Below are 202,755 nucleotides of genomic sequence, written 5' to 3' on the forward strand. Positions count from 1 at the left end.
GGACAGCCGGACCGTACAGAAACCCGGACCGGACCCAACCCGGACCGGACCGACACCCCCACCGCACCGCCCCGCCCCGGACCGAAACCCGGACCGGACCCGGACCCAAGCCGGACCGCCGGACAGCCGGACCGTACAGAAACCCGGACCGGACCCAACCCGGACCGGACCGACACCCCCACCGCACCGCCCCGCCCCGGACCGAAACCCGGACCGCGTCAGCCCCGGACCGACCTGGTTCGCCCCCGGACCGTCCGCGCGAAGGTGCATGCCGGACGGTCGGACCGCCGGACCGGACCGCGTCGCCTGTCCGAGGCCGAGGTCGTCGAGCTGGTCCTCCCGGACGTTCCCACAGTCCTCGCGGCTGAGGGGAACGAGCAGATCACCAGGACGCAGCTGCGGGGCATCATGCGCGCCCGCGGAATCCCCCTCGGAAACGAGCACATCGGTCCCGTCCTGACCGCGCTTCGGGCCGCCACTGCCTCCACCACATCCTCCGAAGGAGCCACCCGCCGATGAAGACGTGCGACCGATTCACCGACCTGAAGGCCGGATACGAGCGCGACATCACGTTCCTGCGCAACCACGCCGCCCGTCACGCGGGCAGCACCGCCTCGAAGTCGAGCACGCGGCACGCACTGGCGGTGAAGCAGAACATGGCCAAGGCCCTCACCCGCCATTACACGCACTGCCCCCTGTGCGGGTGAGCGGCTCCTATGCCGGTACGGCGGCCCGGCCCAGCGCCCGGGCCGCCGCCCCGTTCCTGCACCTGGCCTCCCGTAAGGAGCCGAATCGCACATGACCTCCGTCGAGAACCCGCCCGAAGCAGTACAGGACCAGCCCTTCAGGCTGGCCAAACCCCCCAGCCGTGAAGACGGTTGCCCAGACGATAACTCGCTCCCAGGAGGAGCAAGTTATCGGCCAAGACGCTCTTCCCCGTCGGGGAAGCGCGTCTTGGCCAACCCCGCCCCAGGAGTGGCGGGAGCGGACCGGAGCCAGGGGGCTCCGGTTCACGAGGCAGCGACCGAGGGCGGATCGCAGCCGGAGGAGAAGCCCGCACCGCGGCGCAAGCGCCGCACCGCGAAGAGCGCCTCGCGCAAGCGCTCACCGAAAACCGATGTCGACAAGCGCAGCTACGTGTGCAGCGTCCGCCTCAACGACGACGAGAAGCACCGCCTCACCACAGCTGCCGCAGCAGCCCGCACGAGCCTGCCAGCGTTCCTCGCCCGCAGCGCCCTCGCCGCCGCCCGCGACGCCGATCACGCCGCCGGAGCCATCGCCGGCGAACGTGAGCTGATCTCCGAGATGTTCGCCGCCCGCCGACACCTCGGCCACGTCGGCAGCAACCTCAACCAGGTGGCCAGGGCCATCAACTCCGGCGACCGACCGTCCGACGCCCACCTCGACGCGATGCTGGCCGCCGTACGCCGGGCCACCGACCGGGTCCAGACCGCCACCGACCGACTCCTCGAACGCCTCTAGGAACACCTACCTTTCATGGTCCCCAAGATCCACAAGCGCGGGACGCGCACCATCGGCCTTCTGTACTACCTGTACGGCCCCGGCAAGGCCGAAGAGCACGTCGACCCGCACATGGTGGCTTCCTGGGACCACGCAGCTCCCGACCCGGGCCGCAACCCCGAGGCCACGTACAAGCAGCTGCAGCAGCTCCTCGACCAGCCGCTGGAACGGCTCGAGGAAAAGCACCGCCCGAAGAAGCACGTGTGGCACCTGTCCGTGCGCAACGGCCCCAGCGACCGGATCCTGTCCGACCAGGAGTGGGGCGACGTGGCTCGCCGCATGGTCGCCGCCGCCGGCATCGACGACCCCGAACAGCCATCCGGCTGCCGCTGGGTCGCCGTCCGGCACGCCGACGACCACATCCACATCCTGGCCACCCTCGTCGACGAGGACGGCTACAAACCGGATCTCGACTTCGACGCCGTCCGCGTGCAGGCCGAAGCCCGTCTCCTGGAGCAGGAACTAGGACTGCGCCGCCTCAACCCCGGTGACGGCACCGCCTCCAAGCGGCCCACCAGCGCCGAACGCCACAAGGCCACCCGCCAGGGCCGCGACCGCACCGCCCGCGAAGAACTCCGCGAGACCATCCGGCGGGCCGTGGCCGGCGCCGAGAGCGAGAAGGAGTTCGTCGACCGTCTGGGAGCCGCCGGCGTTCTGGTGCGCACGCGCGTCGCACCGTCCGGTGACCTCCTGGGGTACACGGTCGCGCTGCCCGGAGACGTCAACGCCCAAGGGGAACCGGTCTTCTATCCGGGTTCGAAGTTGGGCCCGGACCTGTCCCTGCCGCGGATCCGGGAGCGCTGGTCCGGCCGCCAGACTGGTAGCCGGGTCGCTGAGCAGACGGTGCCGTCGGGGCCCTCGTCGGCACGGCGCCGGGCGAGCGCGGCGCTGTGGCAGGCGGTGCTGGTCATGGACGGGGCAGACGACGGGGTGGCCGCGGCGTACATTGCGGCTGCAGGTGAGGTCCTGGACGCGCTCGCGAAGACGTCCGCTGCCCACACCCGGCGTGAACTGCGAGAAGCCGCCTTCGTGTTCGAGCGGGCCTCCCGCTCCCACGTGCGGGCTGAACGCGGTCACGACCGGGCCCTTCGCCAGGCTGCCCGCGACCTCGTCTACAGCGGTCCTGCGCTCGGGCGGGGTGAGGACGGGGCGACGACCGCGATGGTGATCGATGCCGTGTTCTTCCTGGTGACCGTGGCCGCGCACTGGCACGGGAGGAAGGCACACGCTCAGCAGGCCGCCGCCGCCCAGCTGGCCGCCGAGCACTTGCGCACGGCCTACCGGGCCGCCACCGCGCAGCCGATGGGTGTTCTGGCCGTACGGGGCCGGTCTCTGGCTCTTCCGGTGCTGCGCCGGCAGGTCTTGCGGGTTCGCGAAGCTCTGCCGTCTGCGTTGGCGGAGCAGGTCCTGGCGGAAGCCGGGTGGGCGGCGCTGGCAGCGACCCTGGCCGATGCCGAGGCGGCCGGGTACGACGCAACCGCCCTGCTGGCTGATGCGGCGGCCCGCCGGGAGCTGGCGAGCGCCGAGTCTCTGTCCGACGTACTGGTGTGGCGGCTGCGCCGTGCCGCGGACCTGCCGGCTGACGCCCAGGCGACGCCGCTGCCCGACGAGGGATCCGTCCGATCGGACCCCGCAGGGCGGAAGGCCGGGAACCCGGACGCGAAGGGCCCGCAGCGCCGCCGAAGGTGACCGGGCTTTCAGGAATTCGTGAGTTGCCGCAGCTGGGGGCGGTGGGGCACGCTTCATGACCCGCCGCCGTGTGCGGGGAGCCAACTCTGGGAGGGGAGCCCAAATGTTCGGTCGCAGGAAGGCGAAGCAGGAGCATGGGGAGATGGGACCGGCGGGTGTCCCGTGGCTGGCATACCCGGCGCCGCAGTGGCCCGCGCACGCCCAGCAGGCGCCCGAACCAGCTCCGGCCGCGCCCGTAGTGGACGACTTCCTGCCGCCGGACTTCCGGATGGACACCGACGACGAGCTGGCCGGCCGGTTCATGCCGTGGCGGCGCCCCCTGGTCGTCGACGGTGAGGTCCGCGCCTGCACGCAGTGCGAGTCCTATCGGGGCTGGGTGATCCTTTGCGCCCAAGGCCGGATCTGGCTGCGCTGCCCCGCCGGCCACGAGACCCTGGAGTCCCGCCTAGACGTGGCCTGGTACAACCGCAACAGCGGCCCGAGCAACGGCAAGTTCGGCACGCTCGAGGAGGGCCTGCGCTCCCTCGACCAATGATCCGGCACCGCGCCCCTGGACCCCCTGTATTCCTGCCCTGCCGCTCCGAGGAGGCGGCCACGGTCAGACCACTCGCATCCGACCCAGGGAACCCGTATGCGCCTGCGCCATTCCGCCATCCTCGCCAACACCTGCCTCGCCCTCTGGGCCCTGACCGGCTGTTCCGCCCCGACCTCCGACAGCGCGCCCGCCACGGCGCCGGCGGAGACGCATGTACCCACCGCCGCCGACCACGAAGTGCTGCCGTCTGAGCGGCTGGCGGACCGGCTGCTCACCGCCGACGATCTCGGCCCCGGCTACGCCGCCCGCCCCGCCGCAACCGCGACTTCGACTGAGGCGTCCGTCGAGGGCTGCCCGCAGCTGGAGAAGCTGGGCAGCGCCGCGGACAACCCGTACGCGATGTTCCCGAACCAGGGGAAGCGAGTCTTCACCGGCCCCGGCGGCACCCAGCTGACCGAGGAGTTGTACTCCGCACCGCCCACGGACCTCTCCGCGGGAGCCGGGCGGATCATGACCGCGATGGGCGCCTGCCCGTCGTACCAGCTGGTCACCGCCACCACCGTGGCAGAGGTCCGCACCCAGACGGTGCCGGTGGCCCGTCTCGGTGACGAGCAGTGGGGGCAGGTCCTCACCGTCGCCGTTGGCGGGCAGCGCACCATCGTCCAGCAAACCGTGATTCGCGCCGGTGCCGTGCTCCTGGTGGTCTCCGGAAGCCCGGCTGAAGTCACGGTCCACGCGCAGACCGCCCTGGCCAAGGCAACAGCCCGCTGAGCCCCTTTCCCCTTCAACCGATCTTGTGTTTGGAGGTTCCGTGACCGAGTTCGTGTCCGCCGAGGCCCTCACCCGTCTCGGGGCCACCGCCGATCCGCAGGTGCGGCTGATGGTGGCGCTCGCTGCCCTAGGAGCAGACCGGGCGCAGATCATTGGCGCCAGGTCCACCGGGCGCCGCGGTGAAATCGCGCTTCCGGAGAGCGAGCGAGCCACGGCGGCGTTCACCGAGCTGCAATCCCTGCTCGGCGCCGTCAACGCCCAAGTGGTGCGCCGCTCCGGCGTCCGTGCCCGTGCTGCCCATCTCGTGGAAGGTCTGGCCGCAGACGGGGTTCTCCCGGCTGTGCACTGGCACAAGCCCGGTGATCAGCCGCGCGGAGGTGCCCCGGGCCACGGCCTCTGACCAGTGGCCAAGGCCGCAGTCTCCGCCTGGCGCCCCGGCCGACTTCATGACCGTCCTGCAACGCAAAAGACCGACGGCCGGACCCAAGGGGGTCCGGCCGTCGGCGTATCAGACCGTCGCTTGCACCGTGAGCTGGCCCTCGCTGCTCTCCGGCAAGGTGTGTCGCAGCACCGGTGCGGGTGAGGCCAGAGAAGCGGCGAAGGCGGCAACGAGATCATGTGGCGTGCTGGCGGAGAACATGGCGGCCCACAGGAGCCCGGCGCCCATCCTCGGCTCGCACCATGCCTGCCATCCCGCCGCTTCCGACTCGGGATCGAGGACGAGCGGGTCGCCGTCTTGGATGCCCTCGTCCGGCAAGGTCGTCAAGACCATGCTGGCGGCCAGCCGCGGGTCGGACATGGCGCTGGGCGTGTCGATGTCGCGGACCCAGCCGCCGTCCGCCAGCGCGTCGAGAACGACCTGCGGCCCGGCGTAGCCGTGGGCGGGATCCGGGCGATCCTCAAGCGCGAGCAGGAAGTCGGTGACGGCCTCAGGCGGGGTTCCGGCGGAGAAATACCCATTCCACAGGGGAAGGCCAGCAGGGGTGGCGCGGGCGGAGACCGTCCAGGCCACTGGCTGATCGCCCAGGAGGATCGGCTCGTCGGCCAGCACCCACTGCGCCCAGCTCAGCGCGTCCGGAGCGACGTACAGGACGGTGCTGCGAAGAACCTGCCGGGCGTCGTCGGATTCGTCGGGCTCACGTCGGCCGCGGACGAGGGTGAGGCTGGTCCAGCCCGCAGCGGTGAGGTGGGAGCCGACCTGGTCGGCCAGGAGGCCGTCGTCTCCGGCGAGATGGCGCGGGGTGACCCAGTAAGCGGGAAGGGAAGGGAAGTCAGGGGACGGGGGCAGAAGTGCTCCTTGTCGTCAGGGTGTGTCGCGGCTCGTATCGTCGCCGGAGACCGCGCGCAGCCGCCGTCCACGGGTCGGCGGCTCGACCGGCGGCATCCATATAAGGGCCTCGGCAACCGGCCGAGGGAGGTACCCGTACTGCACCGCCTCCGCGTCCTCGGCGAGATAGACGACTGGTCGCCCGTCCCCATCCGTGTCCGCGGTCACAAAGCCCATCTTGTGGGCCATGGGAACGAAGGGGTTGATGGCGAGCCGGACCCGGGCGGAGGGGTCTGCCGCGGACAGGTGCTTGATCAGGCCGGCGACGGTCATCTCGGCGCCGGGCTCGGGCTGGGGTGCCACGGTTCTCCTCACGGGTGGAAAGCGCTGTGTCGAATACGGAATGCACCGCGCAGTCTGCGGGAACGGACTACGGAAAGACGGGCGAGCCGCTGGAGAGCGGGGGCGACGGGCCCCGGCCGCAAGGCGGCGGCATGGTCAGTGCTGTCGGCGAGCGGTGGCGAGCACCTCGGAAACGGTAGCGGCCACGAGCCGTGCCGGGGTCTGCGGATCGAAGACCACGCGGTAGCCGGGAACCTTCGCAGTGCCGGTGACGGCCAGAACCCAGCCCTCATCCTCAGCTCCGGGCCGGCCTTCGGGAAACCAGCCGAGGTAGAGTCGGCCGTCGGCCGAAGCGATGTGGGTGTCGGCCCGGTCGTCGACGACGAGAGTGAAGTCGCCGTTCGCCTCGGGGAAACAGTCGATGACCTCGGTCGGCTGGCCGGGCCCCAGAAGCCAGGTATGCAGTCGCAACTTCTCGATCGTGGTGCGAAACCCAGCGTTCGACAGCTCCACCGTCACAAGCATCACCTCTCTGACCTGCGAATATTCGAGATTTCAGGGAAGGTCGTCTAGGTTGACATGTACCGCAACGTTGCACCAGTCCTTGCAGGATCTTTCCTGTCTGCCATCGGCGAACTTGGCCTTAAGGCCAGTTGTGGGTCCTCAACAGCCGCGCCATATTCTCAGCGGCAATCGCATTCCCGGTGGAGGCAACCAGAAACTCCACCTCAACCGCTTCAACGGCTCCTGGCTCGACGGCCACCGGCTCGGCGGCAGCGACGAGATCAACCCGACGGTTCGCGAACCCGCCCTCATCACCTTCCAGAACAGGCTCCACGCCTACTATCCGCACCGCTTCTTCTCGAACCGCAACAAAATTCGCCACCGGGTCTTCCAGGGCGGGACCACCTGGACCGGCCAGGACATGACCCGCGACACCACCGACAGCTACGGCGCGGCCGTCATGGGCAACCGCCTCTACATCGCCCGCAAGGGCGGATACGCAACGGCCACACACACGACCAGACGATGTATCTCCTGAGCTGGGATGGCACGAGCTGGCACGGCCACCCCAACCTGCCCGCCAGGAGCATCCAGGGACCCGCGATCGTCGCCTACTGCGACCCCGACGGCACCAAGGACCAGCTCTTCGCCGTCTGGCGCGGACCCATGTACTGACCGAAGACCTGCGCCTGGGGCGCCAGCGGAGTGCGGGCGGCCTGTCCACCCCACGACCCCCTTGCCGGTGCAAGGGCACCAAAGACCGGGACAGAGCGTTCAGTCGGCCGCTAAGAGGGTGGCAACCGACTCGGTGCGATGCAGACACAGGCACTCAGCTTGGGTGGTGGCTGTCCCTGCACCCCGCGGAGATCACTCGTTGGTAGTGCATCTCTCCATCTGTGGAGTGAATCCGTCCTGGCCGGTGGGCCGGGATGCAGCGCCTCTGTGATTGGCTCGCTGAGGTTATGTGCAACAGGCTGACCTGGAAGTAGAGGAGTTGACGGTGACGACAGCGGAGCGGAGTCTGGGAGAGCGGCTCGGACTCAAAGCGGGCCAGGTTGTCCAGGAATTCGGGCGCGACGACGATATTGATGATGAGCTTCGTAAGTCGGTCGAGGCAGTCACGGAGAATCAGCTGGTCGACGAGGACCACGACGACGTGGTGGACGTCGTACTCCTGTGGTGGCGAGAAGAGGACGGCGACCTCTTCGACGAGTTGACTGCCTCAATGGAGTCGCTCAACGACGCCGGACTCATCTGGCTCCTCACTCCCAAGGCAGGGCGAGACGGCCATGTCGAACCCAGCGATATCGGTGAGGCCGCCTCTCTCGCCGGTCTCGCTCAAACCAAGAGCGTGAGTGCTGCCATGAACTGGAGCGGCACGCTCCTCGTGGCCCCCAAAGTCCGCAAATAGTCCGGGCGCGAGGGCCAGATCCGTGCCCCAGCCGGTCAGCTACCGTACTCAGTCACACCCCTGCGTACGGAAGTTCACCGAAATCTCCCCACTCAGGGGAGCTGGATCTGGTGGTGGCGAGTGGGCGGTGGCAACGCTTCCAGCAGTCGCGGCATACCCCGCAACAGGCCCGCCGACACAGGTCAGTAGGAAGCCCTGCCACCGGCGGACTCCTGGCCAAGACCGCTGGGATCCTGTCACCGCCCTCGGCACCCCGAACTATCCGAAACTCCGTGCCGCACTGGGCCTGCGAACCCTGCCAGGGCCAGACGACATACCAGCCCCGGCTCAGCACGGCTCCCGTCCAGCCGTAATCCGCAGCACAAAGGGTGCCTCACCCACCGCGAGGTCCCGCCTACCGCGCGAATGGGATGGGGGAGAGGCTCGATGCGACACGGCGGCAAGCGGGCTGCCGACCAGGGCTATCCGGTCACGCTCGACGCTGGTAAGGCGGGAAAGAGGGCATGTCCGGACGCACGTTGGCGGGCCCACCGACGGCATGAACCTGCGCAACAACGTTCTCCACGACCTGGTGGACACCCCACCCCGCCACCAGGTTGCCCTGGTAATCCAGGTCGCGCTCTCCTTGCTCTTCGTGCCGCTGGAGGACCCGTCCGACTCCGGCTCACCGGCCGCAGACGGCTGAACACTCCCGAAGCGCAAGCAGCCGAGCCCCCTTGGCGATGCGCAACTCGTGGCAACGTTACTGGCAGCACCGCACCGGCCATGGGGGAAACGCAGTCGGCCCCGGGAACCTGTCTGATTCCCGGGGCCGGTGGCGGTACGGTCAGTTGTCGTCGGTGCGCCGGTGCTGCCCAGTACCGGTCTCGCTCTCGTCGTTCTTACGCCGGCGTACGGCGTAGACGACGCCGCCTCCGGCGGCGAGGAGAAGGCCACCGATTGCCAAGAGCCATCCATTGGTGCTGTCGGCGCCGGTGTGGGCGAGGGAGCCTTCGGGCTTGGCATCCGGCGCGGAGGGAGTCGAGGTGGCCGTGCCGATCTCCGGGCTGCTGGAAGGGGATGCGGTATCGGTCGACTCCCCGGTGCCGGTTGAGGACGAGCTGGTCGGCGTGGGCTGGGAGGTGGGGTCACCGGTGGGCTGGGCCGTCGGCTTGCCGGTCGGTTCCTCGGTGGGCTTGGCCGTGGCCGCGTTCGTGAAGGCCGCGGTGGTCTCGGCGCCGGGCTTGGCCGCGATCTCTACCGGGGTGGTCTCCAGCCGGTAGCCGTCCGGGGCCTTGGTCTCGGTGGCGGTGTAGGCGCTGCCGGTCTTCTTGCCTACGGGGAGCGGGGCCTTGGCGGTGCCGTCCGGGCCGGTGGTGAGGGTGAAGGCGCCCTTCTCGTCCTTGGCCTCCTTCGGGGCGATGTTGACGATGGCTCCGGCCAGACCCTTGCCGGTGGCCTTGTCGGTGACCTTGAGGGTGAGCCCAGCGGACTTGTACGGGTCGGTGATGGCAAGGACCTGGGGCTCGCCGGGCGCAACGACGACGTCCCGGTCAGGGATGGTGCCCAGCAGGGGGCTGCCGGAGGCGGTCTCCTTGAGGCGTACGACGCCGGGGGCGAGGTCGGAGAAGGCCAGGGTGCCGTCGGCGCCAGTCTTGCCCTCGGCGAGCGTCTTGCCTGCGGAGTCGAGCAGCTGGAAGGAGGCTCCGGGGGCCGGCTGGCCTTCGGGGTCCGTCTTGACGATGCGCAGTCCGGCCTTGTCCGCCGGCGCGGGGGCTTCCTGGTCCTTGGGGGCTTCGGCGGACGGGGAGGGGGCTGCGGTGGCGGTGGTGGCCGGGCCGGTCAGGACGGCGGTGGCGGTCAGGGCGAGCGCGGTGAAGAGGAGGGGGCGGTGCTTCATGAAGGAGTGCTCCGGGCGGGATCGTGCGGTGCGGGACGGTGTGGCGCGGGCTCCGAAGTCGGGCCCGGCAGCGCGGGGGGTCAGCTGGGGGCGTCGCCCGTACGGCGGCGGCGGTTGATCAGGTAGAGGCCGCCGCCTGCGGCGAGCAGGGCGGTGGCTCCGCCGGCCAGCCAGGTGGTGGCGTCGGCGCCGGTGTGGGCGAGAGATCCGGGCGGGGTCGTCGGCGGGGTGGTGGCCGGGGGTGTCGCGGGCGGGGTGCTCGGGCTCGGCGGGGTGGTCGGGGTGGGCTTGTCGGCGAGGGTGACGGTGACGTCGGCGCCGGGCCGGGCGGTGAACGCGAGCGGCGTGGTGTCGAGTTGGTAGCCGTCGGGGGCCTTGGTCTCGCTGGCCCAGTAGCGGGTGCCCGCCTTGAGCGTGACGTCGAGGGGGATCGTCGTGGTGCCGTCGGTCCCGGTGGTGAGGCTGGTGATCACCTTGCCGGGGGTGTGTCTACCGGTCTTGTCCGTCTCGTCGGCGCTGATGGCGATGACCGCGCCCGGCAGGGTCTTGCCGGTGTTCTTGTCGGTCTTCTTCACCGACAGGCGGGCCTTCTTGAACGGGTCGACGAGGTCGAGGGGGTTGGCCTGGGCGGTGCGTCCGGCGGTGATCGTGATGGTCTGTTCGGGGACCAGGTCGTGGACGGGGCTGCCGGAGGAGGTCTCGCGCAGCCGGTAGGTGCCGGCAGGGAGCTTGTCGAAGACGAGGTTGCCCTGTTCATCCGTCTTGCCCGCGGCGACCTGTTTGCCGACGGAGTCCAGGAGCTGGAACGCGGCGCCGACCAGGCGGGTGCCCTCGGGGTCCTTCTTGCGGATCGTCACGCCGCCGGTGGCCTCACCGACGGCGATGGCGGCGGAGTCCTTGATGCTGGTGGTGCCCCCGGCGAGCAGCATCCGCTGGGCGGCCGGGTTCTTGGGTGTGAGGACCTGCAGTCCGACGGCAGGCAGTCCCTCGGCCGCCGCGGTGACGCTGGCGGTCCCGGGCTTCTCGGCGGTGAACTCCCAGGCGCCCGTGCCGTTGTCGTCGGTGGTGACCTTGCCGGAGGCGGTGCCGGAGCCGGACTCGGCGAGCGTGACGGCGATCTTCGGGACCGGTGTGCCGGCGGTGGTGGTGACCTTGACCGCGACGGTGACCTTCGTACCCGTGGTGGTGGTCTTCACCGACGGCGTGATCTGGAGGGCGTAGGGGCCGGCGAGCTTCTTGGCCTCGGCGACGTAGCCCTGGGCGAGGGTGCGGACGGTCGGCGAGACGACCGGGTAGGCCAGGCGCTGCTTGCCGCGTTCGCCGTCGAGGGCGTAGGTACCGCCGGCCAGGTACTCGTACACAACGGCATCCACTGCGGCGGCCTGCGCGTTGTCGCGGGTCTGCCCGTACTTGCCGATCACGTAGGCAGCCTGTGCCAGGTTCTCCTTGGTGACGGGCTTCCCGGTCACCGACGACGTCCAGGACGGGACCGGCTGCGGGTCGCCGTAGCCTCCGGCGTCGGCCGGGCCCTTGCGCTCGGGGTCGGCGCAGTAGGTCTCGGTGTCGCCGTGGACGGCCGGGCCGGGCGGGCCGTAGGCACCGATGTGGCTGGAGGCTGCGTGTCCTTCGGAGTCCGGGATGGTGTAGCCGGGGCCCAGTACCGCGGAGGCGTCCGGGGCGGCCATGGCCTGTGCGGGCAGCAGGGTGCCTGCGGCCAGAGCTGCGACGGCAACGGCCAGGTGAGCGGGTCGGGCGAGGCGAAGGCTCATATGTGGGAAGAGGTCCTGTCGGTGCAGAAGGGGATGAGGGTGCGGACGCAGGTGCGTCAGCGGATGCCGCGGGTGGGCGGCGGCAGCCAGGTGGGAGGGATCTGCCTACCGCGCCCGGGCCGGGGAGGTCCGTGCCTGCGGCACCGGAGCCGTGGCGGGAGGCGGGCCGGTGCGTACCGGCGGGGCGCCGGGGATCCACAGGCGTACGTACTGGTCGATCGCGGCGCGCAGCCGGGTGACGGCGATGCCGGCCCACGGCGGGCGCTCGCTGCGGTTCCAGTCGGTGAAGGTGCCGTACCCGTCCTGGCCGGGCTTCCTGTCGCAGCGCCGGTCGCGGGTCTCGAAGGCACCATAGTCAGCGAAGGACAGTACGGCGGTGTCGATGCGCCCCTGTTCCAGGTGGACGACCTGCAGGCGCAGTCCGTCGTAGCGGCCGGCGCGGATCGTGGGGGCGAAGTCGATGCGCAGCCGCAGCGGGAGGTCCGGCACGGGGGCGGCGTAGTAGGCATCGCCGACGACGGCCGCCTCGGGGTACGGCAGGGTGAGGTGGTCGGCGAACAGCTGCTCGGTGAACAGGGGCACAGGGTTTCCTCGTTGGTCAGTCAGCGTCGGGCGGCGGGGCGCGCGGGCGGGGCAGCGGAGGGGGTGCCGGTCAGTGGGCGGCGAGGGCAGCGGTTGCGGTGAGGGCCGGGCGGGGCACGATCGCGGAGGGCAGGACGACGTCCGGCCTCCGGATGGCGGCAAGGTCGGCGAGGACTTCGCGCTTGGCCTGGGCGCGCAGGGCCGGGGTGAAGACGTGTTCCTCGAGCCTGCCGTCTGCGGCGGCGTAGGGGCGGAGCCGGGCCAGGATCCGGGCGGTTGCGGCCGGATGCTCGGCGACGAGGCGGTCGAGAGCGGCGTCCAGGGCCTGGGATCGCAGGTCGAGGTCGGGGGCGACGCGGCGCCGGTCGGTGGCTGTCCCCGCGTACTGGCGGACCAGGCGGGTGTGTTCGGCGCGGCGCTGCCAGATGGCGACCAGGAATCGGCGGGCGTTGAGGATCTTGAAGGCGTCCTGTTCGGGCATGTAGGAGAAGTCGCCGGGCAGGGCCCCGAGGGCGGAGGGGCTGGAGGCGTGGGCCACCGGCACGGTCAGGGTGGCGAGGTCGTCCAGTGCCGTGTTCCAGCGGCGCTGCAGCAGCGGGTGGCGCAGCGCGGGGTCACGGTCGTTCTGGTTGCGGGCGTCGTCAGCGACGGCGCTGCGGAAGGCCACAACTCCCCTGGCCAGCATCTGCTCCACGCTCGGCGTGCTGGGGGCGGTGAGGTGACCGTCGGCCCAGCCCTCCTCGATGGTGTCGAAGATGTCCTTGGCGAGCGGACGAGCGGGCAGGCCCGCGTCGGCCTGGGCCTGGGCGAGGAGCTGGGCGAAGCGGGCTGGGTAGGCGTGGGCGAGCCAGCTGCGGGCGATGGTGACCGTATCGGTGGCCGGAGTCCCCGCGGCAGCGTCGCGCTTACGGGCTTCGGCTCGGCGCAGCGCGGCGGTTTCCCGGTGGACCTGGTGGAGGGCGGTGCGTACCTGCCGCAGCTGGCGGGCGGTCCGGGCGGCGCGAGGGTCGTGGCGGTAGCTCATCCGCTCTGCTGCGACCTGCAGGTCGCCCTCGGCGAAGGTGAGCGCATCGCGCAGGTCGTGCAGAAGGCCGGGGGTGTGGAGGAGGTCGTGCTGGGCGGGGCGCAGGTAGCCGACGGCGTCGGCTATCGCGGCCGTCACCAGGCGATCGAAACGGTCGTGCAGGTAGTCGGTGAACGCTGTGTCGTCGAGGTCGGCGACTTCGCGCAGGCGCAGGCGTCGGTGCTGCGGCTGGGGAGAGTCGGTGGTCGCGGGCATCGTGGTCCTTTTCGAGGGTTCGGGGCTGGGTCGGTCAGGCGGGGACCGTCCGGCGGGTGGCCGGATGGGTGCGGAGTTTCGCGAAGGACACGGCGAGTCCTGCGGCCTGCAGGACGGCGCAGGCGGTGATGGCGTGGCCGAGCAGGTCGGGCGGGGTGAGCGCGACCAGGGCTCCGGCGAGGGGGAACGGAGCGAGCAGCAGCAGGATGATCAGGGAGAGGGTGCTGCCGAATACCTCGGCGGGGACGAGGTGGGCGCGCAGGGTGCGCAGCACCACGGTCATGCCCGCCTCGCCGGCCATCAGCAGCGCCACCAGGACCAGGAAGGTGGTGTAGGTGTCGGCGGCGGCCAGAGCCAGGCAGGCCAGGGAGGCGAGTGCGGCTGCGGTGGCGCCGACCGGCCACAGACCGGCCCGGTCGATCGCGAACCGGGCGAGGGCGACCATGGCCAGGGAGGCGACGGCGGCGGCCGACCAGACAAGGCCGACCTGGCTGCTGGTGCCGCCGAGCTGCTGGATGACCAGGACGGGACCGGCAGCCTGCACGAGGCCGATGGCGGTGTTGGACAGCACCAGCCCGACGCACAGCCAGCCCAGAGCGGGCAGCGAACGCAGGGTCCGCCAGCCGATCTGGAGTCCCTGGGCGACGGGGACCGGGGCGTCCTGGGGCCAGGCGGGGCGCTGGCGGGGGGCCAGGGCCGCCCCGAGCAGGGAGCAGACGGCGATGGTCAGGAGCATCCCGGTCGCGCCGCTGTACTGCAGCAAGACTCCGGCCAGGGCCGGGCCGGCCAGTGTGGCGCCCTGGTCGATGCCCAGCAGGACTGCCTGGACGCGGTGGGCGTGGCCTCCGGCGTCCCGGCTCGCGGCGCCGCCCGCCGTTTCGGCCGCGATGTAGGAGAACTCCGTGAGGACTCCGGTCAAGGCGGCGAGCAGCATGACCGTGGCGATGGCGGCGGTGCCGTCCACGGTGGGGAGCACGAGGGCGGCGGCCAGGACGACGAGCGCGCGCAGGACCGAGGCGATGCGCAGGACGCGGGTGCTGCCGAAGCGGTCCACGGCGGCGCCGGCGAGGGCGAACGCGCCGAGGCGGGGCACCCATTCGAGCATGAAGGCGATGCCGGTCAGGGTGGCCGAGTCGGTAACGGCCAGGACCAGCAACGGGATGCCGTACGTACTCATCGCGAAGGCACCCGCGTCGGCGGTGCGCGGGACGTAGACGCCGCGTACGGGTCCGAAGTCGGGGACGCGGACGTGTCGGCCGGTGGGTGGCCGCAGGGCGGCGTGCTTGGGAGGCATCGTGTTTCCGGGGAGGGTGGGACGGATATGTTCGGGGGCCGGACCACCGGGGTGGTGACCGTCGGTCCGGGCTGTAACGGCCGTTAGTGGGGCCGTGAGCGGGCGCGGGGAAGGCGTCGTGGGGGGCCGGGGCGTGTTGCCGGGTGCGGCGCGGGCGCCGGTGGCGGCCCAGGCGACGGCCGGGGCCGAGCTTGGGGCGGGCCACGGTCAGCACGGTCAGCGCAGTGGCGGCGCCGGCCGCTGGCAGGGCGGCGAGGACCTGCGGGCTGTGCGAGAGGGCTCCGGCGAGCGCGGTACCGGCGGCCTGTCCCGCGCCGACCGCCAAGATCAGCCAGGCGTACGCCTCGGTGGTGCGGGAGGCCGGGGCCAGGGCGTCCACCGTGTGGAAGCCGTTGGTGATGATCAGGGTGAGGAACAGCCCCGGTATCCCGGCGAGGGCGACGGCCGCTCGTGGTCCGGGGTCGGCCAGCAGGGGCAGCCAGCCGAGAAGGAACAGGGTGCTGGTGGTGATCAGTTGGGTGGTTGTGGTGCCGGGCCACGTCCTGCGGGCGTAGACCAGTCCGCCCAGGACGCTGCCGGTGGAGAACGCGGCCGGCAGTACCCCGGAGAGCGTGGGGATGTGGTGGGTGGCGGCCATGTCCGCGGCCCAGACGTTCATCGCGCCGAGTGCGAACCCGGTCCCGGCCAGTGCGGTGAACAGCAGGACCAGGCCCGTGCTGACCAGCTGGCCGGTGCCCGAAGGCCCTTCTGCGGCCGGGCGCCAGTACCTCGACGGGGCGGCGCTCAGGACGATGGCCGATCCCGCGAGCCCGAGGGCCGCGGTGGCCCACAGGGCGGTGTCGGGGTTGTGCGCGGTCGCCAGCCACGAGGCGAGCAGGGGGCCCACGATGTAGAGGAGCCCCTGGGAGCCGGTGTCCAGGGCCTGCACGAGGCGGCGCCGCCCCGCATCGGGCAGGACCGTCGGCCACAACGCGCGCAGGCCGGCCTCCAGCGGTGGGGTGATCAGTCCCGCGAACCCCACGACCGCGGTCACGGCCGCCGGCTGTCCGTGTGCCCCGATCCATGGGAGCGCCGCCAGGCAGGAGGAGTTGAGCAGGACGGCCGGAACGGAGACTCGGGTCTGCCCGTAGCGGTCCATCAGGCGGCCCTTGACCGGCTGTGAGAGGCCCGAGGCCAGCCCGTAGAGCGCGGTGAGGAGACCGGCGAAGGCAAGCGACCCGCCGCCCGCAGTGATCCACAGGACCAGCGAGACGGGGACCATTCCGTTGGGCAGGCGCCCGATCAGGGTGCCGCCCAGCAGGCGGGCCACGTACCGGCTGCCCAGTACGGCCCCGTACGTGGCCGATGGAGCGGTTGCGGTCGAGCGAGCGGTCAACGGGCGAGGCTTTCCGTCAGGGCTCAGCGCCAGGGCGCCGGGAGCGAAGGGGGTACCGGCGGTGGGCGGCCGGAAGGTGGCAGGGAGCGGCGGGGGTTCACCGGCTCGGCCCGCTGGTGGCTGCGGAGAACAGCTCGCCGGGCCGCCAGGCGGTGGCCGGAGCGGGGGCCGGCGGCTGGCGCACGGCGACGGCCTGACTGGTCTTTCGGGCCTGGTGAGCCGCCCACTGCCCAGAGCGGGCGGCGGCCGGGATGCGGGGTGCGCCCCACACGGGGTGGGTTTCGGCGTCCGGGAGCGGGCGGGCGGTGGCCCACGACGACAGGGCTCGGTAGATCGGGGCGAGGGCCTGGCCCGGGGCGGTCAGCTGCAGGGATGCGACGTCATCGCGGGAGACGGAGACGATGCCGTCGTCGATGAGCCGGCGGATCGGCGAGTAGATCGCGCTGGGACTGTGGTCGGCCATCGCCTCGGCGGAGAGCGCGGCCATGGTCGTGGTCCCGCGGGCCTTGAGGGTCCACAGCAGCACGGTGGCGTGCCGGTGGCCGATGACGGCGAGGGTGTCCTCGGCGTTCTGCGCGGCCGGGATCCGCTCGGGTTCGGTCTTCCCGGTCACGCGGTTGAGGACGAGGGTCTTCTCCAGGTGCGCGTCGCCCCAGCCCGCCAGGGCGGTCAGAGAAGGCATCAGTTCCCGGCCGCGGGCGGTCAGGCCGTAGGTGACGTGCAGGCGGGTCTGGGCGGTGCGTTCGACGAGTCCGGCCTCGGACAGCGCCCGCAGCCGGGGGTGGAGCTGGCCGTCGCCGAGCCACGGCAGGTGCTCCTTGAGCTTGGTGTAGCGCAGGGGGCCGGGCTGGGAGGCCAGCGTCATCAGCACCCACACGCTCCAGCGCGGCGCGATCATCTCCAGCGCCTCGGCAACGCGGGGCAGGTCGGTAGAGGGCAGGCGGGCAGCAGCCAAGACGGGAACTCCAGACAGGGATGGTGGAGAAGAAGGAAAAAGGGGAGAGAGGATCAGCGCGAGCGGGCGGGCTCGGAGGGCGCGGCCGGCGCGACGGCAGGAGCCTGGGGCGCGGTGGGCGCCGGGGAGGTGACGTCGGGGACGCGGACCAGGCTGTTCAGCACGTCGCCGAGGACCTGGGCGTGTGAGTCGCGGACGCTGACGGCGTGGGCCAGTCGGCGGGTGGCGTCGGAGATGTGGCCGACGTCCACGGACTCGATCGCGCGGTCGGGGTGAGTCAGCCGGTGGAGCTGCTCGGCGTGGAAGGTGACCGCGTGGTCGGCGTACTGAAGGGCGTCGAAGCTGTTGAGCAGGGCGTGTCGCATGCCGCCGGGTTCGACGTCCGCGGCGAGTTCGGCGACCGGGCGGCCGTAGAGGGCTTCGATCCGCTCGCCCGCCGCCCGGGAGGCAGCGTACGGATCGGGCACTCAGCCTCCCCGGACTGCCGCTCCGCCTGCGGCCCCCGCAGGGACCGGCGGGAGACTCCTGCTCACGGCCGCCGGCCGGAGCGGACCCGTTGCGGCGGGCGGGCGGACTGCTGGCGGTGGCATCGCGGCGAGCAGCTTGTCCAGTGCGGTCCGGTATCCGCTGCGCGCTGCCAGCGCCGCCTCCAACCACTCGGCGTCGAACCGCAGCGCGTCCGAGCTCAGCGAGTCCAGCTCCGTGTCGGGGGCCATCGCCGCGTGAACACGGTCACGGACCCGTACGACCTGCGCCTCGGCCAGGGCGAGGAAGACCCGGAGCTCCAGGGCTCGGACCAGGGCCGGCGAGGCTCCGGGGCGGACCGCGCGCTCGTGGAGCTCGTTCAGCGGGCTGCCGAACACGCCCTCCAGGCGGGCGTCCTGGGTGCTGGGCCTGGGTCCGTCGCTCATCGGAGACCGCCCCGGACCCGCGCGGGCTGTGCCGGAACGGGGGTGGGCAGCGTGGTCGTCACCCGGGGCCCGAACCGCTGCTGGATGCGGGCCTGCTCGGCCGGGGCCTGCAGAAGGAACCTGAGCGTGATGGCCCGGCCGTCACGGGCGGCTACAGCGTGGTTCACCCGGTGGGCCAGCTGCATCACCGGATCGTCCAGCTGATCTCCCACCGCCGTGTCCAGTGCCGCGACCAGGGCGTCCTCGGCAGTCTCCAGCACCTGCTGGGCCTGGGAGAGCAGTCCGTACCAGTGGACCGCCTGGGTGGCACCGGGATGAGCCTGGGGGGCGGCATGAACGGCCTGGGCCAGCTCACTCAGGCCGAGGCCGAACTGGGCCTCGATCCGCGCGGCGAACAGGCCAAGCACGTCACCGTCGAAGACGTCGGGGATGTCGGACACGAAGGGGGCTCCTGGAAGAAGGGAACGTACGGGCGGATCAGTTCGGGCGAAGCTGGTCGTCACGACGGAGGTCGCCGTCGTCGACCCAGCCGGTGACACCCGAAGCGGTGGTGACGTGCAGCCAGGCCCCGTCGGTGACCGAAGCCGTGAACGGCTCCCCGCGAAGGAGCACGCCCACGGCCGCGGAGTCACCGTCGGCACGGGCGTGGACGGCGACGGCGAGCACCGGATCGGCCCGCCGCGCCGTACCGGGCACGGCGTGACGAAGTACCGCGCTGCCGGCGGAACGGGATGGGGCGCCGCTCAGGGTGGTGGCGGTGATGGACGCAGGCGTGTAGCACACAGCGGATGGCTCCAGAGCAGTCAGAACAACGGGCATTGACCGCCCCCAGTGGGTCGGTGGTGTTGCAAAGGGTCCGGAGAATCCCCGGTTTCCGAAACCGGGGATCGGCGGCTATATTGCGCGCCGCGCTCCACCGAAACGGGTCTGACCGCTAGGCCGTGTCTTTCGGATCAGACTGGGACGGCCTCCGGCGCCAAGCGTCTCGGGCCTGGTACTGGCGGCGAACGCTCAATGGCGGGCAGGTCGGATAGGTGGGATCTCGACCGTGAGAGCTGGCTGGCGGATAGCCTGGGTCAAGATCTTCTTCGTCAACCCAGAGGAGTCCTCACGTGCTTGAGCCCAGCGACAGGGACATCAACGACATCACTGCCCACTTCGAGCGCCAGCACTACCTCACTGTGAGCAGGGAGCAGGCCGCGAAGCTCGTGACCGACGCAAAGGACACCAAGAACACCCAGGACAAGCTCCTGGTTTCTGGCACGAGCACGAAGACCGGCGATTCCGGGCGGATCGTGGTCTCCAAGGAGGAGATCATCCGTGCTCTGAGCGTGGTTCCGGAGGCCACACCCTCAGAGTAGGTATGCCGCCTCTTTGGGCCGTTTCATTTTGATCATGAGGTCGTTGGTCTGGCGTGTCGCTGACCTCGCCGGACTCCACCTCGCCGCCATCTTCATCTGTTCCGCAAGGTGATCCGCAGGAAACGAACTAGCCGGGTTCAGCGTCCTTGAGGTCGCCGGGACACCGGCGGCACGGGCGTCGCCAGGGCGGTGGGGGCGGGGCCATGGCGTACGGCCGGAGCCGGCGGCGGCAGCGCCGGGGCCTCCTCGTCCGACCACGCCTCCCACCAGTCCACGGCCGCGGCGTACGTCTCGAAGCCGCCTTCCCGCAGGGTGTGGGTGTTGGAGTCCCAGTCAAACTGCTCCCGCAGGATCCGGAACTCGGGCACCGCCTGGGGATCAAGGGAGCGCAGCATCACTACTGTCTCCACGGGCTCGCGCATGTCGTCGGTGTAGCTGGCCAGCAGGGCGAAGTGGTCACCGTCTCCGCGGACGCGTGCCTCCAGGGCCCGGGTGAGGTCGTCCGCGGGGTCGTGTACGCCCGCCGGCGGGCTGAGCTCGTCGGCGGGGCAGCCGCGGGCTGTCAGGTACGACTGGGCCATCGCGTACAGCGGGAGTTCCTTGGAGTCGACCTCGAAGGTTCGTGCGCTCAGATCGCGGGATACGTGAACGGCCCGCAGCTGCGGGCTTCCCGGGATGCCCCAGGTGGCTCCCTCGTCGAGCAGCACGAAGTAGCTGTCGGTGGGCGTGCGGTACTCGCCGAGCACCTTGAAGGAAGAGATGCCGAGATCGCGGCTGTGCTGCTGGTGGCCGTCGTCGGCGGGCTCGAAACCGTCGATTTCGTAGTCGGGTTGGTGAAGAGGCACGTGTGGCGGGCTGCTTTCTGCAGGGGCGGGCGAAGGCGGACTGCGGGCACCTGTGGTCAGCGGTGTCGGGCCGATGCGGGCCAGGCTCCGGCGGGGCGGGCGGACACGGGGGTGGCCATGGCGGGGGGACGGCGGGTGCCGAGCAGCGCGGTCCGGCCGGTGTCGGTCAAGGTGACCGGCTGGCCGACGGTCAGGGCCCGGGACGTGTCCCGGGTGAGCAGCCCGTGCGCCTCCAGGCGCTGGAACGAAGGAAGTTCGACCAGCCGGCCCTGGACGGTGCGGACCGAGACGCGGTGGGTGAGGAGGTGTTCGCGCATCGTGCCGCCGCCGGCGAGCGAGAGGAGCGCGGCGAAGTCGCTGGGGGTCAGGTCCTCGTCAGCGGGGGCGGGGGCCGGGGTGGCGGCCTTGACCGCCTCCAAGGCAGCAGCGACACCATCCTGCAGCCGGTCTCGGGCGGCCGTGGCCTGGGCCAGTTCGTGCACGGTCCGGCGCAGGCGGTCCAGGAGCGGGGTGTCCACGCGGTAGCTGCCGGACGACAGGCGGGTCAGCGCGTTGCGGTGGTAGGTGACCGCGCCCTCGGCCGTCACCAGTTCCCGGTGCACGGCAGCGAGAGCGGCTCGCTCCGCCGGGAGCAGCCCGCGCAGGTGGTCGTGGTGCAGGACGGCCAGGTCGCCGACCGCTTGCTCGATGGCGGCGTCCAGGGCGGTTGCCGGGGATTCGCGGGTGGTCACGACGGGCGGCAGTCGCAGTCGGCCGGGATGGCGGCCAGGAGGGCCGAGCGGCGGTAGGACTTGCGGCGCCGGCCGTCGCCGTGGGTGATGTCGCGGCTGGCCACTTCGTACGGGCGCAGCAGGGTGGCCAGGCGGGTCTGGGTGAGTTCCGCGTACGGCCAGCGGCCCTCGGCGATACCGGGCAGGGTGCGCAGCTCCGCGACAAGGTCGGCGGAAGGCAGTGCGTCCGGGCTGCCGTGGAAGGCGAAGGCGTCCAGGCAGGCGGCAAGGATGCACGGGGCGGCGAAGGCCGAGTCCGCATTGTCGGCGGGGCGGCCAGGGACGGTCGGCGGCTGCTCGAAGTCCAGGCACGGCGGGCAGCAGCTGTCCGCGCTCAGGAGGTGCGAGACCTGCCGGCCCGCCTTAGCGTGCTCGACCAGCAGATTACTCAGTCCGTCGAGTTCCTTGTCCTGCGCGGCATCGGTGGTGGGCTGCGGTCGGCCGGCCCAGTCGCTCAGTTCCGCCTCCAGTTCCAGCTGGCGTTCGTAAGCATCCAGCAGGGCCTGGTGGCGCGGGTGCGGCGCCGGGCGGGGCTCGAGGAGGGTCGCCATCAGAGCCTGGATCAGCGATGTGGACTGGGCGGTGAGGTTGGTCATCGCGAAGGACCCTTCGGAGAAGTCGTGGTGGTGCGGGCGGGTACGGGGAGGCCGGGGACCGGGAACGCTGCGGCGGGAGGCGCCGTCGTGAGCGGCGGACGCGGGCGGACCTGCGGCGAGAGGGAGCGAGCCGCGTGTGCGCGGGGCCCGGCTGCGGGGCGGGGGCGGCCGACGCGGGCCCGGACGGTGTCGTAGATGTCGTGCTTGGCGCGGGGGCGTACGGCGACGACGTGGATGTCCGTGGGGTGGCTGGACCCGGGCGGGGCCGGGCGGTGGGCGTAGACGATGCGCCACTCGACGCCGGAGCCGAGGTAGAGCTTGCGGTACCCGGACAGCTCCCTGGTGAGCTTGCCGCCCCTCACCTCGGCGCGGACCACGTCTTGGATGAGGGCGAGGCCCAGGTCCCGCATGTCGCCCGGGGCGGCCAGCAAGTCGGCCAGCGCCTCAGGGTGGATGGACAGCCCGAACGCCGCCGGAGGCCGCGGTGGGTGTGTCACGTGGCGGCCCCGACCGGCGAGGATCCTGCGTCGTCCTGCTGGGTTTCGGCATCGCGGGCGGCGGACTTCGCGGACGGGCCCGGGCCGCGCAGCAGGCGGTGCTCCGGACGCTCCGGGTCGGTCTGGCAGGCGCTGAGGGGCCCGCCGGGGGCGCGGACGTAGGCCAGGGCGTGGGTGAGGTAGTCCCGGTGCCACACGGCCATGCCGCTAAGGCCGGCCTCGGGGTCCTTGTGCTGCTGGTAGGCCAGCCACAGTGCGTGCAGCCACGCGACGACGTCGAGGTGTTCCTGCCACTGGTCGCACCACGGTGCTGCGGTGGTGATCTCGGCGCCGTAGACGTCCATGAGGTGGTCGTCCACCCAGTCGGTGAGCGCGGCCAGCTCGTCCTCGAACTCTTCGCCCTCCAGCTCGAGGATGGGCTTGGGGTCCGGCGGCGGGGCCGGGGCAGCGTACGGGGGCATGCCGGGGAATCCCGCGAAGGGCATGCTCGCAGTCATCGGGTCGGCCGGCGGGGCGGAGGCCAGCGTGTCGATCAGGCGGGCCTGCTCGGCCGACTGGTCCAGGAGCTTGCGTACGGACGCCTCGATCGATTCGAGGTCGCCTTCCGGCAGACGGACCGGCTCGATTTCCCCGCCATGACGGGGCTCAGCAGATTCGGACACGAAAAGGGTTCTCCTTGCAGCCGGGGCCGTGGATTCAGTGGCTCCGATGGTCCGGAGAATCCCCGGTTTCGGAAACCGGGGATCTGCCGCTATATTCCGCCCCGCCGCGATCCGGCCAGTGGTGCGGTCCGGTCAGGAGGTCAGGTCGAAATCGTCCTGGGAATGCACCTGCTGGAGGGTCTCGGTGAGCCGGTCGGAGGCGACAGCCGCGTACTCGCTGGTCTTCTCGATGCCGATGAAGCTCCGGCCCTCCAGCAGGGCGGCGACCCCGGTGCTGCCCGATCCGGCACAGAAGTCGAGCACCGTGCCACCCGGCGGGGCGATCTGCACCAGCTGCCGCATCACCTCGACGGGCTTCTGCGTGATGTGCCGGCGGGCCTTGCCCGAAGGCTGCGAGGCACTGAACATCCCCGGCAGGTAGACCGGGTTCGCGGAGGCGTCGATCTTGCCCTTCGCTCCCCAGACGATGAACTCGCAGTCCTGGCGGAACTTGCCCTTCTGCGGCCTGGCCTGCGGCTTGTGCCAGGCCATCACGCCCAGCCACAGCCACCCTGCGGCCTGAAGCGCGTCCGTGGTCGCCGGCAGCTGGCGCCAGTCGGTGAACAGCAACGCCGTCCCGCCGGTCTTCGTAGCCCGGTGGGCCTCGGTCATGATCTGCGTCAGCCACAGCGTGTACGACCGCTGGTCCATGTTCTCGCCGGTGAAGTCCGGCAGGGCGTGCTGGGCATCCGCCGAGACGTACTTCTGGCGGGCCGAGCGGCTCGTGCGCTCCTTGGCAGTCCTGCCACCGGAGTTGTACGGCGGGTCGGTGATGACCGAGTCGGCGCAGCCGTCGGGCAGTGTCGCGAGCACGGTCAGCGCGTCGCCCTGGTGGAGGGAAAACGACAAAAGAGGGACCCCAATTCGATGAGGGATGCGGGTGGAAGGGCTCCGGACCGCGCAGAGGCACACGGCAGAACAAGCCAGTGGCACGCGGGGAGGCCCAAACTGTAGGTCACAATCCCCGGTTGGGAAGCATCGCGGACCAGGAGGCGTGGAATCTCGCGGATTTCGGCGGCGATTTCGGTGACCGGGGATTCGGGCTTACTGTCGTGTCACTGCCCGGCGGACACCGCCGATGGCGTACCCCTTCCCCCTTTTCCCTTTCCCGCAGGAGGCCCCTGTGTTCCGTCCGTGACCCCGCACGCGGCCATCGCCGCCGCCCCCGTCGCTCCCCGCCCGCCGACGACCCTGACACGGAGGCCGCCCATGTACCGCCCCTGCTGACCTGCCCCGCATCCCCGCTACTCCGCAGGACCTGGAGGTCCCCCCTGATGTTCCGCCCGTAACCCCCACCGGCCTGGTGCGCGAGGCAACGCCCACCCGGCACACCCCAGATTCCCCGGCTTCCAGCGCCCGCACCGCTCCAGGAGTTCGCTGATGTTCCGCCCGTAAGACGCCCCCGCGTCCCGCTTCTTCACCGGCCCGCCGCCGCAGGCCGTTCCCCGCACCTTCCTGGAGGCCCGCCCATGTTCCGCCCGTAACTCCCCTCGTCCCGCCGGGTGCGTGAGGCAACACGCACCCGGGCCGGGGCCCTCCGCCCGCCTCCACCGCTCCGGCCGCACGGCCCTTCCCCTTCACACCGTGCGGCCGGGGCCCACCCCCGAGGACCTCACCGTGACCCGTTCCTCCCCATCCCCGAGCACCATCCCCGCGGCCCGCCGACCGGAGGCCGCCCGGGAGTGAAAGGCATCGCCGCCGCGATCGGCGCACTCTGCCTCTCCCCCTTCCTGCTGGCCGGCACCGCTGTGCTCGCCGCCGCCGCGAGCGACTCCTCGGGCCAGGGCACCTCCTGCTTCACCAAGTCGGTCGACACCGAGGCCGTCCGGCGCCAAGTCGCCTCCGTTCTAGGCGGATCCGGCGCCCAGAACGTCCACGTCGATGGCCTCGACCTGCCCGACGAGCAGATACCCCACGCCCGCACCATCGTCGCCACCGGCATCACGCTCGAAGTACCCGAGCGCGGCCAGATCGTGGCCCTGGCCACCGCCATCCAGGAAAGCCGGCTGCGCAACCTCAACTACGGCGACCGCGACTCGCTGGGCTTGTTCCAGCAGCGACCCAGCGCGGGGTGGGGTACTCCCGTCCAGGTCCGCGATCCCGTCTACGCCAGCACGAAGTTCTACCAGGGCCTGCTGAAGGTCCCCGGCTGGCAGCAGATGACGATCACGCAGGCCGCGCAGGCCGTCCAATTGAGCGGGTTCCCCGACGCGTACGCCCAGTGGGAGCCTCTCGCCCGCGCGCTGCAGCAGGCCATCGCCCCGACGCTGAAGGGTGCCCGGCCGCCCGCCGACGGCCAGACCCCGGGCCTCCCGGCAACGGACCCGTGCACCCCGGGCGACGACGGCAGCGGCTCCGGACCGATCCCCGAAGGGGCCGTCCCCAAGGGCTACTCGATCCCCGCCGACGCCGACCCCCGCGCCAAGACCGCCATCACCTGGGCCATGAACCAACTCGGCACCCTCTACCAGTGGGGCGGCTCCTGCCTCGCGCCCCACGGCCCGGACCCCATGGGCCGGTGCGACTGCAGCTCGCTGACCCAGCAGGCGTACAAGAAGGCCGGGATCACCCTGACCCGGACCACGTACACCCAGGTCAAGGAAGGCAACGCGGTCCCACTGAACCAGCTTCGCCCCGGCGACCTGCTGTTCAGCCGCGGCACCCCTGCCGTCCCCGAGCACGTCGGTATCTACGCCGGCCACGGCTACGTCATCGAGGCCCCGCGCACCGGAAAGCCGGTCCGCTTCGCCACCGTCGCGGATTTCGCCGCGCACAGCGCACGTCGCCTCCCGTGACACCGGTCCGCCCGGCCGGCCCATGAGGCACCGGGCGGACCGGGCCACCTTCGCGCCGCAGAGCGCCCCCTTCCCCTCCCCCCTTCTTCCTTCCTGTTCCCCGGCAGGACCCGTCGTGTCCTGCGCATGCAAGGAGCGCCCCCATCTCCCCCGCCACCCTCACCCCACCCCTGTCCGAACGCCTCACCCTGCTCGCCTACGATCCGGGGGTCTCGCCCAAGGGCGGCGGCCTGCCCGGCCTCGAAGTCCTGCGCACCGTCGTCAACTCGATCAACCTCTTCGGCATCGTCGCGGTGGTCGGCGCGCTCGCCGTCAGCCTCGGCGTGTGGGCCTGGGGCCACCACTCCGGCGGCCACCAGGCCGAAGCCAACGGGAAGAAAGGCGCGGTCGTCGCCGCCGGCGCCGCCCTCGGCCTCGGCGCGGCCAACGGCATCGTCGCGTTCTTCAGCGCCCTCGGCCAGCAGGTCCACTGATGAGGAAACGTTCCCTCGACGCTCTCGGTATCGGCTGGCAGCCGCCCCGGCGCGTCCTGCTCGCCGCAGGCGTCCTGGCCGTGCTCCTCGTGCTGGCCGGCGCTGCCGCCTGGTGGACAGGCCGCAGCCAGAGCAGCGCCGCGTCCGCCCCGCACACCGGGTCCTCGGCATCGCCGAAGAACACCTCGGCTCCCGTGCCGAAGCCGCCCCCGGGCGGGTCCAAGGTCGCCGGCCCTCCGCCGATCGCGGACCCGCTGGCCTTCGCCCGGGCGAGCGCGGTGATGCTGTGGACCTTCGACGCCCGCACCACCAGCCGTGACGACCAGCTCGCCGGCATGCACACCTGGATGACCGGCGAAACCGCGTACGCCGACTGGGACTCCGTCCAGGCCCAGATCCCCGACCCCCTCCTGTGGTCCCGCCTCAAGGACAACGCCCAGCACGCCAGCGCCACCACCTCCGAGGCGCACTATCCCTCGGCGTTCAAGCAGGCCCTGGCCGAGAACCCGCAGGCGATCACCGAGGCATACGTCTACGCCGTCACCGTCCGCGGCAAGACACAGCTCGCCTGGACCGGCGGCGGAGGTGGCGCCGAGGACCGCCAGATCACCCTCGCCGTCCAGTGCCGCCCCGGCAAGGACTGCCGCCTGGTCGCCGTAGCTCCACGCGTCGCCCCGTAGCCGTTCCCCTCTCCCCGAAAGGACGCCCGCGTGGGCTTCTGTGACCTGCCCGTCGCCGGCAGACTTTGCACTGTCGGCGACGTGATCGACTTCGCCTCCGACCCCGTCGGCGCCATCGGGGACTGGATGGCGAAGAGCGCCGGCGACCTCGCCGCCGCCGCGGCCGACCTCGCCGCGAAGGCCATCAACCGGACCACCGACATCGACCTCGGTGCCGGCTGGTTCCGCGACAACTACGAGACGATCCTGCCCATCGGCCTGCTCCTGCTGGTCGCGACGTTCTGCGCCCAACTCGTACGGGCGGCCATCAAGCGTGACGGCCAGGCGCTGACCCAGGCCGTCACCGGCACAGCTTCCGGCGTGCTGTTCGCGTTCTGCGCCATCGCCTTCACCAAGGTGGCCCTCGAAGTCGTCGACGCGTTGTCCGACGGGCTCTTCAAGGCATCGGGGACAGACATGTCCACGGCCGTCAGGAGAGTCGTCAAGATCTCCCAGATCGGCGCCATCTCCGGCATGGGTTGGCTCGTCGCCGTCGTCGCCGCCTGCGCGAGCGCGATCGGGCTGTTCCTCTTCTGGGGCGTGATGATGGTCCGCAAGGTCGGCATCCTGATCTTGGTGACCCTCGCGGTCTTCGCGGGGTCCGGCGGCGGCTGGGAAGTCGCCCGCCGCTGGCGGCGCGGCTGGATCGAAGCCACCGCAACCCTCGTGGTGTCGAAGCTGCTGATGACGATCATCTTCGTGCTCGGCATCGCGGCCATGAGCAAGACCGAAGCCAAGGACGGCGTCGCCGCCCTCGCCGACATGGCGGCAGGCATGGTGATCATGCTCCTTGTGCTGCTCTGCCCGTACATGGTGTTCAAATTCGCCCACTGGGCGAGCGAAGGCACGGACGGCGAGTCGATTCACCGAGCCGGTGGCGCGGGCGCCCAGATGGCCCGCCAGCACGCCGAGAACGCCGGACGCAAGGCGGCTTCCGCGGCAGCCACCGCAGGCACCGGCGGCGCGGCGGCCGGCGCCGGGGCCGCAGGCGGCGGAGGCTTCCCCGGCGACATCGCCGCCAATCCCACCGGCGGCATGAGCATGGACAAGGACGACTCCGGAGGCGACAGCTCCGGCAGCGGCTTCCGCGACCTCATGGAGCAGTCCGGCACCCCGCAGAACCAGAACAACACGGGTCAAGGCGGCGGCCAGGACAGCAGTGCGCCGAGCTGGGGCGGCCAGCAGGGCGAGTGGAGCAGCAGTGCTCCCTCCGATCCGATGCCTCCGGCCCACGGAGCCCCCTCCACCGGCGACAGCACCCAGTCCACCTCACCGACCGGCCTGTAACCCCACCCGCCCCGCCCGGGGCAGGGCCCGCCCTCTTCACCGCGCGCCCTGCCCCGGCCCGACCCGACCCGGACCCGAACCTTGTCCTCCGAAGTTCTCCCGCTCACCGTCAAGTTCCCCCACCGGTCCCGGCGCGGCATCCTGCTGGGCCTGAGCCTCCCCCAGCTCGTTCTCGTCTCCTCGGCGCTCGCGCTGCTCCTGGTCACCGTGGTGACCTCCGGCCTGATGGGCGCCGTCGTCCTGGCCCCCCTGTGGATCACCACCGCCGTCCTGGTCGGCGTACGACGGGAGGGCCGGTCCTTGATCGACTGGGCACCGCTGGTCGCCCGGTACGCCCATCGCCGCCGGACCGGGCAGACAATGTGGCGCTCCCGGCCCGTCTCCCGGCCCAAGGTCGAAGGGCTCCTCCACCTGCCGGGAACGACCGCGTCCCTGCGGGTGGCCACGTCCGCCTCCGGCGCCGCCGCCGTCCACGATCCCCACCGGCAGACCCTGACCGCCGTCGCCAAGGTCAGCTCCCGCGCCTTCGCCCTGCTCGATCCCGCCACCCAGAACAGCAACGTCTCCGCCTGGGGCCGGGCGCTGGCGGGTATCGCCCGTACCGGCCACGTCGCCACCGTCCAGGTCCTGGAGCGCACGGTGCCGGACTCCGGAGACAGCCTCGCCCGGCACTGGGCCGAGCACGGCAACCCCCAGGCCCCCGTCGCCGGACAGATCTACTCCGCGCTCGTCGAATCCGCCGGGCCGGCCGCGGCCCCGCATGAGAGTTACCTCGCCATCGCCCTGGACCTCAAGGCCGCGAAGCGGCTGGTCAGCCAGGCCGGAGGCGGGCTCGACGGTGCCTTCACCGTCATGGCGCAGACCACCGCGTCTGTCGCCCAGGCCGCTCGCACCGCCGGGCTCACCGTCACCGGCTGGCTGGGGCCGCGGGAGATCGCAGCCGTGCTGCGCACCGCCTACGACCCCGCCGCCACCGCCCGCCTCCAGCAGTGGTCCTCCACCGGTCGCGCCGAAGCCGACCCGGCCGCAGCCGGTCCCGTCGCCCAGGTCGAGGAGACCGACAGGGTGATCACCGACTCCGCCCGGCACACCACCTACTGGATCGAGAACTGGCCCCGGGTCGAGACCCACGCCGGATTCCTGCACAACATCATGTTCAGCACCGGCGTGCGGCGCACCTTCTCCCTCATCTACGCACCCCAGGGCATCGACTCCGCGCTGCGCGATGTCCAGCGCCGCAAGGCGGCGATCATCGCGGACGCCTCCGAGCGCCGCCGCCGCGGCCAGGTGGAGTCCGAGGCGGACAACGTCGAGTACGCGGACGTCAAGACCCGCGAGAAGCAGCTGATCTCCGGGCACGCGGACGTCGCGCTGACCGGACTGCTCACCGTTTCCGCCGACACCGACGCCCACCTGGACGCAGCCTGCGCACAGATCGAAACGGCTGCCGCTGGCGCCCAGGTGGACCTGCGGCGCCTGATCTACCAGCAGACGGACGCCTTCACCGCCGGCGCTCTCCCGCTGGCCCGCAACACCCTCTAACCCGTCCGCCCGTCCGCCATCTTGGCGTCCATCCCCAGCGAGAAGCCCTTGTCACCTGACGACCGCCGCGACGCCCTCCCCACGAGCGACGCCCACCCGTATCTCCGGGCGGCCACCGCCGGCCTGCGCCACCACACGCGCACCCTCACCGCACAGGCTTCCACCGGCGAGAGCGGCCGGCCCGCCGACCGGCCTCACCTCGACAGTCTGCACGCCCACCTCACCACCCTGCACCGCCTGCTGGACCAGCTCGCTGAACACACCCGGCCCGAGCGCCCCGCCTCCGGGCGACACCTGGCCACCGCCCACGCCCGCCTCTGGCAGGCAGCCGATTCCGTCCACGCCGCGTTCCACCTGCTGCCCGCCTCAGCCCCCGGCGGCAGCGACTGCCAGCCCGAGCGGCTCCCCGAAGGCCCGCCCGTACTGACCATCTGCCAGCGCCACCTGGCCGCTTCCCACGCCGTACGGCGCAGGACCACGGCCGCCGACCTCGCCGCCCCGGCGTCCTGAACACCCCCGCCCCGGAAACGAGCGAGCACCGTTGTCCCACCGCCGCGCCAGCGCGACCCCCCTGTTCACCCCGAACAACATCGACCGCGCCCAGCGCCGGGCGCTTCGCAAACAGACAGCCCGCGCCGAAGCCCGAGCGCGCACCGCCGCCGGCCCCGAAGCGGGCCAGCACCCCACCGAGGCCGTCTACCCCGACGCGGTCTATCCGCTCGCCGGACGCCCCGGTCCCGCGTCCGCCCGCGGCAGCCGCCTGAAGCTGCCCGCCCACCGCATGACCACGGCCGTGGCCAGTGCCGCCTATCCCTTCCTCGCCGAAGGCGGGCTCGGCGCCGACGGCATCTACATCGGCCGCGACCTCCACGCGGAAGGCAGCTTTACCTTCGACCCGTTCAGCCTCTACGGGAAGGTTGAGGGTTTCACCAACCCGAACCTGCTGCTCGCGGGGGTGATCGGGCAGGGCAAGAGCGCCCTGGCCAAGAGCCTGGCCTTGCGCAGCGTGGCGTTCGGGTACCGGGTGTACGTGCCGTGCGACCCGAAGGGTGAATGGAGCGCGGTCGCCACCGCCTTGGGCGGCACGGCCATTGCACTGGGGCCGGGTCTGCCCGGCAGGCTGAATCCCCTGGACTCGGCGCCCCGTCCGCCCTCCGTACCGGAGGCGGAATGGGAAGGCGAGGTCCGCAAACGCCGTCTGCTGCTCCTCGGCTCCCTGGCCCGCACCGTCCTGGGCCGGGACCTGCTCCCCATGGAGCACACCGTCCTGGACGTCGCGCTCGACGCCGCCGCCGCCCGCGCGGCGGCCAGTGGCCGGCCCCCGCTGCTCGGCGACATCGCCCACGCCCTGGCCGACGGACCGAGCCTCGACCTCGCCGGCGGCCTGCTGGCAGGACGGCTCGGGGAGGCCGCCCGCGACCTCGCCCACGCCATGCGCCGCTTGGTCTACGGAGACCTCGCCGGCATGTTCGACGCACCCTCCACCAGCGCCTTCAACCCGTACAGCCCGATGCTGTCCATCGATCTGTCCCGCCTCGGCGGCAGCGACGACACCGCCCTGGTCCTGGCCATGACGTGCGCCTCTGCCTGGATGGAATCCGCGCTCACCGACCCCTACGGCGGCCGACGGTGGGTGATCTACGACGAGGCATGGAGGTTGATGAGGCATCCGCCCCTCCTGATGCGCATGCAGGCCCAGTGGAAGCTCTCCCGCGGCCTGGGCATCGCCAACGCCATGGTCATCCACAGGCTCTCCGACCTGCTCACCGCGGGCGACGCCGGCAGCCAGAGCCGGGCACTGGCCGAGGGATTGCTCGCCGACTGCAGCACCCGCGTGATCTACCGCCAGGAGACCGACCAGCTGCACGCCGCCGCCGGACTCCTCGGACTCACCAGCGTCGAAACCTCCGCGCTGTCCCACCTCAGCCGAGGCCGCGGCCTGTGGAAGGTCGCAGGCCGGAGCTTCGTGGTCCAGCACCAGCTGCACCCCGCTGAACTGCAGCTCTTCGACACAGACGCCCGCATGCACTGACCGCGGAAACGTTCAACCACCCCCGGGAGCCCATGCCCTCCGCACGCGCCGACCTGTCCTTGTTCGCCTCCGCGCTCGCCGCCCGCCTCCCCGGACGGTGGACGAGCGACTACCAGCAGCATCCCACCTACCCCGACCAGTTCACCACCATCGAGCGCCTCTGGGACACCGGTCACGTCGAGTACATCGTCAGCCAGTACGTCCTGCGTCACGAGGCCGTACTCCACGGCCCTGACGGCCAGCACCTGTACGTCAACGACAGGCCACTGCGACCCGGCCAGTTCGTCGTCGCCCCGCTCAGCCCCGACGCCGAGCCGCACCACTTCGTAGGGGTCGACGAGCCCAACGGGATCGCGGTCCCCAACGATCCCGTCCGGGCCGCCGCCCACATCGCCCGACGGCTGCTGCCCCGCTACGAAGCCGCCCGGCAAGCGGTACGCCGCAGCGTCAGAGACAGGCCCGAACCCCCGCACCGCAAGGCCCCACCGCAGGTCGACCAGACCGTCACCCTGACCTGGTACGAGGACGGGGCGCTCGGGACGCCGTACGAGGACGTCCCGGAGGAAGCCCGGGAAGCGCTGTACGTACACGGATTCCAGTACGTGCCCCACCAGGCCGCGTTCCTCCTCCCCGCTTCGTACGGCCAGGACGGTCGCGCCGTGCGCATCCAGGCCGTCGCCCTCCGCCTCGCCGCGCACGGGATCGGCGTGAACCTGCGTCACGCGACACCCACCGCCACGCTCCCGCCACGCCCGCCGGCCGTGGCCCGGCCCGTGCCCGCACGTCCCGCGGCGCCGGCCGCCCGCGCCCGCTGACCACCTGCAAGCAAGAAGGAACCGCCATCAGCACCCGCAGCTTCATCGTCCGCCCCACCCCCAACAACGGATACGAGGGCATCTACTGCCATTACGACGGCTACCCCGACCATCAGCTCCCTCTCCTGCTCGGCGCCGCCCGCTACCGCTTCGGCGGTGACCTCGACGCCCTGCGCCGGCACCTGATCGACGGTCCCCACGACTGGAAGCAGCTCGGCATGGACCTCCTGGACAGGGCCCCCGACAACGTCCGGGAACGGCTCGACCCCCACGGTGACCGCGGCCCGAGCGCACCCTTCGACAACGTGTTCAACGTCGACGGCACCCCCGCGAAGCCGATCCCGGTCACCGACGCCAACGCCGATGACATGGGCCTGGAATGGGGCTACGTGCTGCACGACCACGGCATCGAGGTCATCGCCCTGACCTGGTACGACATCGGCCCCGTCGTGTCCTGGGACACCGACCCCCTGTCCCGGATCTCTGGCACCCCCTCGCTGTGGGACCCGCTCCGGCCCGCGCCGATCCAGGCTCCCGCTGCCCCGTTGAAGATCACCAAGCCTGTCGCCCCGGCACCCGCACCCGTCCGACCGCGGGTCACCCGCTGATCGCCCCGCCCATGGATCGCACTCCGGAGAAGTCCCTGTCCGCCCCGCAGATCACCGTCGTCATCGCCACGCAGCTACGCCCCGATCGCCTGCCCTACCTGCAGGAGCTGCACGCCAGCCTCACCCGGCAGACCGTGCCCTGGGAGGCCGTCCTCGTCCTCGACGGCGCCGACCCCGCGCTCGTCCCTGCCCCGATCACCGCCGACCCGCGGATCCGGACCCTGGCCCTGCCCCGACCCGTCGGCGCTGCCTGCGCCCGCAACCTCGGCCTGAACGAGGTGCGCACCGAGTTTGTGAACTGGGCCGACGACGATGACGTCTTCCCCGACTGGAGCCTGGGCGTACGCCTGGAGACCTTCACCGACGAACTCGGGTGGGTCGCAGGATGGAGCGAGGACTTGCTGCCGGACGGCTCCACGCGCCTGTGGGAATGCCCGGCCCCGCCCGGCTACCACGCCGCCGGCGACGTGGTGACCTACTGGCCCCGGCCGCAGGACACCATCCCGATCGGGCCGACGACCATCCTGGCCCGCACCCGCCTGGTCCGGGCGGCCGGCGGCATGGGCGGCCTGGTCCAGGGCGAGGACTACATGGCCGCCGTCGGCATCACCGCGCTGGCTCCCGGCGTGCTCCTGCGGCTGCCCGTCTACCGGTACCGCAAGCACGAAGGGCAGATGACCCGCGGCGAGCAGTACGAGGAGCTGGAGCTCGCGGCCCGCCGCCATGCCCACGCGTTCGGGTACGGCCTGCGCAACGCCCTCACCCACCGGGCATGAGCATGGACGACCGCACGACGCCCAGCCCCAGGGGCATGGCGCAGATCATCCTCGCCCTCAGCCCGGCCGATGGCCTGGTCGCCGTCCCCGTGGGCGAGCAGTACCGATGGGCCGATACCGCCCTGCGGCTCACGCCCGGATTCGATCGGCGCCCCGACGGCACCTACGCACTGACCGACGTAGACGCCGCAAAGCCCAACCTGCTTGCCCTCGCGGAGAACGCGCGCCGGCACCGCGTGTTCCTCTTCGGCGGCGCCCGCACCTACCTGGGCGACTACGCCACCGCGCTGGCCGACGGCCTGCCCGGGACGTGGACGGTGAAGGTCGGGGTCTACGCCCACCCGGTGTGGCAGGAAGACCTCGTCCCCCTCCTGTGGGACGCGGGCGAACTCGTCGACTCCGTGGGGCACGCCCGCATCCCGTACGGCGCGCACCTCGCCAACGATGCCGGCATCGAACTCCTCCTGGTCGAACGCCCCGGCAGCGCCCACGAGTACCTGCTCGGCGCCTTCACCAGTGCCACCTTCGACGACAACTACGCTGACCCGCACGCTCCCAGCTCGGTCGTACTATCGTCCGACGCTGCCCACGCCGCCGGTCTGGTGACCGGCGCGTTCCTGCCCGCGTACGAGCAGGCCGTCCACGAACGGCTGCTGACCGTCGTCGAAGCGGCGCACGGCAGGCTCGAGGAACTCCATGCGACATGGACGGTAATCCAGCAGTCCGGCCGCTACAGCGACGGTATCCGCCTGGACCCGGCTACGCTCGGGCACGTCGCGCAGCAGTACCTGGAAGAAGGCTCCGTGGAGTGGCGCCGCCTGCGCCCCCACGCCGCTGAGCTCCTCTCCCGCGTGCACCCCGCGGCGGGTGCCGAGGACTCCGCCTCCCTGGACCGCCTCCGCCAGCTCCTTTATCCGGACGCGGCGGCCTCCTCGTGGCCGGCGGCGCCATCCGCGTCTGCCGCGCTGCCGCCCGGCACGGTCGAGACCCTCCGCCGGTGGCGCACCGACGCGCCAACCCTGCTGCGGCAGGCTCGCGCCACCCGACCCGTCGGCCCTGCGACCACGGTCCGGCCCGCACTCCCCGCTGCAGGCAAGGCCGCGCCGTCTGTCCCCGAACGAGCGCCGCGCAGCCGATGACCTTCCCCGACCCGTCAGGACGCCCCCCATGCAACCGCACTTCCATTTCGGGCTGCACGCCGAGCACGGTGTGGTCGCCCGTCCCACCGCAGCCATCACTTCCCACCTCGCGGCTTGGTACCTGGAGCGCGAGCAGTTCGAACCAGTACCGGGCCGAGCCGATCTGTTCCGCCTGGCCCAGCCCGATCACGATCTGCGGCGCCGCGCCCGACAGGCCGTCCATGATCTCCGCCAACACGGGTTCACCGTGCAGGCGGACCTCTCCCTCGATCCCGCCCAGACAGCCCCGCCGAACGCCCCGATCCGCGCGAACTACGCGGCCGAACGGTTGGCTCGCATCGCCCGGGCCGCCGCCTCCCGGCCTCCGCAGCACCGCGTGAACGCCTCCCCGGTCGCGTCCGTGCCCGTACCCGCCTTCGGCGCCCACTCTTCGGCAGCCAGACGAGCCCGGTGACCGCGGCGGGCCCCTCCCTGGCCAGACAGCCACACCCCACCGCTTTCCCTCCACCACCGACAGGAGATCCGCCTTGCCCGAAGCACCAGCAGAGCCGTTCATGACAATCCGGCACGCCATCACCGGCGAGGTCACCACCACCGGCTACAACGCCGCCGCCCGGCGAATCCTGCTCCAGGACGGCTTCGAAGAGACGCCAGACTGCGCTTGCCGAGCGACGGAACCCGGTACGGAGCGGACGCACGAGCCTGCTCGGCGGCTAGCGAACTGCTCGTCGCCGACCCTCCCGTGCACCTGTACCGAACCCTCGGGCGGCCGGTGAGCACCGACGGTGCGCCCCGGTTGGCCCGGCCGCCGATGTCGGCACAGTCCGTGATCCGGTCCGAGAGCGGCCAGCCTCTCCAGCCCATTGCCCACCCCGCCCGCACCCGCACCTGCTGAAGGACCCTCGTTTTGACCACACCCACCGGAACGCCTACCAGTTCAGCGCGCACCAAGGGCGGCGAGCTACGGGCCAAGGTGGCCCGACTGCTGGCGGACCGGCCGGCGGACACGCTCACCATCGGGGAGATGGCCCGACAGCTGGGCCACTCCCACGGCGCGGTCCGCAACGCCGCCCTCACCCTGGTGCGACGCGGCGAGGCCGACCAAAACGGAACCGGACAACCCGAGTTCCGAGCGAACGGGAAAACCACCGCAGCCGCGCAGACCGCGGTGATCAGCCCACCGGGCACCCACGCGCCCCGCGCCCAGCCGGCCACGCCCCGCACGACCGGCCCCGCAGCAGCCACGCCCAGGCAGACCGGCCCGATCCGCCGCGCAGGAGGCCAGCTATACCACCCCCGGGAACTGGCCGATCTGCCCGACGTCGAGGCGCTGAATCGCCTGCGCGACGCCGACGTGCCGGTGCTGCTCTACGGCCCTCCGGGCACCGGCAAGACGAGTCTGGTCGAGGCAGCGTTCCCGGACCTGCTCACCGTCGCCGGTGACGGCGACACCACGGTCGGGGACTTGATCGGCGAGTACACGCAGGCCGACGCGGGAGGCTACGTCTTCCAGTACGGGCCGCTGGTCACCGCGATGACCGAGGGCCGCGCCCTGCTGATCGACGATGCGACCCTGATCTCGCCGAAGGTCCTGGCGGCGCTGTATCCCGCGATGGACGGGCGCAGGCAGATCCAGGTCAAGGCCCACAAGGGCGAGACCATCAAGGCGGAGCCGGGCTTCTACGTGGTGGCGGGCCACAATCCCGGCGTCCACGGGGCGGTTCTGACGGAGGCGCTGTCGTCCCGGTTCAGCGTGCAGATCCAGATCGGCACGGACTATGACCTCGCCCTGGCGCTGAAGATCGACGCCCGGGTGGTCCGGGTCGCCCGAAACCTCTCCCGCCAAGTCGAGCTCGGCGAGCTGGGCTGGGCCCCACAGCTGCGGGAGCTGCTCAGCTACCAGAAGACCGAGGCCGTCCTCGGCACCAACGCCGCGCTCGCGAACCTGGTCGGTATCGCCCCTGAGGAGGATCGCGACGCCGTCGCCGACGCCGTCATCAAGGCCGTCGGCGTCAAGAAGATCGCGCCCCTCACCCTCGGCAAGCAGCTGTCCGCCTCAGCCCTCCGGAAGCCCGCGGGCAGCATCGGCTCCGCACCCCGGGGCCGCTCGCGATGAGCGCCCACAACCACGTCCAGTCCCCCGCCACCACACCGGACAACGACGCCGACCTCGCGCGATGGGACGACGACGGCGCCCCACCCGCGCAACCCCGTTCCTCCCCGGACGCGTGGCTGCGCGTGGGAGCCGAACTCGGCGACCGGCTGGTCGCCCTCTCCGGCCGCCAAGACCTCCTCGTCACCTGCCGCCCCGGCACCCGCAGCGGCGCACCGGCCGCGTTCTTCCCCACCCTGGGAGAGGTCGAGTTCGACGCCCGACTTTTCGCCCCGCTCCAGCCCCACGAGATCCATCCGCGGATCGTGGGCGACGAGGATCGGTATCCCGCCGCCTGGGGAGTGTTCGTCCACGAGGCCGCCCACGCGGCCCACTCCGTCTGGACGGCTCCTGCCGGAGCGAACCCCCAACTCGTCGAGGCCGCCCACCTGCTGGAGGAGAGCCGCGTCGAAGGCGCACACCTGATCACTCGGCCCACGGACCGCACCTACCTGCGCACCAGCGCCCGAACCCTGGTCATGCCCGACATCGCCAACCCCACCCTTCAAGGCATCGAGCACGCCGCCGCCGTCGCGGCCCTGATCCTCGGCCGCCGTGACGCCGGCATCCTGGACCCCGGTGAGACCCGTGCCGTCGCCGATCTGTGCGCAAAGGTGCTGGGCGCAGACCTGCTGGCCACGCTCACCCGCATCTGGACCGCAGCCCACCAGTGCGCCGACCACGACGCCACGACCATGCTCGCGCACGCTCAGGACTGGTGCGACGCGCTGAACATCGCGGCCCCCGCCCTGCCCGTGCCGGAGAACCTCACCGATCTGCTGTCCGGCGCCGTGCAGGTCGTCATGGACAGCACGGAGGCCACCGACGCCGCCGACCTCACGGCACAGGCCGCAGCAACCGAAGCCAAGGCCGCGCAGTCCAAGGCGCAGGCTCAGGACCGCGCCCAGCGGGCCGGCCAGCGACGCCAAGCCGCCGCCACCGCCAAGTCGGTCTTCAACGCCCGCGGCACCACCGTCACCCCCGACGGCAAACCGGCGCCCTACAGCAACCCGGTCACCGGCACCCGCAGGCCCACCGCCGCTGAGCAGAGTGCCGCCGCCCGCCTGAGCCGTGCCCTGCGTGCCGCCGCCTACCGCGAGCGGACCGAGGAGAGGACCACCAGCCCCACCCCGCCCGGCCGCCTCAACATGCGCGCAGCCCTCGCCCGCGACGCTCAACGCGCGGCCGGGTCGGTCCCCACCGCGGAACCGTTCACTCACACCCGCCGCCGGAACTCCCCCACCCCACCGCTGCGCGTGGGCATCGCCGTCGACGTCTCCGGCTCCATGCGTGCCGCCTGCGCACCCGTCGCTTCCGCTGCCTGGATCGTGGCACGCGCAGCAGCCCTGACCGACCCCGACTCCCGCACCGCCACCGTCGCCTACGACAGGCACCTGACCGCATTGACCCGACCCACCCACCGAGCACCAGAGCGCGTGACCCAGTTCAATGCCACCGGCGGCAGCCACAACCTCGGCGACGCCATCGACGCACTCGACCACGGCCTCGAACTCAGCCGCCCCGGCGCCGGCCGCCTCCTCGTGATCGTCACCGACGCCCAGTACACCAGCGACGAAACCGCTCAAGCCGTCAACCGCGTCAAGCAGCTCACGACCGCCGGCTGCGCCGTACTCCAGCTCACCCTCACCGCGAAGTCCCGCCACTTGCCGGGGACCACCTTGCTGCACCTGCCCCGGCCCTCCAGCGCTCCCGCCGCCATCGCCACCGCGGCCACAGACGCCATCCGCAGAACACGCTGAGACAACACAGAAGACAGAAAGCAGGAACAACCACATGGCAGTCCCCACGTCCTTTGAGATCGTCCACAGCTGTGGACACACCAACACCCATGACCTGTCCAGCCGTTCGGCGGACCAGCGCGCCGGATACGCCCGCTGGCTGGCCGCCCGGCAGTGCACCGACTGCTGGCGGGCCGACCACCAGGCGGACGCCGCCAGCACGGCCGAGTGGCTGGCCGCCAAGCGCGCCGAAGAACAGACCGCCGCTGCGGACTGGGCAACCCAGTTCGACATGCCTCCCCTGGAAGGCCCCGAAAAGATCCTGGGATGGGGCGAACGCACCCGCCACCAGCTGGTGACCCGCGCGTACACCGCGCTGGTCACCGAAGGCACCTGGGACGAAGCCGACTGGGCCCAGTTGGAGGAGCAGGTCCGGCTCCTGACGCGGGCAGGGTGGTGGGTTGACCAGCGCGAGGCCGAGGGGAGCGATCTGCCCGAGCTGCTAGAGGCCGCCGACGACCGCGACCGGCCCACGGAGAACCCGTTCCGGTAGGCGCGCGGCGCGCAATATAGCGGCGAAGTCCCGGTTTCGGAAACCGGGGATTCTCCGGACCCTTTGTCTTCCACCGCCGCCCAGAGCCTTCGTGGAGGACCCTCCGTGCCCGAGACCCGCCCCGTGTACCTGCCGCCCGACCCGCTCACCCCGAAGCGGGACATCACCCACCAGCACTTCCGCCCAGGCGAGCACGTCGTGATCCTCAAGGGCGCCGCCGGCGGAGAGCTGTGGGGCGACGCAATGAAGGTCGTGGTCTCCTCCTGGCACACCCCCACCGACGAAGACGGGTGGCGGCTGCTCGACCCCAACGGCGGCGACCGCTCCTACGTCACCGCCCACCCCCGCTACCTGGTGCACCTGTCCAAGCGGTGCCCGGAGTGCCTAATGCACCAGAAGGCGCTGCGGGAGTACCTGGTCAACCGCCTCGGGGACGGCGAGGAAGCCGTGGACTGCCGCTGGTACTCACTGAACGCCCTCAACCAGCTCGTCCACGTCGCCGACGCCCGACCCGGGCACTGAGCACGGTCGCAGCCCCCGGAAGGACCAGCCTTCCGCCACCCCCTCGAAATGCGACCCCTAGCGAGACCATGATCATTGCAATCCACTCCCGCGACGTGACCGCCGACGAAGCCCTCGCCGAGGCACTCGGACGGGAGACCAGCACGGCCGAAGGCCTGACCACCGAGCCCGGCGGCACGGTGGTGGCCCACTGGAACCGGCTGGACCACTACACCATCGAGGACGAGACGTGGAGCTCGGCGACGTGGGCCACCCATCTCGCCGGCCCCTCGCTGGAGCACCCGCTCGCCTCCGGGCCTGACGGCGACCGGCGCGCAATCCTCCACGTCACCGCGCACATGCATCCGCTGGACCGGGAGCTGAACCACGCCGAGTGGTCCGAGATCAGTCACCGGATCGCCCGCGTCACCGGCATCGCGACACCCGGCGACGACGCGGCAGGCCGGTGGATCGCCGTCCAGGGCCAGCCCGGCCGCCTGGACGTGATCGCCAACCTCATACGCCTCGACGGCACCTGGAGTGCCCAACCCCGACGCCTCCTGCAGACCCTGGCCGCCGAGGCACGGAAGATCGAAGCTGACCTCCTTCTGCACTCCAGCCACCGGCAGGACTCCACGCGCCAGGCCCCGGCGCCCGGACTGGAACACGTCGCCTCCCCGCGGGTGCCGACCGCGACCGGCCCACTCGCGGGCATTCTGCGACAGCTCGCCGCCGAGCGGTCCGGCCCGATCGCCGCCGTGCGACAGCTCGTGGAAGAGGTCGGGCGGCAGGCAGCCCCGCTGCCCGACCACCAAACGGACGCCGCCGCACGGGACCTGTTCTGGGCGGCCCGCCGCTTGCACGGGCTGCAGGAGCAGCTGGGCGAAATCGCCTCCCGACTCCAGCCTCCTGCCGCTCCGGCCGCTCTCGCTCCGGCCCTACCGGTACAGGCGCCTGCCGCATCGCGGGTGTCGGCCCGGTGAACGAGCCGACCACCCCGCAGGAGGCACCGCCCGTCGCGGTCGCCCGGGACATCGATACCGGCCGGATCATCGCCCGCGGCGGTGACGGGCTGGCTCACGGCATCCTGGAACGCACCTTCTTCCTCCGCGAAGTCCACGGCGCTACCTGGCACCGGATGTCGCCGACCGTTGCGCCGGCGGACCAGGCCGCAGTGGCCCAGCTCGCCGTCGCCCGGCTCCAGGCCGCGGGGTACCGGGTCGAGGCCGACGCCGAATGCGCGACGCCGACGACGCAGGACCGCTACGTCACGGACGGCCGGTCCATCGCCAACCTCGCTGCCTCCATCCGTGAGGCGGCCAGCCCGGCCGAAGTGTCCGACCGGCTGGAGGAGGTGACCGCCGCGCACGACGGCATCCTCGCCTCCCTGGACCAGCTCCTCCACTCCCTCGCCGCCGTCTACGACGGCCTCGGCGGCCCTGCGGACCGGCACATCGCGGAACGGATGCGCTACCTGGCCGAGCACCGGCTCGGTCCCATCACCGCCGACCTGCTCCATACCCGCGCAGATCTCGCCGACCGAACCCCGGCCCGAGCCCGGCCTGGCACGTCACTGCCCGCCGGACCGCCAGCCGTACCCGCCCCTACCGCCTCCGGACGGACCCGATGACCCCCGCCCCAAGTTCGAGGAGCCCATGCCCGCCCCCCACACCCTGCCCGACGACGACAGCCGCGACGTGGAGTCGTTCGCCACCGTCCTCTCCGAGGAACTCCCCGGGAACTGGACCGTGCACCACCACCAGCACCAGCGGCACGAAGACCAGTTCCTGCACGCCGAAGAGGTCTGGGACCTCAACGACGTAGCCGCCGCCCTCGCCGAGTACGCACTGGGCGCAGACGCCCACCTCCTCCGCGACGACGGCACCCGCCTGTACGTCACCCTCCATCCCCAGCACGAAGAGGAGTTCCTGGTGGCCGCCATGGCCCCGTCCGGCGTCGCCCCGGAGGCGTTCGACGGGGTCCGCGAACCCGACGGGATCGCCGTGCCCGCCGACCCCGAGCGCGCCGCCCGCGCCATCACCGCCGACCTGCTGCCCCGCTACGACGTCGCGCTCGCCCAGGTCCGGCACAACGCGATGAACCCCCCGCAACCCCTCCCCGCCCCCGGTACTCAGCCGCAGCAGGTGGTGATGACCTGGCTCGAGAACGGTTCCCTCGCGGCCGTCACCACCGCCCGGCCGGCAGCCGAAGCCCTGGTCTCCGAAGGGTTCGTGTGGGACACCGCTGCAAACGCGTACGTGATCTCCGGGGACGACACCCGGGCCCAGGGCCACGCCGTCCAGGCGGCCGGCGCCCGCCTCGCCCGCCTGGGTATCGCCACCGTGCTGCGCGCTGCCGCCCGCCCTGCCGCGGAGGCCACGCTGCCCGCTGCGCCGCCCGGTGCCCGGAGCACCGCCCGCACCCGGTGACCCGTACGCCCCGGCCATCCACCGGTATCCCCCGCAACCGGCGCCGCGTCCCACCGCTCGACGCCGCCAGCCGCCCCCGGCTCGCCCGATTCCTGCTGCGCCGGTACCTGCGCGCCGCCGTAGTCAAAGCCGCAGGCAGCGACCTGCCCCGGCCCGAACGGCCACCGCGCGCCACCGCGCCGGCCGCCCTCAACCACCGCCGCACCCGCTGACCGCCGTCGCGGGTACTGCACAGCCCCCTGGACCACCCATGACCCCACCCGCCACCGCGCTCACCGACAGCATCACCCGACAGCTCGACCAGCTCTCCGCGCACCTGTCCCAGGCCGGGCCGCAGCAGGCCGCACAGATCCTCCAGCAGGTCCTGGACGCCGAGAACGGCGTCCTGGGCAGGCTGTCGGCCCTGGTCGACACCGGCACCCACGTCACCAAGCACCATGCCCAGAGCGGTGCCATCCCCGCGGAGATGTGGCTGGCGCTCGGGCGCACCGCCAACACCCTGCACGACCTCGCCCTCGACCTGGACGAACACCAGGGAGTGTTCGAGGAGATCGCCTCCCGCCGAGCGTTGACCACGTCCTCCCCGGTGGCCACGCAGGCCACCGCCCTGGTGGCACGGGGGAGGCACCGTTGAGCAAGAGAGCCCAGTGGTCCGGCTGGGGTCAGGCCCAGCAGGCACAGCAGCACTACCTGGTCGAGCCCCGCTACCTCGCCGGCGGCGGGGACCTGCGGCACGTCGGGGAGTACATGCGCGCGTCGGGGTGGAAGGACGTCACCCGCCAGTCCGGCACGATGCTCGCCTTCGACTCACCCGACCAGATGGTGCGCGTCGCCTACCAGCCGCCGGGCGGCTGGCAGGTTCACGGGGCCGCGTACGGACATCAGCCGGCCTGGCAGGTCACCCTGACCCCGCAGACCCCGGTGGAGATCGTCGCGGGCCTGACCGACGCTCTCACCAAGCCGCGCTCGGCGCACGCCCCGAACGTGTGGGCGCCGCTCACCGGGAACTCTTGGAGCGTGCAGCGGGAGGACGGTCACTTCGTCGCCCAGAGCCCCGACCGGCATGCCGTCGTGCAGTACGTCAAGGCCGACGGGAACGGGAGCCAGGAGCACTGGTGGGTCGGCGCCCGCAACGAGCACGGACCCGTGTGGAACGTCCAGGCCACCGCGAGTACGCCGCTGCACCTGATGCAGTCCCTGACCACGGCCATGGCCGACCCGGAGCCGGTGATGCGCCCGCTCGGGCACGTACCGCTCAGCAACCGCATCCGTGTCACCTCCGTGTCCGTCCTGCCCGACCAGCTCGGCGCCTGGCAGCAAGCCCGTCTCTCCGCCGCCCGCGCCGCAGCCTGGAGCCGCAACTGGGTCTCCTCCCGCGCGCGCACCGCCACCAAGGCATCCGGCTACGCGAGGACCCGCTGAATCGCCGGGCTCCCTCCTCCCGGCCGCGGCCCGAAACCCCGGCGCCACTGAACCACCCTCATTCCCTGGAGCTTTCGATGACTGACGGGCACACCACCCGGCTGACCGCCGAGGACATCCGTGCCTCCGCACACACCCTGCACCGCCTCACCGCGCACCTGCGGACCGGCCCGCACCTGGCCGACGCCCTCCCCTTGATCGCGACGCTCGTCGACGCGGACACCGGCACCGCAGCCCGCCTCGGCGAAGCCCTGCGCGGCATCGCCCGCTACCTCGCCCAGGAAACCACCGTCCCCCGCACCGACAGCGTCGAGGCGACCCTGGGCGAGTACATCGAAGCCGCATCCGTCCTGCAGGACCTGCGCCTGCTCGACCTCACCCTCGAACCCCTGCGCACCGCACCCGTCCGTACGAGCCCTGCCGAGACAGCCCCGTGGCAGTAAGCCCTGCCCAGCGGGCCTCCTACGCCAACGACCACCACACGACGATCCCCTTCGAGAAGTCACCCCGCGCCCTCGCGGGCCCCGGCGACCCCCGTCACGTCACCCACGCCCTGCTCGCCTCCGGCTGGACCCTGACCTCCGCCCCCGGCGACCCCCGGATCACCCTGACCGGCCCCGACGAGGCCCGGCACCAGATGGCGATAGATCCGTTCGCCTCTGGCTCACCGTGGCGGATCCAGGCCGCCGACTTGACCTGGTACGCCTCCTTCGACCGGATGGTGCCGGCGGAAATCATCGCCGGATTCACCGACGGCCTCCTCCACGGACCACGCCGGGACGAAACCGGCCCATGGGAGCACATGCAGAAGGCCGGTTGGGCTGTGGAACACCAACCGGACGGCACCGGTCAGGCCCTCTCGCCCGCCCCGGAGCTACCGATCCGCGCCGAGCTGCTCCCCATCTTCAACGACTCGTCCGACCATCTCGCCTGGCGCATCATCCAGCCCGATCACGTCGGCGCCCCGGTCTGGAAGATGTGGATCAGCGGCCTGGTCCCGGACCACCTCATGGCCGGCCTGGCCGAACAGCTCGTCTCCGACGCCCCCGTCCTGCGCGGCATGTACGACCTCGATCACTACAGCGCCCGGCAAGACCCCAGCCCGCTCACGCCCCAGCAGGCGGTCGAGGCCCACTTCACTCGCATCGACGCCGCACAGGCCCGGGCCCCCTCCCAGCGTCGCACCCGCCTCACCACCCGCCTGCCAACCCCGGCAGCGGCCTCGCTGCGCTCGGTACCGAACGGCCCATTTCGCGGGCCTGGGTGACCCCGTTTCACGGGGTCCGGGTCTCCGCCCCGTTGGGCGAGGTCCGCGCCGCTCCCCCACCCGGAGTGTCCGCTCCGCGCCCACCCCGGACCCTGCCGCAGGTCAGGGGCACGTCAGGACATAACCCGACGCCCGCATGGCCGAAAACGATCTTTCCGTTGCCGCAGGCACGCACCGGGTGATACCTGTCACGCCGTCACCTCTATTCAACCCGGAAAGCAGGACACCCCTATGGCCGACAACGTCACCGTCAACCCCGACGCCGAACTCTCCAGCGACAAGAAATACGCCACCATCAGCGGCACCTACACCACCAACAAGAGCGGCACCGCACAGCTCAACATCTACCTCAACGGCCAGCACCGGATCCGCGAGTACAGCGTCGGTGACGGCGGCACCCACACCTGGAGCCAGAACTTCGGCAGCACCTCAGGCGCCTGGTACACCGGCACCTACGACGTCAACGTCACCTTCGGCCAAACCGAAACCACCGCCCAGGTCACCATCCACAACGGCGCCACCCGCGAACACATCAAGGCCCACTGGGAGGTATCCGAACCGTTCCCGGAGCGAACCCCCATCTTCGGCGGCCCCCTCGACGGCCAGGACTACAACTACGCCGAAAGCGGCCCCGCCGGCCCCCAGGCCCCCGCCGACGCCAAGGGCCACTACCTCCACCTCCAGAAACTCGACGGAATCAGCGTCCTGAGCCGCGGCTACTACTGGATCACCGACGAGACCGAACGCCCCACCGGCCCCTTCGAATACAGCGGCGGCCCCCTCGACGGCCAAACCAACACCGACGGCAACCCCAACAACAACCTCCCCACCACCGACGACCCCACCATCGACGACCTCGGCGCCTACCACCTCGCCGGCCGCATCCAGGACCTCACATACGTCTGGCTCCGCGAGGCCGACCTCATGCGCTACCGGTTCTTCCAGGAGCGCCACTAGTACACGCAGCAGCGCCGGCAGGGTTAACCACCCCTAAACGGCTACAACACCCCCCGCCGTGCAGCCCCGTACCACCCCCACGGAGCAGCACGGCGGAAGGCCCGCCCATGTCCCACTCCGCTCGCCCCGGCATCACCTCCGTCCCCCGGTCACCGAGAGATGGTCAGCCGCCTGTCCGTGTTCCTTCGCGCGGCGAACTCTGCGCTCAACGCCTGGGACCTGTACTCCGACGAGCACGCCGACCCCGACGGCTGGCCGTACGACCCTGAGGCCTACGACGGCCGCAAGGCCGAGCGGGACCGCGCGGTGTGGATGGCGTTCAAGCCCGTGCCTGAGGAGGCCGGCGTCCTGCTCGATGCCGCCGAAGCCGACCTCGGCCGGATCCCGATCGCTTCCGTCCACAACCGGTGGGCCTGGCAACTGACCCAACTGCGCGACGCAATCGACCAGATAGCGGCCACCAGGACAGCGTACGGAGAACTCCTCGCTGCCCATCCTCATGCGAGTCCCGAAGCCAGAGACGCCGCGGTCGACGCCCGCAACCCCGAGGCGTGGAGCGCCCTCTGCACCTGGCTCGTCCACGGCCTCGCCGTCCTGGAGATCCACACCACCGCCGCGCGCACCGCCCCTGGCCTCCGGATCACGACCTTCGCGCCGCTGCCTGCTCCACCCGCCAGCGCCAGTCACACGACCCGCCGCTGAACCACCCCCTCCCGTTTCCCTTCTGCCTTGGAGTCCGCTTGTCCCTGCGCCCGCTCGTTCTCGTCGTCGCCCCGGGTGACGACATCTATCGCGGCTACTGCCTTCGCCAGGTCGCCGACGCGTACGACGTCGCCGTCATCACCACCGGCCCCCTCACCTGGGAGCAGCCCCACGTCGTCGACCACGAGATCGTCGAGGACTTCGAGGACGAGGCCGGCCTCTTCGCCGCCTGCGAGGCGCTCGCCGCGCGCCACCCGGTCGCTGGCGTGGTGACCTGGGCGGAAGGGCATCTGACCGCGGTGGCCCGTCTGGCCGAGCACCTCGGCCTCGCCACGACCAGCGTGGAGTCGGTCCGTACCTGCCGGGACAAGGCCGCCAGCCGCGCCGCCTTCGCCACCCGCGGCGTTCCGTCGGCCCAGTCCACCGCAGCGAACTCCCTGCACGAGGCACTGGCTGCGGCCAAGGCCATCGGGTACCCGGTCGTCGTCAAGCCCGCCTCGGTCGGCGGCAGCATCGGCGTCATCAAGGCCGAGACGCAGCACGATCTGGCCGCGGCGTACGCCTTCGCCACCCGTGGTGTCCAGCTCCACGGCGGCGACAACACCGTCGTTCTCGTGGAGGAATACCTGTCCGGCGAGGAAGTCAGCGTCGAGTGCGTCACGTACCAGGGTGTGACCACCGCGGTGGCGTTGACCCGGAAGGAGCTCGGTCCGGAGCCGCTTTTCGAGGAGATCGGCCACACCCTGACCGCCGGCGACCCGCTGCTGGCCACCGTCGCGCCCATCGCCGCCGCGGCGGTGGAGGCGACCGGCACCGTGAACGGCATCCAGCACGTGGAACTGCGGCTCACACCGTCCGGGCCGCGCGTGATCGAGGTCAACGGCCGGATCGGCGGAGACTGGATCGGCTGGGCGGTCTGGCGGGCCACCGGCCTGTCGCTGCCGCGGATCGCCGCCGACCTCGCCGTCGGCCAGGCGCCCGCCCTGACCCCCACCCGACAGCAGGCCGTCGCCATCAAGGTCCTCTACGCCCCCGCCTCCGGCACCCTGGCCCAGCGGGCCATCCCCGCCACCTTCACGGAGACCACCGGGTGGGTGCACGGCCCCGCCTGGCTGATGGAGGAAGGCGACGAGGTCCTGCTGCCGCCCGAAGGCGACCTCGACTCCGCCCGCGTCGGCCTGTTCGCCACCCACGCCGACACCCTCGACCTCGCCGTCGCGCGCCGCACCGTCACCGCCAACCACATCGCCCTCACCGTCACCGCCGACGGGCAGCAGTGAGCGAGCCCGACAAGGCGCCGGTACTGGCCCAGGTCGCTCCGCGATACCTGGCCGGCGGCGGGGATCCCCGTTGGGTGACCGCCCCGCTGCAGCAGGCGTTCCGCTGGCGGGCAGCGCACCTCCCGCTCAGCCCGGTCGTACGGCTGACCCGCCGCGACCACCAGACCGAGCTGCTGCTCAACCCAAGCCCGGACGACCACTGGTGGACCCTGCGCCACACCGGGGCCGACAACGACGGCAAAGCGTGGACCATGCGTTTCGACGCTCGTACTCCCGCCGAGATCGTCGCCACCGCCACCGATGCCCTCACCACCAACCCCACCGCGCACTACCCGGCGGACCCGCTCCAAGTCCTGGAACAGGCTGGATGGCACCGCTCCATCCTGGACCACCGCGTCGACTCGCCCGACGAGTTCGTCACCGTCTCCCGCCACCCCCTCGGCGCTGTGCACATCAAGGTCACCGCCTTCGACGGCCCCTGGGCCTCCGAGCCGAGCGACCGGCCGGTCTGGCGGGCGTACTTCTCGGACCACACCCCGCCCCATCTGGTCACCGCGGTCCTCGCCGGCCTTGCTTCCCCGGAACCGCTGCTGCGCGACGAGAAGGAGATGCCCGCCTTCCTGCGCTACAGCGTCGGTATCGCCCGCGAGCGCGTCCCCGCCCAAACGGCCGAGGACGCCCTGTGGGCCCGCATCAACCGCCTCACCGCCCAGCAGACCGGCCGGCCCCTGCCTCCCCAGCCTCCTGGCGGTCCGCTGCCGCGCCGTACCCGCTGAACCTCTCCCTCCTTCCCGCCCCGCCCCTCACGGAACAGCGCCGCCCTTGTCCCAGCCCAGCCCCTCCTCATCCGACGGCTACGACATAGCCTTCAAGGTCCTCCTGGGCCTGTTCGCCGTCGCCGTCCCCCTCGCCCACCTCGCCTGGCTCAGCGGGAACCTCACCGCCCTGGCCACCGGCAACACCTGGGCCGCCTACCGGCCCGCCGACGCCCTCATACGCCCCGACCAGCTCTGGCCCGGCCTGGGAGAAACGTCCCTGCTGATCGGCGCCCGGATCCTTCCCGTCCTCGCCCTGATCGCCCTCGCCGCCTTCGGCGGCCTGTGGTGGAGCCGCCACAAGGGCACCTTCGGCGGGAAGAACAAGCGCCGGGTCCAGGGCACCGCGAAGGCCCGGGACATAGAGCCGCTGCTGGCCAGCGCGATCACCGCCAAGGCCCGCTCGCTGCGGCCCAGCCTGAAGGACTCCGACCGCATCACCCCGTCCGACACCGGCATCCTCCTCGGCAACTTGCAGGGAAGCCGCACCGAAGTCCGCATGGGGTACGAGGACGTCGCGGTGGCGATCATGGCACCGCGCTCCGGGAAGACCACCTCGCTGGCGATCCCCTCCATCCTGGCCGCGCCCGGCGCCGTACTCCTGACCAGCAACAAGGCCGCCGGCGACGCCTACACCACCTGCTTCGACGCCCGCAGCCAGGTGGGTCGGGTCTGGTCGATGGACCCTCAGCAGATCGCCCACGCCCCGCGCACCATGTGGTGGAACCCCCTGTCGGACGCGAAGTCCCTAGAGGGCGCGAACCGGCTCGCCGGCCACTTCCTCGCCGCCTCCGTCGACGCGAGCCAGCAAGGCGACTTCTGGTCCAAGGCCGGATCCAACATCTTGGCGCAGTTGCTCCTGGCCGCGGCCCTCGACAACCGCCCGATCACGGACGTGATGACGTGGCTCGCATTCCCTGCCGACCGCCGACCGCTCGACATTCTGCGCGACCACGGATTCACCTCCGTTGCAGCCCAGTTGAAGGGCACTGTCGAAGGCCCCCCGGAGACACGCGACGGCATCTACGAGACCGCGAGACAGTACGCATCCGCCCTGCTCAGCGCCGACATCGCAGCCTGGGTGACCCCCCAGAAGGGCTTGCCGGAGTTCCGCCCGGCCGAGTTCGTGGCCTCCACGGACACGTTGTTCCTTCTCTCCAAGGACGGTGGCGGCGGAGCCTCTGCGCTGATCGCAGCGTGCGCGGACTCGGTGATGCGGGCCGCGACCGCCCGAGCCGAACGCACCGGCGGACGTCTCGACCCGCCCATGCTCGCGATCCTCGACGAGGCCGCAAACGTGTGCCGAATCAGCGACCTCCCCGACCTGTACTCGCACCTGGGATCGCGCGGAATCATCCCGATAACGATCTTGCAGTCCTACAGGCAGGGGCAGAAAACCTGGGGCGACGCGGGGATGGACGCTATGTGGTCCGCAGCCACGATCAAGGTCATCGGGTCCGGCATCGACGACCCGGACTTCGCGGACAAGCTCTCCCGGCTGATCGGCGACCACGACGTGGAGACGAAGTCCACTTCCATCTCCGAGTCGGGCAAGTCCACCTCGATCAGCATGAGGCAGGAGCGGATCCTGCCCGCGGACCGGATCCGCGCCCTACCCAAGGGCACCGCCCTCCTCTTCGCGACCGGCCTGCGCGCCGCCATGCTCGACCTGCGCCCCTGGTATCTCGAGCCGGGCGCCGGTGAACTCGCCGCGTCGTCCAAGGCCGCCTCCGACGCCATCACCGCCCGCGCCATCGCCAAGGCCGCGCCCACGCAAGCCGACTTCAAGAAGGCCGTCTGACGGATCTTGAACTGGCCTCGATCTCGTGCCAGTACGTCGCCGCGGCCATCGAACGCAGCAGCGCACCGGCAGAGCGCCCGAGCAGTCGGGTCCGCCCCTCGGCGTCGCCTCGCCGGCTCCCGCGCCGGCGTCCAGCGCCGCCCTGGCCGCCCAACCCGGTTCCCCGCGCAGCCGATGGCTCCGCCACCGGCAGCCGGCGCCCTCACCCACCCGCAGGAGTTCTCACGTCCCCGACCGATCCCACCGGCAGCCCCACGCCTGCCGATATCGCCCGCGCCCTCGCCACCCGCATCTCCACCGTCCCGCCGCCCCCGCCCCATGTCGTGACCGTCCACTTCGGGCTGCTGCGCGGCGCCGAATCCCGCTACGGAAACCACTCATCCGGCGGATCCGTGCTCGGCCTCGCCAACGCCCTGCACGCCGAGCTGTACGGCCTGCCGGGCGAACGCCTTCCGCTTCCCGGCGCACTGGACGAACTCCTCCAGGCCACCGAGCACGACGACGACCAGAAGCTCGTGCTCGGCCAGGTCGCCACCCAGCTGGAGGCCGCCGCCGCACTCATCGAGCGGGCCCGCCACCAGGCCCGCTGGCACCACCTGCCGGAGACGGTGGCCTCCCGCCTCGTGACCAGTCAGGCGCTTGCTCAGCACCTTTCCGCCGAACTGCAACAGCTGGCCCCGGCCTTCACACCGGGCGCCGGCACTCCCCCCGCACCGGCGCAGGCCCTCCCCATGCCAGCCCCCACTGCCGGAGCCCCGGTCCGGTCCCGCCCCTGAGCCATCCGGCCACGTCCCGGACACCCCGGCTCGCCGCAGAGCGTCCCCCTACCGCTCCGGTACCGCCCTCACCGAAAGCCCTCCTGCCCATGACCGACGATCTCCTGTTCGACGTACCCGAGCCGCTCACCCCCGTCGAGCGACTGCTCACCCTCGCCGGCGAATTCACACGGCACAACGACGCCGTCGACCTCATCCGGCCCACCGCGGATTCGCCTCCAGACCTGGAAGCCCACGCCGGTTCGGCGAATCACCTGGCCCACGAGTCCCTCACAGCGATCAAGGCGGTCCACGACCAGCAGTTGTACGCGAGTGCCGACCTGATCGACGCCCTGGTCCGGATCAAGCAGCTCGCCTACCTCAGCAGCGAGGCCGCCCGCCATCTGACCGAGGCACAAGAAGCCCTCTCCGCCGCGCCCGAGCATTCCGGCCTACCCGAAGGCGTCCGCCACCAGATCCAGCTGGCGCAGGAGCTGACCGCCCTCGCCGCAGGAGCGGTCGTCGAGTCGGCCGCCACCATCGCCCGGGAAACACAGCGGCGACGACCTGCCGCAGCCACGGCAGCCGACGGCCTGAACACCGCCGAACTCGCTGCGCTCCACGCCACCGCCCGGGGCCATGTCGTGATGACCCAGAGCATGGGCCGCGAGTACGTCCACAGCCGCGACCACCGGGTCCGGATCAGCACCCTGCGCTCCCTGGAGAGCAAGGGGCTCATCGCACACGAGCCCGGCTCCGCGCCGCCCGCCTTCTACGGCGGGCCGCCGCAAGACCGCATCCGCCTCACCCGCGGCGGCACGAGCGCCGTGGCGGCACTCCTCGCCGCCCCCACGGCCACCCCGACCATCTCAGCTCCCGCCGCAGCCCCGGCCCCCACTACGCCGACGCCCGCACGAACCCGCTGACGGCGAACGTCTCCTTCCTCCGACCCGCCCCATGCCCATCCCGCCGAGCCCCGCGGCGGACGGCAGTACCCCGCAAGGACCCCCCATCCCCACCACCACGCCCCTCGCCACGCCCCGACGTACGCCTCCCGCCGGCGAGACGACCACCCGCCCGGCCCTGCGCGCACTTTCACTTGGTGCCGGGATTCAAAGCTCCGCCCTGCTGTGCCTGTCCGCAGACGGCACCCTCCCCAAGATCGACATCGCGGTCTTCGCCGACACCGGCTGGGAACCGAGGAAGGTGTACGAGCACCTCGACCGCCTCGAACGGGAAGTCGCCGTACCGGCAGGAATCCCGATCGTTCGGGTGTCCTCGGGCAACATTCGCGAAGACGCACTGAACCCGAGCCACCGCTTCGCCTCCATGCCGCTTTACATCCTCAATCAAGACGGAAAGCAAGGGATGACGCGGCGGCAATGCACGGGTGAATATAAAATCAAACCGATCAAGAAAAAGATCCGCGATATCCTCGGATACCCCTACCCGTCCAGGGTGCCGAAGGGGGTATTTGTCGAGCAGTGGGTCGGCATCAGTACGGACGAATTCCATCGGGCGAAGGACTCCGGCGTCCAGTACATGCACAACGTCCACCCGCTCATCGATATAGGCTGGTCCAGGACGGACTGCGTCCGCTATCTGAGCAGCCTCGGCTTGGCCGACACACCCAAGTCGAGCTGCCTCGGTTGCCCTTTCCACGGAAACGCCCAGTGGCGGAGTATCAGGGATTCGTCCCCGGACGAGTGGGCCGATGTCGTCGAATTCGATGCGGCCATACGCCAGGGAAATGCCCGCGCGAACGCGAACGGAAACCGGCTGCTCGGACAGGCTTATCTGCACCGGTCCCGTGTGCCGCTTTCCGAGGCGCCGATCGACCATGTCACCGCCTCGGAGTGGGCTGCCCTGCAGCAGGAGAGCGACGTACCGGACGCCGAGGAACTCGAAGCCGGGGTCGTGGACGGCTGCTCGCCGTGGGCCTGTCGGGGCGAGCAGAGTGCACCGGACCGCGACGGCTTCGGGCTGGCCGTATGAGAGACCTCGTCCTGGACCTCTTCGCCGGTCCGGGCGGCTGGGGGCACGCCCTGCACGTCTTGGGGGTACGCGACGTCGGCCTGGAGTGGGACGAATGGGCCTGCAAGACCCGTGCGGCAACCGGGCAGACCACGATCCGCACCGACGTCGCGCTCTACCCGGTCCGCCCCTTCGTCGGGCGGACCCGCGGCCTGATAGCGAGCCCGCCCTGCCAGGCCTGGAGTACGGCCGGCAAACGCCTCGGACTGGTCGACCAGCCCCTCGTCCACGAGACCGTGGCAGACCTGGCCGCCGGACGGGACACCCGCCCCCAACTCCTCTCAGCATGCCAGGACCCGCGGTCGCTGCTGGCCGCCGAGCCGATGCGCTACCTCCACGCCCTGCAGCAGGCCGGCCAGCCGGAGTGGGTACTGATGGAAGAGGTCCCCGACGTCGCACCGCTGTGGAAGCAGTACGCCGCAGTGCTCCGCACCTGGGGGTTCTCCACCTGGAGCGGCATCCTCAATGCCGCCGACTACGGGATACCCCAAACCAGGAGGCGGGCGATCCTCATCGCCTCCCGAACGCGCCTGGCCGTCCCACCCGAACCCACGCACGCCAAGTTCGTCGAACCGGAGTCCCTGTTCGGGCCCGGCCGGCACAAGTGGGTGTCCATGGCCGAAGCCCTCGGCTGGGGCCGCACCGACGGTCCCGTGCCCACCGTTTGCGCCGGCGGCGGTCCCGGCGGTGGACCGGAGCCCTTCCCCTCCGGCTCCCGCAAGACGCTGTCCGACGCCCGCGACCGCGGCGCCTGGCGGAACCCCCCGCATCGCCCGATACCCGGTCGGAGTCCCAAGATCGCATCTCCCTGCCGCTGCGGTGCCGGGCCTTCGCCCTCGTCACCGCGGTGCGCAGGGGAAGGGGACTGGGTCTTGCGCAGCAACAGCCAGGCGAACGCGGCGGTCCGCGCCGTCACCGAGCCGGCGGCCACCCTGTTCTTCGGGAACCGGGCCAACGAGTGCGTCTGGACCACCCGGTCCGCCACCCCCGCGGACTCAGCTGCAGGGGGAGCACCGCCGGCGATCCGGATCACTGCCGAGGAGGCCGGGATCCTGCAGTCCTTCCCGGCGTCCTACCCGTGGCAGGGCAACAAGGGCCAGCGCTTCTCCCAGATCGGCAATGCGGTACCTCCACTGCTCGCGGCCCACTTGATCGCGCCCCACGTGGAACGCACGGTCAGCCGCAACGACTTCGTCCTGGCGGCGTGATGGCCAATCACACCCGCGCCGAGGCGGAGGCAGAGTTCTTGGAGGACCCGGCGCCTACGCCGGTGGTCCACTACGCCGAGCAGGCGCTGCTCGGCGCCCTGCTCCTGGTCCCCGAGCGGCTGAAGACCATCGGGCTCCTCGAGCCCGAGCACTTCGCCAACACCGCCCACAGCGCGCTGTTCGCGGCGATGCGCACCGTGTCCCCGCCTACCCCCGAGGTCCATCGCACCAGCCCCGTGTGGCCGAACCAGCTCCTTGCCGCCGCGCAGCCCCAGGCCCGAGCGCTGACGGCGGCCTACCTTCACCTGCTGATCAGCGTCTGCCCTGCCGATGCCCACGCCCCGGCCTACGCGCAGATGGTCCGATCCGGACACGCCCGCCGTGTCCTGCGTCAGCACGCCGGCTTCCTCGCCCAGGCCGCCCGCGCCCCGGGGCCCGACCCGGCTGGGGTCGTCCTCGCCCGGTCCGACCAGCTCGCCGTCTATCTCGACGAGCTGGCCACGGCCTTTCCCTCCCACCCCGGTTCGATGCCCCGGACCCCGCCTGGGCCCGAACCGGCGGCGGAGACGTCCGCGGAGGCGGAGGACCAGGAGCGGATGCTGCTCGCCACAGCCACCGCCCACCCCGAAGAGCTGCCCCGAATGCGGTGGCTACACGAAAGCGACTTCACGGTCCCCTCGCACGCCGCCCTGTTCGCCTGCCTGACCGCACTCGCCCGCCAGGGTGCACCGGTGGACCCCATCACCCTGCTGTGGGAAGCCCAGCAGCGCGGCCTACTCCACAAGGGCTTCGGGCCCGCCGAGTTCCTCGACCTGGTCTCCCACCCCGCCGGTGCGCCCGAGCACTGGGGCCAGAAGATCCTCCAGCGCTCTCTCCTCAGCCAAGCCGCCTCCGTCGCGGCCCGCATCGAAGCGCTCACGGCGGACCCAGCCACCTCCGTCCACCAACTGGCCACCGGCAGCCGACGCGCCCTCGCCGCCCTGTCATCCACCCGGGCCCGATGGCACCAGGCCACCAGCGCCCCTGTCGAAAAGGCCCCCGTTCCTCAGTCCACGGCATCGCGTACTCCATCCGTCCGCAGCCCGACCGCACGAGCCGGCCCCGCCGCGCGTGCCCCGGCCCGGCCCGGCCGATGACCAACCCACCTCACCCGAAGGCCCCTCATGTCTCATGCCTCCGCCGACGCACACATCCGATTCACCCTCCACCCGGAACACCACCCGGGCGTCATCGCGACGACATCCGGCCCCACGAGCGACGCCGCCCGCTCCCACCTGCATGGCCTCGGCTTCCGCAGCACCGGCCCCGACACCATGGTCCTCGCCCGCACCGATCACGAGGAGCCGTACTACGCCAACGCCGCGGCCACACCGCTGATCCGGTACGGCTTCACCGTCGAGATCACCCCACCCCTGCAGGAAGAGATCGACACGGAGTGGTCTTGGGGCAACTACCCGTACCCCTGGTGCACCCGCGATGAGGTCCGCGAGGTGAGCGCGGAGGCCCAGCGCATCCACGACGACATCGCCGAGGGCCGCCTGATCATCCAACTCCACGCCGACGACGGCCACACCACCGTCGCCGTCGGCACCTACACCAGCGGCCTCCGCCGCACCATCCACCTCCACGGAGAGAACCACCTCCGCCAGATCACCCAGGAGTACGACGACGAAGCAGAGGCACTCGGCGAGTTCCATAGGCTGTACACCGTCGCCGTCCGACCGGGCCCGGCCCCTCTCACTCGACGCGAGAGATCCGTCCGCCAAGCTGGCAGCACCACCCTCCGGACCGAGACGGCTTCCAAGGGTGTTAGCGATGCAACCGCCGGGACCTCCAGGGTGGCACCGACAGAGCCTCCGACCGCCGGCCCCGGCGAGCACGAGGCGTTCCTGGCCAACTTTCTGGAGACCAGCCCGGAGTGGGAGAAGTACCGCACCGGTGATGACGACACGACAATCGCCAACCACGAGTCCCTGACAGCCCGGGCTGAGTTCGACCCCGAGGCCCCTGGAAACTCAACTGCCACGGCTGTGACAAGTTCGTCCTCTCCGGCGCCGACCTCGTCTACTGGCACCGCAAACGCGAGCAGTGGCGGATGCTCGCCGAACGGGCACCTGACAGCGCGACCGCCGACTACCTGCACGAAGTCTTCGACCCCACCGCGCGCGCGATCGCCGGCCTGGAGACGGCCCGCGCCGCGGTCGGCCTCCTCGAGGAGGCCCTGGCCCTGGACCTACGACGGCCGCAGGACTACTTCGGCAAGGTCTGGTCCACCGCCTTCCGGGCCCAGGACCTGGCCGCACCGGACACCGAGGAGGACGCATGAGTTCCGGCCCTGCTTCCACCACGGCGGCCATTGCCGCCCGCCGCCGCCAGACCGAGGACAAACTCGCGGCCGTCGAGCAAGCGATCGGCCAGCTCCGCCGCGAACGTGGACGGCTAACGGTCCGGGCGGTCGCGGAGCGGGCCGGCGTTTCGGCCACGTTCCTCTACGAGAACGCCACCGCCCTCACGCTGGTCAAGAACGCGGCCGCCGACAGCCGCAGCCGGCACGATCGCCACGGCCAGGCCGAACACGACCGCGTCGAGGCGTCCTGGCGCGAGCGGGCCCTGAACGCCGAGGCCGAACTCACCCACAGTCAGAAGGAGATCCTCACCCAGCGGCAGCGGATCGGCGAGCTCATGGGCCAGATCCGCGACTTCGACCAGATGGTCCCCGGCGAGTCCGTCCAAGCCCTGACCACCGAGAACACCACCCTCAAGGCCCGCGTCCAGCAGCTCACCCGCGAGCACCGCACCCTCCAAGAACGACTCGAAGGCGCCCGCTCCAACCTCCGCTTCGCCGACAAGCGCGTCGCCGGCCTCGAAGCACAGGTTCTTGAGCTCCAAGGGCCGCCCGGATCATCCTGAAAGCACCCGCGCGCGTGATCATCTGTCGCTACGTTGGGCGTTCTGGCTATTGCTATCTGGAAGAAGGACGACCGATGAGCGCTGAGGCACCGAACACCCTGCTGTCCTACCGGCTGAGCCACCGGCCGGAGATCCTCGCCGGCACCACCCAGCCGGACACCGACCGGCTCTCCATCACCATCGGCGAAGACCTGCCCACCAGCGTGAAGGCCAGCCAGGTCACGCTCGCCGTCCCCCTCGGCACCGGCCCCGGCGACCTGGTGAAGGACCCCGACACCATCAACGTCGAAACCACAGGCGGAAGCCTGCCCAGCCAGGGCGGAGGCTGGGACGTCCTGCGCCTCACGAACGACGCGGGGACGCACGAGATCCTCCACTGGACCCCCCGACGGGGATCTGCCACCTTCGACGGCACGTGGACGCTGACGCTCACCCTGGACTTCCAGCCCAACCCCGCCGCACGGAGCGTCACAATCGGCATCCAGGAGGAGACCTCCACGTCAAGCACCACCCACTCCCGGAAGCAGATCATGATGACCCTCGACTCCGAATCGACCGTCGTCACCCCCTCCGGCTCGGGCCTCTTCAGCTAACCGGCCCCTGGAACCGCGGGCTCTGGGCAGGCGTCCTCGCAACCGCACGGCCCCGTCGGCATCCCGCCGAAGGGGCCTTCGCGCGCTCCGGCACCAACCGACCAGCACCTCCGCCCTCAACAGCTGACAACGTCGCGGACACCTACGCGACGCATCCCCCCAGCTCAGGGCCAACGCTGACACTTTGGAACTCGGAAAAGTGCGCGTGGGCCCGGAATGCGGGGCTCGAACTCGGACGGGGTTACGCCTCGGGGTGGTTCAGACCGTCGCGGTTCTCCCCGTCGTCGCCGGCCGAGGTTCCGGTGGGGTCGGACTCCTGGGTGTCGAAGCGGTCCTGCACGCGGGCCAGGTGTTCAACCGCGATCAGCAGGGATGAAGTACCGGTCTCTACGGGCTGCTGCTTGGCCATGGTCGTCTTCGCTCGCTTCCTGTCGAAGTGGGCTGGTGACGTGCTCGGAAGTACGGAACCCTGCTCGCTCGAACGTTTGTACGCAAGACGTGAAACGAGCCCGATCGAGGCATGTGGCCGAGCAGCGCCCATGCCCCGCCATGGACGGCTGGGCGATACATAGCGCACGATCCCCGGTTTCCGAAACCGGGGATCGTGCGGAAGATGGAGAACTCCACCGCCACGTCCCACCCGTCACGTCGAAAGGCGCCCGCCGAGGACCCTCCCCCCATCCCGCTGCTCGCGAACACCCCTTTCCGGCGCCCGGCACGTGGAGTCGACGCCGAGTCGACGGCCCCTACGCCGCCGCGTAGGACAGCCGGAACAGCTCCACCGCTCGCTCGACGTCCTCCTCCGAGCGCAGCTGTACCTCCAGGTCGCCGGTGCCATGGTGCCCCAGGCCGGTCATGTCCCTTGTGAAACCCGGCACGAGGTCAACCGCTGCGGGGGCGGCTTTGAGGTACACGAGGACCTTGTCCTGCCGTGGCGTCACGCAGGCGAAGTTCCGCAGCCGCTGGTAGGCGTCGTACTGCTGGCGTCTGACCTTCTTGACGTCCTCCCCCAGCCCCAGAAGCAGCTCGTCCACCGCCGACGCCAGGTACGCGATTGCCGCAGGCGCGGGCTGGGTGGGCGGGGTGCCGGCGGCACCGATGCGGCGAAGGCGCTTGGGCGCTTTGGCCCGGGCGGCGACCGAAGCAGCGACCGTCTCCAGCGCGATGTGGTGTTCGCCGTACAGGCGATAGCGGACCAGGTCGATCGACCGGCGATGCTCACGCACCGCGTGAAGGTCGTAGCGGGTGAAGTCGCCCGCGATGCAGATCAACCGGGGCGCGCTCCACAGCACCTGCGAGGCCGCGGTCGCCCCGAGACGCTCACGCACCAGCGCCTGGAACTCAGTCCGGTGGTCCACCAGCCACGCCATATAGAACAGGCCCTGGTTGATGACCCCCGGGTCCGTCGCACGCTTGTACTCGACGATCACCGGGGCGCCGTTCTCATCGACCCCCAGCGAGTCGATGCGCCCGCCGTGCACAGAGCCGGTGCTGTATTCGGAGGCGAGGAATCGCACCCCGAGCATCGCCTCCATCGCTCCCTCGACCAGGCCCTGCACATCAGCCTCAGCCTCAGCCAATCGCGGCGTGACCTCGGTCACGCCGTTTTTCGTGTAGAACAGCTTCAGGCTTGCCACCCCCCTTGTCGCATGTGCCGAGAGGTAACACCTGCGGACCGAGGGGTATTTCCGCCAGTCAGGGCGGACCAAGATCCGGACCAATCCCGGACCAGCGCTGCTTCAGCAGGCCCTAACTGCCACATCTGCGCAGGTCAGGGCGCCGCGATGCTTGTACCACCAGCAGACGAAGAACCTCCTGGTCAGCTACTCCCCCAAGAAGCTCGGATTCTTCTAGGTTCACGAGAAACGGCGCCTGAACTGGGCCTTTGCCCGTCAGGCGCCGTCGGCTCGACCTGCTGGACGCGGACAGAGGTTCTTACTGTTCCTCCCGATTCCTCCCGCCCGCCTTCCGCTCCAGACCGGCTGCTCCGGACCAGCCACGGACCAAACCGAGCTCACCACGCGGGTGGGCGCCCTGACCGGCGCGGTCATGCTCTTCCATGGCCTCCTCGATGAGACGGTCGGCCTGCTTTCCCGGAGTGGCCGTACCCGCTGCGGTCCGGGCCCTCGATGTAGGACTCCAGAGCAATGTTGAGCGCGCCACCGCTGAGGAACTCGGCGTACTCGCGCACGGACCCGACGATCGTGAAGCCAGCGGGATTACCGTGCACCAGAGCGTTGCGGACGCGGCTCCGCCGCCCCTCCAAGGCGGCGCCTTGAGCGGCGTACCGCTCGACCAGGGTCCGGTATCCGGCGTGATCGCTCACGCTGGAGAACATCCCGCCGAACCATGCGCGCTCGTGCTCGATGCGACAGAGCGAGAGCAGATCGGCGGAGCGGTCGGCGACGAACAGGATCCATGGGCGCGACGGATCGCTCGCGAACCACTCCCGGGCCAGCTCGTTGGCCAGACCCGATGTGAGGGCCGTCAGGTTCCCGGCCGTTGCGACATCGGTCCAGACCGCATCGGTGCGGCTTCCCGGCGGCTGCTTCAGGACAGTTCCGGGACTGTTGACGAGCCGCGCGAAGGCGGCTTGGAAGTCGGCGAGCGATGTGGCGATGTGGGCCCGGAGCCCGGGACCGAGCGCCCGTGTGGACTCCGGACCAGTCACGGACCGAGCTTCGCGCGGGTCGGCGCCCATTCCACGGACGTTCTCATGGGGTGGGCGGCGGTGGAACGGGCTTGCCGAGGGCGTCCGCGAGGGCGGCATTGATCAGGTTCGCCGGTGCCTCACACGGACGGTCGCGGCGGTTGTCCGCCAAGGTGGGTACGCGGGGCGGGCATGCTCCCGACGCGATGTCGCTGTTGACCAGCACCACCACGGTGGCCTGCAGCCCGGGGTGGTAGAAGAGTGTGGCCGTGAAGCCGGGAATCTCCCCGGTGTGCCCGATCCAGTCGCGCATCCCCATGAGCCCAAGGCCGTAGCCGGCTTCCGGCTTTCCCGGCTCGGGCAGCAGCGAGTCGAGTCGCTCGGCCTGCTGCTCGGGTGGCAGCAGGCCCTTCCCGGTGCCCATGGCCCGACCGAAAGCCAGCAGATCCCGTGCCGTCGACGTCAGTCCCCCGGCGGTCCAGGCGACCGAGGGGTTCCAGTCGGTGGCGTCGACGGGGGCCGCCCCGGCGGACTGGCCGAAGAGCGTGTAGCCGCGCGGGTGCGGTGGGGGGATGGTGGAGTTCGCGCCGGAGGGTATTCCGGGAACTCCGCCCGTCCACGGGCGAGCAATTGTGACGGCGCTTCGTACGGCACCCATTCACTGCATGCCACCCCGTAGTCCAGTCCGTAACTGAACTACCCGTAGAACTCCGGAGCGACCCAGAACGAGGCCCACCGCTGCGCCACCGCACCTTCACCAACGCTTCTACAGGGTTGGCCTCCAGCTCGCGCACCAGCCCGGTGAAGGTGGACTCCAGGTCCGGATAGTGATCCCGGCAGGCGGTCTCGGCCTCACAAGCACGGAACACCCCGTCGAATCCCTCTCGGGCGCTCTTCCAGAACCCGCCGAGGGTGACCGCGTCGGGCGGCACGATGCCGTCGATGGTCACCGAACGGATGCCTGCGGGTGCTCCCGCATGAGGGTCAGTGCCAGATCGGTGCCGTAGGAAGCCCCGTAGACGTTCCACTGGTCAACGCCCAGCGCGGTACGCAGATCCGCGACGTCGGCAGCGTTCTCAGTGGTGTTGTACGCGCTCAGGTCGGCGCCGGTACCCGCCAGCTTGCGGTGACATGCCGTGGCGGCCTCCAGGTGCTGCCTCTTCGTCATGGAGGAGTCATAGACCAGGCCAACGCTGTGGGCGCGGAACTCGTCGAGATCGGCACAGGTCAGCTCCGGCTGCGAGGACGATTCCCCGCGCTGGGAGAGAAGAATGAGCCGGCGGTCACGATTCATTCCGGCATCGATCAGCACCTTGGCCGACGGAATCGGAACCTCGCCCGGGCCGCCCGACAAGTACACGACCGGGTCGGGCGCCGGGTGCGACGAGGCAGCCGGCACGATCGCCACCGCGAGCCGGATGGTGCGACCGTTCGGGTTGGCACGATTCTCCGGCACCACGAGGTTGCCACAGCGCGCTTTGTCGTAGGCCGGATCGGGCTCGATCGTGGGCGGGCAGGGGCCCGGCTCGAACGTCGCGGCCGGGGCTTTCGCCGACAGGGCGACGGCCCGGATGCCACGGCTACCCCTACAGGGCTCGACACAAGGCGTTGCCCCACGGGGTGCAGGGACGAATGACCTCGTCCAACAGCGACGCGATGGCAGCCGCCGACCCACTCCCATCACGTCGCCGACCAGACCGCAGAGGAGTCGGCCTCGGCGGCCGACATGCACGGGAGGTGCCCTTCTCCAGATGGCCCCCTCCGCCGGCACTCGGGGCGGACTTCCACGTTTGCCCTGGCCAAGCACACCTGCCCTCACGCCCTGGCGTGGCGGGGCCTTGTACGCCACGGCCGAACGTCAAGAGCGCGGTTCAGGGAGACGGCGTCGGATCCGGCGGCAAGGGCGGGGCCGGGGTCTGGGGGAGGTCTGCGGTGGTCCAGGCGGTTTCGCCGCCGGGGCGGGCGGTGAAGCGCAGGAGGTTGCCCGTCGCGTCGATCCAGTAGCGGGTGTTGCCGGGCGAGTTCGGGGCGCGCCCTGCGGGGGCCGGGCCGGAGACGACCATCACCGGGGTGGTGCCGATGCGTTCCTCGCCGAGTCGGCGGGCGGTGCTGTTGGTGAGGAGCTGGGCGTTGTCGGGGCGGTCGGCGGAGAGGTTGAGGAGGAGCAGGAGGACGGTGTCCAGGGTGGAGCTGAGCCGTTCGAGGGGCCGCTCCTGCCAGCCGTCCGCGGGCGGGTGCTCGGGCAGGGGGCCGGTGGTCGCCGGGTGGGTGCGCAGGCGGGTGAGGTTCCAGCGCACGAGTTGGGTGGTCGGTGGGTGGTCGTCGGTGCGCAGGGTGGCGTAGCCGGTGTGGCGGCGCCAGTCGATGCGGCCGGACAGGTGCAGGGTGCGGCCCCGGGTGGGGATGGTGACGGTGATGTTGCCGGTTCCGCGCCGGTAGGTGGCGAAGCGCGCGAGGGCGAGGCGGTCGGCTTCCTCGGCGGTGAGGCGCCTGGGGCCGGAGCCGGCGGCGTCGGTGGTGCCGTCGGCCGGTGTGGTGCAGGCGGTGAGGGCGAGGAGGCAGGTGAGCGCTGCGGCTGTGAGGTGGCGGCGGGGTGTCATCGGCGGTCCCGGCTCCACTCGGTGAGGAGGCCGGGGGCCGGCAGGTGTACGGACGCCAGGTCGATGGGGCCGGGCAGGCCGGTGGCGGGTTCGGCGGGGGCCGTGGCCGCGTGGGGCATCTGAGGCTGGGCGGGGGGAGCCGGGACGTCGAGGAAAGGTGTGCCGACGGGGGCGGGCGGGCTCGTGAGCCCGGTGGTCGGTCCGGCGGCCGGTGCCGCGTCGCCCGGACAGGTCATGGTGGTGGCGAGGTCGGCGGGGAGGGTGGTGGCGAGGGTGTTCCCGGTGAGGCAGTTGTTGCTGCCGGGGGCGCGGGGGGATGCCAGGTAGGCGACATCGAGGGTGTTGGCCTGGAAGAGGTTGCCCTCGGCACGGTTTCCGACCGGAGGCAGGTCCTCGGCGGAGGCGAGGACCAGGGCGGCGCGGGGATGGCCGGTGACACGGTTACGGAGGACCGTGTTGGCACGCCCCCCGGCGATGCCGATCCCGATGCCGAACCCGCCGTCGGCCTGCTCGGGCGTGTCCGGCGCGGCGTTGTCGGCGATCAGATTGCCCGCGATGGTGGCGCCGGTCTGCGGTACGAGGGCTTCCAGGTAGTCGGAGTTGACGGTCATGCCGACCCGGTTGCCGCTGAAGCGGTTGCCGGTCACCCACATGCGGTCGCTGGCGTTGGTGCCTTCGTAGCCGACCGCGTTGCGTTCGGCGAGGTTGCCCCGGACGGCGATGTCGCAGGGCTTGCACTGGCCGACGTACAGGCCGGAATCGGCGGAGCCCGAGGCGTAGTTGTGCTCGATGAGGCCGTGGTGGGCGTTGAAGGCGTAGATCCCGTAGAGGCCGTTGTTGACCGCGGTGACGTAGCGGACGCGGAAGCCGTTCAGGGGAGGGTCGGTCTTCGGGTCGAGCCGGTGGTAGCCGTCGCTGCCGCGGCCCACGCCTTCGCCCCCGCTGGTCATGCCGGTGACGAGGACGCCGTTCTGGAGGTGGCCGCGCACGGTGAGGTTCTCCACCGAGGTACCCGGTGCGGTCACGACGACACCGTTGCCCCGCCGCCCTTCGCCGTCGATGACCACGCGGTTGCGGTCGGTGCCGCGGAGCACGATCCGCTCGGTGCGGATCGTGACGGTCTCCTTGTAGACGCCGGGCGAGAGGAGGATGAGGTCCCCGGGGCGGGCACGGTCTACCGCCTGCGTGATGGTCGAGGCATCGGCCGGAACCCGGATCACGCTCGGCGAATGCCCTTTGTCCGTGGTCGCGGCACCGCCCGCCGGGAGCAGTCCGCAGGAGGCGGTGAGGGCAAGGGTCGGTACCGCCGCGAGGGTTCGCCACCGTGAACGCAGCACTGGGAGGCCATTCCTTCCGGGTCGGACGGAAACAAGATCGACACTTAGAGTAGTCGAATGAACTCACCGAGTGACACTTCTGGTTCGGAGGGGCGACGCCGGCTGCTGCTCGGCCTGATCCCCGCGACCTTCGCCCTCGGAGCCTGCCGCGCGACACCCGGCCCACCGGGCCGCACCGTCGCGACGACACCGCCCGCGGCGCCCGGACCCGGGGCACCCGTGGTGGCGGCCGGTGCGCACCAGGCCGGCATCGACCGGCCGCGGCAGCCGCAGCAGCACACCGTGCTCACGGTCTACGGACTCCCGGAGGGCGGGGCTCCCCCCGGCGGGACGCTGGGCCGCCTCGGGATCGCGATCGCCGAACTGTCCTCCGGAGCGTCGGGCGGGCGACTGGCAGGCATGCCGCCGGGCGATCTGACGGTGACCGTCGGCGTGGGACCCCGGCTGGTGTCCGCTGTCGACCCGAAGCTGCCCGGCGCCGCGGAACTCCCCGCCTTCGCACGGGAGGAGCGCGGGGAGCTGACCTGGGGCGGCGACCTCCTCGTCCAGATCAGCGCGAGCGATCCCCTCGTGGCAGGCCTCGCCGACGCCTCCCTGTCCGCGTCCCTCGCGGCCGACGACTGCGTCCCGCGTTGGTCCCAGCCAGGATTCCGCCCCGCAGGCACCGGCGCCGTCCGCAACCTTCTCGGCTTCCCCGACGGCATCGAGAACCCGCGCTCCGCCGCCGAGCTGGCGGGACACGTGTGGCTGCCGGCCGGCGGGCCGCTCGCCGGGGGGACGATCGCCGTCGTCCGGCGTCTGCGCATCGACGTACCCGAATTCCAGGCACAGCCGGTGTCCGGGCAGGAGCGCGTCATCGGCCGCCATCGCGACGACGGCTCGCCCCTGAGCGGCGGCGCCGCGACGGACCGGATCGACCTGTCGGCCAAGACCCCGGACGGGCGCTACCTCGTACCGGCCATGGCCCACGCCCGGCGCGCCAACTCCCTCGCCTCGGGGGGCGGCCTGATGCTCCGGCGCGGCTACAGCTACCGCAACGCTCCCGACGACCAGGGCCTGCTGTTCGTCAGCCACCAGCGGGAGCTGCGCACGTTCACCGGCACCCAGCAGCGACTGGACGAAGGGGATGACCTGATGCGCTTCGTCACCGCCACCGCCTCGGGCACCTTCCTGATCCTGCCCGGCTTCGACGGCAGGCGCCCCCTCGGGCAGCCGCTGTTCGGCACAAAGTCAACCCGACGCACCCCCTGACCCTTTGGAGGGAACCTCCGTGTGTCCGGCGTGCGCCGCGCGCAACCCGCCGACCATGATCAACGACTACACAGAGTATTCAATTTCGCGACTTTGTGTAATCAGGGAGGCTTTTCTTGCGCGCATTCACACGAGCCGCGTTGGCGATGACGGCTGTCGTCGCCCTCAGCGGCGGTCTGCTCCAACAGGCCGTGGCGGCGGATGTCGACGACGGCACGGTCCGGGTCAGGGTGATCCGGGACTCCGATTCCAACGGCTTCTGGGACCGGCTGAAGGAAATCGGCGTCTCCAGCATCACCGTGGAACTGACCGATGTCGACGGGAACGTCCGGACGGCCCGGACCGGCCCCGACGGCGTGGCCGTCTTCCCGCCGTCCGCGAACCTCTTCGAGGGCAAGTACTACGTACGGCTCCGCCTGCCCAACGGCACTTTCCTCCACAACTCCTTCGCGGCCACCGGCGGGCTCGCCTCCCAGGGCACCATCGTCGACGTGCGCGACGGCGAGGACGCCGAGATCACCATGGGCGTGTGGAACCCGGCCGACTACTGCCAGGACAACCCCGAACTCAGCACCCCCTGCCAGGTCGCCGCCAACAAGGACGGCGACGTACGCACCACCGTGCGCTTCCCGTTCAGCGCCCGCGGCGACAGCACCTCCCAGAACAACGTGACCACCCTGGCCACCCGCGACGACACGGGCAACACCTACGGCCTGGCCTACCACCGCGAACAGCGGCGCATCTTCGCCGGCGCCTACGCCAAGCGGCACACGGTCTACGGCCCCGCCGGCACCGGCGGCATCTACGTCACCCCGCGCGCCGGCGGCGCGACGACCCTGTTCGCCACGGTGCCCAACGCGGGCAACACGGCGCACAACGATCCCGTCCGCTTCGACGGCGAGTTCGTCGCGGCCGTCGGCAAGGAATCGCTCGGCGACATCGAGATCTCGGAGGACAACAAGGAGCTCTACGTCGTCAACCTCAACGACCGCCAGCTCTACACCTACGACGCCGGCCAGCCCACGGCCACCGCCCCCACCGACGTCGTCCCGATCCCCAACCCCGGGTGTCGCGCCGCGGGGGACTGGCGCCCCTTCGGCCTCGGCGTACGGGACGGCGTCGTCTACGTCGGCGGCGTATGCTCCGGTGAGTCCACGCAGAACCGGGCGGACATGGATGCCGTCGTCTGGACGTACTCCCCGCAGACGAACACCTTCGGAGCGGCGCCCGTCCTGCGCAAGGCCCTCAACTTCCCCCGCGGCCAGGCAAGCTCCGCCGTCCCCGGCTCCAACGTCTGGAACCCCTGGCTCCCCAACGCGAGCGCGTTCCCGCAGCAGATCGTCTCCCGCCCGGAACCGATGCTGAGCGACATCGAGGTCGAGAGCAACGGCGACCTGGTCCTCGGCTTCCGCGACCGGTTCGCCGACATGACCGGCTACGAGATGCCCCACCCCAACCCCGCCTTCCAGGGCCGTCTCTGGACCACCCACTCCGGCGGCGACCTCAACCGCGCCTGCCGCAAGGCCAACGGCACCTTCGACTGGGAGGGCGTGGGCAACTGCCCGAACAACGCGCCCACCCAGCCCAACGGCGGACAGCCCGCGAACGTCGTGGAGTTCTACCCGGGTGACTTCATCACCACCCTCGAACACCTGGAGACCGCCCAGGGCGCCATCGCCCTGTCCCTGCGCGAGCAACGGTTGGCCAGCACCATGCTGGACCCGGGGGGCCAGTACTTCACCGGCGGAACGGGCTACTTCGACCGGCTCACCGGCAGCCGCGGGTCCGACCCGAATCAGCAAGGCTTCACGATCCAGTACCTCAACGCCCACCAGGACGGCGGCTTCGGCAAGGCCAACGGCCTCGGCGACCTGGAACTGCTCTGTGACGAACCCGCCGTACAGATCGGCAACCGCGTCTGGTGGGACCGCAACCAGGGCGGCGGCCAGAGCGTCGAGGTCGACGAGCCCGGCATCCCCGGAGTGACCGTCCAGCTCCTCACCGCCGACGGCACCCTCCTCGCCACCACGACCACCGGCGCGGACGGCACCTACTACTTCGGTCCGCAGCACGGACTGCGCCCGAACACCTCGTACAAGATCCGCTTCGACAAGTCCACCGCCGACACCGGCGTCATCAACCCCCGCCGGCCCCCGGCCGCCAGCAGCCTCGTCTGGTCCCCGCAGAACGCCGCGGGCGCGGCAGGCGACCTCGACTCCGACCCGTCCCCCGACGGCCCGGCCAACGCCCGAACCGCCACCGTCGACATCACCACCGGTCCGCCCGGAACCGTCGACCACACGATCGACGCCGGCCTGTTCGTACAGCGCCTCTGACGTTCCACGCACCAACGGGACCCCGGCCGTCCACGGACGGCCGGGGTCCCGGACTCCCGAGCCGAGATCCGGACCATTTCCCGTCACCCTGCGGTCGCTGCCGATGTGGCACGACAGCGGACGACGAAACTCAGATCTGCCGCACGTGCCACCCCCACTTGAGACCGCCGAAGACCTTGACGATCCCTCGTCCCGACGAGTCCTTGTGACCGGTGTCCTGGGCGAGGAAGACCTCGGCCGCGAACTCGCCTTCCAGAGGGCCGTTCGCGTCCAGGCTGATCACGGACTCGTCGTGGAAGTTGCAGACTTGGGTGCCGTTGACCGAGGTCAGGCCCCCGTCCATGTAGAACGGGTTCGCCCGGTACATGTTGTCGACTTCGCTCGGCCTGTCGACGGGCACGGAGGAGCGGACCACCTGGATCCACCGGAGCGACTCCCGGATCCCGGGGTCGCCTCGGCGGACGTCCGGATCGTGGACGACGTACACTCCGCCGCCGAAGCGCGTCCCCGGATCCTGCGGTGTCGGCTCGGCGGCGAAGACGCTGTACGACTGGACCCTGAACGCCTCCCTGCCCGGAAAGCCGCCCTCGTAGCGGAACGCGTAGGACTCGCCGAAGGCATCGGCCAGCGTCTTCCTGAACGCGATGGCGGGTTCGGCCGGAACCTCTTCGTAGACGGGATCCGGTGCGTCGCCGTCCTGGCCGAACGGCAGGAGGCCGATCCGGTGCGGTGTGCCGTTGAACGTGAAGTCCCGGGTGGCGACGTGACCGCCGAGCGTTCCCGTCGGCTTGCCGGGGCGCGGTGGCCAGCCGGTGGCCTGGCTCGGCCGGTAGTCGAGGACGAGGTGCCCACCTGGGGTCCGGGCAGCGGCAGCTTTCGCAGTGGCGGAGGGGGCGGTGAGTCCGGACAGTCCGATGGCGGACCCTGCGGCGAGCAGGGAGCGCCGCGTCGGACGTGACGGGGTGTTGGCGTGCATGCGCGATGACCTCCCGGTCGGGACGAGGAGAGGAGGGGACGAGGGGAGGAGGGGAGGGGAGGACATTGGCGGATGGCTCCCCGCGTTCATACGGCCAGGGCCTCCGTGGGCGAGAGCCGGGAGGCGCGGACGGCCGGGTAGAGGCCGGCCAGGGCGCCGATGGCCAGGGTCGCGGCGATGCCGCCCAGCACGGCCCACGGGGGGATGACCGCCGGCCAGTCCTGGTAGGCGGCGTACGCGGCGGTCACGGTGGTTCCGAGGAGTGCTCCGCCGGCGCCGCCGAGAGCGCACAGCAGAAGGGATTCGGTGAGGAACTGGGTGCGGATCTGTCCCCGGGTGGCGCCCAGCGAGCGTCGCAGACCGATTTCGGCGCGGCGCTCCAGGACCGAGATGACCATGGTGTTGGCGACTCCGACGCCGCCGACGAGCAGAGCCACCGCGCCGAGGCCGAGCAGCAGTCCCGTGAAGGCTTCGCCCGCGGCCCGCTTGGCCGCGAGGGCGTCGGAGGGCCGGGACACCTTGACCTCGCCCGGGGCTCGGGGGTTGGCGGTGGCGCCGAGTACGGACCGTACCGATGGGACATCGGCGTCGGCGCTGCGGACGTAGACGGTGGTGGGATGGCCGTCGAAGCCCAGTACGGTTTCGGCGGCGGGCCAGCCGATGAGAGCCGCCGAGTTCAGCTCGGGGGCGAGCGGGACCGGTTCGAGGATGCCGATCACGGTGAACCAGCGGCCGCCGATCAGCACGCGGGTGTCCGGCCGGGCGTGGCCTATGCCGAGGCGCTCGGCGGCCTCGGCCCCGAGAACGGTGGCGGGGTACTTGCTGGTGGCGGTGTTGAGCCAGGTGCCGCTGCGGAGCTTCGCTCCGGTGGTCGCGGGAAGGTCGGTGCGGGCTGCGAAGGCCGTGATGCCGCCGTTGTCCGTGCCGGGGATCCTGTCGGTACGGAAGACATCGGTGTCGGCGAGTCTGCCGATGGCCGACTTCGCGGTCACCGGTCGGATCCGGGAGATCATCTGCTCGGCGGTGGGCGGCAGTTGGGCCGTGCCGCCGGTCAAGGTGTCGCCCGGGCCGACGGTGAGCAGGTTGGTGCCCAGTGCGGCCAGGGTGCGGTCGAGGTCGGCACGGGAGGACGAGGAGACGCCGACCACGGCGACCATGGCGGCGATGCCGATGGCGATGCCCAACGCGGAGAGGAACGCCCGCATCGGGCGCGTACGCAGGCCCAGCGCACCCACTCTGACCACGTCGGCGGGCCTCATCCGTGCAGGCCCCAGCGAGTCTCCGGGCAGTAGCGCGTCCCTGGGCCCCAGCGCGTCCGCGGTCATCGGCTCTCCTCCGCTGCGGGGGCCTCGCGGCGGAGCGAGTCGTCGATCACCTGGCCGTCGCGCATGCGGACCTGCCGGGGCAGGGACGCGGCGAGCTCGCGGTCGTGGGTGATGATCACAACGGTGGTGCCGGAGGAATGGAGTTCCCGCAGCAGCCGCATCACCGCCTGCCCGGACACCGAGTCCAGTGCGCCGGTCGGTTCGTCCGCGAGCAGGAGCGCCGGCTCGCCGGCCACTGCCCGGGCGATGGCCACACGCTGGCGCTCGCCGCCGGACAGCTCGTGCGGCTCGTGGTGCATGCGCCGGCCGAGGCCGACCCGGTGCAGTACCGACGCCGCACGCCGCCGCCGCTCGGAGTGCCGCAGCCCCGAGTAGAGGAGTCCGTCGGCCACGTTGGCCAGTGCCGTGGTTCCGGCGGCGAGGTGGAACTGCTGGAAGACGAACCCGATCCGGGAGGCGCGCAGCGCGGACAGTTCGGCGTCGGACAGCGCGCCGACGTCGTGGCCGTCGAAGTGCACACCGCCGCTGGTGGGCCGGTCGAGGGTGCCGAGCAGGTTCAGCATGGTGGACTTGCCCGAGCCGGACGGCCCGACGACGGCGACGAGCTCACCGCGGCCGATGGCCAGCGAGACACCGCCGAGCGCGGTGACCCCGCCGGGATAGGTCTTGGTCACTTCCGTCAGGGTGATCACTTCGGCATCCCCACCTTGGTGCCCTGGGCGATGCCGCCACCGGAGACCTCCACCCGCCCTTCGGCGAACAGCCCCGTGGTCACCGGGACGTACTTCGAGGTCGATCCCTCGACCACCTCCACACCGAAGCCGCCCTCGGCGAGGGCGAGCAGCGCGGAGACCGGTACCGTCAGGACGTCCTTGCGGGTGTCGGCGGTGAGGACGACGTGCACGCCTGCCTGGTCGTAGGCGCGGACGGACTCGCGGGCCTTGGCGTCCGCGAGCGCGACCACCACCTTGATCTTCGTCTCCGCCTTCTTCTGGCCCTCGGCGGGCTTGGACACAGTGGCCACCTCGCCGATCGTCCCTTGGACGACCGCCCCGTCGGGGAGCGAGACCTCGACCGGAGTGCCCTGCCCGGCCAGCCGCTGGTCGGCGGTGTCGAGTTCCGCGGTGACGGCCTTGGCGGTGCCGGTGTAGGACAGCACCTTCTGACCGGGCCCGGTCTGCTGCCCCGGCTCCGCCTCCAGGCCGGCGACCCGGACGGCGTCGGGGGCGAACACGATCCGCCCGAGCTCCACCGTCCCGGTCTTCTGCAGACCGAGGCTGCCCTGCCACCGCTCCACCGCCTTCGCGGTGGCATCGGTGTACTCCTCATCAGGGGTGAACCCGGTGTGGCCGAGCGCGCGGAGGTTCTCCTCCAACTGCTTGACGTCCGGCCCTTCAGCCCCCTTCGCCAGGGCACGATAGGCCGGCAGTGACCCGTACAGGAGCACGACCGGCTGGTTGTCCACCGCGTACAGGGCCGTGCCGCGGGTGATCTCCGCGCCGGACTTCGGCAGCAGGGTGAGCGTGCCGGGAAGCCGGCCGGTCAGGCTCTGCGCTGTGCCGTAACCCAACTGCGCGTCCACGCTCTTGGTGTCCTTGAGTGTCTGCCGCAGCACCTCGGCCGTCGTGGGCGGGAGCGCGCTCTCCGACTCGGCTCCGGAGTCGCCGTCACCCGGGACGAGTACCGCGGCGGTGCCCACGCTCGCCGCGGCCAGGGCGAAGGCGGCGAGCACGTGCGCGGTGCCGCGCCGTCCGCGACGCCGTCCGCGGGATTTCGGCGGCGCTGCCGGGTCCGCCGGGCCGTCGAGGGCCTGTTCGCTCAGCGTCGGCGTCACTGGGCCGTCCCCGCCTTCCTGCTCTCCCCTTCGGCGCCGCCGCACTTCTTCCAGGCGTCCTTGAAGTCCGGGTCCTCGGCCTGTCCGGGGCCGATGTCGATGCCCTGGCCCTCCTTGGGGTCGGCGAAGTTCTCGACCCCGTTCTCGCGCATGCACCGCGCGAGACCGAGCATGGCCTCCCGGTCCTTGGAGTCGTTCCGGTCAGCGGGGGCCGGCGGCGCGGAGGAGCGGCACGCCTCGACGGCCTTGTCGGCCTTCTCCTTGTTCGAGCCGTCGATGGAGAGCCCGATGCCCTGGCCGGGCTTGGGGTCCGCCACGTCGAGGCCGTGCTGCCTCAGGCACTGCGCGTACTTCACGGTCATCTCGTCCCGGCTCAGGCTGGTGGCGGCGCTGCTCGTGGCGCCCGTGGCGCTCTTGGTGCCGCCGTTCGCGGAGGCCACCCCGGTGCCGCCGTCACCGGACCCGCACGCGGTCAGTGCCAGGCCCAGTGCCAGGGGCAGGGCCGCGAGCAGGGCGGGGGTGCGCAACCGCCTCTGATCCGTCCGAGTCGTCCAGGTCATGCGAGGCTCCTCCTTGCCGGTCTGCCGGCCCGGTGCCGGCGTACGGGGGCCATTCGACTCGCAGGGGTGTTACCTCTCTGTTTCCTCACCGGGCACCGCAGCCGCTCGACGACCTCTCGCCATGTGGACGGCTGCTACGGCTGCTACGGCTGCTTACGAGGAGGAAACACGCCCGTCGGCAACGATGGCCCGGCAGCTGCGGCCTGACAGATGAGCGGCAGCCCGACGGGAGGGACGGCCACGCATGCGGCTCCTGGTGGCGGAGGACGAACGGCTGCTCGCCGACACGATCGCGGAATGGCTGCGGGAGGATGCCCACGCGGTCGACGTCGCGTACGACGGTGCCGCGGCGCTGGAGCGGATCGACGTCAACGACTACGACGTGATCATCCTGGACCGCGACCTTCCGCGGGTGCACGGCGACGAGGTCTGCGCGCGGCTCGTCGCGTCCGGCTGCGCGGCACGGGTGCTGATGCTGACCGCCGCCGGCGAGGTCACCGACCGGGTCGCCGGGCTGTCCCTAGGCGCCGACGACTACCTCACCAAGCCCTTCGCGTTCCCCGAACTCGCCGCCCGGGTCCTCGCACTCGGCCGGCGCTCCCGCCCGGCCGCGCCACCGGTGCTCGGCCGCCGCGGCATCACGCTGGACCCGGCGCGCCGCGAGGTCTTCCGTGACGACCGCTACGTGCCGTTGGCGAAGAAGGAGTTCGCGGTCCTCACGGAGCTGCTGCGCGCCGACGGTGCCGCGGTATCCACCGAACAACTGCTGGAGAAGGCATGGGACGAGCACACCGACCCCTTCACCGGGGCCGTCCGCGTCACCTTGCTCAAGCTGCGCCGCAAGCTCGGCGATCCACCCGTCATCGAGACCGTCACGGGCGTGGGCTACCGCATCCCGTGAAGAAGCGCCGCATCACTCTGCGCGCCCGGCTCACCCTGGTCTACGGCAGCCTGTTCCTCTCCGCCGGGGTCGTGCTGCTCGGCGTCACGTACATGCTGTTCGACCAGCAGCTCGGCCGGGGCGGGGAACTCAGCGTCCACTCCGATTCCAGCGTTGGCGCGGCTACGCAGCAGGGCGCCTCGCTCGACGGCCGCAACTGGGTGGAGAGCGAACAGAAGAGGCTGAACGACGCCGCCACCGCCTCGCTCGTCACCCAGGGAGGTATCGCCCTGGTCGTCGTCGCAGGCGCCGCATCGGGCTTCGGCTGGTTGATCGCGGGCCGGGTGCTGGCGCCGCTGCACCGGGTCACCGAGACCGCCAGGCGCATCGCCGCGGCCCCGGCCGCCGACCGCGGCCTGCACGAGCGCATTGCGCTCGACGGCCGCGACGACGAGGTGAAGGACCTCGCGGACACCTTCGACCTGATGGTCGAACGGCTCGACCGCTCCTTCGACGGACAGCGCCGCTTCGTCGCCAACGCCTCGCACGAGCTGCGCACTCCCCTCACCGTGGGCCGTGCCCTGGTCGAGCTGGCCGTGCACCGCAAGAGCGCTTCCCCGGACGTGAAACAGCTCGGCGAGAGCCTCCTGGAAATCAACGACCGGCACGAGCGGCTCATCACCGGTCTGCTTCTGCTCGCCGGCTCGGAGAACCACGTTCCCGAGCCGCAGCCCGTCGACCTCGCCGACGTGGTCGCCCATGTGGCCGCCCAGTCCTCCCCCGCGGCCGAGCGGGCCGGGATCGTCCTGCATGCGGAGGCCGGCCCGGCCCCCACCACAGGTGACGCCCTGCTGCTCGAACGCCTGGTGCAGAACCTCGTGGAGAACGGCGTACGGCACAACACCGGCGCCGGCGGATGGGTGCGCGTGATCAGCCGCAGACGCGAGGACGACCGGGTGGAGATCGAGGTGAGCAACACCGGACCGGAAGTACCGCCCTACGAGATCCCCAGCCTGTTCGAACCCTTCCGCCGCCTGGGCACCGAACGCCTCGTCACGGCCAAGGGTGCGGGCCTCGGCCTGTCCATCGTCCGCTCGATCACGCGCGCCCATGGCGGCAGCGTCACCGCGCACCCCCGCCCCACCGGCGGACTCACGCTCACGGTCACCCTCCCCCAGGACCCCGACGGGAACTGAGACCGGAAACGCACGTGGGCCGCCGGACCGTTGCGGCAGCAGCGGCCGGCCCGGATATCCGGTTGCGGACCTGTCGGGATGGAGTGTCTGATCCCGGCCATGACGATTTCGCTGGGTACGCCGGCTGTCGGCGGGGTACGCGAGGCCATGGCCGTGCTGCGGGAGTGGCAGTACGACGAAGCGCCGCCGGGCCTGCTGCTCCACGACCTGCTGAGCGAGGAGGGCTGGGGCGTCGACGAGCCGTGGACGCCGCTCTTCCGCGACCTCACCGAGCCGGTGGAGGGACCCGGCGTGCGGATCAGGTCGATCGGCCCGGAGCAGGCGCAGGACTTCGCCGACGTCCTGCGGTCGGCGTTCAACACCTCGCGGCCCACGCACGAGTACTGGCGCGCGATGTCGGCGGGACCGTTCTACGCCGACGCCCGCTGCCTGGGCGCCTACGACGACCAGGGCCGCGTGGCGGCGGTGGTGACGGTGTGGTCGGCCGGCCCGGGGAAGCCGGGGCTGGTCGAGCCGATGGGCGTCCACGTGGACCACCGTGGCCGCGGCTACGGCCGGGCGATCACCCTGGCCGGGGCGGCCGCGCTACGGGAGACGGGCTCGTCGAGCGTACGTGTGTGCACGCCGAGTTCCAACATCGGCGGCGTCGCCACGTACAGGGCGGCCGGGTTCGAGGTGCTGCCGGAGGTGCGGGACCGGGTTCGGACGGCCTGACGCCGGGGCTGCCCGGTACGGCGCCCGCTCCTGAACTCGTGGCCGAGGACGAACGGCGGCGGGCCGAAGAAGTCCACCCTGCCGGCAAGTTCCAGGACGTCGGCGCCGCCTATGGTCCGCTGGGTGATCAGACGTGTCATCGTCATGCCGGGCATTCTGCGCCAGATGATCACGAGGAAGAAGCAGTTCCGCCAGTCACCGCCGCCGCCCTGGCGTTCCGGGCGCCGCGACCCGGTGAACCCTCCGGGCCTTCGCACGCCTTCGCACGCCCCGCTCCGCTCACCCCGGCTGGACCAGGCCGTGGCGGTAGGCCAGAGCCACGAGTTGGGCGCGGTCACGGGCGCCGAGCTTGGTCAGGGCGCGGCTGATGTGGGTCTTGGTGGTGGCTGGGCTGACGACCAGTCGGGCGGTGATCTCTTCGTTGCTCAGGCCCTGCGCGGCCAGCGCGACGACCTCACGCTCGCGTGTGGTGAGCTGTGTGAACACGTCGTGGTTGACGGAGGTGGCCGGGTCGGTCGTCCGGGCGATCAGGCGGCGGGTCAGGCCTGGGGACAGCAGCTCCTCACCGCCCGCGACCACCCGGATGCCGTGGAGGAGCTGGGCGGGGTCGGTGTTCTTGAGCAGGAAGCCGCTCGCTCCCGCCCGGAGGCCGGCGATGGCGTAGTCGTCCTCGTCGAACGTGGTGAGGATCAGCACGCGGACGCCGGTCAGGGCCGGGTCGGCCACCACCCGCCGGATACCCTCGATGCCGTCGGTGCCGGGCATCTGCACGTCCATCAGGATCACGTCGGGGCGGGTGGCGCGGGCCAGATCAGCGGCGGCGGCTCCGTCGCTCGCCTCACCGACCACCGTCATGTCCGGTTCGCTGTCGACCAGCATCCGGAAACCGCCGCGCACCAGCGCCTGGTCGTCGGCGATGAGCACCTTGATCACCGGGAGTCCTTCCTGATCGGCAGTGCGCAGCGCACTTCGAATCCGCCCTCGGGCCGTGGTCCGGCGGTGAGCGTTCCGCCCAGTTTCCGCGACCGTGCCCGCATGCCGTCGATCCCGTGGCCGCCGACCGTCGTCGCCGCGTCGGCCGGTTTCCCGTCGTCGCGGACCGTGATCTCCAGCATCTCGCCGTGGTGCGCATCGTAGTTCAGCTCCACCCGTACGGACGAGGCGCGCGCGTGCCGCCGTATGTTGGTCAACGACTCCTGGATGATCCGGAACGCCGCGACGTCCACGGCGACGGGCACGGTCCGGTCCTCGCCCCGGACCACCAGTTCGACGGCGACCCCGGCGGTGTCGAGCAGCTTGCCCAGTTGCGCCAGGCCGCCTGTGGCCGTGCGCATGTCCGGCGACCGCATCGCCCCCAGCAACACCTGTACCTCTGCCAGTCCTTCGTCGCTGATCCGCTTGATCGTGTTCAGCGCTTCGGACGCCTGCTCCGGCTTGAGGTGCATCACGTGCACGGCGACTCCGGCCTGCACGCTGATCGCCGCCATGGTGTGGCCGAACACGTCGTGCAGTTCGCGGGCGATCTCCAGCCGCTCCTCGGCCGCCTGACGACGGGTCTGGTCGGACCGGACCTCGGCAATCCGTTCGGCCTGCTCGTGGGCTCCCGCCACGAACGCCCGGTGGTAGTGGACCGCCGCGCCCAGGGCGGTCGCGGCGGCCTCCAGCGGTACGGCGTTGAACACCTGGTCGCTGAACCACTGCCCGTTCAGCGCCCATCGGACCGTGACGACCGTGGCGGCGGCGGTCAGCAGGCCACCCGTCACGCCCGGCCGCAGGCCACGGAGCGCGGCGAGCGTGTAGCAGCCGATCAGCGGTGCGATGGTGATCAGCCTGCCGTGGTAGTCGAAGTGGAACCACGCGAACGTGATGATGTTGACCGCCAGCAGGCAGGTGGCGGGGAACCGGAGCCGAAACGTCACCGCGGCGCCGGCCGCCGCCGCGAGGGCGAACGCGCCCAGGTCCAGCGGGCCGGAGGGGCCGGGCGGCCCCACCTCCAGGAGGCTGGTGGCGAGGACCAGGGCGGCCAGGGCGGCGCCCAGCCCGATGTCGGCCGCTCGTGACATGCCCTACCCCTCCACCCTGATCAACGCCCGCATCCCCTGTGCCGCGAACATCCTGCCGGTTCGCAGGTCCCTCACCCAAGTGACCAACGCGTAGTTCCCGGTGGGAAGTTCGGCGGACAGGGTCGCCGACCGGCCCGGTGACAAGGGCACCACTCCCGTGGGGCCTCCGGTGAACGGCGAGCCGGTCGGGCGCCGTCCGGCGTCGACGGCGGTGAAGAACGCGTCCAGGTCGGCGAGGGAGGTCCCGGGCCGGACGGGCATGAGCATGGCCTCGTTGTGCTGCGGTGACAGGTTGACCACCTGCACCGGCCCCGTCAGCGTCGGCGGCGCACAGAACCGCCCGTCCATGAGCGTGATCCGCGCGGAGGGGCGGACCTGCGGGGCCGAGTGGCCCGGCAGGACCCGCACCGGGCTCACCCGGCTCGCCAGGTCCGGCAACCCGGCATCGCGGAAGTCGATCAGGTAGTGGTCGCCGGGCGTCAGCGGGATCGTGGCCGAGGCCGGGGCGTGCGCCACGGCGACACCGCCCAGCATCTCCGCGTCCCGGGCCACGGCCCGGCCGCCCTCGACGGCTTCGGCCGGGTCGTTGCCCATGGCCCGCCGGAGATCGTCGAGATAGCGGTCGAGGGTGATCCCCGGGCGGAGGCGGACGAGCCCGAGCCAGGCGCCGGAGGGATCGGTGGAACGGACCTTCAGCGTCACCGCCCCGGCGCGCAGCGTCGGCGGTGCGTCGAACCCCTCGGGCGTGACCGTGATGTCCGCCTCCTGGGCGGGCACGGCCTGCCCCACGGGCGCTGCCGGTACGTGGGCTGCCTGCGCCGCGGGGGCGGTCGTGAGAAGGGACACGGCGGTGAGGAGGGAACCGGCGAGGGCCGGAATCAGGATGCGTCTCATGCGGACAACACTGGCGGCCGGGGCCCGTAAGCCGCATCGGTCCGGGGCGGCAGGAGAGGGATACCGCCCGGGGATGACGCTACCGCCCTGGATGTACGCGCCGACTACCGTGCCGGGCGGACGCGGTCCGCCGTGTCCGGGCGGCACGATGCGGTGCCATGAGACGAAGCCCAAGCAGAGAAGGCCACGCCGTCGGCGTGTCACACGGACCGGGCCCGAACGGACTCGCCGGGACGAGGGCCCGGGTACGCCCGCGGCGCTGGCCCATCGCGGTCGTACGCGCACTGGCCACCCTGTTCGCGGCGGGCGTCATCGCCCAGGCCGCGTTCGCGGGACGGTTCGTGACGGGCGACGTGGACCTGCTGGAGGTCCACGGAGCACTGGGCGGCGCGCTGATCCTGCTGCCCATGCTGTCGCTCCCCGCCGCCCTGTCGCTGTGGTGGTTCGGACGCGGACCACTGTGGTACGTCGCGTTCGCCATCGGGCTGTTCGCCCTGACCGGCGCACAGATCGGGGCAGGGCACGGGCGGAACCTGGCGCTGCACATACCCCTCGGCGTCAGCCTCTTCGGACTCGCGGTGGGACAGGTGATCTGGGCGTACGGCTACCGGCGGCACCTCGCCGGCGAGACCACCGGCCACGGCACCCCCCTCACCCTGCCGGCCCCGGCGGCACGAGGGGAGGTCTCGCGATGACGGGCACGGACGGGCGCACGCCCCGGACCTCGATGTCCCGAAGGCGCTTCCTGGGCCTCGGCGCGGGCGCCGCGGCCGCCGGGCTGACCGGCGCCCTCACCACTGGTTGCTCCCCCGAGACCAGCGGCGAGTTGCTGCGCAGCGGTGGGGCACGGCTGCCCCGGCGGTTCACGGTGCCGCTGCCGGTTCCGCGGACCGCGCAGGCGGTGGGGGCCGGCGGGCCGGGCGGCGGCGAACTCTACGAAGTCGTCCAGCGGGCAGCCCCGGTCGAGGTGCTTCCCGGGGTCCGGACGACGGTGTGGGGGTACGACGGGACCTTCCCGGGGCCGACCTTCCGCGTACGGTCCGGGCGCGCCGCGACCGTACGGGTGACCAACGAGCTCGCCGTACCGACCTCGACCCATCTGCACGGGGGAGTCACGCCCGCGGAATCGGACGGGTATCCGACCGACCTCGTCGTACCGGCGGGGGGTTACCGGCCGGGCGGCGCCCGCCCCGCGCCAACCGGCCACAGCGGCCACGGCGGCGGGTCCGGGGGCGGGCATGCGGAGATGCCCATGGCGCACGTACCGCCCGACGCGTGGACGTTGCACGAGCGGACCAGGGACTACGTCTATCCGCTCGACCGTCAGCGGGCGGCGACCCTCTGGTACCACGACCACCGCATGGACTTCACCGGACCGCAGGTGTGGCGAGGTCTGGCCGGGTTCTTCCTCGTCTCGGACACCGCGGAGGACGCGTCTGGCCTGCCCGGAGGCCCGCGCGACGTACCGCTGATGCTGTGTGACCGCTCCTTCGACGCGGACGGGCAGTTCCGGTATCCCGCGCTCGACCCGGGCCTGACCGGCGTGCCGGGGGTGGAGGAGGACTACATGGAGGGCGTACTGGGGGATGTGCTCCTGGTCAACGGCGCGCCCTGGCCCGAGATGGAGGTCGACGCCGCGCGCTACCGTTTCCGGTTCCTCAACGGGTCCAACGCCCGCCGCTACCGGCTGCGCCTCTCCCCGCCGCCGCCGGACGGCAGCGCGCCGTTCGTTCAGGTCGGCAGCGACGCGGGGCTGCTGGCCGGGCCGCGTCCGCACCACGAGGTGCCGCTCTCGCCGGCCGAACGCTTCGACCTGGTCGTCGACTTCGGCCGGTACCCGGTCGGCACGCTGGTCACGGTACGCAATACGGTGGGTGAGACGGAGGCCACCCGGGACGTCATGCGCTTTCGCGTCGTGCGCTCCGCCCGTGACGATTCGGTCGTCCGGCCCGTGCTGGCGGAACTGGACCTGCCCCGGCGGAGCGAGGCCGTCCGTACCCGCGTGTTCGACTTCCGGCGAACGAAGGCCACCGGCGGCGGGTCGATGTGGACCATCAACGGGAAACCGTTCGAGGTCGCGGGCGACCTCGCCGATCCCGCGCTGGGGACGGTCGAACGGTGGCGGTTCTCCAGTGACTTCCACCACCCCGTCCATGTGCACCTGGCGCACTTCGCCGTGGTGGGCCGGGGCCCCGGCGGCCCTTTGGAAACGGACGGCGGCTGGAAGGACACGGTGGACGTGCGCCCCTTCGAGGTCGTCGAGGTCCTGGCCCGCTTCGACGGTTACAAGGGGCGTTACATGATGCACTGCCACAACCTGGAGCACGAGGACATGGCGATGATGGCCAACTTCAGGGTGGTCTGAGCAGCCGTGTCCCGACCGAACGTGGTCCGTTCGGCGACAACCGCTTACGCGTCCGGATTCCGCGGCAGGGCGAGCCAGTCCGACCAGGAGGTCCCACGGCCGAGGAAGCGCGGCTGCTCGAACGGCCAGTCGGCGGCGATCCACTGCGGCACCAGCGCGTCGAAGGCCAGCTCCACCTCGCTGCCCACCAGCTCGTCCACCACCCACCAGCAGATCTCGCCGTCCGCGCCGGCCCTCTCCGGCGGGTCGATGTAGACACAGCCGAGCAGAACCGTCTCCGCCGCGTCGAACAGCGCGTAGTTGAAGGACTGGTGTGCGGCGATCTCCTTCTCGTGCCGCAGCAGGTCGGCCTGGTCGGCCTCGTAGGTCATGGTGGCCGCGGGCCAGCCCCAGGCCGGACCGAACATGGTCCACAGGCGCTCTCGCGAACCCATCACAGCCGGATAGTCGAGCGCGACGTCCGCCTCCCGGACCGGCCGCAGGTGATGACCACCGCCCGGCAGCGGTACCAGGACGGGGTGGACGAAGTCTTCGGGAAGCCAGCTCATGGCACCCGACCGTAGCAGCGCACCGTTTCCCGATTGAACCGGAGCAGGCTGGTTGTCACATGGGCGGGCTTCTCGGCACCTAGGAGGCCTGACGCCGGCAGGTCGTTCTTCCTCAACTCTTGACGGCCTCTGCGATCCGCCGGGCGGCCTGGGCGGGCGTGAGGTGTGTGGTGTCGACGACCTCGGCCTCGGCATGCAGCCACATGCGGGCCGCCTCGGCGTACGGCTCAAGGTATCGGAGACGGAACGGGGAGTTGGGGCCAAGAACGGTGTCCCCCGCGATGCGCCGGCGAAGGGTGTCCTGGTCGGCATGGAGGACGAAGTGCCGGACCGGAATGGCATGCCGAGCAAGGCCGGAGGTGATCTCGCGCCAGTACTGCTCGACCAGGACAGTCATGGGCATCACCAGAGTGCCGCCGGTGTAGTCGAGAACACGTCGGGCGGTCTCGACCACGAGAGGCCGCCATGGCGGCCAGTGCTGGAAGTTGTCCGTAGCGGGCAAGCCCGGTGTGATGTCCATGAGTGTCTCGCCGACCTTCTCGGCATCGAACACCCGTGAGTCCGGGATCAGCTGCTGCACGAGCGCACCGGTCGTCGTCTTGCCCGCGCCATGGGTGCCGTTGAGCCATACGATCATGAGACTCGACGCTAGCGTCATGCGGCCCGCAGGGACAGCCCACTGGATGACCCGAGCCCTTGACCGCGGCCCCTCACCGGTCCAGGGCTTCGCCGCGTTCCTCCAGAACGACTGGGACGCCGTCCTCAACGGCCTCACCCTGCCTTGGATCTCCGGAGCCGTCGAAGGCCTGGGCTCGGCTCTGCCAGTCGTTGCGGACCGCCTAAGGGATCTTGAGAAGGCGAGCAGCCCATGGCAGGCTCGTGCCGCATGATCGACGGATTCGCGAAGGGCGACCTGCACGGGAGACTGCGGCGGGACCGCGAGGCGCTGCTCTGGAAGCTCGACGGCCTGTCCGAGTACGACGCCCGCCGGCCTTTGACGGCTACCGGGACCAACCTCCTCGGCCTGGTCAAGCATGTGGCCACCGTCGAGGCCAGGTACTTCGGCGAGGTTTTCGACCGCCCTTCCCCGGAACCGCTGCCCCGGTGGCAGGACCACGACGGCAGCGATCAGTGGGCGACCGAGGACGAGACCCGCGAACAGATCATCGGGTTCTACCGGCGCACGTGGGAACACTCGGACGCGACGATCGACGAGCTTGCCCTCGACGCCCCCGGCCACGTGCCGTGGTGGCCAGAGCCCTCTCCCAACACCAACCTGTTCGCCATCATGGTCCACGTCCTCGGCGAGACCAACCGGCATACCGGGCACGCCGACATCCTGCGCGAGGGCCTCGACGGCCGAACCGGGATGCGGCCCGAACACGAGCAGCAGACCGACGAGGAAGCCCGTGCCGCCTACCGCGCGAAGATCGAACAGACCGCCAGAGCGGCCACCTCGGTCAAGGCGTAGAAGGCTGTGCCACGCGACTTGATGTGCGAGCGGCATGATGCCGGCCGTGGGTGCCGATCTGCCGAAGCGTCTGGCTCCTGATGAGCTCTGGGAGCCGGTCGCCCCGCTACTGCCGTCGTTCGCGGCGCGACCGCAAGGCGGCGGAACCGCTCCACGTGACGAGCGCGCCGCGTTCACCGCCGTGACGTACGTGCTGATCGAGTCCGGTGAACACCTTGGTCGGCACCGCTGGAAGATCGAGCGGTCGATCGCCCGGCTCTTCGGCTACCACCGCCTGGGCATCCGATACGAGCGAAAGGGCTCGCACTTCCTCGGCCTGGCCGCTGCCCTGCCCTGCCCTGCTACAGGAAGCTCGTGGAACTTGCCACGTGAGACGACCTCTCAGGCGATGACGAAGGCCGGCAGGCGCTCGTTCTCCCATACATCACGGGGAAGGTGAAGACCGAACCGGGATTCCATGAGCGCCAGTGTGTGGCGGTCCCGGTCCCGGTAGGGCTCGTCTTCCGGTCGCGCGTACTCGCCGTCGGAATGCAATACACCGGCCGCTATCAGCTCAGGCAACAGGAGATCTGGCTGCTCGCCCCACCGCCAGACCTCTTCTCCGATTCCAAAACCACAGACGTCCACACCGTCTCTTGTATAGGAGAACATCGCTGGCGGATGGTCCACGGATGGGTCGAGGTGAATCGCCTCCACTCCGTTCCGGGAAATGTCGACCAGTCGTTGTGCACCGTCCCCCAACCCGTATTCAACGGCGAACGACCAGCCGCCGTGCGCACCGACGCGTACGACATCGTCGTCGTCCGTCGCCAGGTCGAGGACCATGGTCCATGCTTCAGCGTCCGTGATCGGCGAGGCGACAGAATCACGTACGCCCCCCATACGCAGACCCAGCTCCTCGGGCGTGATGCCACGCGCAAAGACCACGCTGTGTTGCCAGTCGTCCTGTTCCACAAGCCACTGAATGCCGCCACGCACGACGCTCATCCTCCCCGGCACGCACTGTGCCCTTGTTTCGAGCGAGCGATCACCCTAGACGAGGGGTGTGACAGGCGCAGCTCTCCCCAGGGCATGAAGTCGGGCACAACCGCGTCGAGGAGGCTCCCGAGCGGCGGGAAGTCCTTGGACATGAGGTGCTCTGGGCTGCTGGTGAGGTTCACGAAGCGGACGAGACCGGCGGTGCTCGTAGTCGCGGACCAGACGACGGTCCAAGCGCGGGCATGGCCGGGCGGACGACTGCGCTCGTGCGGTCGTGGGGCCGAAGGTGCGGAGTGGGGCCTTGGCTCGCCGGCCACGGCCCCACCCCAGGATCCGGACCATTCCCGGACCAGCCGTGGGGACCAGCGGCGTGCCCACGGGGCCGGGCCGGTGCCGGGGGTCAGGCCGCGACGAGTTCCTGCTCGCGGTCCGGCGCCGTGGCCTTGGGCTTCCTGTTCGGCAGGGAGAGCCTGAAGACCTTGTGCCACGCGGAGAAGACCTGCTTGGGCAGCGGCCCGGTGACGTAGTCCAGCTCGTACTTCTCGAACAAGGCGCGCACCTTCACCGCGACCTCGGCGTAGCGGTTGCTCGGCAGGTCCGGGAACAGGTGGTGCTCGATCTGGTGCGACAGGTTGCCGGTCATGAAGTGCATGGCCTTGCCGCCGCTGATGTTCGCCGAGCCCATCATCTGGCGCAGGTACCACTGGCCGCGCGTCTCGCCCTCGATCGACCGGCGCTCGAAGACCTGGACGCCCTCGGGGAAGTGCCCGCACATGATCACCGAGTGGGTCCAGAGGTTGCGGACCAGGTTCGCGGTGAACGTGGCGGCGAGCGTGGTGAGGAACGACGGGCCCGAAAGGAGCGGGTGGATCACGTAGTCCTTGAGCACCTGCTTGCGGATCTTGCGGCCCACGGCCCTGGCCCGCGCGCGGAACTCCGGGTTCTTGCGGCGGTGCTTGGACAGGTTCCTGCCGAGTTCCAGGTCGTAGGCGGCGATGCCGTACTCGAAGAAGCAGGCGTTCAGGAAGTTCCACAGCGGCTGGCCGAGGTGGAACGGGTGCCACTTCTGGTCCTCGTCGACGCGCATGATGCCGTAGCCGAGGTCGTTGTCCTTGCCGATCACGTTGGTGTACGTGTGGTGCAGCTCGTTGTGGGAGTGCTTCCACTGGTCGGCCGGCGAGACGTGGTCCCAGTCCCAGGTGGTGGAGTGGATCTTCGGGTCCCGCATCCAGTCCCACTGCCCGTGCAGGACGTTGTGGCCGATCTCCATGTTCTCCATGATCTTCGCCACGGACAGACCGGCGGTGCCGATCAGCCACGCGGGCGGGAAGAACGAGAACAGCAGGACGCCCCTGCTGGCCAGCTCTAGCTTGCGCTGTGCCGAGATGACCTTGCGGATGTAGGCGGCGTCCTTCTCACCACGGCCGGCGATCACCTCGTCGCGGATCGCGTCCAGCTCGCGCCCGAGCTCCTCGATCTGCTCCGCGGTCAGGTGGGCGGTGGGGTCGATGGCGGTCAAGGTGTTCCTACCGTTCGATGTCGCAAGGGCCCGCCGCGGCGGACACGCAGGTCTGGATGAGGACGCCCGGCCCGGCCTCGGTGATCTCGCCGGTGCGCAGGTCGCGGACGGCGCCCGCCGTGAGCGGCGTCACGCAGCCGAAGCAGATGCCCATGCGGCACCCGGACGGCATGAGCACGCCGGCCTCCTCGCCGACGTCCAGCAACGGGGTGGCGCCGTCCGCGTCGGCGGTCTTGCCGGTGGCTGCGAACGTGACCTCGCCACCGTCGCCGGTGACGACGGCGGTGGGGCGGAAGCGTTCGGTGTGCAGGCGCTCCGGGACGCCGTGCCCGGCCCAGTGCTCCTCGGCGGCGTCGAGCAGGCCCGCGGGCCCGCAGGCCCAGGTCTCGCGCTCGGCCCAGTCGGGGACGAGCTCGGCCAGACGGGCCATGTCGAGCATGCCGTCCGTGTCGGTGTGCAGCTCGGTGAGGCTCAGCTTCTTGTCCGCGACCAGGTCGTGCAGGTCGTCGCGGAAGATCACGTCGTGCGGCTGCGGTGCGGAGTGGACCATGACGACGTCGTCGAACTCGGTGTCGCGCAGCATGCCCATCACCGGCGTGATGCCGCTGCCGGCCGTCAGGTAGAGCACCTTGGCGGGCTTGGCCGGCGGCAGTACGAAATCACCGGTGGCCTGGTCGAGCTGGATCAGCGTGCCCGGCCGCGCCCTGCGGACCAGGTGGTTGCTGACCTTGCCGTCCGGGATCGCCTTCACGGTGATCGTGATCCTGCCGTCCCGGCGGTCCGTCGGCGAGGTGAGCGAGTAGGCACGCCACAGGCGCACCCCGTCGACGTCGACCCCGATCCGCACGTACTGGCCGGCCGTGTGGCCGCGCCAGCCCCGTCCCGGCCTGATCACGACGGTCGCGGCGTCACCCGTCTCCGCGTGCACGGCCTCGATGCGCCCCCGCAGGTCGCCACCCGCACGCAGCGGGCTGACCAGGTCGAGGTAGTCCGACGGCAGCAGCGGCGTCGTGACCATCTCCAGCAGTTTCCACGCCCTACTGCGGAGGGCTGCACTCGTCATGGCCCCAGCTTGATGCGCTTCAGGGGGTAAAGTCCTGTCCGTAGGACGTGAATCTGATCGGTCGGATTGTTCGCAGGGAACAAAAAGTGAGCCATGCAGTCCGGAGGGCCAGCGAGCTGGTCCTGGACGAGACGACGGTCACCGCGCTTCGGGCCGCGCTGAAGACCACCGCCGACGAGGTGGTCCAGGCGATCATCGACGAGGTCCCGCCCTACGCCAACGCCCTTTCGGGCCGCATGGGCGCCACCATCCGCCGGGCCGTCCGCACCGCCCTGGGCCTCTACCTGGACCTCGCGAGCGGGAACGCCACGGGCGGCGACGCCAGTGACGCGGCCTACGAGCTGGGCCGCGGCGAGGTCCGCGACGGCCGTTCGATGGACGCCCTGCTCAGCGCCTACCGGGTCGGCGCCCGCGTGGCCTGGCGAGGCCTGGCCGCAGGTGCCGTACCCGCGGGTCTGCCCGCCGCCCAGGTCGCCAAGTTCGCCGAGCTGACCTTCGCCTACATCGACGAGCTCTCCGCCGCGAGCGCCGCGGGCCACGCCGACGAGCTGGCCGCTCGGGGCCGGGCCCACGAGCGGCATCTGGAGCAGCTGGCCCGCGACCTCCTCTCCGGCGCGGGCCCGGACGTGCTCCTCGCCGCTGCCGGGCGGGCCGGGTGGCAGCCGCCGGTTTCGCTGACCGCGGTCCTGCTGCCCGCCGACCAGGCCCGGCCCGCCTACCGCGCGCTCGACCCGGGCACACTCGTCCTCGACGATCTGCCGGACGCCTCCGGCGTGCTGCTCGTCCCCGATGCCGACCGGGCACGCCTCCTGAGGCAGCTGCCCGACCGCACCGCCGTGGTCGGCCCGGCCCGGCCGTGGACGCGCGCGTCCGCCTCGTACGCACGAGCCGTACGCGCGCGCTCCCTCTCCTGCGACATCCGCGACACCGAGGACCACCTGCCCGAGCTGGTACTGAGCGCCGACGCGGACGCCTTCGCCGACCTGCGCGCCCGAGCCCTCGCACCGCTGGGGACCTTGCCGGCCGCGACCGCGCGGCGGCTCGAGGAGACGCTGCGGGAGTGGCTGCTGCACCAGGGCAGGCGGGACGAGGTGGCGGCGGCGCTGTTCGTCCACCCCCAGACCGTCCGGTACCGGATGTCGCAGCTGCGGGAGCTGTTCCCGGACCTCGGGTCACCGCACCGGGTTCTCGAACTGACGCTGGCGGTCGGTCTCCGGGCGGGCCAGGAACCTCACGTTCACCCGAATGGCTCACCATGACGTGCCACCCGCATGGGTGAAGATCAAGCTGGCTAGTGCCCCAACCGAGGCAACCCGTGAAAGGGGAACCGAATGCGCATTCGACGAATCTTCGCCGCCGTCATCGCCACGGCGGCCCTCGCCGGCCTCGGCCTCACAGGCGCCGCGACCGCCGCGACCGCTGCCACCGCTCAGGGCGTCACGGCCTCCGTCACCCCCTCCGAGTGCAAGCAGGGCGGCGGAACGCCCGACCTGACGGACAACCTCTGCAAGGGCGGTACCTACGACGGTCAGCAGGTGGACTGAACACCGCGAGGCGCCCCGCGGCCACCCGCCGCGGGGCGCTCCCGCGCTGTCAGCGGGTGCGGAAGACGCCGGTGTACACGTCCGTACGGTTGCGCGGTGCGTCGGAGTGGGTTTCGGTGAGCACCGCCCGCACTCCCTTGCCGTCCGCCACCAGGCCCTGGTAGTCGCCGAGGAAGTATCCCCCGGCGAAGGGCGCCCGCAGCCAGTCGAAGATCCGCGAGATCCGCCGCTCGGTCCGCAGCCCCGGGTTCCCGTGCCGCAGCGTGACCAGCTGGTGGGCGGTGGGCAGGGTCGTGGTGTTGCCGGGCTCCAGGAAGCGCAGGTCGTAGTAGGTGAGCGCGACCGTGCCCCCCTCCGTGACCGCGATCGACGGCGAGAAGGCCGGCACCCCCTCGGGGCTGATCAGTTCCGGGGTCCCCCAGGTGCGGCCGCCGTCGGTGGACCGCACCAGCTGGACGGAGTCGAACTTCCCGCCGGAGAAGTCAGAGCCCTCGTAGGCCATGTACAGCGTGCCCGTCTTCGGGTCGACGGCCGGGCTGGGCAGGGTGGACGCGGCGCGCAGCGGTTTGGCGGGGTCGTTCGGGTCGACCTCCGGTACGGAGGTGTCCCGGGCCACGGTGACGGGGGCGCTCCAGGTCTCGCCGGCGTCGGTCGAGGTGACCACCTGGTAGTGGGCTTCGGCGACGGTGCCCAGGTCGTCGGAGTAGGTGATCCGGTCGAAGAAGTCGTACAGGGTGCCGGTGCGCCGGTCGGCGACGATCAGATGGCCGATGGTCTGGGTGTTGGGCACGCTGCCGGTGTCGACGAACTTCCGGGCCCTGCTCCAGGTGCGGCCGCCGTCGCGGGTGAGGGAGATGTAGCCGGGACCGTCGAGGGCGCTGGGGCCGGGCGGGTCGTTGTCGAGGCGGTTCCAGACCTGGTAGGCGGTGCCCGCGCGGACCGGGTCTGCGGTGAGTGAGGGCTTGTCGTTGAAGAAGGGCTGCTCGTCGGCGTGCGTGGTGGTGAGGTTCTGCCACGTGCGGCCGCCGTCGCGGGACGTGACCGCCAGGAGGGCGCTGCGCGTGCTCTTGACGAAGTCGACGCCCTCCCCGCCGGCGTAGACCGTACCGTCCGGTCCGGTGCTCACCCAGGGGTCGGAGGCCCGTTCGTAGTCCGCGCCGCCGGGGGCGCACAGGCTGAACGGCAGCGTGCTCCGGTGGAAGGTGCGGCCGTCCGCGGTCCAGGCGGCCGCCAGGCCGCGGGCGCCGCCGTCGTTCCAGCGGTCCTGCTGGAACACGGTGACCACGCGCTTCGGGTCGCGCGGATCGACGGACAGGTACGGCTCGACCTCGGTGCCCGGGTAGACGACGCTGTCGGGGGACCTCGCTCCGACGGTGCACTTCGCGTACGGGTCCCCGTGGGACACCTTGACCAGGGGCGTGCGGTCGGTGTCCGGGTCCGCCGCGGCGGCGGGAGCCGCCCCGGTGACCGTGCCGAGCAGGAGCGCGGCGGCGGTGACGGCGGTCAGGGGCACGGGGACGCGCATGCGGGATCTCCTCCGGGCCTTTCGGCCGGCGTACGGGACCGCCGTCATCGGGGCGGCGGCGGCCTGAGGCGCGGAGGATTACCGGAACGCGAGGGTGGGGCGACTCCGCTTGGTCCTTTTCGGCGTCGTGGCAGGTGCCCTTGATGCGCCGAACGACGGAGTCGTCCCCTGAGACGTCCCCGGGGGTCCGGGGACACGGCGGAGCCGACCGGCGGGTGTGGTGCCGGTCGGCTCCTCGGTCGTGCTGGTGCTCTTGTCGCGCCGTCCCGCGGCGGAGACGGCCGCGGCTTCGGCTTCGGCTTCGGCTTCGGCTTCGGCTTCGGCTTCGGGACGGCCGGCGGCCCGGCCGTGCGCCGGCCGGTCAGGTGATCGGCTGCGAGGTCCCGTCGGGCAGGGCGCAGACGTAGCCGGAGTACGGGCGTGAGGTGACCTGTCCGCCGGCGGCCGCGCACTCGTCCCTGGAGATGTCCGCGGACGAGGCGGCCGCGGCGCCGACAGCACCGATGGCGCTCAGGCCGGCAAGGGTCGCCGCGGCCAGGGCGCGGCCCAGGATTCTTCGCATGCGCATGACTTCCTCCTCCTCTCAGGCGCCTTCGTTCTGCCTCAGGGAAGGACGGGGCCCGATACGACGGCGCCCTCGTTCCCAGCATGGGCGCTCCGTACCGGGCCCGCGAGGCGGCGGCGGGCGGCGCGCCCGCTCCGGCCCGCTAACGCGGTTCGTGGGCCGCCGCCCGGCAGGCGCCGGTCGCTGCGCCGCCGGCCACTCCGGCCCCGGTCAGCCCGCTCACACAACCCTGCAGGTCTCCGCTCACGCCACGGCCGCAGGCCGCCGCGGCCGCGCCGGAATCGGTGGCACCGGCCTGTTCGGCCATCTGTACGCAGGCGGGGATGTCCGCCCGGGCCACGGGAGCGGCGAGGGCCGCGCCACCGAGGGTGAGGGTCAGGCCGGTGAGGGCACCGGCGATACGTGTCGACGTGCGCATGGGACGCACCTGCCTTCCGGGTCGGTCGCGCGGTCCTGGTTCCGACGGGCCGGATCCACGCGGCGGGGCCGCCCGGCGACGCCCGGCCGCCTCCCGGAAGGGACGCCCTCGGACCTCCGCTCGCGGGCCCTCACTCCAGCGTCCCACCCTCTCCCCCGGCCGTCCTGGGCATCCGGGGGCGCGGCCGCGCCGAGTGACGGCGAACGCGCGGAGCGCGGCCCCAGCGGGGGGCGGGGGTACTCATTTCTCCTCCGCCGCGAGTCCGCCACGCCAGACCGTCACGTCGATCTTGGCGTGCAGACTGGGGTCGTCCTGTGCCGACATGCCCTTGAAGAGGACGAGGCCGACGTTGCCCGACTTGGTCCGCACGCAGATCTCCGCGCCCTTGGACAGCGTCTCCACCTTGATCTTGGTGGTGAAGCGGGTCACCTCCCGGCACGTCTTGAGGGAGCCCTTCTCGGCGGAGTCGAGCAGCACGAGCTTGGTGCCGTAGGAGTTGAAGGAGCAGTCGGCGGAGGTGCTGCCGCAAGACAGGTAGAGGTCGTCGTAGTTCGACTCGCGCGGCGTCAGCGGGTCGTCCCCGAGCTTGATGTAGTACCCGGCGGGAAACTCGAAACCGGGGTAGGAGGCGGGCTTGGGATCGGTGCTCGGCCTGGCGCTCGGGCCGGCCCCGCCGCCGTGCGGGGCCGTGCCGCCGCTGCTCGTGGCACGCCGGTCGCCCGCGTCCTTGCCGATCACTTTCGCGAGCGCCGCGCAGCCTCCGGCCAGGAGCACCAGCGAACCCAGGATCGAGCCGAGCACGATGGCGGAGCGGTTGCGCCGGGGCTGCGGCGGCGGGGTGGGGAAGTGCGTCGCGGACGTAGGTGCCTGGTACCCGCCCGCGGGCGGGTAGGGAGTGCGGTACGGCGCGTCGAACGCGGTGTGCGCCGCCGGAGCCGCGCACACCGTCGGCTGGTGGGCCACCCCCGCCATGGTGGGGAGCCCGGCGGGCATGGGCGGCAGCTGCCGTGCGGGCGCGGTGGGCACGGGTCCGCCCGCCGCCGGAGGGGCCGGTGCGGGTGCCTCCCGCACCGCGACCGGCCCCGGGACCACCCCCTGCCGCGAGGTGATGCCCGCCGCCACCCCGCTCGGCAGCCAGTCCTCCGGCCGCCGCAGCTGCGTCTGGCCGGCAGCGGCCCGGCACAGTTCCAGGACCTCGGTCGGCGAGGCCCGTTCCGCCGGGTCCTTGACCAGGCAACGTGCCACCAGGGGCCGCAGTTCCGCGGGCAGGCCCGAGAGGTCGGGCTCCTCGTGCACGATGCGGTAGAGCACCCCGTGCGAGGGACCCTCCCCGTACGCCGGGGCGCCCGTGGCGGCGTACACGGCCACCTGTCCCAGGGCGAACACATCGGTGGCCGGGCCGGTCCTGCCCCCGGCAGCCTGCTCCGGCGCCATGAAGGACGGGGTGCCGATCGCGACCCCGCTCACCGTGAGCGAAGTGGCGTCGGCGGCCCGCGCGATGCCGAAGTCGATGACCCGCGGCCCGTCGGAGGCGAGCAGTACGTTGGACGGCTTGAGGTCCCGGTGCACGATGCCGGCGCCGTGGATGCCCTGGAGGGCTTCGGCGATCCCGGCGGCCAGCATCAGGACGGTACGGGCGGGCAGCGGCCCGTGTTCGGCGACGGCTGCCGCGACCGTGGGCCCGGGCACGTACGCGGTGGCGAGCCACGGCACGGGACCGTCCGCGTCCGCGTCGATCACGGGCGCGGTGAAAAGGCCCTGCACCCGCTGCGCGGAGGCCACCTCCTGCTTGAACCGGTGCCGGAACTCCGGGTCTTCGGCGAACTCCCGGCGAATCACCTTGACGGCGACCGGCCGTCCTCCGGGGGTGTGCGAAAGGTAGACCTTGCCCATGCCTCCGGAGCCGAGCCCGGCGGCGATGCGGTAGCCGGCCACCGTCCGCGGATCGTCCGGCCCGAGCGCCTGGAAGAATCCCGCTGCCGGCAACTCGCTGCTCATCCATGCCCCTTCACGAGTCTCTTTCGCACCACCCTAGTGGCTGCGCCCGGAGAGGAATCGGCTGAAACCCGCCCTTACCCGGACGGGGTGGGCCTAGGGTCGGGGTATGACCGCTACCAGTGACACCGCTTACGAGTTCCGCACCGCCCGGCCCGAGGACACCGAGGGCATCGAGGCCGTCGACGGGTCCTTCACCACCGGCACCGTCTTCGAGGTCGCCGTCAGCGAGGACGGTTTCGCCTTCAGGGAGGTGCCGGTGGACCCGCCGCTGGTGAAGGTGTTCCCCGAGGACGACGGCAGCGGGGACGGCGAGGAGGGGGAGGACGGTGAGGACGCCGACGGCCGTACTTTCGTGGCCGTCGGCGCCGGCGGGGCGGTCGCCGGGTTCGCCGCGGTGTCCTACTCCCCGTGGAACCGGCGCCTGACCATCGAGGACATCGAGGTCGCCCCGGGGCACCGGGGGCGGGGCCTGGGGCGGGAGTTGATGGGGCGCGCGGTCGGGTTCGCCCGTGAGCGGGGTGCCGGGCACATCTGGCTGGAGGTCACCAACGTCAACGCCCCGGCCATCCACGCCTACCGGCGCATGGGCTTCGCCTTCTGCGGCCTGGACACCGCGCTCTACCACGGCACCGAGTCCGAGGGCGAGCACGCGCTCTACATGAGCATGCCCTGCCCCTGAGCCGCGAGCAGGCGGGCGACGGCCGGGCCGGAGCCGTCGCCCGGCGCGACCGTCACCGTCAGCAGCCAGTCGGCGGTGCGGCCCGGCTCCGCCGGCGGCGCGTACCACTCCACCCGGGCGTCCAGGAGCCGGTCCCCGGCCTCCCGGCGGGCCGTGTACCAGCCCCGGAACGGCTCGGTCCGCCACACCGTCAGCGGCACCGCCCGCTCGCCGCCGCTGCGCTCGCCGCCCGGTCCGACCGCCCGCAGGGCCGCCGTGGCGGCCGCCGCGAGGGTCCGGGCCACGGGCACGTCGCGGGCCCCGGCGAAGTGGAGCAGGTACTCCATGCGCTCGGCCTGCGGCGGGGCCCCGAGCACGGCGCGGCCCGAGTCGTACCACGTACCCCACTTGACGTTGGACACCAGGCCGGGGAGCCGGGCCATGTCCCGCGGGATCCAGAACAGGACCACGTCGGAGCGGCTCATGGCCTCCTCCTCCCAGGCGATCTGGTCCGGGTACGCCGGGTAGTCGCCGCCCGGCACCGGCTCGGGCAGGAACACCACCAGCCGGCCGGCCCCCGACCACAGCGACCGCAGCGCGGCGACGGCGTCCGGGCGCCAGGAGGGCTCGGCCGGGTCCGTGGGGGTCGGGCCGCACAGGTACACGGCCGCCGCCCAGGACGCGGGCGGCTCCTGGCCGACGTGGACGACGGTGACGGAGCTCTCGACAGGGCTCTCACATGACACGGGGCACTCCGGGGTCGGTCGTCGGGGCGAGGGCGGTGAGGAAGTCCAGCAGGACGGTGTTGAAGGCCTCGGGCCGTTCCAGGAACCCGAGGTGGCCGGCGTCCGCCAGCTCCGTGTAGCGGGCGCCGGGGACCGCCCGCGCGACCTCCCGGCCCAGCGGGGCCGGTGCCAGCACGTCGTCGGCGAAGCCCACGACGTGCACGGGCACCGTGATCCGGCCGTACTCGGCCAGCCGGTCCCGGACCGGCGGACCCGGCCGGTGGGCGGCCGACCGGCCGGTCAGCGCGGCGAGTTCGAACAGATCGAGCCAGTACGCCGTCGCCCCCTCGTCGGCGAGGGTCCGGGGCGAGAGGTTCTGTACGAGCCGGACGAAGGCCTCGTACTCGGGGGGCAGCGCGGTCCCGGCCCGGGCGGTGGCCGCCTCGGCGCGCGCCAGGGCCTCCCCCACCGCGTCGGGCCGGCCCCGGGTGGCGGCGAGCAGCGCGCCGCCCACCAGGCCGGGGTCGGTCAGCAGCAGTTCCTGGACGGCGAGCGAGCCGAGCGAGTGGCCCGCCAGCGGGCACCCGGGGAGTTCGAGGGTCAGCAGCAACTCGCGTATCCGTGCGGCCAGTTCGACGGGGCCTGCGGCCGTCGGGACGTGGTCGAAGGTGACGGCCCGGCGGCCCGCGGCGGTGAGGGCCGGGACCTGGTGGTGTTCCCAGATCCGGCCCGACCCGCCCGCGCCGGCGACCAGGACCACCGGCGGGCCGGCCGCTCCGTGCACCGTGTACGCCGTCCCGCCCGGCGTGCGGCCGCTCGTGCGCGTCCCGGCGCCCGGGGCCGTCACGGCGCCATCCTGCTCAGGGCCGTCTCCACCCAGGCGGGGCGGCCGGTGTCCAGGCCGCGCAGGGCCACGTGGACCCACAGGAAGTCGGCCCGGGCCAGCACGTGTTCCCGCAGGCCGGGGCGCACCTCGCCGCCCGCGGCGCGGTAGGCCGCGAGGAGCCGGTCGAGGACGGCGGGGCCGCCCGCGTACAGCATGTCGACGAAGTCGACGGCGGGATCGCCTACATGGGCGTTCGCCCAGTCCAGCAGGCCGGCCAGGACGGGGGGCCCGGAGCGCGGGCGGGTCACCAGGGTGTGCCCGGGGTGGACGTCGCCGTGGACCAGCGCAGGCCGCCCGGGCCACAGCCGGTCGTCGTCCAGCCAGGACTGCCAGCGGCGCAACCCGGCCGCCGGGAGGGGGAGTTCGGCCCGGGCCCGGGCGAGCCGGTCCGCGGTGCGGGCGCGGACGGCGCCGGGGTCCGTCCCGTCCGCCGCCCGGGCCGCGAGGGCCGGGGAGGCGTCCGGCGGGGTGGTGTGCACCGCGACCAGGGTCCGGGCGAGCGGCTCCAGGTACCGGTCGGGGTGGGCCAGCGGGTCCATGGACCAGCCGTAGACCAGGGTGTCCGGGTCCTCGGTGCCCGCGGGCGTGCCGGGCAGGCGGGGGTAGGCGACCAGGTCCGGGGCGTGCAGGCGCCAGTGCGGCACCGGCACGGGCACGCGGTCGCGGACGGCGGTGAGCACGGCCCCTTCGAACGCCAGCAGCGCGGCGGCCTCGGGCCGCCGCGGCTGCCGCAGGATCCAGCGGGTGCCGTCGGCGGCCCGGACGTGCACGACGCGGAAGTCCCAGCCGGACTCGTCGGCGCGGGCGCTCGCGGGGTCGAGCTCCTCACCGAGCCGCCGCGCCGCCTCCCCGACGAGGCCGTCCAGCCGGGCGCGGTCGTCCAGCCGGGCGCGGTCGTCCGCGGCCGTGTCGGCACGGACGGCCGGCTCGGACGGGCCGGGTCCGCGGGCGGGTGCGGTCGGCTGCGCTCCGGCGGGCGGCCGGTTCACCGGTCCGCCCCGGTGGCGGCGAGGTGGCGGTCCCGCGTGGCGTCGCGGTCCACCTTGCCGGTGTGGGTGCGTTCCAGTGCCGGGACGGGGACCAGCACGCTGGGGACGAGCTGCGGGGCCGCCGTGGCCGACAGCCGGGCGCGGACGGCCGCCGCCACCTCGGCGGGGTCGTGGTCGGGCAGCGGTACGAAGAACGCGGCCAGGGTGCTGTGTTCGGCGCGCTCCACCCGGGCGGCGGCGGCCTCCAGGACACCCGGGCAGCTGCCGACCAGGCCCTCCACCTCGATCAGGTCCACCCGGTGGCCGCGGATCTTGACCTGGTGGTCGGAGCGGCCCCGGAACACCAGGGCTCCCCCGGGGGCCTCGGAGACCAGGTCCCCGGTGCGGTACCAGCGGACGCCCCCGTGCTCGGTGAACCTGGCGGCCGTCGCACGGGGATCGCCGTGGTAGCCCAGCGCCAGGCCGGGCCCGGACACGGACAACTCCCCCGCCGGGTCGATGCGCTGCCCGACGTGCGGCAGCGGGAGCCCGATCGGCAGGTCGCCGCCGGCCGCGGGCAGGGCGGGCGCTCCCGGCCCGGCCAGCTGCACGGCGTGGGTGACCAGGGCCGTCTCGGTGGATCCGTACGTGTTGAGCAGGCGCACCCCGTCGGAGCCGAGGAGCCGCCAGCGCTCCAGCATGTCGGCCCGCACCGCCTCCCCGCCGATCACCACCGTCCGCAGGGACGCCGGAAGCCCCGCGCCCTGGTGCAGCAGGTCTCCGGCCAGGCCGTGCCAGAAGCCGGTCGGCAGCACCGCGACGGTGACCTCCTGTTCCTCGGCCACCTGGGCGAACCGTTCCCGGGCCGCGTCGTCGACGACGAGCGTGGCCCCGCCGGTCAGGGTCGGGAGGATCTCCTCCAGGCTCGTGTCGCCGCCGGCGCCGTGGAAGTGCAGCACGGTGGCGTCGGGACCGGTCCCGTACAGCGTGCGCAGCGGCGGCACCACGGCGGACAGCGCCCGGTGCGGCACCACGACGCCCTTGGGTCCGCCGGTGGAGCCCGAGGTGAACAGCACGTACGCCGGGTCCTCGGGGCGGGCACCGGCGGCGGGCGGCACGACGGCCCCCGGTGCGGGCGCGGCGGGCGCCCAGCGCGGGCGGACCACCCGCGCGACCGGCGGCTGCCAGCCGGTGTCCGCGGTCGCCACGGCCTCCTCGACGCCCAGCCGGGCCAGGACCGACTCCAGCCGGGCCGGCGGATGTCCGGCCTCCAGCGGTACGTACGCCCGGCCCGCCGCGAGCACGCCGAGCAGGGCGGCCACGTCCCGGGCCGAGTGGTGCACGACCACCCCGACCGGCGGCTGCGGCCGGTCCGTGCGCGGGGTGACGGCGGCCGCCACCTCCAGCACCCAGGCGGCGAAGACGCCGTAGCCGATGACGAGTCCGTTGTCGATGACGGCCGGGCGGGCGGGATCGGTGCGCGCCGTTTCGAAGAACGGTTCCAGCAAAGGAATTCCGGTGTTTCCGGAGGACTGCATTGTGAATTTCCTCGTCCTGATGGAATATGAGCGGGTGCGTATTGTTGTGGAACACGATCTGGAAATACCCGTGCGCGACGGCGTCTTATTGGCCGCCGACCTCTACCGGCCCGACACCGCGGACCCCGTTCCGGTACTGGTGCGCCGCACGCCCTACGGAAGGTCCGGCGCACCGGGCGGCGCGTCCGTCGACGGGCTGCGCCTGGTCCGCGCCGGGTACGCCCTGCTGGTGCAGGACGTCCGCGGCCGGTTCGGTTCCGGCGGCGTCTTCGATCCGTACTGGCACGAGGCCGCCGACGGCGCGGACACCGTCGCCTGGGCCGTGTCGCAGCCGTGGTGCGACGGCTCGGCCGGGCTGTTCGGCCGGTCCTACGAGGCCATGGCGGCGCTGCTCGCCGCGGCGGAGCGCCCGCCGGGCCTGGGCGCCGTCGTCCCGCACGTGGCCGGATCGGGCTTCGACGAGGGCTGGACCCGCCAGGGCGGCGCCTTCCAGCTGGGCTTCGTCCTGTACTGGGTGCTCTACGACCTCCTGCTGGAAGGGGCCGGGCTGAGCGCGGCCGAGCGGGCCGAGGTGGCCGGGGCCGTCGACCGGATCGACGAGCTGTACCGCGACCCGGCCGCCGCCGAGGAGCTGCTGGACCGCCTGGCGCCGTACTACCGCCGCTGGCGCGAGCACCCGGCCGGGGACCCGTACTGGCTGCGCGCCGCGCCCCGTGCGGCGTACCCGGCGGTGGACGTCCCCGTGCTGCACCTCACCGGCTGGTACGACATATTCCTCGCCGGCGCCCTGGAGAATTACCGGGGAATTCGTGAATGCGGGAACAGTACGCGTCTGGTGGTCGGTCCGTGGTCGCACTGCATCACCGGCGGAATATTCCCCCAGCGTCGTTACGGACTGGCCGCGGACGAGGCCGAACTCGATGTCACCGCCCTGCACCTGGAGCATTTCGACGAGCATCTGCGCCGCTCCGGCGAGGGCCCCGGCCGGCGCGACGCGGTGCGGCTGTTCCTCACCGGCGCCGACGCCTGGCGCGCCTTCCCCGACTGGCCCGTCCCCGGCACCGAGGAGCTCGTCCTGCACCTCGACGGCCGCAGCCTGACGTCCGGCCCCGCCCCGGCACGCGCCGGGGCGGACCGGATCCGTCACGACCCGGCCGACCCGGTGCCCACCACCGGCGGCGCCACCGCCCTGCCCGGGCAGTTCACCGGCGGCGACTGCGGCCCGCTGGACCAGCGCGAGGTGGAACTCCGTCCCGACGTGCTCTGCTTCACCGGCGAGCCGCTGGGCGCGCCGGTGACCGTCGTCGGCGACACCGTCCTGACCGTGTACGTCACCCCGGACGCCGCCGGCGCGGACGTGACGGCCAAGCTCGTCGACGTCCACCCCGGCGGCCGCGCCGAGCTGCTGTGCGACGGGGTCCGCCGGCTCGCGGCGGGGCCGGACGGCGGGGGCGCCGGCGGGCCGGTGGAGGTCACCGTCGCGGTGGGGGCGGTGGGCCACGTGTTCCGCGCGGGCCACCGGATCCGTCTGGAGGTCGCGGCCAGCAACGCACCGCGCTTCGACGTCCATCCGCCGTCCCTGGCCCACCACACCGTCCACCACGGCGGTGACCATCCCTCACGCCTGCTGCTGCCGCGCCTGCCCGGCGCCTGACGCGGGACCGGGGCCGGCGGCGTCCGGGTGGAAGACCGACAGGTCCGCCACCTTCTCGATCCGCCGGCCCGCCTCCCAGTGGGCCCGCCGCAGCCGCCGCAGCTGGGCGCCGGACAGCTTGGTGCTGTGCTGCGGGATCGAGCGCACCATCCGGGCCCGCTTGGCCGAGGCCGGGTAGCGGTCGCGCACCCGGTACGGGTCGTTGAGCAGGTGGTGGGCGGTGCCCACGTGGAAGGCCGCCTTCAGCAGGGCGTAGTACGCCGCCGCTCCGGCCCCCTTGTCCCGGGCGCAGTGCACCAGCGTCCGCGAGGCCTCGAACAGCCGCCACGCCACCGGCACCGCCGGAGTGGTGAACACGCCCGTCTCCTGGGCGATGCCCTCGCCGACGCCGTAGCGGAAGTAGCTGCGCATGTTGGCGAAGCCGTGCTGGGCGTCGTGGAAGATCCGCGCCTCCGGCAGGTACACCACGGGGATGCCCGCCAGCTGGAGCCGGAAGTCGAACTCCCGGTCCTCGCACCAGTGGATCAGCTCGTCGAAGTGGTAGCCGCCGATGTGGTCGACGATGTCCCGGTTGTAGATCAGCGGCGGGGACAGCGCGCTGACGTAGTCGCCCTCGTCGAACTCGCGGACCCGCGCGGTGAGCCGGCTGAGCAGGCCCTCCGACTCCCCGTAGACCACCTGTCCCTTGACCACGGGCTCGGTGAGCACCGCCCGCACCATGGCGCGGACCACGCCCGGGGCGAAGGTGCAGTCGGAGTCCATCAGCAGCAGGTACTGCCGGTCGGTGGCGGCGGCGCCGGCGTTGTAGGCCGCCCCGAGGTTGCCGACGTCCTCGATCTCCGTGACGGTCAGCGGGCGCGGATGCTCGGCGATCAGCTTCAGCACGGCGTCGCTGGGGCCGTTCAGCGCCAGGACGATCTCGACGTCCTCCTCGATGGAGGCGATGCAGTCGGCGATCCGCAGGTCGTCGCGCAGGGCGATGACCACGGCGGTCCGGGCGATGCCCTTGTCGACCGCGGCCTCGTCCACCGGGTCGGTGGCCATCCCGTTCTCCCTTGTGTCGTTCGTGTGCGTACGGTGGGCCGGCGCGGTGGCGCGGGCCGGTCGGTGCGCGGTCACCGGGCGGGCTCCCGCAACCGCAGGGGCAGGGCGCGCAGCGTGCGTTCGGCGATGGCCTCGGCCTCCGCCGGCGCCTCGGCGTGGGCGATCACCCCGGCCAGCACGTCGGAGCCGCCGCGGTAGGAGGGCAGTTCGGTGCCGGGTTCCAGGTCCAGTCCCCAGAACACGTCGTGCACCCCGGCCCGGCGGGCGACGTCCTGCGGGTCGCCGACCCACTCGACGACCCCGCCGTCCGCCGGTACGAACCGCTGCACCACGGCCCGGCTGTGCCGCGGCGCCAGCTCGGCGAGGTCCAGGGGCTGCCCCAGGGCGAGACGGACCACGTTGGGCAGCGGGTCGACCCCGGTGGCGAGCCGCATCACCTCGGTGGCGATCCGGGCCCCGGTGATCCGGCAGGTGATCTCCAGCAGGACCACCCGGCCGTCGCGGGTGCGCAGGATGTCGGTGTTGATCACCGCGGGGTCCAGGCGCAGGGCCCGGGCCCCGCGCCGGACGGTGTCCGTGACCTCCTCGATCTGCTCCCCGGTCAGTACGCTCGGCAGGGTGTCGCCGCCCTCGAAGAAGTGCGGGGCGAACTCCTCCTTGCGCCCGTACTCCCGGTCGGCGAACCCGAATCGGTGCAGCTCCCCGTCGACCATGAAGGCCGCCAGGGTGTGCTCGGTGCCCTCCAGGAACTCCTCGACCACGATCCGGCCGCTCGGGCTGAGCCGCAGCGCCTCCTGCGCCAGTTCCCGCACCCGGTCGGCCGACTCCACCTTCATCACGCCCAGCGAACCGGTCTGGTCGCTGGGCTTGATGACCGCCGGCAGCCCGATGTCGGCGACCGCCCGTACGGCCTCGCCGACGCTCTCGGCGGTCGCGAACCGCGGCAGGTCGAGCCCCGCCTTGCGCAGGACGGCCAGCCGCCGGTCCTTGGACGTGCAGTTCAGGGCCGTCTCCAGGGGCAGGCCCGGGCAGCCGAAGCGCCGTGCGAGCGTGCTGATCACCGGCGGGTTGTCCGCGCCGAGCGAGAACACCCCGTCGATCCGGTCGATGCCGGCGGCGGACAGCTCGGCGAGGACCGCCACCGCGTCGTTCGGGTCGCACACCAGCAGGACGTCGGCGGCGGCGCGGACCCGGTCCGTGGGCCGTTCGGTCACCACCACCAGCTCCCGGCGGGGCGAGCGCAGTTCGCCCAGCGACCGGTCCATGCCGGAGCCGAGCCCGCACACCAGCAGGCGGTCAACCACGGCCGCCTCCCGCCGGACCCGCCGGCGGCGGGGCGCCCAGGCTCAGCACCTGGAACACCTCCGCGTGGCCGGAGCCGGCGGAGACGGCCCCGCGGTAGCGGGCCAGTCCCTCCACGCCCTCGTCCCAGGCGGCGTGCCGGAGCTGGGAGGCGTACGCGCGCATCGCCTCCACCTTGGCCCCGATCTGCTCACCGATGTCCTCGGCGTACTGGAAGCGCGCCATCGGCGCCCACACCTCGTAGCCGAGGACCAGGCGCGGCGCCGGGCTCGGCGGCCCGCCGGCCTCGTGGAAGAACTCGGAGCTCGCCATCCACAGGGCTTCGAGGGCGAGTTGGTGCACCATGCGGTGTTCGACGTCGTCGTCGTTGTCGTGCGGCAGGTACACCACCTGCGGCCGCACCTCGCGCAGCACCCGTACGAGGTCGAGGTGGACCCGGCGGCTGAGCGTGAAGTCCCGCGACGGCTCGTCGAACCGGATGCAGCGGTGCACGCCCAGGGCCTTCGCGGCGGCCTCGGTCTCGGCGGCGAACTCGGCGTCGGTGACCGCGTCGTCCAGGGCACTGCGCTCACGGCCGATGACGATCACCACGGTCACCCGGGCACCGTCGCGCACGTGCTTGGCGATGGATCCGCCGCAGCCGATCACGTCGTCGTCGGGGTGCGGTGCGACGACCAGTACGTCGGTCACCCCGGATCCCGTCCCGTCGCTGCCCGCGGTCACGCCCCGGCCTCCGGGGCTTCGCCGGCCCAGCGGGCCCACTCCGCGGTGGCCGCGGACGCCTCGGCGAACGGGGTGCGCGCGGTGAAGCCCAGCACCCGGCGGGCCTTGGCGTAGTCGGCGCGGGCCGTCGAGCGGTAAAGCTCCAGCTCCCAGTCGGCCACCGGTTCCCCGGCGGTGACGGCCCCGGGGCCGCCCAGCCCGCGCAGCGCGCGGACCGCGTCGAAGAACGCGCCCCAGCGCAGTTCTTCGGGGTGCCCCACGAGGAACCGCTCGCCGGCCGCGGCCGCGGTGTCCACGGCGAGCAGCACGGCCTCGGCCAGGTCGTCCACGTACACGGCGTTGCACACGCCGCCGTCGCCACCGGCCGGGAGCTGGGCGAAGTCGCCCTCCGGGCGGCCGAGCTGCGCCGTCGTCCACTGGCCGCCCCAGGGGCCGTGGACCACGCCGGGCTGGATCACCACCGTCTCCAGGCCGTCGCCGTGGGCCCGTACGACGAGCTGTTCGGCGGCGAGCTTCTGCTGCTCGTACTCCTGGTCGGCGGGGTCGGCCGGGCGTGCGGCGGAGTCCTCGGTCAGGGCGCCGGTCACGGCCGGGTCGTAGACGTCGATCGTGCTCAGGTGGACCACGCGGCGCACACCGGCGGCGCGGGCGGCGGCCAGCACGTTCCCGGTGCCCGCGACGGAGGCTGCCCAGCGGTCGCCCTCGTCGCCGGAGCTGCCGAACGCGCAGTGCACGACGGTGTCGCAGCCCTCGAACGCCTCCCGGAGCGCGGCCTCGTCCAGCAGGTCGCCCTGGCGGAACTCCAGCCGGTCCTGCGGCAGGACCGACAGCCGGGCGGCCCGGCCGAAGCCGCGCACCACGGGCCGGACCCGGGCCTCGGTGCCGAGCACCAGCCGTTCGACGAGCCGGCCGCCGATGAACCCGCTCGCGCCGGTGACGGCCACGGTGCGGCCGGCCAGCGCGGGCAGGGCGCCGGACCCGGCCTCGGCCTCCCGGCCCCGGGTCGTCCACGGCTGCGCGGACCGCTGGTGGGCGGGGCCGCCGTAGCACTCCTGGATCAGCTCGACCACCCGTACGCCGTCCTGCGCGGTGGAGTGGACGGCGGCCGCTCCGCGCACGGCCGCCGCGAAGTTGGCGAGCTGCTCGCTGAACAGCAGTTCCCACTCGTCCTGCGCCGGGGCCTGGGCCGGCACGTCCCCGCGGTGCAGCTCCACGCCGTCGGCGGTGACCAGGGTGCACTCTCCGGCCGGGAAGTCGGTGCCGATCGTCACCGTCGCACGGGTACCGGTGACCGTGCAGCTGATGCCGAGGTCGCGCAGCCGGCTGAAGTCGCAGGTCACGTCGGTGGTGCCGAACCGCAGCCGGACGTGGGCGTCCGTCTCCACCCCGCCCAGCGAGTTGTCCTCGGCGCCGACCACCTCCACGTCGGGGCCCAGCCACCACAGCAGGGTGTCGAAGACGTGCGAGGCGGTGTCGGTGAGGACGCCGCCGCCCGCGAGGCGCCGGTCGAACATCGACCAGGAGACCGGTTCGTGGGCGTACGGGTGCCCCTCGGACCAGTCGACCCGTACGACCTCGCCGAGGTCGCCGGCGTCGATGAGCCGCTTGATCCAGGCGTAGGCGGGGAAGAGCCGGCGCGGGTGGGCCATGGCCAGGACCGGCGCGCCCTCGGCCTCGGCGGTCCGCGCCAGCCGGCGGGCGTCCTCGACCGAGGTGGTCATGGGCTTCTCCAGCAGGACGTGCTTGCCCGCCGCCAGCAGCGCCTCGACGATCGGCGCGTGCAGGGTGTGCGGGGCCACCACGACGGCGGCGTCGAACGCGTCGGCGGCCAGGGCCGGGTCGGTGGCGAGCACCACCTGCTCGGCGGCGGTGCCGCCCAGCTCCCGGTAGAGGGCGAGCGCGGCCTCGGCCTGCCGCGGGTCACGGTCGATCAGCGCGGTGAGCTGCACGTCGCCCTTGAGCGGGGGCAGCGCGGGCAGGTGGCAGCCGCGGGCGGCGGCGCCGCACCCGACGATCGCGAGGCGTACGGGAGTCATGGTCGTCTCCAGGGGTGTACGGAACGGGGGAAGGGGGCTTTCAGAGGGCGGGGTGGTGGACCCACACGTTGGGCTCGGCGTAGGTGCCGTGGCCGTCCTCGGCGACCTGCAGCGGCACCAGCCCGCCGGGCAGCGGGTACGCGCCCGGGCCCGGCAGCGGCCGGCCGAGGAACTCCTCCCAGCGCGGGACCGGCTGACGGATCACCAGCGAGCGTTCGGCGATGCCGAGCCGGCTCGCGCCGAGCTCCAGGTGGGTCCGCAGCCAGGGGTCGAAGCAGCGCCCGTCGGGCAGCCGCCAGGCGGCGTAGTCGGCGAGGGGGATCAGCGGGTAGTGCGGCTTGCGGGTGGGCCGGACCGGGATGACCACGCCCCGGGGGGCGTGCTCGGCGGCCCGCCGGCGCACCTCGGTGAGCAGTCGTTCGGCGTGCCCGGCCGCCCGGTGCGCGCGGTCCACGGACACCGACAGCATGCACACGGCGTCGGTCCGGTCCGGCGGGCCGTGGTCGACGGCCTCCACCAGCACCTCGTCGCTGCCTCCCGGCAGGGAGGCGGGGCTGCCGTCCCAGCGGACCGGCAGCCCGTTGGCCGCCGCCACCAGTTGCCCGTCGCCGTCCACCAGGCACAGCTGGTGGGCGGGGTAGCGGTCGTACATGCCGTGCCAGCGCCAGTTGCCCGGGGATTCCCAGCTCATGAACTCCGGCATGTTGGCGCCGATCAGGGCGTCGACGGCGGGCAGCAGCTCCGGGTCCCGGGACAGGTCGGTCAGGGTGGTGGGGGTCACCGGCGCGTCAGCCCAGCAGCCGGGTCCGGGCGGTGGCCCGCATCTCGCGCGAGCGCCGCAGGTCCGAGGTCACGCACACCCGCTTCAGCCAGCGGTCGGTGCCGTCGTAGCGGGCCCGGAACGGCAGCCGGCCGTGCACCGCCCGGTGGTTGTCGATGAACAGCACGTCCCCCTGGTCCGCCACGACCTCGCGCATCGCGGCGTCCACCACCTTGAACAGTGCGTCGTAGGCGCGGCGGGCGTCGGTGTCGTCCTCCGGGACGGAGGTGAAGTACGGGTCGAGACGCATGTACGGGTCGACGCGCGAGCCGTACAGCAGCGGGCCGAGCGGCCGTTCGTCGATCATCCGCTGGATGGTGGCGAAGCGGGCCGCCTCCTCCTCGGAGGCGATGGTGTTGTTCTTCGGCAGGTGCGACTCGTCGGGCGCGATGTAGAAGCGCGGCTCGAAGAGGACGTCGATGTCGTCGGCGGACAGCGAGGACAGGTCGAGCTCGCCGACCGTCGTCGGGACGTGGTCCGGGTTGCGCAGCGCACCGAGGATCAGGTAGTCGCTGCGGTAGGGGTGGAAGGCGTCCTCGGTGTGCCAGGTGAGCAGCTCCTTGCTGCCCATGCCGAGCTGGTCGTTCTCGTGCGCCCGGATCGGGAAGATGTCGTGCACGAGGTGCCCGTCCTGCTGGGTGGCCCAGCCGAACGGCTCGCCGAGCAGCGCCGAGTAGAGCATCAGCAGGAGCTCCTCGGGGAACTCCGGGCCGGGCCGCAGGCGGCCGCGCCAGTGGTCGGGGGTGGGGCCTATGCGCTGCTGGTCGAAGTCGTGGCCGCTGATCACGGCGTGGCCGTGGCGGTCGGCCAGTTGGAACTCGCGCAGGAAGCGCTGCACGCCCTCCGGCAGGCCCGCGGCCAGCCGGGGCAGGTCGTGGAGCAGCCCGGGGTCGCCGAAGGACGGGTAGGCGGAGGCCAGTTCGAGGCACAGGTCCGCTGTGGCGGAGGCCTCGTCGGGCGTCAGGGTGTAACCGTGTGTGGACTGGTCGGTGAGGTTCGACATGCCAACTCTCGCTGAGTGGTCGGGGATGGTTGCTGCTGCCCGCGGCCGGCCGGAGCCGGGCCGGGGCCCTCGGGTGGTGCGGTGGCGTGCAGGTGGTCCGCGGGGTGCGGGCCCGCCGGTTCAGCGCCCGGCCGGCATTCCGCCGGAGGACGGGGCGGCCGTGAGCGCCGCGGCGAGCAGCCGGGGCGTGGGCGAGGCGAAGAGCGCGCTCGCGCGGAGTCCGGCGGCGCCGGAGTGGGACTCGCGCAGCCGCGCGAGCAGGCGCATGGCGAGCAGGGACTGGCCGCCGTGGTCGAAGAAGTTGTCGTCGGGGCCCAGGCTCGGGTCGCCCAGGACCTCGCGGAAGAGGCCCAGCGTGGTGCCCAGCGGCTCGCCGGGACCGGCCCCGTCCGGACCGTGCGCCCCGGCGCCGGGACCCTGGAGGGACGGGGCCTTCGCCAGGGCCTGTGCCGGGGCGGGCGGGGCGGTCGCGGTGCCGGTCGCCCAGGCGGCCAGCAGCCTCTTGTCGATCTTGCCGTGCGGGTTCTTCGGCAGGACGGCCACCCGGTGGAGCACCCGCGGCACCGCCCAGTCCGGCAGCTGCGCCTCCAGCGGCGCGACCAGCGCGTCCCGGTCCGCGCCCGTGAGCCGTACGGCCTCCCCCGGCAGCGGCGCCGCCGCCGGATCGGCGGGCACGGTGAACGCCCACAGGACCGTGCCGGTCGCGGGGTCGGGGAAGACCACGGCCTGGCCCACGCCGGCCGCCTCGCACAGGGCGCGCTCCACCCGGGCGGGCTCCAGCCGGTGCCCGCGGATCTTGATCTGGTCGTCGGCCCGGCCGAGGAAGACCAGCTGCCCGTCGGCGTCGACGCGGCCGAGGTCGCCCGTCACGTACGCGCGGGCGCCGGGTGCGGTGGCGTACGGGTCGGGGACGAAGCGCCGGGCGGTGGCCGCGTCGTCGTCGAGGAAGCCGCGGGCCAGCAGCGGGCCCCCGATGTGGATCTCCCCGGTCTCGCCGTCGGGCACCGGCCGGCCGTCGCGGCGGACCGTGATCTCCACGTCCCGCAGCGGGGTGCCGAGCGGCACCTCGTCGGCGTTGGCCGGGAGCCGTCCGGTGTAGAAGGTGGAGCTGACCGTGCACTCGGTGAGGCCGTACACGTGGGCGAGGGCGGCGGGCTGCCGGTCCTGCCACTCCCGGTAGGGCCGCGGGTCCATCCGTTCGCCGCCGACCACCACGGTGCGCAGGGCCTGCGGGGTGGTCGCCGCGGCGGTCTCCAGCCAGCGGGCGTACTCCAGCCAGTACTGGGTGGACAGTTCCACCACGGTGGTCCGGCTGCGGGCCATGGCGACGTGGAGCTCCTCGGCGTCCAGGGCGCGGGTGTCCTCCCGGCACACCACCGCCGCACCGGCCGCGAAGGCGGGGAACACCTCCTCGATCAGTACGTCGAAGCCCAGCGAGGCCACCTGGAGCCAGCGGTCGTCCGGGGTCAGCGCGAGCCGCTCGGCGACGGCGGTCGCGAACCGGCCCAGGGCGTCCCGCTCGACGACCGTGCCCTTGGGCTGTCCGGTGGAGCCGGAGGTGAACAGCACGTAGGCCACGTCGGACCCGGCGGCCGCCGGCCGGCGCCGCGTCCCGGCCGCGCCGTCGGGCGCCGTGCCGTCGGGCGCCACGCCGTCGGGCACCGCGCCGGGCGCCGGCACCGGTACGTACGCGGTCTCCGGCGCGTGGTCGCCGTCGCCCAGCCAGACGGCGGCAGCGGTGCGGCGGACCAGCGCCGCGCGGGCCGCGGCCGGGAGCCGGTCGTCCAGGACGGTGAAGCCCGCTCCGGCCTTGAGCGCCGCCAGCATCCCGAGCACCGTACGGGCGGGATCGGCGAACGCCAGGCCCACCAGCCGCCCGGGGGCGGCACCGCGCTCGACGAGCGAGTCGGCCCAGGCGTCGGTCAGCCGGTCCGCCTCGCCGTACGCCAGCACCCGGTGCGGGGTCACCAGGGCCGGCCGGGCGGGATGGGCGCGCACCGACCGCTCCCACAGGTCGAGCACGTCGAGCCCGTGGCCGCTCCCGGTCGCGGCGGTCACCGGCCCGGCCCGCGGGTGCGCAGGAAGGCCGACAGGCCGTCCAGGCCCGCCCGGAAGGCCGCTTCCGGGCCGCCGAAGCCCAGCCGGGCGCCGTGCGGAGCCCCGAAGGCCGTGCCCGGGACCAGCAGGGTGCGGTGCCGGTCCAGCAGCTCCAGGCAGAACCGTTCCACCGCCTCGGGGCCGGCGCCGGCCCGCTCCAGCTCGCGGAAGACCGGCAGCGCGCACACCCCGCCCTCCGGCGGGGTCCACCGGACCAGCCCGAGCGCCTCGTGCTCGGCCATCCACTCCGTCAGGTGCGCCAGGTTGCGCCGTGCCCCGGCCGCCCGTGCCCCGATCAGCACGTCGGCGTTGCGCATCGCCCGCTCGGCGATCAGCTCGACCAGCGGCGACAGGAACAGGGTGGTCCGGTCGCGCAGCGGGAAGGTGGCGGTCAGCAGGGGCTTGGGCGCGACGGCCCAGCCCACGCGCAGCCCGGGCAGGCCGAACGTCTTGGAGAAGGTGCCGTAGGAGACGGTGTCGCCGCCGTCCGCGCCGGGATCGGGCAGTACCTCCCAGCGGTGGGCGATCTCGGCGGTGGCCGCGTCCCAGACGAGCGTGGCGCCGGTGACGGCGGTGCGCTCCGTGAGGGCCTTCAGGCCGTGCGGGGAGAGGGAGACCCCGGTGGGGTTGTGCGGGAAGTTGACGATGACGGCCGCGGTGCCAGGGGTGACCAGGGCGGTCAGCACCTCCGGGTCGATCTCGCCGTCGCGGACCGCCGTCGCCGGCAGGGTGACGACCTCGCATCCCGCCGCCCGCGGATAGTGGCCGAGCGAGTGGTAGATGCCCTCCTGGACGACGACCCGGTCGCCGGGGTGCAGCAGCGTGCTCAGGGTCAGCGCGATGGCCTCGCTGGAGCCGTGCGTGACCAGCACCCGGTCGGCGTCGCCGCCGGCGTACCGGTCGGCGATGGCCGCGCGGATGCCGGCCCCGCCCTGCGAGACGCTGTCGTCCATGACGATCTCGTCGAGGTCGGCGGTGGAGATCCGGCACAGGTCGCGTATCTCGGCGAAGGTGTACGGGTGGACCCCGCTGGAGCTGATGTCGTGGATGTCCGGGCCGAGGTGCCGGCGGTACCACTCCTCCAGCACCGGAGGTTCTTCATGCCGTGGACGGAGACTGCTCATGGCTGTGCAACTGTCCCTTCTCTACCCCTGACGGGCTTCCCGCCACCAGCGCTGCCCGGAGAGGGGGAGCGTGTCGATGGGGTCGTAGTAGTGGTACGAGCCGCTGTGGGCGTCCGGGGCCGCCGCCTCCAGCGGGGTGAGGTAGCTCTTGCTCCAGTGCGAGACGCCGAGTTCCCGGTCGTAGGCGTCCGCCTGGTCCACCCACCGCTTGCCGGCCATCGGCACGTCGCACACGATGCGCGGAGTGGCGAACCCCGGGAGGTAGCCCATGATCTGACGCTGGATCTGCTGTGCGCTGTGCAGCGGGACCCGCCAGTGCTCGGCGTTCGGGATCATGTCGCACATGTAGAAGTAGTACGGAGTGATGCCGGCGTGGTCGCAGAGCGCGAAGCACAGGTCGAGCAGGTCGTGCGCGCTGTCGTTGACCCCGCGCATCAGCACGCCCTGGTTGCGCACGTCGTGCAGGCCGGCGCCCAGCAGGCCCCAGGCCGCCCGGGCCACGCCGGACGTCACCTGCTGGGCGGCGTTGGCGTGGGTGTGCAGCGCGATGCGCACGCCCCGGGACCGCGCCTTGGCGGCGACGCGTTCCACACCCCGCAGCACCGGGGCGGAGCTCCAGTGCTGCGGCAGTCCGATCAGGCCCTTGCTGGCCAGCCGGATGTCGCGGACCGACTCGATGTCCAGCAGCCCGTCCACGAAGCGCTCCAGCCGCGGCCAGGGCATGTTCGCCAGGTCGCCGCCGGAGACCACCACGTCCCGGATGCCCGGGGTGGCGCGCAGGTGCGCCAGGATCCGATCGGCCCGGTCGGCCGGCTTGAGCTGGAGCCTGTTCTTGGTGACCTGCGGGGTGGAGTTGCCGACCAGGTCCATCCGGGTGCAGTGCCCGCAGTACTGCGGGCAGGTCGACAGCAGCTCCGCCAGCACCTTCGTGGGGTAGCGGTGGGTCAGCCCCTCCACCACCCACATGTCCTGCTCGTGCAGCGAGTCCCGGCTGGCCATCGGGTGCGAGGGCCACACCGGGTGCCGGTCGGAGAGGACCGGCAGCATGTAGCGCCGTACGGGGTCGTCGTAGAAGGCCTTGGTCAGCTCGCCGGGGCGGGCCGCCGAGGCCTCCGCGGCCATCGTGTTGATCATCTGGGGCGGCAGCAGCACCGACATCGTCGCCCGGTGCAACCGGTCCTGCTCCCAGTCCTCGTAGAACTCCTCGTCGAGCAGGTCGCCGACGACGGCGCGCAGTCCCTTCGCGTCCTTGACGCAATGGGCGCGCTGCCACTGCGGATCCGCCCACTCCGCCTCGGTGACCTCGCGCCAGCCCGGGAAGCGTCTCCAGTCGGGTTCCGCGAGCGGACGGCTCCGGTACGCGTAGACGGCTTCGAGAGCCGCTGATTCCGTCTGGCTGCGTGCTGTGTCCACCAACCCGCCACCCAATCCCGTCGGTTTCGGCCGTATCGCCTGACGTCAACCGATCTTGCAGAGCCCCGGCGTTGTACACGAGGTCAGGTTGTACGGGGCGCAGCTGCCGTGCGCCCCTGTACAACCGGCCGACGGGGACGAAGGGTTGTACGAGCCGCCGCAGGAGCCGCTGTACGGGGCTCCGGACGGAAGCGGCCTTGTACAGTCCTCCGTCGGACGGCCGAAGCGGAATGCCCGGAGAACGGGCGGTGGCCCGCCGGTTCGGCAAGGAACCGAAATCGGACGACCCGTGCCGGAAGTGGCCGGAATTCTCGACTGATGATTGATCGATTTGTCAGTGGCATGTACCAATGTCCGAGAGATCCGGTGCTGAGGTATCCGGTCGCCTGAGGGGCCTCCAGCCCGGCGCACCTCCCGGCCGTGCGCCCCGACCAGGTTGTACGGCCCGGATGGACCATGTGCTTCGTTCAACACCATCGATGAGCAGGGGGAGAAGCATGCCCAGGCCAGAGCGGTTACTGGACCCCACGGCGGGACCGTTGGAGCAATTCGCCCACGACCTGCGCCTGCTGCGCAGGCAGGCCGGGAACCCCTCCTACCGGACCATGGCCAAACGCGCCCACTACTCCGTGGCCACCCTCGCCGAAGCGGCCCGCGGGCTGCACAAACCCTCGCTGAAAGTGACCCTCGCCTACGTGGCCGCCTGCGACGGCGACCCCGAGCCGTGGGCCCGCCGCTGGTACCGGCTCAGCAGCGAACTGGAAGGACCCGACGCCCCCGCCCGCGGACAGCCGCGCGCCCCCGGTCTGGTGCCGCCCCAGCCGACCGCCGGCCACCGCCGCCCCGCGGACGAGGGACCCGCCCCCGCCCGGCGGCCGGCCGCGCCCCGCACCCCCGCGGCCCCCGCTCCGCCCGCACCCGGGGCGGGCGCCGGCCGGCGCCGGGTGGCCGCCGGCGCGCTGACGGTCGACGAGCGGGCCGAACTGCGCCGGCTGCGCAGCGAGGTCGAGGAACTGCGGCACGCGAACGCGGTGCTCAAGGCGGCCTCCGCGATCTTCGCCGCGGATCTCCGCACAAACTCCCTGGTCGTGTACAACCCGGCGGACCGCCAAGATCCGTTGGCATGACCGGAACGCCGGGCGGCCTGGGCCCCCGGCGCACCCGGCGGACCCGACGACCGACCCTTGGGGACTGACCATGCGTGTGCTCGGAGTCAACGGCTGGCCCGGCGCCAGCCACGACGGTGCTGCCTGCCTCGTCGTGGACGGCGAAGTCATCGCCCTGGCCGAGGAGGAACGCTTCACCCGCAACAAGCACGCCTACGGCGAGGCGCCCTTGAACGCCGCTGCCCACTGCCTCGCGGAGGGCGGTCTCACCCTGGACGACATCGACGTCGTCGCCCACGGGTGGGACCTGCCCACGCTCTTCGCGGACCGCGGCCTGGACTGGTTCGACAGCGACGCCGACGCCCTCGAACACCTCCTGCCCAAGGCCCTCTTCCCGCGCGCCCGCGACCCCCGGCTCACTTTCGTCGACCACCACGTCGCCCACGCCGCCAGCGCCTACCTCCTCTCGGGGCGCGACCGGGGCGCCGTCCTCGTCCTGGACGGCCAGGGCGAGAACGCGAGCACCACCCTCGCCGTCGGCATCGACGGCCGGATCAAGACCCTGCGCTCCCACACCCCCGGCTGGTCCCTCGGCTACTTCTACGCCGCCGTCTGCGCCTACGCCGGCCTCGGCGCCGACAACGCGGGCAAGATGATGGGCCTGGCCTCCTACGGCACCCCCGGCGACCTCACCTTCGGCGGCGCCCTCGGCTTCACCGACGAGGACTACACCGTCGGCGTCGTCCCGCCCGACCTGCGCTCGACCGGCAGCACCGACGAGGAGACGGCCACCATCCGGTACTGGCTGGAGCACCTGGAGAAGACCCTCCGGGACGCCCCCAACCACACCGTGCGCCACTTCGACCCGCACTACGGCCGGTACACCAAGACCACCGACCGGGACCCGTTCGAGTACCGGGACCTCGCCGCCACCGCGCAGGCCGCGCTGGAGCGGGCCGTGACGGGCCTGGTCCGCGGCCTGCTGCGGGAGACCGGCGAGACCACCCTGATGATCGCCGGCGGGGTCGGCTTCAACGCCACCCTCAACGGCAAGCTCATGCGGATGCCCGAGGTCCGGGACCTCTTCGTCCAGCCGATCGCGGGCGACGCGGGCGTCTCGCTGGGCGCGGCGGTCTGGGTCGCCGCCGAGGAGGGCGACCGGATCCTGCCCATGACCGGCTCGGTCGCCTGGGGCCCGCAGTGGTCCGCCGGGGAGATCCGCGAGGTCCTGGAGGCCACCGGCACCGCGTACAGCGAGCCCGCAGACATCGCCGCGGCCACCGCCGGCGTCCTCGCCTCCGGCGGGGTCGCCGGATGGTTCCAGGGCCGCGCCGAGGGCGGCCCCCGCGCCCTGGGCCACCGCAGCCTCGTCGCCGTGCCCAGCCCCGAGTCCACGCGGGACCGGGTCAACATCCGCATCAAGGACCGCGAGGCGTGGCGCCCGTTCGCCCCCAGCATGCAGGAGGAGGTCGCCGAGTCCCTGATCGGCACCGCCACCCCGCTGCCGTACATGATCGTCACCACTCCGGTGACCGAGGCCGGCGCCGCGGCCATGCCGGCCGTGGTCCACAGCGACCTCACCACGCGTCCGCAGACCGTCTCCGCCGCCGTCGACCCGCTCTACCACCGCCTCATCGGCGAGGTCGGCGGCCACACCGGGACCGCCGTCGTCATGAACACCTCCTTCAACGGCCGTGACGAACCCGTCGTGTGCACGCCCCGGGACGCCCTCGCCACCTTCCACCGGCTGCCGCTGGACGCCCTCGCCCTCGGCCCGTTCCTCGTGCGCCGCCCCGCCGGAGCCCTCGGGGAGGCCGGCGCGTGACCGCCCCGGCACGCCAGGACGCTCCCCCCGCCGGGACGGACGCCGCGCCGCCCGTCCCGGCCGGGCCCGCCGCCGAGGAGATCCGCGCCCGCCTCACCGGCTGGCTCGCCGAGGCGGTCCTGACCCCCGACACCGACCTCACCGCCCCGCTGCGCGACCTCGGCGTGGACTCCATCGACCTGATCCGCACCGCCCGCCGCATCGAGACCTCGTACGGGGTGCGGGTGCAGCTGCGCGAGCTGTTCGCGCCCGGACTGACGGCGGCCGCCCTGGCCGTGCTGGTCGCCGAGCGGGCCGCCCGCCGCGGCGGCGCCGAGGCCGACCCGCCCGGCACCCCCCACGACCCGGTCGTCCTCACCCCCTCCCAGGAACAGGCCTGGGAGGAGCAGACGGGCGAACGCGGCCAGTGGAACCAGGCCATGCTCTTCACCACCCGGCCGGACATCGACCCGGACCTGTTCGCCGAGACCGTGCGGCGGCTGGTCGCCGGCCACGCCTCGCTCCGCCTCGCCGTCGAGGAGCGCCCCGCCCGGCGGCCCCGGCAGCGGACGGCGGCCCTGGCGACCGACGGGCCGCCCGCCGACGCCCTGGGCCCGGTGCTCGACACCGTGGAGATATCCGAACTCGCCGACGCCGACCTGTCGGCGGCCGTCACCCTCCGGTGCGAGCTGGAGCAGCGCTCCCTGGACCCGCGGGCGGGGCGCGTGGCCCGCTTCGTCCGCTTCGACGCCGGCCCCTCCCGGCCCGGCCGGCTGCTGATCGTCTTCCACCAGCTCGCGATCGACATGCTGTCGTGGTCGGTGGTGCTGGCCGACCTGGAGGAGACCTACACGGCGCTGGAGGCCGGCCGGGACGACGCCTGGCCGGCCGAGGGCACCTCGTACCCCGAGTGGGCCGGGGCCCTGGCCGCCCACGCCCGCACCCCCGAGGCGGAGGCCGAGGCGGAGTGGTGGACCCAGGTGGCCCGCACCCCCGCCACGCTGCCGCCGGACCTGCCCGCGGCCGGGGAGGGGGCGCAGGCACCGGCCGACCCGCGGGCCGGGAACACCGCGGCCACCGCCGCCACGCACCTGGAGGAGTTCCCGCGGGACCTCACCGCCCGCCTCCACGCCGCCGCCCGGGCCCACCGGGCCCACCCCGGCGACCTCGTGCTGCACGCCCTCGGGGAGGCCCTCGGCGAGCGGCTCGGGGAGCCGGCCGTACGCGTGGACCTCCTGCGCCACGGCCGCGAGGAGACCGTCGGGGACTCCCATCTGTCCCGCACCACCGGCTGGTTCACCTCCACCGTCCCGGTCCGCCTCGACCTGGCTCCCGGAACCCCGGCCGAACGCCTGGCCCGGACCGTGGGCCACCTCGCGGCCCTCCCCGGCGGCGGGGTCGGCCACGGAGCGCTCGCCCGGCACGGCCGGCCCCGGACCGCCGCCGTCCTGCGGGCCGCCCCGCCCAGCGACGTCTCGTTCGACTACGAGGGCGACGACGTCGACTCCCTGCCGCTGGGCACCCTGCTGACGGAGGTGGCCCCGGAACCGGTGGGCGACATCACCGCGCCCCACTGGACCCGCCCGCACGCGGTGGAGGTGATCGCCACCACCGACGACGGGACGCTGCGCGTCGAGTGGTGGTACTCCACCGCCCTGCACCGGGCGGCGACCGTCAGCGCCCTCGCCGCCCGCCACCGGGCCCTGCTCACCGACCTCCTCACCGCACTGTCGCCCCCCGCCCCCGAGGCACCCACCCGCTGAACGCCCCACGGACGGACCGGAACCCCCTGCCATGACCCTGCCCAGCGTGCTCGACCCCTTCTTCGCCCTCGCCCGCTCGGACCCCGACCGGCCCGCGGTCGTCGACCACGGAGTGACCGTCGGCTACGGCCAACTGGCCGGCTGGGCAGGGGCCGTGGCCGATCTGGTCGCCACCCGCGGCCCGGCCGGCGAACAGCCGCCGGTGGCCGTCCAGGTCCACCACGCCGCCCGCGACATCGCGGCCGTCCTCGGCGTCCTCGCCGCCGGCCGCGCCTACGTGCCCGTCGCCGACGGCCCCGCCGGCCACGCCGACGCGGCCCTGCGCCGGCTGGGCTGCCGGGAGCTGGTCGCCACCGCCGGCCCGGGGGCGCTGCCCGCCGTCGACCGGGTGCTGCGGCCCAACTGGGGCCGCACGCAGGCCCCGCTCCGCGAGGCCGGGGAACCGGTACGGGCCGAGGACCCCGCGTACGTGCTGTTCACCTCGGGATCCACCGGCGCCCCCAAGGCGGCCGCGGTCCCGCACGGCGCGCTCCACGCCGTACTGCCCCCGCTGCGGCGCCAGTACGGCGTCGGGCCCGGCACGGTCTCCCTCAACTTCCACCGCATGGACGGTGACACCAGCCTGGAGGAGGTCCTGCCGGTCCTGCTGGCCGGAGGGCTCGTCGTCCTCGACGAGGACAGCGAGGCCGACCTCGACCGGGTCCTGACCGACCACGAGATCACCCTGGTCAACCTGCCCGTCGACTACTGGCACCTCTGGACGGGCCACCTGCTGGACTCCGGGCGGACCGTGCCGGCCTCGGTCGGCACCGTCGTGATCGGCGGCGAGGCCGTCCGCCCGGACATGCTGGAGCGCTGGCGGCGGCTCCGCGCCGACGACGTCGTCCTGCTCAACACGTACGGGTCCACCGAGACCGCGCTCGTCACCCACAGCGCGGTCCTCGCCGGGCCGGGCGCACCCGCCTCCTTCCCCGACGGGATACCGATCGGCCGACCGCTGCCCTCCGTACGGCAGGCGCTCGTGCCCCGCCCGGACGCACCGTACGGGCCGGCCGAACTCCTCCTGGCCGGGCCCCAGCTGGCGCTCGGCTACGTGGACGACCCGGAGCGGACCGCCGACCGGTTCCCGGCCGGCGACCCCGCGGTCGGCACCGGACGCTGGTACCGCACCGGGGACCTCGTCACGGAGACCGACGACGGCTCGCTCCTCTTCCACGGCCGGATCGACCACCAGGTCAAGATCCGCGGCCACCGGGTGGACCTGCTCGACGTGGAGGGGGCGCTGGGCCGGCTCCCCGGCGTCACGGCCGTCGCCGCGGCCGGCCACCGCAAGGGCGAGCACACGGCGCTGGTCGCGTTCGTCGTCCTCCCCGGACCGGCCGGACCGGCCGGCGGCGGGGACGGCACGGCGGAGCTGCGCGAGCGGCTGCGGGAGGCCGTGCCCGCCCCCCTGGTCCCCGACCGGATCATCGCCGTGCCCGAACTGGTGCACACCCGCACCGGCAAGGTCGACCGCGCGGGCACCCTGGACCGGTACCTGTGAGCAACCGACTCTTCGACGCCTCCGTCGCCCCCGCCGCCGTCCCCGAGGCGGACTCCCGCGGCCCCTGGGCCTACCTGTGGTGGCTGGTCCGCATCCGGCCCTGGCCGCTCGTGCTCGCCGCCGCGCTCGGCGTGCTCTGGATGATCCCCCTCGCGCTGGTCCCGCTGGTCATCGGCCGGGCCATCGACGCGGCCGGGCAGGACACGGGGCAGACCGGCCTGTACCTGTGGTCGCTCCTCGCCCTCGGTCTCGGCGTCCTCCAGGCCCTGGCCGGCGCCGGCCTGATCCAGGCCGCCGTCGGGGCCGAGGCCCACGCCCTGTCCACCACGCACCGGGTGCTGATGCGTCAGGTGGTCCGCCTCGGCGCGGCCCTGCGCGGCAAGGCCCGCTCCGGGGACGTCGCGGCCTCCGCCGCCGCCGACGTGGAGAGCATCGGCAACTCCTTCGAGGTCATCGGCCGCACCGTCGGCGCCGTCGTCGCCGCCGTCCTCGTGGCCGTGGCGCTCACCGTCACCTCGCCCGTCCTCGGACTGGCCGTGCTCGTCGGCGTCCCCGCCGCGGTGCTCAGCATCGGCCCGCTCCTGCGGCCCCTGCAGGAACGCGACGAGGCCCAGCGCGAGCTGATGGGCGTCGCCACCTCCCAGGCCGGCGACATCGTCGCCGGCCTGCGCATCCTGCGGGGCATCGGCGGCGAGGCGGCCTTCGCCGCCCGCTTCCGCCGCACCAGCCAGCAGGTCCGCCGGGCCGGCGAGTCCGCCGGCCGCATGGAGGCCTGGCTGCAGGCCGCCGGGGTCTTCCTGCCGGGGCTGGTTACCGTCGGGATCGTCTGGCTCGGCGCCCGGCTCGCCCTGAACGGCACCATCACCGCGGGTGAACTCGTCGCGTTCTACGGTGCCTCCGCCTTCCTCACCCTGCCCGTGAGCACGGCCACCGAGGCCGCCGAGACCCTCAGCCTCGCCAAGGTGGCCGCCGGCCGGGTCTGCACCCTGCTGCGCCTGACCCCCGACACCGTCCGGCCCGAGCACCCCCAACCGCTGCCCGCCGGGGCCCTCGCCCTGACCGACCCCGGCCTCGGCATCACCGCCGAGGCCGGCCGGCTCACCGTGCTCACCGGCCCGGCCGACCGCATGGCCGACCTCGCCGACCGGCTCGCCCGCCCCGGGCCCGCCGGGCCCGCACCCGTCCTGCTGGGCGGCGTTCCGCTGGACCGGGTGGACCCCGCGGAACTGTCCGCACGGCTGCTGCGCTCCGGACCGGCCGACACCCTCTTCAGCGGCACCGTGCGCGAGGAACTGAGCGCCGGTTCCGCCCGGTCCCGGGAGGCGCTGGCCCGGGCCCTGTACGCCGCCGACGCCTCCGACGTCGTCGCGGCCCTGCCCGGCGGACCGGACGCGTGGCTGGACGAGGGCGGCCGCGCCCTGTCCGGCGGCCAGCGCCAGCGCCTCGTCCTCGCCCGCGCCCTGCTCGCCGCCCCCGACGTCCTCGTCCTGGAGGACCCCACCGCTTCCGTCGACGCCCACACCGAGGCCCGCATCGTCGACCGGGTCGCCGCGCTGCGCGCCGGACGCACCACCGTGGTGCTCACCGACAGCCCCCTCTGGCGCGGCGCCGCCGACCGCACGGTCCGCCTCGCCGCGGACCCGGACGCCGCCCCCGGCGGCCCCGGCGGCCCCGACCGCTCCGCAGGAGTGCCCTCATGACCACCACCCCCGCCTCCACCCGGGCCCCCTCCACGGGCGCCGGCACCTCCGCGGACCCCGGTCCCGCCGGTTCGTCCGCCGCCGGCCGCCTGCCCCTCGCCGACCGGGCCGAGGTCCGCGCCTGGACCGGCGCGTTCGTCCGTACCGAGGCCCGCCGACTGGCCCTCACCTTCGGGCTGTTCGCCGCCGCCCTGGTGGCCGGGCTGACCGGCCCGCGGCTGCTGGGCCACCTGGTCGAGTCCATCAAGAACGGCACCACCGCCGGCCGGGTCGACGTCCTCGCCCTGGCCTTCGTCGCCATCCTCGTCGCCCACGCCCTCCTCGCCCGCGCCGCCCGCACCCAGGCCACCCTGCTCGGCGAACGCGTCCTGGCCCGCACCCGCGAGGACTTCGTCCGCCGCGTCCTCGGGCTGCCCCTGTCCGAGGTGGAGGCCGTCGGCACCGGCGACCTGCTCAGCCGGGCCACCAACGACGCCGACCGGCTGAACGAGAGCATCCGCCAGGCCGTCCCGCGCATCGCGCTGGCCGCCGTCACCCTGGTGTTCACGTTCGCGGCGATCCTGCTCACCTCACCGCTGCTCGCCCTCGGCCTGCTGGCGGGCGTGCCCTTCGCCGCCCTGTCCACGTGGTGGTACCGGCCGCGCGCCACCCGCGCGTACGAGCGGCTGCTCGCGCAGGAGGCCGACGTGCTGGCCGTCACCCACGAGAGCACCCGCGGCGCCGCCACCGTCGAGGCACTCGGGCTCGGCCCCCGGCAGGCCGGACGCCACGGTGCGGCCGTCGACAGCGTGGTCCGCACCCGGCAGCGCACCACCTGGCTGCAGACCATCTGGTTCCCCAGCCTGGACCTGGCCACGATGGTCCCGATGGCGCTCACCCTCCTGATCGGAGGGCTGGCCTACCAGCGCGGCGAGGTCGGGCTGGCGGAACTGACCGCCGTCGTCCTCTACGTCCAGGCCCTCGGCGAACCCCTCAACGACCTGCTGACCTGGACCGACGAACTCCAGATCGGGAACGCCGCGCTGCGGCGCATCCTCGGTGTCGAACGGCTGCCCAAGGAGGAGCCGCGTCCGCCCGCCGTGCTGGACGGGCACGCCCTGCGCCTGGAGGGCGTCGGCTTCGGCTACGGTCCCGGCCGCGAGGTCCTCAGCGGCATCGACCTGTCCATCGCCCCCGGCGAGAAGCTGGTGGTCGTCGGCGCCTCGGGGGCGGGCAAGTCCACCCTCGGCAAGCTGCTCGCCGGGGTGCACCACGCCACCCGGGGGACCGTCAGCATCGGCGGCGCCGACGTGGCCCGGCTGCCGGTGGGCCAGTTGCGGCGGGAGGTCGTCCTGGTCACCCAGGAGCAGCACGTGTTCTCGGGCACGCTGCGGGACAACCTGACCCTGGCCGCCCAGGAGCCGGAGGCCGCCGGGGCCGCCGAGGGGGCCACGGCCGCCCGCCTGTGGGAGGCGCTGGAGACGGTCCTCCTCGCGGACTGGGCCCGCTCCCTGCCCGACGGCCTGGACAGCGAGATCGGCCCGGGCGCCGCCCCGGTCTCCCCCTCCCACGCCCAGCAACTGGCCCTGGCCCGCCTGCTGCTGTCCGACCCGCACGCCCTGGTCCTGGACGAGGCCACCGCCCTGCTGGACTCGACCGCGTCACGCCGCGTCGAACGCTCCCTGGCCGCCCTGATCGAGGGCCGCACGGTCATCTCGATCGTGCACCGCCTCGACTCCGTGCACGACGCCGACCGCATCGCGGTGATGGAGGCCGGCCGGATCGTCGAACTCGGCAGCCACACCGAACTCCTGTCGGCGGACGGGGCCTACGCGGCCCTGTGGCACTCCTGGTCCGGGGCCGGGACGGGGAGGGCGCGTCCACCCCGGACCCGCGAGGCGACGTGACCGACGTCACGGGGCGGTACATTTACCGCTGCCCGTCACAGGGGTGACGGGACAAGCGGAAGGAACGGGCGTGCAGGTTTCGATGCTCAGCCTCTGGGGCGCCGGGGCGTTCGGCGCGGTCATCGGCTGGATCTCCTACCGAACGCTGCGGCGGGCCGCCAACGCACCCAGGATCACCGACCTGATCACGGTCATCGCCGCGCTGGGCGGGGGCGCGGTGATCAACACGCAGTTCGCGGAGCCGGATCTGTTCGCCTGCTACGGCATCGGGCTGTTCGCGGGCTTCTTCGGCTACTTCGCCGTCGGCCTCCTGGTCGACCGGTCCGAGCGGAACGCCCTGGCCAAGCGGGAGGCGGCGGTGGCGCAGGTCCCCGCGCAGCCCGCGGAACCGGCGCCCGGCCGGCCGGAGGAGCGAGCCGTGATCGGGCCGCAGAGCTCGGGCTGGATGGGCAACCCGATGCCGTCCGGCGGCACGCCCCGCCGGACGACCGGCCAGGTCACTCAGCGCAGCCGGAGCGCGGAGGAGCAGTAGGCGGTGTAGGCCAGCCCCAGGACGTTGCCCTTCCGCAGCAGTTCCATCCGCACCCGGTGCAGGGCAGATCCGACTTCGTCGCCGGCGACGAGGAGCTCCCAGAACCGTTCGGCGAAGTCCCCGGCAAGACCCTGCTGCACCGTGATCTCCGTGCCGACGACACCGGCGGCGTGCAGGCCGGTGAAGACGGTGACGAAGGGCAGCCAGGTCCGGGCATCGTGGTCGGCCGTGTGACAGCCGTTGAGGAAGACCAGCGGAGAGAGGTCTTCCCAGCCCGCCCATCGCGCGTCCTCCCCCCAGGCGGTCAGGTCCTGGGGGAGGATCCGGTCGTCGTGGCCGATCTCCAGTACCGTCGGAGTGGAGTCCTCGGTACCGGGACGGGCCGGGAGCCCGTGGCCGTAGAAATAGAAGCAGTCACCGGGTGTGTTCATCAGGGCATCACGAAGGGTGTCCCTCCGGTCGCAGACCAGCACGTCGGCGAAGTGCTCGCTCAGGACCGACAGATGACGATGGGTCAGTTCGTACGCGAGCCGGTTGCTGCGCGCCACGGTGAGCGAGGGCGCGGCTCCCCCGCGACCGGCCCGCAGCCGGATCCGGCGGCCCGGCGGAGCGGACGGCGGCTGCTCGATGATGTGCCGGTAGCCCCAGAAACCGTACGGGCACAGCGTGTTGAGGCCGTGCTCGGCCTCCCCCGGGCAACAGCGGGCGGAAGCGTCCCGCTCCACCTGCTCCCAGCCCCCGGCGCACGGGTCGAGCGGCCCGCTGCTCTCCACGGGGATGTCGTACAGCAGGGCCCAGGGGAAGACGAGGTCCTGCATCTCGGTGCGGCAGACCTGGATCTCGGCCGGTTCGCGCAGTACGCGCCCCAGGGCCGCCCGGTCCGACTTGCTGCGGGCGATCATCTGGTAGAACGTCCAGCCGCGCCGTGCGAGCCTCGTCATGTCCTGGAGCAGCTCGGGGAACGGTTTGCCGTTGTCCTCGTCAAGCAGGTTCGCCAGCCATTCGTCCTCGCCCTTCCCACGCAGCTCCGCGTGACAGGCGAAGAGGTCGGCCCGCGCCTGTTCGAGTACGGCGACCACCTGGTGCTCGCTGAGCCAGAACGTGGCAACCGGGCCGTCCCCCGCGGCGACGTCGATCGTCATCGCCCCGTCCTGGCGGCCCACGCGCACCGCCGCGGCACGCGGCGGCAGGTCGGTCAGGGCGGCGAAACCGGAGGTCAGCGTGTAGTCGACCACCGCCGTCGTCGCCCCGCCGGGGCCCTCCGCGGCGGCGATCGCCGTGGTGAGGCTCACCGACTGCAGCTGGTTGCCGCGGTACGAGACGAACATCCGCAGCCGAGCGGGCCCGGGCTCTTCCGGGGCGACGAAGGGCACGTGGACGTACCGGCCCCGGTGCTCCTCCTCACAGGTGTGCCGGCCTCCGGGCACGCACGGGCAGACCCAGGCGGGGCCCCTGCGCGGCAGGAAGAGCCAGTGCCGTTCGGCGGAGAAGGCGAGGTCGTCGCTGACCAGGGTCAGCTGGAGCCAGTCGCCGTTCCCGTCGTCGTCCGTGTGGTCCAGGAGCACGTCGGGCAGCGCCACGGCCTGGCCCGCGAGGAGGCTGTCCTCGGACAACCGCCAGATGTCCAGCCGGAGTTCGTACGTCCTGCCGGAGGCGAGGAGCCGGTCCGCGGGGACGACCCGCCGCGAGAGCGGCCAGACGATCGCGACGTTGAGGAAGCGGTCCTCCGTCTCCGGCACGGGGCCGGCGCCCGGCACGGGCTCGGCGGGCGGGGTCACCCTCGGCTCGGCGCCGATGGGGACGTCGCGCGTCCCTTCCTGTTGCGAGGCGAGGAACCGGTCCCACGCGTCCATGGCTCGCGCGAAGTCATAGAGCACGCCCTCAAGGGCGTCTACGAAGCCCTCCGCGTCGAGATCCGGGTCAACCAGCAGTGCGGCCCAGGCTGCCCGGGCCTCCTCCTCCAGCTCCGGGTCGTCCCACGAGGCGGAGGCCCGCAAGGCCCGCAAGGTCGTCTCCTCCTCGCACCGGGGATCCCACGCATACGTCCCCGACTCCCGCATCTCCACGCTCGAACCGCCCCTCGCCTCCGCCTGGTGGTGGCATTCTGGGGCAGACGAGGGAACGGGGGCGACCCATGGACAAGGATCCGGACATCACCATCCGGCTGTCGTGGCAGGGGAGCACCGTCACGGCAGTCGCGTTCGACCGGTGGGGCGGACCCGTCCACGAGGCATCGCCCCCGCAGCGTGTGGGCCAGGCCCTGTTCCAGTCGTGGGCGGAGGGGAACAGGGCCAATGTGCCCCCGAGGCTGTCCGGCATCCTCCTCCCGCCCCCGGTCCGGAAACACATCGCCGACCGCGTCGAGCACCTGGGCTCCCGGTACGTCCGGCTGCGGCTGCGCCTGGACGACGGCCCGTACGCCCTGGGGAGCCTGCGCTGGGAGGCGGTGCGGGTGCCGTCCGCCACCGCGTCGTCCTCCGAGTGGCGCGCCTGGGCCGCCGAGCCCTCGACGCCGCCCGCGGACGGGGGCTGCGAGCTGGGGCGGCATCCCTCGTTCGTGCTCGTCCGCGAGGTGGTCACCGCCGTTCCCCCGCCCGCCTCGACGCCGGTCACCGCCGGGGTGGTGGCCATCGCCGACGCGACCGCGGTCCACGGTCCGATCACGGTCCGCGGTGTGACGCTCCAGGTGCCGGAGCCCCCTCCGGGAGCGTTGCGGGACGCCGACGGCCGAACCGTACGGCGTGCGGTGGACGGCTCCCGCCTCTCACCGCGGGTGGTGGACGCCCCGGCAACGGTGGAGTCGATCGGGCAGGCCCTCGCCGAGGGGGCGCAGGTCTTCTACTTCGGCGGGCACCAGGTGTCCGGCGGGATCGTCGTGGGCGCCGACGCGGGCGGCGCCGCCGAGTGGCTGGACGCGGACGCGCTGGCCGGCCCGCTCCTGGAGGCCGGGGTCACCCTCGCGGTGCTGATGGCCTGTGACGCGGCGGGCCCCGCGGAGAAGACGTTCAGCGGCCCGTCCGCCGCGCAGCAGATCGTCCAAGCCGGCGTGCCCCACGTGGTGGCGTTCCTCGGCAAGCTGAGTCACGGTCAGGCCGCCGGTTTCGCCGGACGCTTCTTCAGCGCGCTGGTGAGGGGCGAGGAGATCGACGGGGCGCTGCGGGAGGGCCGGGAGGCCCTGGAGGGTGCCACGGCCGTGCCGGTGCTGTTCACCCGTCACGACGGCGCCGACCTGGCGGTCGGGCTGCAGCCCACGCTGAGGCCCGAGCGGCTCGTGCCCGTGGCCCATCGCGTGCCCGTCGACGGCGGCGCCCGGACGTCCGGCCCGGACGAGCGGCACCGGGTCCATCTGGACTCCCGGTGGTCCCTGGCGGAGGGGTTCCTCCTCGACGTCCTCGCCGATCCCGCGGCCGACGACCTGCCGTCGCTCATGGCGGACGCGGAACGGACGTTGGCACGAGCCCGCTACCACGCGGGACGCGGCTCCGAGACCCCGCGCGCGTGGTACGCCGCCGACGCGGCGGACGGCCGGCTGCCCCGTACGGAGGGCGAACTGCGGGACTCCGTCTCACCGACGTACCGGCGGGCACCGGCCGACGCCCACCGGGGAGTCGGCCTCGTGCTGCGCTGTCCGGACACCGCGGTCCCGCAGGACGGCTTCCGGGAGGAGCTCGACCGGCTGCACGGGTTCGGCTGGGACATCCGTCGCCTCGTCCTGCAGGTCCACGGGACGGACCCCGCGCGGGTGCGGGAGACCGCGGCGGAGCTGGCACGCGCGCTCGGCCGGGACGAGTACCTGCTGCGCGCTCCGTCGCCCGTGGACGGGGTGGCCGCCGCGCCCCGGCCGCGCCGGCGTCTCCTCTCCGAGCGGGCGGCCGACGACAACGGCCGGGACGCGCGTGAACTGCTCAAGTGGACGCGGGACACGGATGCGGCGGGCCGGTCGGCGCCCCTCCCCGACGTCGACGCCCGGACCGCCGTCACCGACCTCAACAGGGCGGCGCTGTGGGGCGGCCCCGACGGTGAGCGCGAGGTCCTCACCACCGTCCGGCACCACTGGCCGGCGCTGTACCGCCCGCTCCTCGACGCCCACGCGTCCATCCGGCACCGGTCGGCGCGGGGCGCCTCCCTGCTGTTGGCAGCGGGCCGGGACGACGACCTGGACCGGTGGCTGCGGTCGGCCGGAGCGCGCTTGCCGCTGCCCGCAGAGGTCGGCCCGCTGGAGCGGACGGCCGAGTTCGTGGACACCGTCGTCCTGGGGCTGCTGCGGGCCGGGCACTCGGACACCGACGAGTTCGGGGAGTGGCTGGAAGGGGCCACGGCGGAGGTGTTCACGGCCGTCGACGTGGCGGACCGGGGCCCGGACGCGCTCACCGGCGAGGACCTCTCGTCGCCCGGGGTCGCCGTGGCCCTCGACCGGGCCCGGGTGCTCAGCGGCGTCGACCTGGGGCTTCTGGACCCGGAGGGCCGGTGGCCCGGCAGCTGGACGCTGCTGCCACGACGCCCGCTCACCGAGGAGACCGCCAGCCGGCTGTACCGCCGGTGCGAGGACCACCTCCGCCTGCTCGGGCTCGCACCCGCCGCGCAGGCCGCCCTGGCACGGTACGACTGGGAGCTGGAGGAGCAGCTCACCACGTACCGCCAGGCCCTCGTCCCGCCGCTCCCCCGTCGGACGGACCGCGTCTGACGGTTCCCGATCCGGTTGTAATTGGCGGGAAACCTTCGAAGCGGCGCGCCCCGTCCGTATTCTGGGCCACTCGCTCTGCCTCCCGCCGGGGGCCGCAGGCAAAGGGACGCACATGCTCGAACACTGGTATTTCTGCGCTGCCTTGGGGCTGCCGCCGCAAACGGCCGCGATTCAGCTGGACCTCCTCACCGCATTGCAGGAACCGGCCGAGACCGACCGCTCCGAGGAGATCGTCTCCACGGCGGTGGAGAGCCTCGCCCGGGCGGGGACGGCGACCGCCCTCTACGCCCTGCCCCATGTCCTCACCGCGCAGACCCGGTTCGCGGGGACGACCGAGGTGCCCGCGCGCGCGGCCGCCTTCAACCGGGAGCTCGCGTCCGTGGCGCCCGAGCACCTGCGGGCCCGCCTCGGGTCGGCGCTGCGGACGGCCGGCGGCCCGGAGGCGGGGCAAGCACTCGCCGCGCTGCGCGACCTCCTTGACGACGCCGGTGAGGACGCCGCCGAAGCGGACACCTCGATCCCGCCGTACCACGATCTCGTCGAGCAACTGGCGCCGACGGCGGCCCTGGTGATCGCCCGGTTCCTGGCCGGCCGCGACCGGCGCGCGGTCGGCGAGCTCCTCGACGACCGCCCGGCCCTGATCGAGAACGCGCTGCGCGGACGGCACGGCCGATTGGCGCTGTTGCAGGCGGCCGAGCTCGCGGCCGTGCTCCGCCCCGACACCACCGACAGGATCAGGACGGCTCTCGCACTGGCATCGCGCGGGGCGTTCGACATGGAACCCGACCTGCTGGCGACGGCGGCCCGGGTCTCCTTCACGCTGTCCGGCGAGTTCACGGACCCGCACCCCGCCCGCGCCCTGGACGCCCTGGAGCAGGAGGCGCTGACGGGCGAGCGCCTGTACGGCTGGATCCAGCGGTGGACGGACGACGGTCACCTGCCGCCGCCCGAGGAGTGCGAGGCCCGGCGGTCCGCGTACCAGCGGCTCGGTGGGGTGGGGTCCGCCCAGAACTCGGCCATGCCGTCGGTCCTCTGGCAGTCCGCGCTGTGGTCGGTCGCGGCCGAGCACGCGCCGTCGGAGACCGTGGAGCGGCTCGCGCGCTGGTGGCGGTCGCCCGATCCGCGGGGACGCGTCGGCGAGCCGGGCGGGCGGCGCGGAGCTCCCGCCCGCCTCGCCGTCACGCTGCCCTACACCTCGTACGACCCCGTGCTCCGGCACACCTACCGGCTCCTGTCCCTGCGCCACCCCGCCCGGCAGTGCCTCCCACCGCAGTTCACCGCGGGACCGGCCGAGGACACCGATCCCGGCACGGCGGCCTGGCTGTGGTCGCCCTGGCTGTACCACCACACGCCGCCGGTCCCGCCCAAGACGGCGCGGGACCGGCCCGGGACCGTCCCCGCGGGGGTTCCCGCGCAGACGCCCGCCCTCCGGGACGACCAGCCCGAACAGCTGGTGCGCCTCCTCGGTGCGGGGCTCCTCGCCTCGCGACTGCTGACCCGCGAGGCGCCGGGCGAGGGCCCCGGGGCTGCGGACTCCGGCGGGCAGCAGGACCACCTCGTCGTGCTGCTCGTCCATGTGCGCGACACCCTGTACCGGACGTTCGGCGGACTCATGGACGCCGTGCACGGAGCGCCGCACCAGGCCCAGCTGTACGCCGGCCACCTGTGCTCCCTGCTCCTGCGCGCGGCGGGGGCCGCGGACTGGGTCGGCAAGGGCGCCCGCTCCGGCGTCCACCCGGCCGAGATCGTGCGGGTGGTGTCCGAGCTCCCGAGCCCGCCGAGCGGCCCCCCGTACCCCCCGCTGCCGGACTGGGGCGCCCGCAGCGTGGCCCTGCACTGGGTGCACGAGGCGTCGGCGGGAGGCACCGGGCCGCACCGGACCGAAGCCGGCGGCCGGTGGTTCACGGGCGCCGCTCCCCCGGCCGACACCCTGCTCACCCTGATCCGCGAGCGGGAACGGAACCCGCACTCCGCGACGGCCGTCCGCGCGGCCCAGTTGCACCGCGACCTCCACCCGCACTCCCGGTACGAGGTACTGCGCTGGGACTGGTCGCCGCAGGGACCCCGGCTCCACGACGGGTCGCTCCTGCCGAACCTCACACCCGGTGGACTGGCCCTCAGCGGTCCCGTCGACCCGGGCCGCGACTCGTTCTCCGTGGAGGAGTGGCGGGACATGGCCAAGGGCCTGTCCAAGTTCCTGTCGGAGACGGACAGGTACGCGATCACGCCGGTCACGGTGAGTACGCTGCGGGTCGCGGCGCTGCTGGGCCGGCCCGAGCTCGGGGACCAGGGTTCCCACGCGGAGTGGGTGGGAGACTGGAGCGGCACGGTCACGGCCCTCAACACGCCCACGCACCTCCCGCGCTACGTGCGTTCCCGGATGTTCGACATGTTCCGGGCACAGGTCGAGGGGGCGGGTTCTCAGGAGCGCCTGCTGAGCGTCCTGGAGCACGTGGTGGACGTGATCGTCGACCTCAGCGGCGGCGCGCAGTTCTACTACGACCGGCTGTTCGAGGAGCTCACCTCCCGCACCCTTCCGCCCGAGATGGCGAACCGGCTGCGGGTTCGGGTGCTACGGGCCCTCTACCACAAATGGGGCGGCAACCCTCCGGTCATGGGGCACGGAAGTCCGTGGTCCACGTACCTCAGCCGGGTCTCCGGACGCGGAACGGAGGCGGCGCTGGTCCGCTTCCTGCGGGCCACCGCGGAGAACGAGGTCCAGGGCCAGGGGACCACGCTCGTCCAGGTGATGTCCTCGGTGTGGCACCGCACGCAGCGGCCGGCCGTGTATCCGGTGGACCGCCGGCCGGCGGTCCAGGACGGTGCGGACCGGCGTTTCGTCGAGGCGGTCGTCCAGGACCGGCGCGCAGGGGAGGTCCTCTCGTACTCGCGCAACGAGAGCAGCGGCGCGGGGATCTGGAGGTCGGGGCGCCCCTACGTGCGCGACCTGTTCCACGCCGGACCCGACGTGCCCCGTCCGGAGCCGGACTCCTTCGTGCTCGGCATCGTCTGCTCGCCGCCGCCACGCGGGCAGCAGCCCACCACCCTTCTCGTCAACTGCGGCCTGGAGCAGCCCGTGCAGTGCGGCCTCGAACCGCACGAGACGAAGAAGTGGAAGCTCGGGGACACCGTGGCCGTCCGGCTCGCAGCGCCCGACGACACGAAGCTGTCGAGCGTCGCCCGCCTCGCGCCGCAGGAGCAGCGGCACGGGGAGGTCCGCGAGGCGCGGCTCTCCCGCACGGACCGCGCCCCCTGGCTGCGCCTCTCCGTGGACGGCGTCGCCGCCCCCGACTCGTATCCTCGCGGGGAGGGGGGCAAGGACACCGCCGCCCGCCGCCGCTGGGACCCCGACCTGTCGCGGGCCTTCGGGGACGACGGCGGGCCGGCCGGGCCGGCGCGGACACCGGTCCAATGGCACGCCGAGCTCGGCCACTGGGTACCCCTCGACGCCGGCCTGCCCGAACTGGCCGTGGCGGCCGGCACGGGAACCGGGACCGCCGCCGTCCGGCTCGTGCTGTCCGGGGAGGCCGCAGAACGCTCCGGGTTCGGGGCCGCCTGGCGGTTCGCCACCGCACCCGGACAGTGCTACGTGCTCGGTCCCGCGGCATGGGATCCCGAGGACTGGCAGCTCCTTGAGGAGAAGTGCCTCGGGGCGCCGGCCGGACTGATCGTGCACGCAGAGCTCCGGAGCGGGGAGAGCCGGCTCCGCCTGGCCTCCGAACGTCCCTTCGACCAGCGCAACGTCCAGTGGCTCCGGGTCTTCGACGGCGCGACGGCGGGCCGCGAACCGGCCGGAGAGGATGCCGAGGACCACGGGAGGGACCGGCTCGCACACGAGGAGGCCTTCCTGCGGACGGACTCCGCCGGACAGCCCGAGTGGCAGGTCGACGTTCCCGGGATCGAGGGGTTCCCCCGTTCGGTCAGGGTGGAGTTCGCCGGTCCGACGCCCCAGGTCACCCCGGCGGTCTGCAGCGTCGAGTCCTGGGACGACCTGCGGGCGCGCGGGCCGTTCGTGCGGGTCCAGCCCTTCGAGGAACGGGGCATCGTCGAGGAGAAGCCGACCCCGGACCAGTACGCCTGGTTCTCCCAGGTTCCGGTGCACACCGTCGTCGACCTGGTGCGGGGCACCCGCAAGGCCTTCAACGCCGTGAACAGGGCCACCACGAAGGAAGGGCTCTGGGGCCGGATCCCGACCGAGTCGCTCACGCTGACCGGAGACTTCCCCGCGCTGTCGCCCACCTCTCCCCGCAAGGCGCTCGTCACCTCCGACTACGCCGTGGAGCCCTACCCGGACCACCGGCGGCCGCCGGCCGCGGCCGTGCCGACGGCACAGCTGGCGGGCCGCTGCGTCCCGCCGTGCGACCCCGCGCTGCTCGACGTGCCCGAGCTCGGCGGCCTGGTCGTCGCACAGATCATGGAGGGCGACCGGGTCGGCCTGGTCCGGGCCTGGTTCGACCTCGGGACGCACATCGTGGTGGCCGTGCTGCCGGTGGGGTGCTTCGACGTCGAGGCCCCTTCCGTCGGGGACCGTCTCGTCGGATCCCCGACGCCCGACGGCTGGGTGTTCGCGGTGCGACAGCGCATGCTGCACCTCGAGGCCCTGTGGGAGTGGGCTCAGGAGCCGGGACCGGACTGGAAGGCGGTCGGACACACCCGCGGCGAGGACGGCACGCCGCTGGTGGTGCGTCAGGACCCCTTCGCGCGGGCCCGTCTATCCTCGGGGGCCGCCGCCGGTGACGAACCCGGTCTGGCCGGCCGGGTCAACGCCCGGCGCGGCGGCAACAAGCGGAGCGATGGTTCCTTCCCGGTCGTGATCCAGCACGAGGGAGGCCACCGTGTCGGCCACACCACGGGGATAGAGCTGGGGAACGACTTCCGGTCCGTCCACCTGGAGCAGCAGCGGGTGAGCGTGTGGGACGTCGCCGTGCCGGTGCCCACGGACCCGGCCGGGCCGGACGACACCCGCTACGTACGGGTGCGGCGGGAGTTCGACCTCTCGCCCGTCGGTTCGACCCGGCGCCGCGACCCCGCGCCGGTCCGGCAGGCGCACGATCCGGTGGCCGCCTGGGACCGTCTGCTGGAGGAGCTGCCCGGCCTGGCGCTGACCGGCCGGCTCACCCCGGAGAACCGGCTGGCGCTGGCCGCCTACGAGGCGCCGGACTCCGGGGGTGCGCGCCGGCCGTGGCTGGAGCTGCTCGACGAGCCGCGGGCCTGGGTGGCGGGCCGCAACTACTCGACCGACCTGGTCCGTGCCGTGCCCGTGCCGCACGGCGCCGGCTACGCGGCCTCGTTCCTGCGGGCCGCGCCGCTGTCGACCGCCGAGTTCATGGAGACGATCGCCCCGTACGCCGCGGCGGACGGACGCCCCTGCGACTTCCGCGACCCCCGGCACACCCGGGGCAAGCCGTACTACGTGGGGGTCGAGGAGGGCGCCGGCGGTCTCGCCGCCCGCTTCGAGTTCGGCTACGGGTGGTTCGCCGACATCCCGGTCGAGGCGCTCGTGGTCGGCGGGGAGCCGCTGGACCCGGACGGTCTCGCCCTCTTCCACGGGGACCGTGTCGAGGCCATGGCCTTCTCCGCCGACGAGAGCCGTGCGGTGCCGGGCGGCATCACCGTACTCGTCGACCTCTCGGACATCTCCAAGGGCGTGGAGCGGCAGATCCACACGGAGGCGACGAAGGCGAACGTCGTGCACCTGCTCGACGTCACCGTCGACCGGGACCGCGGCCGGGTGACGGTGAACCAGGCCCTGACCCGTACCCGGGGACTCGGCCGGGACGCGGAGGAGGACCTGCACGCCCAGAAGCAGGCGGTGAGCGCCCGGATCGAGGACCGGGACGCCCGGGCGCTGCTCGCCGCACCGGGTTCGGGCTCGGGCAGCCGGCTGGTACTCGCGCGCCTGGTGCCGGAGACGACGGCCCGCAGGCAGCGGGCCCTGCGCTTCGCCACCGTCGTACCGCACGCCACGGCCGACGGAAAATCGGGGCTGTGCAAGGACGACCGGCTCTACCTGGACGCCGGTGTCATCCTCGAGACGCGCAACGACTACCTGCTGCGGTTCGCCCTGCCCGAGGGCCTGCACCAGGAGGGCGACCCGCTGACGGTGGTGGTCCCCCGGCGGGACTTCTCGCACCGGGAGAGCTGTCTGCGGCGCGCCGCGAAGACCGAGGGCCTCGGCGCCTACCGGGGTACGGCGCGCATGCTCGTGCAGCTCGGGAACCACGGCGAGGACGGCGGTCCGGCCGCGAACCAGTGGCAGGGATCCACGAAGTCGCCGCCCGTACGGAGCACCGAGACCCTGCGCAGCTACCTCCGGGGCAAGCCGGAGGGCTGCTTCGGCGTGGTCCACGCCAAGGGGCAGCGGATCGAGCTCCGGCCGGGCGTGGTCTTCGAGACCTCCCCGCTGCGGATGGCGGACGGGATCACCCCGGGGTCCGTGGTCCGCCTGGCACTGGACGAGGCGGAGGACGTCCGCGTCCACCAGGCGATCCCCGCCGACATCACGTACCTGGACGACAAGAGCCGGTACGCGGTGGTCTTCCCGAAGGACAGCCTCAAGAAGGCCGAGGACGTCCGGCACGCGGCCGCTCCCGGGCGGTTCACCGTGGCCGGTCTTCCCGGTCTCAACGCCACGGCCCGGAAGGACGCGGGTGCGGCCCTGCTGCACACGGAGCATCCCAAGATCGCGGGCGTGGTGCGCAGGACGACGCTGAACGGCGACGTGTACCCCCAGCTCGTCGCCGCGGACGATCCGCGCGCCGGGATGCTGGAGTTCGACGCCGGCACGCCGACGGCGGGGGTGCGGGTGCGGCCCGTGGGCGGCACACCGGGCGGTGAGCCCGCGGCCACCCGGCTCGTACCGTGGGCGCAGGTGTCGTTCCTGGACGCGCCCGCGCGCCAGATCGCGCAGGCGTGCGAGAACGGGGGCTGGCGCTACCACGACTCCCAGACCAAGACGTGGCCGCAGAACGGGGAGCGGCCCTACCCGCGTGCCCTGCCGGCCCTCGCCCGCGCCGTCGCCGAGCCCGTCTTCTTCTCCCCGCACGGCGACGGATGGACGCTGCGGCACGAGCCGTCCGCACTGCGCCAGCACGGGTTCCCGGCGACCGAGCTCCTGGAGGAGACCTTCCAGGATCTGCGCGCGGAGCAGCGCACGCACTGGGCCGTGGCCCGGGCGGAGGGCGGCAGCGTCTGGCTGGAGCTGACTCCGGGACGTGTCGCGGAGGTCCGCGGCGAGCTCGTCCGCTTCTCCGACGGGCATTCCCTGGCCGACCTGGACTGGTCCCGGTTCGCCCCCGGCGACCTGCTGTACGGGCGGGTCGAGGGGGGCGTGAACGAATGCGGACACCTCGTCCTGGACAACTGGCGGCCGGGGTTGCGGGGCGCCCTGCGCGACAAGGGACCGACCCGGGTGCTGCTCCCGGTCATGCACGCGGACGACGGGGCGGGGGCCCTGTATCTGGGCGAGGGCGAGGCGGCGTTCCCGTATCCGGCCGAAGAGGAGCTGATCACGGCGTGTCCCGTCGGCAGCAGCGTGTGGCTGGACGGGGCGAACGAGGTGACGCCCGCGTCCGCCGGTTCGGTGCGGCCGGGCGACGTGGTGCTCCTGGCGGCCGACCCCGCGGGGGGAGGCCTGCGGGTGGCCGGGCTGCCCGGGGTCCGGGTGGAACTCGCGCCGCTCACCAAGGAGACCTGGCTCAGGGCGGAGTGGCTGCGGGACGACCTGGCGGCGGGCGCCACGACGGGCAGCGCCGTGCTGCGTCAACTGGGCGTGCTGCCCGTGACGGTGGAGACCGTCCCGGACGGGCGCCCGGAGGCCGCGGTCACGGTGTCGCGCCGGCACCAGCCGGGAGGCATGTGGCCCGAGGGCACGGTGCTGGCCCGTCCCGTCGTGGACCTGGGCCACGGCCAGCTCGTGATGCGCTGCGGCGCGGCGCTGGTCCGCGTGCACGTGGAGCGGCTGCTGCCCGGACTGCCGGCCGAGGCGACGGCGCCGACGGCGGCGGCCCTGGTGGCGGACGGGCGGCTGGTCCGGCTGCACTGGGACGTGGGGACGAGAACGCTCCGGAGCGGGCTGCCGACCGGCGGGGACGGGCTCGGCGAGACCGTCGTCCGCGCACTGCTGGCGGTGAACGGTCCGGACGGCGCCTGTCTGGGCGTGCTCTGCCGGGAGGAGCGGAGCCAGGCCCTGCGCTGGCTGCCGGCGCAGGACGCGGCATGGGTGACGGGCGTGCCGGGTGAGCTGCTCGTGGCGCACCTGCGCGCCGCGCGGCGGCTGACCGTGCTGCGCCGCGACCGCTGCCGGGTCAGCCTGGTCGACCACCCGCTGGTCGTCCGGGAGTACGAGAACATGACCGCCGGGCAGCTGGTGCGGGTGACCGTGGCCGGCGAGGCGGCCCCGGCCGGCAAGCAGGCGGTGGGACGGCTGCTGGTGTCCGTCGCCCCGCTCGGAGTGCTGGCGGAGTACGTGCCGGGCCCCACGGAGGGCCGGCCCGGTGACGACGTGATGGCGGAGGTCGCCCGCCTGGAGCGGGTCACCGGCCGCGGCACGGTCCAGCTCGTGAAACCGGGCTCGCGCCGCACGGTCGTGGACCTGCCGGAGTGGATGTGCCGCGAGCTCAAGAAGCTGTCGCTGCGCACCTTCACGCAGAGCCCGAGGCCGGTCGCGAACCTGGTCCCGGCATGGTTCGCCGCATACAGGAAGGCCTACGAGACCGGCCTGGAGGGCACGCCGCTCCCCGACACGAGGTCCGCGGGGCGGAAGGTGATCTGGTCGCTCGGCGCGCTGGAGGGGGCCTCGGGCAAGGACATCGCCGAAGCCCAGCGGGCGGCCGCGGCGGCGGTGGCGGAGTGGCTCTGTTCCGAACTCGGCAGGGTCGTGGTGCTCCAGGCGGACGAGACCGTCGACCTCGCGCCGTCGCTGGCCGCCTGCCGGATCGGGGCCCTGGTCCCCCAAGGCGTGTCCCGGCTGCCGAACGGCTGGCAGGCGTTCCTGCTGGGCCGCGTCGGCGACCGGGCGGTGAGCTCGCTCCACACCGAGCCCCTCGTCACCGAGTGGCTGACCCGGCCGGAGCGGCACGTGCTCGACGGTGAATGGCGCCGGCTCCGGTCGGTCTACCTCGCGAAGGAGCTGTCCTTCGGCCAGGTGGCGTCCGTGGAGGACTTCGGGCGGGCCGTCATGGAGCGCCCGCTGGGGCTGCCGCAGCGCGAAGCGGCCCGGGTCGCTCGGGCGCTGCTGGCCGCCGTGGGCCGACTCGACGACGCGGAGCACCTGCCGGAGGACGCCCCGCTGCTGAACCGGCTGGCCCGGGTCGGGCTGAGTCTGAGCCCGCCGGACGGCCGGGCGGTGCCGCGGTGGCTGCCGTTGCAGGCTCAGTACCGAGCGGTCCACTCGGTGTTCCAGGCGGTCGTGCCCACCGGTCTGCCGATCACCCTGATGCCGGCGTACCTGCCGCTGTCGGAGCCGGGGGCGCGGTACGCCGAGGCCCTCCTGAAGGAGGCGGAGGCACGCGTCGTGCGGTGACGGCCGGGGGCGCGGGCGGCCGGAACGCCCGTACCCCTCGACGGAGTTGCCCGATCCGCCGGAAGCCCCTTACAACGGCACGTGCGTCTGGCAAGATCCGTGCCATGCACGCAGAGGGGGACGGGCTCCGCGCCTGGGTGACCCGATTGGACGACCGCGCCCTCAGGCAACTCCTCCTGATTCCCGGAATGCTGGAGCACATACCGGGGATCGCCAATGCCCCGAAGGGGCTGACCCCGCGCGTGCGGCGCCGCGAGGTGCTGGCGGCCCGTACGTGGCTGAGCCGCGCGGGGGCGGGCAGCCTCGCGGCCATCGCGCACTACGCGACGGGCTGGACGCTGCACCGCCTGGAGCGGTGCTACGGACACCCGCCGGAGCGGTTGTCGGCGCCCGCCCCGGAGCATCTGCGGCAGATGCTGAGGGCGGTCGATCCCGTGCTCGCGCAGATCACCCTCTACGGCCTCACGGCGAATCCGGACACCGAGGGCGAGTGGGTCCGGGAGCACTGGGACGCCCTGTGGGAAGCCGCCTCGGCCGCCGCGGGTCCGTGCCGCTGCGAGCGCGGCGACGGGCGGTGCCGTCCCGGAGGCGGAGCCGGGGGCGACCGCGACGTCGGGGATGAAGGGGCCGTCGAGACTGATGCCGTTCAAGGAGAAGAGGACCACCCGTTGACCGCAGGGATCACCGACGAGCAGCTGCTCGCGTCACGGCAGGTACTGGGGGAACGGTCGCACGAACTGGGCCTGCTCCTGGAGGAGGCCCTCGGCCGGGTCCGGGCGGGACGGGCCGTTCCGGAACTGCTCACGGTGCGGCTGGAGGAATGGCGCCAGGCCCGGTCCCGGATCGCGGACCGGCTCGCCGGCGGCGGCCGGGAGTGGTCGGCGGGAGCGGGATTCGCCGAACTCGACGAGATCGTGCGGGAGCTGCGGGAAACCGCGGCGGAGCGCGCCGAGGAACTGCGCAGGCTGCACGAGGACCGCGAGGGGCTCCGCGCCCTGTTGGAGAGGACCGCGCCCGACGCTCCGCACCGCGTGCCGCTGCAGGAGTCGCTGACCGTGCTGGAGGCGCGCATCGGGGAACTCGTAACGGCGGCGTCCCAGGCCGGCGGGCCGCAGGAGGGATCCCCGCCCGGCTCCGTGCCCGGACAGACCCGGGGGACCGACCCGGGCGCCGGAGCCGGCGGCAGGACCGGAGCCCGTTCCCGTGACCCGGCCCCGCCCGTCCGGTCCGGCCGCCCGCCACCAGCTCTTCGAAGCGGTGGCGCAGGCCACCGTGGTCGAGGTGTGCGGCCCCTTCCTCGATCTGGCGGCGCGGCTGGCGGTCGAGTGGGACGGGCTCCCGGACGGCCTCCCCGCCCATCTGCTGCGGCTCACGGACGGACCGGAACCCGACCGGGTCCCGGTGCCCGGTCCGCGCGGTGCGGAGCCCACGGCGGCCCCGCTCCATCCGAACGCCTCCCTGCGTGCCGAATGGGACCGGGGGAGGATCGACAGGTGGGACGGGCGGCTGCGCCGCCGCCCCCAAGCCGAGGCCGAACGCGAGCACGGCGTGCGCACCCTCGTCTGGCTCGCCCAGAACCACGCGCTGCTGCACCTGATCGACGACGCCCGTGAGCGGTTCACCGAAGTGATCGGGGTCCGGTCGCGGATCTCCGTCACCGAACTCGCCGCCCGCTACGGCCCACGGGCCGAAATGGAGCTCGGTGCGATGTGGCGCGCCCACTTGCAGGGTCACGTACGGCTCGGCCAGCCGGAAGCCGACCGGCTGCGCACCCTGCGGGCGTCCCGCAACAAGCTCGCCCACCGCACCGCGCTCGACAACACCTCGCTGGAGGCCCTGGTGCACGTGCTGTGCTCCTGAGGCCGCGCCGCCGCTCACTCGCCGAGGAGGCGGCGGGCTTCCGAGAGCAGGCGCAGGAGTTCGGTGCGCGAAGGCCCGTCCGGGGCGTCCGGCGCGTCCCGGGGGGCCGGGGCGGGCCGGGGCGTGTGGGTGGTCAGGACGTGCAGGGCCACGGCGGCCTGCCGGGCGAAGAGGCCCAGCAGGTCGAGTTCCGGCAGCCCGGAGCGGGCCTGCGGGGAGGGGTCGAGCACCTCCAGGACACCGAGGACCCGGTCCCCGCGGACGAGGGGGGCGGCCATCAGCGCGTCCGGGACGTAGCCCGTGGACTCGGCGATGTCCCGGTCGAAGGAGGCGCTCTCGCGGAGGTCGTCGACCACCATGGGCTCCCCCGAGGCGGCGACCCACCCGGCGATCCCCCGGCCCGCCGGGAAGCGGCGGCCCACCAGGAACTCCTGTCCCTGCCCGGAGACGGCCTCGAAGGCGAGTTCGCCGGCCGCGGTGTCCAGGAGCATGACGGAACTCGCCTGCGCGCCGAAGATGGCGCGCGCGGTGTCCACCACCGACTGCAGGAGTTCCGCCACGGCGGGGGCGGTCGTCTGGGTCATGGGGCTTCCCTTCCGGCGCCGGTCGTTACCGGCGTCCGTGGACGCGGACGTTGGCTGCGGACAGGTACAGGGCGTTCTTCAGCTGGAACGGTGTCAGCCGGGGGCCGCTCGACAGGATCCGCGCGCAGAGCCCCGAGATGAACGGGGTGGCGTAGCTGTTGCCGGAGCTGCTGATCGACGTGCCGCCGAGCCACGCCACCCGGACCTTCTGGCCGGGGGCGAAGAACTCCACCGGGGGTTCGGGGTTGTAGAGGTGGAGGTCCGGGTCGTCCTCCTGGTGGCTGCCGACCGAGATCACGGAGGAGAAGCGCCAGGGAAAGCTCTCCACGCGCGTGTTGTGCGCGGCGGCGACGATGACGGTCTGCTGGAAGTACGCCTCGTCGGCCAGCCTGCGCAGTTCCTCCACGAAGCGGTCGTGGGTGGTGGACAGGCTCAGGTTGACCACGTCGAAGCGCTGGGCGACGGCCCACCGGATCCCTTCGAGCAGGACGTCCCCGCTGCCGGAGAAGCGGTCGCCGAGGACCCGGATGCTGGACAGCTCGCAGTCCGGCGCGGTGCGCCGGATGATCCCGGCGCAGGCGGTGCCGTGGCCGCAGGCGTCCCCCTCCTCCGTCTCCTCGACGTGGACCCCGCCGTCGTCCTTGAAGACCCGCCACGACCGGGCGACCGGGCCGACCAGGGGGTGGTCCCGTTCGACCCCCGAATCGACCACGCAGACGCGCACGCCGCGCCCGGTGCCGCCGAGGAGGCCCTGCTCGGGCGGCTCCGGCAGGCCGTCGGCCTCCACGGGCACGTCGGCGGCGCTGCGCCCGCGCAGGCCCCAGGTGAGTGCGGGCCCCGGTTGACGCGCGGCGGTCATCGTGGTGCTTCCTTTCCGGCTCCGGCGGCCCGTCCGGCGGCGGGGCCGTGCCAGGGCGAGAGGCTGTGGCAGCGGGAGAGCACGGCCTCGGCCCGGCGTACGGCGGGGAGGTGGCCCTTGGCGGCGAAGTGGCGGCGGGCGCGGGTCGCGGCGGCGGCCGCGTCGGCGGGGCGGCCCAGCGCGAGGTCCGTACGGGCGAGGTCGAGGGCGGCGGTGCCCTGGACGAGGGGCGAGTCGGTGCGGGCGGCGGCGGCGAGCGCCCGCGCGGCGAGCCGGGTGGCGGTCGCGGCCCGTCCCCGGGCGGCGGCGATGCGGGCGCACAGGCCGTCGAGGTCCGCCGACTCGGCCCGCGGCCGGGCCTGCCGGGTCCGCTCCGCGTCCAGTTCGGCGAGGGTGCCGCGGGCGGTCTCCCAGTCGCCGAGGTCCAGCCGGATGCGGGCGGCGTCCAGCAGGGCGCTGCGCAGCAGGGCCGTGGCACCCAGGTCCCGCGCGGCGGCGGCGGCCCGGTCCAGGCTCCGCAGCGCCTCCTCCCGGCGGCCGGCCAGGTCGGCCGCGGTCGCGGTGAAGATCGGCAGGAAGGCGTCGGCCTCCGCGTAGCCGAGCCCCTTCGCGAGGTGGTCCGCCTCCGCGAGGCAGGCCAGGGCGCCGTCGCGGTCGTCGTGGAGGGCCAGCAGCACCGCCAGCGGGCAGTTGAGCGTCAGCCGGACGGCCCGGCGGCCGGCTCCCTGTTCGGCGAGGAGTCCGCGGCAGCGGGCCACGGCGTCCGGGACCGGCTGGGGGCCGCGCCAGAGGGAGACGCCGGTCGCGCCGAGGGCCGCGGCCCGCTCCGGCTCGGCGTCGGCGCGTGCGGCGTGGGCGAGCGCGCCCGCGAGGAGCCGCTCCGCCGTCCGGTGCCGGCCCTGTTCCTGGGCGCGCTGGGCGAGCCGCAGGCAGGCCCTGGCCTGGCCGAGTTCGTCGCCGGCGGCCGCGAAGACGGGCAGGGTGGCGTCGGCGGCCTCGGCCGGCGACTCGTCCGCTCCGGCGGAGCCGGACCCGCCGTCCGCGCCGGGTCCGCCGGCGGACCGGCCGGCGGAGGCCAGGGCGAGGCGGGCGTGCGCGGTCTCCACCGCTTCCCCTCCGCCGGCCCGGCCCTCGGCCAGCACCTCTTCGAGCAGCGCCCTGCCTTCGGGGCCGCGTCCGAGGTCCAGCAGCGTCTGGCCGAGCCGCCTGCGGGCAGCCGTGCTGCCCGGCTCGCCCGCCGCGTACCGGGCCGCGGCCCTGGACAGCACGTCGGCCGCCCACACGGGGTCGGCGTGGGCCAGTGCCAGCCGGCCGGCCTCGGCGAGGGCGTCGGCGGCGCGCCGGCGCAGCCCGTCGGTGTGGGCGTCCTGGGCGCCGAGCTCGACCCGGTAGCGGTGGGCCTGTTCCAGGTGGCCGCCGACCGCCGCGCTGCCCCGGCGGCGGACCGAGTCCAGCCGGGCGGCCCGTTCGTGCCGGTCGGCCCGGTCCTGCTTGGACTGGCTGGCGTAGACGACCTCCTGGATCAGTCCGCCGGCGAAGCGGAAGGCCTCGCCGTCCGGCCTGATCAGGCGGTGCCGGACCAGCCGGTGCAGCACGGGCCGCAGCCCGGGCCCGGTCCACTCGGGTGCGGGCCGTCCGGCGAGCTCCGTCAGTTCGCCGGCGGTGAAGTCGCCGCCGAGGACGGACGCCAGGCCCAGGGCCTGGTGCTCGGGCGGGTCGAGCGCGTCGATCCGGGCGCCGATCAGGGCCTGGAGCGGGAGCGGGACGCTGTCCGCGTCGACGGGGTCGCCCGCGACCAGCAGCTGTTCCAGGTGCAGCGGGTTGCCGCCCACCCGTGCCAGGACCCGGGGGCCGAGCGGGTGGCCGTGCGCCGTACCGCCGGTCAGTTCGGCCGCGAGGAGCTGTGCCTCGGCGTCGGAGAGCCCGCCGAGGGGCACGGCCTCCAGGGACAGTGCGGGCCGTGCGTCGAACAGTTGGGGGCGGGTGAGCAGCACGATGAGGACGGCCGCGTCGGTGAGTGCGCGCAGCAGCCGGTCGAGGGCGTCGAAGAGGGGCTGCGCGGCCCAGTGGCAGTCGTCGATCACCAGGACCACGGGTTCCGCCGCGGAGAGGCCGGCGAGGACCTTGGCGAGGGCGGCGCAGGTGTCGGCGGGCGAGGGGTTGGGGGTTCCGTCCAGCAGCAGGCCCTGGTGGAGCAGGTCGAGTTCGGGCGAGGGCGCGGTGGCGGCGCCGGCCGCGAGCAGGTCGGCGACGGCGTCGGCGAGGGGTCCGAGGGTGGGCTGTTCGCCGCGGGCCCGGCAGCGCCCGACTCCGTGGCGGGGGCCGCCGGCGGTGGCCGCGGCCCGGTGGAGCCACTCCCGTACGAGGCGGGTCTTGCCCTGGCCCGCCTCCCCGCCGACCACGAGGCGGCCGGCCCGGCGGGTGCGGACCACGCGCTCCAGTGCCCCGTCGATGAGGGCGAGTTCGCGGCTCCGGCCGGTGAACGCGAGGTCGAACCGGCGCAGCGCCTCCGGGCCCTCCTCCTCGTCCAGGCCGAGCAGGCGGTGGGCGCTGACCCGGTCCCTCTTGCCCTTGAGCAGCAGCGGGCCGGTCCGCGCGGTCCGTACGCCCGGTCCGGCGGCGGCCAGGGTGCCGGGTCCGATGAGGATCTCCCCGGCGGCGGCGTTCTGCTCCAGTCGGGCGGCGACGTTGACCACCTCGCCGGAGACCATCGCCTGCCGCAGGGTCGCCGAACCCGTGACCGCCTGACCGGTGTTGAGGCCGATGCGCATCTCCAGCCGGACGCCGACGCCCTGCTCCAGCCGCTGGTTGAGCCCGACGAGCGCCTCCCGCATGGCCAGGGCGGCGGCGACCGCGCGGCGGGCGTCGTCCTCCCGTACGGCCGGCACGCCGAAGACGGCCATCACGGCGTCCCCGATGAACTTCTCGACGGTGCCGCCCTGTTCCTCGATCCGCAGCCGCATCAGGTCGAACCAGCGGAGCGTCACCGAGCGCAGGGTCTCCGCGTCGAGCGTTCCGGAGAGCGCCGTGGAGCCCACCAGGTCGCAGAAGAGGACGGTCACCACCTTGCGGCCGGTCGGCCGGCCCGTGACCGGCCCGACGGCACACGGGCTGCCGCAGGCGGGGCAGAACCGGGCGTCGGGCGGCAGTGCGCTCCGGCACGAGGTGCACGGCATGGGTTCCTCCGGTGGGCGCGGGGCGGCGGGGCGGCGGGTCAGAAGAGGGCGCCGCCCGCGACGTCGGCGTGGGCCTGGACCTCGGGGGCCGCCGCGTCCAGCCGCCCCCTGATGTCGACGAGCAGGGCCAGTTCCTCCGGGGCCAGGGCGCGCAGGACCTCCAGCTGGTCCTCGCTGAGGCGGTCGGTGTCGAAGCCCGCGTCGGTCAGCGCCCGCAGGGTGGGCGCGGGCGGGACGCCGCCGGACGGGGCGGCAGCGGACGGGGCGTCGTCGTGCGGGGCGTCGTCCTCGGTCACGGGTGTCCTCCGGGGTCTGCGGCGAGGGAGAGGAAGAGCCGGGTGAGCAGGTCCGCCGTGTGCAGCGCGCTGACGGAGACGGCGGTCCGCAGGTCCGGGGGGAGCGCGAGTGCGTCGAGCACCCGGTGGAGGTCGTCGAGGTGGCCGCCGTCGAGCTCGGCGTGTTCCCTGAGGGTGCGGAAGGCGGCGCCGGGGAGGCCGGTGGCCTCGGCGAGGCGGTCGGCGAGCCGGGGGCCGGGGGCGTTGCCCTCCAGGACCGCGATGTAGCCGAGCAGCGTGACGGGGTGCTCGTGCTCGATCCGGTAGTACTGCGCGCCGGCGAGTTCGACGGCGACCGGGTGCGGTACGGCGGCCGGCCGGGAACCGGCGGCGGCGAGGTCGTCCAGCAGCCAGGCGTCGTGGTCGCGCTCTTCCGCGGCGTGGCGCAGGCAGTACGCCGCGAGGCGGCGGGCGGCCGGGTCGTCGAGTTCGGCGCACCGTTCTGCGGCCCGCTCCAGCAGCGGCACCGAGGCCCGTACGACCGGATGCATGGCCGCCAGGTAGCGGGGGTACCGCTGCCGCAGCCCGTCCGGTCGCCACAGGAGCGCGGTCGCGGCCCGCAGGGCGGTGGTGGTCGGCATGAGCTTGGTCCTGAGCGCGAGGGACGCGGTGGCGGTCATCGCCGGCTCTCCTGCGCTGCGGGCGGCACGGCCGGTGCGGCCGGTAGGGCCGGTGCGGCCGGTAGGGCCGGTGCGGCCGGCGGCTCGACGAGGTGCGCCCAGCGGGCGCAGCCCATGCGGCGCACCAGGGCGGCGGGTCCGGCGGCGAGCTGCTGCTCCGCGGCGAGCCGGTCGAGGAGTTCGCCGACCCGGCCGCCGCCGTCGCGGGCCGCGCCCGCGAGGACGTCGGGGCGGTCGGCGAGTGCGTGGCAGCTGCGGCAGTAGCCGGCCGGGGCGGGCGCGGTCCCGTGGCGGGCGTGCAGCCGCCGGGGGCCGACGGCGCGCAGCATCCGCAGGACCGGGGAGCCGAGCGAGCGTTCGCGGACGGCCGGCCAGTCGTCGTCGGCGATGTGTCCGAGCCTCAGGTGCGCGGGGACGGGGCGGCGGTCCACCGTCCCCTGGTTGCAGCAGGCGGTCACGGTCCCGTCGAAGGCGACCACGGGCCAGGCGGCGAGGGTGCAGGGCGCCGCCTGGGAGCCGTCCGGTCCGGCGGGGGTCGCGGGGACGAGGCCGGTGGCGCGGCCGAGCGGGCGGACCTCGTTGACGAGGAGGGGCACCCGGCCGGCGAAGGCGCGGCGGACGTCCGCGACGGCGTCCGCGAGGTACGGGTCGTCGGGGCCGGTGCCGGTGAGGTGGACACTGGCGGGGATCCCGGCGTCGAGCACGGCCCGCAGGGCGCGCAGCACGTCCGCGCGCGGCACCTCGCGCTCGTGGTGGACGTCCAGGCTCGCCGAGAAGTGGTCGAGGGCCGTGATCGCCCGCATGATCCGGTCGGGGACGCGGCCGCCGCGGGCGAAGAACATCCCGCTGAGCAGTGCCGTGCGGGAGCCCGCGGCGCGGGCGAGGCCGGCCAGCCGGGCGGCGAGTTCCGGCAGCAGCAGCGGTTCGCCGCCGGTCAGCATGACGACCTCGGGGCGGTCCCGCGGGCCGAACGAGCCGATGAAGCGCAGCAGGTGTGCCGGGTCGGGCTGCTCGGCGGCGGTCATGGAGGAGCCGGTCGAGCAGTGCGCGCAGCTCATGGGGCAGCGGCGGGTGAGCGCCACCAGCAGGCCGCCGCAGGGCACCGGCCGCAGGCCGATGAGTTCCGCCAGCTCCACGTCTCCTCCTCGGTGCGCGTGCCGCGCGCTCGTGCCGCGCGCGGATGATGGCCGAGATCGTGCCCGCGGGCGCCGGATTTCCGGTTCACGAACGCCTGGTGACCGGTTGGTCCGCAGGTGGGAGCGGCCGGCGCGGGACACCGGCGGGGCGTGCGGCGGGGGTTCGGGGGCGTTCCGCGTCCGTGTGCTCGGCGCATACCGGTGCCGAACCGGTGGCCAGGCGTTCCCGTACCGGGCGTCCGTACGTTTCTTCTCAGCCGGCGGGACGACGCCGACAACCGAAGGAGACGGACATGCCCGAGAACACGAACCCGGAGACCGAGAACGAGGACATCGAGGTCGTCGCCCACAGCGAGGACGAAGAGGCCGAGGCCGGCTGCATCGTCAACCACAGCCACGAGATGTGACGATCAGTCACTTCGTGTGAGCACCGCGCGGGCCACCCGGTTCCCGGCAGTTCCTGCCGGGGCCGGGGGCCCGCGGCCACTCTGGCACCGGAACCGCTGGGAGCGGCCCGACCATGAAGATCCTTCTCTGTCCGCTCAGTGACGGCGGCTACCTCTATCCCGCGGTCGCGGCCGGTCTGGAGCTCCGCAGCCGGGGCCATGACGTCAGCGTGCTGGGCCGGTCCACCGCGGCGGCCGTCGCGGCCGACGCCGGACTGCCGTTCGCCGCGGCGGAGGAGTACGGCGGCCACCGGGCGTTCTCCGCCACGTGGTGGGGGCCGGGCGGTGCGGCCCAGTACCGGGCGACCGTGCGCGCGGCCCGGGAGACGGGGGCCGACCTGCTGATCACCTCCGTGCTCTGCAACGGCGCGCTGCTCGCCGCCGAGACCCTGGACCTCCCGGTGGTGGTGGTCGGGCTCTCGGTGCACCTGTGGGACTACGCGGCCGGTGGTGACGACGAACCGCACCTGGGCCGCACCCGGCAGAGCCGGACGCACGACTGCCTGCGGATCCACGCCGGCCTGCGGGAGGAGACGGGCCTGGCGGGCCGCGCGCCGCGGTGGGCGGACGAACCGCTGCTGGGCGACGCGCTGCTGCTGCGGGGGGATCCGGAGCTGGAGTACCCGGGTGCACTGCTGCCCGAGCGGGTCCGGCACGTGGGGCCGCTGCGCTGGGAGCCGGCGCCCGGACCGGGTGAGGCCGAGGCGATCGGAGAGCACCTGTCGCGGTCGGGCAAGCCCGTCGTGTACGTCCATCTCGGCCGTTCCTTCGAGGGCCGGAGCCTGTGGCCGCGGCTCAACGAGGCCTTCACCGGCGGCCGGTTCCAGGCCGTCGTCGAGCAGGGCCGCTCGACCGATCCGCGGCCCGCCCCGGACGCGGACGTCCTGCTGGTCCGCAAGCGGTGGATGGGGCCGCTCGTCGACCGCGCCGGCCTCGTGCTGAGCAGCGGCACCTCCGCGCCCGTGCTGGCCGCGCTCCTTCGCGGCCTCCCCCTCGCCCTCGCGCCCAACGGCTCCGAGCAGCCCCTGCTGACCGGCGCCTGCATGCGGGCCGGTGTGGCCGCGCACTTCCCCAAGAGCCCGGCCGTGCCGGCTCCGGCGCTGCTGGAGTCCGCGTGGCGGGACGACGGCCTGCGGGCCCGCGCCCGCGTGCTCGGCGGCCGGCTGGCCGCGACGGACGGCGCGGCGCGCGCGGCCGACGTCGTCGAGCGGGTGGCCGGGGCGTCCGCCGCTCCCCCGGCCGGGCCGTCCGTTCCCACGAAGGAGAAGCATGAGTACGCGATCAGCGGGCCTGGATGAGGCCCTGGCCGGCCTGTCGGCGGGCGCGCGGCGCTGGACGGCGCAGCACGCGCCCTACCTCGACTCCCCGGCCGCCCGCGGCGAACTGCCGGTGGTGCCGCGCGTGAAGGCCCTCCTACAGCTCGCGATGCTCCGCCGCTCCTGGGAGAGGTGCGCGCCCGGGGACCCCTTGCTGGCCGGGGTGGCCGGGGTGGTCGAGACGGTCTGGCAGGACCCGGGCTTCCCCCGGCTCCTCACCCTCGAAGGCCGGCACGCCCGGCAGTTCGAGCTGATGTACGGGGCGCTGGACCCGGCCGGTGCCGCCGGCGGAGCGCCCCGTGCCGTGCTGGACCGGCTGGCGGCCGGCAGCTACCTGGCGCCGGGCCGCAAGCCCCCGTTCCTGCACCTGGAGGCCCGGTTCTACGCCGATCTCGCGGGCGTCCCGCACCGGTTCGCGCCGTACGAGGAGCTGTACGCGGCGAGTCCGCTCCCCCGTGCCGCCACGCTGCCCGCGGCCGACCTGGACGGCTGCCAGGTCGCGCACACCCTCTGCTACCTCGGCGACTTCGGCCTGCGCGGCCTGCCGCTCCCCGAGGACGAGCGGGGGCGGGCCCTGCGCGTGGTGGAGCGGCTGACGGACCACTGCGTGGGCCTCGGCGACTGGGACGTCACGGCGAAGCTGCTGCTCGCCCAGTACTGCCTGGGCGCGGACCCGCTGCGCACCCCCTCCGGCGCGGCCGGCCTGCGGATGCTGCACGCGGCACAGGCCCCGGACGGGGCGGTCCCCGGACGCTCCGCCGCCGAGCGGGCCCCGGCGGACGCCACGGCCGTGGAGCACTTCCGCAAGTCCTACAAAGTGACCCTCGTCGTGGCGCTGATGACGCTCGTCGTCACCGGCGGCCGGACCGGCGAACCCGCCCTGACAGCGGCAACGGCCGTACGGGAGAACCTGTGAGCATCGACCAAGCGGTGAACGTCGGCCTGCCCGTGAACATCGGCCGGGCACCCGGATCCGGCCCGGAGGCCGCGGCCCCCGAGCCGCTCCCCTCCGGCGCCCGCCTCCTGAAGGGCGAGCGGAACTGGTGGTTCCTGGGCCCGGGCGGGGTGGCCCGGCTCCGCGACCGGCACGTCACGCCCGAAGGGGCCCTGCTCCCCGACGCGGAACGGCGGCTGCACGAGAGCGGCATGTTCGCGCCCGGCCGGATCACCTCCTACGCGCTGACCGTCCTCACCAGCACCCACTGCAACCTGGGCTGCGGGTACTGCTTCCAGAACACCGCCCAGGACCAGGGGGGCGGCAGCCGGCCGCCCCGGATCGGCCGGAGCCGCCTGACCTCGGACACCATCACGGAGATCCTCGGCTTCACCGAGCGGCAGATGGCCGCCGCCGGCCTGGAGAAGCTCAGGATCCTGCTCTTCGGCGGGGAGCCCCTGCTCAACCCGCGCGGCTGTCTGGAACTGCTGGAGCGGGCCGCGGACATCGCGCCCACCTCCGCCTGGATGATCTCCAACGCCACGCTCCTGACCCCGCCCCTGGCCCGCCGGCTCGCCGGCCTGGGGCTGACCTCCGTCCAGGTCACCTTCGACGGCGACCGCGCCGACCACGACCGCATCCGGGTCGGCCGGGCGGACGGCGGCGCCACCTTCGACAAGATCGTCGGCAACATCGCCCGGGCCTCCGAGGCCACCGCGCTCCAGTGGACGCTGCGGGTGAACGTCTCCCAGGAGACCTTCCACGGCGTGGACGCCCTGATCGACCGGCTGGCCGGCGCGCTCGACCCCGCCCGGTGCACGCTGTACTTCGCCCGGATCGGCGACGTGGGGGTCGGCTACGCCAACAGCCTGCTGCACACGGGCGAACTCCCGGCCGCCTTCAGCCGGTGGCAGCGCCGGGCGCTCGACCTCGGCTTCACCGTGGGCCGCCCCGGCGCCCGCAAGACCTGCGTCACCTGCGGCCACACCGGCGGCCGCTACGGCGCGGTGGTGAGCGCGGACGGCACCCTGGCCAGCTGCTGGGAGACCGCGGGCAAGCCCGACTGGGAGGTCGGCACGGTCGGTGACGGCTACCTGCCGGGCGAGCGGACCCGCGACCGCTGGATCGCCTGCCAGGACCTCTACCGCTACGACGAGGACGCGCTGACCCTCGCGCGGTTCCGCGACTCCGTCGACACCGCCCTGCTCGACTACCTGCACGAGACGGGGCGCCTGTAGCCATGTCCTCCCCCCTGGAGCGGCTGTCCTCGGGCGCGCTCGGCTGGCTGGCCGCGAACCTGGACCACTTCGACCCGTTCTCCGCGGACGCCCGGTCCGCGGCGCCGCAGGGCAGGGCGAAGGCGGCGCTGGAACTGGCGCTGCTCTGCCACTGCGCGGCCCGGCCGGCCGGCCCTGCGGACGGACTGGACGGGGCCGCGGCCCTGGTCCGCGAGGTCTGGCAGGACCCGGCCCTGCCGCCGCTGTTCGCCGCCGTCCCCGCGTACGCGTCCGCGTACGGGCTGGCCTGCGCCGCACTGGCCCCGGACGGGATCGACGGCACGCAGGTCCGGGAGGCGCTCGCCGGGATCGACCCCGGGTTCCTCTCGCCGCGGGGGAAGTCCCCCTACCAGCGCATCGAGATCCGCCACTACGCGGACAAGGCCGGGGTCCCCCACACCGTCGAGCCGTACGCCGAACTCCTGCCGCACAGCCCGCTCCTCGCGCTCCGCCCCGCCGGGCCCGGGGACACCGCGTCGCCGGACGGGGCACCGCTCACCGTCCCGCAGGCGTACGCCGTGACGCACACCGCCTTCTACCTGGGCGACTTCGGCCGGACCTCCCCCGGGCTGACCGGGGACGCGTCGGCGCACGCCCTGGACCTGGTCGACCGGCTGCTGCGCCACTGCGTCGGGCACGACCTGTGGGACCTGGCCGCGGAGCTGGTCCTCACCCTGTTCATCCTGGGGCTCGATCCGCTGGACACGCCGTCCGGAGCCGCGGCCGTGGGCTGTCTGCTGCGGGCCCAGCGGCCCGACGGGGCCCTCCCCGGGCGGTCGGCGGCGCTCGCGGCGACGCCGTGCGCGCCGGGCCGGGAGTTCTTCCGCAGGGCGTACCACACGACCCTGGTCACCGCCCTCATGGCGCTGGCCGTCTCGTCGCCGAGGCCGTCGTGACACCGCGGCTGACCCTGATCAACCGCGACTACACCCGGCTCTGGGTCGGCCAGGCCGTGTCGTCCGTCGGGGACGCCGTCTTCAGCACGACGCTGGTGCTGTGGGTGGCCACCGTGCTGGCGAAGGACGAGCCGTGGGCGCCGCTCGCGGTCAGCGGCATCGTGATGGCGTCGAGCGTCGCCGTGCTGGTCGTCGGTCCGCTCGCGGGCGTGTTCGTCGACCGCTGGGACAAGCGCGCCACCATGCTGCGCTCCGAGGTGGTGCGCGGCGCGCTGGTCGCCGTGCTCACGGCCGCCGCCTTCCTGCCGGCCGACGCCCTCCCGGCCGGCGTCTGGCTCGGCCTGGTCTACGCGACCGTGCTCCTGCTCCACACGGCCGGCCAGTTCTTCTCCCCGGCGCGCTTCGCCGTCCTCGCCGACCTGGTGACCGGGGACGCCGACCGCGCGCGGGCCGCCGGCATCGGGCAGGCCACGGGCGAGACGGCCTGGATCGTCGGTCCGCCGCTCGCCGCACCGCTGCTGTTCGGCGCCGGGCTGCAGTGGGCCCTGCTCTTCAACGGGCTGACGTACGCGGTGTCCTACGCCGCGATCCGCGCCATCCGCGTCCCCGGGCCCGGCACGGCCGGCACGGCCGGCACGGCCGGCCCCAGACGGCCCGCCGGGCGGCAAGGGGCGGGGCTGCGGCGGGAGTTCGCGGACGGACTGCGCTTCTTCGCCGGCAGCCGGTTCCTGGTCGCGCTGCTCCTGCTCTCCGTCATAGGGCAGTTCGGGATCGGGGCGCTGGGCACCCTCAACGTCTTCTTCGCCACCGACAACCTCCACGCGGACGCCCGCCTCTACGGATACCTCGGCATGGCCATGGGGGCGGGCGGCATCGCCGGGGCGCTGGCCGGGGGCCGCGTGGTGCAGTGGCTGGGGGCGCGCCGGACCACCTGGACCGCCCTGCTGGTGAGCGGTGTGCTGCTGGTCGCCTACTCCCGGCAGACCTCCTTCCCGGGCGGTGTCGCCCTGCTCTTCGTGTTCACCGTTCCGCTCACCGTGCTGAACACCGCGATGTCGCCGCTGCTGCTCGCGGCGGCGCCCCCGGAGTACCGGGGCCGGGTGACGGCCGTGTTCTACCCGGTGACGCGGCTGGCGTCGATGCTCTCCGCGGCCCTGTCCGGCTGGCTCGCCGGATCCGTCCTGCGGGACGCCGGGGGCTCGCTCGGCGGGCTCCGGTTCGGTCCCGTCGACACGGTCATCGCCGCGTCGGGGCTGATCGTCCTCCTGGCCGGCTTCTACGCGATGGCCGCCCTGCCCCGCACGGAGGCCGCCGCCGGGCAGGACGCCCCGAAGGCCGCCCCCGCGCCGCACCCCGTTTCCCGGCCCGATCCCAGATGAGGGAGCAGCGAGTGACACCGGAGCCCCGCCGCTATCCGTACGCCGAACGGCAGGAAGCCGTCGAGGAGCTGCACGGCGTGCGCGTCCACGATCCGTACCGGGCGCTGGAGGACGCCGAGGCCGTCGCGACGCTCCGCTGGGCCGCGGAACAGGACGCGCTCTACGAGGCGGAACGGGCGGCCTGGGCGGACCTGGAAGGCTGGCGGGCCGAGGTGGCCGCGATCGACGCCGTGGACCGCGTACGGTCGCCCCGGGTCCGCGGCGACAGGACGTTCTGGCTGCGGCAGGACGCCGGCCGGGAGCACCCCGTGCTCATGGTGGCGGAGGCCGGGACCGAGCGGGTGCTGCTGGACCCCGTGTCCCTCGACCCGTCCGGACGCACCGTGCTCGACGCCTGGGAGCCCTCCGTGGAGGGCGACCTGCTGGCCTGCCAGGTGTCCCGGAACGGCACGGAGGACTCGCTGCTGCGGGTCCTCGACGTGGCCACCGGGAAGGTCGTGGACGGGCCGGTGGACCGGGTGCGCAGGTCGTCGATCGGCTGGCTGCCCGGCGGCCGGGCGTTCTACTACGTCAGGAACCTCGACCCGCGCCTGCACCCCGGCGAGGGGCGCTACCACCGGCGGGTGTGCCTGCACCGGGTCGGCACGGACCCCGCGACGGACGCCGTGGTCTTCGGCGAGGGGCGGGACAAGACCCAGTTCTACAGTGTTTCGGTGACCGCGGACGGCCGCTGGCTGGCCGTCACGGCCACGCTCGGCACCGGCCGCGGCACCGACCTCCACCTGGCCGACCTGTCGGCGGGGCCCCCCGAGCGCCCCGACCTGCGGCCCGTCCAGGAGGGCATGGACGCCGCCACCCGCCTGTACGCGGTGCCCGGCAGCGGCCCGCGGGACCCGGTGTGGCTGCGCACCGACCGCGACGCCGCCCGCGGACGCGTCGTGGCCTGCCGGCCGGCCGAGCTCCACCTGGGCCCCGGTGCCTGGCGCGAGGTGGTCCCCGAACGGCCCGGCGCGGTGCTGACCCACTTCACCGTGCTGTCCGGTCCGGAACCGGCGCACCCGCTCGGCCTGGCCGCCTGGACGCGGAACACGGTGGCCGAGGTGACCGTGCACGACCTGGTCGAGGGCCGGCAGGTCGGCGTGGTCCCGCTGCCCGGCACCGGCGCGGTCGGCGACTTCCGCGCCGGGACGCCCGGCGGCCACGAGGCCTACTTCGCCTACACCGACTTCGTCACGCCGCCGCGGGTGCTCCGCTTCGACGCCCGGACGGGCCGGGTGACGCGCTGGGAGCGCGACGCCCCGGACGCCGCCCCGGACGCCCCGGGCGTCGGCGGCGCGGTCACCCGCCAGGTGTCCTTCCCCTCGCGGGACGGCACGACGGTGCGCATGTTCGTGATCTCCCCGACCGGCCGCCCGGACGTGCCGCGCCCCGCGCTGCTCACCGGCTACGGCGGCTTCGGCAAGACGATGTCGCCCCGGTACCGCGCCCAGGTCCTCGCCTGGGTCAGGGCCGGCGGGGTGTTCGCCTGGGCGGGCCTGCGCGGCGGCGGCGAGGAGGGCGAGGCCTGGCACCTGGCGGGCAGCGGGAAGAACAAGCCGAACACCTTCGACGACTTCGCGGCGGCAGGCGACCACCTGATCGCGGAGGGCTGGACCGCGCCGGGGCGCCTCGCCGCCATGGGCGGCTCCAACGGCGGGCTGCTGGTGGGCGCCGCCCTCACCCGGGAACCGGAGAAGTACGCGGCCGTGGTGTGCTCGGCCCCCCTGCTGGACATGGTCCGCTACGAGCGGTCCGGGCTCGGGCCCAGCTGGACGCCCGAGTACGGCAGCGCGGGTGACCCGGCCATGCTGCCGGTGCTGTTCGGCTACTCCCCCTACCACCGGGTCACGCCCGGGACGGCCTACCCGGCGGTGCTGCTGGTCGCCGCGGACGGGGACACCCGGACCGATCCGCTGCACGCCCGCAAGATGTGCGCCGCGCTCCAGCACGCCACGTCGGGCACCGGTCCGGTGCTGCTGCGGCTGGAGCGCGGCGTCGGCCACGGCGACCGGTCCGCGTCCCGCGCGGTCGCCCTGCAGGCCGAGTGCCTCGCCTTCCTGGCCCGGCAGGTGGGCCTGCCGGCCCCGGTGCGTCCCGGTCGGGACACGGCCTGACGGCCTTCTTCGACGCGCTCTGCCGCGTCACCGTTCTCCTCCCTGCCGCCCGCTCGAAATCCGGGGCTGCCGCAGGCCCGCCCGCCTGAGCGCGATCTCGGCCAGGGCGGTGACGACTTCACGGTCACCGCGGCGCCAGGCGTCCGCGAGGCCACCCGGCGGGGCGGGGACCGCGCGGAGGTCGCCCAGTGGTCCTGTGAGGGCGCGCAGCGCGAGGAGATCGGCACCTCCGGGTGCGTCGAAGACGCTTCGGACGGTGGCGCTCCGGCGGATCCAGCGCAGGCGCGGAGGAAGCCACGCCAGGAGTACGAAGGCCACGGGGACGACGATCAGGACGACCGCGGCCAGGGTGGCCAACCGGCCGACGGCATCCTGCAGGGACTGTCCGGCGTCGGCGAGCCCGGTGCCGGCATCGGCCGCGGACTGGAACGGCTTCTTCAGGAGGCCGCCGACCAGTGGTACGTCCGAGGCTGATTCGCCGGCGTCGGCAAGGGCGTCGGCGAAGCCTTCGCCCGCGCTCTCCACCTTTCGTCCCGGCTCGGCCAGCAGCATGATCGCGTCGTGGACGGTCAGCGCGAACCACACCGCGCCGGCGATCACGACCAGGGCGGTCAGGTCCGCGAGGATCTGGCGGTTCCGCCGCGCTGGGGTCTGGGCATAGAGAAGCATCGGCTGCTCCGCTCCTGTTCCGGTCATGGCGTCGAGGGGCCGCCCCCGGCGCCGCCGGGCTCGGCCCGGTTGCTCGACCGTACGTCGGCCCCGGCCCTTCCACCGGTGTTCACGGGTACGAGTCCGCACCACGTCGCCCCCGCCGAACCGGATGGCGTCTCGTGGAACCAGTGGTTCCACGAGACGCCGCAGGGTTTCGGCTCAGCGCTTGAGCGTGAAGCCGAAGTCGCCGGCCGGCTTGCCGCTCAGCCGGACCACGGAGACGATCCGTCCTTCGGCGGCCAGCCGCTCGGCCTCCGCCCGCGGGAAGCCGAAGCCCTCGGCGATCAGCCGCAGCGGCCGGACCGGGATCCGCGCCGCGAAGCGGACCGAGACGTCGACGGCTTCGGCGCCGATGTGCATCGCCCCGCCGGTGTCCAGGCGCCAGGCGCCGTCCCAGTCGAGGGCGATGCGGTTGCGGCGCTGCAGAACCGGATCCCGGAGCAGCTCGGCCGCCAGGCCGGGGTCATTGCCGTGCAGCCGGTCCAGCAGCCCGGGCGGGACGGAGCGCACGTGCGCCCGCTCCAGGAACGTGAGCTTCGCCGTCGCACCGCAGCCGGTGCAGAGGACGAGGAGCCAGGCGTCGAGGAGCTTGTGGTTCGCGTTGACACGGAACTTGCCGTCCGCCCGGAACCGGACGGACGCGCACGCGTGGCAACGGCGCCGGACGAGGGGAAGGCAGGTGGGAGTGACCCACCAGGTCGTGAGCACAGGAGTACACCGGTATTCAGTGAGAAGTCCGCAGCAGGAAGCAGCGCGGCGCACAGGCGCGACGCGCGACAGGTCAGCTCTCGGGAGGACTCACAGGGTGTACAACGGCATGTCCTTGCCTGGACGACGTGGTTCGTCAGCACGGTAACGGCGGACGGCGGAGCAACTCCACCGGTTTTCGCCCGCCCGCCGGGCGAGGAGACCAGGACACGAAGGGGCGGGCGGGTCGAAGTGGCGCACGAGGAGGTCCGTGCCGGGGAGCACGGCCCCAGGCGCCTAGGTCAGCACGGGGGTGCCCAGTCCGGAGCCGCGCGCGTACATCCGTATCAGGTGCGGCAGTTCGTACTGGGCCGCGTGCGCGGTGACCTCGCCGCAGGGCGAGGTCACCACTCCGGCGTCGATGAGCGCCTCCACCACCCGTACGGCGTGCCGCTCGTCGCAGCCGAGGGCCTCGGCCGCCTCGGAAAGGCCGAAGGGGCCCTCCCCGGTGCCGGCGGCGAGCCGTCCCGCGTCCCGGCCCCACTCCTCGGGCAGCGCCTCCCAGCCGGGGGCCAGCCACCGCCGGACGGACACGTCTCCGGAGGTCAGTTCGTCGAGCGCCCCGGCGGGGTCGGTGAGCCGGTCCGCGAACTCCCGCAGCGGCAGGTGGCGGAGCACCGCGAGCCGCATCCCGCTCACCCGGACCGCGAGCGGCGACCCGCCGCAGGCCCGCACGATGCGCAGTGCGGCCTCCCGGTCGGCCCGTACCCGGCCCTGGCCGACGAGCCCCGCGAGCAGCTGCACCGACTCGGCGGTGCCGAGCGGCGGGACGGGGATCCGGTGCACGGGTGCCAGGCCGCCCAGCTGGCCGCGCGCGGTGAGCAGCACCCTGCCCCGCCCGCCGCACGGGAGCAGCGGCCGTACGGCGCGTTCGTCGGGCACGTCGTCCAGGACCACCAGCACGCGGTGCTCCGCCAGCCACTCGCGCCACGCCTCGGGCCCGGACGGCCCGGGCCGGCCGGCCCGTTCGCCGAGTTCCGCGAGGACGGCGGGCAGCGGGCGGGTGCGGCCGTCCGCGTCACGCAGGCCGACGCAGATCCGGCCGTCGGGGAACCGGTCGCCGAGGAGGTGGGCGGCCCGCACGGCGAGGGCGGTCTTCCCGGCCCCGGCGGGTCCCGAGAGCAGGGCGACGCGGCCGGCGTCCCCGTCCTCCAGGAGGCCGGTGAGGTGGCGCAGTTCCTCGCCCTGCCCGGTGAGGTCGACGAGGTCGGGCGGCAGGGCGGCGGGCGGCCGGACGGGCCGCGGCCGGGGGGCCGCGCCCGTCCCGGTCCGGTCGTCGCCGGCGAGGATCGTCCGGTAGCGGGCCGCCATGGCGCCACCCGGCTCCAGGCCCAGTTCCCGGGCGAGGAGCTGGCGGTAGTCGTCGTAGGCGGCGAGCGCCTCGGCCTGCCGGCCGGAGCCGCTCAGCGCGCACATCCAGGCGGAGCGCAGCCGTTCCCGGAGCGGGTGCCGCTCCACCAGTCCGCGCAGCCCTTCGGCCACCGCGGGTGCGCCGCCCAGTTCCAGCTCCGCCTCCGCCCAGCCCTCGTAGGCCGTCAGGCGGTGCAGTTCCAGCCGTTCGGCCTCCTCGGCGAGCCGGGGCGACTGCCGCAGGTCGTCGCCCAGCGGCGGCCCCTGCCACAGGTCGAGGGCCTGGCGCAGCAGCCGGGCGGCCGGGCGGGCCGACTCCCCTTCGGCGGCCCGCACCAGGGCGCGGAACCTCAGGAGGTCGAGCTCGTCGCCGGCCACGCGCAGCACGTATCCCGCGCCCGTGTGGGTGAGCCGCGGCCGGTCCGGGCCGTCGTCGCCGAGCAGGGCGCGCAGGGCGCTCACGTACACCTGGAGGTTCTTGCGGGCGGTACGCGGGGGCTCCTCCTGCCAGACCGCGTCGGTCAGCGCGTCGACGGACACCGGGCTGTTGGCCGCGCCGAGCAGGGTCGCCAGGACGACCCGCTGCTTCAACGGGCCGAGCGGCAGCGCCCGGTCGTCCCGGTGGACCGTGAGCGGGCCGAGGACGGAGAACCTCAGCGTGCCGGACGACGCTGCGGGCTGCGCGGACGGACGCGGCATCGGGCGAACCTCCGTGGGTGACGGGAGTCGGTCGGTCCGTTCGATGATCCGCGGCCCGTACCCGTCGCACATCGGTGCCGGGCCCGCAGAGTCGTGCCGCCCGTACCCCCGTCATGGGGGTCCGGGCCCCCATATAGCCGGGGGGAGCCCCCATCCCGGCGGCGGACGCACTAGGGGGTGTACGCGGACTCCGCCGACAGGGCGCACAGGGCCGAGCGGTCCTGGGAGCCGGTCTTGGCCATCAGGCTCGCCATGTGCTTCTCCACCGTGCGGGGCGAGATGCACAGGCTCTGGGCGATCTGCTGGTTGCCGGGGCGCTCCGCGAGCAGGACGAACACCTCGTACTCGCGCGGGGTGACGCCGGCGGTGCGCAGGCCCGCGGGGATCCGCTCGCGGCCGCCGCGGCGCTGCGGGACGCTGACCCCCGCCTGCCGCATGAGGGCCCGGCAGGCGCCGGCCACCGGCGGTACGCCCGCGTCGTGGAAGTACTCCTCGGCGGTCCGCAGCCAGGCGACCGGTTCCCCCCAGGAGTCGGCGAGCGCCGCCTCGGCGGTGAGCCGCAGGGCGAGGTGCCAGGCCTGCGGGAACACCGTCGCCGCCCGGCCGGCCCGTTCCACGGCGCGCAGCGCGCCGTCGGGGTCGCCGTCGCGGCCGCGCAGGACGGCGTCCGCCAGGTCGAGGAACATCCGGTTCCAGGCGAGCTGGCCGCCGGGGGAGGCCAGCGCCTCCCGGTGCGCCTCGCGGCCGGTGTCCTCGCCGTCGAGGACCCGCAGCAGGGGGCCGAGCCCGTAGCGGCCGCTGAGGTAGAAGAAGCTCGGGTGCTCCCGTTCCCAGGCGAGCGCGGCCTCGATCTCGGCCTTCGCCCGGTCCCGGTCCTCCCCCATCAGCGCGCCCACGGCCTGGCACAGTCCGCGCTGGAGGGGAACGAGCATGGACTCCTCGCCGCCCGCCCGGCGGAACCTGAGCAGGGCCTTCTCCTGGTCCCGGGCTCGTCCCCGGTGGGCGGCGAGCGTGGCGTCGACGAGGAGCAGGTAGCGGTGCGTCGAGAGGTTCTGGAGGCGGGCGCTGGCCTCCACCGACCGTTCGGTGATCTCCCGGGCCCGGTCCCAGCGGCCGCCCAGCACGCTCTGCATGGCGAGGAACCCGTCGACCGCCTGGAGCAGGGCCAGCGAACCGAGTTCGTGAGCCGCCGTGCGGGCGGTCTCCAGGCGGGTCGCCTCGCCGGTCCGCATGAACGCGTTGGTGCCGAGCCGCACGAGCGCCTCGGCCCGGTACACGGCGAGCCGGTGCTCCTCGGCGACGGCCAGCATCCGTTCCAGGCAGGCGTCGGCCTCGTCGAACCCGCGTTCCCGGGACAGCATGGCCAGCAGCTGCCACGCCTGGCAGGCCACCACGGGCCGGCCGCGCTCCTCCGCGGTGAGCGCGGCACACCGGGCGGAACGTTCCGCCTCTTCGAGCCGCTCGCGGCCGCCCTTGCCGCCCCGGCCGTCCCGTTCCGGCAGCAGCGCGAGGTGGCCCTCGACCACGGCGAGCGCCGCCTCCTGCTCCGGTCGGGGGGCGGCCCCGAGCAGGGCGCGGGCCGCCCGGATCCGGCGGCGCGCCTCCTCCTTCTGCTCCGCCATGGTCGCGACCCAGGCGACCTGCGTGTGCGCCTGGGCCCGTAATTCCGCGGCGAGCGACCCGGCGGGCACCGGCGGGAGGTCGTCGAGCAGTGCGGCCGCCTCGTCGAGCCGCCCGGACTCGGCCTGGGCGATGGCCAGCTGGACCGTGACCTCGTGCCGCTCCTCGTCGGACGCGAGGCCCCGGGCGCGCTCCAGGAGCACGGCGGCCGAGCCCGACGCGCCGGCGTCCAGCATCTGCCGGCCGACCTGGGCGAACTGCCGGGACGCCGCCACCCTGTCGCCCGCGGCCAGCCGGAGCGTGGCCACCAGCTGGCGCTGGTCCCCGGCGAGTTCGCCGGCGAGTTCCCCGGCGGAGTCCTCGATGGCCGAGGCCGCCCGGCGCGCCAGCGCGGCCTGCTCGGCGGGCGGCAGGGAGGCCCTGAGCGCGTCCGCGGTCAGGGCGTGGCGGAAGGCGTAGTGGTCGTGGGCGGCCCCGTCCGGGGCGATGATGCCGACCTCGGAGGCCGACCTGAGGTGGGCGAACAGGGCCCGGTCGTCGAGTCCGGTGACCGCGCGGAGGGCTCCGACGGAGAACCGGCCGCCGAGGGTCGCCGCGACGAGCAGCAGTTCGCGCACCGGTTCGTCGAGCCGGTCCAGCCGGCGCGCCCAGCTGCGCACCGCGCCCGCAGGCACCGTCGCCCCGCCCTGTTCCGCGAACCGCCAGCCGTCGCCTGCCCGGCTGAGCCGTCCGGTGTCCAGCAGGTCGGCCAGCAGCACCTCCACCAGGTACGGGTTCCCGCCGGCCCACCGCACGAGGTGCGCGTGCGCGGCCGGGGGCACCTCACCCGGTGCGGCGTCCAGGCAGGCGGCCGCCATGTCCCGTACGGCGGCGCCGTCCAGCGGCCCCAGCTCGCGCAGGGCGACGGTGTTGCGCAGTTCGGCGGCGAGGGCCAGGTCCAGCGCCGGGCCGGGGTCGGGGCGGAGGGTGCCGACCAGGAGGACGGGCAGCTCCGCCACGTTGTCGACGAGGTACTCGACGACCGCGATCGTCTCGGTGTCGGAGTCGTGCAGGTCCTCCAGGAGGATCACGCAGCCCCGCTCGCGGCCGAGCACCGCCAGCAGCCTGAGCAGCGCCTCGGCCAGTTCGACCAGCGATATCGCGTATCCGGGCGCCGCCGCGGCGGACCGCCATTCCGGTACGAGGCCGGCCAGCGCGGGCCGGTAGGGCTGGAGTTCCGGGTCGTCCGGGGCGCCCGCCGCCCGGAACCGGGAGGACAGCGCCTCGGCCAGCGGCCGGAACGGCACGACGAGCCCGGTGGAGGTGGCGCGGCCGCGCAGCACCGGCATGTCCCGGTCGTACGCGCGCAGGGCGGACTCGCCCGCCAGCCGCGACTTGCCGATCCCCGCCTCGCCGACGAGGAACACGGCCCGTCCGGCCCCTCTCCCGACGCTGTCCAGGGCCTCGTCCAGCACCCGTGTCTCGGCGTCCCGCCCCACGATGACCGACGACGTCGCTCGCATGGGCGCAGGCTACTTGACCTTGTTCGGGCACGGCAAAGGGCCGGGGAACCCCGGCCTCCGCCGCCCGGGCACGCCGCCGGGGCGGCGTGCCCGCCGTCCCGTCAGAACAGCGTGAGGGAGCCGGTGGTCCAGGGCACGTCGACCGAGAACGCCGCGGCGTCGGAGTCCGCCGACCGGAGCAGCCGGCTGCGCAGCCCCAGCGTCCCGCCCGTCCCGAACACGACCTCGCCGACCGGGTTCTCCTGGGCCGCGGTCTCGGTGCCGGCGCTGCCGTCGACGTACCTCACCGAGTCGTTGATCTGCATGGTCATCGTCCGTCCTTCGGGTCCGCGGGAGTGGAGTGGTGGTCGTGCCGGTCCGTGCGGTGGTGCGGTGGTGCGGTCGTGGTGCCCGGTGGGGGTCAGGCCGGGCCGGACGTGTGCAGGAGGAGCAGGGAGGGCACGCGGTCCGGGAACCCCGCCCGCAGGAGTCCGTGCCCGATCCCGGCCAGCCCGGTCAGCAGCCCGGGGTGCGCGACCCCGTCGGGGGCGCCGCTGCGGGCACCGGTCTCCTCGGCGGAGCCCAGGAGAGCTCCGGCCCGGCGGATCCAGTGCGGGCGCGCCTCCGGGACCGCGCCGTGGCCCAGGAGTTCGCACAGTCCGGCCTCGCCGTGGCAGAGGCTGTCGTCGGCGGCCGGCCTGTCCCGGCCCAGCTCTTCGACGGTCCTGCGGGACCAGGCCGCGAGGTGCGGGTCGTCCAGGGCGCCCGGCGCGTCCAGCACGGCGAGCGCGATGCCGGCGCGCCCCCGGCACCAGGCCGGGTCCCGGGCCTCGTGGCCCAGCGCCCCCCGGCCTCCGTCCGGCTCCGGGTCCCCGGCCACGGCCGCCCGCAGCGCGGACAGGCCCGCGACCCGGTACCGCCCGCCGCCGTCGCCCTCGCCCTTGCCCATGCCCATGCCCATGCCCTCGGCTGCGGCCTCGGCCTCGGCTTCGGCGAACCGCAGCAGGGCCCAGCCGAGCCCGGCGGCCCCCGTCGTGAAGCCCCGCCCCCCGGCCGTCGGGGTCGCCCCGGTCAGCCGGTCCGCGCAGGCCCGCGCGTCCCGCCAGACCTCCTGCGCCGCGTCCCCGGCACCGCCACCGGCCCGGTGCGCGGCCAGCAGGGCGACGAGCCCGCCCGCGACCCCCGCACCCACCCCGTACTCCTCCTCGGACCGGGCCGCCGCGCCCGCCAGCCGCAGCGCGGCCGACGCCCACGAGCCGACCTCGGGGTCGTCCAGCAGCCGTGCCGTCTCGGCCAGCGCGTACGCGATGCCGCCGAGGCCGGAGAAGGCCCCCGAGCCCACCGCGCCGAGGTCCTCGGGCCGGGCGCGCAGGGCGGCGAGCAGCCCGGGCACCGGCGCCAGGGCGGTACGGGCCGCCTCCGCGTAGTGCCCGGCCCCGGTGAGCGCGGCCAGCTGCGCCAGGAACAGGGCCGGCCCGGTGTACCCGCCCGCCAGGTCGGCCGGCATCGGGCCGATCCGCCAGTAGCGGTCGTCCAGGAGCTCCAGGCCGATCCAGTTGCTGCGCGGGCCCGCGCGGTAGGCGAGGGAGACCAGCCTGTCCCCGACGGACCGGGCCGCCGACAGCAGGCGCTCCGGCTCCGGGGCGCGTTCCGCCGTGCGGGTGCGCCGGTCCCGGGCGGGCCGGTGCGCGGGAGCGCGGGAGGCCGTCGCCATCGCGGCCCGCACGATCCACTCCTGGTCCTGCCGGTCGACGGTGTCCAGGGCGGCGAGCCGCGCGGCGACCCGGTCGGTCCCGGACCGGTCCGTGCGGCCGGCCGGCGGCCGCTCCGGCGTACCCCACAGCCGGTCGCGGCCCGGTCGGGCGGTGAACAGCGGTACGTCCCCCGCCCAGAGCTGGGCGATCTCCTCGTCCACCAGGCCGGGCGCGAGGACCCTGCCGAGCGCGTCGGTCCGCAGGGTCTCCAGGACCCGCTGCCGCTCGTCCGCGTCCTTCAGCAGAGCGGGGTGCGTGGACTCGTCGAGCATGGTGCTGTACACCCAGGTCGGCCGTACCAGGACCCGCACCTCGTCCTCGGCGAACGCCTTCAACAGGGCTGTCCCGTGCAGCAGTTCCTCCCTGGCCGCGGCGACCGCGGTGTACCCGGCGCGGAATCCGGCGCAGAGCGCCTCGACGTGGGCCGCCGGCTCGACGGGCCCGCCGTCCGCGAGGCGCGGCCGGTTGGCGGACTCGCCGAACCTCCCGGCCCGGCGCACCAGGCGCATCCGGTCGGTGCCGGCGTCGGCCCAGTCCGCCCGGACGACGGGCGACACCGCTTCGCGGCCGCCGCCGACCGCGGACACGTCCAGGGCGCTGTGGTCGCCCACCAGCAGTTGGGGCAGCAGCCCGACCCGGTACACGGAGTCGTGGAGCGCGCGGGCGGCGGGGTCCTCCGTGGCGGTGCCCGCCAGCGGCGGGTGGAACAGGGTCTCCACGTCGACCAGCACCGGGTGGGCGCCGACGGCGATCAGGTTCTCGTGGTGCAGGTCGGTCCCGTCGACCAGGTGGAGCAGCGCCAGCAGTGCGCCCTGGCGGCGGTAGAACGCCTCGACCTCCGCGGCCGAGGCGCAGGGCCGCGCGGCGACGAACTCCACCCACCCGTGGTCGCCGCGGTCCAGCAGCCGCAGCGTGCGCAGGTCCACGGAGCCGGGCAGCGCGTTGAACCAGTCGACGAGGTCGTTGAAGTGGCGGTGCACGGAGAGCGGCCGCGGCTTGTACACCAGCCGGGTCCCGTCGGCGAAGCGCAGCAGCATCACGCTCCGCCCGCCCCGGTGGCCGTCGCCCGCGCCCGGCTCGATGCCGACGAGCGGCCCGGGATCCCCGCCGGACCCCGCCAGCAGGCCGGCGGTCAGGGGGCCGTGGTCGTCGGCCAGCCGTTCCAGCGCCTCCGCGACGGCGTCCGCCGCGTCGAGCGCCGCCCGCCCCAGGATGCGCGCCAGCACCGGCCGGCCGGCCAGCAGCGCCGTCAGACCGCGCCGGGACGCGGTACGCCCCAGGAAGTCCCGGAACCGGGCCCGCGTGTCGTCCCCCGCGAGCCGCCCGGCGCCGCGCGCCTCGTACAGCTCCAGTACGAGCGTCCGCGCCGCGGCCCGCGCCAGCCTGCCGCCGAGGTGCCGTTCCAGGTCCTCGCGTACGGCGGTCAGGTCCACCAGCCCGCGCACCCGCCCCGACACGCGCCGCTCCAGCCGCTCCCCCGCGCGGACGGTGAACGGCCGCAGCACCCACTCGAAGCCGCTCAGCCCCGGATGGTCCCCCTCGGGCGCCACGGCCTCCGCGGGCGCGGCGGCCGTCGCCGCTTCGGCGAACGCGGCCCAGTCCGGCCGCCCCCGACCGCCGCCACCGCCGACGAGCCCGGCCTCCCACCACCGCCCGACCGCCGACAGCGAGCCCCCGTACCGCCCCTGCCCAGCCACCATCGCCCCTCCTCGACCCCGCCCCGCCGCACCGCTCCGCGCCACGCACGATCCTGGTACGCGGGGTGCCCCCGCACATGGGGGCGGGCCCCCCATGTTTTCCACCCCGCCGCGGTCCGGACTCCGGCGGGCCTCCGGCGGGCCGTGCAGTTCCGTTCCCCGCCGTGCCGTTCCGTGCCACGCCGGGGGGCGTTCCCGTCGGATACCGGTCGCATGCCGCCGCCGAACCGGTTCCATACCCGCCGCTCCTAGCGTCCGGTACGACCGCCCCGGCCCGCCCCCCACCACCCTCGCGAGGAGACCCCGTGCTCGAAGGCTTCGGCGAAGCGCTCGCGGACCGGGAGTACTACCTGCCGCTGACCCGCGTGGCCGACCCCGGGCCGCGCTTCGCCCCCGCGGAGGTGCCGCCGGGCATGCACGGCTCCGCACGGGGCATCTGGACGGTCTGGGGCGTGCCGCGGACCGGACTCGCCGGGCAGGGCTGGAAGATCCACGTGTCGGCGCGGCTGGACCGCGCACAGCACGTGCTGGACACGGTCGCCGGGATCTGCTTCTCCGAAGGCGTGCCGTTCAAGCACCTCAGCGCCCGGCTCTTCTTCCTGTTCCTCCATCACAAGCACGCCGGGCGGGCCCAGTCGGGCAAGTTCTGCGCCGTCTACCCGCCGGACACGCGGACCGCCCGCCGGCTGCTGGAGCGGCTGCGCGACGCGCTCGACGGGGAGGAGGGGCCGTACGTCCTCACCGACCGGCGCTTCCGCGACTCGCGGACGGTCCACTACCGCTACGGCTCCTTCGGCGGCCGCAGCCGGCTGCTGCCCGACGGCACCCGGGAGGGACTGGTCCGGGACGGCTCCGGCCGCGAGGTGGCGGACCTGCGGCTGCCCGCCTTCCACCTGCCCCCGGGGATCACGGACCCCTTCGTCGAGGAGGAGGAGCGGCCGCACGCGGGCCCGATCCTGATCCGCGACTACGAGGTGACCGGCGCGGTCCGCCTGGGCAACGCCGGCGGCGCCTACCTGGCCCGGGACCGGCGGACCGGCCGCACCGTCTTCGTGAAGGAGGCCCGCGCCCACAACGGCCTGGTCTTCGACGGGACCGACGCGCAGGCGCGGCTGCGGCACGAGTACCGCGTGCTGCGCGCCCTGCACGCGGCCGCCCCCGGGGTGGGCCCGGAGCCGCTGGAGCACTTCACGGAGTGGGAGCACGACTTCCTCGTCACCGAGTACGTGGCGGGGCAGCCCCTGGTGGCCTGGCTGAGCCGGTCCTCCCCGCTGGCCCGCGCCGACCGCACGGCCGGGTCCGTCGCCGCCTACTACGAGGAGTGCCGCCGCCTGCTGGCGGGGCTGGACGGCGCGCTGGAGCGGCTGCACCGCGCCGGCTACCGCTTCGGCGACCTCAGCCTGGGCAACGTCCTGGTCACCCCGTCGGGCGGGGTCCGGCTGGTGGACTTCGAGGCGGCCTCGGCGCTGTCCGGGCCGCCCTCCCCGATGGGCACCCCGGGGTTCACGCCGCCGCCCGGCCTGGTCCGCGGCGATCCCGATCCGCTGCTGCGCGACCGGTACGGCACGGCGGCGGTCGCGCTGGCCTTCCTCGCGCCGTTCAACGAGACCGCCGAGCACGCGCCCGGCAACCTGGCGCTGCTGCGCCGCGACCTGGCGGACGCGGCTCCGCCGCAGGACCTGTGGCGGCGGGCGACCGCCTTCCACCTGCCGCAGGAGCCGGTACGGGACCGGACCGGGGACGGTCCCGGCCGGCCGCCCTCCCCCGCCGAGGTGGACGCCGATCCGCGGGGCTGCCTCAGCCGGCTGGCCGGGGAGGTCGCGGCGGGGCTGCTGGAGACGGCCGACGCCGGCCGGCCGGACTGGGCCTTCCCGCCCTCGCCCGAGGCGTTCCGGACCAACAACGTGTGCCTGGCCTACGGCACGGCCGGGGTGGTGCACGCCCTGCGGTACGCCGGCGCCGGGGTGCCGGAGGAGATCGTCGAGCGGCTGCGCCGCGACACGCTGGCGCTGCGCGACGCGCTGCCCCCCGGCCTGCTCGTCGGCTCGGCCGGCATCGCCCCGGTGCTGGCCGGCCTCGGCAGCCGGGACGAGGCCGTCGACCTGCTCCGGGACGCCGACCGCCACCCGCTCACCGCCGCCTGCGGCACGCTGGCCGGCGGGCGGGCCGGGGTCGGCCTGGGCTGGCTGGCCCTGCACCGGCTGACCGGCGACAGCGGCCACCTGGAACGGGCCGCCGCCGCGGGGACGGCCCTGCTGCGCACCCCCGACCTGCCGGCCGTCCTCGGCGGGCACGACGCCCGGGGCCTGCTGCACGGCCGCTCGGGACTCGCCCTCTTCCTCCACCGCCTGGCCCGCGAGACCGGCGAGGCCCGCTTCCTGCAGGCGGGGCGGCTGCTGCTCCACCAGGAGCTGGACCGGGTCTTCCCGCTGGCCGACGGCGCCCTGTCCGTCTCCGACGACGCGCGGCACACCCGGGCCATGCCGTACCTGGCCACGGGCGCGGCCGGGGTGGCGGCGGTGCTCACCCGCTACGTGGCCACCGCGCCGGACGAGCGCTGCGCCGCGGCGCTGCCGGGGCTGGTCGCGGGCATCCGGGTCTCCTGCGCCACGAAGGAGGCGGGCCTGTACCGGGGGCTGGCCGGGCTGGCCTGGTTCCTGGCCGGGCACGCCGAGCTCACCGGCACGGACGCCGCCCGCTCGGACGCCGTGCGCGCCGCGACCGGCCTGCTGAAGTACGCGGTCCCGTACCGGCGCGGCGTCCGCTTCCTCGGCGCGGGCTCCCAGCGCTACACCGCCGACCTGTCCAGCGGCGGGGCCGGTGTCCTCCTGGCCCTGCGGCGCCTGCTGGCCGGCCCGCTCCTGCCGCCCGCCGGGCGGGATCCGGCGGGCCGTCCCCCTGAACTCCCGGGCACGGCGGCGAGCGGCCGCGCGCCCGGGTGAGCGGTCACCGACCGGTCCGACCCCGACGACAAGAGGAGAACACCATGAGCCAGATCCTCGCGCTCCAGTCCCTGGACACCGAGCCGGAGGCCCAGTCCCTCCCGCCCTGCTTCAGCGTCGCCTGGAGCATCAGCGACATCTTCCCCGAGCCGATGTAGCCGGCCGGCACCCGTGAGGGCCGGGACCGGTGGCGCCGCCACCGGTCCCGGCCCGGTGCGTTCGCGGGGCGCGGTTCAGAAGTCGAAGACCTTGCCGGTCGCGAGCGTCAGCAGGCAGTCGTTCGCGTAGACGTGCCGCCAGTGGACCGCGCGTCCCGCGTAGGTGCCGTCCGCGGTGACGGTGACCTGCGAGGAGTCGTTCGAGCAGACGGCCGTCTCCTGGCCCGGCAGCCGGTCGAGGTCGCCGTCGGCGGCGGCCAGGTCGGCGCAGGCCGCTTCCCGGTTCGGATGGTGCGGAGCCCGTCGGGCGGGGCAGTCGAGCCAGACGGAGGCGTTCCTCCCCGGGCCGCCCACGGCACGGGTGACGGTGAGCCTGACGTGGGCGTCGGCGGGCGGCGGCGGGGTGGCGGCGGCCGGGAGGGCGGCGGCCGGGGCGGCGGTGGCGAGAACCGCTCCGAGGGCGAGGGCGATCTTCTTCATGGGCGGTCCAACGCGGCCGTCCCCGCCGAGGTCACCCCGCAGGGGGCGGGGAGCACCCGGCGGCGTGAAGAGGCGCATAAGTCCCTTGTGCCGGGTGTTCCCCCTGGAGTGGGCTGTCCCCCATGAAGACGAGAAGCGTCGCGGCACTGACCGCGGCCCTGGCCGTGGCGCCCCTCCTGGCCGCGGGCGGAGCGGGGCAGCGCGCGGTGGCCGCCGGTTCCGCTGCCGCCGATTCCGTTGCCGCGGGTTCCGCGGCCCTCGCCGAGCCGGCGCTCCTGCACGGCGTCGACCTGGACTCGGCGACGATCCCCGAGTTGCAGGCGCGCATGGAGCGCGGGTCCCTGACCTCGTCGGAGCTGACCCTCGCGTACCTCCGGCGGATCAGGGAAGTCGACCCGAAGGTCAACGCGGTGCTGCGCACCAGCCCGGCGGCCCTGCGGGAGGCGGCCGCCAGTGATGCCCGCCGCCGCCTCGGAAAGGCGCGCGGACCCCTCGACGGCATCCCCGTCCTGCTGAAGGACAACGTGGACACGCGCGACATGCCGACCACGGCCGGCTCGCTGGCGCTGGCCGGAAGTCCGCCGGCCCGGGACGCGGAGCTGGTCGGGAGGCTGCGTGCGGCGGGCGCGGTGGTCCTCGGCAAGGCCAACATGTCCGAGTGGGCCAACTTCCGTGCGGCGAAGCCCACGTCCGGCTGGTCGGCGGTGGGCGGCCAGACGCACAACCCGTACGTCTTGGACCGCAACCCGTGCGGGTCCTCCGCGGGCTCGGCCGCCGCGGTCGCCGCGTCGCTGGCCCAGGTGGCGGTCGGCACCGAGACGGACGGCTCCATCGTCTGCCCGGCCGGGATGAACGGGGTCGTCGGCCACAAGCCCAGCCTCGGGCTGGTCAGCCAGTCCGGCGTGGTGCCCATCTCCGCCGAGCAGGACACGGCCGGCCCGATGGCGCGCAGCGTCGTCGACACCGCCATCGCCTTCTCGGTGCTCAGCGGGCACGGCGCGGCGGGCGCAGACGGCGCCTTCGGCCTCACGGAGGCGGACCCGCGCGCCGGCGGTCTGCGCGGCAAGCGGATCGGCCTGTGGCGGCTCCCCTCGCTGGGCGCCGGGGTGGACGCCCTGATGACCCGGACCGCGGAGCGGCTGCGTACCGCCGGCGCGGAGGTCGTGGAGGTGACCCCGCCCTACCAGGACCGGCTCGCGGAGCTGGAGTTCCCGGCCCTGCTGAGCGAGTTCCACCGGGACGTCGACGGCTATCTCGCCTCCCGCGGCGGGCCGCGCGACCTCGCCGGGCTGATCGCCTTCAACCGTGCGCACCCGGCCGAACGGACCTGCTTCGCCGGCCAGGAGCTGTTCGAGCAGGCCCTGGCCGCGCCGCCGACGACGGACCCGGGCTACCGGGCGATGCGCGCGGAGCTGAAGGACCTGGCGCGGCGGTCCATCGACGAGACCATGGCCGCCCACGCGCTGGACGCCATCGCCTCCCCGGCGAACCCGCCCGCCTGGACGACGGACTGCGCGCGGGGCGACAACGACGTGATCCCGTCCTCCACCCCGGCCGCCGTGGCGGGCTACCCCTCGCTGTCCGTGCCCGCCGGGTTCGTCGGCGAACTGCCGGTCGGCCTGCTCCTGATGGCCGGGGACCGGCAGGACGCCCGGCTGCTGTCGCTGGGCGGGGCGGTGGAGCGCCGGCTGGACGCCCGCCGCGCACCGCGGTACCTGCCCGCGTCGGCATCCGGTACCACCGGCCGGGACGCGCACCGTGTGGGCTGAGGAGCTCCGGCGGGCCACCGCGTTCCTGTCGGGGTTCGCGCGCCGGCAGGCCGGGCGGGCGCGGGAGCTGCCGGGCGGTTTCGCCGTGTTCGACGACCGTTTCGCGGACTCCTGGTCACACAACCAGGTCGTGGTCGAACGGGCGGGTGCGGATCCGGCGGCCCTGCCGGACCTGGTGGACGAGGCGATGGCCGGGCGGCCGTTCCGCATCGTCTCCGTCCTGGACGACGGCTACGGCCGGGCGTGCGCCGGACACCTGCTGCGGGCTGGCTACCGCCACCACACCTATCTGGTGATGCTGCACACCGCCCCCGCCCCCGGTCCGCCGGCCGAGGACGGGCACACGGTCGGGGAGGTGGGACTGGAGGAGATCCGGGAACCGCTGGCGGCCGAGTGGCGGACCTCGATGCCGCGGGCCGGCGAGGAGGTGATCCGCATGCTGGTGGACCGGCACGTGACGCGGAGCCGGGGCGCCGAGCAGGTCCGTCTGCTCGGCTCCCGGACGCCGGACGGGGGCGTGGCCGCCTGGACGGACCTCTACCTGGAACCCGGTACCGGGATCGCCCAGGTCGAGGACCTGATGACCGCCGAGGGCCACCGGCGCCGCGGCCACGCCGACGCGGTCCTCGCCGCGGCGCTGCGCCGGGCGGCGGACGCCGGCTGCGGCACGCGTTTCCTGACCGCCGACGCCGAGGACTGGCCGCGCCACTGGTACGTGCGGCGCGGCTTCACCGTCATCGGGCGCTGCCACGGTTTCGAACGCGTCAGCGCGCCGTCCTGACTAACGCGCTTCGGCGGTCTTGTCCGTCGTGGTGCCGCCCTCCTCCTGGGGCTGCGGGTCGGCGGGCGGCTCCGGGACGGGAGGGGTGCGGACGAGGAGCGCGACCAGCACGGTCAGTGCGCCGAGCACGGCGCCGACGCCGAAGCCCCACCGCACGCCCGTCGCCAGCGCGCCGGTGGCGTCGGCGCCGTCGGCCGCCGCCGAGGCGGCGTGTCCCGTCATCACGCTGATGACCAGGGCGGTCCCGGCGGCGGCGGAGACCTGCTGGAGCGAGCCCAGGATGGCGGAGCCGTGCGGGTAGAGGTGCGGCGGCAGGACGGACAGGCCCGAGGTGAAGACGGGGGTGAAGACGAACGCCATGCCGGCGCTCAGGGCCACGTGCAGGGCGAGCACCAGCCACGGCGAGGTCCCTTCGCCCGTGAGGGCGAACAGCGCGAGGCAGACCGCCGTGAGCACGGCCCCCGGTACGACCAGGCGCGGGGCGCCGAGCCGGTCGTAGAGCTTGCCGACCTGCGGGCCGAGCAGGCCCATGGTGAGGCCGCCGGGGATCAGGAGCAGGCCGGTCTGCAGCGAGGTGAGGCCGCACACCTCCTGGAGGTAGATGGGCAGGAGGATGAACGCGCCCATGAGGCCCATGAAGGACAGGCACATCAGGGCGAGTGCCACGGAGAAGTGCCGGAAGGTGAAGGTGCGCAGGTCCAGCAGCGGTGTGGACGAGCGCTGCAGTGCCAGCTGCCGCCAGGCGAACAGCGCCACCAGCACGGCGCCCACCACGGTCGTGACGGCCGGGGACACGGGTGCCTGGGAGGCGTCCCCGGCGCCGAGCTCGCTCAGCCCGTAGACCAGGGCGCCGAAGCCGGCCGCGGCCAGCGGGACGGACGGCCAGTCGATCGGGCCGGCCTGCGGTTCGCCGATGTTGACCAGGGTCCGCCGGCCGAAGAGGGCCATGGCGGCCGCGATGGGCAGCACGGCCAGGAACAGCAGGCGCCAGCTGCCCAGCTGGAGCAGCACACCGGAGACCGCGGGGCCCAGGGCGGGCGCGACGGAGATGACGAGGGTGATGTTGCCCATGACGCGGCCGCGGTCCTGCGGCGGCACGAGGGTCATCAGCGTCGTCATGAGCAGCGGCATCATGACGGCGGTGCCGCTGGCCTGGATGACGCGGGCGCCCAGCAGGACGGGGAAGGCGGGCGCGGCCGCGGCCAGGGCGGTGCCGATGAGGAACAGGGTCATGGCGAGGCCGAAGGCGGTCCGGGTCGTCACGCGCTGCAGGAACCACCCCGTCACGGGGATGACGACGGCCATGGTGAGCATGAAGGCCGTGGAGAGCCACCCGGCGGCCGCCGCGGTGACCTCGAACTCGCGCATGAGCCTCGGGATCGCGTTGACCATGATCGTCTCGTTGAGGAACACGACGAACGTGGACAGCACGAGGACCCGCAGCACGGCGGTGACGCGGGCGGGCGGGTGGGCGGGAGGTGCGGGGGGTACGGACATGGTGCCTTCCGTCGGGTGAGCTTCCTGTGCACGTGGCCGGTCACGAGGACAGACCGCGGCGGCGGGAGGAACTCATCGGTGTCACCCGATCCTCTCGGCACGCCCGCCGGAGCTCAAACCATTTTGTCGGCCCGGACCGGCCGGGCCGGACCCCCTGGACTCCGGGCCGGCGTCAGGGGCCGGTCTCGAACTCGGGGGCCTTCAGGTCCTTCAGGCACTCCGTGTCCGGTGCGGCCGGGTCGTCGAAGAAGGAGGCGGTGATCTCCTGGGCGCACTTCGACGTCGCGAAGACCACGTGGGGTTCGTAGGGGACCGTCACGACGTGGGCCCTGCTCAGGGTCCGTGCCACGTACGGGCCGTTGTCCGCGCCGGTCTGGGCGTCGAAGCCGCCGGAGAGGGCGAGGGTGGGGATGTCGCTGTTCGTGGTGTCACGGATCGAGGACGGCGCCGGGGGGACCTTCCAGACGTCGCAGTCCGGCCGGAGGGAGTTGAGCTGCGGGGCCTGCGCCTGTACCGAACGGGGGAAGGAGGGGAACGCCTCCTGGCCGCCCTTGAGCGCCTGGTCCTGGGTCTCGAAGGGGATCCACTCGCTGCAGAAGACCCCGTAGACGAGCCCGTGGGAGGTGGCCCCGATGGCCTGGGGAGCGAGCCTCCATCCCGCCCACTGCCGCGCGATCCGCTGCGGTTTGCCGTGCGCCAGGTCGTCGAGGGCGCGGGGCACCTCGGTCGCGGTGTGGGTCGCCGAGGTCAGCCAGGTCACGAGGGCTCCGCCGTCCAGCACGACCTTCACCGGCTTCGCCTGGCCGGGGACCGTGACGGTGGTGGTGACGGGTTCGGCTTCGAGTTCCCGGACGAGGCGTTCGAAGGTCGCCGACAGGTTCGGGTAGCGGCCGGCGCAGGCGGGCTGCTCCGCGCAGGCCTTGAACAGGCCGTCGAAGCCCTGCCGGGCGCTGCTCCAGGCCGTGGCCGAGCCGCCCCTGGAGGGCGGCAGGATGCCGTCGAGGCCGACCGCCCGGATGCCTTCCGGGTGCAGGCGCATGTACACGAGCGCCAGGTGGGTCCCGTAGGAGATGCCGAAGACGTTCCACTCCTTGAGGCCCAGCGCGGTGCGCAGGTCCGCGAGGTCTGCGGCGCTCTCGACGTCGTTGTACGCGCTGAGGTCGGCGCCGAGGGCGGCCAGCCGGTCGCGGCACGCCTTCGTGGCCTGGACGTGCAGGGTCTCGGTGGACGCCGCGTCGTAGGGGAGGCCGACCAGGCTCGCGTTGAACTCGTCGACGTTGGGGCAGGTGAGTGCCGGGTCGGCCGAGTAGGTGCCCCGCTGGGACATGAGGATCACGTCGCGGTCGCGGTTGAGGCCGCCGTCGACCGCCATCTTGGCCTCGCCGACGGCGTCGTCCCCGGGCCCGCCGGCGAGCCAGACGATCGGGTCGGGCTCGGGCTGGGCGGCCTTCGCCGGTATGACCGCGACGCCGAGCTCGATCGTGCGGCTGCCGGGCCTGGTGCGGTTCTCGGGCACGGTGAGGGTGCCGCAGCGGGCCCCTTCGAGTTCCGGGACGGGGTGCTGGGTCTTCGGGCAGGGGCCCGGTTCGTAGCTCGCGTCGCCCGCCTTCCCGGCGGCCGTTCCGATCGGGCCTCCGGTGTCGTCCCGGGCCTGGGCCGGTGCGGCCAGCAGGCCGGTGAGGAGCAGTCCGGTGGCGGCTCCGGCCGCGCCGGCGCGGATCCGGCGGGCGGTGCGGCGGCGGGGTGCGTGGTGGGAAGTCATCTGCCCTCCCGGTCACTTCGGGGTGATCGTGAACGGCGCCGGCGTGAGGCCGGCGACGCAGCCGGTGTCGGGTGCGGTCGGACGGGCGAGGAAGGAGGCCAGCACCTGCTGCGCGCACTTGGACTGGGGGACCACCCAGTGCCCGATCCCGGGGATCAGCACGGAGGTGGAGCGGGACAGGGTGCGGGAGGCGTCCTTCGCGTAGCTCGCCCCGGTCTTCATGTCGAACGTCCCGGAGATGACGAGCGCCGGTACGGAACTGACGGTGGCCACCCGGTGCCGGGCCGCGTTGTCCGCGACGTTCCAGACCTTGCACACGTCGTACTCGAAGGGCAGTTGCGGTGTCTGCGCCAGGACCGTCTCCGGCCAGCCGGGGAAGGCCTCGCGTCCGGCGGCGAGCACGTCGGGTTCCGAGGTGCCCGGGACCCACTCGGCACACGCCACCGACTGGGTCAGGCCGTGTGCGGACAGCCCGACGGGCTGGACGGAGCCCTTGGCGCGGCCCTGGGCGAAGCGTTCGGGGTTGCCCCGGCCGAGCTCTTCCAGGGCGGCCGGGAGGTCGGCGGGCCTGACGTTGAAGCCGACCATCATGTTCAGCAGGGCTCCGCCGTCGAGGACGACCTCCACCGGGTTCCCGCCGCCCGGCGGGCGGGCGTTCAGGGTGAGGGGGTTCGCCTCCAGCTTGGCCACCTGTTCGTCCAGGGTCTTGTCCAGGCCGGGGTAGCGGCTCTTGCAGGCGGGCTGGGCCGCGCAGGCGGCGAGGACGGTGTCGAGTCCCTCACGGGCACTGCTCCAGCCCCAGGGCAGGATGGTGACCTGCGGGGGGCTGAGCGAGTCGATCGCCAGGGCGCGGATGCCCTGGGGGTGCAGGCGCAGGTAGGCGAGGCCGAGGTTGGTGCCGTACGAGTACCCGTAGACGTTCCACTGCGGGATGCCGAGGGCGGTGCGCAGGTCGGCGAAGTCGGCGGCGTTCTCGGTGGTGTTGTAGGAGCTCAGGTCGGTACCGTCGGCCGTCAGGCGGTCATGGCACTCCTGGTACGCCTTCAGCATGAGCTGCTTGGCCTCGGGGGCGTCCCAGCCGAAGCCGACGGTCTTGCCGTCGGCCCGGTCGACCTCCGGGCAGGCCAGGTTCGGCTGGTCGTAGAGGTTTCCGCGCTGGGCCATGACGATCAGTTCGCGGTCCTTGTTGAGGCCGGAGTCGATCAGGAAGGGGATGTCGTCGAAGACGTCCTCGCCGGGGCCGCCCGCCATGAACACCACCGGGTCCGGGGCGGGCTCCGCCGAGGCGGGCTCGATGACCGCGACGGCGAGCCTGATGGTCCGGCCGGCGGGGCGGGCCCGGTTCTCGGGGACCTCCAGGTACCCGCAGCGTGCCGTGCTCAGCGCCTCGATCGGCTCGGGCGTCTTCGGGCACGCGCCGGGCACGAACCGTGCCGAGGGCGCCGCGGGGCCGGTCCCGGCGGCGGTGCCCTGGGCCGGGCCGAAGGCCGACAGGCAGGCGAGGGCGGCCGCGGCGGCGGCCGCGTGCAGGGTGTGCTTCGTCATACCGGATCCCGCTCCTCGGCCGACGTCCCCGAGCTCGGCGGTGCGGACGGAACGCACACGACCGACGCTACCGCCCGGTCGGGGCCGCTGCACTCCGGCCGCGCGTCACCGGTCCTGGATGCGCCGGAAGGGGTGCTCCGCCTCCAGCTGGAAGGCGATCTCCAGCAGGGTGCGTTCGGCGCCGGGGCGGGCGGAGAACATGACGCCCACGGGCAGTCCGTCCGGTGTGGTGCCCGGTGCGGGGAGCGAGAGCGACGGGGTGCCGACGACGTTGTCGACCGGGGTGAAGGCCACGTAGGAGAGGATCCGCTCGATCAGCGTCGGGTAGGGGACGGCGGGGCTGAGGTGGCCGATCGGCGGGGTGGTGCGGGCGAGCACGGGGGTGAGGACGAGGTCGAGCCCGCGGAAGGCGGCCGCGTACGCCTCCTTGGTGCGCCCCAGCCTGCGCAGCACCCCGGGGGTGCGCCGCCAGTTCTCCAGGTAGGTCTCGCGCAGCCCCCGGCTGAGGGCGTCCATGCGGTTGCGGTCGAAGCCCGGGCCGAGGGTGCGGCCCGTGACGCCGATGAGGAAGGACAGCATGCCCCAGTAGGTGAGGAAGTCGTCGGTGAAGGCGGGGTCGATGGCCATCTCCACCGGCTCCACGGTGTGCCCGAGCCCCTGGAGCGCGGCCACGGTGGCGTCGACCGCCGCCCGGGTGGCGTCGTCGGACCGGACGCCGTTCGGCGAGTCCGCGAGGAAGCCGATGCGCAGCCGCTGCCCGGAGGGGCCTTCGGCCAGGCCGACGGGCGGCAGCGCGGGGTTGCGCCGGTACGTCTCGGCGGCGGCCAGGAAGGCGGCGGCGTCGCGTACGGAGCGGCTCACGACGCCGTCGCAGACGAGGTCGAGCGGGAGCCGGCGGCTCTGGTCGTTCGGCACGACGCGGCCGCGGGTCGGCTTGAGGCCGACGAGTCCGCAGCAGGCGGCGGGTATCCGGATCGAGCCGCCGCCGTCGTTGGCGTGCGCGAGGGGCACCGCGCCGGCGGCGACGAGGGCCGCCGCGCCGCCCGAGGAGCCGCCCGCGGAGTGGCCGGTGTGCCAGGGGTTGCGGACGGGTTCGGCGTCCTCGTACTCGGTCGTGGGGCTGAAGCCGAACTCGGGCAGCCGGGTCTTGCCCAGCACGGTGACGCCGCTGCTCAGCAGCTGCCGGGCGAAGGGGGCGTGCCGCCGGGCCGGGGTGGGCCGGAAGGCGGTGCTGCCGTGGCCGGTGGGGAGGCCCTGGTAGTCGGTGTTGTCCTTGACGAAGGTGGGCACGCCCGCGAAGGCGCCGCCCGCCGCCGGGGAGGGGGCGGGGGTGTCCGCGTACGCCTGGACCGCGTTGAGGCGGTCCTCGACCGCGCGGACCCGTTCCCGCGCGTCCCGGGCGGCCTCGGCGGCGGAGACCTCGCCCCGCCGGATGGCCGCGGCGAGGCCGACGGCGTCGTGCTCGCCCAGGGCGTCGTCCCGGAACGCGTGCACCCTGGTCCGGTCGTCGAAAGTGGTCACCGTTGATCAGCCCCCGCCGTGTGAGTGGTCGCCCGCCATCATTGCCTACCGAGAAGTAACACGGGAGGGGTTCTACGGGGTTCGCCGGCCGGCGGGCCTCAGCCGCCGGGCTCGGCGGCCGCGATGGCGGCGAGGGCGGGCCGGCGGGCGGCGAGGCGGTCGAGCAGGGAGCCGCGGTGGTCCGGTGCCGTCGCGAGGTCGATGGCCGTCCAGGCCATGAGCAGGCCCCCGTCGAGCACGGCGCGGTCGGCCTGGGCGGTGACCCCGTAGCGGGTGAACTCCGGGTTGTGCATGATCGCGTCCCCGCAGTCGTAGCCGATCATCGGGTGGATGGTGGGCACGAGATGGGAGACGTTGCCCATGTCCGTCGAGCCGCCCCGCAGGGTCGGGTCCAGGTCCTGGACGCGGCGTCCGAGATCGCGGGCGGCGGCGAGGTAGCTGCGGCCCATCGCGAAGTCCTGGCGCAGGTCGGCGTAGTCGTTGCCGACGGTCTCCAGGGCGAGTTCGGCTCCGGTGGCCAGGGCCCCGGCCTCGAAGCAGGCCCGTACGCGGGCCTGGAGCTCGGCGAGCTCCTCGCTGGTGACCGCCCGGCAGTCGTACTCGGCGGCGGTGCGGTCCGGGATGACGTTGGCGGCGTCGCCGCCCCGGGTGACCACCCCCGACACCACGGCGCCGGGCCGCATCTGCTGCCGGTGGGCGGCGATGGCGACCTGGGCGATCATCATGGCGTCGGCGGCGTTCACGCCGCGCTCGGGCATCGCGGCGGCGTGCGCGGCGCGCCCGGTGTAGCCGACCCGCCAGCTGCTGATGGCGAGCGAGCTCATGCCGACCGAGTCGGAGGGGGCCGCGTGCACCATCATCGCGGCGGCCACGTCGTCGAAGGCACCCTCGCGGAGCATGTCGACCTTGCCGCCGCCGGACTCCTCGGCGGGGGTGCCGAGGAGCTTGACGGTGATGCCCAGCTCGTCGGCGAGGGGGGCGAGGGTCAGCGCCGCGGCCACGGAGGCGGCGCCGTTGACGTTGTGGCCGCAGGCGTGGCCGATGCCGGGGAGGGCGTCGTACTCGGCGCAGATCCCGATGACGAGGTCGCCGCTGCCGGCGGTGGCGCTGAAGGCGGTGGGCAGGCCGTACGCGCCGCGGGTGACCTCGAAGCCGGCCCGCTCCACCAGGTCGGTGATCCGGCGGGCGGCACGGTGTTCCTCGTAGGCGAGTTCGGGGTCGGCGTGCAGTGCGTGGCTGAGGCCGAGGACGGCGTCCTGGCCGGTGGTCAGGAAGGCGCGGCTGCGTGCGCGGAGCAGGTCGGTGTCGTTCATCGGTCCTCCCGCGGCGGGGTGCGGTAGAGCAGGGCGAGGGCGGCGCCGGCCAGCGAGACCAGGGCGCAGACCGTCCAGGAGACGGTGTAGGCGCCCGCCTCGGGCAGCAGGCTGCCGGGCGGGGTGCGGGCGGCGAAGACCGTCAGGACGGCGGCGGCGCCCATGGACCCGCCGACGTTGATGAGGAGTTCGTTGATGCCGGAGCCCACCGAGGTGCGGTCGCGCGGTACGGATTCCACGGCGAGGGTGCGGGTGGAGTGCTGGAGGAAACCCGTGCCGAGCCCCGCGACGGCGGTGCCGGCAAGAAAAACGACCAGGTCGCCATGGAAGAACAGCGACAACACATAACCGGCGGCCATCAACAGCGACCCGACAACCAGGGTGAGCCGGTCGGTGACCGCGGCGGCCACGGCCGGCGCGATCAGCGCCCCGAGGGTGAGGGCCAGCAGGTTGGGCAGGGTGGCGAGGGCGGTCCCGAAGGGGTCCAGGCCGAGCCCGTAGCCGTGGGCGGCCGGGTCGGTCCCCAGGAACACCGCGTTGGCGACCATCAGCCCGATCATGCAGAAGGTGAAGGTCAGCGTGACGAGGGAGACGGCGACGACGCCCCGGCGGCGGAACATCCGTACGTCGATCATCGGCTCGGCGGTGCGCAGTTCCACCCGCACCCACAGGAGGGTGACGAGGGCGCCGCCGGCGAGGCAGGCCAGGGTGCGGGCGGAGGTCCACTCCCAGCCGGGGGTGCCGCCGAGTCCGAGGCCGAGCATGACGGCGGTCAGGCCGAGGCAGAGCAGGACGCCGCCCGCCCAGTCGATCCGGCCGCCGGGCCGGTGCTCCGACTCGGGCAGCAGGCGCCAGGTGACCGCGAGGGCCACGGCGGTGGCGACGGCGGGCACCCAGAGGGCGGCCGTGGGGCTGTCGACGGCGCCGGCGACGAAACCGCTGGCGACGAGCCCCAGCGCGAGGCCCGCGACGAGCGCGGCGACCATGACGCTGATGCCGCGCCGGCTCTCGGCGTCGCCGCCGCGGTCGCGGTTGCGCAGGATGCCGACGAGCAGCGGGAAGAAGCCGGCGAAGGCGCCCTGGAGGATCTGCCCGGCCAGGAGCGTGGTGAAGTCGCGGCTGAAGCCGACGAGGACCGAGCCGAGCAGCACGATCAGCAGGTTCCAGCGCAGCACCCGGCGGTGCCCGTGGAGGTCTCCCAGCCGGGACAGGACCGGGGTGAAGGCGACGCTGGCCAGCAGGTTCGCGACGCTGATCCAGTTGAGGTCGGCCGCGGTGACCCCGAGGGTGTCGGTGAGGCCGCGCAGCAGGGGCGAGAGGAAGCCCTGGGTGATGCCGCTGGAGAGCTCCACGAGCACCACGGAGGCGATGACGGCGCCGGCGGGGGTGGCGCGGACACGGGGCGGCCCTGCGGCGGCCGGGGGGTACGCGGGTCTGGCGTCCGTGTCCGTCATACGTATCACCTGTCCGGGATGCGGCCGTGCGGCCGGGGCGGGGAGGGGGCGGCCCGCCTGCGGGGCGGAAGCCGCACCACAATGTCCGGTGCGGGTCGCTCCGCGGGCAAGACCGGGCCACATAATCGGGCGAAGGCGGCAAGCACCCCCCACCCGGCGGCGGATTCCGGCACCGAAGGGTCCTCACGAACCGGCCTCGGGCACCCTTGGCCTGGCCGGCCGCGATGAACGAAAGGGACGGTTCGACCCACGCACCAGCCCCAGACGGCCGCCGGCCGCCGAAACCAGAGGAGCGCGTAGCGATCTGTCGCGCTTGAGGGCGTCCCCGGGCGCTCTGTTCGGCCCCTCGTGCGGGCAGCCGGGCCCCCGGCCCGGAATGGCGGACGTGGGGGCCCGAATACATGGCGAGCCGGCGCCCGACCCCTCCTGCATCCCTGACGGGGCCGCTCCCGGCCTTTCCCCCTGTGACCGTTCCTTTTGGGGGTTTCCCGGCAGTCTTTCGGCATTTCGGGGCGGGACGGCCTGTCAAGGGTCGCCGAAGGCGATCGCGAAGCGACGCGACCGAAGGGAGCGCCCTTGACAGGACGGCCCGACACGGAAGGACGATGGGACTGACGGGAAACCCCCAAACCCTCCCCCACCACCGCCCGAAGGGCCCCATGGACAGCACCACCGCCCCGGCGCGCGCCGCACCGTCCCAGCTCGACGCCGTCGACCACGCCGTGCTGCGCATCCTGCACCGCGACCCGCGCGCCGCCTTCGCCGACGTGGCGGAGGCCGTCGGGGTCCACGAGCGGACCGTGGCCCGCCGCCTGGAGCGGATGACCTCCAGCGGCCACGTCCGCTTCACGGCCGCGCTCGTCCCCGAGTACCAGGGCGAGGGGATCACCGCCGAGCTCGCCGTGCGGTGTGCGCCCGGGCGGGTCCACGAGACGGCGCTGACCCTCGCCCGGCGGCCCGAGACCCGGTCCGTGGAGGTGGCCACGGGCGCCCTGGAGGTGTTCGCCGAGCTGAACGCGCCCGGCCAGGACGCCCTGCTGACCCTGGTGGACTCGGTGATCGGGCGGCTGGAGGGGGTGGTCGACGTGCACTCCAGCGTGGTGCTGCGGCTGCTGCTGACCGCCGGGGACTGGGCTCCGTACGACGACGAGCCGACCGAGGTGCGCCGGCTGGCCATGGCGGGGCTGGAGCTGCCCGCGCCGCTCGCCGTGGACGGGCTGGACCGGCGGCTGGTGGAGCTGCTGGGCCGGGACGCCCGGATGTCGACGACCCGGCTGGCCCGGGAGCTGCAGGTCGGCGAGACGACGGCGCGGCGCCGCCTGGCCCGCCTGATGACCTCGCACATCCTGCACCTGCGGCTGCTGGCGGATCCGGCGGTGCTCGGCTACCCGGTGGAGGCCCGGTTCCGGATCGCCGTGGCGCACCGCCGGCTGGACGCCGCGGTACGGGTGCTGGCGGGCGAGTCCGCGGTGCGCCACCTGGTCGTCACCACCGGGGACGCCGGGCTGCTCGGCTACTCCAGCCACCGCGACCTCGCGGACCTGCACGCCTTCACGTCCCGCGTGTTCGCCCGGCTGGGCGGCACCGCCCGGGTGGAGACCGCCCTGCTGATGCGCACCTACAAGCGGGCCGGCAACGCCGAGCGCGCCTGACCCCCGTCGCGGTCAGGAATCCATGGACTCGGCGAGGGAGCGGGGGCGCAGGTCGGTCCAGTGGGTGTCGACGAAGTCCAGACAGGCCTCCCGGGTGTCCTCGCCGAAGACGGTCGTCCAGCCGCCGGGCACCGGAGCGAAGGAGGGCCAGAGCGAGTACTGGCCCTCGTCGTTGACCAGGACGAGGAACCGGCCTTCGGCGTCGTCGAACGGATTGGTGCTCACGGTCGCTGCCTCCCCGGGACGTTCAGATTAGGTTAGGCTCACCTGACTGCCATTGCGATGAGCCTAGACGTTCCCCTTGCCGCTCACAAGGAGACCTCGATGCGCCCCACGGACGCGGTCAACTGCCCCTCGGAGGGCGCCCGGAGCCCCTTCGCCGCCTACGGACTCCCCGACGCCCCCGGCACCGAGGAGTTCTGGTCGGCCGTCGGCGCGGCGGGCCTGCCCGCATCGGTGCCGGCGGGCGAAGGCGACGACGACGGCGGCCACGACGGCCACGACGGCGACGGCTGGCGGACCCTCTTCCTGTGGCGCGGCTCCCCGGCGGACGTGGTCTTCGAGAGCTGGTCCGGCCCGGTGCCGCTGCGCCGGCGGGCCGGCACGGACTGCTGGTACGCCGAGGTGCGGATGCCCGAACGGCTGCGCGTGACCTACTGGTTCCGCGCGGGCGGCGCCGCGTACGCCGACCCCTTCAACCCGGTCGGCGCGGGCGGCGACCGGTCCATCGCCGCGACCCCGGACTCCCCCGCCCAGCCGTACTGGCCCGACCTCGGCCCGGACGCCGTTCTGCCGCTGCCCCGCGCCCGGATCCGCTGGGCCGCCGCGGGGACCGGCGGGCGGCGCACCGTACGCCTCCACCCGGTGGCCGGCGGCGGGCCGGTGGTGCTGCTGCTCGACGGGGACGACTGGCTGTACCTGCACCCGGCGATGACCGCCTTCGACGCGGCCGCGGCCGCCGGCGCGGTGCCTCCCGTCACGCTCGTGTTCCTGCCCGCCAAGGACCGGGAGGCCGAGTTCGCGTGCGGTCCGCGGCTGTGGGAGGCGGTCCGGGACGAACTGCTGCCGCTGGTGGCGGAGTCCGGGGTGCCCGCGGACCCGGACCGCCTCGTGGTCGCGGGGCAGAGCCTCGGCGGGCTCAGCGCGGTGTACGCGGCGCTGGAGTTCCCGGAGCTGGTGTCCCGGGTGGCCTGCCAGTCGGGGTCGTTCTGGTGGACGCCCGGCGCACCGGGCTCGGCGGACCCGCTGGGCGGGCCGGTCGGCGGCTCCGTCGCCGACCGGCTGCGCGAGCGCCCCGACCTGTCCGGGCTGCGGGTGGCCTTCGACGTCGGGGAGCACGAGACGCGGATGCTGCCGCACTGCGCGCTGACCGAGACCCTGGCCGAGCGGGCCGGCGCGGCCGTGCGCGTCTCCCGCTCGGCGTCGGCCCACGACCGGGCGGGATGGCGGCACGCCCTGCTGCGGGACGTCGCCTGGGCGCTCGGCTGACGCCGCGGGCCCGCGCCAACGGGCCACGGCCCAGGCCAACAGGCCACGCCCCAAACCCACAGGCCCACAGACCACGCCCCAAACCCCCAGCCCCGCAGACCACGCCCCAAATCAACGGGCCACGGCCCGCCCGTAGTCGGCGTCGCCGGCCAGCAGGTTGCGGTGGGTGTCCTCGGCGGTGATGACACCGCCGTCCAGGACGAGGACCCGGTCCGCGGCGTCCAGGAGCGGCGGGCTGCTGGTGATCACGACCGTGGTGCGGCCCCGGCGCAGCTCCGCGACACCCCGCGCGATGAGCTGTTCGGTGACCGCGTCGACGGCCGTCGTCGGGTCGTGCAGGACCAGGATCTCGCTGTCGGCGGCCAGCGCCCGGGCCAGGGAGAGGCGTTGGCGCTGGCCTCCGGAGAGGTTCGCGCCGCGGTCGCGGACGGGGTGGTCGAGGCCCTCGCGGTGCAGGGCGACGACATCGCCCAGCATCGACGCCCCGACGGCCTCGGGGACCTTCGCGCTGGTGCCCGAGGGGTCGATGTTGCTGCGGAGGGTGCCCGCGAAGACCTCCGCGTCGTACGGGTTCACCAGCAGCTGCGCCCGGACCGCGTCCACCGACAGCCCGGCGACGTCCCGCCCGCCGAGCCGCACGGCTCCCTCGTACGCGCCCGGCGGCACCCGCAGGGCCAGCACCGAGGCGAGGTCGGCGGCGGCGCGCGGCTGGTAGGCGGCGATCGCCACGAACTCCCCCGCCGGCACCCGGAACCGCAGCCCGTCCAGGGCTCCGTGGCGGACGCCGTCGACCTCCAGGTCCGATCCGGGGGCCGGGCGGTCCGCGCCCGGGACGGCCACCGGGGGCGCGGCCAGCAGCAGGGCCATGCGCTCGGCGGAGGCGCGGGCCGTCATCACGTACTTCGGCATGTCCGAGAACAGCTTGAGCGGCTCCATGACGAACTGCGCGAGCCCCACGGCCATGACGAGCTGGCCGATGGTGATGGCGCCCTCGAAGGCCAGCCCGCCGGCGGTGAGGGTCACCGCGGCGGCGAGGACCGCGTTGAGGGCGAGGGCCGTGCCCGCGTACGCGCCGTTGACCCGGGCGACGGCGACCGCCTGCCGTCTCGCCTCGGTGCTGACCTTCCGGTAGGAGCGGAACGCCGCGTGGTTGCCGCCGAAGCCGTGCAGCGGGCGCAGGCCGGTGATCAGGTCGGCGACCTTGGCGCCCGCGCGCGCCACCCTGGCCTGCTGTTCCCGGGTGCCGGCGCCGATCCGCCGGGACAGCACGCTCAGGACCGAGAGGATCGCCACGGTGCCGACGATGACCAGCAGCCCGAGGCGGAGGTCGGCCAGGCCCAGTGCGGCGGCCGCGACGAGGACCGCGACGAGGGAGCTGATCAGCAGGGGCACCACCTCGATGATGTCGGCGGTCTGGTCGGCGTCCTCGGTGGCGAGGGTCAGCACCTCGCCGGACTTCAGTCCGGTGTCCCGGGCCACCGGCTGGAGTCCGCAGTCCGCGACGCGGACCCGCCAGCGGTGGGCCTCGGTGGTGTTGGCCTTCTGCAGGACGCGCATGCCGAACCGCCACGACAGCGAAACGGTCGTGATGATCACGGCCAGGGCGGCGACCGACAGGACGAGCGCGCCCGGGCTGCGCTCCCGCAGCGCGAGTTCGACGATCAGGCCGAGCGCGATGGGGAAGGCGGTCTCGCCCGCCTGGTACAGCCCCATGAGGACGGTGCCCCGGGCCATGGCGCCGAGGTTGCGGCGCAGCGCGGTGCGCAGGATGTCGGAGCCCGTGCGCGGCTCCCGCGGGTCAGGAGTGTTCATCGAGGTGTCGGGCGATCGCTTCCGGGGTGCGCAGGGTGAACAGGTCTCGGACGGTGATGACGGGACCGTACTCGCGGCGGAGCAGCCCGATGAGCCGCACCGCCAGCATGGAGTGCCCTCCGAGGGACGTGAAGTCGCCCACCGCGCTCACCTCGTCGTCGTCCAGGTCCAGTGCTTCCGCGAAGTACGCGCAGACCACGGTCTCGGTCCCGGGACGCGGGCCCCGCTCCCCCTCCGTGGTGTACGAGCCGAGCGGCCTGGCCTCCGGCAGCGCCCCGGTGTCGGCCTTCCCGTTGACGGTCAGCGGTATGCCCTCGACGCGCGCGTAGTGGGACGGGCGCAGGAAGTCCGGCAGCGCGGCGCACACCTCGGCGGCGACGGCCGCCAGTTCGGCCCCGTCCTCCAGGACGAGGTACGCGGCCAGCCGGTGACCTCCGCCGGCCCCGGGGTCGGGCTGGGGGACGGCGGCCGCGAACCGGACCGCGGGGTGCGCGGTGAACGCGGCCTCGACCTCTCCGGGTTCGACGCGGTGGCCCCGGATCTTGACCTGCTGGTCGGTGCGGCCGAGGTAGGCGAGGTTCCCGTCGGGCCGCCGCAGCACCAGGTCGCCGGTGCGGTACATCCGTTCGCCGGACGCGCCGAACGGGCAGGCCACGAAGCGGTGCGCGGTCTGGCCGGGCTGGCCGAGGTAGCCGCGGGCGATGCCGGTGCCCGACACGTACAGCTCGCCGGGCACCCCGTCGGGCAGCGGCCGCAGCCAGGGGTCGAGGACGTACACGTCGGTGTTGTCGATGGGCACGCCGACCACCGGGTCCTGGCATTCGAAGGTGCCGACGCCGAGGGTGTTGATGGTGTATTCGGTGGGCCCGTACAGGTTGTAGCCGGCGGTCCCGGGGGTGTCGGCGAGCCGCTGCCACAGGGCCGGGGTGACGGCCTCGCCGCCCAGCAGCACCAGTGCGGGGCGGCGCTCCGGGTCGTCGAGGAGGCCTTCGGCGACCAGCTGCTGCGCGTACGTCGGGGTGACGTTGACGACGTCGATGCGGTGTTCGAGGCAGTAGGCGGTCAGCCGGGGGGCGTCGCGGCGCAGTTCCTCGTCGCAGACGTGCACTTCGTGGCCGTCGGCGAGCCACAGGAGCTCCTCCCACGACATGTCGAAGGCGAAGGACACGGTGTGGGCGATGCGGAAGGTGCGGTGCCGGTGTTCGGCGAGGACGGGTTCGAAGATCCGGCGCTGGTGGTTGAGCAGCATGTTGGTGAGCCCTGCGTACTCGGTGACCACGCCCTTGGGCCGGCCGGTGGATCCGGAGGTGTGGATCGTGTACGCGGGGTGCCGCAGCCGGTACGGGTCCCCGGGTGCGAACGTCACGAAAGGCGGCCCGGTGTCGGGGAGCGGCCGGTCCAGCTCGATCAGGTCGCCGGTCAGCCGGGGGGCGACGGCGCTCACGGTGAGCACCGCGTCGGGGCGGGCGTCCGCGAGGACGGCGGCGATCCGCTCGTCGGGGTGGTCGAGCTCCAGCGGCACGTACGCGGCCCCGGTGCGCAGCACGGCGAACAGCGCCACGATCGAGTCGAGGGAGCGCGGGACGGCGAGGGCCACGGTCTTCTCGGGGCCGATGCCGCGCCGGGCGAGGACCCCGGCGACCCGGCGGCTGTGGTCCCGGAGCCGGCCGAAGGTCATCTCGCGGCCGTGGGCGACGAGCGCGACCCGCTCCGGGTGGCGGTCCGCCGCGCGGTCGAACCGGTCGACGACGGTGTCCGTGCCGATGGCGGTGCGGACGCCGGCCACGGGGTCGGGGCCGAGTCCGGGCAGGGCGCCGACGGGTCCTTCGGCGCGGGCCAGGTCGTCGAGGACGTGCAGGTAGTCGTCGAGGAGGCGGCGTGCGGCGGGCGTGTCGTGGTCGCGGTACTCCAGCTTGACGGTGAGGCGTTCGCCCGGGGTGACGACCCAGGTGAACGGGTAGTGGGTGGAGTCGTCGGCGCGCACCGCGGTGATGCCGTGCCGGGTGTTCATCGCGGCGAAGGCGTCCGCGTCGAGGAAGTTCTGCAGCACGAACAGGTTGTCGAAGAGGGTGTCGTGGCCGCCGGCCCGCTGGATCTCGCCGAGCCCCAGGTGCTCGTGGTCCATCGCGGCGACCCGCGCCGCCTGTACGTCCGCCAGGTACTCGCGTACGGTCGCGGCCGGCCGGGGGCGCGTCCACACGGGCACGGTGTTGAGGAGTACGCCGACGATGCCGGACAGGCCCTCGCCCTCGCGGCCGGAGACGGTCGCGCCGAACACGGCGTCGGCGCGGCCCGTGCGCGCGCCGAGCAGCAGGCCGAACGCGCCGGTCAGCAAGGCGTTCAGGGTGACGCCGTGTGCCCGGGCGGCGTCCCGCAGGCGCTGCGAGCGCTCGGCGGAGAGGGTGTCGACGAGGGTGCGGGGCAGGCCGTCGGCGAGGGCCGGTGCGGCTCCGGCGAGCAGGGTCGGGCCGGTGAGGCCGGCGAGGTGCCCGGCCCAGAAGCGCTCCGCCGCCGCGGGGTCCCGGGCGGCGAGGTCCCGGGCGTACTCCTCGAAGCCGGGCCGGGCGGGGGCGGGGGCCGTGAGGGTCCCTGCGAGGGCGGCCTCGTAGGCGTCGAACAGGTCGCGCAGCACGGTCTCGCGGGACCAGCCGTCCCACAGCAGCAGGTGGTAGCTGAGCAGCAGGCCGTCGCGGCCGCCGGGCAGGCGCACCACGGTCAGCCGGAGCAGCGGCGGCTCGCCGGGGTCGAACCCGGTGTCGCGGTCGGAGGCGAGGAGGGCCTCGACCTCCGCGTCCGTGGTGAGGGAGAGGGTGCGTACGGGGACGCGCCGGCCCGCCGCGAGGACCTGGACCGGGTTGCCGTCGTCGTCGGTGGCGAAGCCGGCGCCGACGGCGGGGTGGCGTGCCGTCACCCAGGCCATGGCGTCGGCGAGGGCGCCGGGGTCGAGGCGGCGGTCGAAGGTGAACCAGCTCTGTGCGACGTAGTGTCCGGCCGGGCCGCCCAGCTGCGCCTGGAAGTACAGGCCGCGCTGGAGCGGGGTGACCGGCGCCGTGCGCTCGGCCGTCCGGGCGGCGTCCGCGAGGTGTTCCAGGGCGTCCAGCCAGTGCCGGGTGATCTCGTCGGGGACGCCGTCGGCGAGGGTGAACTCGGCGTGCAGGCCGCCGGTGGCGGCGTCGGTCCAGGCGTTGACCTCCACGGCGTACGGGCTGTCCTGCGCGCCGCCGGTGATGCGCGGCACCTGCGACTCGCCGCTCCGGCCGAGGTAGTTGAGGAGGACCTGCGGGGTGCCGGCGGCGGCCAGCAGCGGGGCGGTCTGCGGGTCGAGGTGGCGCAGCCGTCCGTAGGCGAGGTGGGCCGCCGCGTCGGGCCGGCGCCCGGCGGCCTCGCGGGCGGCGGCGACGGGGTCGGAGTGGGGGGTGAGGCGTACGGGGGCGATGGAGGTGAACCAGCCGACGGTGCGGGTGTAGTCGTGGTGGGGCAGCACCGGGTCCCGGCCGTGCCGCTCCAGGTCGACGGCGAGGTCGGCGGGCACCGGCTGGATCCGGGTCAGGGCGGCGCGCAGGGCGCCGCACAGCAGCTCGGTGGGGCCGGTGCCGAGGGCGTCGGGGGCGCTGCGGGTGAGGACGTCGGCGGTGGCGGGCGGGAGCACGGCCGTGGTGACGCGTCGGCCGGACGGCCCGCCGGGCAGGAGCGGGGACGCCTGGAGGGTGTGGATCCAGTGTCCGGGGTCCCCTGGGCCGTCGGCGGTGCCGTGGGCGAGTGCCCGCGCGTACTCGGCGTAGGAGGTGGTCGGCGGGGCGGTCGGGGCGCCGCGCAGGGCGGCGGCCAGGTCGTCCAGCAGGACCAGCCAGGACACGGCGTCGACGGCGAGGTGGTGCGCGGTGACCACCAGGGTCCGGGTCGGCTCCAGCCAGGTGAAGGCGACGACGTCGCCGGTGGCGGGGTCGAGCCGTCCGGCGGCCTCGTTCGCGGCGGCCTCCGCGTCGGCGGTGTCCGTCGTCGCGAGTTCCACCGGGCGGGCGGGTCCGGTGCTCGGGGACCACACCCCGTGCGCGGTGCTCAGCCGCAGCCGCAGGACGGGGTGGGCCGCGACGACGGCGTTCGCGGCGCGCTCGGCATCGGCGGGACCGGTGCCCTCGGGGGCGGTGAGGGTCCGGGCCTGGGCGAACCGGGCGAGGGAGCCGCCCAGTTCGCGCTGGCGCAGGAGGATCGGGGTGGGGGGCAGCGGGCCTTCGTCCTGGGCGGGAGCGGAGGCTGAGGCGGAGTCGGGGGCGGGGTCGGAGGCGGAGTCGGGGGCGGGGACGGCGGCGCGCGGCGTCCCCGGGGTGGCGGCGGCCAGGTGCTCGGCGAGGGCGCGCGGGGTCCGGTGCAGGAACACCTCCCGGGGGGTGATCGGGTGGCCCAGCGCCCGGGCCCGGTTGACGACGGTGATGGCGAGGATGCTGTCGCCGCCGGCCCGGAAGAAGTCGCTGTCGGCGTCGACGGCGGTGCCGGGCAGGGTGTCGGAGAAGACGGCGACCAGGGCGGCCAGGGCGGGGCCGGCCGGGGCCGCCGGGAGTTCCTGCGGGCGTTCGGCCCGCTCGGTCAGGGCCGCGCGGTCCAGTTTCCCGTTGACGGTCAGCGGCAGGGCGTCGGCCGTGAGGACCCGGGCGGGCACCATGTGGGCGGGCAGCCGGGCGGAGAGCGCGCGGACGAGGGCGTCGGGGCCGCCCGGGAGCCGGCCGACGACGTGGGCGACGAGGTGGTCGCCGCCGGCCACGGTGACGGCCGCGTCGGTCACCCCGTCGAGTTCCCTGATCGCGGCCTCGACCTCGCCGGGTTCGATGCGGTAGCCCTTGAGCTGGACCTGGTCGTCGGCGCGGCCGGTGAACTCCAGCCCGCCGCCGAGGGTGCGGCGGGCGAGGTCGCCCGTGTGGTACATGCGGGAGCCGTCGCCGGCGAAGGGGTCGGCCACGAAGCGGCCGGCCGTGAGCCCCGGCCGGCCGAGGTAGCCGAGGGCGAGCTGGCCGCCGGCCACGTAGACGGCTCCGGTCCGGCCGGGCGGCACCGGCCGGAGCCGGTCGTCGAGCAGGTGGACGGCCAGGCCGGGGAGCGGGGTCCCGATGGGGGAGGCACCGTCGTCGCGGCCGGAGTCCGCGTCGGTCAGCCGCCGGTGGGTGACGTGGACGGTGGTCTCGGTGATCCCGTACATGTTGACCAGCTCGGGTGCGTCCGTGCCGTGGCGTTCGACCCAGCCGCGCAGCCGGGCGGGGTCCAGGGCCTCCCCTCCGAAGACGATCCGGCGCAGTGCGGTGGGCGGGGAGCCGGCCTGCCGGTCGGCCTCGGTGAACTGGTGGAAGGCCGAGGGGGTCTGGTTGAGGACGGTCACCCCGCGCTCGCGGACCAGCCGGTGGAAGTCGGCCGGGGAGCGGGTCAGCGCGTGGTCCGGGACGATGAGTTCGCCGCCGTGGGCGAGCGCGCCCCACAGTTCCCAGACCGCGAAGTCGAAGGCGTACGAGTGGAACTGCACCCAGACGTCGTCCGGTGCGGGGTCCAGGTCGTGCCAGGTGTTCGCCAGCAGGGCCGCCACGGCGGCGTGGGTGACGACGACGCCCTTGGGCCTGCCGGTGGAGCCCGAGGTGTAGATCACGTACGCGGGGTCGTGCGGGCCCGCCGCCGGGGCGGGTCCGGCGGTGTCCTGCGGCGCCTGCTCCTCCCCCGGCACCAGCAGCCGGGCCGTCACGCCCGCCCGGTCCAGCAGCCGGGCGAGGCGCTCCCGCTGCCCGGCGTCGACGACCACGGCCTGCGGGGCGGCGTCGGCGAGGACGAACTCCAGGCGTTCGTCCGGGTGGGCGAGGTCCAGCGGTACGTACGCGCCGCCCGCGCCGACGACGGCGAGCACGGCGGTGACCTGTTCCGGGCCGCGCGGCAGGGCGATGGCGACCCGTACCCCCGGCCGGACACCGGCGGCGCGCAGGACGCGGGCCTGTTCCCGCCGGGCGGCGGCCAGTTCGCCGTAGGTCAGGGAGCGGGTGGTGCCGTCGAGGGCGCAGTGGGTGACGGCGGTCGCCGCCGGGTCCCGGCGGGCGGCGGCGTCGAAGAGCGCGCCGAGGGTCGTGCGGGCGGTCGCGGCGGGGAGCCGGGCCCCGCCGGCGGGGGCCAGGCCGGCGACGGGGGTGTCGGGGTGGGTGAGCAGGGTGGTGAGGGTGTGGTTGAAGGTGTCGAGGAGGGCGCGGGCGTCCTCCTCGCCCAGCAGTGCGCGGTCGTGGATCAGGTTGAAGCGCGGGCGGCCCCCGCCGGGGCGTTCCACCACGAGGGTGAGGGGGTAGTGCGGGGCGCCCTCGTTTGCGACGGCGGTGACGGCGAGGGTGTGGCCGGGGCGGCGCAGGGCGGCCGGGTCGGCGGCGACGTCGAAGACGACCAGGGTGTCGAAGAGCGGCCCGGCTCCGGCCCGCCGGGTGATGCGCGCCAGGGAGACGTGCTGGTGGGCGAGGACCGCGCCCTGGTGTCCGCGCACGGAGCCGAGGAGTTCGCGGGCTGTGGTGGCGGCGGTCCACCGGGCTCGTACGGGGACGGTGTTGATGAACAGGCCGACCATGTCCTCGATGCCGGGCAGGCCTGAGTCGCGCCCGGAGACGGTGGAGCCGAACACCACGTCGGTGCCGTGCAGGAGGCCGCCGAGGGTGAGCGCCCAGGCGCTGTGCACGGCGGCGCTGAGCGGGACGCCGGCGGCGCGGGCGGCCCCGTCGGGGTCCCCGTGCGCGTCGGCGAAGGCGTCGGCGAAGCGGTCGGAGGGGGTGTGTCCTTCGGCGACGAGCGAGGGGCCGGGCAGTGCGGCGAGCTGTTCGTCCCACACCCGGTCGCTCTCGTCCTGGTCGCGCCCGGCCAGCCACCGTACGTAGTCGGTGAATCCGTCGCGCGGGTGCGCGCTGCCCGGCGCGTGGTATTCGGCCAGCAGGGCGCGGAGCATCGGCGGCACGGACCAGCCGTCGGCGACGAGGTGGTGGACGGTCTGCACCAGGACGCTGCGTCCCGGTGCCGTGCGGATCAGGGTGTACCGCATGAGCGGGCCGGTGGCCAGGTCGAAGCCTGCGCGGCGGTCCCGCTCGGCGTACGCGCCGATCTCCTCGGCGGTGGCGCCGGGCCGGTCCAGGGTGGTGAAGGGGGCGTCGGCGCCGTTCTCCAGGACGGAGACCACCCGGCCGTCGGCGAGGCCGGTGAAGCGCGCGGCCAGGTTCGGGAAGAGCGCGAGGAGCCGGGTGGCGGCCGCCCCGAGCCGGGCGGCGTCCACGTCGCCCTCCAGGGTCAGCAGCTGCTGCTCGACGTAGCTGCCCGGGGAGTCGTCGTCGAAGACGGAGTGGAAGTAGAGGCCTTCCTGGAGCGGGGTGAGCGGCAGGACGTCCCGCAGGGCGGGGCCGTCGAGGGCGTCCACGTCGGCCTGGGTGAGCGCCACCAGGGGGAAGTCGCCGGGCGAGTGGCCGCCCAGGCCGAGCGGGGCCAGGGCGGCCAGTCCGGTGAGGGCCTCCCCGAACCAGCCGGTGAGGGCGGTGACGTCCTCGTCGGTGAACATCCCCTCGGGCCAGGTGAGGGTGGTGACCAGCCGGTGGCCGCCGGCCGGGTCCGGTTCGGCGACGGCGTTGAACTCCAGGGCGCGGGGCAGCCGCATCCGGGGGTCGCGCCGCTCCCCCAACTGGCTGGTCGTGCCGGAGAGTTCCCAGTCTCCGGGGGTTCCGGCGCCGGACCGGCCCAGGTAGTTGAACAGCACCTGGGGGGCGGGGGCGTCGAAGGAGGTGCCGGCGAGGTGGCGCAGGACCCCGTAGGAGAGGCCGTTGCCGGGGACGCGGGCGAGGTCGTCCTTGACCGCCTTGAGCGCGGCGGCCAGGTACGCGGGCGCGGTGGGGTCGGTGGCGGGTCCCGGGTCCACGGTGACGGGGAAGAGGGTGGTGAACCAGCCGACGGTGCGCGACAGGTCGGGTTCGGATCCGGCGGTGTCCGCGAGCAGGCCGCTCTCGCGGCCGTGGCCCTCCAGTTCGACGTGGGCGTACGTCTGGTCCTGCCCGAGCCGGCGGCGCCACCGGGCGAGGGTGACGGCGAGGGCGGTGAGCAGGACGGGGCCCGCGCCGGTGTGGAACCGGGCGGGGACCGTGCCGAGCAGGGCGGCCGTGTTTTGGGGGCCGACGGTGACGGTGGCCGCCCGCTCCCGGGCGACGGTGTCGGCGCCGGTCAGGGGGCGCCGGCCGAGCGGCGCGTCGGGTCCGGGCAGCGGCCGCCGGTAGTGGTCCCGGTCGGCGGCGAAGTCGGCCCGTTCCAGGAGGCGGGTCCAGCGCCGGAACGACGTGGCGACCGGGGGGAGTTCGACGGGGTCGCCCGCGGCCGTCTGCCGCCAGGCCGTGGCGAGGTCGTCGCGCAGGATCCGCCAGGACACCCCGTCGACCACCACGTGGTGGACGACGAGGACCAGTTGGCGGGCCGCGCGGCGCCAGACGGCGCGCAGCATCACGCCGCCCTCCGGGTCCAGCCCGGCGGTGGCGAGCGCCACGCACGCGTCGAGGGGCCGGTCGCTCTCCTCCCAGCGGGCGCGGGCCCGGTCGGCGTCCGGGACGTCGAAGCCCCAGTGGCGGCCGCGGACCAGGCGGGCGCGGAGCATGTCGTGCCGCCGCAGCACGGCGGTCAGGATCCGGTCGAGGGCTTCGGCGGTGAGCTCGGCGGGGGTGTCGAGGACCACCGACTGGACGAAGCCGTCGACGGCGTCGGTGGTCTCGCCGAGCCACCGCACGACCGGTGATCCGGTCACGGGGCCGGTGGCGGTGGCGGCGTCGTCCGCGGGGGCGGCGCCCGCGCGTCCGGCCACCGCCGCCAGGTCGCGCACGACGCCGTGGGTGAAGATCTGCCGGGCGCTGACGTGCAGGCCGGCCTCGCGCAGGGCGCTCAGCAGGGAGATCGCCAGGAGGCTGTCCCCGCCGAGCCGGAAGAAGTCCTGGTCCACGCCGACCTCGTCGAGCCGGAGCACGGCCGCGACGGCCGCGCAGACCAGGCGTTCGTTCTCGGTGGCGGGTGCGAGGAGCGGGCCGGCCGCGGTCTCGGGCTCCGGCAGCGCGTCCCGGTCGATCTTGCCGTTGGCGGTGAGGGGGAACTCCTTCAGCACGACGACGCGGGCGGGGACCATGTACTCGGCCATGTGCGCGGCGGCCCAGTCCCTGACCTCGTCGGCCCGCAGGTGTTCGCTTCCGGCGACGGGGATGACGTAGCCAACGAGGTGGGTGGCGCCGGCCGCGTTCTTGCGGGCGACGACGCAGGTGTGCCGGACCTCGGGGTGTTCGGCGAGGCCGGCCTCGACGTCCTCGGTCTCCAGCCGCATGCCGCGGATCTTGACCTGGTTGTCGGCCCGGCCGAGGAAGTCCAGCGAGCCGTCCGGGGCGTACCGGGCGAGGTCGCCGGTGCGGTAGAGCCGGGAGCCGTCGGCGGCGAAGGGGTCGGCGACGAAGCGGGAGGCGGTGAGGCCGGGCGCGCCGGCGTATCCGCGGCCGAGGAGGAAGCCGCCGACGTAGAGCTCGCCGCCGACGCCGGCGGGGACGGGACGCAGTTCCCCGTCGAGGACGTACAGCCGGGTGTTGGGGTTGGCGCGGCCGATGGAGGTGGTGAGGCGTTCGGCGGCGCCCCGGTAGACGACGTGGGAGACGCCGATGGTCGTCTCGGCCGGGCCGTAGCCGTGGTACAGGGGGATGCCGAGCCGGGCGCGGAAGCGTTCGTACAGCTCGGGGGTGAGGACCTCGCCGCCGCACCAGACGTGCCGCAGGCTGTCGAGCCGCCCGGAGTCGCCCGCGATCTCCAGGAGCACGTCCAGCACGGAGGGGACGAGGTAGGTGAAGGTGACGCGCTGCTCGGCGATGACGCGGAGCAGGTGGTGCGGGTCGCGTTCGCCGCCGGGCCGCAGGACCACCAGCCGGCCGCCGGTGACCAGCGGCAGGAAGATCTCGTTGACGGAGATGTCGAAGGAGAGCGGGGCCTTGAACAGCGAGGCGTCGTCGGGTCCGAAGCCGAGGACCTCCCGGCTCTGCCAGAGCAGCCGTTCGCTGATGGCCTCGTGCCGGATCATCGCGCCCTTGGGCCGGCCGGTCGACCCCGACGTGAAGATCACGTAGGCGAGTGCGGCGCCGGGGACGGGGGTCGCGGGCCCGTCGCAGGGCTGGGCGGCGAAGGCCCAGTCGCCGAGGTCGACGGCCACCGCCTCCGGTTCGGCGGGGTCGTGTTCACCGGAGTCGTTGAGCTGGAGGACGACGCCGGCGTCCTGGATGGCGGCGGCCCGGCGCGCGGCCGGCCACTGCGGGTCGAGGGGCACGAACGCGGCCCCCGCCTGGAGCACTCCGAGGAGGGCGATCACCATGTCGGCGGAGCGCGGCAGGGAGATGCCGACGGCCTGTTCGGCGGTGACGCCGCGCCCGGTCAGGTGGTGGGCCAGCTGGGCGGCCAGTTCCGCGGCCCGGCGGTAGGTCAGCGACCGGTGCCCGTCCACGACGGCGACGGCGTCCGGCCTGGTCCGCGCCTGTTCGCGGAACATCTCCACGAGGGTCGGGCGGTCCCGCTCGGCCCCGGTGTCGTTCCACGCGGCCAGGGTGCGGGCGCGCTCGGCGGCGCCGCCCGGTCCGATGGTGCCGAGGGGGCGGGCCGGGAAGTCGGCCAGGTCGTCCAGCGCCCGCTGCGCGTCGGCCCGTCCGACGCCTGCGGGGACGGTGATGCTCCGGCCGTCCGCGCCGACCTCCCAGCCCGCGGGCGGGGCGGCGGCGCCGCTGCCGGCCAGGGCGAGGAGGTCGGTGAAGGGGGTGCCGGGGGTGAGTGGCGTGCCGTCGGGGCCGCGGCCCGTCGCCCAGTACGCCAGCCCGATGGCGCAGGCCGTGGTGATGGTCCTGTCGCCGTGGTCGCCGGCCCGTCGGCGGACACCCGCGAGCCGGGTGGGGGACAGCCGTACGAGACGCGCGGTCGGTTCGGTCATCAAGGAACAACGCCCCTTCGGTTTCCATACGGCGGCCCACCGGGTCAGGTGGGCCGGCTTCCCTCGCGCCAGGCCCGCCACAGGTCCGCGTACCGGCCGCCCAGGGCCACCAGTTCCTCGTGGGTGCCCTGTTCGGCCACCCGTCCCGCGTCCAGTACGGCGATGCGGTCCGCCGCCACCGCCTGGGTCAGCCGGTGGGCCACGAACAGGGTGGTGCGGCCCGCGCAGGCGGCGCGCACGGCCCGTTCCAGTCCGGCGGCGCCCTCGCTGCCCGCCTCGGCCGTGGACTCGTCGAGCACCACCACGGGCGTGCGGCAGAGCACCAGCCGGGCGAGGGCGATCCGGGCGACCAGGGTGGCGTCCGGGCGCTCGCCGCCCTCGCCGACCGGGGTGTCCAGCCCGTCGGGCAGGGACTCGGCCCACTCGTGGGCGCCGACGGTGCGCAGGGCGGCCGTCAGTTCGGCGTCGGACGCCCCGGGTGCGGCGAGGCGCAGGTCGTCGGCGAGGGTCCCGGAGAAGACGTGGGTCTCCTGGGTCAGGATGCTCACCAGGGCCCGGGCGCCGGCCTCGTCGAGGTCGGCGAGGTCGGTCGGGCCGATGTGCACGGAGCCGGCCTGGGGGGTGCCGATGCCCGCGACGAGCGCGGCCAGGGTGGACTTGCCGGCGCCCGTGGCCCCGACCAGGGCGAGCGAGCCGCCCGCCGGGATCGCCAGGTCGACGTCCCGCAGCACCGGCTGCTCGGCGCCGGGGTAGGTGAAGGTCAGGCCCTTGACGGTGACCGGGTGGGGGCCGGCTTCCGCGGGTGCGACGGCCGGTGCGCCCACGAGCCGGCCGGCGGCGCCTTCGCCGAGCACTCCGACGAGCCGGGTCAGGCTCGCGCCGGACTTCTGCGCCTCGTCGAAGGTGAACATGATGGAGCCGAGCGGGGTGAAGAGCCGGTGGAACACCAGCGGGGCCGCCGCCACTTCGCCCAGGGTCGCGGCGCCTGCCTCCAGCAGGGCGTAGCCCACCAGGATGATCAGGACCAGTCCGATGAACTCGGCGCGGTTCTCCCGGCCGACGAAGCGGCCGAAGAGCCGGAACACCTCGATGCCGAGGTCGCGCACGCGCCGGGACTCGGCGGTGACCTTCTCGCGGACGGCTCCTTCGAGCCGGTAGGCCCGGACCGTGTCGATCCCGTCGAGCCCGCTGATCAGCGCCTGGGCCCGGTCGGCCTGGACGGCGCGCTGCCTGCGGTAGAGCGGGGCGGACCGGGGCAGGTACCAGCGCAGGGCGAGCGCGTACGCGGGCAGCGCGCCGGTGCCGGCCAGGCCGAGCCGCCAGTCCAGGCCGAACATGCCGGCCGTGGCGATGGCGACGAGGACGCCGGCGGAGAACACCGTGGGCACGGCCGAGCGGATGCCCCGGGACAGCACGGCGACGTCGTCGCCGACCCGGGAGAGGACGTCGCCGCGGCCGACCTGCTCGATGCGGGTGCTGGGCATGCCCAGGACGGCCCGGACGGCGCCCTCGCGGAGCCGGGCGAGGAGGTCCGCGCCGAGCCGTCCGACCAGGTACGTGGAGAGGGCGGCGGCGACCGCGCCGAGCAGTGCGGCGGCCGCCATCACCGCCCCGGTGGTGAACAGGACCGAGCGGGGGCCGCCGGCGGCGGCCGCGTCGACCACCCGGCCGACCAGCAGCAGCGGGAGCACCTGGAGGGCGGCCCCCGCCACCGTGGTGAGCACGGTGGCGGAGGTCAGCCAGGGCCGGTCGCGGCAGTGGGCCGCGACCCAGCGGGCGGCCTCGCGGCCCGTCGTGGTGAGCAGGGCCGACGGGGCGGGGCGGGTGTCGGGGCCGGTAGCGGTGGCAGTCACTGCCCGGCCGACTTGACGAGTTCGTCGATGGCGTAGGGCAGGGAGAGCAGGGTGCCCTGGGACATGGCGGCGCCGACGGCCGGGCCCTCGCTGTCCAGGAGGTAGGAGACCTTTCCGTTCCTGACGGCCTTGAGGTTGGCGAACAGCTCGGACTTCTTCAGGGCTTCCTGGTCCGCCTTGTCGTTGATGACGAAGATGCGGTCGACGTCGATCAGGTCCATCCGCTCCGGGGAGAGCACGGTGAAGAACTTGCCGTCCGCGATCTTGTCGATCTCGGTCTGCCCCTGGTAGCCGATGCCGGTCACCAGCCGTCCGCGGACGTCGGTGGTGGTGAACGGCGCCGCGGCGTCCTTGTACCAGGACAGGGCCACGGCCTTCCGGTCCGCGAACTCGGGGTGGGCGGCGCGGGCCGCGTCGAGCCGGTCCTGGATGCCCTTGACCAGTGCGGCGCCCTTGCGTTCCTGGCCGAGGGCCTTGGCGATGTGGACGGCGTTGTCCTGCCAGGGGGCGCTGAACGGCTCCTTCTCGGCCTTGGTGCGGCCGACCGTGGGGGCGATCCTGGAGAGCTTGTCGTAGGCGGCGCGGTCGATCTCGGAGTAGACGGCGATGATCAGGTCGGGGCGCAGGGCGGCGATCTTCTCGTAGTTCGGGCCGGTGTCGCCGTTGTTCATGACGACCTCGGGGCGGGTGTCGCCCCACTTGTCCTTCACCCAGGGCCACTGGGTGTTGACGTCGGGGCTCGTGCCCGGCGGGTTGGGGTACTGGTCGACCATGCCGACCGGCTTGATGCCGAGCGCCAGGACGGCCTGGTCGTCGGTGTAGCCGACGGAGACGACCCGGCGGGGGGCCTTGGTGACCTCGGTGGTGCCGAACGCGTGCTCCACGGTGACGGGGAAGGTGCCGGCCGCGGCGGCGGGGGCGCCGTCCGCCTTCCCGGGGGCCGGGTCGGCGGTTCCGGAGCCGCATCCGGCGAGGAGGGCGGCCCCGAGGGCCGCGGCGGACAGGGCGGCGGCCGGCCGCCGCCACGGGTTCGTACGCGGTGCCGTGCGCGGTTTCGTACGCGGGGCCGTGCCCGGTGCCGTGCGTGGGGCAGTTCGCTGGAGGAGCATCCGCAATCCCTTGCTCTTGTGCCGTCCATTGCAGTGCCGCCCGGAGGCAGCCACACCCTAGCGCCCCAACCAAGGGGAGCCTAGCCTTACTTGGGCCCGTACTTATGTCCGGGCCGGGCCGCGCCGCACGTGCGCGCGGCCTATCGGGACGATGAGCGGGCGGTCGCCCACCGGGTCCTCGATGACCTCCGCGCGCAGGCCGAACGCCTCGTGCAGCAGGCCGGCGGTGACGACCTCGCACGGGTGCCCCTGCGCCAGGACCGAACCGGCCCTCATCACCACGAGGTTGTCGCTGTAGCGGGTGGCGAGGTTGAGGTCGTGCAGCACCATGACCACCGTGCGGCCGCCCTCGTGCAGGTCGTCCACCAGGTCGAGGACGTCGATCGCGTGCGCCAGGTCCAGGTAGGTGGTCGGCTCGTCGAGCAGCAGCAGGTCGGTGCCCTGGGCCAGCGCCATCGAGATCCACACGCGCTGGCGCTGCCCTCCCGAGAGGGTGTCCACCGGGCGGTCGGCCAGGTCGGACACCCCGGTCATCGCCAGCGCCCGCTCCACCACGGCGGCGTCGTCCGAGGACCACTGCCGCAGCCAGCCCTGGTGCGGGTGCCGGCCCCGGGCGACCAGGTCGGACACCGTGAGGCCGTCCGGCGCGACCGGTGCCTGCGGCAGCAGGCCGAGCTTCTTCGCCACGTCCCTGGTGCGCAGCCGGCCGATGTCCTCGCCGTCCAGCACCACCGTCCCGCCGGTCGGCCTGAGCAGCCTCGACAGGGTCCGCAGCAGGGTCGACTTGCCGCAGCCGTTGGGGCCGATGATGGTGGTGACCACCCCGGCCGGGATCTCCACGTCGAGGTCCTCGATGACGCTCCGGCCCCCGTACCCGACCGTGACCCCCCTGGCGGCCAGCCGGGAGGCGCCGCCGGCCCCGCCGGCGCCCCCGGTGTCGTGCTCCGCTGCCACTGGTCCCCCTGTTCCGTGTGTGCCCGAATGTGTGCCGGCTAGCGGAGGTTGGCCCGCACCAGCAGGTATACGAGGAAGGGTCCGCCGACCGCGGCCGTGACCACGCCGACGGGGAGGGTGACGGGCAGCGCCGTACGGGCGACCAGGTCCGCCCCGATCAGCAGCAGCGCGCCCACCAGCCCGGAGGCCGCCAACGGCGGTGTCGGGCACCTCGCCAGACGCATCGCCGCCTGCGGAGCCACCAGCGCCACGAACGGAACCGGGCCCGCCGCGCTCACCGCGACACCGGCGAGCAGCACCGCGCACAGCAGCAGCACGGCCCGTACGGCGGAGTGGCGCACGCCCAGCCCGGCGGCGACCTCGTCGCCCAGGTGCAGCGGCTTGAACTGGAACGCCGCGCACGCCACCACCCCCAGCAGCACGAGGGTGCACCACAGCGCCACCCGGACCTCGCCCCACGAGCGGCCGTCCAGCGAGCCGACCAGCCACGCCTGCGCCCGGGCCACGTCCCTGATGTCGGCCGTGACCAGCAGCCAGGTCGTGACCGCCTCCGTCACCGCGCTGACCGAGATGCCGATCAGGATCAGCCGGAAGCCGTCGATCCCGCGCCGCCACGCCAGGAAGTAGACCAGCAGGCCCGCACCGAGCCCGCCCGCGAGCGCCGCGGCCGACAGGCCCACCGAGTCGGCGACCGCCGCGGCGGCCCCTCCGGAGACCGTGACCAGGAAGACCGCCACCATGCCGGCGCCCCCGGTGATCCCCAGGATGTCCGGGCTGGCCAGCGGATTGCGCGCGACGGACTGGGTGATCGCCCCGGACACCCCGAGGGCGACGCCCACGACCAGCCCGGCCAGTGCCCTCGGCATCCGCAGGTCCATGACCACGAACTGGTCGACCCGTTCGCCGCCGCCCAGCACGGTGGCGATCACCTGCGGCAGGGCGATGGGGAACTCGCCCACGCCGATGGACAGGCAGCCCAGCAGGAAGACCGCCGCGGCCAGCAGCAGGGTGACCGCCGCGATCCACGGCCGCCAGACGAACGACACCCCGCCGAGCCGCACACCCGGCGCCACCACTTGCCTCACGTCCGCCCCGTTCACGTGCTCTTGAGCTTTCCGCGCCACACCAGCACCGCGAAGAACGGCGCCCCGAGCAGGGCGACCAGGATCCCCGCGTCCAGCTCGCCCGGCCGCACCACCAGCCGTCCCGCGATGTCGCAGACCAGCAGGACGATCGCGCCGAGCAGGCCCGCGTACGGCACCAGCCGGCGGTAGTCCGGCCCGGTCAGGTACCGGGCGACGTGGGCCACCATCAGGCCGAGGAACGCGATGGGGCCGCACGCCGCCGTCGCCGCGCCCGCCAGCAGGGTGATCGCGACGATGCCGGCGCTCCGGACGAGCGGGATGTTCACGCCGAGCCCGCGCGCCACGTCGTCCCCCAGGTTCAGCAGGTTGACCGCGGGCAGGGTGACCAGGGCCAGCACCAGCCCGGCCGCGACGAACGCGGCCACCGGCCGGATGACGTCGAAGCCGGCCCCGGACACGGAGCCCGCGTTCCAGAACCGCAGCGCGTTCAGCGACGCCTGGTCGGACAGCGCGACCGCCGTGGTCATCGCCGCGAGGAACACCGTCACCCCCTGCCCGGCCAGCGCCAGGGTCAGCGGACTGCCCGCCCCCCGCCCGATGCTCGCCAGCCCGAACACGACGGCCCCGGCCACGGCAGCCCCCAGGAAGGCGAACCAGACGTACTGGAACGGGCTGCCGAGCCCGAACACCGCGATGACGGTCACCACGGCGAACGACGCCCCGGAGTTCACCCCCAGCAGGCCCGTGTCGGCGATCGGGTTGCGCGTGTACCCCTGGATCAGCGCCCCGCCGGCCCCCAGGGCGGTGCCCGCCACGATCGCGAGCACCGTCCGGGGCACCCGTACGGTCTGCACGATGAGCCTGATCTCGGTGAGCCGCGGGTCGGGGTCCGGCGCGGCGAACAGGCCCTGCCAGACCTCCGCGGGGGTCAGCGCGCGGGCGCCGACGGCCAGCGAGACCAGGGCGGCCGCCAGCAGGACCGCCACCAGCGCGCCCGGCCCCGCCACCCGCCGTCGGCGCGGCGCCCGGGAGGCGCCCCCGGCCGCCCGGCGTTCCACCGTGCTCGTGCCCATGTCCGAGTACGCCGTCCCTTCCGCTAGCGGGCGGTGCTGCCGGTGCCGTCCGCGACGGTCCGGGCCGCGCCGGAGCCGGATCCGGGGCTCCGGCCGAGGAGGGAGTCGAGGATCTCGCCGACCCTGACGGCGGTGTTGGACAGCAGGGAGGAGGTGATGCCGTGCGTGTGCTCGGTGCCGCCCTGCACGTAGATGCCGCAGCGCACGCCGGGGTCGGTGCCGATGCGGTAGTCGCGTCCGACGCGTACGCGCCCCTCCCCGTCGCGCAGGCAGCGGTCGGCGACCTCGCCGAGGAGGCCGAGCGGGTCGGCGGGCCGGTAGCCCGTGGCGAAGACCACGGCGTCGGCGTCCAGGGGCGTCTCCTCGCCGGTGACCAGGGACCGCACGGTGGCCCGCACCCCGGCGCCGGGGTCCTCCTTCACCTCCGTCAGCCGGGAGACGTTGAGGAAGCGCAGGCGTTCGGTGCCCAGGACCTTCTCCTGGTACATCTGCCGGTACAGGTCGTCGATCAGGTCGATGTCGACCACGGAGTAGTTGGTGTTGCGGTGGTGGTCCATCAGGCCGCGCTTGACGTCCTCGGGGGCGGTGAAGAACTCGTCGACCGCCTCGGGGTCGAAGATCCGGTTGGCGAAGCCGCTGTCGTCGGCGGGGCTGTAGCCGTAGCGGGTGAAGACGGCGCAGACCTCGGCCCCGGGGAAGCGGCGGTGCAGGTAGGCCACGTTCTCCGCGGCGCTCTGTCCCGCGCCCACGACGATGAACCGGGAGGGCGCGGCCCCCGCCATCTCCTCGACCCTGGTGAGCAGTTCGGAGGTGTGCCAGACGTGCTCCGTGCGTTCCACGCCGTCCGGCATCAGGGGGCGCAGCCCGGTGCCGATGACGAGGTTGCGGGCACGGTGCAGGGCGAGCCCCTCGCCCGAGCGGACGGTGACGTCGAGGTGTTCCACGACCCCGTCCGACAGGACGGGGGTCACGCCCACGACCTCGTGGCCGTAGCAGACCATGTCGTCGACCTGGGCCGCGGCCCATTCCAGGTAGTCGTGGAACTCCACCCGCAGGGGGAAGAGGCTCTTGTGGTTGATGAAGTCGACCAGCCGGCCCCTGCTCTTGAGGTAGCACAGGAAGCTGAAGCCGCTGGCCGGGTTCCGCAGGGTCACCAGGTCCTTGAGGAAGGACACCTGCATGGTGGCGTCGTCGATGAGCATGCCCCGGTGCCAGCCGAAGCGCGGCTGCACCTCGAAGAACCGGGCGGTGACCGCGTCCTGTCTGCCGGCGCGTGCGTTGTGCTCGCTGAGCGCGATCGCCATGGCCACGTTCGACGGCCCGAAGCCGATGCCTACGAGGTCGTGGATCGGAGGGGCGTCGCCGGGACGAGCCTGTGCCATGTCACTCCCATCGTGCGGGGGGGGGCGGCCGCAGCGCCGCGCGGCGGCCGTTGGTCGAGCAATGGGGACGTACGGGAAGGGGCCCGCCGACCGGGTTCCGGCCCGGAACTTAGGTAAGGCTAAGCTGATTTTATCGGGGCTGTCGAGGGGCCGGACCGGGTCGACGGGAGCGCGCGGACACCAACACGCCCCCCAATGCGCCCCGTTGCGCGCTTAGGTAAGCCTTGCTTAACTGACCGGCGGTCAACCCCCCCGCGCTGAGGAGGAACTCCATGAGGGTCGTCATGTTCGGCTACCAGACGTGGGGCCACCGCACCCTGCAAGCCCTCCTGGACTCCGAACACGACGTGGTGCTGGTCGTCACACATCCCCGGAGCGAGCACGTCTACGAGAAGATCTGGAGCGACTCCGTCGCCGACCTCGCCGAGGAGCACGGCGTCCCGGTGCTGCTGCGCAACCGGCCCGACGACGAGGAGCTGTTCGAGCGCCTCAAGGCGGCCGACCCGGACGTCATCGTCGCCAACAACTGGCGGACCTGGATCCCCCCGCGCGTCTTCGGCCTGCCCCGCCACGGCACGCTGAACGTGCACGACTCGCTGCTCCCGAAGTACGCCGGCTTCTCCCCGCTGATCTGGGCCCTGATCAACGGGGAGACCGAAGTGGGCGTCACCGCGCACATGATGGACGACGAGCTCGACGCCGGCGACATCGTGCGGCAGGAGGCGGTCCCCGTGGGGCCGCAGGACACCGCCACCGACCTCTTCCACAAGACCGTCGACCTGATCGCCCCGGTCACCATCGGCGCGCTCGGCCTGATCGCCTCCGGGCAGCGGGAGTTCACCCGCCAGGACCGTTCGCAGGCGAGCTTCTTCCACAAGCGCTCCGTCGAGGACGGCCGCATCGACTGGACCTGGCCCGCCCAGAACCTCGAACGCCTGGTCCGCGCCCAGTCCGACCCGTACCCCAGCGCCTTCACCTTCCACCGGGGCCGGCGCGTCGAGGTCCTGGCCGCCAGGGTCTCCTCCGCCCGGTACGGCGGGACGCCCGGCCGGATCTTCTACCGCGAGGGCGACGGCGTGGTGATCGTCGCCGGCGCCGACGCCGCCACCGGCCGCAATCACGGCCTGGCCATCACCCGCGTACGCACCGAGGACGGCCGCGAACTGCCCGCGGCCGAGTACTTCACCTCCATGGGCGGCTACCTGACCCGCACGCCCTGACCCCCCGGGGGTCCGGCCGGCGGTTCCACCGCATGCGCGACCACGGCAGGGACAGCTCCCCCGCGGCGGTGACCTCGCGCGGTACGAGGTCTTCGACGGGGGCGGCCTCGCGGTGGCGGGCGTAGACGGAGTCGACGTAGCGGTGGCCGGTGTCGGCCGCGACGAAGACGACGGTCCGCTCCGGGGCGCGCCCGCGTTCGTGACGGGCAGCCAGGTAGCCGGCTCCGGCGGACAGCCCCGCGAAGACCGCGTGCCGGCGCAGCAGGTCGACGCCGCCCGCGAGGGCCGCGTCGAAGGAGATCCAGTGCAGGGTGTCGTACAGCTCGTGCGCCACGTTGCCGAAGGGGATGGAGCTGCCGATGCCCGCAATGATGATCTCGGGGTCGCTGACGTGCTCCGCGCCGAAGGTGACGCTGCCGTACGGCTGTACGCCGACCAGCTCCACGTCCGCGCTCCCGCCCGGACCCGCGCGCAGGTAGCGGGCGAGGGCGCCGGTTGAGGCCCCCGAGCCGACCCCGCCGACGAGGGTGAGGGCGATCCGGTCGGGCACCGTCTGGTCCCAGCGGACGCCGCCCATGCCGAGCAGGAAGACCACGTACGCGGAGA

The 202,755-nt window shown here is 73.6% G+C and carries 171 protein-coding genes and 1 pseudogene; 84 read left to right on the forward strand and 88 right to left on the reverse strand.

Going from position 1 to position 202,755, the window contains the following annotated elements; all coding sequences use genetic code 11:
• Positions 1 to 515 precede the first annotated feature (515 nt).
• The 6 genes from ACQKM2_RS01635 to ACQKM2_RS01660 all read left to right on the forward strand — a co-directional run bounded on the left by ACQKM2_RS01635 (position 516) and on the right by ACQKM2_RS01660 (position 4,916).
• A complete protein-coding gene (locus ACQKM2_RS01635) occupies positions 516 to 707 on the forward strand; it encodes a hypothetical protein (protein WP_427705290.1) in 192 nt (63 codons plus the stop codon).
• A 247-nt stretch (positions 708 to 954) separates the two neighbouring features.
• The gene (locus ACQKM2_RS01640) at positions 955 to 1,482 is read left to right on the forward strand and encodes a plasmid mobilization protein (protein ID WP_427705292.1); all 528 of its coding nucleotides are present in this window, start codon (positions 955 to 957) and stop codon (positions 1,480 to 1,482) included.
• Between the two features lie 15 nt (positions 1,483 to 1,497).
• Positions 1,498 to 3,210 (forward strand): relaxase/mobilization nuclease domain-containing protein, encoded by a 1,713-nt coding sequence (locus ACQKM2_RS01645; RefSeq protein ID WP_427705295.1) that lies wholly within the window; start codon positions 1,498 to 1,500, stop codon positions 3,208 to 3,210.
• Between the two features lie 103 nt (positions 3,211 to 3,313).
• On the forward strand, positions 3,314 to 3,745 hold the full coding sequence (locus ACQKM2_RS01650; RefSeq protein ID WP_427705297.1) for a hypothetical protein: 432 nt from the start codon (positions 3,314 to 3,316) through the stop codon (positions 3,743 to 3,745).
• 96 nt (positions 3,746 to 3,841) lie between these two features.
• Entirely contained in the window at positions 3,842 to 4,516 is a 675-nt protein-coding gene (locus ACQKM2_RS01655; RefSeq protein WP_427705300.1) for a hypothetical protein, read from the forward strand.
• Positions 4,517 to 4,556: 40 nt separating this feature from the next.
• Entirely contained in the window at positions 4,557 to 4,916 is a 360-nt protein-coding gene (locus ACQKM2_RS01660; protein ID WP_427705303.1) for a hypothetical protein, read from the forward strand.
• 108 nt (positions 4,917 to 5,024) lie between these two features.
• Here ACQKM2_RS01660 and ACQKM2_RS01665 read toward each other — a convergent pair whose 3' ends face one another.
• From ACQKM2_RS01665 to ACQKM2_RS01675, 3 genes are all read right to left on the reverse strand, one after another.
• Positions 5,025 to 5,804, reverse strand: coding sequence for a DUF317 domain-containing protein (locus tag ACQKM2_RS01665; protein WP_427705718.1), 780 nt, complete (start codon positions 5,802 to 5,804; stop codon positions 5,025 to 5,027).
• Positions 5,805 to 5,819: 15 nt separating this feature from the next.
• Positions 5,820 to 6,146, reverse strand: coding sequence for a hypothetical protein (locus ACQKM2_RS01670; RefSeq protein ID WP_427705305.1), 327 nt, complete (start codon positions 6,144 to 6,146; stop codon positions 5,820 to 5,822).
• Between the two features lie 135 nt (positions 6,147 to 6,281).
• A complete protein-coding gene (locus tag ACQKM2_RS01675; RefSeq protein WP_427705308.1) occupies positions 6,282 to 6,644 on the reverse strand; it encodes a DUF317 domain-containing protein in 363 nt (120 codons plus the stop codon).
• Positions 6,645 to 6,780: 136 nt separating this feature from the next.
• Between ACQKM2_RS01675 and ACQKM2_RS01680 the strand changes: the two genes are divergently transcribed.
• The 4 genes from ACQKM2_RS01680 (at position 6,781) to ACQKM2_RS01695 (ending at position 8,725) form a co-directional block, all read left to right on the forward strand.
• A complete protein-coding gene (locus ACQKM2_RS01680) occupies positions 6,781 to 7,167 on the forward strand; it encodes a hypothetical protein (protein WP_427705310.1) in 387 nt (128 codons plus the stop codon).
• Positions 7,155 to 7,304 (forward strand): hypothetical protein, encoded by a 150-nt coding sequence (locus ACQKM2_RS01685; RefSeq protein WP_427705313.1) that lies wholly within the window; start codon positions 7,155 to 7,157, stop codon positions 7,302 to 7,304. The genes ACQKM2_RS01680 and ACQKM2_RS01685 overlap by 13 nt, the downstream gene beginning before the upstream one ends.
• A gap of 319 nt (positions 7,305 to 7,623) precedes the next feature.
• Positions 7,624 to 8,040, forward strand: a complete 417-nt coding sequence (locus ACQKM2_RS01690; RefSeq protein WP_427705720.1) for a DUF3052 domain-containing protein — start codon at positions 7,624 to 7,626, stop codon at positions 8,038 to 8,040.
• A gap of 538 nt (positions 8,041 to 8,578) precedes the next feature.
• Entirely contained in the window at positions 8,579 to 8,725 is a 147-nt protein-coding gene (locus ACQKM2_RS01695) for a hypothetical protein (RefSeq protein WP_427705316.1), read from the forward strand.
• A gap of 141 nt (positions 8,726 to 8,866) precedes the next feature.
• Here the strand turns inward: ACQKM2_RS01695 and ACQKM2_RS01700 are convergent, their stop codons facing one another.
• From ACQKM2_RS01700 to ACQKM2_RS01750, 11 genes and pseudogenes are all read right to left on the reverse strand, one after another.
• Entirely contained in the window at positions 8,867 to 9,919 is a 1,053-nt protein-coding gene (locus ACQKM2_RS01700) for an MSCRAMM family protein (RefSeq protein ID WP_427705318.1), read from the reverse strand.
• 80 nt (positions 9,920 to 9,999) lie between these two features.
• Positions 10,000 to 11,688, reverse strand: coding sequence for an MSCRAMM family protein (locus ACQKM2_RS01705; protein WP_427705320.1), 1,689 nt, complete (start codon positions 11,686 to 11,688; stop codon positions 10,000 to 10,002).
• 105 nt (positions 11,689 to 11,793) lie between these two features.
• Entirely contained in the window at positions 11,794 to 12,270 is a 477-nt protein-coding gene (locus tag ACQKM2_RS01710) for a hypothetical protein (protein WP_427705322.1), read from the reverse strand.
• Between the two features lie 70 nt (positions 12,271 to 12,340).
• Positions 12,341 to 13,549 (reverse strand): hypothetical protein, encoded by a 1,209-nt coding sequence (locus ACQKM2_RS01715; protein WP_427705325.1) that lies wholly within the window; start codon positions 13,547 to 13,549, stop codon positions 12,341 to 12,343.
• Between the two features lie 34 nt (positions 13,550 to 13,583).
• Positions 13,584 to 14,843 (reverse strand): MFS transporter, encoded by a 1,260-nt coding sequence (locus ACQKM2_RS01720; RefSeq protein ID WP_427705328.1) that lies wholly within the window; start codon positions 14,841 to 14,843, stop codon positions 13,584 to 13,586.
• Positions 14,844 to 15,246: 403 nt separating this feature from the next.
• Positions 15,247 to 16,152: pseudogene (locus ACQKM2_RS01725) on the reverse strand (MFS transporter); the annotation flags it as partial.
• Positions 16,153 to 16,315: 163 nt separating this feature from the next.
• On the reverse strand, positions 16,316 to 17,173 hold the full coding sequence (locus ACQKM2_RS01730; protein ID WP_427705331.1) for a winged helix-turn-helix transcriptional regulator: 858 nt from the start codon (positions 17,171 to 17,173) through the stop codon (positions 16,316 to 16,318).
• A 53-nt stretch (positions 17,174 to 17,226) separates the two neighbouring features.
• Entirely contained in the window at positions 17,227 to 17,640 is a 414-nt protein-coding gene (locus ACQKM2_RS01735; RefSeq protein ID WP_427705333.1) for a hypothetical protein, read from the reverse strand.
• Positions 17,641 to 18,084, reverse strand: a complete 444-nt coding sequence (locus ACQKM2_RS01740; RefSeq protein ID WP_427705335.1) for a hypothetical protein — start codon at positions 18,082 to 18,084, stop codon at positions 17,641 to 17,643.
• Entirely contained in the window at positions 18,081 to 18,524 is a 444-nt protein-coding gene (locus tag ACQKM2_RS01745) for a hypothetical protein (RefSeq protein ID WP_427705338.1), read from the reverse strand. Before ACQKM2_RS01745 ends, ACQKM2_RS01740 begins: the two co-directional genes overlap by 4 nt.
• Positions 18,525 to 18,561: 37 nt before the next feature.
• The gene (locus ACQKM2_RS01750) at positions 18,562 to 18,780 is read right to left on the reverse strand and encodes an SH3 domain-containing protein (protein WP_427705341.1); all 219 of its coding nucleotides are present in this window, start codon (positions 18,778 to 18,780) and stop codon (positions 18,562 to 18,564) included.
• Positions 18,781 to 19,196: 416 nt separating this feature from the next.
• Between ACQKM2_RS01750 and ACQKM2_RS01755 the strand changes: the two genes are divergently transcribed.
• Positions 19,197 to 19,445: a hypothetical protein gene (locus ACQKM2_RS01755; RefSeq protein WP_427705344.1), complete on the forward strand. Its 249-nt coding sequence runs from the start codon at positions 19,197 to 19,199 to the stop codon at positions 19,443 to 19,445.
• Positions 19,446 to 19,582: 137 nt separating this feature from the next.
• Here ACQKM2_RS01755 and ACQKM2_RS01760 read toward each other — a convergent pair whose 3' ends face one another.
• The 6 genes from ACQKM2_RS01760 to ACQKM2_RS01785 all read right to left on the reverse strand — a co-directional run bounded on the left by ACQKM2_RS01760 (position 19,583) and on the right by ACQKM2_RS01785 (position 23,703).
• A complete protein-coding gene (locus ACQKM2_RS01760) occupies positions 19,583 to 20,290 on the reverse strand; it encodes a hypothetical protein (protein WP_427705346.1) in 708 nt (235 codons plus the stop codon).
• A gap of 56 nt (positions 20,291 to 20,346) precedes the next feature.
• Entirely contained in the window at positions 20,347 to 21,021 is a 675-nt protein-coding gene (locus tag ACQKM2_RS01765; RefSeq protein ID WP_427705348.1) for a hypothetical protein, read from the reverse strand.
• On the reverse strand, positions 21,018 to 21,656 hold the full coding sequence (locus tag ACQKM2_RS01770; protein WP_427705350.1) for a DUF3631 domain-containing protein: 639 nt from the start codon (positions 21,654 to 21,656) through the stop codon (positions 21,018 to 21,020). Before ACQKM2_RS01770 ends, ACQKM2_RS01765 begins: the two co-directional genes overlap by 4 nt.
• Complete coding sequence (locus ACQKM2_RS01775) at positions 21,653 to 22,153, reverse strand: hypothetical protein (protein ID WP_427705352.1); 501 nt, start codon at positions 22,151 to 22,153, stop codon at positions 21,653 to 21,655. Before ACQKM2_RS01775 ends, ACQKM2_RS01770 begins: the two co-directional genes overlap by 4 nt.
• On the reverse strand, positions 22,150 to 22,815 hold the full coding sequence (locus ACQKM2_RS01780; protein ID WP_427705354.1) for a DUF4913 domain-containing protein: 666 nt from the start codon (positions 22,813 to 22,815) through the stop codon (positions 22,150 to 22,152). The genes ACQKM2_RS01775 and ACQKM2_RS01780 overlap by 4 nt, the downstream gene beginning before the upstream one ends.
• A 132-nt stretch (positions 22,816 to 22,947) precedes the next feature.
• Positions 22,948 to 23,703, reverse strand: a complete 756-nt coding sequence (locus ACQKM2_RS01785) for a DNA-methyltransferase (protein ID WP_427705356.1) — start codon at positions 23,701 to 23,703, stop codon at positions 22,948 to 22,950.
• Between the two features lie 833 nt (positions 23,704 to 24,536).
• On the opposite strand from ACQKM2_RS01785, the gene ACQKM2_RS01790 reads away from it, so the two are divergent.
• The 38 genes from ACQKM2_RS01790 (at position 24,537) to ACQKM2_RS01975 (ending at position 58,158) form a co-directional block, all read left to right on the forward strand.
• Positions 24,537 to 25,649: a C40 family peptidase gene (locus tag ACQKM2_RS01790; RefSeq protein ID WP_427705359.1), complete on the forward strand. Its 1,113-nt coding sequence runs from the start codon at positions 24,537 to 24,539 to the stop codon at positions 25,647 to 25,649.
• Positions 25,650 to 25,819: 170 nt separating this feature from the next.
• On the forward strand, positions 25,820 to 26,122 hold the full coding sequence (locus ACQKM2_RS01795; RefSeq protein ID WP_427705722.1) for a DUF6112 family protein: 303 nt from the start codon (positions 25,820 to 25,822) through the stop codon (positions 26,120 to 26,122).
• Positions 26,122 to 26,802: a hypothetical protein gene (locus ACQKM2_RS01800; protein WP_427705361.1), complete on the forward strand. Its 681-nt coding sequence runs from the start codon at positions 26,122 to 26,124 to the stop codon at positions 26,800 to 26,802. The genes ACQKM2_RS01795 and ACQKM2_RS01800 overlap by 1 nt, the downstream gene beginning before the upstream one ends.
• A 30-nt stretch (positions 26,803 to 26,832) precedes the next feature.
• The gene (locus ACQKM2_RS01805; protein ID WP_427705363.1) at positions 26,833 to 28,128 is read left to right on the forward strand and encodes an SCO6881 family protein; all 1,296 of its coding nucleotides are present in this window, start codon (positions 26,833 to 26,835) and stop codon (positions 28,126 to 28,128) included.
• An 81-nt stretch (positions 28,129 to 28,209) separates the two neighbouring features.
• A complete protein-coding gene (locus ACQKM2_RS01810; RefSeq protein WP_427705365.1) occupies positions 28,210 to 29,670 on the forward strand; it encodes an SCO6880 family protein in 1,461 nt (486 codons plus the stop codon).
• 48 nt (positions 29,671 to 29,718) lie between these two features.
• The gene (locus tag ACQKM2_RS01815) at positions 29,719 to 30,180 is read left to right on the forward strand and encodes a DUF6238 family protein (protein WP_427705367.1); all 462 of its coding nucleotides are present in this window, start codon (positions 29,719 to 29,721) and stop codon (positions 30,178 to 30,180) included.
• 31 nt (positions 30,181 to 30,211) lie between these two features.
• Positions 30,212 to 31,702, forward strand: a complete 1,491-nt coding sequence (locus tag ACQKM2_RS01820; protein ID WP_427705369.1) for an ATP-binding protein — start codon at positions 30,212 to 30,214, stop codon at positions 31,700 to 31,702.
• A 32-nt stretch (positions 31,703 to 31,734) separates the two neighbouring features.
• Positions 31,735 to 32,517: a hypothetical protein gene (locus tag ACQKM2_RS01825; RefSeq protein ID WP_427705371.1), complete on the forward strand. Its 783-nt coding sequence runs from the start codon at positions 31,735 to 31,737 to the stop codon at positions 32,515 to 32,517.
• Between the two features lie 218 nt (positions 32,518 to 32,735).
• Positions 32,736 to 33,125 (forward strand): hypothetical protein, encoded by a 390-nt coding sequence (locus tag ACQKM2_RS01830; RefSeq protein ID WP_427705373.1) that lies wholly within the window; start codon positions 32,736 to 32,738, stop codon positions 33,123 to 33,125.
• An 11-nt stretch (positions 33,126 to 33,136) separates the two neighbouring features.
• Positions 33,137 to 33,901, forward strand: coding sequence for a glycosyltransferase family 2 protein (locus ACQKM2_RS01835; RefSeq protein ID WP_427705376.1), 765 nt, complete (start codon positions 33,137 to 33,139; stop codon positions 33,899 to 33,901).
• Positions 33,898 to 35,040 carry a hypothetical protein gene (locus ACQKM2_RS01840; protein ID WP_427705378.1) on the forward strand — a complete coding sequence of 381 codons (1,143 nt, stop codon included), beginning with the start codon at positions 33,898 to 33,900 and terminating at the stop codon, positions 35,038 to 35,040. Before ACQKM2_RS01835 ends, ACQKM2_RS01840 begins: the two co-directional genes overlap by 4 nt.
• 28 nt (positions 35,041 to 35,068) lie before the next feature.
• Positions 35,069 to 35,494: a hypothetical protein gene (locus ACQKM2_RS01845; protein ID WP_427705380.1), complete on the forward strand. Its 426-nt coding sequence runs from the start codon at positions 35,069 to 35,071 to the stop codon at positions 35,492 to 35,494.
• A gap of 100 nt (positions 35,495 to 35,594) precedes the next feature.
• A complete protein-coding gene (locus ACQKM2_RS01850) occupies positions 35,595 to 35,816 on the forward strand; it encodes a hypothetical protein (RefSeq protein ID WP_427705724.1) in 222 nt (73 codons plus the stop codon).
• A gap of 197 nt (positions 35,817 to 36,013) precedes the next feature.
• On the forward strand, positions 36,014 to 37,156 hold the full coding sequence (locus tag ACQKM2_RS01855; RefSeq protein WP_427705728.1) for an AAA family ATPase: 1,143 nt from the start codon (positions 36,014 to 36,016) through the stop codon (positions 37,154 to 37,156).
• Positions 37,153 to 38,952, forward strand: a complete 1,800-nt coding sequence (locus tag ACQKM2_RS01860; protein ID WP_427705382.1) for a hypothetical protein — start codon at positions 37,153 to 37,155, stop codon at positions 38,950 to 38,952. Before ACQKM2_RS01855 ends, ACQKM2_RS01860 begins: the two co-directional genes overlap by 4 nt.
• Positions 38,953 to 38,986: 34 nt before the next feature.
• Positions 38,987 to 39,484, forward strand: coding sequence for a hypothetical protein (locus ACQKM2_RS01865; RefSeq protein WP_427705384.1), 498 nt, complete (start codon positions 38,987 to 38,989; stop codon positions 39,482 to 39,484).
• Between the two features lie 105 nt (positions 39,485 to 39,589).
• Entirely contained in the window at positions 39,590 to 40,006 is a 417-nt protein-coding gene (locus ACQKM2_RS01870) for a hypothetical protein (RefSeq protein ID WP_427705387.1), read from the forward strand.
• Positions 40,007 to 40,074: 68 nt separating this feature from the next.
• Positions 40,075 to 40,968: a hypothetical protein gene (locus ACQKM2_RS01875; RefSeq protein ID WP_427705390.1), complete on the forward strand. Its 894-nt coding sequence runs from the start codon at positions 40,075 to 40,077 to the stop codon at positions 40,966 to 40,968.
• Complete coding sequence (locus ACQKM2_RS01880; protein WP_427705393.1) at positions 40,965 to 41,615, forward strand: hypothetical protein; 651 nt, start codon at positions 40,965 to 40,967, stop codon at positions 41,613 to 41,615. Before ACQKM2_RS01875 ends, ACQKM2_RS01880 begins: the two co-directional genes overlap by 4 nt.
• A 25-nt stretch (positions 41,616 to 41,640) precedes the next feature.
• Positions 41,641 to 42,414: a hypothetical protein gene (locus ACQKM2_RS01885; RefSeq protein WP_427705395.1), complete on the forward strand. Its 774-nt coding sequence runs from the start codon at positions 41,641 to 41,643 to the stop codon at positions 42,412 to 42,414.
• A complete protein-coding gene (locus tag ACQKM2_RS01890) occupies positions 42,411 to 42,626 on the forward strand; it encodes a hypothetical protein (RefSeq protein WP_427705398.1) in 216 nt (71 codons plus the stop codon). The genes ACQKM2_RS01885 and ACQKM2_RS01890 overlap by 4 nt, the downstream gene beginning before the upstream one ends.
• A 38-nt stretch (positions 42,627 to 42,664) precedes the next feature.
• Positions 42,665 to 43,048 (forward strand): hypothetical protein, encoded by a 384-nt coding sequence (locus ACQKM2_RS01895; protein ID WP_427705400.1) that lies wholly within the window; start codon positions 42,665 to 42,667, stop codon positions 43,046 to 43,048.
• Positions 43,045 to 43,836 (forward strand): DUF317 domain-containing protein, encoded by a 792-nt coding sequence (locus ACQKM2_RS01900; protein ID WP_427705402.1) that lies wholly within the window; start codon positions 43,045 to 43,047, stop codon positions 43,834 to 43,836. Before ACQKM2_RS01895 ends, ACQKM2_RS01900 begins: the two co-directional genes overlap by 4 nt.
• A gap of 77 nt (positions 43,837 to 43,913) precedes the next feature.
• Positions 43,914 to 44,279, forward strand: a complete 366-nt coding sequence (locus ACQKM2_RS01905) for a hypothetical protein (protein ID WP_427705403.1) — start codon at positions 43,914 to 43,916, stop codon at positions 44,277 to 44,279.
• A complete protein-coding gene (locus ACQKM2_RS01910) occupies positions 44,270 to 45,103 on the forward strand; it encodes a DUF317 domain-containing protein (protein ID WP_427705405.1) in 834 nt (277 codons plus the stop codon). The genes ACQKM2_RS01905 and ACQKM2_RS01910 overlap by 10 nt, the downstream gene beginning before the upstream one ends.
• Positions 45,104 to 45,334: 231 nt before the next feature.
• A complete protein-coding gene (locus ACQKM2_RS01915) occupies positions 45,335 to 46,060 on the forward strand; it encodes a hypothetical protein (protein WP_427705407.1) in 726 nt (241 codons plus the stop codon).
• A 177-nt stretch (positions 46,061 to 46,237) separates the two neighbouring features.
• Positions 46,238 to 46,762 (forward strand): hypothetical protein, encoded by a 525-nt coding sequence (locus ACQKM2_RS01920; protein WP_427705409.1) that lies wholly within the window; start codon positions 46,238 to 46,240, stop codon positions 46,760 to 46,762.
• A 38-nt stretch (positions 46,763 to 46,800) separates the two neighbouring features.
• Complete coding sequence (locus tag ACQKM2_RS01925) at positions 46,801 to 48,042, forward strand: ATP-grasp domain-containing protein (RefSeq protein ID WP_427705411.1); 1,242 nt, start codon at positions 46,801 to 46,803, stop codon at positions 48,040 to 48,042.
• Complete coding sequence (locus ACQKM2_RS01930; protein WP_427705413.1) at positions 48,039 to 48,818, forward strand: DUF317 domain-containing protein; 780 nt, start codon at positions 48,039 to 48,041, stop codon at positions 48,816 to 48,818. Before ACQKM2_RS01925 ends, ACQKM2_RS01930 begins: the two co-directional genes overlap by 4 nt.
• A gap of 46 nt (positions 48,819 to 48,864) precedes the next feature.
• A complete protein-coding gene (locus ACQKM2_RS01935) occupies positions 48,865 to 50,658 on the forward strand; it encodes a type IV secretory system conjugative DNA transfer family protein (RefSeq protein ID WP_427705415.1) in 1,794 nt (597 codons plus the stop codon).
• A 323-nt stretch (positions 50,659 to 50,981) separates the two neighbouring features.
• A complete protein-coding gene (locus tag ACQKM2_RS01940) occupies positions 50,982 to 51,434 on the forward strand; it encodes a hypothetical protein (protein ID WP_427705417.1) in 453 nt (150 codons plus the stop codon).
• Between the two features lie 89 nt (positions 51,435 to 51,523).
• The gene (locus ACQKM2_RS01945) at positions 51,524 to 52,339 is read left to right on the forward strand and encodes a hypothetical protein (protein WP_427705420.1); all 816 of its coding nucleotides are present in this window, start codon (positions 51,524 to 51,526) and stop codon (positions 52,337 to 52,339) included.
• A 199-nt stretch (positions 52,340 to 52,538) separates the two neighbouring features.
• Entirely contained in the window at positions 52,539 to 53,408 is an 870-nt protein-coding gene (locus tag ACQKM2_RS01950) for a hypothetical protein (protein WP_427705730.1), read from the forward strand.
• Complete coding sequence (locus tag ACQKM2_RS01955; protein ID WP_427705422.1) at positions 53,405 to 54,655, forward strand: DNA cytosine methyltransferase; 1,251 nt, start codon at positions 53,405 to 53,407, stop codon at positions 54,653 to 54,655. The genes ACQKM2_RS01950 and ACQKM2_RS01955 overlap by 4 nt, the downstream gene beginning before the upstream one ends.
• Positions 54,655 to 55,791 (forward strand): DnaB-like helicase N-terminal domain-containing protein, encoded by a 1,137-nt coding sequence (locus ACQKM2_RS01960; protein WP_427705425.1) that lies wholly within the window; start codon positions 54,655 to 54,657, stop codon positions 55,789 to 55,791. Before ACQKM2_RS01955 ends, ACQKM2_RS01960 begins: the two co-directional genes overlap by 1 nt.
• A 959-nt stretch (positions 55,792 to 56,750) precedes the next feature.
• Entirely contained in the window at positions 56,751 to 56,981 is a 231-nt protein-coding gene (locus tag ACQKM2_RS01965) for a hypothetical protein (protein WP_427705427.1), read from the forward strand.
• A complete protein-coding gene (locus ACQKM2_RS01970; protein WP_427705430.1) occupies positions 56,978 to 57,565 on the forward strand; it encodes a DUF6262 family protein in 588 nt (195 codons plus the stop codon). The genes ACQKM2_RS01965 and ACQKM2_RS01970 overlap by 4 nt, the downstream gene beginning before the upstream one ends.
• A 74-nt stretch (positions 57,566 to 57,639) precedes the next feature.
• The gene (locus ACQKM2_RS01975; RefSeq protein ID WP_427705432.1) at positions 57,640 to 58,158 is read left to right on the forward strand and encodes a hypothetical protein; all 519 of its coding nucleotides are present in this window, start codon (positions 57,640 to 57,642) and stop codon (positions 58,156 to 58,158) included.
• 241 nt (positions 58,159 to 58,399) lie between these two features.
• Here ACQKM2_RS01975 and ACQKM2_RS01980 read toward each other — a convergent pair whose 3' ends face one another.
• From ACQKM2_RS01980 to ACQKM2_RS02010, 7 genes are all read right to left on the reverse strand, one after another.
• The gene (locus ACQKM2_RS01980) at positions 58,400 to 58,567 is read right to left on the reverse strand and encodes a hypothetical protein (protein ID WP_427705434.1); all 168 of its coding nucleotides are present in this window, start codon (positions 58,565 to 58,567) and stop codon (positions 58,400 to 58,402) included.
• Between the two features lie 337 nt (positions 58,568 to 58,904).
• On the reverse strand, positions 58,905 to 59,795 hold the full coding sequence (locus ACQKM2_RS01985; protein ID WP_427705436.1) for a transporter: 891 nt from the start codon (positions 59,793 to 59,795) through the stop codon (positions 58,905 to 58,907).
• A gap of 410 nt (positions 59,796 to 60,205) precedes the next feature.
• Positions 60,206 to 60,829: a hypothetical protein gene (locus ACQKM2_RS01990; RefSeq protein WP_427705439.1), complete on the reverse strand. Its 624-nt coding sequence runs from the start codon at positions 60,827 to 60,829 to the stop codon at positions 60,206 to 60,208.
• A 43-nt stretch (positions 60,830 to 60,872) separates the two neighbouring features.
• A complete protein-coding gene (locus tag ACQKM2_RS01995; protein WP_427705442.1) occupies positions 60,873 to 61,466 on the reverse strand; it encodes a serine hydrolase in 594 nt (197 codons plus the stop codon).
• Between the two features lie 288 nt (positions 61,467 to 61,754).
• On the reverse strand, positions 61,755 to 62,264 hold the full coding sequence (locus ACQKM2_RS02000) for an alpha/beta hydrolase (protein ID WP_427705444.1): 510 nt from the start codon (positions 62,262 to 62,264) through the stop codon (positions 61,755 to 61,757).
• Positions 62,265 to 62,679: 415 nt separating this feature from the next.
• Entirely contained in the window at positions 62,680 to 63,408 is a 729-nt protein-coding gene (locus ACQKM2_RS02005; RefSeq protein WP_427705447.1) for a hypothetical protein, read from the reverse strand.
• Positions 63,405 to 64,745, reverse strand: a complete 1,341-nt coding sequence (locus ACQKM2_RS02010) for a right-handed parallel beta-helix repeat-containing protein (RefSeq protein ID WP_427705449.1) — start codon at positions 64,743 to 64,745, stop codon at positions 63,405 to 63,407. Before ACQKM2_RS02010 ends, ACQKM2_RS02005 begins: the two co-directional genes overlap by 4 nt.
• A gap of 57 nt (positions 64,746 to 64,802) precedes the next feature.
• On the opposite strand from ACQKM2_RS02010, the gene ACQKM2_RS02015 reads away from it, so the two are divergent.
• Complete coding sequence (locus tag ACQKM2_RS02015; protein ID WP_427705452.1) at positions 64,803 to 65,996, forward strand: Dyp-type peroxidase; 1,194 nt, start codon at positions 64,803 to 64,805, stop codon at positions 65,994 to 65,996.
• A 116-nt stretch (positions 65,997 to 66,112) separates the two neighbouring features.
• Positions 66,113 to 68,332 (forward strand): SdrD B-like domain-containing protein, encoded by a 2,220-nt coding sequence (locus tag ACQKM2_RS02020; RefSeq protein WP_427705454.1) that lies wholly within the window; start codon positions 66,113 to 66,115, stop codon positions 68,330 to 68,332.
• Between the two features lie 130 nt (positions 68,333 to 68,462).
• Here the strand turns inward: ACQKM2_RS02020 and ACQKM2_RS02025 are convergent, their stop codons facing one another.
• From ACQKM2_RS02025 to ACQKM2_RS02045, 5 genes are all read right to left on the reverse strand, one after another.
• The gene (locus ACQKM2_RS02025) at positions 68,463 to 69,308 is read right to left on the reverse strand and encodes a hypothetical protein (RefSeq protein WP_427705456.1); all 846 of its coding nucleotides are present in this window, start codon (positions 69,306 to 69,308) and stop codon (positions 68,463 to 68,465) included.
• 86 nt (positions 69,309 to 69,394) lie between these two features.
• Positions 69,395 to 70,633: an ABC transporter permease gene (locus ACQKM2_RS02030; protein WP_427705459.1), complete on the reverse strand. Its 1,239-nt coding sequence runs from the start codon at positions 70,631 to 70,633 to the stop codon at positions 69,395 to 69,397.
• Positions 70,630 to 71,325 carry an ABC transporter ATP-binding protein gene (locus tag ACQKM2_RS02035; RefSeq protein WP_427705461.1) on the reverse strand — a complete coding sequence of 232 codons (696 nt, stop codon included), beginning with the start codon at positions 71,323 to 71,325 and terminating at the stop codon, positions 70,630 to 70,632. Before ACQKM2_RS02035 ends, ACQKM2_RS02030 begins: the two co-directional genes overlap by 4 nt.
• Positions 71,322 to 72,467, reverse strand: a complete 1,146-nt coding sequence (locus ACQKM2_RS02040) for a peptidoglycan-binding protein (protein ID WP_427705463.1) — start codon at positions 72,465 to 72,467, stop codon at positions 71,322 to 71,324. Before ACQKM2_RS02040 ends, ACQKM2_RS02035 begins: the two co-directional genes overlap by 4 nt.
• Entirely contained in the window at positions 72,464 to 73,027 is a 564-nt protein-coding gene (locus ACQKM2_RS02045) for a hypothetical protein (protein ID WP_427705465.1), read from the reverse strand. The genes ACQKM2_RS02040 and ACQKM2_RS02045 overlap by 4 nt, the downstream gene beginning before the upstream one ends.
• A gap of 244 nt (positions 73,028 to 73,271) precedes the next feature.
• Here ACQKM2_RS02045 and ACQKM2_RS02050 point away from each other — a divergent pair, with 244 nt between their 5' ends.
• The 3 genes from ACQKM2_RS02050 (at position 73,272) to ACQKM2_RS02060 (ending at position 75,817) form a co-directional block, all read left to right on the forward strand.
• Entirely contained in the window at positions 73,272 to 73,928 is a 657-nt protein-coding gene (locus ACQKM2_RS02050; RefSeq protein ID WP_427705467.1) for a response regulator transcription factor, read from the forward strand.
• On the forward strand, positions 73,925 to 75,103 hold the full coding sequence (locus ACQKM2_RS02055) for a sensor histidine kinase (protein ID WP_427705469.1): 1,179 nt from the start codon (positions 73,925 to 73,927) through the stop codon (positions 75,101 to 75,103). The genes ACQKM2_RS02050 and ACQKM2_RS02055 overlap by 4 nt, the downstream gene beginning before the upstream one ends.
• 99 nt (positions 75,104 to 75,202) lie before the next feature.
• Complete coding sequence (locus ACQKM2_RS02060) at positions 75,203 to 75,817, forward strand: GNAT family N-acetyltransferase (RefSeq protein ID WP_427705471.1); 615 nt, start codon at positions 75,203 to 75,205, stop codon at positions 75,815 to 75,817.
• A 279-nt stretch (positions 75,818 to 76,096) separates the two neighbouring features.
• Here the strand turns inward: ACQKM2_RS02060 and ACQKM2_RS02065 are convergent, their stop codons facing one another.
• The 3 genes from ACQKM2_RS02065 to ACQKM2_RS02075 are packed head-to-tail and all read right to left on the reverse strand — an operon-like array spanning position 76,097 to position 78,774.
• The gene (locus tag ACQKM2_RS02065) at positions 76,097 to 76,750 is read right to left on the reverse strand and encodes a response regulator (protein WP_427705473.1); all 654 of its coding nucleotides are present in this window, start codon (positions 76,748 to 76,750) and stop codon (positions 76,097 to 76,099) included.
• The gene (locus ACQKM2_RS02070) at positions 76,747 to 77,880 is read right to left on the reverse strand and encodes a sensor histidine kinase (RefSeq protein ID WP_427705475.1); all 1,134 of its coding nucleotides are present in this window, start codon (positions 77,878 to 77,880) and stop codon (positions 76,747 to 76,749) included. The genes ACQKM2_RS02065 and ACQKM2_RS02070 overlap by 4 nt, the downstream gene beginning before the upstream one ends.
• A 3-nt stretch (positions 77,881 to 77,883) precedes the next feature.
• Entirely contained in the window at positions 77,884 to 78,774 is an 891-nt protein-coding gene (locus tag ACQKM2_RS02075; protein ID WP_427705477.1) for a hypothetical protein, read from the reverse strand.
• Between the two features lie 197 nt (positions 78,775 to 78,971).
• Between ACQKM2_RS02075 and ACQKM2_RS02080 the strand changes: the two genes are divergently transcribed.
• Both ACQKM2_RS02080 and ACQKM2_RS02085 read left to right on the forward strand, forming a co-directional pair.
• The gene (locus tag ACQKM2_RS02080; RefSeq protein ID WP_427705479.1) at positions 78,972 to 79,469 is read left to right on the forward strand and encodes a hypothetical protein; all 498 of its coding nucleotides are present in this window, start codon (positions 78,972 to 78,974) and stop codon (positions 79,467 to 79,469) included.
• Positions 79,466 to 81,139, forward strand: a complete 1,674-nt coding sequence (locus ACQKM2_RS02085; protein WP_427705481.1) for a multicopper oxidase family protein — start codon at positions 79,466 to 79,468, stop codon at positions 81,137 to 81,139. The genes ACQKM2_RS02080 and ACQKM2_RS02085 overlap by 4 nt, the downstream gene beginning before the upstream one ends.
• Before the next feature lie 44 nt (positions 81,140 to 81,183).
• Here ACQKM2_RS02085 and ACQKM2_RS02090 read toward each other — a convergent pair whose 3' ends face one another.
• Positions 81,184 to 81,687, reverse strand: coding sequence for an N-acetyltransferase (locus ACQKM2_RS02090; RefSeq protein ID WP_427705484.1), 504 nt, complete (start codon positions 81,685 to 81,687; stop codon positions 81,184 to 81,186).
• 112 nt (positions 81,688 to 81,799) lie between these two features.
• Complete coding sequence (locus tag ACQKM2_RS02095; protein ID WP_427705486.1) at positions 81,800 to 82,324, reverse strand: AAA family ATPase; 525 nt, start codon at positions 82,322 to 82,324, stop codon at positions 81,800 to 81,802.
• Between the two features lie 249 nt (positions 82,325 to 82,573).
• Between ACQKM2_RS02095 and ACQKM2_RS02100 the strand changes: the two genes are divergently transcribed.
• On the forward strand, positions 82,574 to 83,158 hold the full coding sequence (locus ACQKM2_RS02100) for a DinB family protein (RefSeq protein WP_427705488.1): 585 nt from the start codon (positions 82,574 to 82,576) through the stop codon (positions 83,156 to 83,158).
• A 46-nt stretch (positions 83,159 to 83,204) separates the two neighbouring features.
• Complete coding sequence (locus tag ACQKM2_RS02105) at positions 83,205 to 83,597, forward strand: hypothetical protein (protein ID WP_427705491.1); 393 nt, start codon at positions 83,205 to 83,207, stop codon at positions 83,595 to 83,597.
• On the opposite strand, the gene ACQKM2_RS02110 is transcribed toward ACQKM2_RS02105, so the two are convergent.
• From ACQKM2_RS02110 to ACQKM2_RS02120, 3 genes are all read right to left on the reverse strand, one after another.
• The gene (locus tag ACQKM2_RS02110; protein ID WP_427705493.1) at positions 83,540 to 84,145 is read right to left on the reverse strand and encodes a DUF6461 domain-containing protein; all 606 of its coding nucleotides are present in this window, start codon (positions 84,143 to 84,145) and stop codon (positions 83,540 to 83,542) included. The two genes, ACQKM2_RS02105 and ACQKM2_RS02110, sit on opposite strands and share 58 nt — an antisense overlap.
• A gap of 391 nt (positions 84,146 to 84,536) precedes the next feature.
• A complete protein-coding gene (locus tag ACQKM2_RS02115) occupies positions 84,537 to 85,655 on the reverse strand; it encodes a fatty acid desaturase family protein (protein ID WP_427705496.1) in 1,119 nt (372 codons plus the stop codon).
• 7 nt (positions 85,656 to 85,662) lie between these two features.
• A complete protein-coding gene (locus ACQKM2_RS02120) occupies positions 85,663 to 86,718 on the reverse strand; it encodes a ferredoxin reductase (RefSeq protein ID WP_427705499.1) in 1,056 nt (351 codons plus the stop codon).
• A gap of 86 nt (positions 86,719 to 86,804) precedes the next feature.
• Between ACQKM2_RS02120 and ACQKM2_RS02125 the strand changes: the two genes are divergently transcribed.
• Entirely contained in the window at positions 86,805 to 87,977 is a 1,173-nt protein-coding gene (locus ACQKM2_RS02125) for a PucR family transcriptional regulator (protein ID WP_427705502.1), read from the forward strand.
• Positions 87,978 to 88,049: 72 nt separating this feature from the next.
• Positions 88,050 to 88,262 carry a hypothetical protein gene (locus tag ACQKM2_RS02130; RefSeq protein ID WP_427705505.1) on the forward strand — a complete coding sequence of 71 codons (213 nt, stop codon included), beginning with the start codon at positions 88,050 to 88,052 and terminating at the stop codon, positions 88,260 to 88,262.
• Between the two features lie 49 nt (positions 88,263 to 88,311).
• On the opposite strand, the gene ACQKM2_RS02135 is transcribed toward ACQKM2_RS02130, so the two are convergent.
• From ACQKM2_RS02135 to ACQKM2_RS02150, 4 genes are all read right to left on the reverse strand, one after another.
• On the reverse strand, positions 88,312 to 89,787 hold the full coding sequence (locus ACQKM2_RS02135; RefSeq protein ID WP_427705508.1) for a sialidase family protein: 1,476 nt from the start codon (positions 89,785 to 89,787) through the stop codon (positions 88,312 to 88,314).
• A gap of 361 nt (positions 89,788 to 90,148) precedes the next feature.
• Positions 90,149 to 90,355, reverse strand: a complete 207-nt coding sequence (locus ACQKM2_RS02140) for a hypothetical protein (RefSeq protein ID WP_427705511.1) — start codon at positions 90,353 to 90,355, stop codon at positions 90,149 to 90,151.
• 139 nt (positions 90,356 to 90,494) lie between these two features.
• On the reverse strand, positions 90,495 to 90,770 hold the full coding sequence (locus ACQKM2_RS02145; RefSeq protein WP_427705514.1) for a hypothetical protein: 276 nt from the start codon (positions 90,768 to 90,770) through the stop codon (positions 90,495 to 90,497).
• A gap of 240 nt (positions 90,771 to 91,010) precedes the next feature.
• Positions 91,011 to 92,768 (reverse strand): protein kinase domain-containing protein, encoded by a 1,758-nt coding sequence (locus ACQKM2_RS02150; RefSeq protein ID WP_427705517.1) that lies wholly within the window; start codon positions 92,766 to 92,768, stop codon positions 91,011 to 91,013.
• Between the two features lie 106 nt (positions 92,769 to 92,874).
• On the opposite strand from ACQKM2_RS02150, the gene ACQKM2_RS02155 reads away from it, so the two are divergent.
• Positions 92,875 to 93,447, forward strand: a complete 573-nt coding sequence (locus ACQKM2_RS02155) for a GNAT family N-acetyltransferase (RefSeq protein WP_427705520.1) — start codon at positions 92,875 to 92,877, stop codon at positions 93,445 to 93,447.
• Here ACQKM2_RS02155 and ACQKM2_RS02160 read toward each other — a convergent pair.
• From ACQKM2_RS02160 to ACQKM2_RS02175, 4 genes are read right to left on the reverse strand one after another with little or no spacing between them, the layout of a single operon-like run.
• Complete coding sequence (locus ACQKM2_RS02160) at positions 93,423 to 94,172, reverse strand: nucleoside 2-deoxyribosyltransferase domain-containing protein (protein ID WP_427705523.1); 750 nt, start codon at positions 94,170 to 94,172, stop codon at positions 93,423 to 93,425. The two genes, ACQKM2_RS02155 and ACQKM2_RS02160, sit on opposite strands and share 25 nt — an antisense overlap.
• A complete protein-coding gene (locus ACQKM2_RS02165) occupies positions 94,162 to 94,998 on the reverse strand; it encodes an alpha/beta fold hydrolase (RefSeq protein ID WP_427705526.1) in 837 nt (278 codons plus the stop codon). Before ACQKM2_RS02165 ends, ACQKM2_RS02160 begins: the two co-directional genes overlap by 11 nt.
• Positions 94,995 to 96,026, reverse strand: coding sequence for a macrolide 2'-phosphotransferase (locus ACQKM2_RS02170; protein ID WP_427705529.1), 1,032 nt, complete (start codon positions 96,024 to 96,026; stop codon positions 94,995 to 94,997). The genes ACQKM2_RS02165 and ACQKM2_RS02170 overlap by 4 nt, the downstream gene beginning before the upstream one ends.
• Positions 96,023 to 97,543, reverse strand: coding sequence for an AMP-binding protein (locus ACQKM2_RS02175; protein WP_427705532.1), 1,521 nt, complete (start codon positions 97,541 to 97,543; stop codon positions 96,023 to 96,025). Before ACQKM2_RS02175 ends, ACQKM2_RS02170 begins: the two co-directional genes overlap by 4 nt.
• A 34-nt stretch (positions 97,544 to 97,577) precedes the next feature.
• Here ACQKM2_RS02175 and ACQKM2_RS02180 point away from each other — a divergent pair, with 34 nt between their 5' ends.
• Entirely contained in the window at positions 97,578 to 99,197 is a 1,620-nt protein-coding gene (locus tag ACQKM2_RS02180) for a CocE/NonD family hydrolase (RefSeq protein ID WP_427705535.1), read from the forward strand.
• Here ACQKM2_RS02180 and ACQKM2_RS02185 read toward each other — a convergent pair.
• From ACQKM2_RS02185 to ACQKM2_RS02225, 9 genes are all read right to left on the reverse strand, one after another.
• Positions 99,162 to 100,241, reverse strand: a complete 1,080-nt coding sequence (locus ACQKM2_RS02185; protein ID WP_427705538.1) for a glycosyltransferase — start codon at positions 100,239 to 100,241, stop codon at positions 99,162 to 99,164. The two genes, ACQKM2_RS02180 and ACQKM2_RS02185, sit on opposite strands and share 36 nt — an antisense overlap.
• 71 nt (positions 100,242 to 100,312) lie before the next feature.
• Positions 100,313 to 101,545, reverse strand: a complete 1,233-nt coding sequence (locus ACQKM2_RS02190; RefSeq protein WP_427705541.1) for an ATP-grasp domain-containing protein — start codon at positions 101,543 to 101,545, stop codon at positions 100,313 to 100,315.
• Positions 101,538 to 102,233 (reverse strand): PIG-L deacetylase family protein, encoded by a 696-nt coding sequence (locus tag ACQKM2_RS02195; protein ID WP_427705544.1) that lies wholly within the window; start codon positions 102,231 to 102,233, stop codon positions 101,538 to 101,540. Before ACQKM2_RS02195 ends, ACQKM2_RS02190 begins: the two co-directional genes overlap by 8 nt.
• Positions 102,234 to 102,262: 29 nt before the next feature.
• Complete coding sequence (locus ACQKM2_RS02200) at positions 102,263 to 104,302, reverse strand: NAD-dependent epimerase/dehydratase family protein (RefSeq protein WP_427705546.1); 2,040 nt, start codon at positions 104,300 to 104,302, stop codon at positions 102,263 to 102,265.
• Between the two features lie 40 nt (positions 104,303 to 104,342).
• On the reverse strand, positions 104,343 to 105,083 hold the full coding sequence (locus ACQKM2_RS02205; RefSeq protein ID WP_427705549.1) for a hypothetical protein: 741 nt from the start codon (positions 105,081 to 105,083) through the stop codon (positions 104,343 to 104,345).
• 7 nt (positions 105,084 to 105,090) lie between these two features.
• A complete protein-coding gene (gene vioC / locus ACQKM2_RS02210; RefSeq protein WP_427705552.1) occupies positions 105,091 to 106,125 on the reverse strand; it encodes an arginine beta-hydroxylase, Fe(II)/alpha-ketoglutarate-dependent in 1,035 nt (344 codons plus the stop codon).
• Positions 106,126 to 106,245: 120 nt separating this feature from the next.
• Positions 106,246 to 108,183 (reverse strand): amino acid adenylation domain-containing protein, encoded by a 1,938-nt coding sequence (locus ACQKM2_RS02215; protein ID WP_427705555.1) that lies wholly within the window; start codon positions 108,181 to 108,183, stop codon positions 106,246 to 106,248.
• Complete coding sequence (gene vioD, locus ACQKM2_RS02220) at positions 108,180 to 109,310, reverse strand: capreomycidine synthase (protein ID WP_427705557.1); 1,131 nt, start codon at positions 109,308 to 109,310, stop codon at positions 108,180 to 108,182. Before vioD ends, ACQKM2_RS02215 begins: the two co-directional genes overlap by 4 nt.
• Positions 109,311 to 109,367: 57 nt before the next feature.
• Positions 109,368 to 110,759 (reverse strand): KamA family radical SAM protein, encoded by a 1,392-nt coding sequence (locus ACQKM2_RS02225; RefSeq protein WP_427705559.1) that lies wholly within the window; start codon positions 110,757 to 110,759, stop codon positions 109,368 to 109,370.
• A 539-nt stretch (positions 110,760 to 111,298) separates the two neighbouring features.
• Between ACQKM2_RS02225 and ACQKM2_RS02230 the strand changes: the two genes are divergently transcribed.
• The 7 genes from ACQKM2_RS02230 to ACQKM2_RS02260 all read left to right on the forward strand — a co-directional run bounded on the left by ACQKM2_RS02230 (position 111,299) and on the right by ACQKM2_RS02260 (position 121,093).
• Entirely contained in the window at positions 111,299 to 111,886 is a 588-nt protein-coding gene (locus ACQKM2_RS02230) for an XRE family transcriptional regulator (protein WP_427705561.1), read from the forward strand.
• Positions 111,887 to 111,956: 70 nt separating this feature from the next.
• Positions 111,957 to 113,690: a carbamoyltransferase family protein gene (locus tag ACQKM2_RS02235; protein WP_427705563.1), complete on the forward strand. Its 1,734-nt coding sequence runs from the start codon at positions 111,957 to 111,959 to the stop codon at positions 113,688 to 113,690.
• Complete coding sequence (locus ACQKM2_RS02240; RefSeq protein ID WP_427705565.1) at positions 113,687 to 115,432, forward strand: condensation domain-containing protein; 1,746 nt, start codon at positions 113,687 to 113,689, stop codon at positions 115,430 to 115,432. Before ACQKM2_RS02235 ends, ACQKM2_RS02240 begins: the two co-directional genes overlap by 4 nt.
• 31 nt (positions 115,433 to 115,463) lie before the next feature.
• Complete coding sequence (locus tag ACQKM2_RS02245; protein ID WP_427705567.1) at positions 115,464 to 116,975, forward strand: AMP-binding protein; 1,512 nt, start codon at positions 115,464 to 115,466, stop codon at positions 116,973 to 116,975.
• Entirely contained in the window at positions 116,972 to 118,675 is a 1,704-nt protein-coding gene (locus ACQKM2_RS02250) for an ABC transporter transmembrane domain-containing protein (RefSeq protein WP_427705570.1), read from the forward strand. The genes ACQKM2_RS02245 and ACQKM2_RS02250 overlap by 4 nt, the downstream gene beginning before the upstream one ends.
• A complete protein-coding gene (locus ACQKM2_RS02255) occupies positions 118,672 to 120,561 on the forward strand; it encodes an ABC transporter ATP-binding protein (protein WP_427705572.1) in 1,890 nt (629 codons plus the stop codon). Before ACQKM2_RS02250 ends, ACQKM2_RS02255 begins: the two co-directional genes overlap by 4 nt.
• A 70-nt stretch (positions 120,562 to 120,631) precedes the next feature.
• Entirely contained in the window at positions 120,632 to 121,093 is a 462-nt protein-coding gene (locus ACQKM2_RS02260; protein ID WP_427705574.1) for a hypothetical protein, read from the forward strand.
• Here the strand turns inward: ACQKM2_RS02260 and ACQKM2_RS02265 are convergent.
• Complete coding sequence (locus ACQKM2_RS02265; RefSeq protein ID WP_427705577.1) at positions 121,063 to 123,099, reverse strand: CHAT domain-containing protein; 2,037 nt, start codon at positions 123,097 to 123,099, stop codon at positions 121,063 to 121,065. The genes ACQKM2_RS02260 and ACQKM2_RS02265 overlap by 31 nt on opposite strands.
• A gap of 128 nt (positions 123,100 to 123,227) precedes the next feature.
• On the opposite strand from ACQKM2_RS02265, the gene ACQKM2_RS02270 reads away from it, so the two are divergent.
• Together ACQKM2_RS02270 and ACQKM2_RS02275 are read left to right on the forward strand one after the other, a co-directional pair.
• Complete coding sequence (locus ACQKM2_RS02270) at positions 123,228 to 125,777, forward strand: CHAT domain-containing protein (protein ID WP_427705580.1); 2,550 nt, start codon at positions 123,228 to 123,230, stop codon at positions 125,775 to 125,777.
• A 112-nt stretch (positions 125,778 to 125,889) separates the two neighbouring features.
• Positions 125,890 to 135,300 (forward strand): hypothetical protein, encoded by a 9,411-nt coding sequence (locus ACQKM2_RS02275; protein ID WP_427705582.1) that lies wholly within the window; start codon positions 125,890 to 125,892, stop codon positions 135,298 to 135,300.
• 704 nt (positions 135,301 to 136,004) lie between these two features.
• Here the strand turns inward: ACQKM2_RS02275 and ACQKM2_RS02280 are convergent.
• Positions 136,005 to 136,271, reverse strand: coding sequence for a hypothetical protein (locus tag ACQKM2_RS02280; protein ID WP_427705584.1), 267 nt, complete (start codon positions 136,269 to 136,271; stop codon positions 136,005 to 136,007).
• A gap of 232 nt (positions 136,272 to 136,503) precedes the next feature.
• On the opposite strand from ACQKM2_RS02280, the gene ACQKM2_RS02285 reads away from it, so the two are divergent.
• Complete coding sequence (locus ACQKM2_RS02285) at positions 136,504 to 137,160, forward strand: hypothetical protein (protein ID WP_427705587.1); 657 nt, start codon at positions 136,504 to 136,506, stop codon at positions 137,158 to 137,160.
• A gap of 14 nt (positions 137,161 to 137,174) precedes the next feature.
• Here ACQKM2_RS02285 and ACQKM2_RS02290 read toward each other — a convergent pair whose 3' ends face one another.
• The 6 genes from ACQKM2_RS02290 to ACQKM2_RS02315 all read right to left on the reverse strand — a co-directional run bounded on the left by ACQKM2_RS02290 (position 137,175) and on the right by ACQKM2_RS02315 (position 143,870).
• Positions 137,175 to 137,744 (reverse strand): GAF domain-containing protein, encoded by a 570-nt coding sequence (locus tag ACQKM2_RS02290; RefSeq protein WP_427705589.1) that lies wholly within the window; start codon positions 137,742 to 137,744, stop codon positions 137,175 to 137,177.
• Between the two features lie 25 nt (positions 137,745 to 137,769).
• Positions 137,770 to 138,603, reverse strand: a complete 834-nt coding sequence (locus ACQKM2_RS02295; RefSeq protein WP_427705592.1) for a S8 family peptidase — start codon at positions 138,601 to 138,603, stop codon at positions 137,770 to 137,772.
• A complete protein-coding gene (locus ACQKM2_RS02300) occupies positions 138,600 to 141,779 on the reverse strand; it encodes an adenylate/guanylate cyclase domain-containing protein (RefSeq protein ID WP_427705594.1) in 3,180 nt (1,059 codons plus the stop codon). Before ACQKM2_RS02300 ends, ACQKM2_RS02295 begins: the two co-directional genes overlap by 4 nt.
• Before the next feature lie 38 nt (positions 141,780 to 141,817).
• Positions 141,818 to 141,997 (reverse strand): aroma-sacti cluster domain-containing protein, encoded by a 180-nt coding sequence (locus ACQKM2_RS02305; RefSeq protein WP_427705732.1) that lies wholly within the window; start codon positions 141,995 to 141,997, stop codon positions 141,818 to 141,820.
• Positions 141,998 to 142,071: 74 nt separating this feature from the next.
• Positions 142,072 to 142,734, reverse strand: coding sequence for a hypothetical protein (locus ACQKM2_RS02310; RefSeq protein ID WP_427705597.1), 663 nt, complete (start codon positions 142,732 to 142,734; stop codon positions 142,072 to 142,074).
• Positions 142,731 to 143,870, reverse strand: a complete 1,140-nt coding sequence (locus ACQKM2_RS02315; RefSeq protein WP_427705600.1) for a radical SAM protein — start codon at positions 143,868 to 143,870, stop codon at positions 142,731 to 142,733. The genes ACQKM2_RS02310 and ACQKM2_RS02315 overlap by 4 nt, the downstream gene beginning before the upstream one ends.
• Before the next feature lie 520 nt (positions 143,871 to 144,390).
• Here ACQKM2_RS02315 and ACQKM2_RS02320 point away from each other — a divergent pair.
• From ACQKM2_RS02320 to ACQKM2_RS02345, 6 genes are read left to right on the forward strand one after another with little or no spacing between them, the layout of a single operon-like run.
• Positions 144,391 to 145,614 carry a glycosyltransferase gene (locus ACQKM2_RS02320; RefSeq protein WP_427705603.1) on the forward strand — a complete coding sequence of 408 codons (1,224 nt, stop codon included), beginning with the start codon at positions 144,391 to 144,393 and terminating at the stop codon, positions 145,612 to 145,614.
• On the forward strand, positions 145,586 to 146,548 hold the full coding sequence (locus ACQKM2_RS02325; RefSeq protein WP_427705606.1) for a DUF6895 family protein: 963 nt from the start codon (positions 145,586 to 145,588) through the stop codon (positions 146,546 to 146,548). The genes ACQKM2_RS02320 and ACQKM2_RS02325 overlap by 29 nt, the downstream gene beginning before the upstream one ends.
• A 38-nt stretch (positions 146,549 to 146,586) precedes the next feature.
• Positions 146,587 to 147,804, forward strand: coding sequence for a radical SAM protein (locus ACQKM2_RS02330; RefSeq protein ID WP_427705734.1), 1,218 nt, complete (start codon positions 146,587 to 146,589; stop codon positions 147,802 to 147,804).
• 2 nt (positions 147,805 to 147,806) lie between these two features.
• Positions 147,807 to 148,739 (forward strand): DUF6895 family protein, encoded by a 933-nt coding sequence (locus ACQKM2_RS02335; protein ID WP_427705608.1) that lies wholly within the window; start codon positions 147,807 to 147,809, stop codon positions 148,737 to 148,739.
• Positions 148,736 to 150,118, forward strand: coding sequence for an MFS transporter (locus tag ACQKM2_RS02340; protein ID WP_427705610.1), 1,383 nt, complete (start codon positions 148,736 to 148,738; stop codon positions 150,116 to 150,118). The genes ACQKM2_RS02335 and ACQKM2_RS02340 overlap by 4 nt, the downstream gene beginning before the upstream one ends.
• Before the next feature lie 11 nt (positions 150,119 to 150,129).
• Positions 150,130 to 152,271: a prolyl oligopeptidase family serine peptidase gene (locus ACQKM2_RS02345; RefSeq protein WP_427705613.1), complete on the forward strand. Its 2,142-nt coding sequence runs from the start codon at positions 150,130 to 150,132 to the stop codon at positions 152,269 to 152,271.
• A gap of 27 nt (positions 152,272 to 152,298) precedes the next feature.
• Here the strand turns inward: ACQKM2_RS02345 and ACQKM2_RS02350 are convergent, their stop codons facing one another.
• The 6 genes from ACQKM2_RS02350 to ACQKM2_RS02375 form a co-directional block, all read right to left on the reverse strand.
• On the reverse strand, positions 152,299 to 152,940 hold the full coding sequence (locus tag ACQKM2_RS02350; RefSeq protein WP_427705616.1) for a hypothetical protein: 642 nt from the start codon (positions 152,938 to 152,940) through the stop codon (positions 152,299 to 152,301).
• Positions 152,941 to 153,141: 201 nt separating this feature from the next.
• Positions 153,142 to 153,690 (reverse strand): DUF1062 domain-containing protein, encoded by a 549-nt coding sequence (locus ACQKM2_RS02355; protein WP_427705619.1) that lies wholly within the window; start codon positions 153,688 to 153,690, stop codon positions 153,142 to 153,144.
• Between the two features lie 276 nt (positions 153,691 to 153,966).
• Positions 153,967 to 155,778 carry a BTAD domain-containing putative transcriptional regulator gene (locus ACQKM2_RS02360; RefSeq protein ID WP_427705621.1) on the reverse strand — a complete coding sequence of 604 codons (1,812 nt, stop codon included), beginning with the start codon at positions 155,776 to 155,778 and terminating at the stop codon, positions 153,967 to 153,969.
• A gap of 170 nt (positions 155,779 to 155,948) precedes the next feature.
• Positions 155,949 to 158,900, reverse strand: coding sequence for a helix-turn-helix transcriptional regulator (locus ACQKM2_RS02365; RefSeq protein WP_427705623.1), 2,952 nt, complete (start codon positions 158,898 to 158,900; stop codon positions 155,949 to 155,951).
• A 101-nt stretch (positions 158,901 to 159,001) separates the two neighbouring features.
• The gene (locus tag ACQKM2_RS02370; RefSeq protein ID WP_427705626.1) at positions 159,002 to 159,211 is read right to left on the reverse strand and encodes a hypothetical protein; all 210 of its coding nucleotides are present in this window, start codon (positions 159,209 to 159,211) and stop codon (positions 159,002 to 159,004) included.
• Positions 159,212 to 159,300: 89 nt separating this feature from the next.
• Positions 159,301 to 162,333: a type 2 lanthipeptide synthetase LanM family protein gene (locus ACQKM2_RS02375; RefSeq protein WP_427705629.1), complete on the reverse strand. Its 3,033-nt coding sequence runs from the start codon at positions 162,331 to 162,333 to the stop codon at positions 159,301 to 159,303.
• Positions 162,334 to 162,635: 302 nt separating this feature from the next.
• Between ACQKM2_RS02375 and lanKC the strand changes: the two genes are divergently transcribed.
• Positions 162,636 to 165,272, forward strand: coding sequence for a class III lanthionine synthetase LanKC (lanKC, locus tag ACQKM2_RS02380; protein ID WP_427705632.1), 2,637 nt, complete (start codon positions 162,636 to 162,638; stop codon positions 165,270 to 165,272).
• A 233-nt stretch (positions 165,273 to 165,505) separates the two neighbouring features.
• On the opposite strand, the gene ACQKM2_RS02385 is transcribed toward lanKC, so the two are convergent.
• On the reverse strand, positions 165,506 to 165,910 hold the full coding sequence (locus ACQKM2_RS02385) for an SSI family serine proteinase inhibitor (RefSeq protein WP_427705634.1): 405 nt from the start codon (positions 165,908 to 165,910) through the stop codon (positions 165,506 to 165,508).
• 122 nt (positions 165,911 to 166,032) lie between these two features.
• Here ACQKM2_RS02385 and ACQKM2_RS02390 point away from each other — a divergent pair, with 122 nt between their 5' ends.
• Positions 166,033 to 167,679, forward strand: a complete 1,647-nt coding sequence (locus tag ACQKM2_RS02390) for an amidase family protein (protein ID WP_427705637.1) — start codon at positions 166,033 to 166,035, stop codon at positions 167,677 to 167,679.
• A complete protein-coding gene (locus ACQKM2_RS02395) occupies positions 167,669 to 168,460 on the forward strand; it encodes a GNAT family N-acetyltransferase (RefSeq protein WP_427705639.1) in 792 nt (263 codons plus the stop codon). The genes ACQKM2_RS02390 and ACQKM2_RS02395 overlap by 11 nt, the downstream gene beginning before the upstream one ends.
• Here the strand turns inward: ACQKM2_RS02395 and ACQKM2_RS02400 are convergent, their stop codons facing one another.
• The 6 genes from ACQKM2_RS02400 to ACQKM2_RS02425 form a co-directional block, all read right to left on the reverse strand.
• Positions 168,461 to 169,957, reverse strand: a complete 1,497-nt coding sequence (locus ACQKM2_RS02400; RefSeq protein ID WP_427705641.1) for a DHA2 family efflux MFS transporter permease subunit — start codon at positions 169,955 to 169,957, stop codon at positions 168,461 to 168,463.
• Positions 169,958 to 170,129: 172 nt separating this feature from the next.
• Positions 170,130 to 171,719: an alpha/beta fold hydrolase gene (locus ACQKM2_RS02405; RefSeq protein ID WP_427705644.1), complete on the reverse strand. Its 1,590-nt coding sequence runs from the start codon at positions 171,717 to 171,719 to the stop codon at positions 170,130 to 170,132.
• 12 nt (positions 171,720 to 171,731) lie between these two features.
• On the reverse strand, positions 171,732 to 173,264 hold the full coding sequence (locus tag ACQKM2_RS02410) for an alpha/beta fold hydrolase (protein ID WP_427705646.1): 1,533 nt from the start codon (positions 173,262 to 173,264) through the stop codon (positions 171,732 to 171,734).
• A 105-nt stretch (positions 173,265 to 173,369) separates the two neighbouring features.
• On the reverse strand, positions 173,370 to 174,785 hold the full coding sequence (locus ACQKM2_RS02415; protein WP_427705649.1) for an amidase: 1,416 nt from the start codon (positions 174,783 to 174,785) through the stop codon (positions 173,370 to 173,372).
• A gap of 98 nt (positions 174,786 to 174,883) precedes the next feature.
• Positions 174,884 to 176,098 (reverse strand): M20 family metallopeptidase, encoded by a 1,215-nt coding sequence (locus ACQKM2_RS02420; RefSeq protein WP_427705652.1) that lies wholly within the window; start codon positions 176,096 to 176,098, stop codon positions 174,884 to 174,886.
• Complete coding sequence (locus ACQKM2_RS02425) at positions 176,095 to 177,552, reverse strand: MFS transporter (protein ID WP_427705654.1); 1,458 nt, start codon at positions 177,550 to 177,552, stop codon at positions 176,095 to 176,097. The genes ACQKM2_RS02420 and ACQKM2_RS02425 overlap by 4 nt, the downstream gene beginning before the upstream one ends.
• Positions 177,553 to 178,211: 659 nt before the next feature.
• On the opposite strand from ACQKM2_RS02425, the gene ACQKM2_RS02430 reads away from it, so the two are divergent.
• Positions 178,212 to 179,204 (forward strand): Lrp/AsnC family transcriptional regulator, encoded by a 993-nt coding sequence (locus tag ACQKM2_RS02430; RefSeq protein ID WP_427705657.1) that lies wholly within the window; start codon positions 178,212 to 178,214, stop codon positions 179,202 to 179,204.
• A 12-nt stretch (positions 179,205 to 179,216) separates the two neighbouring features.
• On the opposite strand, the gene ACQKM2_RS02435 is transcribed toward ACQKM2_RS02430, so the two are convergent.
• Complete coding sequence (locus ACQKM2_RS02435; protein WP_427705659.1) at positions 179,217 to 179,429, reverse strand: MbtH family protein; 213 nt, start codon at positions 179,427 to 179,429, stop codon at positions 179,217 to 179,219.
• Between the two features lie 99 nt (positions 179,430 to 179,528).
• On the opposite strand from ACQKM2_RS02435, the gene ACQKM2_RS02440 reads away from it, so the two are divergent.
• On the forward strand, positions 179,529 to 180,692 hold the full coding sequence (locus ACQKM2_RS02440) for an alpha/beta hydrolase-fold protein (RefSeq protein ID WP_427705662.1): 1,164 nt from the start codon (positions 179,529 to 179,531) through the stop codon (positions 180,690 to 180,692).
• A gap of 111 nt (positions 180,693 to 180,803) precedes the next feature.
• Here the strand turns inward: ACQKM2_RS02440 and ACQKM2_RS02445 are convergent, their stop codons facing one another.
• The 8 genes from ACQKM2_RS02445 to ACQKM2_RS02480 all read right to left on the reverse strand — a co-directional run bounded on the left by ACQKM2_RS02445 (position 180,804) and on the right by ACQKM2_RS02480 (position 200,929).
• On the reverse strand, positions 180,804 to 182,504 hold the full coding sequence (locus ACQKM2_RS02445; RefSeq protein WP_427705664.1) for an ABC transporter ATP-binding protein: 1,701 nt from the start codon (positions 182,502 to 182,504) through the stop codon (positions 180,804 to 180,806).
• Positions 182,491 to 193,473 carry an amino acid adenylation domain-containing protein gene (locus ACQKM2_RS02450; RefSeq protein ID WP_427705666.1) on the reverse strand — a complete coding sequence of 3,661 codons (10,983 nt, stop codon included), beginning with the start codon at positions 193,471 to 193,473 and terminating at the stop codon, positions 182,491 to 182,493. The genes ACQKM2_RS02445 and ACQKM2_RS02450 overlap by 14 nt, the downstream gene beginning before the upstream one ends.
• Positions 193,474 to 193,517: 44 nt before the next feature.
• The gene (locus ACQKM2_RS02455; protein ID WP_427705668.1) at positions 193,518 to 195,326 is read right to left on the reverse strand and encodes an ABC transporter ATP-binding protein; all 1,809 of its coding nucleotides are present in this window, start codon (positions 195,324 to 195,326) and stop codon (positions 193,518 to 193,520) included.
• A complete protein-coding gene (locus tag ACQKM2_RS02460; RefSeq protein WP_427705670.1) occupies positions 195,323 to 196,435 on the reverse strand; it encodes an iron-siderophore ABC transporter substrate-binding protein in 1,113 nt (370 codons plus the stop codon). Before ACQKM2_RS02460 ends, ACQKM2_RS02455 begins: the two co-directional genes overlap by 4 nt.
• 102 nt (positions 196,436 to 196,537) lie before the next feature.
• Entirely contained in the window at positions 196,538 to 197,389 is an 852-nt protein-coding gene (locus ACQKM2_RS02465) for an ABC transporter ATP-binding protein (RefSeq protein WP_427705672.1), read from the reverse strand.
• Positions 197,390 to 197,427: 38 nt separating this feature from the next.
• Positions 197,428 to 198,489, reverse strand: coding sequence for a FecCD family ABC transporter permease (locus tag ACQKM2_RS02470; RefSeq protein WP_427705674.1), 1,062 nt, complete (start codon positions 198,487 to 198,489; stop codon positions 197,428 to 197,430).
• Positions 198,486 to 199,547, reverse strand: a complete 1,062-nt coding sequence (locus ACQKM2_RS02475) for a FecCD family ABC transporter permease (RefSeq protein WP_427705676.1) — start codon at positions 199,545 to 199,547, stop codon at positions 198,486 to 198,488. The genes ACQKM2_RS02470 and ACQKM2_RS02475 overlap by 4 nt, the downstream gene beginning before the upstream one ends.
• A gap of 23 nt (positions 199,548 to 199,570) precedes the next feature.
• Positions 199,571 to 200,929 carry a lysine N(6)-hydroxylase/L-ornithine N(5)-oxygenase family protein gene (locus ACQKM2_RS02480; protein ID WP_427705678.1) on the reverse strand — a complete coding sequence of 453 codons (1,359 nt, stop codon included), beginning with the start codon at positions 200,927 to 200,929 and terminating at the stop codon, positions 199,571 to 199,573.
• Positions 200,930 to 201,201: 272 nt separating this feature from the next.
• Between ACQKM2_RS02480 and ACQKM2_RS02485 the strand changes: the two genes are divergently transcribed.
• Entirely contained in the window at positions 201,202 to 202,149 is a 948-nt protein-coding gene (locus ACQKM2_RS02485; RefSeq protein WP_427705680.1) for a methionyl-tRNA formyltransferase, read from the forward strand.
• Here ACQKM2_RS02485 and ACQKM2_RS02490 read toward each other — a convergent pair.
• The coding region (locus ACQKM2_RS02490) for a pyridoxal-phosphate dependent enzyme (RefSeq protein WP_427705682.1) at positions 202,112 to 202,755 on the reverse strand (644 nt) is incomplete at its 5' end. The genes ACQKM2_RS02485 and ACQKM2_RS02490 overlap by 38 nt on opposite strands.

The sequence above is a fragment of the Streptomyces sp. NPDC004126 genome (assembly GCF_050275515.1).
Classification (GTDB): Bacteria; Actinomycetota; Actinomycetes; order Streptomycetales; family Streptomycetaceae; genus Streptomyces.

What these genes read in the sequence shown, in the direction of transcription:
- ACQKM2_RS01635 (WP_427705290.1), top strand. Translation starts at nt 516, where the DNA reads ATGAAGACGTGCGACCGATTCACCGACCTGAAGGCCGGATACGAGCGC.
- ACQKM2_RS01720 (WP_427705328.1), bottom strand. Translation starts at nt 14,843, where the DNA reads ATGCCTCCCAAGCACGCCGCCCTGCGGCCACCCACCGGCCGACACGTC.
- ACQKM2_RS02120 (WP_427705499.1), bottom strand. Translation starts at nt 86,718, where the DNA reads ATGACGAGTGCAGCCCTCCGCAGTAGGGCGTGGAAACTGCTGGAGATG.
- ACQKM2_RS01715 (WP_427705325.1), bottom strand. Translation starts at nt 13,549, where the DNA reads ATGCCCGCGACCACCGACTCTCCCCAGCCGCAGCACCGACGCCTGCGC.
- ACQKM2_RS02485 (WP_427705680.1), top strand. Translation starts at nt 201,202, where the DNA reads ATGAGGGTCGTCATGTTCGGCTACCAGACGTGGGGCCACCGCACCCTG.
- ACQKM2_RS01845 (WP_427705380.1), top strand. Translation starts at nt 35,069, where the DNA reads ATGCAACCGCACTTCCATTTCGGGCTGCACGCCGAGCACGGTGTGGTC.
- ACQKM2_RS02365 (WP_427705623.1), bottom strand. Translation starts at nt 158,900, where the DNA reads ATGCGAGCGACGTCGTCGGTCATCGTGGGGCGGGACGCCGAGACACGG.
- ACQKM2_RS02420 (WP_427705652.1), bottom strand. Translation starts at nt 176,098, where the DNA reads ATGAACGACACCGACCTGCTCCGCGCACGCAGCCGCGCCTTCCTGACC.
- ACQKM2_RS01830 (WP_427705373.1), top strand. Translation starts at nt 32,736, where the DNA reads ATGGACCTCCTGGACAGGGCCCCCGACAACGTCCGGGAACGGCTCGAC.
- ACQKM2_RS02290 (WP_427705589.1), bottom strand. Translation starts at nt 137,744, where the DNA reads ATGACCCAGACGACCGCCCCCGCCGTGGCGGAACTCCTGCAGTCGGTG.
- ACQKM2_RS01650 (WP_427705297.1), top strand. Translation starts at nt 3,314, where the DNA reads ATGTTCGGTCGCAGGAAGGCGAAGCAGGAGCATGGGGAGATGGGACCG.
- ACQKM2_RS02070 (WP_427705475.1), bottom strand. Translation starts at nt 77,880, where the DNA reads ATGTCACGAGCGGCCGACATCGGGCTGGGCGCCGCCCTGGCCGCCCTG.
- vioC (WP_427705552.1), bottom strand. Translation starts at nt 106,125, where the DNA reads ATGTCGAACCTCACCGACCAGTCCACACACGGTTACACCCTGACGCCC.
- ACQKM2_RS02145 (WP_427705514.1), bottom strand. Translation starts at nt 90,770, where the DNA reads ATGCGCACGTCGACACGTATCGCCGGTGCCCTCACCGGCCTGACCCTC.
- ACQKM2_RS02405 (WP_427705644.1), bottom strand. Translation starts at nt 171,719, where the DNA reads ATGACTTCCCACCACGCACCCCGCCGCCGCACCGCCCGCCGGATCCGC.
- ACQKM2_RS02075 (WP_427705477.1), bottom strand. Translation starts at nt 78,774, where the DNA reads ATGAGACGCATCCTGATTCCGGCCCTCGCCGGTTCCCTCCTCACCGCC.
- ACQKM2_RS01770 (WP_427705350.1), bottom strand. Translation starts at nt 21,656, where the DNA reads ATGACCAACCTCACCGCCCAGTCCACATCGCTGATCCAGGCTCTGATG.
- ACQKM2_RS02370 (WP_427705626.1), bottom strand. Translation starts at nt 159,211, where the DNA reads ATGACCATGCAGATCAACGACTCGGTGAGGTACGTCGACGGCAGCGCC.
- ACQKM2_RS01860 (WP_427705382.1), top strand. Translation starts at nt 37,153, where the DNA reads ATGAGCGCCCACAACCACGTCCAGTCCCCCGCCACCACACCGGACAAC.
- ACQKM2_RS02295 (WP_427705592.1), bottom strand. Translation starts at nt 138,603, where the DNA reads ATGACCGCCGCGCGTCAACCGGGGCCCGCACTCACCTGGGGCCTGCGC.
- ACQKM2_RS02445 (WP_427705664.1), bottom strand. Translation starts at nt 182,504, where the DNA reads ATGAACACTCCTGACCCGCGGGAGCCGCGCACGGGCTCCGACATCCTG.
- ACQKM2_RS02015 (WP_427705452.1), top strand. Translation starts at nt 64,803, where the DNA reads ATGAACTCACCGAGTGACACTTCTGGTTCGGAGGGGCGACGCCGGCTG.
- ACQKM2_RS02335 (WP_427705608.1), top strand. Translation starts at nt 147,807, where the DNA reads ATGTCCTCCCCCCTGGAGCGGCTGTCCTCGGGCGCGCTCGGCTGGCTG.
- ACQKM2_RS01980 (WP_427705434.1), bottom strand. Translation starts at nt 58,567, where the DNA reads ATGGCCAAGCAGCAGCCCGTAGAGACCGGTACTTCATCCCTGCTGATC.
- ACQKM2_RS02050 (WP_427705467.1), top strand. Translation starts at nt 73,272, where the DNA reads ATGCGGCTCCTGGTGGCGGAGGACGAACGGCTGCTCGCCGACACGATC.
- ACQKM2_RS02350 (WP_427705616.1), bottom strand. Translation starts at nt 152,940, where the DNA reads ATGCTTCTCTATGCCCAGACCCCAGCGCGGCGGAACCGCCAGATCCTC.
- ACQKM2_RS02270 (WP_427705580.1), top strand. Translation starts at nt 123,228, where the DNA reads ATGGACAAGGATCCGGACATCACCATCCGGCTGTCGTGGCAGGGGAGC.
- ACQKM2_RS02440 (WP_427705662.1), top strand. Translation starts at nt 179,529, where the DNA reads ATGCGCCCCACGGACGCGGTCAACTGCCCCTCGGAGGGCGCCCGGAGC.
- ACQKM2_RS01970 (WP_427705430.1), top strand. Translation starts at nt 56,978, where the DNA reads ATGAGTTCCGGCCCTGCTTCCACCACGGCGGCCATTGCCGCCCGCCGC.
- ACQKM2_RS02300 (WP_427705594.1), bottom strand. Translation starts at nt 141,779, where the DNA reads ATGCCGTGCACCTCGTGCCGGAGCGCACTGCCGCCCGACGCCCGGTTC.
- ACQKM2_RS01840 (WP_427705378.1), top strand. Translation starts at nt 33,898, where the DNA reads ATGAGCATGGACGACCGCACGACGCCCAGCCCCAGGGGCATGGCGCAG.
- ACQKM2_RS02200 (WP_427705546.1), bottom strand. Translation starts at nt 104,302, where the DNA reads ATGACTCCCGTACGCCTCGCGATCGTCGGGTGCGGCGCCGCCGCCCGC.
- ACQKM2_RS02235 (WP_427705563.1), top strand. Translation starts at nt 111,957, where the DNA reads ATGCGTGTGCTCGGAGTCAACGGCTGGCCCGGCGCCAGCCACGACGGT.
- ACQKM2_RS02400 (WP_427705641.1), bottom strand. Translation starts at nt 169,957, where the DNA reads ATGTCCGTACCCCCCGCACCTCCCGCCCACCCGCCCGCCCGCGTCACC.
- ACQKM2_RS01960 (WP_427705425.1), top strand. Translation starts at nt 54,655, where the DNA reads ATGGCCAATCACACCCGCGCCGAGGCGGAGGCAGAGTTCTTGGAGGAC.
- ACQKM2_RS02430 (WP_427705657.1), top strand. Translation starts at nt 178,212, where the DNA reads ATGGACAGCACCACCGCCCCGGCGCGCGCCGCACCGTCCCAGCTCGAC.
- ACQKM2_RS02135 (WP_427705508.1), bottom strand. Translation starts at nt 89,787, where the DNA reads ATGCGCGTCCCCGTGCCCCTGACCGCCGTCACCGCCGCCGCGCTCCTG.
- ACQKM2_RS02045 (WP_427705465.1), bottom strand. Translation starts at nt 73,027, where the DNA reads ATGACCTGGACGACTCGGACGGATCAGAGGCGGTTGCGCACCCCCGCC.
- ACQKM2_RS01895 (WP_427705400.1), top strand. Translation starts at nt 42,665, where the DNA reads ATGACCCCACCCGCCACCGCGCTCACCGACAGCATCACCCGACAGCTC.
- ACQKM2_RS01645 (WP_427705295.1), top strand. Translation starts at nt 1,498, where the DNA reads ATGGTCCCCAAGATCCACAAGCGCGGGACGCGCACCATCGGCCTTCTG.
- ACQKM2_RS02275 (WP_427705582.1), top strand. Translation starts at nt 125,890, where the DNA reads ATGCTCGAACACTGGTATTTCTGCGCTGCCTTGGGGCTGCCGCCGCAA.
- ACQKM2_RS02310 (WP_427705597.1), bottom strand. Translation starts at nt 142,734, where the DNA reads ATGACCGCCACCGCGTCCCTCGCGCTCAGGACCAAGCTCATGCCGACC.
- ACQKM2_RS01685 (WP_427705313.1), top strand. Translation starts at nt 7,155, where the DNA reads ATGTATCTCCTGAGCTGGGATGGCACGAGCTGGCACGGCCACCCCAAC.
- ACQKM2_RS02480 (WP_427705678.1), bottom strand. Translation starts at nt 200,929, where the DNA reads ATGGCACAGGCTCGTCCCGGCGACGCCCCTCCGATCCACGACCTCGTA.
- ACQKM2_RS01945 (WP_427705420.1), top strand. Translation starts at nt 51,524, where the DNA reads ATGACCGACGATCTCCTGTTCGACGTACCCGAGCCGCTCACCCCCGTC.
- ACQKM2_RS01850 (WP_427705724.1), top strand. Translation starts at nt 35,595, where the DNA reads ATGACAATCCGGCACGCCATCACCGGCGAGGTCACCACCACCGGCTAC.
- ACQKM2_RS02245 (WP_427705567.1), top strand. Translation starts at nt 115,464, where the DNA reads ATGACCCTGCCCAGCGTGCTCGACCCCTTCTTCGCCCTCGCCCGCTCG.
- ACQKM2_RS02025 (WP_427705456.1), bottom strand. Translation starts at nt 69,308, where the DNA reads ATGCACGCCAACACCCCGTCACGTCCGACGCGGCGCTCCCTGCTCGCC.
- ACQKM2_RS01695 (WP_427705316.1), top strand. Translation starts at nt 8,579, where the DNA reads ATGAACCTGCGCAACAACGTTCTCCACGACCTGGTGGACACCCCACCC.
- ACQKM2_RS01915 (WP_427705407.1), top strand. Translation starts at nt 45,335, where the DNA reads ATGGCCGACAACGTCACCGTCAACCCCGACGCCGAACTCTCCAGCGAC.
- ACQKM2_RS01875 (WP_427705390.1), top strand. Translation starts at nt 40,075, where the DNA reads ATGATCATTGCAATCCACTCCCGCGACGTGACCGCCGACGAAGCCCTC.
- ACQKM2_RS01835 (WP_427705376.1), top strand. Translation starts at nt 33,137, where the DNA reads ATGGATCGCACTCCGGAGAAGTCCCTGTCCGCCCCGCAGATCACCGTC.
- ACQKM2_RS01885 (WP_427705395.1), top strand. Translation starts at nt 41,641, where the DNA reads ATGCCCGCCCCCCACACCCTGCCCGACGACGACAGCCGCGACGTGGAG.
- ACQKM2_RS01800 (WP_427705361.1), top strand. Translation starts at nt 26,122, where the DNA reads ATGAGGAAACGTTCCCTCGACGCTCTCGGTATCGGCTGGCAGCCGCCC.
- ACQKM2_RS02185 (WP_427705538.1), bottom strand. Translation starts at nt 100,241, where the DNA reads ATGGCCACCGACCCGGTGGACGAGGCCGCGGTCGACAAGGGCATCGCC.
- ACQKM2_RS01655 (WP_427705300.1), top strand. Translation starts at nt 3,842, where the DNA reads ATGCGCCTGCGCCATTCCGCCATCCTCGCCAACACCTGCCTCGCCCTC.
- ACQKM2_RS02090 (WP_427705484.1), bottom strand. Translation starts at nt 81,687, where the DNA reads ATGAGCTGGCTTCCCGAAGACTTCGTCCACCCCGTCCTGGTACCGCTG.
- ACQKM2_RS02320 (WP_427705603.1), top strand. Translation starts at nt 144,391, where the DNA reads ATGAAGATCCTTCTCTGTCCGCTCAGTGACGGCGGCTACCTCTATCCC.
- ACQKM2_RS02110 (WP_427705493.1), bottom strand. Translation starts at nt 84,145, where the DNA reads ATGAGCGTCGTGCGTGGCGGCATTCAGTGGCTTGTGGAACAGGACGAC.
- ACQKM2_RS02100 (WP_427705488.1), top strand. Translation starts at nt 82,574, where the DNA reads ATGATCGACGGATTCGCGAAGGGCGACCTGCACGGGAGACTGCGGCGG.
- ACQKM2_RS02140 (WP_427705511.1), bottom strand. Translation starts at nt 90,355, where the DNA reads ATGCGCATGCGAAGAATCCTGGGCCGCGCCCTGGCCGCGGCGACCCTT.
- ACQKM2_RS02155 (WP_427705520.1), top strand. Translation starts at nt 92,875, where the DNA reads ATGACCGCTACCAGTGACACCGCTTACGAGTTCCGCACCGCCCGGCCC.
- ACQKM2_RS02425 (WP_427705654.1), bottom strand. Translation starts at nt 177,552, where the DNA reads ATGACGGACACGGACGCCAGACCCGCGTACCCCCCGGCCGCCGCAGGG.
- ACQKM2_RS02475 (WP_427705676.1), bottom strand. Translation starts at nt 199,547, where the DNA reads ATGGGCACGAGCACGGTGGAACGCCGGGCGGCCGGGGGCGCCTCCCGG.
- ACQKM2_RS02460 (WP_427705670.1), bottom strand. Translation starts at nt 196,435, where the DNA reads ATGCTCCTCCAGCGAACTGCCCCACGCACGGCACCGGGCACGGCCCCG.
- ACQKM2_RS01975 (WP_427705432.1), top strand. Translation starts at nt 57,640, where the DNA reads ATGAGCGCTGAGGCACCGAACACCCTGCTGTCCTACCGGCTGAGCCAC.
- ACQKM2_RS02085 (WP_427705481.1), top strand. Translation starts at nt 79,466, where the DNA reads ATGACGGGCACGGACGGGCGCACGCCCCGGACCTCGATGTCCCGAAGG.
- ACQKM2_RS02060 (WP_427705471.1), top strand. Translation starts at nt 75,203, where the DNA reads ATGACGATTTCGCTGGGTACGCCGGCTGTCGGCGGGGTACGCGAGGCC.
- ACQKM2_RS01865 (WP_427705384.1), top strand. Translation starts at nt 38,987, where the DNA reads ATGGCAGTCCCCACGTCCTTTGAGATCGTCCACAGCTGTGGACACACC.
- ACQKM2_RS02390 (WP_427705637.1), top strand. Translation starts at nt 166,033, where the DNA reads ATGAAGACGAGAAGCGTCGCGGCACTGACCGCGGCCCTGGCCGTGGCG.
- ACQKM2_RS02150 (WP_427705517.1), bottom strand. Translation starts at nt 92,768, where the DNA reads ATGAGCAGCGAGTTGCCGGCAGCGGGATTCTTCCAGGCGCTCGGGCCG.
- ACQKM2_RS01740 (WP_427705335.1), bottom strand. Translation starts at nt 18,084, where the DNA reads ATGAGCGACGGACCCAGGCCCAGCACCCAGGACGCCCGCCTGGAGGGC.
- ACQKM2_RS02005 (WP_427705447.1), bottom strand. Translation starts at nt 63,408, where the DNA reads ATGACACCCCGCCGCCACCTCACAGCCGCAGCGCTCACCTGCCTCCTC.
- ACQKM2_RS02255 (WP_427705572.1), top strand. Translation starts at nt 118,672, where the DNA reads ATGACCACCACCCCCGCCTCCACCCGGGCCCCCTCCACGGGCGCCGGC.
- ACQKM2_RS01955 (WP_427705422.1), top strand. Translation starts at nt 53,405, where the DNA reads ATGAGAGACCTCGTCCTGGACCTCTTCGCCGGTCCGGGCGGCTGGGGG.
- ACQKM2_RS02325 (WP_427705606.1), top strand. Translation starts at nt 145,586, where the DNA reads ATGAGTACGCGATCAGCGGGCCTGGATGAGGCCCTGGCCGGCCTGTCG.
- ACQKM2_RS02385 (WP_427705634.1), bottom strand. Translation starts at nt 165,910, where the DNA reads ATGAAGAAGATCGCCCTCGCCCTCGGAGCGGTTCTCGCCACCGCCGCC.
- ACQKM2_RS02410 (WP_427705646.1), bottom strand. Translation starts at nt 173,264, where the DNA reads ATGACGAAGCACACCCTGCACGCGGCCGCCGCCGCGGCCGCCCTCGCC.
- ACQKM2_RS02095 (WP_427705486.1), bottom strand. Translation starts at nt 82,324, where the DNA reads ATGATCGTATGGCTCAACGGCACCCATGGCGCGGGCAAGACGACGACC.
- ACQKM2_RS01700 (WP_427705318.1), bottom strand. Translation starts at nt 9,919, where the DNA reads ATGAAGCACCGCCCCCTCCTCTTCACCGCGCTCGCCCTGACCGCCACC.
- ACQKM2_RS02375 (WP_427705629.1), bottom strand. Translation starts at nt 162,333, where the DNA reads ATGGTGGCTGGGCAGGGGCGGTACGGGGGCTCGCTGTCGGCGGTCGGG.
- ACQKM2_RS02175 (WP_427705532.1), bottom strand. Translation starts at nt 97,543, where the DNA reads ATGCAGTCCTCCGGAAACACCGGAATTCCTTTGCTGGAACCGTTCTTC.
- ACQKM2_RS01705 (WP_427705320.1), bottom strand. Translation starts at nt 11,688, where the DNA reads ATGAGCCTTCGCCTCGCCCGACCCGCTCACCTGGCCGTTGCCGTCGCA.
- ACQKM2_RS02030 (WP_427705459.1), bottom strand. Translation starts at nt 70,633, where the DNA reads ATGACCGCGGACGCGCTGGGGCCCAGGGACGCGCTACTGCCCGGAGAC.
- ACQKM2_RS01965 (WP_427705427.1), top strand. Translation starts at nt 56,751, where the DNA reads ATGCTCGCCGAACGGGCACCTGACAGCGCGACCGCCGACTACCTGCAC.
- ACQKM2_RS01995 (WP_427705442.1), bottom strand. Translation starts at nt 61,466, where the DNA reads ATGGGTGCCGTACGAAGCGCCGTCACAATTGCTCGCCCGTGGACGGGC.
- ACQKM2_RS02450 (WP_427705666.1), bottom strand. Translation starts at nt 193,473, where the DNA reads ATGACCGAACCGACCGCGCGTCTCGTACGGCTGTCCCCCACCCGGCTC.
- ACQKM2_RS02130 (WP_427705505.1), top strand. Translation starts at nt 88,050, where the DNA reads ATGCGCATTCGACGAATCTTCGCCGCCGTCATCGCCACGGCGGCCCTC.
- ACQKM2_RS01905 (WP_427705403.1), top strand. Translation starts at nt 43,914, where the DNA reads ATGACTGACGGGCACACCACCCGGCTGACCGCCGAGGACATCCGTGCC.
- ACQKM2_RS01825 (WP_427705371.1), top strand. Translation starts at nt 31,735, where the DNA reads ATGCCCTCCGCACGCGCCGACCTGTCCTTGTTCGCCTCCGCGCTCGCC.
- ACQKM2_RS02360 (WP_427705621.1), bottom strand. Translation starts at nt 155,778, where the DNA reads ATGCCGCGTCCGTCCGCGCAGCCCGCAGCGTCGTCCGGCACGCTGAGG.